This window comes from Stenotrophomonas capsici, assembly GCF_034961085.1.
In the GTDB taxonomy this organism is placed as follows: domain Bacteria; phylum Pseudomonadota; class Gammaproteobacteria; order Xanthomonadales; family Xanthomonadaceae; genus Stenotrophomonas; species Stenotrophomonas capsici.
In genome coordinates, this window is record NZ_JAYFUH010000249.1 from 89,882 (window position 1) to 320,567 (window position 230,686).

187 protein-coding genes, 2 tRNA genes, 3 pseudogenes and 1 riboswitch (2 of these 193 cut by a window edge) are annotated in these 230,686 nt (G+C 67.4%); of the genes and pseudogenes, 117 read left to right on the forward strand and 75 right to left on the reverse strand.

What is annotated here, in order from left to right; translation table 11 throughout:
- The 3 genes from VA603_RS13675 to VA603_RS13685 form a co-directional block, all read left to right on the forward strand.
- Window positions 1-50, forward strand: partial view of a dicarboxylate/amino acid:cation symporter gene (locus VA603_RS13675; protein ID WP_132865446.1) — the 3' portion only. It extends 1,258 nt beyond the left edge of the window; only the last 50 of its 1,308 coding nucleotides appear in the window; its start codon lies beyond the left edge, outside the window; the stop codon is at window positions 48-50.
- Between the two features lie 171 nt (window positions 51-221).
- Window positions 222-2,228 (forward strand): transketolase, encoded by a 2,007-nt coding sequence (gene tkt, locus VA603_RS13680; RefSeq protein ID WP_323439176.1) that lies wholly within the window; start codon window positions 222-224, stop codon window positions 2,226-2,228.
- 406 nt (window positions 2,229-2,634) lie between these two features.
- On the forward strand, window positions 2,635-3,030 hold the full coding sequence (locus tag VA603_RS13685) for a hypothetical protein (protein ID WP_323439177.1): 396 nt from the start codon (window positions 2,635-2,637) through the stop codon (window positions 3,028-3,030).
- A 55-nt stretch (window positions 3,031-3,085) separates the two neighbouring features.
- Here the strand turns inward: VA603_RS13685 and VA603_RS13690 are convergent, their stop codons facing one another.
- The 4 genes from VA603_RS13690 to VA603_RS13705 all read right to left on the reverse strand — a co-directional run bounded on the left by VA603_RS13690 (window position 3,086) and on the right by VA603_RS13705 (window position 10,801).
- The gene (locus VA603_RS13690) at window positions 3,086-4,489 is read right to left on the reverse strand and encodes an HlyD family type I secretion periplasmic adaptor subunit (protein ID WP_323439178.1); all 1,404 of its coding nucleotides are present in this window, start codon (window positions 4,487-4,489) and stop codon (window positions 3,086-3,088) included.
- A 10-nt stretch (window positions 4,490-4,499) separates the two neighbouring features.
- Window positions 4,500-6,629: a type I secretion system permease/ATPase gene (locus VA603_RS13695; RefSeq protein ID WP_323439179.1), complete on the reverse strand. Its 2,130-nt coding sequence runs from the start codon at window positions 6,627-6,629 to the stop codon at window positions 4,500-4,502.
- Between the two features lie 183 nt (window positions 6,630-6,812).
- Window positions 6,813-8,543 carry a M10 family metallopeptidase C-terminal domain-containing protein gene (locus VA603_RS13700; RefSeq protein ID WP_323439180.1) on the reverse strand — a complete coding sequence of 577 codons (1,731 nt, stop codon included), beginning with the start codon at window positions 8,541-8,543 and terminating at the stop codon, window positions 6,813-6,815.
- Window positions 8,544-8,842: 299 nt separating this feature from the next.
- Window positions 8,843-10,801 carry an acetyl-CoA hydrolase/transferase C-terminal domain-containing protein gene (locus tag VA603_RS13705; protein WP_323439181.1) on the reverse strand — a complete coding sequence of 653 codons (1,959 nt, stop codon included), beginning with the start codon at window positions 10,799-10,801 and terminating at the stop codon, window positions 8,843-8,845.
- A gap of 121 nt (window positions 10,802-10,922) precedes the next feature.
- On the opposite strand from VA603_RS13705, the gene VA603_RS13710 reads away from it, so the two are divergent.
- From VA603_RS13710 to VA603_RS13720, 3 genes are read left to right on the forward strand one after another with little or no spacing between them, the layout of a single operon-like run.
- Window positions 10,923-11,294, forward strand: coding sequence for a BlaI/MecI/CopY family transcriptional regulator (locus VA603_RS13710; protein WP_132866204.1), 372 nt, complete (start codon window positions 10,923-10,925; stop codon window positions 11,292-11,294).
- Window positions 11,281-12,816: a TonB family protein gene (locus VA603_RS13715; protein WP_323439182.1), complete on the forward strand. Its 1,536-nt coding sequence runs from the start codon at window positions 11,281-11,283 to the stop codon at window positions 12,814-12,816. Before VA603_RS13710 ends, VA603_RS13715 begins: the two co-directional genes overlap by 14 nt.
- A 2-nt stretch (window positions 12,817-12,818) precedes the next feature.
- Window positions 12,819-13,388 (forward strand): hypothetical protein, encoded by a 570-nt coding sequence (locus VA603_RS13720; RefSeq protein ID WP_323439183.1) that lies wholly within the window; start codon window positions 12,819-12,821, stop codon window positions 13,386-13,388.
- Window positions 13,389-13,436: 48 nt separating this feature from the next.
- Here the strand turns inward: VA603_RS13720 and VA603_RS13725 are convergent, their stop codons facing one another.
- Together VA603_RS13725 and VA603_RS13730 are read right to left on the reverse strand one after the other, a co-directional pair.
- Window positions 13,437-14,255, reverse strand: coding sequence for a S1/P1 nuclease (locus VA603_RS13725; RefSeq protein WP_323439184.1), 819 nt, complete (start codon window positions 14,253-14,255; stop codon window positions 13,437-13,439).
- Window positions 14,256-14,360: 105 nt separating this feature from the next.
- Complete coding sequence (locus VA603_RS13730; protein ID WP_132865437.1) at window positions 14,361-15,005, reverse strand: OmpW/AlkL family protein; 645 nt, start codon at window positions 15,003-15,005, stop codon at window positions 14,361-14,363.
- Window positions 15,006-15,216: 211 nt separating this feature from the next.
- Here VA603_RS13730 and gap point away from each other — a divergent pair, with 211 nt between their 5' ends.
- Window positions 15,217-16,218 (forward strand): type I glyceraldehyde-3-phosphate dehydrogenase, encoded by a 1,002-nt coding sequence (gap, locus tag VA603_RS13735; RefSeq protein ID WP_132865436.1) that lies wholly within the window; start codon window positions 15,217-15,219, stop codon window positions 16,216-16,218.
- Between the two features lie 125 nt (window positions 16,219-16,343).
- Here the strand turns inward: gap and VA603_RS13740 are convergent, their stop codons facing one another.
- Window positions 16,344-17,384 (reverse strand): pirin family protein, encoded by a 1,041-nt coding sequence (locus tag VA603_RS13740; RefSeq protein WP_323439185.1) that lies wholly within the window; start codon window positions 17,382-17,384, stop codon window positions 16,344-16,346.
- A 112-nt stretch (window positions 17,385-17,496) separates the two neighbouring features.
- Here VA603_RS13740 and VA603_RS13745 point away from each other — a divergent pair, with 112 nt between their 5' ends.
- From VA603_RS13745 to VA603_RS13755, 3 genes are all read left to right on the forward strand, one after another.
- Entirely contained in the window at window positions 17,497-17,904 is a 408-nt protein-coding gene (locus VA603_RS13745; protein WP_323439186.1) for a winged helix-turn-helix transcriptional regulator, read from the forward strand.
- Window positions 17,905-18,001: 97 nt separating this feature from the next.
- Window positions 18,002-20,716, forward strand: a complete 2,715-nt coding sequence (locus VA603_RS13750; protein WP_323439187.1) for a DUF2339 domain-containing protein — start codon at window positions 18,002-18,004, stop codon at window positions 20,714-20,716.
- A complete protein-coding gene (locus VA603_RS13755) occupies window positions 20,713-22,092 on the forward strand; it encodes a DUF3999 domain-containing protein (RefSeq protein WP_323439188.1) in 1,380 nt (459 codons plus the stop codon). Before VA603_RS13750 ends, VA603_RS13755 begins: the two co-directional genes overlap by 4 nt.
- Before the next feature lie 105 nt (window positions 22,093-22,197).
- Here VA603_RS13755 and VA603_RS13760 read toward each other — a convergent pair whose 3' ends face one another.
- Window positions 22,198-22,758 carry a GNAT family N-acetyltransferase gene (locus VA603_RS13760; RefSeq protein ID WP_132865431.1) on the reverse strand — a complete coding sequence of 187 codons (561 nt, stop codon included), beginning with the start codon at window positions 22,756-22,758 and terminating at the stop codon, window positions 22,198-22,200.
- Window positions 22,759-22,840: 82 nt separating this feature from the next.
- Between VA603_RS13760 and VA603_RS13765 the strand changes: the two genes are divergently transcribed.
- The 5 genes from VA603_RS13765 (at window position 22,841) to VA603_RS13785 (ending at window position 29,239) form a co-directional block, all read left to right on the forward strand.
- On the forward strand, window positions 22,841-24,019 hold the full coding sequence (locus VA603_RS13765) for a phosphoglycerate kinase (protein ID WP_323439189.1): 1,179 nt from the start codon (window positions 22,841-22,843) through the stop codon (window positions 24,017-24,019).
- Complete coding sequence (locus VA603_RS13770) at window positions 24,016-24,660, forward strand: HAD hydrolase-like protein (RefSeq protein ID WP_323439190.1); 645 nt, start codon at window positions 24,016-24,018, stop codon at window positions 24,658-24,660. Before VA603_RS13765 ends, VA603_RS13770 begins: the two co-directional genes overlap by 4 nt.
- A 355-nt stretch (window positions 24,661-25,015) precedes the next feature.
- Window positions 25,016-26,482 carry a pyruvate kinase gene (pyk, locus tag VA603_RS13775; protein WP_132865428.1) on the forward strand — a complete coding sequence of 489 codons (1,467 nt, stop codon included), beginning with the start codon at window positions 25,016-25,018 and terminating at the stop codon, window positions 26,480-26,482.
- A gap of 165 nt (window positions 26,483-26,647) precedes the next feature.
- Window positions 26,648-27,652: a class I fructose-bisphosphate aldolase gene (locus VA603_RS13780; RefSeq protein ID WP_132865427.1), complete on the forward strand. Its 1,005-nt coding sequence runs from the start codon at window positions 26,648-26,650 to the stop codon at window positions 27,650-27,652.
- A 261-nt stretch (window positions 27,653-27,913) separates the two neighbouring features.
- Window positions 27,914-29,239: a M1 family metallopeptidase gene (locus tag VA603_RS13785; RefSeq protein ID WP_323439191.1), complete on the forward strand. Its 1,326-nt coding sequence runs from the start codon at window positions 27,914-27,916 to the stop codon at window positions 29,237-29,239.
- Window positions 29,240-29,351: 112 nt separating this feature from the next.
- Here VA603_RS13785 and VA603_RS13790 read toward each other — a convergent pair whose 3' ends face one another.
- The 3 genes from VA603_RS13790 to cysG all read right to left on the reverse strand — a co-directional run bounded on the left by VA603_RS13790 (window position 29,352) and on the right by cysG (window position 32,560).
- Complete coding sequence (locus VA603_RS13790) at window positions 29,352-29,936, reverse strand: O-acetyl-ADP-ribose deacetylase (protein ID WP_132865425.1); 585 nt, start codon at window positions 29,934-29,936, stop codon at window positions 29,352-29,354.
- Window positions 29,937-30,113: 177 nt separating this feature from the next.
- Window positions 30,114-31,073 carry a cysteine synthase A gene (cysK, locus tag VA603_RS13795; RefSeq protein WP_192287487.1) on the reverse strand — a complete coding sequence of 320 codons (960 nt, stop codon included), beginning with the start codon at window positions 31,071-31,073 and terminating at the stop codon, window positions 30,114-30,116.
- A gap of 23 nt (window positions 31,074-31,096) precedes the next feature.
- A complete protein-coding gene (cysG, locus tag VA603_RS13800) occupies window positions 31,097-32,560 on the reverse strand; it encodes a siroheme synthase CysG (RefSeq protein WP_323439192.1) in 1,464 nt (487 codons plus the stop codon).
- Window positions 32,561-32,725: 165 nt separating this feature from the next.
- Here cysG and VA603_RS13805 point away from each other — a divergent pair, with 165 nt between their 5' ends.
- The 6 genes from VA603_RS13805 (at window position 32,726) to VA603_RS13830 (ending at window position 38,168) form a co-directional block, all read left to right on the forward strand.
- The gene (locus VA603_RS13805; RefSeq protein WP_323439193.1) at window positions 32,726-33,709 is read left to right on the forward strand and encodes a LysR family transcriptional regulator; all 984 of its coding nucleotides are present in this window, start codon (window positions 32,726-32,728) and stop codon (window positions 33,707-33,709) included.
- Window positions 33,710-33,932: 223 nt separating this feature from the next.
- Window positions 33,933-34,214 carry a hypothetical protein gene (locus tag VA603_RS13810; protein WP_132865421.1) on the forward strand — a complete coding sequence of 94 codons (282 nt, stop codon included), beginning with the start codon at window positions 33,933-33,935 and terminating at the stop codon, window positions 34,212-34,214.
- A gap of 20 nt (window positions 34,215-34,234) precedes the next feature.
- A complete protein-coding gene (locus tag VA603_RS13815) occupies window positions 34,235-34,975 on the forward strand; it encodes an alpha/beta hydrolase (RefSeq protein WP_323439194.1) in 741 nt (246 codons plus the stop codon).
- An 87-nt stretch (window positions 34,976-35,062) separates the two neighbouring features.
- Window positions 35,063-35,488, forward strand: coding sequence for a DUF2946 family protein (locus VA603_RS13820; RefSeq protein ID WP_132865419.1), 426 nt, complete (start codon window positions 35,063-35,065; stop codon window positions 35,486-35,488).
- 96 nt (window positions 35,489-35,584) lie between these two features.
- The gene (locus tag VA603_RS13825) at window positions 35,585-37,645 is read left to right on the forward strand and encodes a TonB-dependent copper receptor (RefSeq protein ID WP_425603713.1); all 2,061 of its coding nucleotides are present in this window, start codon (window positions 35,585-35,587) and stop codon (window positions 37,643-37,645) included.
- Between the two features lie 82 nt (window positions 37,646-37,727).
- Window positions 37,728-38,168, forward strand: coding sequence for a BLUF domain-containing protein (locus VA603_RS13830; RefSeq protein WP_165931199.1), 441 nt, complete (start codon window positions 37,728-37,730; stop codon window positions 38,166-38,168).
- 144 nt (window positions 38,169-38,312) lie between these two features.
- Here VA603_RS13830 and VA603_RS13835 read toward each other — a convergent pair whose 3' ends face one another.
- The 3 genes from VA603_RS13835 to VA603_RS13845 all read right to left on the reverse strand — a co-directional run bounded on the left by VA603_RS13835 (window position 38,313) and on the right by VA603_RS13845 (window position 42,668).
- Complete coding sequence (locus VA603_RS13835) at window positions 38,313-39,050, reverse strand: phosphoadenylyl-sulfate reductase (RefSeq protein ID WP_132865416.1); 738 nt, start codon at window positions 39,048-39,050, stop codon at window positions 38,313-38,315.
- The gene (gene cysI / locus VA603_RS13840; protein ID WP_323439195.1) at window positions 39,047-40,753 is read right to left on the reverse strand and encodes an assimilatory sulfite reductase (NADPH) hemoprotein subunit; all 1,707 of its coding nucleotides are present in this window, start codon (window positions 40,751-40,753) and stop codon (window positions 39,047-39,049) included. The genes VA603_RS13835 and cysI overlap by 4 nt, the downstream gene beginning before the upstream one ends.
- 79 nt (window positions 40,754-40,832) lie before the next feature.
- Window positions 40,833-42,668: an assimilatory sulfite reductase (NADPH) flavoprotein subunit gene (locus VA603_RS13845; protein WP_323439196.1), complete on the reverse strand. Its 1,836-nt coding sequence runs from the start codon at window positions 42,666-42,668 to the stop codon at window positions 40,833-40,835.
- 197 nt (window positions 42,669-42,865) lie between these two features.
- Between VA603_RS13845 and cysD the strand changes: the two genes are divergently transcribed.
- The 6 genes from cysD to VA603_RS13875 all read left to right on the forward strand — a co-directional run bounded on the left by cysD (window position 42,866) and on the right by VA603_RS13875 (window position 52,836).
- Window positions 42,866-43,777 carry a sulfate adenylyltransferase subunit CysD gene (gene cysD / locus VA603_RS13850; protein WP_323439197.1) on the forward strand — a complete coding sequence of 304 codons (912 nt, stop codon included), beginning with the start codon at window positions 42,866-42,868 and terminating at the stop codon, window positions 43,775-43,777.
- A complete protein-coding gene (gene cysN, locus VA603_RS13855) occupies window positions 43,777-45,660 on the forward strand; it encodes a sulfate adenylyltransferase subunit CysN (RefSeq protein WP_323439198.1) in 1,884 nt (627 codons plus the stop codon). The genes cysD and cysN overlap by 1 nt, the downstream gene beginning before the upstream one ends.
- Window positions 45,661-45,964: 304 nt before the next feature.
- Complete coding sequence (locus tag VA603_RS13860; RefSeq protein WP_192287478.1) at window positions 45,965-47,053, forward strand: efflux RND transporter periplasmic adaptor subunit; 1,089 nt, start codon at window positions 45,965-45,967, stop codon at window positions 47,051-47,053.
- On the forward strand, window positions 47,050-50,175 hold the full coding sequence (locus VA603_RS13865) for an efflux RND transporter permease subunit (RefSeq protein WP_323439199.1): 3,126 nt from the start codon (window positions 47,050-47,052) through the stop codon (window positions 50,173-50,175). Before VA603_RS13860 ends, VA603_RS13865 begins: the two co-directional genes overlap by 4 nt.
- A 354-nt stretch (window positions 50,176-50,529) precedes the next feature.
- Entirely contained in the window at window positions 50,530-51,975 is a 1,446-nt protein-coding gene (locus VA603_RS13870; RefSeq protein ID WP_425603738.1) for an alanine/glycine:cation symporter family protein, read from the forward strand.
- Between the two features lie 15 nt (window positions 51,976-51,990).
- A complete protein-coding gene (locus VA603_RS13875) occupies window positions 51,991-52,836 on the forward strand; it encodes a TrmH family RNA methyltransferase (RefSeq protein WP_132865407.1) in 846 nt (281 codons plus the stop codon).
- A gap of 173 nt (window positions 52,837-53,009) precedes the next feature.
- Here VA603_RS13875 and VA603_RS13880 read toward each other — a convergent pair whose 3' ends face one another.
- A complete protein-coding gene (locus tag VA603_RS13880) occupies window positions 53,010-54,437 on the reverse strand; it encodes a M28 family peptidase (RefSeq protein ID WP_132865406.1) in 1,428 nt (475 codons plus the stop codon).
- 252 nt (window positions 54,438-54,689) lie between these two features.
- Between VA603_RS13880 and VA603_RS13885 the strand changes: the two genes are divergently transcribed.
- A complete protein-coding gene (locus VA603_RS13885; protein ID WP_323439200.1) occupies window positions 54,690-55,682 on the forward strand; it encodes a hypothetical protein in 993 nt (330 codons plus the stop codon).
- 64 nt (window positions 55,683-55,746) lie between these two features.
- Here the strand turns inward: VA603_RS13885 and mscL are convergent, their stop codons facing one another.
- The 3 genes from mscL to VA603_RS13900 form a co-directional block, all read right to left on the reverse strand.
- Window positions 55,747-56,163: a large-conductance mechanosensitive channel protein MscL gene (gene mscL / locus VA603_RS13890; protein ID WP_132865404.1), complete on the reverse strand. Its 417-nt coding sequence runs from the start codon at window positions 56,161-56,163 to the stop codon at window positions 55,747-55,749.
- Window positions 56,164-56,221: 58 nt separating this feature from the next.
- Complete coding sequence (locus VA603_RS13895; RefSeq protein WP_323439201.1) at window positions 56,222-56,923, reverse strand: fumarylacetoacetate hydrolase family protein; 702 nt, start codon at window positions 56,921-56,923, stop codon at window positions 56,222-56,224.
- A gap of 76 nt (window positions 56,924-56,999) precedes the next feature.
- Window positions 57,000-57,287: a hypothetical protein gene (locus VA603_RS13900; RefSeq protein ID WP_132865402.1), complete on the reverse strand. Its 288-nt coding sequence runs from the start codon at window positions 57,285-57,287 to the stop codon at window positions 57,000-57,002.
- A 176-nt stretch (window positions 57,288-57,463) separates the two neighbouring features.
- On the opposite strand from VA603_RS13900, the gene VA603_RS13905 reads away from it, so the two are divergent.
- Window positions 57,464-57,817, forward strand: a complete 354-nt coding sequence (locus VA603_RS13905; RefSeq protein ID WP_132865401.1) for a Rieske (2Fe-2S) protein — start codon at window positions 57,464-57,466, stop codon at window positions 57,815-57,817.
- Between the two features lie 183 nt (window positions 57,818-58,000).
- On the opposite strand, the gene VA603_RS13910 is transcribed toward VA603_RS13905, so the two are convergent.
- The 4 genes from VA603_RS13910 to thiS form a co-directional block, all read right to left on the reverse strand.
- Window positions 58,001-59,851: an SLC13 family permease gene (locus VA603_RS13910; protein ID WP_313251922.1), complete on the reverse strand. Its 1,851-nt coding sequence runs from the start codon at window positions 59,849-59,851 to the stop codon at window positions 58,001-58,003.
- Between the two features lie 28 nt (window positions 59,852-59,879).
- Window positions 59,880-60,614 (reverse strand): tRNA (guanosine(46)-N7)-methyltransferase TrmB, encoded by a 735-nt coding sequence (gene trmB, locus VA603_RS13915; protein WP_132865399.1) that lies wholly within the window; start codon window positions 60,612-60,614, stop codon window positions 59,880-59,882.
- Window positions 60,614-61,408, reverse strand: a complete 795-nt coding sequence (locus VA603_RS13920) for a thiazole synthase (protein ID WP_132865398.1) — start codon at window positions 61,406-61,408, stop codon at window positions 60,614-60,616. Before VA603_RS13920 ends, trmB begins: the two co-directional genes overlap by 1 nt.
- A 141-nt stretch (window positions 61,409-61,549) precedes the next feature.
- Complete coding sequence (gene thiS, locus VA603_RS13925; RefSeq protein ID WP_192287470.1) at window positions 61,550-61,750, reverse strand: sulfur carrier protein ThiS; 201 nt, start codon at window positions 61,748-61,750, stop codon at window positions 61,550-61,552.
- 167 nt (window positions 61,751-61,917) lie between these two features.
- Here thiS and VA603_RS13930 point away from each other — a divergent pair, with 167 nt between their 5' ends.
- The 3 genes from VA603_RS13930 to rimK all read left to right on the forward strand — a co-directional run bounded on the left by VA603_RS13930 (window position 61,918) and on the right by rimK (window position 64,880).
- Window positions 61,918-63,723: an autotransporter outer membrane beta-barrel domain-containing protein gene (locus VA603_RS13930; protein ID WP_323439633.1), complete on the forward strand. Its 1,806-nt coding sequence runs from the start codon at window positions 61,918-61,920 to the stop codon at window positions 63,721-63,723.
- 128 nt (window positions 63,724-63,851) lie between these two features.
- Window positions 63,852-63,925, forward strand: a tRNA-Gly gene (locus VA603_RS13935).
- A 79-nt stretch (window positions 63,926-64,004) separates the two neighbouring features.
- On the forward strand, window positions 64,005-64,880 hold the full coding sequence (rimK, locus tag VA603_RS13940; protein ID WP_323439202.1) for a 30S ribosomal protein S6--L-glutamate ligase: 876 nt from the start codon (window positions 64,005-64,007) through the stop codon (window positions 64,878-64,880).
- Window positions 64,881-65,188: 308 nt separating this feature from the next.
- Here the strand turns inward: rimK and VA603_RS13945 are convergent, their stop codons facing one another.
- Window positions 65,189-65,494 (reverse strand): hypothetical protein, encoded by a 306-nt coding sequence (locus tag VA603_RS13945; protein ID WP_323439203.1) that lies wholly within the window; start codon window positions 65,492-65,494, stop codon window positions 65,189-65,191.
- A gap of 203 nt (window positions 65,495-65,697) precedes the next feature.
- On the opposite strand from VA603_RS13945, the gene VA603_RS13950 reads away from it, so the two are divergent.
- Window positions 65,698-66,375: a response regulator transcription factor gene (locus VA603_RS13950; RefSeq protein ID WP_132865393.1), complete on the forward strand. Its 678-nt coding sequence runs from the start codon at window positions 65,698-65,700 to the stop codon at window positions 66,373-66,375.
- Window positions 66,338-67,702 (forward strand): sensor histidine kinase, encoded by a 1,365-nt coding sequence (locus VA603_RS13955; RefSeq protein WP_425603714.1) that lies wholly within the window; start codon window positions 66,338-66,340, stop codon window positions 67,700-67,702. The genes VA603_RS13950 and VA603_RS13955 overlap by 38 nt, the downstream gene beginning before the upstream one ends.
- An 18-nt stretch (window positions 67,703-67,720) precedes the next feature.
- Here VA603_RS13955 and coaE read toward each other — a convergent pair whose 3' ends face one another.
- From coaE to VA603_RS13970, 3 genes are all read right to left on the reverse strand, one after another.
- Window positions 67,721-68,335 carry a dephospho-CoA kinase gene (coaE, locus tag VA603_RS13960; protein ID WP_323439204.1) on the reverse strand — a complete coding sequence of 205 codons (615 nt, stop codon included), beginning with the start codon at window positions 68,333-68,335 and terminating at the stop codon, window positions 67,721-67,723.
- A 67-nt stretch (window positions 68,336-68,402) separates the two neighbouring features.
- Window positions 68,403-69,269 carry a prepilin peptidase gene (locus VA603_RS13965; protein ID WP_323439205.1) on the reverse strand — a complete coding sequence of 289 codons (867 nt, stop codon included), beginning with the start codon at window positions 69,267-69,269 and terminating at the stop codon, window positions 68,403-68,405.
- A gap of 3 nt (window positions 69,270-69,272) precedes the next feature.
- The gene (locus tag VA603_RS13970) at window positions 69,273-70,529 is read right to left on the reverse strand and encodes a type II secretion system F family protein (protein WP_323439206.1); all 1,257 of its coding nucleotides are present in this window, start codon (window positions 70,527-70,529) and stop codon (window positions 69,273-69,275) included.
- A 341-nt stretch (window positions 70,530-70,870) separates the two neighbouring features.
- Between VA603_RS13970 and VA603_RS13975 the strand changes: the two genes are divergently transcribed.
- The 3 genes from VA603_RS13975 to VA603_RS13985 all read left to right on the forward strand — a co-directional run bounded on the left by VA603_RS13975 (window position 70,871) and on the right by VA603_RS13985 (window position 73,686).
- Complete coding sequence (locus VA603_RS13975; protein WP_323439207.1) at window positions 70,871-71,293, forward strand: pilin; 423 nt, start codon at window positions 70,871-70,873, stop codon at window positions 71,291-71,293.
- 76 nt (window positions 71,294-71,369) lie between these two features.
- Entirely contained in the window at window positions 71,370-71,774 is a 405-nt protein-coding gene (locus tag VA603_RS13980; RefSeq protein ID WP_323439208.1) for a pilin, read from the forward strand.
- Between the two features lie 154 nt (window positions 71,775-71,928).
- On the forward strand, window positions 71,929-73,686 hold the full coding sequence (locus VA603_RS13985) for a hypothetical protein (RefSeq protein WP_323439209.1): 1,758 nt from the start codon (window positions 71,929-71,931) through the stop codon (window positions 73,684-73,686).
- 4 nt (window positions 73,687-73,690) lie between these two features.
- On the opposite strand, the gene VA603_RS13990 is transcribed toward VA603_RS13985, so the two are convergent.
- The 5 genes from VA603_RS13990 to VA603_RS14010 are packed head-to-tail and all read right to left on the reverse strand — an operon-like array spanning window position 73,691 to window position 78,305.
- The gene (locus tag VA603_RS13990; RefSeq protein WP_323439210.1) at window positions 73,691-74,851 is read right to left on the reverse strand and encodes a glycosyltransferase; all 1,161 of its coding nucleotides are present in this window, start codon (window positions 74,849-74,851) and stop codon (window positions 73,691-73,693) included.
- A complete protein-coding gene (locus VA603_RS13995) occupies window positions 74,832-75,665 on the reverse strand; it encodes a class I SAM-dependent methyltransferase (protein WP_323439211.1) in 834 nt (277 codons plus the stop codon). Before VA603_RS13995 ends, VA603_RS13990 begins: the two co-directional genes overlap by 20 nt.
- Entirely contained in the window at window positions 75,665-76,609 is a 945-nt protein-coding gene (locus VA603_RS14000; protein ID WP_323439212.1) for a lysylphosphatidylglycerol synthase transmembrane domain-containing protein, read from the reverse strand. The genes VA603_RS13995 and VA603_RS14000 overlap by 1 nt, the downstream gene beginning before the upstream one ends.
- A complete protein-coding gene (locus VA603_RS14005; protein WP_323439213.1) occupies window positions 76,606-77,421 on the reverse strand; it encodes a class I SAM-dependent methyltransferase in 816 nt (271 codons plus the stop codon). The genes VA603_RS14000 and VA603_RS14005 overlap by 4 nt, the downstream gene beginning before the upstream one ends.
- A 26-nt stretch (window positions 77,422-77,447) precedes the next feature.
- On the reverse strand, window positions 77,448-78,305 hold the full coding sequence (locus VA603_RS14010) for a glycosyltransferase family 2 protein (protein ID WP_323439214.1): 858 nt from the start codon (window positions 78,303-78,305) through the stop codon (window positions 77,448-77,450).
- A 162-nt stretch (window positions 78,306-78,467) separates the two neighbouring features.
- Here VA603_RS14010 and pilB point away from each other — a divergent pair, with 162 nt between their 5' ends.
- Window positions 78,468-80,201 (forward strand): type IV-A pilus assembly ATPase PilB, encoded by a 1,734-nt coding sequence (pilB, locus tag VA603_RS14015; RefSeq protein WP_323439215.1) that lies wholly within the window; start codon window positions 78,468-78,470, stop codon window positions 80,199-80,201.
- 97 nt (window positions 80,202-80,298) lie between these two features.
- Here the strand turns inward: pilB and VA603_RS14020 are convergent, their stop codons facing one another.
- The gene (locus VA603_RS14020) at window positions 80,299-81,696 is read right to left on the reverse strand and encodes a sigma-54-dependent transcriptional regulator (protein WP_323439216.1); all 1,398 of its coding nucleotides are present in this window, start codon (window positions 81,694-81,696) and stop codon (window positions 80,299-80,301) included.
- A 63-nt stretch (window positions 81,697-81,759) separates the two neighbouring features.
- Complete coding sequence (locus tag VA603_RS14025) at window positions 81,760-83,382, reverse strand: sensor histidine kinase (RefSeq protein WP_323439217.1); 1,623 nt, start codon at window positions 83,380-83,382, stop codon at window positions 81,760-81,762.
- A 261-nt stretch (window positions 83,383-83,643) separates the two neighbouring features.
- On the opposite strand from VA603_RS14025, the gene sucC reads away from it, so the two are divergent.
- The 5 genes from sucC to VA603_RS14050 all read left to right on the forward strand — a co-directional run bounded on the left by sucC (window position 83,644) and on the right by VA603_RS14050 (window position 91,182).
- A complete protein-coding gene (gene sucC / locus VA603_RS14030; protein WP_132865375.1) occupies window positions 83,644-84,813 on the forward strand; it encodes an ADP-forming succinate--CoA ligase subunit beta in 1,170 nt (389 codons plus the stop codon).
- Between the two features lie 21 nt (window positions 84,814-84,834).
- Window positions 84,835-85,710, forward strand: coding sequence for a succinate--CoA ligase subunit alpha (gene sucD / locus VA603_RS14035; protein WP_132865374.1), 876 nt, complete (start codon window positions 84,835-84,837; stop codon window positions 85,708-85,710).
- A 325-nt stretch (window positions 85,711-86,035) separates the two neighbouring features.
- Complete coding sequence (locus VA603_RS14040) at window positions 86,036-86,416, forward strand: endonuclease domain-containing protein (protein WP_323439218.1); 381 nt, start codon at window positions 86,036-86,038, stop codon at window positions 86,414-86,416.
- A gap of 1 nt (window position 86,417) precedes the next feature.
- Window positions 86,418-88,055, forward strand: a complete 1,638-nt coding sequence (locus tag VA603_RS14045) for an NAD+ synthase (RefSeq protein ID WP_323439219.1) — start codon at window positions 86,418-86,420, stop codon at window positions 88,053-88,055.
- 517 nt (window positions 88,056-88,572) lie between these two features.
- Complete coding sequence (locus tag VA603_RS14050; protein WP_323439220.1) at window positions 88,573-91,182, forward strand: TonB-dependent receptor; 2,610 nt, start codon at window positions 88,573-88,575, stop codon at window positions 91,180-91,182.
- A 334-nt stretch (window positions 91,183-91,516) separates the two neighbouring features.
- Here VA603_RS14050 and VA603_RS14055 read toward each other — a convergent pair whose 3' ends face one another.
- Entirely contained in the window at window positions 91,517-92,401 is an 885-nt protein-coding gene (locus VA603_RS14055) for an outer membrane protein assembly factor BamD (protein ID WP_132865370.1), read from the reverse strand.
- A 115-nt stretch (window positions 92,402-92,516) separates the two neighbouring features.
- Between VA603_RS14055 and rluD the strand changes: the two genes are divergently transcribed.
- Genes rluD through VA603_RS14075 form a run of 4 tightly spaced genes read left to right on the forward strand, consistent with a single transcriptional unit; the run spans window position 92,517 to window position 95,222 of the window.
- Window positions 92,517-93,506: a 23S rRNA pseudouridine(1911/1915/1917) synthase RluD gene (gene rluD, locus VA603_RS14060; RefSeq protein ID WP_425603715.1), complete on the forward strand. Its 990-nt coding sequence runs from the start codon at window positions 92,517-92,519 to the stop codon at window positions 93,504-93,506.
- Window positions 93,506-94,285: a peptidoglycan editing factor PgeF gene (pgeF, locus tag VA603_RS14065; protein WP_323439221.1), complete on the forward strand. Its 780-nt coding sequence runs from the start codon at window positions 93,506-93,508 to the stop codon at window positions 94,283-94,285. Before rluD ends, pgeF begins: the two co-directional genes overlap by 1 nt.
- A complete protein-coding gene (locus VA603_RS14070) occupies window positions 94,282-94,821 on the forward strand; it encodes a DUF4166 domain-containing protein (protein ID WP_323439222.1) in 540 nt (179 codons plus the stop codon). Before pgeF ends, VA603_RS14070 begins: the two co-directional genes overlap by 4 nt.
- The gene (locus tag VA603_RS14075; RefSeq protein ID WP_323439223.1) at window positions 94,818-95,222 is read left to right on the forward strand and encodes a thiol-disulfide oxidoreductase DCC family protein; all 405 of its coding nucleotides are present in this window, start codon (window positions 94,818-94,820) and stop codon (window positions 95,220-95,222) included. The genes VA603_RS14070 and VA603_RS14075 overlap by 4 nt, the downstream gene beginning before the upstream one ends.
- Before the next feature lie 159 nt (window positions 95,223-95,381).
- Here the strand turns inward: VA603_RS14075 and otsA are convergent.
- The 4 genes and pseudogenes from otsA to VA603_RS14095 form a co-directional block, all read right to left on the reverse strand.
- Window positions 95,382-96,737 (reverse strand): annotated as a pseudogene (otsA, locus tag VA603_RS14080) (alpha,alpha-trehalose-phosphate synthase (UDP-forming)); the annotation flags it as partial.
- Window positions 96,734-98,515: a glycoside hydrolase family 15 protein gene (locus tag VA603_RS14085; RefSeq protein ID WP_323439224.1), complete on the reverse strand. Its 1,782-nt coding sequence runs from the start codon at window positions 98,513-98,515 to the stop codon at window positions 96,734-96,736. The pseudogene otsA and the gene VA603_RS14085, both read right to left, overlap by 4 nt.
- A gap of 50 nt (window positions 98,516-98,565) precedes the next feature.
- On the reverse strand, window positions 98,566-99,312 hold the full coding sequence (gene otsB / locus VA603_RS14090; protein ID WP_132865363.1) for a trehalose-phosphatase: 747 nt from the start codon (window positions 99,310-99,312) through the stop codon (window positions 98,566-98,568).
- A 167-nt stretch (window positions 99,313-99,479) separates the two neighbouring features.
- Complete coding sequence (locus tag VA603_RS14095) at window positions 99,480-101,918, reverse strand: TonB-dependent receptor plug domain-containing protein (RefSeq protein WP_323439225.1); 2,439 nt, start codon at window positions 101,916-101,918, stop codon at window positions 99,480-99,482.
- 184 nt (window positions 101,919-102,102) lie between these two features.
- Here VA603_RS14095 and VA603_RS14100 point away from each other — a divergent pair, with 184 nt between their 5' ends.
- The 7 genes from VA603_RS14100 to VA603_RS14130 all read left to right on the forward strand — a co-directional run bounded on the left by VA603_RS14100 (window position 102,103) and on the right by VA603_RS14130 (window position 111,373).
- A complete protein-coding gene (locus VA603_RS14100; RefSeq protein ID WP_323439226.1) occupies window positions 102,103-102,573 on the forward strand; it encodes a DUF3574 domain-containing protein in 471 nt (156 codons plus the stop codon).
- Window positions 102,574-102,627: 54 nt separating this feature from the next.
- Entirely contained in the window at window positions 102,628-103,515 is an 888-nt protein-coding gene (locus VA603_RS14105; RefSeq protein WP_323439227.1) for an XAC2610-related protein, read from the forward strand.
- A 65-nt stretch (window positions 103,516-103,580) separates the two neighbouring features.
- Window positions 103,581-105,161, forward strand: a complete 1,581-nt coding sequence (locus VA603_RS14110) for a hypothetical protein (protein ID WP_323439228.1) — start codon at window positions 103,581-103,583, stop codon at window positions 105,159-105,161.
- Between the two features lie 76 nt (window positions 105,162-105,237).
- Window positions 105,238-106,065 (forward strand): DUF3014 domain-containing protein, encoded by an 828-nt coding sequence (locus VA603_RS14115; protein ID WP_323439229.1) that lies wholly within the window; start codon window positions 105,238-105,240, stop codon window positions 106,063-106,065.
- Window positions 106,066-106,240: 175 nt separating this feature from the next.
- The gene (gene clpB / locus VA603_RS14120; RefSeq protein WP_323439230.1) at window positions 106,241-108,829 is read left to right on the forward strand and encodes an ATP-dependent chaperone ClpB; all 2,589 of its coding nucleotides are present in this window, start codon (window positions 106,241-106,243) and stop codon (window positions 108,827-108,829) included.
- A gap of 260 nt (window positions 108,830-109,089) precedes the next feature.
- Window positions 109,090-110,376 carry an O-acetylhomoserine aminocarboxypropyltransferase/cysteine synthase family protein gene (locus tag VA603_RS14125; RefSeq protein ID WP_132865356.1) on the forward strand — a complete coding sequence of 429 codons (1,287 nt, stop codon included), beginning with the start codon at window positions 109,090-109,092 and terminating at the stop codon, window positions 110,374-110,376.
- Between the two features lie 238 nt (window positions 110,377-110,614).
- Window positions 110,615-111,373, forward strand: coding sequence for a hypothetical protein (locus VA603_RS14130; protein ID WP_323439231.1), 759 nt, complete (start codon window positions 110,615-110,617; stop codon window positions 111,371-111,373).
- 168 nt (window positions 111,374-111,541) lie between these two features.
- Here VA603_RS14130 and VA603_RS14135 read toward each other — a convergent pair whose 3' ends face one another.
- On the reverse strand, window positions 111,542-112,192 hold the full coding sequence (locus VA603_RS14135) for an NAD(P)-dependent oxidoreductase (protein WP_323439232.1): 651 nt from the start codon (window positions 112,190-112,192) through the stop codon (window positions 111,542-111,544).
- A 124-nt stretch (window positions 112,193-112,316) separates the two neighbouring features.
- On the opposite strand from VA603_RS14135, the gene VA603_RS14140 reads away from it, so the two are divergent.
- Window positions 112,317-113,240 carry a LysR family transcriptional regulator gene (locus VA603_RS14140; RefSeq protein ID WP_323439233.1) on the forward strand — a complete coding sequence of 308 codons (924 nt, stop codon included), beginning with the start codon at window positions 112,317-112,319 and terminating at the stop codon, window positions 113,238-113,240.
- 42 nt (window positions 113,241-113,282) lie between these two features.
- The gene (locus tag VA603_RS14145; protein ID WP_323439234.1) at window positions 113,283-114,164 is read left to right on the forward strand and encodes an AraC family transcriptional regulator; all 882 of its coding nucleotides are present in this window, start codon (window positions 113,283-113,285) and stop codon (window positions 114,162-114,164) included.
- Window positions 114,165-114,365: 201 nt separating this feature from the next.
- Here VA603_RS14145 and ybaL read toward each other — a convergent pair whose 3' ends face one another.
- Entirely contained in the window at window positions 114,366-116,072 is a 1,707-nt protein-coding gene (gene ybaL / locus VA603_RS14150) for a YbaL family putative K(+) efflux transporter (protein WP_323439235.1), read from the reverse strand.
- A gap of 184 nt (window positions 116,073-116,256) precedes the next feature.
- Window positions 116,257-118,662 carry a TonB-dependent receptor plug domain-containing protein gene (locus VA603_RS14155; RefSeq protein ID WP_323439236.1) on the reverse strand — a complete coding sequence of 802 codons (2,406 nt, stop codon included), beginning with the start codon at window positions 118,660-118,662 and terminating at the stop codon, window positions 116,257-116,259.
- A gap of 314 nt (window positions 118,663-118,976) precedes the next feature.
- Between VA603_RS14155 and VA603_RS14160 the strand changes: the two genes are divergently transcribed.
- Entirely contained in the window at window positions 118,977-120,854 is a 1,878-nt protein-coding gene (locus tag VA603_RS14160) for an ABC-F family ATP-binding cassette domain-containing protein (RefSeq protein ID WP_323439237.1), read from the forward strand.
- Between the two features lie 274 nt (window positions 120,855-121,128).
- Here VA603_RS14160 and VA603_RS14165 read toward each other — a convergent pair whose 3' ends face one another.
- The gene (locus VA603_RS14165) at window positions 121,129-121,998 is read right to left on the reverse strand and encodes a LysR family transcriptional regulator (RefSeq protein WP_323439238.1); all 870 of its coding nucleotides are present in this window, start codon (window positions 121,996-121,998) and stop codon (window positions 121,129-121,131) included.
- 166 nt (window positions 121,999-122,164) lie between these two features.
- Between VA603_RS14165 and blaCESS the strand changes: the two genes are divergently transcribed.
- From blaCESS to VA603_RS14190, 5 genes are all read left to right on the forward strand, one after another.
- Complete coding sequence (gene blaCESS, locus VA603_RS14170) at window positions 122,165-123,055, forward strand: CESS family extended-spectrum class A beta-lactamase (RefSeq protein WP_323439239.1); 891 nt, start codon at window positions 122,165-122,167, stop codon at window positions 123,053-123,055.
- 68 nt (window positions 123,056-123,123) lie between these two features.
- The gene (locus tag VA603_RS14175) at window positions 123,124-124,359 is read left to right on the forward strand and encodes a cation:proton antiporter (protein ID WP_132865346.1); all 1,236 of its coding nucleotides are present in this window, start codon (window positions 123,124-123,126) and stop codon (window positions 124,357-124,359) included.
- Between the two features lie 74 nt (window positions 124,360-124,433).
- A complete protein-coding gene (locus VA603_RS14180; RefSeq protein WP_323439240.1) occupies window positions 124,434-127,193 on the forward strand; it encodes a protein kinase domain-containing protein in 2,760 nt (919 codons plus the stop codon).
- A gap of 96 nt (window positions 127,194-127,289) precedes the next feature.
- Window positions 127,290-127,913, forward strand: a complete 624-nt coding sequence (locus tag VA603_RS14185; protein ID WP_323439241.1) for a hypothetical protein — start codon at window positions 127,290-127,292, stop codon at window positions 127,911-127,913.
- A gap of 42 nt (window positions 127,914-127,955) precedes the next feature.
- Window positions 127,956-128,588: a hypothetical protein gene (locus VA603_RS14190; protein WP_323439242.1), complete on the forward strand. Its 633-nt coding sequence runs from the start codon at window positions 127,956-127,958 to the stop codon at window positions 128,586-128,588.
- 40 nt (window positions 128,589-128,628) lie between these two features.
- Here the strand turns inward: VA603_RS14190 and VA603_RS14195 are convergent, their stop codons facing one another.
- Window positions 128,629-129,594, reverse strand: a complete 966-nt coding sequence (locus VA603_RS14195) for a DUF3011 domain-containing protein (RefSeq protein WP_323439243.1) — start codon at window positions 129,592-129,594, stop codon at window positions 128,629-128,631.
- 158 nt (window positions 129,595-129,752) lie between these two features.
- Here VA603_RS14195 and aspS point away from each other — a divergent pair, with 158 nt between their 5' ends.
- The 18 genes from aspS to VA603_RS14285 all read left to right on the forward strand — a co-directional run bounded on the left by aspS (window position 129,753) and on the right by VA603_RS14285 (window position 145,336).
- On the forward strand, window positions 129,753-131,507 hold the full coding sequence (gene aspS / locus VA603_RS14200) for an aspartate--tRNA ligase (RefSeq protein WP_323439244.1): 1,755 nt from the start codon (window positions 129,753-129,755) through the stop codon (window positions 131,505-131,507).
- Window positions 131,508-131,625: 118 nt separating this feature from the next.
- The gene (locus VA603_RS14205; protein ID WP_323439636.1) at window positions 131,626-132,141 is read left to right on the forward strand and encodes a GNAT family N-acetyltransferase; all 516 of its coding nucleotides are present in this window, start codon (window positions 131,626-131,628) and stop codon (window positions 132,139-132,141) included.
- A gap of 93 nt (window positions 132,142-132,234) precedes the next feature.
- Entirely contained in the window at window positions 132,235-132,885 is a 651-nt protein-coding gene (locus tag VA603_RS14210; protein WP_192287428.1) for an alpha/beta fold hydrolase, read from the forward strand.
- Window positions 132,886-132,949: 64 nt separating this feature from the next.
- The gene (locus VA603_RS14215; protein WP_132865338.1) at window positions 132,950-133,678 is read left to right on the forward strand and encodes a YebC/PmpR family DNA-binding transcriptional regulator; all 729 of its coding nucleotides are present in this window, start codon (window positions 132,950-132,952) and stop codon (window positions 133,676-133,678) included.
- A gap of 67 nt (window positions 133,679-133,745) precedes the next feature.
- A complete protein-coding gene (gene ruvC / locus VA603_RS14220) occupies window positions 133,746-134,267 on the forward strand; it encodes a crossover junction endodeoxyribonuclease RuvC (RefSeq protein ID WP_132865337.1) in 522 nt (173 codons plus the stop codon).
- A gap of 136 nt (window positions 134,268-134,403) precedes the next feature.
- Complete coding sequence (ruvA, locus tag VA603_RS14225) at window positions 134,404-134,991, forward strand: Holliday junction branch migration protein RuvA (RefSeq protein ID WP_323439245.1); 588 nt, start codon at window positions 134,404-134,406, stop codon at window positions 134,989-134,991.
- Between the two features lie 41 nt (window positions 134,992-135,032).
- On the forward strand, window positions 135,033-136,949 hold the full coding sequence (locus VA603_RS14230; RefSeq protein WP_132865335.1) for a potassium transporter Kup: 1,917 nt from the start codon (window positions 135,033-135,035) through the stop codon (window positions 136,947-136,949).
- Window positions 136,950-137,051: 102 nt separating this feature from the next.
- Window positions 137,052-138,089, forward strand: a complete 1,038-nt coding sequence (ruvB, locus tag VA603_RS14235) for a Holliday junction branch migration DNA helicase RuvB (RefSeq protein ID WP_132865334.1) — start codon at window positions 137,052-137,054, stop codon at window positions 138,087-138,089.
- Entirely contained in the window at window positions 138,082-138,504 is a 423-nt protein-coding gene (gene ybgC, locus VA603_RS14240; RefSeq protein ID WP_323439246.1) for a tol-pal system-associated acyl-CoA thioesterase, read from the forward strand. Before ruvB ends, ybgC begins: the two co-directional genes overlap by 8 nt.
- Before the next feature lie 20 nt (window positions 138,505-138,524).
- Window positions 138,525-139,304 (forward strand): protein TolQ, encoded by a 780-nt coding sequence (gene tolQ / locus VA603_RS14245; RefSeq protein ID WP_192287424.1) that lies wholly within the window; start codon window positions 138,525-138,527, stop codon window positions 139,302-139,304.
- A 41-nt stretch (window positions 139,305-139,345) separates the two neighbouring features.
- Window positions 139,346-139,774, forward strand: coding sequence for a protein TolR (gene tolR, locus VA603_RS14250; RefSeq protein WP_132865331.1), 429 nt, complete (start codon window positions 139,346-139,348; stop codon window positions 139,772-139,774).
- On the forward strand, window positions 139,764-140,840 hold the full coding sequence (tolA, locus tag VA603_RS14255; protein ID WP_323439247.1) for a cell envelope integrity protein TolA: 1,077 nt from the start codon (window positions 139,764-139,766) through the stop codon (window positions 140,838-140,840). The genes tolR and tolA overlap by 11 nt, the downstream gene beginning before the upstream one ends.
- A 162-nt stretch (window positions 140,841-141,002) precedes the next feature.
- The gene (gene tolB / locus VA603_RS14260; RefSeq protein WP_132865329.1) at window positions 141,003-142,322 is read left to right on the forward strand and encodes a Tol-Pal system beta propeller repeat protein TolB; all 1,320 of its coding nucleotides are present in this window, start codon (window positions 141,003-141,005) and stop codon (window positions 142,320-142,322) included.
- A 63-nt stretch (window positions 142,323-142,385) separates the two neighbouring features.
- A complete protein-coding gene (pal, locus tag VA603_RS14265; RefSeq protein WP_132865328.1) occupies window positions 142,386-142,904 on the forward strand; it encodes a peptidoglycan-associated lipoprotein Pal in 519 nt (172 codons plus the stop codon).
- Between the two features lie 3 nt (window positions 142,905-142,907).
- Window positions 142,908-143,723: a tol-pal system protein YbgF gene (gene ybgF / locus VA603_RS14270; RefSeq protein WP_323439248.1), complete on the forward strand. Its 816-nt coding sequence runs from the start codon at window positions 142,908-142,910 to the stop codon at window positions 143,721-143,723.
- Between the two features lie 41 nt (window positions 143,724-143,764).
- Complete coding sequence (gene queE / locus VA603_RS14275) at window positions 143,765-144,454, forward strand: 7-carboxy-7-deazaguanine synthase QueE (RefSeq protein WP_323439249.1); 690 nt, start codon at window positions 143,765-143,767, stop codon at window positions 144,452-144,454.
- Between the two features lie 76 nt (window positions 144,455-144,530).
- A complete protein-coding gene (gene queC, locus VA603_RS14280) occupies window positions 144,531-145,199 on the forward strand; it encodes a 7-cyano-7-deazaguanine synthase QueC (RefSeq protein ID WP_323439250.1) in 669 nt (222 codons plus the stop codon).
- 61 nt (window positions 145,200-145,260) lie between these two features.
- Window positions 145,261-145,336 (forward strand) — tRNA-Lys (locus VA603_RS14285).
- 183 nt (window positions 145,337-145,519) lie between these two features.
- Here the strand turns inward: VA603_RS14285 and VA603_RS14290 are convergent.
- Complete coding sequence (locus VA603_RS14290; protein WP_323439251.1) at window positions 145,520-146,617, reverse strand: DUF5694 domain-containing protein; 1,098 nt, start codon at window positions 146,615-146,617, stop codon at window positions 145,520-145,522.
- Between the two features lie 267 nt (window positions 146,618-146,884).
- Here VA603_RS14290 and VA603_RS14295 point away from each other — a divergent pair, with 267 nt between their 5' ends.
- Both VA603_RS14295 and VA603_RS14300 read left to right on the forward strand, forming a co-directional pair.
- Window positions 146,885-147,436, forward strand: a complete 552-nt coding sequence (locus VA603_RS14295; RefSeq protein WP_165931196.1) for an ECF-type sigma factor — start codon at window positions 146,885-146,887, stop codon at window positions 147,434-147,436.
- 22 nt (window positions 147,437-147,458) lie between these two features.
- On the forward strand, window positions 147,459-150,203 hold the full coding sequence (locus VA603_RS14300) for a serine/threonine-protein kinase (RefSeq protein ID WP_323439252.1): 2,745 nt from the start codon (window positions 147,459-147,461) through the stop codon (window positions 150,201-150,203).
- Between the two features lie 4 nt (window positions 150,204-150,207).
- Here VA603_RS14300 and recQ read toward each other — a convergent pair whose 3' ends face one another.
- The gene (gene recQ / locus VA603_RS14305) at window positions 150,208-152,010 is read right to left on the reverse strand and encodes a DNA helicase RecQ (RefSeq protein WP_323439253.1); all 1,803 of its coding nucleotides are present in this window, start codon (window positions 152,008-152,010) and stop codon (window positions 150,208-150,210) included.
- Window positions 152,011-152,274: 264 nt separating this feature from the next.
- Entirely contained in the window at window positions 152,275-152,823 is a 549-nt protein-coding gene (locus VA603_RS14310) for a Dps family protein (RefSeq protein WP_323439254.1), read from the reverse strand.
- A gap of 88 nt (window positions 152,824-152,911) precedes the next feature.
- Between VA603_RS14310 and hrpA the strand changes: the two are divergent.
- Window positions 152,912-154,790 (forward strand): annotated as a pseudogene (hrpA, locus tag VA603_RS19555) (ATP-dependent RNA helicase HrpA); the annotation flags it as partial.
- 224 nt (window positions 154,791-155,014) lie between these two features.
- Window positions 155,015-157,123 (forward strand): annotated as a pseudogene (locus tag VA603_RS19560) (DUF3418 domain-containing protein); the annotation flags it as partial.
- Window positions 157,124-157,127: 4 nt separating this feature from the next.
- On the opposite strand, the gene VA603_RS14320 reads toward VA603_RS19560, so the two are convergent.
- Window positions 157,128-157,670, reverse strand: coding sequence for a DUF4124 domain-containing protein (locus VA603_RS14320; protein WP_323439256.1), 543 nt, complete (start codon window positions 157,668-157,670; stop codon window positions 157,128-157,130).
- Between the two features lie 41 nt (window positions 157,671-157,711).
- Complete coding sequence (locus VA603_RS14325; protein ID WP_323439257.1) at window positions 157,712-158,236, reverse strand: hypothetical protein; 525 nt, start codon at window positions 158,234-158,236, stop codon at window positions 157,712-157,714.
- Between the two features lie 62 nt (window positions 158,237-158,298).
- On the opposite strand from VA603_RS14325, the gene VA603_RS14330 reads away from it, so the two are divergent.
- Window positions 158,299-160,458: a RelA/SpoT family protein gene (locus VA603_RS14330; protein WP_132865317.1), complete on the forward strand. Its 2,160-nt coding sequence runs from the start codon at window positions 158,299-158,301 to the stop codon at window positions 160,456-160,458.
- A gap of 103 nt (window positions 160,459-160,561) precedes the next feature.
- A complete protein-coding gene (locus tag VA603_RS14335; protein WP_243694031.1) occupies window positions 160,562-162,115 on the forward strand; it encodes a tetratricopeptide repeat protein in 1,554 nt (517 codons plus the stop codon).
- A 16-nt stretch (window positions 162,116-162,131) separates the two neighbouring features.
- Here the strand turns inward: VA603_RS14335 and VA603_RS14340 are convergent, their stop codons facing one another.
- Window positions 162,132-164,231, reverse strand: a complete 2,100-nt coding sequence (locus tag VA603_RS14340; protein WP_323439258.1) for a glycosyltransferase — start codon at window positions 164,229-164,231, stop codon at window positions 162,132-162,134.
- 96 nt (window positions 164,232-164,327) lie between these two features.
- Between VA603_RS14340 and mrcB the strand changes: the two genes are divergently transcribed.
- The 4 genes from mrcB (at window position 164,328) to tsaB (ending at window position 170,200) form a co-directional block, all read left to right on the forward strand.
- Window positions 164,328-166,745 (forward strand): penicillin-binding protein 1B, encoded by a 2,418-nt coding sequence (mrcB, locus tag VA603_RS14345; RefSeq protein WP_323439259.1) that lies wholly within the window; start codon window positions 164,328-164,330, stop codon window positions 166,743-166,745.
- An 8-nt stretch (window positions 166,746-166,753) separates the two neighbouring features.
- A complete protein-coding gene (locus VA603_RS14350) occupies window positions 166,754-167,284 on the forward strand; it encodes a tetratricopeptide repeat protein (protein ID WP_132865314.1) in 531 nt (176 codons plus the stop codon).
- 131 nt (window positions 167,285-167,415) lie between these two features.
- Window positions 167,416-169,482 (forward strand): DNA repair helicase YoaA, encoded by a 2,067-nt coding sequence (gene yoaA / locus VA603_RS14355; protein WP_323439260.1) that lies wholly within the window; start codon window positions 167,416-167,418, stop codon window positions 169,480-169,482.
- Between the two features lie 10 nt (window positions 169,483-169,492).
- Window positions 169,493-170,200: a tRNA (adenosine(37)-N6)-threonylcarbamoyltransferase complex dimerization subunit type 1 TsaB gene (gene tsaB / locus VA603_RS14360; protein ID WP_323439261.1), complete on the forward strand. Its 708-nt coding sequence runs from the start codon at window positions 169,493-169,495 to the stop codon at window positions 170,198-170,200.
- 54 nt (window positions 170,201-170,254) lie between these two features.
- On the opposite strand, the gene VA603_RS14365 is transcribed toward tsaB, so the two are convergent.
- Window positions 170,255-171,145 (reverse strand): energy transducer TonB family protein, encoded by an 891-nt coding sequence (locus tag VA603_RS14365; RefSeq protein WP_132865311.1) that lies wholly within the window; start codon window positions 171,143-171,145, stop codon window positions 170,255-170,257.
- Complete coding sequence (gshB, locus tag VA603_RS14370) at window positions 171,142-172,092, reverse strand: glutathione synthase (protein ID WP_313251758.1); 951 nt, start codon at window positions 172,090-172,092, stop codon at window positions 171,142-171,144. The genes VA603_RS14365 and gshB overlap by 4 nt, the downstream gene beginning before the upstream one ends.
- 237 nt (window positions 172,093-172,329) lie before the next feature.
- Here gshB and pilG point away from each other — a divergent pair, with 237 nt between their 5' ends.
- From pilG to VA603_RS14405, 7 genes are all read left to right on the forward strand, one after another.
- Window positions 172,330-172,731 (forward strand): twitching motility response regulator PilG, encoded by a 402-nt coding sequence (pilG, locus tag VA603_RS14375; RefSeq protein ID WP_132866201.1) that lies wholly within the window; start codon window positions 172,330-172,332, stop codon window positions 172,729-172,731.
- A gap of 18 nt (window positions 172,732-172,749) precedes the next feature.
- Window positions 172,750-173,112 (forward strand): response regulator, encoded by a 363-nt coding sequence (locus VA603_RS14380; RefSeq protein WP_132865309.1) that lies wholly within the window; start codon window positions 172,750-172,752, stop codon window positions 173,110-173,112.
- Window positions 173,112-173,642, forward strand: a complete 531-nt coding sequence (locus VA603_RS14385) for a chemotaxis protein CheW (RefSeq protein ID WP_132865308.1) — start codon at window positions 173,112-173,114, stop codon at window positions 173,640-173,642. The genes VA603_RS14380 and VA603_RS14385 overlap by 1 nt, the downstream gene beginning before the upstream one ends.
- Before the next feature lie 41 nt (window positions 173,643-173,683).
- A complete protein-coding gene (locus VA603_RS14390) occupies window positions 173,684-175,720 on the forward strand; it encodes a methyl-accepting chemotaxis protein (protein WP_132865307.1) in 2,037 nt (678 codons plus the stop codon).
- A 107-nt stretch (window positions 175,721-175,827) separates the two neighbouring features.
- On the forward strand, window positions 175,828-182,793 hold the full coding sequence (locus tag VA603_RS14395) for a hybrid sensor histidine kinase/response regulator (protein WP_323439262.1): 6,966 nt from the start codon (window positions 175,828-175,830) through the stop codon (window positions 182,791-182,793).
- A complete protein-coding gene (locus VA603_RS14400) occupies window positions 182,780-184,102 on the forward strand; it encodes a chemotaxis protein CheB (protein WP_323439263.1) in 1,323 nt (440 codons plus the stop codon). Before VA603_RS14395 ends, VA603_RS14400 begins: the two co-directional genes overlap by 14 nt.
- Window positions 184,103-184,127: 25 nt before the next feature.
- On the forward strand, window positions 184,128-184,598 hold the full coding sequence (locus VA603_RS14405) for a chemotaxis protein CheW (RefSeq protein WP_132865304.1): 471 nt from the start codon (window positions 184,128-184,130) through the stop codon (window positions 184,596-184,598).
- A 115-nt stretch (window positions 184,599-184,713) separates the two neighbouring features.
- On the opposite strand, the gene VA603_RS14410 is transcribed toward VA603_RS14405, so the two are convergent.
- A complete protein-coding gene (locus tag VA603_RS14410; protein WP_132865303.1) occupies window positions 184,714-185,448 on the reverse strand; it encodes a 16S rRNA (uracil(1498)-N(3))-methyltransferase in 735 nt (244 codons plus the stop codon).
- Window positions 185,449-185,572: 124 nt separating this feature from the next.
- On the opposite strand from VA603_RS14410, the gene nudE reads away from it, so the two are divergent.
- From nudE to VA603_RS14460, 10 genes are all read left to right on the forward strand, one after another.
- Window positions 185,573-186,121, forward strand: a complete 549-nt coding sequence (gene nudE / locus VA603_RS14415) for an ADP compounds hydrolase NudE (RefSeq protein ID WP_132865302.1) — start codon at window positions 185,573-185,575, stop codon at window positions 186,119-186,121.
- Window positions 186,118-186,924, forward strand: coding sequence for a 3'(2'),5'-bisphosphate nucleotidase CysQ (gene cysQ / locus VA603_RS14420; RefSeq protein ID WP_323439264.1), 807 nt, complete (start codon window positions 186,118-186,120; stop codon window positions 186,922-186,924). The genes nudE and cysQ overlap by 4 nt, the downstream gene beginning before the upstream one ends.
- 67 nt (window positions 186,925-186,991) lie before the next feature.
- Complete coding sequence (gene mazG / locus VA603_RS14425) at window positions 186,992-187,810, forward strand: nucleoside triphosphate pyrophosphohydrolase (protein ID WP_323439265.1); 819 nt, start codon at window positions 186,992-186,994, stop codon at window positions 187,808-187,810.
- Window positions 187,807-188,130: a YnfA family protein gene (locus tag VA603_RS14430; RefSeq protein WP_313251747.1), complete on the forward strand. Its 324-nt coding sequence runs from the start codon at window positions 187,807-187,809 to the stop codon at window positions 188,128-188,130. The genes mazG and VA603_RS14430 overlap by 4 nt, the downstream gene beginning before the upstream one ends.
- 38 nt (window positions 188,131-188,168) lie before the next feature.
- Window positions 188,169-188,471, forward strand: coding sequence for an Mpo1-like protein (locus VA603_RS14435; protein WP_132865298.1), 303 nt, complete (start codon window positions 188,169-188,171; stop codon window positions 188,469-188,471).
- Window positions 188,472-188,524: 53 nt separating this feature from the next.
- Window positions 188,525-189,496: an SPFH domain-containing protein gene (locus VA603_RS14440; RefSeq protein WP_132865297.1), complete on the forward strand. Its 972-nt coding sequence runs from the start codon at window positions 188,525-188,527 to the stop codon at window positions 189,494-189,496.
- A 3-nt stretch (window positions 189,497-189,499) separates the two neighbouring features.
- Entirely contained in the window at window positions 189,500-189,931 is a 432-nt protein-coding gene (locus tag VA603_RS14445) for an NfeD family protein (RefSeq protein WP_132865296.1), read from the forward strand.
- 88 nt (window positions 189,932-190,019) lie between these two features.
- Entirely contained in the window at window positions 190,020-191,126 is a 1,107-nt protein-coding gene (gcvT, locus tag VA603_RS14450) for a glycine cleavage system aminomethyltransferase GcvT (protein WP_323439266.1), read from the forward strand.
- Window positions 191,127-191,216: 90 nt separating this feature from the next.
- Window positions 191,217-191,612, forward strand: a complete 396-nt coding sequence (gene gcvH / locus VA603_RS14455; RefSeq protein ID WP_132865294.1) for a glycine cleavage system protein GcvH — start codon at window positions 191,217-191,219, stop codon at window positions 191,610-191,612.
- Window positions 191,613-192,416: 804 nt separating this feature from the next.
- The gene (locus VA603_RS14460; protein ID WP_132865293.1) at window positions 192,417-192,920 is read left to right on the forward strand and encodes a histidine biosynthesis protein HisIE; all 504 of its coding nucleotides are present in this window, start codon (window positions 192,417-192,419) and stop codon (window positions 192,918-192,920) included.
- Between the two features lie 282 nt (window positions 192,921-193,202).
- Here VA603_RS14460 and VA603_RS14465 read toward each other — a convergent pair whose 3' ends face one another.
- Both VA603_RS14465 and VA603_RS14470 read right to left on the reverse strand, forming a co-directional pair.
- Entirely contained in the window at window positions 193,203-194,615 is a 1,413-nt protein-coding gene (locus VA603_RS14465) for a serine hydrolase domain-containing protein (protein WP_192287404.1), read from the reverse strand.
- A 212-nt stretch (window positions 194,616-194,827) separates the two neighbouring features.
- Window positions 194,828-196,411, reverse strand: a complete 1,584-nt coding sequence (locus VA603_RS14470; protein ID WP_323439267.1) for a GMC family oxidoreductase — start codon at window positions 196,409-196,411, stop codon at window positions 194,828-194,830.
- A 166-nt stretch (window positions 196,412-196,577) separates the two neighbouring features.
- On the opposite strand from VA603_RS14470, the gene VA603_RS14475 reads away from it, so the two are divergent.
- Entirely contained in the window at window positions 196,578-197,903 is a 1,326-nt protein-coding gene (locus VA603_RS14475; protein WP_323439268.1) for an NTP/NDP exchange transporter, read from the forward strand.
- Window positions 197,904-197,954: 51 nt separating this feature from the next.
- On the forward strand, window positions 197,955-198,302 hold the full coding sequence (locus VA603_RS14480) for a DUF1304 domain-containing protein (RefSeq protein WP_323439269.1): 348 nt from the start codon (window positions 197,955-197,957) through the stop codon (window positions 198,300-198,302).
- A gap of 29 nt (window positions 198,303-198,331) precedes the next feature.
- Here VA603_RS14480 and VA603_RS14485 read toward each other — a convergent pair whose 3' ends face one another.
- The 4 genes from VA603_RS14485 to VA603_RS14500 form a co-directional block, all read right to left on the reverse strand.
- Window positions 198,332-198,736 carry a hypothetical protein gene (locus VA603_RS14485; RefSeq protein WP_323439270.1) on the reverse strand — a complete coding sequence of 135 codons (405 nt, stop codon included), beginning with the start codon at window positions 198,734-198,736 and terminating at the stop codon, window positions 198,332-198,334.
- A 6-nt stretch (window positions 198,737-198,742) separates the two neighbouring features.
- Entirely contained in the window at window positions 198,743-199,222 is a 480-nt protein-coding gene (locus tag VA603_RS14490) for a hotdog fold domain-containing protein (protein WP_323439271.1), read from the reverse strand.
- Between the two features lie 64 nt (window positions 199,223-199,286).
- Window positions 199,287-201,761, reverse strand: a complete 2,475-nt coding sequence (locus tag VA603_RS14495; RefSeq protein WP_313251730.1) for an acyl-CoA dehydrogenase — start codon at window positions 201,759-201,761, stop codon at window positions 199,287-199,289.
- A complete protein-coding gene (locus tag VA603_RS14500; protein ID WP_323439272.1) occupies window positions 201,758-202,666 on the reverse strand; it encodes an alpha/beta fold hydrolase in 909 nt (302 codons plus the stop codon). Before VA603_RS14500 ends, VA603_RS14495 begins: the two co-directional genes overlap by 4 nt.
- 165 nt (window positions 202,667-202,831) lie before the next feature.
- On the opposite strand from VA603_RS14500, the gene VA603_RS14505 reads away from it, so the two are divergent.
- Entirely contained in the window at window positions 202,832-203,434 is a 603-nt protein-coding gene (locus tag VA603_RS14505) for a TetR/AcrR family transcriptional regulator (RefSeq protein WP_132865284.1), read from the forward strand.
- 30 nt (window positions 203,435-203,464) lie between these two features.
- Here VA603_RS14505 and VA603_RS14510 read toward each other — a convergent pair whose 3' ends face one another.
- The 6 genes from VA603_RS14510 to hslO form a co-directional block, all read right to left on the reverse strand.
- On the reverse strand, window positions 203,465-204,751 hold the full coding sequence (locus VA603_RS14510) for a putative 2OG-Fe(II) oxygenase (protein ID WP_323439273.1): 1,287 nt from the start codon (window positions 204,749-204,751) through the stop codon (window positions 203,465-203,467).
- Between the two features lie 19 nt (window positions 204,752-204,770).
- Window positions 204,771-206,690 carry an O-linked N-acetylglucosamine transferase, SPINDLY family protein gene (locus VA603_RS14515; RefSeq protein ID WP_323439274.1) on the reverse strand — a complete coding sequence of 640 codons (1,920 nt, stop codon included), beginning with the start codon at window positions 206,688-206,690 and terminating at the stop codon, window positions 204,771-204,773.
- The gene (locus VA603_RS14520; RefSeq protein WP_323439275.1) at window positions 206,683-207,675 is read right to left on the reverse strand and encodes a class I SAM-dependent methyltransferase; all 993 of its coding nucleotides are present in this window, start codon (window positions 207,673-207,675) and stop codon (window positions 206,683-206,685) included. The genes VA603_RS14515 and VA603_RS14520 overlap by 8 nt, the downstream gene beginning before the upstream one ends.
- A 177-nt stretch (window positions 207,676-207,852) precedes the next feature.
- Window positions 207,853-210,504 (reverse strand): TonB-dependent receptor plug domain-containing protein, encoded by a 2,652-nt coding sequence (locus VA603_RS14525; protein WP_132865280.1) that lies wholly within the window; start codon window positions 210,502-210,504, stop codon window positions 207,853-207,855.
- A gap of 233 nt (window positions 210,505-210,737) precedes the next feature.
- Window positions 210,738-211,556, reverse strand: coding sequence for an XOO1806 family protein (locus VA603_RS14530; protein WP_313251856.1), 819 nt, complete (start codon window positions 211,554-211,556; stop codon window positions 210,738-210,740).
- Window positions 211,557-211,707: 151 nt separating this feature from the next.
- Window positions 211,708-212,601, reverse strand: a complete 894-nt coding sequence (gene hslO / locus VA603_RS14535; RefSeq protein ID WP_132865278.1) for an Hsp33 family molecular chaperone HslO — start codon at window positions 212,599-212,601, stop codon at window positions 211,708-211,710.
- A gap of 158 nt (window positions 212,602-212,759) precedes the next feature.
- Between hslO and mtgA the strand changes: the two genes are divergently transcribed.
- Genes mtgA through VA603_RS14550 form a run of 3 tightly spaced genes read left to right on the forward strand, consistent with a single transcriptional unit; the run spans window position 212,760 to window position 214,871 of the window.
- Complete coding sequence (gene mtgA / locus VA603_RS14540) at window positions 212,760-213,434, forward strand: monofunctional biosynthetic peptidoglycan transglycosylase (RefSeq protein ID WP_225591836.1); 675 nt, start codon at window positions 212,760-212,762, stop codon at window positions 213,432-213,434.
- 26 nt (window positions 213,435-213,460) lie between these two features.
- Window positions 213,461-214,480: a glycosyltransferase family 2 protein gene (locus VA603_RS14545; protein WP_132865276.1), complete on the forward strand. Its 1,020-nt coding sequence runs from the start codon at window positions 213,461-213,463 to the stop codon at window positions 214,478-214,480.
- The gene (locus VA603_RS14550; RefSeq protein ID WP_132865275.1) at window positions 214,440-214,871 is read left to right on the forward strand and encodes a CBS domain-containing protein; all 432 of its coding nucleotides are present in this window, start codon (window positions 214,440-214,442) and stop codon (window positions 214,869-214,871) included. The genes VA603_RS14545 and VA603_RS14550 overlap by 41 nt, the downstream gene beginning before the upstream one ends.
- Before the next feature lie 18 nt (window positions 214,872-214,889).
- Here VA603_RS14550 and VA603_RS14555 read toward each other — a convergent pair whose 3' ends face one another.
- The 4 genes from VA603_RS14555 to VA603_RS14570 form a co-directional block, all read right to left on the reverse strand.
- Complete coding sequence (locus VA603_RS14555) at window positions 214,890-216,851, reverse strand: AsmA family protein (RefSeq protein WP_323439276.1); 1,962 nt, start codon at window positions 216,849-216,851, stop codon at window positions 214,890-214,892.
- Window positions 216,852-216,971: 120 nt separating this feature from the next.
- Complete coding sequence (trhA, locus tag VA603_RS14560) at window positions 216,972-217,604, reverse strand: PAQR family membrane homeostasis protein TrhA (RefSeq protein WP_132865273.1); 633 nt, start codon at window positions 217,602-217,604, stop codon at window positions 216,972-216,974.
- 125 nt (window positions 217,605-217,729) lie between these two features.
- A complete protein-coding gene (locus VA603_RS14565) occupies window positions 217,730-219,334 on the reverse strand; it encodes a peptide chain release factor 3 (protein ID WP_323439277.1) in 1,605 nt (534 codons plus the stop codon).
- Window positions 219,335-219,456: 122 nt separating this feature from the next.
- The gene (locus tag VA603_RS14570; protein WP_425603717.1) at window positions 219,457-220,323 is read right to left on the reverse strand and encodes a M23 family metallopeptidase; all 867 of its coding nucleotides are present in this window, start codon (window positions 220,321-220,323) and stop codon (window positions 219,457-219,459) included.
- A gap of 54 nt (window positions 220,324-220,377) precedes the next feature.
- Window positions 220,378-220,497: riboswitch (SAM riboswitch) on the forward strand.
- A gap of 69 nt (window positions 220,498-220,566) precedes the next feature.
- On the opposite strand from VA603_RS14570, the gene metX reads away from it, so the two are divergent.
- The 4 genes from metX (at window position 220,567) to rarD (ending at window position 225,035) form a co-directional block, all read left to right on the forward strand.
- A complete protein-coding gene (gene metX, locus VA603_RS14575; RefSeq protein WP_323439279.1) occupies window positions 220,567-221,595 on the forward strand; it encodes a homoserine O-succinyltransferase MetX in 1,029 nt (342 codons plus the stop codon).
- A complete protein-coding gene (locus VA603_RS14580) occupies window positions 221,592-222,839 on the forward strand; it encodes an O-succinylhomoserine (thiol)-lyase (protein ID WP_132865269.1) in 1,248 nt (415 codons plus the stop codon). The genes metX and VA603_RS14580 overlap by 4 nt, the downstream gene beginning before the upstream one ends.
- Window positions 222,836-223,903 carry a homoserine dehydrogenase family protein gene (locus tag VA603_RS14585; protein ID WP_132865268.1) on the forward strand — a complete coding sequence of 356 codons (1,068 nt, stop codon included), beginning with the start codon at window positions 222,836-222,838 and terminating at the stop codon, window positions 223,901-223,903. Before VA603_RS14580 ends, VA603_RS14585 begins: the two co-directional genes overlap by 4 nt.
- A gap of 229 nt (window positions 223,904-224,132) precedes the next feature.
- Window positions 224,133-225,035 (forward strand): EamA family transporter RarD, encoded by a 903-nt coding sequence (gene rarD, locus VA603_RS14590; RefSeq protein WP_323439280.1) that lies wholly within the window; start codon window positions 224,133-224,135, stop codon window positions 225,033-225,035.
- On the opposite strand, the gene VA603_RS14595 is transcribed toward rarD, so the two are convergent.
- The 7 genes from VA603_RS14595 to VA603_RS14625 all read right to left on the reverse strand — a co-directional run.
- The gene (locus VA603_RS14595; protein WP_323439281.1) at window positions 225,010-225,798 is read right to left on the reverse strand and encodes a hypothetical protein; all 789 of its coding nucleotides are present in this window, start codon (window positions 225,796-225,798) and stop codon (window positions 225,010-225,012) included. The genes rarD and VA603_RS14595 overlap by 26 nt on opposite strands.
- Before the next feature lie 186 nt (window positions 225,799-225,984).
- Window positions 225,985-227,148: a low temperature requirement protein A gene (locus tag VA603_RS14600; protein WP_323439282.1), complete on the reverse strand. Its 1,164-nt coding sequence runs from the start codon at window positions 227,146-227,148 to the stop codon at window positions 225,985-225,987.
- A gap of 28 nt (window positions 227,149-227,176) precedes the next feature.
- On the reverse strand, window positions 227,177-227,428 hold the full coding sequence (locus VA603_RS14605) for a DUF4209 domain-containing protein (protein ID WP_132865265.1): 252 nt from the start codon (window positions 227,426-227,428) through the stop codon (window positions 227,177-227,179).
- A gap of 3 nt (window positions 227,429-227,431) precedes the next feature.
- Entirely contained in the window at window positions 227,432-228,883 is a 1,452-nt protein-coding gene (locus tag VA603_RS14610) for an aldehyde dehydrogenase family protein (RefSeq protein ID WP_323439283.1), read from the reverse strand.
- Window positions 228,884-228,969: 86 nt separating this feature from the next.
- Window positions 228,970-229,743 (reverse strand): SDR family oxidoreductase, encoded by a 774-nt coding sequence (locus tag VA603_RS14615; protein WP_132865263.1) that lies wholly within the window; start codon window positions 229,741-229,743, stop codon window positions 228,970-228,972.
- Between the two features lie 98 nt (window positions 229,744-229,841).
- Window positions 229,842-230,315 (reverse strand): hypothetical protein, encoded by a 474-nt coding sequence (locus VA603_RS14620; RefSeq protein ID WP_323439284.1) that lies wholly within the window; start codon window positions 230,313-230,315, stop codon window positions 229,842-229,844.
- Between the two features lie 194 nt (window positions 230,316-230,509).
- On the reverse strand, window positions 230,510-230,686 hold the 3' portion of the coding sequence (locus VA603_RS14625; protein WP_323439285.1) for a hypothetical protein. Its footprint extends 45 nt past the window's final position; only the last 177 of its 222 coding nucleotides appear in the window; its start codon lies off the right edge, out of view; the stop codon is at window positions 230,510-230,512.

The following is a 230,686-nucleotide window of genomic DNA, read 5'->3' on the forward strand; positions in this document are numbered from 1 at the left end:
GTGGCGAGAGCCAGGACGGGACCGAGCCGGCGCCGCCGCCGCAAGGCTGAGCGGGCACCCACGGCATCCAGATGACGGCCATCCTGAACAGGGTGGCCGTCTTGCCATGGGCAGGTGCTTTGCGATGCGTGAAGGCAGGGAATGCGGCCTGATCCGGGCGGTGGCTTGTGGGACAATAGGCCGCCCGCAGTTCCGCGGGAGCCTCCCGATTCCGACGAACCATGACGCAGCCCACCCGCCGCCAGTTGGCGAATGCCATTCGTTTCCTCGCCGCCGATGCAGTCGAAGCCGCCAAGTCCGGTCACCCCGGCATGCCGATGGGCATGGCCGATATCGCCGAAGTGCTTTGGAACGACTATCTCCGCCACAACCCGAACAACCCGAAGTGGTTCAACCGCGACCGCTTCGTGCTGTCCAACGGCCACGGCTCGATGCTGCAGTACGCGCTGCTGCACCTGAGCGGCTACGACCTGCCGATCGAGCAGCTCAAGGCCTTCCGCCAGCTGGGCAGCAAGACCGCCGGCCACCCGGAGCGTCACGAAACCCCGGGCGTGGAAACCACCACCGGCCCGCTGGGCCAGGGTTTCGCCAATGCCGTGGGTTTCGCGCTGGCCGAGAAGCTGCTGGCGCAGCGCTACAACCGCCCGGAATTCGAAGTCGTCGACCACCGTACCTGGGTGTTCATGGGCGATGGCTGCCTGATGGAAGGCATCTCGCACGAAGCCGCGTCGCTGGCCGGCACCTGGGGCCTGGGCAAGCTGGTCTGCTTCTGGGACGACAACAACATCTCCATCGACGGTGAAGTGGAAGGCTGGTTCACCGACAACACCCCGGCCCGCTTCGAGGCCTACGGCTGGAACGTGGTGCGCGATGTGGACGGCCACGATCCGGAAAGCATCAAGGCCGGCATCGACGCGGCGCTGTCGCAGTTCGACAAGCCGACCCTGATCTGCTGCAAGACCACCATTGGCTTCGGCTCGCCGAACAAGGCCGGCCAGGAATCCAGCCACGGCGCACCGCTGGGCAAGGACGAACTGGAAGCCACCCGCAAGGCACTGGACTGGTCGTATGGCCCGTTCGAAATCCCGGAAGCCATCTACGCCGGCTGGCGTGCAGGTGGCACCGGCACGCTGCGCCAGGCCGAGTGGGAACAGCTGTTCGACAAGTACGCCGCACAGTTCCCGGAACAGGCCGAAGAGCTGACCCGCCGTTCGCACGGCGAGCTGCCGGACGACTTCATCGCCAAGGCCGATGCCTACATCGCCCAGGTGCAGGCTGAAGCGCCGAACATCGCCTCGCGCAAGGCCTCGCAGAATGCGATCCAGGCCTTCGCGCCGCTGCTGCCGGAAATCATCGGTGGCTCGGCCGACCTGGCCGGTTCCAACCTGACCCTGTGGAAGGGCGCACACACCGTGGTCGGCGAAGACCCGCAGGCGAACTACGTGCACTACGGCGTGCGTGAGTTCGGCATGAGCGCCATCGCCAACGGTCTGGCCTTGCACGGCGGTTTCCTGCCGTTCGACGCCACCTTCCTGGTGTTCAGCGACTACGCGCGCAACGCGCTGCGCATGAGCGCGCTGATCCCGGCGCACGTCATCCACGTGTTCACCCACGACTCCATCGGCCTGGGCGAGGATGGCCCGACCCACCAGCCGGTCGAGCACGTGTCCTCGCTGCGTTATATCCCCAACAACGATGTGTGGCGCCCGTGCGATGCCGCCGAATCGGCGGTCAGCTGGAAGGCGGCCATCGTGCGCAAGGACGGCCCGAGCTGCCTGATCTTCAGCCGCCAGAACCTGGCCCCGCAGCAGCGCAGCGCCGAGCAGGTCAAGCAGATCGAACGCGGCGGCTACGTGCTCGCCGATGCCGCCGGTACGCCGGACGTGATCCTGATCGGCACCGGTTCGGAAGTGGGCCTGGCCATGGCCGCCAAGGCCGAGCTGGAAGCCGCCGGCCTCAAGGCCCGCGTGGTGTCGATGCCGTCGACCAACGTGTTCGACCGCCAGGACGCGGCCTACCGTGAATCGGTGCTGCCGAACGCGGTGCGTGCACGCGTGGCGGTGGAAGCCGGTGTCACCGGTTTCTGGCGCCAGTACGTGGGCCTGGACGGTGCGGTGGTTGGCCTGGATACCTTCGGTGCCTCGGCCCCGGCGGACAAGCTGTACCCGCACTTCGGCATCACCGTCGACGCGGTGGTGGCCGCCGCCAAGGCGCAGGTCGCGAACTGAGCGACGCTGTAGCTGAGGTGGAGCAAAGGCCGGGGAAACCCGGCCTTTGCGTATCTGCAGCCCTGCAGCATCACGCGCAGGGATGGCCGCGTACTTCCAAGCCTTCCTCCGTTGCGTCGTCGTAGCTTCCGCTGCCCCTGCAGGGGGAGTCGAAGCGCCCCATGAATCCTTCCGGGTAGTGAATGGCGCTCGGGGTCGCAGCAGGTGCAGGATCAAAGGCGGATAAATGGCAAGCGCGATGCGAGGCGGTGGTGATGTGCTGCCTGCCGGACCGATGCAATACGCAGACGTGGGGCCTGCCAGCCGCCTCCAGGCCGCCTCGATCTCCCGGGCGACCGAGTGGCAGGGTGCGGCGACGGCAGGGGCCTGTCATGCTTGGCTTGGGCGATGACACGGAAAACAACACATGGATGACAAACGGAAGGAACTGGTGGGACGCACCAACATCGACCAACTGTTGGGACCCACCGCGCGCGAAATCGATCTGAACCAGCCGGTGCAGGCGCGTCAGGACGTGGCTGACGTACAGATACGTTCGACCACCGATCCGCTGCAGATCCATTTCGCCACCACCGACGTCATCGGCAAGTTGCAGGAGCCGGCCGCCAGCAGCCGCATGCGCGCGTTCGCCCTGGTGTTCATCGGTGGGCCGATGATCGTGTTTGGCCTGATGCAGATCGGCATGGCATGGAGCAGCGATGTCAGCTTGCTGCGGCGCCTGCTTGTCAGCGTGCTGGGTGGCGCGATGGCTGCGTTCTGGCCGTTCCTGATCTATCGCGGCAGGCGCCGCAGCAAGGGGTGAACCCTCCGGTGACGGGTGTGCTGGTGAGTTGGTGACCCCGTAGCTTCAATGCCGTTCAGCGCTCGCGCAGGCTTTCGCTGGCGTGCCGCTTGAACGGGCTGAGGAAGTAGTCGATCACCCGTTGCCGGTCGGTACATACTTCTGCCCGGATGGACATGCCCGGTGCCAGCGGTACGTTCTCCTGGCCTACCCGCACGTGGCTTTCGTGCAGGGCGATGCGCAGGCTGTACAGCGGTCCCTGCCGGGCGTCGTCGATGGCATCGCGCGAGACGTTGAGCACGGTGCCGTGCAGGATGCCGTAGCGGGTGAAGTTGAAGGTCTCCACCTTCACCGACACCGCTTGGCCGGCACGCACGAAGCCGACGTCACGATTATGCAGGCGCGCCTCGACTTCCAGTGGCTGGTTGCTGGGGACGATGACCATCAGGGGTTGTGCCGCGGTCACCACGCCGCCGGCGGTATGCACGGACAGTTGCTGCACGGTGCCGTCCACGGGGGCGGTCAGGCGGGTCAGCATGTCGCGCCGTTCGGCCTTGATCAGTTCCTGCTGCAAGGTGGTGGTGCGGCGCTCGTTCTGGTTCAGCAGGTCGTGCACACTGCGGCGGTACCGGGAGAGCGTGCTGCGGTGGCGTTCAAGCGCCTCCTGGTGCGAGGCGCTGAGCTCGACGATATGGCTGCGGCGCTCGGCCAGCTGGCGCTCCTGCTCCAGTTGCTCCTGTTGCTTGCCCAGGTAGTGGTGCTTGGAGACCAGGCCTTCACCGGCAAGCTTGGCGTAGTCGGCGGTGATGCGCTGGGTCATGGGCAGCATCTGCGCCAGTGCATTGGCCGATACCTGCGCGGCGCGGATCTCCGCGCTGCGGCGGGTGATCACCGCTTCACTCTGGGCCAGCTCGCTGCGCAGTTCGTGGTACTGGCTCTGCAGCCAGGCATTGGCCGCCGAGCGTTGTTCCGGGCTTGCCTGCGGGAGCAGCGAGGTGATATCGGCCGGTGGGTGCTGCTGGTCGATGGCCTCGAGCAGGATGCGTGCGCGTGCGGCGTCCAACTGCGCGTCATCGCGATCATTGCTGAGCCTATCCTTGTCGGCCGTGGTCTGGCTGGCATCGAGCTCGATCAGCACGTCGCCGGCCCGCACCGTCTGGCCGTCGTGGGCATGAATGGCTTTCACCACCGCCACTTCATGCGACTGGATGAGCTTGCTTTGGTCGCTGGAGACGATGCGGCCCTCGGCGATGGCCACCACGTCCAAGCGTGCGAGCATCGACCAGGCCAGGGCACTCAATGCGAAGGCCATGATCAGCCACTGGATGCAGCGCGGGGCGGGGTGGATCGGCGTCTCCTGCAGGGCCTGGACGGCAGGAAGGAAAGCCAGGTCCGCCCGCTGGTTGCGCGCGTGGCGACGGGCCCGGAAGTGCTGCAGCAGAACATGCAGCCGGTGACGGAGGGCGGTATGCGGCTTCATGCTGCGTGAGTCATCCCTGCTGCATCCGGTGCAACTGGGCGTAGCGACTGTCCGGCCTGGCCAGCAATTGCGCAGGGTTGCCGTGTTCGACCAGCCGCCCGCGTTCCAGGACGATGATGCGATCGGCATTGCGCACGGTTGACAGGCGATGGGCGATGATCAGCACGGTGCGGCCGGCGCAGATCTGGCGCATGTTGGCCTGGATCAGCCGTTCGGACTCGTAGTCCAGTGCGCTGGTGGCCTCATCGAAGATCAGGATGCGAGGATTGCGCAGCAGGGCGCGGGCGATGGCCACGCGTTGGCGCTGGCCGCCGGACAACGAAGCCCCGTGCTCGCCGACCATGGTGTCGTAGCCTTCGGGAAGGTCGAGGATGAAGTCATGTGCGCCGGCCAGTCGTGCGGCGTGGACGACGGTATCCAGTGATGCACCGGGGTCGGCCAGCGCGATGTTGTCGCGCACGCTGCGGTGGAACAGCATGTTTTCCTGGAGGACCACGCCCATCTGACGGCGCAGCGAGCTGGCCTCGGTCAAGGCCAGGTCAATGCCATCGACGGTGATGCGTCCCTGTTCCGGAACATGCAGGCGTTGCAGCAGGCGTGCCAGGGTGCTCTTGCCCGAGCCGGAGCTGCCGACGATGCCGATCACCTCGCCGGGGGCGACCTGCAGGCTGAAATCCTGCAGTACGGCCGGACCATCGGGACGGTAGCGGAAATGCACCTGATGGAACTCAATGCCCCCACGCAGGGCCGGCAGCACGTTGCGTCCGGTCGTCGCTGATTCGGTCGGTGTGTCGAGGATGTCCCCCAGCCGTTGCATCGACAGACGGGTCTGCTGGAAGTTCGGCCAAAGTTGCGCCAGCCGCATGACCGGCTGGGCGATGCGCCCGGCGAGCATGTTGAAGGCGATCAGTTGGCCGACGGACAGATGACCATCGATGACCTGCCGGGCACCCAGCCACAGGGTCAGCACGGTCACCAGTTTGCCGATCAGGCCGGCCGATTCGTTGGCCAGGGTCGACAGCACCTGGGTCCGGAAGCTGGCGCCTACGTAGGCCGCTAGCTGCGTGTCCCAGCGGCGCCTGGCTTGGGGTTCGACGGCCAGTGCCTTGAGCGTGGTGATGCCGGTCAGGGATTCGACCAGGAACGCCTGGTTCTCCGCGCCGCGACCAAAGGTTTCATGCAGCTGCGTGCGCAGCAGCGGCGTGATGGCCAGCGCCAGCAGCAGGTAGAGCGGCAGTGATCCGATGACGACGAGCGTCAGGGCAGGGCTGTACATCAACATGACCGCCAGGAAGACCGCACAGAACAGCACATCGATCACCAGGGTGATGCTGCTGCCGGTGAGGAAGCTGCGGATGTTCTCCAGCTCGCGCACCCGTGCCACCGAGTCACCGACCCGGCGTGCCTGGAAGTAGGCCAGCGGCAGATTGACCAAGTGCCGGTACAGGCGTGAGCCCAGCGTGACATCGATGCGGCTGGCGGTGTGCGCCGAGACATAGCCGCGCAGCCCGCTGAGCACGCTTTCGAACACCACCACCGCGAGCAGGCCGAACATCAGCACGTTGAGGGTGGACAGGCCCTGGTGCGCGAGTACCTTGTCCATCACCACCTGGAAGAACAGCGGTGTGATCAGCGCGAAGACCTGCAGGAACAGGCTGGCGGCAAGCACTTCGAGCAGGATGCCGCGGTGCCTGTGCAGGGCAGGCAGGAACCAACGCAGGCCGAAGCGCTGCGTGGCTCGGCCGTTGGCACCCCGGGGTTGCAGCAGGATCAAGGTGCCAGACCAGTACGTTCGCAGGGCTGCCAGTGGCATCACCTCCGGCTGCTCGGCGCCCGGGCGCTGGATCAGCACCTTGTCCTCGTCGGCGCGGGCGAGGATGAAGCATCCATGCCGGGCATCGATGCCGATCGCCGGAAGCGGCATGCGCGGCAATCGTTCGACGGATGTCGTGAGTCGCCGGGTGCGCAGCCCCAGAGCGCGGGCAGCCTGCAGCAAGGCAGGCATGTCCAGCGGCGTATCTCCTTCGCCGAAGTCGTGGCGCAGCTGCTCGGCGTTTGCGGGAATCTGGTGAAACCTTGCCAGCATCACCAGGCAGGCCAGGCCACTGTCGGACGGTGGAGCGGGGTACGGCGAAGTCACATTGCCTTCCTGTCAGACGCATCGCGGAGTTGCACGGATGCACGGTGCGACGGACGCAGGGTCCGTGACACGACGGCTGTCGCGCATGTGATGCTGCCTTCCATGGATAAAGCGGCCGGGCAATGCCCGGCCATGGGAAGTGTCTGGACTACGGTTGAACAGTGATCGTCGTCGATGCGATGGTCAGGCCCAGGCGGCGGCCAGCACCGGTGCCAACGCCTGTTGCTGGTTCGCCGGGAGCGTGGTCTGGCCCAGGGGTGGTGGCGAGAACGCGGCCATGGCTTGCACCAGCCGGTCGATGCCGGCGATGTCGAGTACACGTCCGACGGAATCCTGCACCCGGTCAAGGGTGGCGTCCTTGTGGATGAAATAGTTGGAAACAGTGACGGCGTCGGAGGTGCCGATGATCCGGACGGAGAGGTTGTTGGTGCCGCGGACACGTTCGAACCAGAGCTGGTCGGCGGCGATGTCCTTCTGGAAACGGAGCGTATCCACATCACCGGGATCGAACTCACCGGGCATGAGGGTGTCCCTGCCATCGCCGCGATTGAAGATGAAGGTGTCGCTGCCGCGTCCTCCATACAGCACGTCATTGCCCTTGCCGCCGATGAGGGTGTCATTTCCGTCATAACCCATCAGGCAGTCCTTGACCGAGGTTCCGGTCAGGGTGTTGTTCAGGACATTGCCGGTCAGGCTGCGAGCCGAACCCGTGTCGACCAGATGGAAGTTCTCGACATTGGCGTACTTCCGGGTGTCGTTGTTGTTGATCGAGAGGTAGATTGAATCGATTCCGCCATTCACTTCTTCGACGACAACATCATTGATATTGTCGACGTAGTAGACGTCATTGCCAGCGCCGCCGATCATGCGGTCCGCACCGTTGCCGCCATCCAGGATGTCGTTGCCGGCGCCGCCGACCAGCAGATCGTTGCCGTCATGCCCATGCAGGGTGTCATTGCCGTCACCGCCATGCAGCGCGTTGTTGGCGGCATTGCCGTGGATCAGGTCGTTGCCGCGTGTGCCGATGGCATTCTCGATGACGGTGCCATAGGCGATACCGATGCAGTCCTTGCCGGTGTAGAGCAGGGGCGAGCTGACGCCAGCGGGCGTGGCGTAGGTGATGGAGCTATAGCTGCCTTCGGCAAGGTTGATCTGCGCGCCCAGCGAGTACGCGGAAAGGTCCAGCGTATCGGTGCCGCCGCCATCCCATAGCGTGGTGTAGAAACCGGCATCGGGGCTGAAGGCGTAGACCGTGTCGGTACTGTTGTGCGTCATGTTGGCGCCGTACAGATACTGCAATGCGGCGATGTCGTAGATGCCCAGGCTGTCGGTGCTGGCTTGGCCAATGTAGTTGCCGGCGACATCTGCCATCATGGTTGGCTGACCACTGGTATAAGACATGACGGTCTGCAGCGTCGTGAATCCAGGAACGTGCAGGCCGGTGATGTGCCCGGGATGATCGAGTCCGAGCACATGGCCCATTTCATGCAGGGTGAAGCCCATGCCGTAACCGGCATACCACGAGGCCCAGACATCGCCGCCCCAGGCTTGGTTGTAGGGGCCATAGGCCCAGCCACCGGCACCGTATTCGCCGAGGGGGGCGGCATATGCATTGAAACGGACCACCGCCTCGCCATCGATGCGTTCATCCACATACTGGAAGTTGATGTCCAGGATGCTGCTGTAGACCGCCATCGCCTGGTTGATGACCGCGATGTCGGCGGCGTCATCAATCGCGCGGAAGTAGGGCAGCTCGCCGCGGATGCCGTAGGGGTCGCTGGAGAAGACGGCATCGGCCTGGGTGATGGTCCAGGTGATGGTGCGGCTCGCGTCCAGGCTCCACTGACGGTAGGAAATGAGCGTGTCGATAGCGTTGATGCCGGATGCGACGGTCTTCTCGATGCCGAGGGACATGGCGGATCTCCTTGCGTGATATGCGCCTTCATCGCGTCCCGCAGATGCCGGGCGGGATGAGGGCCTGCGGATTGCCGGCGACCTGCATGCCCGGATGTCGGGTCACGATGATGTGGGCATGGGGCTCCGGTACAGGTGAGGCCACCGACGGGGCGGCGCCACGACCTCCATGGAATGCCGGCGGGCATGCCAGTGCCATGGGAACCGTCTGGAATGGCCTGTCCCGGGACGATGGTGTTGCGCTTCAGCTCACCGGGATGCCGGCAGCGACGGTAATCCCCCGACGGTACCGCGTGGCATCAACCCGCGCGCAGCGTGCGGGCCAGTCCCAGTCGCAGCAGTCGTGCGTTGAGTCGGTCGCCGAGTGTGCCGGGCATGTCCAATCCCATCCGCTGCAGGTACATCGCATCATTGTCGCCGGCCGGTTGCGTAAGCGCTGCGGCCACGGTGCGCAGCTTGGCCTTGGGGGTGGCGGTGTTGGCCTTGAGCCAGGTCAATGCGCGCAGCAGGTCCTGTTCGATGGCGGTGAAATCGCTGCCCAGCGGATAGTCCGGCAGGCCGCCATCAGCGCGAAACGGCGCCAGCACCGCAGCGAGGGTATCGCCACGATTGCGCCGCCACGATGGAGGGGCAGTGAAGTCCGTGGCCAGCTTGCCGCTGGCCTTGGCCTGTTCGAGCAGTGCGGGTTGGAACGCCGCATCCGTGATGCCCGCCATGGCGATCACGCAGTCCTCGTCGGTGCGGTGGCGCAGGTCGGCGATGCCGTACTCGTTGACGAATACGTCGCGCAGATGACGTGGGATGGTGGTGTGCCCATAGTTCCAGCGCACGTTGGAGGCCGGCTTCCCGGCCTCCTCGCGGACGGCGCGGAACATCAGCACGCTGCGCGCGTCCGGCAGCGCGTGGGCCATCGCCACGAAGTTGTACTGCCCCCCCACGCCGGATACCACGCGGCCGTCCTCCAGCGCGTCGGACACTGCTGCCCCCAGGGCGGTGGCCATCATGCAGGAGTTGAAGAAGCGCGCGTCGCGGCGCTGCAGCTGTTCCAGTGCCTCATTGCCGCCATAGAGCTGGTTGATCTCGCTGATGCGGTGCATGCCGATCGCCCGGCACTCCTCTTCGGGCAGGTGCCGAAGCCAGTCGTAGAACTCCGGCGAGCCGAGGTAGAAGGCGCCGTGCAGGTACTCGCCTTCCGCCGCGAGGGTCGCATGGTCGGCGGTGTAGGCGCTGCCATTGGCCAGGCGCTGCATCAATGCCAGGTCCTCATGCACCTTGCGCCGGATCACGCCACGTTGCACCAGTACGCGGAAGCCCTCGTTGAGCATCTCGCTGCAGCCATACAGGCCGACCTCGAACGGTTCCAGGCCCCCGGCTTCGCGTACCAGCGGGTGCGTGGCCAGTGACGGGTCCAGTGCGTCGATGATGGCCCGGTAGCGTGCGTTGTCGGTATGCCGCAGGACCAGTGCATGGCTGAGCGCGTCGGCCAGGGTGCCAATGCCGATCTGCAGGGTGCCGCCGTCGCGCACCAGCGTGCTGGCATACAGGCCGATTGCGTAGTCGGCATCGCTGACCGGTTGTCGTGGCAGCCCGAACAGTTGCGGATACGGCCCCGGCGGGACCACCACCAGGTCGAAGAAGTCCGGGGCCACCGTGGCGCTGCCGCCCAGCCAGGGCAGTTGCGGGTCCACTTCGGCGATGAGCAGGGGGCGCGGCAGGCCGCGACGGGCGATGGCGTCCAGCGTGTCCTGGGTGATGTCGTTGTTGCAGGACAGCGACAACCGCCGGTTGCCTTCGCGGAATGCCACCTTCTGCACGATGACATGCGGTGCGCGCTGTGCCACCGCATCGGCGGCATGCGTGTAGTTGAGGCTGGTGTAGCCGCACTGAGCCTGCCGTGAACCGAGCAGGGCGCCGGACTGCATGTAGAACTCCTCCACCTGCACATGGGCGGGCAGGGCGTCGCGGCGGATCGCATCGGCGTAGGCCAGGCGCGGGAAATCCGTACCGAAGTGGCGCTCGACGAACGGGCGCATGAAGCGCGCCTCCAGCCCATCGCCCTTGGCCATCGGCGGATTCAACGACAACGCGGTGTACAGCTGCAGCGGGCGCGCCGCATGGTTCTCGATGCGCGCATAGAGCTGGTTGAGCAGGCGATGTGGTTTGCCCAATGCCAGCGGTGCGGCGATGCGCAGCGGGCCGTCGACACGGGCCAGCAGCCAGTCGACGGCAGCATCCAGATCGGTCAGGTGTTGCGGCATGGGCACGGTTCCTGCGTGGTCGGCTGCATTACAGCACGCAGGGCCTGAATCCCCCTGTGGACGCTTGACAGGGGATTCGTTTACTCGTGTAATCGAATAAAATTTACAGGCGTAAACGATGATCCGGATCAGCGAGGCCGAAGCAGTGGTGATGCAGGTGCTGTGGGGTGACCACCCGCTCTCGGCAGATGAGGTGATGGCGCGCCTGCCCGGTGGCAACGACTGGGCCGAGGCCACGGTGAAGACACTGCTCAACCGCCTTCTCAACAAGGGCGCCATCGCCGCCGAGAAAGAGGGGCGACGTTACCTGTACTCGCCGCTCGTGCAGCGCGATGCATGGGTGCAGGAAGAGAGCCGCAGCCTGATCGATCGCCTGTTCGATGGTCGTGTCGCGCCGCTGGTCGCGCATTTCAGCCAGCACCGCAAGCTCAGCACCGAGGACGTGGCCGAACTGCGCCGCCTGCTGGAGGAGTTGGACGATGAACAGCGTTGAGCTGCTGCAGGTGCTGCTGAAGACCACGCTGTCCAGCAGCGCGGCGATGCTGCTGGTGCTGGCATTGCGCGGACCGGTGCGCCGCTGGCTCGGGGCCAGCGCGGCGTATCTGCTGTGGCTGGCGGTGCCGGTGGCGTTGGGGGCGGTGCTGATGCCTGCGCCGCAGGTCGTGGCAACGCCGATGCTGCCTGCGGCGATGGTGGGGCCGGTCACCCAGGTGCTGGCGGCGCCGGTCCGGGCGGCACTTGGTCCGGTTGCGTGGTTGCTCGCCTGGGCCGCCGGTGCGCTGTGCATGGCGGCCGGGCTGTGGGTGCAGCAGCGGCGCTTCCTGCGTGGGCTTGGGTCGGTCGAGCGCCGCGGTGACGGCCTGTGGCAGGCGCAGGGGGCCATCGGCCTGCCGGCGGCGATGGGCGTGCTGCGGCCGCGCATCGTGCTGCCGGCGGACTTCGAGCGCCGTTACGAGCGGTTTGAACAGCAGCTGGTGGTCCGCCATGAGCAGGTGCACCTGCGCCGCGGGGACATCCTCATCAACGCATTGTGGGCCGCGCTGCGCTGCCTGTACTGGTTCAACCCGCTGTTGCCACTGGCCGTGCGGTGCTGCCGCGAGGATCAGGAGTTTTCCTGCGATGAGCGCGTCATCGCCGGCAGCCGTGGCGCACGTCGCAGCTACGGCAACGCCATGCTGAAAACCGGGCTGGCGTTGTCCCCGTTGCCTGTGGGTTGCCATTGGCACGACTACCACCCATTGAAGGAGCGCATTGCCATGCTGAAGCGACCCGTACCCGGAAAGAAGCAGTGGGCGACGATGCTGGTGGTATCGGCACTGTTGTCCTCGGGCCTGGGGTACGCGGCATGGGCGGCACAGCCGGCGCGCAGCACGGAGGCGGCGCCGCTGTCGTTGTATGGCGTGGTGGTGACCGCCACGCTCGATGGCACGCGGCAGACCTTTGAGCTGCGCCAGCCATTGGGACAGCCGTTCTCATTTCGCATGACCTCGGAGAAGGGCGTGGGTTGGATCGGCGAATTCACCCTGCAACCGGAGGGGAAGTTGCTGCGCCTGAGCGGGAGCCTGAAGGCCGATGGCGTGCTGGTGTCCTCGCCGATGCTGTTGATGAACGCCGAGGTGCCCGCTGGCATCCAGGTCTCCACGCCGGACGGCCGTTCGGTATGGGCGCTGGAAATGCGCGCTTCTCCGGTGGCGAGGGCCAGGGATGCCGAGGTGGTGGTTGTCAGCAAGCAGCAGGCGCCGCCCTCCTATCCGCTGGATGCGATGGATAAGGGCATCAGTGGCAAGGTCGTGCTGGAGATCGAGGTGGCGGCCGATGGCACGGCCACGGACGTCACGGTGGTGCAGTCGCGACCGCAAGGCATATTCGATGCGGCTTCGATCGCCGCCGCTCGGCAATGGCGCTTCACCCCGGCGCGCCGGGACGGGCAGGCAGTTGCCGGCAAGGTGCGCGTGCCGATCTGGTTTGACCTCGACGAAGAGGTGACCCACACCGACGACGCGACGGAGGGCTGAGCATGCATGGGGGGATAGGTGCCGTACTGGCGCTGGTGCTGTCCGGCTGTGCTGGCCACGCGGTCGTCCAGGAACGTGAAGCGTCAACCTACAGCGTCGACCGGCGGCTGCTGGTACCGGAAAGCGACGTGGCAGGTGGGTCGGTCAATGCCTATACGCTGGCGGCGAGCGAGGGCTTCCGCATGCCCCGGCCGGTGCAGGTGCCGTCGCCGCAGCTGCCGCAGGATCCACGGCAACCTTCACTGCCGGCCACCACGGTGTGCGTGCAGGTGATCCTGGATGCCGCCGGACAGGTGCAGCGCAGTGAGCCATTGCTGGGCCATTCGGCCTGCGCGGCGGGTGCCGATCCCGCCAACCAGAGGTTGTTGCAGGCGGTCCAGGCCGCCACCGCACAGTGGACGTTCGTGCCGGCGGCGCGGTGCCACTTTCCCGCCGGTGTATCGCCGCGTGCGGCGGATGATTGCAGCGGCGCGACGCGCATCGAGGAAGTGCCGGTGACGTTGGCCTATGCCTTCACCTTTGAGGTGATCGAAGGCAGGACGGTGGTGCGCAGCCAGACGGGCGTGCGCTGAGGCGATGTTCCCCGCGGCGGGCGGCCGCCGGGGAACGGGCACTGGTGATCAGTGCCTGTCGAGCAGGTCGTTCAACAGGGCCGCCAGGCGTTCGCCGGCCAGGCGGACCTGCGCTTCGGCCACGGGGCGCCAGGTGGCGGCGTACTCCTCGCCGACCTTGCGGGTGTCCGGGTACACGCCCTTGCGGGTGGCCAACCTGCAGGACTGCTCGGCCCAGCGCGTGGCATCGCGCTGCAGTTGCGGGCGCCCGACGTCACGCGGGGCGGGCAGGGCTTCAAGCCGCTCCAGGAACTGGTCGTCGTTCAACTGCAGCGGGTAGAACATGCCGCTGTCCCACACCGAATGCAGGTTGGTGCCGCGTCCATTGAACTGCAACTGGTAGGTGTTGCCACCGCGGTCATGGCCGTAGCCGGCATGCATGGGCTGGTGCACGTCGCCGGCCAGGTGCACGACGAACTTCAGCGCCTGCAGGCGCTCGGCGTCGGACTTGCTCGGGTCGGCCAGGATCTGCGACTGCGCCTTGAGTGCTTCGACCACGCAGTTGCCGTTCGGGCAGTGCTTGGGCGGGTCGTAGTCGCAGCCTTCCTCGGCCATGTTGATGTAGTGCCAGCCGGCCGAGCGGCGGCCCAGGCCGGGGTCCTGCGAACGCAGGTCATCGGCCCACGGGGCGATGCTGGACAGCGTGGCGCCGGGTTCGGTGGCCAGCAGGCGATCCACCTCGGCCCTGGCCTGTGGGTCCAGGCGGGTTTCGGCCACGCGCGCGACCAGTCGATGGCCTTGTGCGCCCCATGCATGGGCGTGGCCGGGCAGCAGGGCGGTGAAGGCGACAGCCAGGAGGGAAACGGAGAGTCGGTACGGCTTGTTCATCGGCGCATTCTAGCGGCAGCCGATGGCCGGGCAGCATGCCGTTCATGGCAGAACGCCCTCCCGGCAAGGCCGGGAGGGCGTGGGTACGGCAGGTTCCGGCGTGGCTCAGAACTTGAAGACGTAGGCCATGCCGTAGACCAGCGGGTCGACCTTGGCGGTCCCCAGCGTGTTGCCGTTGACCTTGACCTTGGAGTCGATGTCGGCCCAACGCAGGTCCACGCGCAGCGCGCCCTTCTCGCTCAATGCGAAGTCCAGGCCCGCGTGCGCGGCCAGGCCCCAGGAGTCCTCCAGCTTCAGCTTGGTGCCGGCCAGGGCACCCTTGCTGTCGGTGCTGAAGAACTTGGTGTAGTTCACGCCCAGGCCGACGAACGGGGTGACCTTGCTGCTGTTGGCGAAGTGGTACTGCAGCGAGACGACCGGCGGCAGCTGCTTGGTCTCGCCGACCTTGCCGACGCCGTCGATGCTGATTTCGTGCTTGAACGGCAGGGCGCCCAGCACTTCGATGCCCACGTTGTCGGCGACGAAGTACTCGAAGGTGACGGTCGGGCGGACGCTGCTGTCGACCTTGGTCGGCAGGGCGCCCAGACCCAGGGCGGCGCCGTTGAGGTCACCGGCATCGGACTTCGGGTCGACGGCGTGCACGCCGACGCCCAGCGTCCAGTCACCCTTGGACTGGGCCATGGCGGGAGCGGCGGCCAGGGCCATGGCGGCGGCCAGGCCGGAGAGCAACAGGGCGGAGGTCTTGCGCATGTTGTAATTCCGTTACGTGGTGGAGGTGGCGCCAGTGTCCGGGGCGCACCGCCGAGGCGCTTTGATCCTGATCAAACAGCCGTTTGCACTCAGCTGGCGGTCATCTGGCCGCGTTCCCCGCAGCGCCACGGCCGGGGGGCCGCACCTGTTAGAATGGCGGCCCCTTTCAACCCCCGCCGCAACGGGTTTGCGGCTGCAGGAGCTTGTGAACATGGCAATCAAGGTCGGCATCAACGGTTTCGGTCGCATCGGGCGCAACGTGCTGCGTTCGGCAGTGTTGAACTTCGGCAACGACATCGAGATCGTGGCCATCAACGATCTGCTGGAGCCGGACTACCTGGCCTACATGCTCAAGTACGACTCCGTGCATGGCCGTTTCAAGGCTGATGTTGCGGTCGACGGCAAGGACCTGCTGGTCAACGGCAAGAAGATCCGCCTGACCCAGGAACGCGACCCGGCCAACCTGAAGTGGGACGAAGTCGGCGTCGATGTCGTCATCGAATCCACCGGCCTGTTCCTGGACAAGGTCAGCGCGCAGAAGCACATTGATGCGGGCGCCAAGAAGGTGATCCTGTCGGCCCCGTCCAAGGACGATACGCCGATGTTCGTGTTCGGCGTCAACGACAAGACCTACGCCGGCCAGGCCATCATCTCCAACGCCTCGTGCACCACCAACTGCCTGGCCCCGCTGGCCAAGGTCATCAACGACAAGTGGGGCATCAAGCGCGGCCTGATGACCACCGTGCATGCGGCTACCGCCACCCAGAAGACCGTTGACGGCCCGTCCAACAAGGACTGGCGCGGCGGCCGCGGCATCTTGGAAAACATCATCCCGTCCTCCACCGGTGCAGCCAAGGCCGTCGGCGTGGTGATTCCGGAACTGAACAAGAAGCTCACCGGCATGAGCTTCCGCGTGCCGACCTCGGACGTGTCGGTGGTCGATCTGACCGTCGAGCTGGAAAAGGAAGCCACCTACGCCGAAATCTGCGCCGAAGTGAAGGCACAGAGCGAAGGCGCGCTGAAGGGCATCCTGGGCTACACCGAAGACAAGGTGGTGGCCACCGATTTCCGTGGCGAGACCCACACCTCGGTGTTCGACGCCGACGCCGGCATCGCGCTGGATTCCACCTTCGTCAAGCTGGTCAGCTGGTACGACAACGAGTGGGGCTACTCCAACAAGTGCCTGGAAATGGTGCGCGTGGTTGCTGCCTGACCGGCACGCTGCGTGGATGGGGAAAGGGCGCCTTGAGGGCGCCCTTTCTTTTTGCCGTCGATCAATGGTCGCCGTCGCGGGGAATGCACCGTGCCGGCCCGGGCGAGGGTGCCTTGCTGCCGGGATCAGGCGGTCGGTGGTGTATCGATGGTGTCGCTGCCGGGGTACCTGGCAAAGCGTCCCTGTCCAACCGGATGTACCGGGCCGTGGCTGGGCCACGGCCAGCCGCCGAACTGGGTGCGCCCATAGTCGCGGCGGGCCTGTTCGATCTCCCCGGCGGTGTTCATCACGAACGGGCCGTAAGCCGCTACCGGTTCACCGATCGGCACGCCCTGCAGCAGCAGGATCCGGACCTGTTCGGTACCGGTGTTGTGCAGGGGCAGCGTGGCATCGGCGGCGACTTCCAGCAGGCGGGGGCTGGCCACGGGGCTGCCATCCACCTCCAGCTGCTGGCCGCCGTGCACATACAGCGTGCGCCGGGTGCCGGTGCCGGTCGCGGCTGGCAGGGTCAAGGTCGCTCCCGGCTGCAGCAGGATCTGCCAGATGGCGACGTCGGCGTCCGGGTTGGCAGCCCAGGAGTTGCGCGCCGGCGCCAGCGGCACGATGGCGGCCTGCGCCGACTCCTGCGGCTGGTAGCGGCCAGCCACGACCTTGACCGCCGCACCTTCATGGCGGTACCACGGGATCTGTTCGCCCCACAGCATCACGAACTCCGGGTCGGTCATCTTGTTGCGCGGCGGCAGGTTCAACCAGATCTGGTAGAGGTCCAGCGGGTTGGGTTGCCCGCGCTCGCGCAGCGGGAACATCTCCGAGTGCTGCACGCCGCGGCCGGTGGTGAGCCACTGCACGTCGCCGTCGCCATAGCGCGCGGTGGCACCGAGCGAGTCGGCGTGGTCGACCAGTCCCTGCGGCACGATGGTGACGGTCTCGAAGCCGCGATGCGGGTGGGCAGGGAAACCGGGCACGGTGACGCCGTGGTACATGCTCCAGCCGTCCTTGCCACTGAAGTCCTGGCCCAGTTCACGCCCGCCGAGCTGGCGCATGTCCACGCCCTGCTCGGCGGTGGCCGCAGGGTAGTGGTCCAGGTGGTGCATGCAGAACAGGAACGGGTCGGTGCCGGGCCAGGGGCGGCCGAGCGGCTCGTTGCGGAGGATCAGGTCGGACATGGGAACTCCTTTACGCGGATGCGGGACGCGGGGCCCGGCGTACTTGGCGGCCGAGCCATCGGCATGGTCTATTGATGGGGCGCACGGTTCGGCGGTACAAGGAGGCACGTTGATGGCAGCTACTCACACCGGTGATACCGTGCGCGGCAGCGAGCAGGGGGCGGCGTACTGCCAACAGATGCGCCTGCTGCTGGAACGGGTCGGTGAGCGCTGGAGCCTGCTGGCGGTGATCGCCCTGCGGGCGCAGGCGCTGCGTTTCAACGCATTGCGCCGCGAGCTGCAGGGCATCTCGCCGCGGATGCTGGCGCGGACCTTGAAGGCGCTGGAACGCGATGGCCTGGTCAGCCGCACGGTGCATCCCACCGTGCCGCCGCAGGTGGACTACGCCTTGACCGCCCTGGGGCGTTCGCTGTTGCAGCCGGTGGATGCGCTGCTGCACTGGGCCGATGAACACCGGGAGGCGATGGATATGGCGCGCCGTGACTTCGATGCCCGGGAGGCGGTAGCTGCAGCGACCTGAGGGATGTTATCTGCGCGTGAAGTGGTCGCGTGACGGCTTGCGTTTCCCAAGCGCGTGATTAAGGTGGTGCGGCACCTGACGGGGTACAAGGACGGTAATGGAAGAGATACTGTGGTTGTTCGGGATCCTGCTGCTGATCGTGGTGCTGGCGATGCCGGTGCTGCTGTTGATCGCGCTGGTGTCGGTGTCCTCGCTCAAGCGCAGGGTCACGGCGCTTGAGGCAGCATTGGCAGCGCAGGAGCCGGCGTCCGCGAGCGAGGCAGAGCGGCCCTACGGCTGGATGCAACCCGACGCGTTCGAGGAGCCTGCCACGCAGCTGCCGGAGGCCATCCCCGAAGCGGCGCCGGCCGTGGCAGCGCCGCCGGTCGAGGTGACGTCGGCGGCTCCCGCACCACCGCCCTTGCCGGAGCCGGTCCGCGTGTCTGCGGCACCGGTCGAGCCGATCCCGGAACCAACCCCGGAGCCGAGACGCGCGCCGGCCACGCCCTCCGGGCCCAATTTCATCGAACGTGGCATCGAACGTGTCCGCCAGTGGTTCACCAGCGGCAATGTGCCGGTCAAGGTGGGCATGCTGGTGTTGCTGGCCGGTGTCGCGGCGCTGCTCAAGTACGCCAGTGACCAGGGCTGGGTGAGCATCTCCGCGCAGATGCGCCTGGTGGCGGTCAGTGTGGCGGCCCTGGCCGGGCTGGTCTTCGCCTGGCGCAAGCGTGACAGCCACCGGACATTCGCCCTGGCGCTGCAGGGGGGCAGCATCGGCATATTGCTGTTGACCGTGTTTGCCGCGTTCAAGATCTACGGCTTCATCGACGCGGTGCCCGCGTTCCTGATCAGCGTGGTGTTGATCGCCGGGCTGTCGGTGATGGCGGTACTGCAGGAGTCACGCACGCTGGCCATCCTGGGGGTGCTGGCCGGGTTCATGGCGCCGATCTGGCTGTCCAGCAACAGTGGCAACCACGTGGGCCTGTTCTCGTACTACGCACTGCTCAACGCCGGCATCTTCGCCATCGCCTGGGTACGCCCGTGGCGCATCCTCAACCTGCTGGGCTTCGCCTTCACCTGGGGCATCGGCACGCTGTGGGGCGTGCTGCAGTACGCACCGGCCAAGTTCAACAGCACCCAGCCGTTCCTGGTGCTGTTCTTCGTGTTCTACCTGCTGCTGCCCTTGCTGTATGCACGCAAGGCAAGCACGCCGGGCAGCGCGCGCATCGATGGTTGCCTGTTGTTCGGCACGCCGTTGATCGCGTTCTCGCTGCAGGCCGGGTTGCTGCAGGGCGAGCGCATGCCGTTGGCGTTGTGCGCGCTGGGCGTGGCGGTGGTGTATGCGCTGCTGGCCAAGGCGCTGATCCACAAGGAGCGCCTGGACGTGCTGGCGCGCGGTTACGCGATCCTGGCGGTGGGCTTTGCGACGTTGGCGGTGCCGCTGGCCTTGTCCGCGCGCGTCACCGCTTCGGTGTTCGCGCTGGAGGGGGCCGGCCTGGTGTGGCTGGGGCTCATGCAGGAGCGCAGGCTCGCGCGCTGGACCGGTATCGGCCTGCAGGTGCTGGCCGGCGGCGCGCTGCTCATCGGTGCGGGTAATGCCTATGGCGACGGCACCCTGGCCATCGCCAACGCGACCTTCATGGGAGCGTTGCTGATCGCGCTGGCTGGCTTGGCCACCGCCTGGTTGTACCGAGGTGCAGGCCGCCTGCCGGTGGCCATCGCTGCCTACGGCTGGGGCCTGCTCTGGTGGCTGGGCAACCTGCTCCACGAGAACGACCAGCATGTGGCGTGGAGCAGCCGTCTGCACGTCGCCTTGCTGGTGTTCGGCGTGACCGGTTGGCTGGCCGCCGAAGTACAGCGGCGTGCGCCGGCCCTGCTGTTGTCGTTGACCACGCTGGGATGCCTGGTGGTCGCGTTCCCGTTGGCGTTCCTGCAGGTCGACAACTACGGCCAGCCGTTTGCCGGGTACGGGCTCTGGGCCTGGCTGGTGTTCGCGGTGCTCGGCATCCGCAGCCTGTTGTGCCTGCGCGCCGGCAGCGGCGTGATCGCGGGCCTGGCGCAGTTGGCGTGGTGGCTGTTGTGGCCGACCGTGCTGTCGCTGCTGGCCTGGCATATCGGCGAGCGTTTCACGCTGGCCGAAGGCTGGGTCGGGCTGCTGCTGGCATCGCCCTGGTTGCTGCTCGGCCTGGTGTCGATGCGTCGCTGGAACTGGCTGGCGCAACCGTTGGGCGAGGCTTTCGATCGCTACCGCCTGGCATTGCAGGCGGCGGTGTTCGGCGTGCTTGGCCTGTGGTGGCTGGGCTCGCTGGCCAGCGCCGGCAGCGCCGCGCCGTTGCCCTGGATCGTGCTGTTCAATCCATTGGAACTGGCCGAGGTTGCAGTGCTGGTGCTGGTCGCCATGCGCGTGTGGCAGGGCCGTGACGGACATGCGCCGCCGGCGCAGCTGGTGGGGATGGCCGTCGCCGCGTTGGTGCTGGTGACGGTGATGACCCTGCGCGCCGTGCATCAGTGGGGCGGCGAGCCGTGGAGCGATCGTCTGCTCGGCACCCAGCTGGCGCAGACCAGCCTGACCGTGGTGTGGAGCCTGCTGGGCGTGGTGGGCTGGGTATCCGGCTCGCGGCGCGGGCAATGGGGGCTGTGGCTGGCCGGCGCGATCCTGATGGGCGTGGTGCTGGCCAAGCTGCTGCTGGTCGATCGTGGCAACCTCGGCGACCTGCTGGGTATTGGCGCGTTCATCGCCTATGGCCTGCTGTGCACCCTGGTGGGCTGGCTGGCCCCGGCACCGCCGCGACGCGCGGCAGCGACGAACAACAACGAGGAAGTATCCGCATGATCAAGCGTCTGCTGTGGCTGGCCCTGTTGCCGATGGGCGCGCAGGCTGCCGACGATTTCGCCCGGCAATGGCCGTTGCAGTTGTCCCAGCCGGACGCGGGCGCGTACCGGGTGTCGCTGGATGCCTCCGTGTATGCCGCCGCGCACTGGCGCGACCTGCGCGATGTACGGGTGCTCGATGCCGACGGCAAGCCGGTGGCCAGCGCGGTGTACGCAGCGGCCATGCCGCTGTCCGCACCGCTGCGCACGGTGGAGTTGTCCTGGTTCGCGCTGCCGGTGTCCGCAGCGACGGCGGATGATGACCTGAGCGTGGTTGTCGAGCGGGATGGTGGCGGCAAGGTGTTGTCCATCCGCAACTCGGTGGCGCGGGCCGGAGAAGCGGGTAGTGCCGATCCGGTGTGGCTGGTGGACCTGGACAAGGACGCCGGCAAGCTGCGTGCATTGCAGGTTGATTGGGCGGACCCCTCGGCAACGCTCGACCTGGGCTACCGCCTGGAAGGCAGCGATGACCTGCGCGGCTGGCAGGTACTGGATCCGCAGGTGCGGCTGGTGCAGTTGAACAACCAGGGCCGTGCCCTGCGCAACACCACCATCAAGGTCGAGAGCGGCCTGCGCTACCTGCGGCTGGTGCCACTGCAGCGGCACGGTGCGCCGGCCCTGCGCGGCCTGCGCGGTGAGATGGCCGACATGGTCGACGCCGGCGACTGGCAATGGCAGGTCCTGCAGGCGCAATCCGGTGGCAACGCCCGTGACGGCTATCTGTACACGCTCAAGGGACGCCTGCCGGTGCAGCGGCTGGATGTGGTGATGCCGGCCAACAGTGCGGTGAGCTGGACGGTTTCCAGTCGCGATCTGGACCGCACCGGCGCGGACGGCCAGACCCCGCACTGGCAGACCCTGACCCAGGGCTGGAATGCGTGGAACCTGAGCGAAGGCGGCCAGCAGCAGCGCTCGGCCCCGCTGGAGACCTCCGGGACGGTTACGGACCGCGAATGGCGCCTGCAGGCAGAGCCCGGTTCGGAGCCGGCGCAGGCCCCGGAGCTGCGATTGGGCTACCGCCCGGGCAGCGTGATGTTCCTGGCGCAGGGCAGGGCGCCGTACCTGCTGGTGGCGGGCAGCGCGAACGTGGGCCAGGCGCAGGCCGCGCTCGACCCGATGCTGGATGCGCTGCGCGCACGCAACGGCCAGCAGTGGCAACCGGCTGCGGCAAGCCTGGGGGCACAGGCGCAGCGTGCAGGTGACGCGGCGTACCAGTCGGCTCAGACGCCGCGCGACTGGAAGAACCTCGTGCTATGGGCCGTGCTGGTGTTGGGGGCGTTGGTGGTGGCCGGGTTCGCGCTCAGCCTGATCCGCAGTGGTCAGGCCGGAAAGCAGTGAGAGGTGGTGCTTGCCGGTTTGCTGGATCGCAGGACTTTTGCTTCTGAAGGCAACCCTCCTGCAGCAGCCGCAGCGCCATGAAGCATCGCATCGGCGCGTTGCGAGTCATTCCCCGCGCCTGAAGTCCCGTTCCAGCAGCCCATACAGCGCCGTATCGGTGATCTCGCCGTTGACGTGCCAGCGCTCACGCAGCACGCCTTCGCGCACGAAGCCAAGCTTTTCCACCAGCCGGCACGAGGCTGCGTTGCGTGGGTCGATGTCCGCTTCCAGCCGCCGCAGTTCAAGCACATCGAACAGGTAGGGCACGATCAGCCGCATCGCTTCCACTGCCAGCCCTTGCCCCTGCCGGTCACGGCGCAGGCTGTAGCCGATCTCGGCGCGGCCCTGGTCGCGGTTCAGCGCGAAGGCAACGGCGGTGCCGATCAACTGGTCGCTCGCCTTGTCCGCGATCGCCCAGATCAGTATTTCCTGCTCGCGCCGTTGGCTCAGGATGTCGGCCACTTTCTGCTCGGCCTGTGCCAGTTCGGTCCAGGCCGGGTAGCTCCAGTAGCGCATCACCACCGGGTCGGAATGGATGTCGTACAGCGCCGCGGCGTCGTCCTGGCGGACCTCGCGCAGGCGCAGGCGGCTGCTGTGCAGTTCAGGTTGGGGCAGCGGTATCTGCATCGGTAACGAATCCCGGGTTTGCCCCGGTTGCCGGGGCGGGCGAAAATGGGGGTTTCCTACCCCCTGCGGAGCAGATACTGCCATGTCCATCGTTCGCATGACCGACCTCGATCTTTCCGGCAAGCGTGTCCTGATCCGCCAGGATCTGAACGTGCCGATCGACGAGAATGGCAGGATCACCTCCGAGCAGCGCATCACTGCCTCGCTGCCGACGCTGAAGCTGGCGCTGGAAAAGGGCGCCGCGGTGCTGGTCACCTCGCACCTGGGGCGCCCGAAGGAAGGCGTGTGGAGTCAGGCCGATTCGCTGGCACCGGTCGCCAGGCGGCTGTCCGAGCTGCTGGGCGTGGACGTGCCGCTGGTCAAGGACTGGGTGGATGGTGTGGATGTGGCCCCGGGCAAGATCGTGCTGCTGGAAAACTGCCGCATGAACGTGGGCGAGGGCAAGGATGACGAGGCGCTGTCCAGGAAGTACGCCGCACTGTGCGACGTGTTCGTGATGGATGCCTTCGGCACCGCGCACCGTGCGCAGGCGTCCACGCATGGCGTGATCCGCTTCGCACCGGTTGCCGCCGGTGGCCCGCTGTTGATGGCCGAGCTGGATGCGCTGGACAAGGCGTTGGCCAACCCGGCCCGTCCGCTGCTGGCCATCGTCGCCGGTTCCAAGGTGTCGACCAAGCTGGAGTTGCTGTCCAGCCTGGTGGGCAAGGTGGACCAGCTGATCGTTGGTGGTGGCATCGCCAACACCTTCATCGCGGCCGAAGGCCATGGTGTGGGTAAGTCGCTGGTCGAGAACGACCTGCTCGACACCGCGCGCAACATCGACGCCGCGGCCAAGGCGCGCGGCGCCGAAATCCCGCTGCCGGTCGACGTGGTGGTCGCACCGGCGTTCGCCGCCGACGCGCCGGCCACGGTCAAGGCGGTCGATGCGGTGGGTGCGGACGACATGATCCTGGACATCGGCCCGAAGACCGCCGCCCAGTACGCCGAGCTGATCGCCAAGGCCGGCACCGTGGTCTGGAACGGCCCGGTTGGCGTGTTCGAGTTCGACGCGTTCGGCAAGGGCACCGAGGCACTGGCCCGCGCCATCGCCAGCTCGCAGGCATTCTCCATCGCCGGCGGTGGCGACACCCTGGCCGCCGTGGACAAGTACGGCATCGCCAAGCAGGTGAGCTACATCTCCACCGGCGGCGGCGCATTCCTGGAGTTCCTGGAAGGCAAGACCCTGCCGGCGGTGGCCGCGCTGGAGGCCCGCGGCCAGTGAGCCGGGATGTGTTCTTCTTCGATCTGGACGGCACGCTGATTGATTCGGCCGTCGGGATCACCCGCTGCGTGGCCTACGCACTGGAGAAGATGCAGCAGCCGGTGCCGCCGGAGGCCGCGCTGCGCAAGTGGATCGGCCCGTCGCTGCGCACCAGCTTCGGCCCGCTGTTCAACGATGCGCAGCGCGTGGAGCAGGCAGTGGAGCTGTACCGCGAGCGCTTCGAAGTGCTTGGCTGGCAGGAGCACGATATCTACGCCGGTATCGGTGAGGTCGTGCAGGGCCTGCACGCGGCCGGGCATCGCCTGGCCGTGGTCACCGCCAAGAACGAACCGCATGCCCAGCGCATCATCGAGCACCTGCCGTTTGGCGGTTGCTTCGAGGACGTCATCGGTGCCACGCCGGACGGCTCGCGCAGCGACAAGCCGCAGTTGATCGCCGAGGCCCTGCAGCGGCTGTCGTTGGCGCCGGCGCAATGCTGGATGATCGGTGACCGCCGCATGGACATCGAAGGCGCGCGTCACCACGGCATGCGCAATGTCGGTGTGCTGTGGGGGTTCGGCGGCCGCGAGGAACTGCTCGCCGCCGGGGCAGGGCGGTTGGCGGAGACGCCGGACGAACTGGCTGCGGTACTGCACGGTTGAACGAACGCACAGGCCCCGCTTCGCGGGGCCTGTGCGTTCCAGGGCAGGGTTCCCCCGGGGCGTTGCGTTCCGCCCGCTGGCACGGCGCAGCCTGTCCCGTCTGTCCGGTGGGGATGTCCCTTCTCCGTCACGCAGCGGCCCGGACATCGCCGCATCATTGCGCCATCATGTTCCCGGTGCATGCAGTTCGGGACGGCGATGGGACCCGCGTTGTCATACTGCACGGTATGTCCAGACAGGCTGTCCCAGCTGTCTTTGGGACAGTGCAGAAAGTGTCTTATGAAATCGTATGCGACATCGTTGTCATGCAACGGATGTGCTACTTTCGGCGGCTTCGATAGGGAGACTTCGCACAATGCTTGAACGCCAGCGCCGCACTAAGATTCTTGCCACCCTCGGCCCTGCGACCGATGCGCCAGGGGTACTGGATGAGCTGTTCCGCGCTGGCGTCAACGTGGTCCGCCTGAACTTCTCCCACGGCGATCCGTCCGGCCAGGCCAAGCGCGCCGCCGAGGTCCGCGCCGCCGCGCAGCGCGTGGGCGTGGAAGTGGGTATCCTGGCCGACCTGCCGGGCCCGAAGATCCGCATCGAACGCTTTGCCGAAGGCAAGGTCACGCTCAAGGCGGGCGACCGCTTCGACCTGATCGCCAGCAGCAGCGCGCCGTCAGGCGATGCCAGCCAGGTGGGCGTGAGCTACCTGGGGCTGCCGCAGGACGTGGGTCCGGGTGACGTCCTGCTGCTCGATGACGGCCTGATGCAACTGCAGGTGGTCGAAGTGCAGGGCGAGCGCATCATCAACACCGTGCTCAACGATGGCGTGTTGTCCGACCGCAAGGGCCTGAACAAGCAGGGCGGCGGCCTGTCGCTGGGCGCGCTGACCGAGCGTGACAAGGAACTGATCGGCATCGTCGCCAAGATCGGCGTGGACTTCATCGCCGTCTCGTTCTGCCGCAATGCGCAGGACATGAACGACGCACGCGCGATCGCCCAGCAGCATGGCTGTGACGCGGCGCTGGTGTCCAAGATCGAGCGCACCGAAGCCATCGAGAACCTGGAGGAGATCGTCGAGGCCAGCGACGTGGTGATGGTGGCCCGTGGCGACCTGGGCGTGGAAATCGGCGATGCCGAGCTGCCGGGCCTGCAGAAGAAGATCATCAAGGCCTCGCTGGCGCAGAACAAGGTGGTGATCACCGCCACGCAGATGCTGCAGTCGATGGTGGAAAGCCCGATCCCGACCCGCGCCGAGGTGCTGGACGTGGCCAACTCGGTCATTGACGGCACCGATGCGGTGATGCTGTCGGCCGAAACCGCGGCAGGCGCCTACCCGGTCAAGGCGGTCGAGGCGATGGCCCGCATCTGCCTGGGCGCCGAGCGCCAGTTCCAGACCGAAACCGACTTCAACGCCTCGCCGCGCAACCTGGAGCGCGCCGACCAGGCCATCGCCATGGCCACCATGTTCCTGTCCCAGCACGTGGGCGTGCGCGCCATCGTGGCGATGACCGAATCCGGTGGCACCGCGCGTTACCTGTCGCGCTTCCGTGCCAAGGCGCCGATCTACGCGGTCACCCGCCATGACGGTGCACGCCGCCAGATGGCGCTGATGCGCGATGTGTTCCCGATCAACTTCGACAGCCGTGGCCTGACCCCGCGCGAAGCCGCGCGTGGCAGCATCCGCCTGCTGGTCGAGGCCGGACAGCTGGAAGCCGGTGACCGCGTGGTGTTCACCAGTGGTGAGCACATGGAAACCCACGGCGCCACCAACACGCTGCGCCTGCTCGAAGTGGGTGCGGACGGTCGCGCCAGCGGCCTGGGCGAACTCTGATCGCGCGGGCGTGAGACAACGCCCCGGTCAGGAAGCTGATCGGGGCGGACAAGATTTGTCCTGACAGGGCGGATTGAAACCGGTTCCAGACCTTGCGGGCGGACAGCTCGCGAGCGGGCCGGGCTATAATCCGGGTTTTCCCGCACCCCTGTTACAGGAAACTCAATGAGCATCGAACTGCTGGCTGAAACCGCCCAGGCAATGGTCGCACCGGGCAAGGGCATCATCGCCATCGACGAATCCACCGGCACGATTGCCAAGCGCTTTGCCAGCGTCGGCATCGAGAACACGGAAGAGAACCGCCGTGCCTATCGCGAGCTGCTGCTGACCACGCCCAAGCTCAACGAGCACATCTCCGGCGCGATCCTGTACGACGAAACCATCCGCCAGTCGACCAAGGACGGCGTGCCGTTCGCCAAGTACATGGCCGACAACGGCATGATCCCGGGCATCAAGGTCGACAAGGGCGCGCACCCGCTGGCCGGCTGCCCGGGCGAGCTGGTCACCGAAGGCCTGGACGGCCTGCGCGAGCGCCTGCAGGAGTACTACAAGCTCGGCGCCCGCTTCGCCAAGTGGCGTGCGGTCATCAACATCGGCGAAAGCATGCCGTCGGGCACCTGCATCGAGTCCAACGCCCACGCGCTGGCCCGTTATGCCGCCCTGTGCCAGGAATGCGGCCTGGTGCCGATGGTCGAGCCGGAAGTGATCATGGACGGCGACCACGACATCGAGACCTGCTACGAAGTCACCGAAGCCACCCTGCGCTCGCTGTTCGATGCGCTGTACCAGCAGAACGTGGTGCTGGAAGGCACCATCCTGAAGGCCTCGATGGTCATCCCGGGCAAGACCTGCGACGAGCAGGTGGACGTGGAGGAAGTGGCCGAGTCGACCGTGATGTGCCTGAAGTCGACCGTGCCGGCCATCATGCCGGGCATCGTGTTCCTGTCCGGTGGCCAGAGCGACGAGCAGTCCACCGCGCACCTCAACGCCATGAACCAGCTGGGCAACCTGCCGTGGCCGCTGAGCTTCTCCTACGGCCGCGCCATGCAGCAGGCCGCGCTGAAGCTGTGGGCCAAGGACATGAAGGGCAACTACGCCGCCGCACAGAAGACCGTGTTCGAGCGCGCCAAGGAAAACGGCCAGGCGGCGCTGGGCAAGTGGAACGGCTGATCGCCATCGGCTGTGATTGATCGGGAACGCCGGCCTTGTGCCGGCGTTTTCGTTTCTGCTCTTTGGAAGGAAGGGTTTACCCCTCCCCAGCCCTCCCCTTGGCTGCGCCAATGGGAGGGGGCGGTCCAGCACGATCTGTCAGGTCATCGCAGCACTCGCTTTGGGCCCCCTCCCTTTGGCGCAGCCAAGGGGAGGGCTGGGGGTAAGCCCCAGAAGCAACCTGCCCCTACAATCGCGGCTTCCCGAACAAGGCAGCAGCACATGCGCGAAGGCAAACAGCACCGGTGGTGGTGGGCACTGGCCCTGTGGTTGCCGCTGTCCGGCATCGCGGCGGAGCGGAACTTCCAGGTGCTGCATTACCAGACCATGCTGGACCTGGACATCGCCGCCGGTGAAATCCAGGGCGAACAGGTCGTGCGCTTCCGCGCCGGCGATGCGCCGTTGCAGCAGCTGGAGCTGGACAGCGGCGCCTTGCAGATTGCGGCGGTACGCCAGGGCGAAGCCCCGCTGGACTTCACGCAGGGCGAAGGCAAGCTGCGCATCACCTTGCCCGCGCCACTGGCACCGGGTGAAACGTCCAGCGTGGCCTTGCGCTATCACGGCAAGCCACCGTTCGGGCTGGAGTTCGCACCCGCCCGCAACGAGGCCTACACGGTCTTCTCCACCAGTCAATGGATGCCCTCGCTGGATGCGCCGGATGCACGGGCCACGCTGGACCTTGCCCTGCGCCTGCCAGGCACCGTGCAGGCCACCGCGGTAGGCGAGGTGATGCCGTCCCGCCTGCTCGACGATGGCCGCATCGAGCGCCGTTGGCGGCTGCGCACGCCGATGCCGGGTTATGTCTATGGTTTCGCCGCCGGCCCGTACCGGCACGTGCAGCAGCGCCACGGGAGCATCGACCTGCACTTCTATTCGGTGGACCGCACCGACGCCGAGCTGGCGCAGGTGTTCGCCGCCACCGGTGACATGCTCGACTTCTTCGCCGCACGCGCCGGACTGGCCTATAACGGCGACTATCATCAGGCCTTGGTGGCGCGCACGATCGGCCAGGAAATGGCGGGGCTTTCGCTGCTGTCCGAAGCCTATGGCAAGGAGCTGCTGGACGACCCGGGCCGGCAGGGCCTGCTGGCCCATGAGGCGGCCCACCAATGGTGGGGCAACCGGGTGACCTGCGCGGGCTGGGAGCACTTCTGGCTCAATGAAGGCATGGCCAACTTCATGACCGCCGCGTGGCTGCAGCATGCGCAGGGCGAGGCGGCGTACCAGCAGATGGTGGCGCGTTGGGAAGCACGCATCGGCACGCTGCGCGAGAGCGGGGCGGACCGCGCGCTGGTGTATCCGGACTGGAACAGGCCCAGCGCCGATGACCGCGCCGTGGTCTACCAGAAGGGCGCCTACGTGCTGCATCGCCTGCGCGGCGAACTGGGCGAGGCGGTGTTCTGGCAGGGACTGCGTGCCTATACCCAGGCCAATGACGGGCGCTCGGTGGTGACCCGGGATTTCCAGCAGGCGATGGAAGCGGCGGCAGGGCGATCGCTGCAGCCGTTCTTCGATACGTGGGTCTACGGCACCGGCGGCCAGATCTGATCGGCAGGCCGGGATGCAGTCCCGGCCTGCCCGGAATCCTCGACGGCGCATGACCACCGCCTCCCTGTGCCGCAGGCAGGGGCAGGACCGTTCCTGAACCGAAGGGAGCGCCTCAGCCGGCCGCCAGCCCGACCAGCGGCACCAGCGGCGGTGCCGCCGGCTCGCTGCTCAGGCCTTCCCTGGCCAGCGCCTGCTGGTAGATCTTGAAGGCCGCCGCGTTGTACGCCACCAGGATGATGCGCAGCGGGTGCGGGTGGCTCTTCTGCCAGGTCATGGTTTCGGTGACGGCGATGGTCGCGGCCTGGTGCAGCGGGTAGCCGTACACCCCGCAGCTGATGGCCGGGAATGCGATCGATTCCAGCCCCATCTGTTCGGCCAGGCGCAGCGACTGCCAATAGCAGTTGGCCAGCAACGCGGCCTCGTCATAGCGGCCGTCGCGCCACACCGGGCCGACCGCGTGGAATACATGACGTGCCGGCAGGTTGTAGCCGTCGGTGGCGCGGACCTCGCCGGTCGGGCAGCGCACGCCCAGCCGCAATTCCGGCAGGCGCTCGCACTCGGCCAGCAGGCCCGGGCCTGCCGCGCGATGGATGGCCCCGTCCACACCGCCGCCGCCAAGCAGGGTTTCGTTGGCCGCGTTGACGATGGCGTCAACCGCCAGTTCGGTGATGTCGCCCTGCCAGACTTCGATGCTCATGGCTGTGATCTTCCCGCTCCCTGTATGAGAAAAGTGTGACGGCACACCCGGGCGACCTGCCCGTGGCCAGTCTGCACCGGTCCCGTCTCATCGGGCGCGATTCGTCTTCACGTCGCGGGTGGCAAACACGAAGGCCGCCCGGAGGCGGCCTTCGACGGATGCATCCAGTAATGGCGGTTACGGCAGACCGGCCAGCCAGTCGTCGTCCGAGCCATCGTTGACGTCGGCGAACAGCGGGGTGGAGAAGTAACGCTCGCCGGTATCCGGGGCCACCGCCAGCACCACCGAGCCGGCTTCGGCCTTGGCCGCCACTTCCAGCGCGGTGGCCACCGTGGCGCCGGAGGAGATGCCGACGAAGATGCCTTCCTCGGCGGCCAGGCGGCGCGCGATCTCGATGGCGCGCTCGTCCTGCACCGAGTAGAGCGCGTCGTAGACCTCGCGGTTGAGCACCTCCGGCACGAAGTCCGGGGTCCAGCCCTGGATCTTGTGCGGGGTGAAGTCCTTGCCGGCCAGCAGCGCGGCGCCGGCCGGCTCGGTGGCGATGATGCGGGTCTCCGGGCGGGCCAGTTTCAGCACCTCGCCAACGCCGGTCAGGGTGCCGCCGGTGCCCCAGCCGCTGACGAAGTAGTCCAGCCGTTTGCCGGCGAAGTCACGCAGGATCTCGGCGGCGGTGGTCTGGCGGTGGAAGGCCGGGTTGGCCGGATTGGCGAACTGGCTGGCCAGGAACCAGCCGTGCTGCTCGGCCAGTTCCCTGGCCTTGCGCACCATGCCGCTGCCACGCTCGGCGGCCGGGGTCAGGATGACCTTGGCGCCATAGGCGCGCATCAGCTTGCGGCGCTCGACCGAGAAGGTTTCCACCATCGTGGCGACGAACTTGTAGCCGCGTGCGGCGGCGACCATGGCCAGTGCCACGCCGGTGTTGCCCGAGGTTGCCTCGACGATGGTGTCGCCGGGCTTGATCAGGCCCTTCTTCTCGGCGTCCAGGATGATGGCCAGGGCCAGGCGGTCCTTGACCGAGCCGCCCGGGTTGAACGACTCGACCTTGACGTACACATCCACGCCAGCCGGCGCCAGGCGGTTGAGTTTGACTACCGGGGTATTGCCGATGGTGTCCAGAATGCTGTTGTAGATGGCCATGGGGTTCTCCAGGGAAGAGGGGGTCAGGCGGCGTCGGCCAGTGTCGTCGGCGGTGTCTTTGTGGAAGGTGAGGGCGGGGTGGTCCTGCCGTGCAACGGCGCGGCCCCGAACCAGTGCAGCTCGTCGGCCAACGCCGCCACCTCGCCGAGCACCAGCAGTGCGGGCGATTGCACCATGTGTTGCCGGGCGGTTTCGGGCAGGGCATGCAGCGGGCCAGTGATCACCCGCTGCTCGCGGCGCGAGCCGTTCTCGATCAGCGCGAACGGCGTGCCGGCGGCCAGTCCGGCAGCGAGCAGGCGTGCCTGGATCTGTTCCAGCGCCCCGACGCCCATGTAGAACACCAGGGTCTGCCGGGCCTTGGCCAGTTCCGGCCAATCCAGCGTGTCCATCGAGTCCTTGCAGTGCGCGGTGACCAGGCGCAGCTGCTGGGCGTGGTCGCGGTGGGTCAACGGAATGCCGGCGTACGCGGCGCAGGCCAGGGCGGCGGTGATGCCGGGCACGACCTCATAAGGCACGCCATGCGCACGCAGGAACTGCAGTTCCTCGCCGCCGCGGCCGAACACGAAGGCGTCCCCGCCCTTGAGGCGCACCACGCGGCGGCCGGCACTGGCGTGCTCCAGCATCAGCGCATGGATGTCCTGCTGCGCGGTGCTGTGGCCCTTGGCCGACTTGCCGACTTCGATGTACTCGGCATCGCGACGTGCCAACTGCAGTACTTCGATGCTGACCAGGCGGTCGTAGAGGATCACGTCGGCCTGGTTGAGCGCGCGTAGTGCCCCCAGCGTGAGCAGCCCGGGGTCGCCCGAGCCCGCGCCGACCAGCACCACCGAGCCTTGGGCCGGAGCGAACGTGCCGGCGATGGCCTCGGACAGCAGGGCATCGGCCGCGCCGTCCTGGCGACGCCGCAGCAGGCCGAGCAGGGGGCTCTCGATCAGCCGGTCGAAGAACTGGCGGCGTGCGCCCAGCTCCGGGAAACGGCTGCGGATGCTGCGTCGGTGGCGGCCAACCAGCTCCACCAGCTGGCCCCAGGCACCGTCGAACAACTGCTCCAGCTGGCGGCGCACGTGGCGGGCCACCATCGGTGCGGCACCGCCGCTGGAAATGGCGATCTGCAGTGGCCCGCGCTCGACCACCGCCGGCACGTGGAAACTGGACAGGCGGGCATCGTCGACCACGTTCACGAACAGTCGCTGTGCCCCTGCGGCGGCGGCGACGGCGCGGTTGGTCGGGACATCGTCGGTGGCCGCCACGACCAGCCAGATGTCCTTGCCCAGCCAGGCGTCCTCGAAGCTGCCCTGCAGCCACTGCAGGCGGCCGGCATCGGCCAGCTCCCGCAGGCGCGGCGTCAGTTCCGGAGCACCCACCCGCGGGCGGGCACCGGCATGCAGCAGCGCCAATACCTTGCGTTCGGCCACCGCGCCGCCGCCCACCACCAACACGGCGCGACCGGAGAGGTCGGCAAACAGCGGGAACAGGGGGGCGTCCAAGGCAGTGGCGCGGTATCGTAGGGAGAGGCCGCTGACCGTAGCGTTGCCCTCGATGGGCCGGAAATGACTTGCGTCGCCTTGCTTATCTCTTTTGGTTATAAAGCTGTTCGTGGGATTTAACCTACAGTCGGTTGCCTCACCTTCGCCTCTCCCTGTCCTGCTGCGATGACCCTGACCCAACTGCGCTACCTCGTCGCTATTGCCGACGCCGAGCTCAACATCACGCTCGCGGCCACGCGCGTGCATGCCACGCAGCCGGGCTTGTCCAAGCAGCTCAAGCAGCTGGAGGACGAGCTGGGTTTCCTGTTGTTCGTGCGCAAGGGGCGCAGCCTGGAATCGGTGACCCCGGCCGGCGAGGAAGTGATCAGCCGTTCGCGTGCGGTGCTGGCCGAGGCCAACAACATCCGCACCTACGCGGCCAACCAGCGTCGCGAGAGCCATGGCCAGTTGATCCTGACCACCACCCACACGCAGGCGCGCTTCGTGCTGCCGCCGGCGGTGGCGCGCATCAAGCAGGCCTACCCGCAGGTCAGCGTGCACCTGCAGCAGGCGGCCGAAAGCGATGCGCTGGACCTGCTCAGCCAGGGCGATGCCGACATCGCGGTGATCAGCACCGCCGGCAGCGAGCCCACCACCGGCATCGCGGTGCCGCTGTACCGCTGGCGTCGCCTGGTGCTGGTGCCCAAGGGCCATCCGCTGGACCGGGCCGGCACGGTGCCGGACCTGGCGGCATTGGCCGACTACCCGTTGATCAGCTACGAATCTTCCAAACGGCCGAGTTCGTCGTTGCGACGCGCCTTTGCCTCGCGCGAGCTGGAGCCGGACCTGGCGCTGACCGCGCTGGATGCGGACCTGATCAAGACTTACGTACGTGCAGGCCTGGGCGTTGGCCTGCTGGCGGAAATGGCGGTCAGCGGCAACGACACCGACCTGCGCGCCTGGCCGGCACCGGCCGCGATCCCCGAGTGCATTGCCTGGGCGGTGTTGCCGCGCGACCGCGTGCTGCGCGACTACGCACTGGAACTGGTGCACGTGCTCGCCCCGCAGATCGACAAGCGCGACCTGCGTCGCGTGCTGGACGGCAACCAGGAGGCCAACTGGCCCAAGCCGCCGACCTGGGAATCGTTGACCCAGACGATCACCAGCTGAGCTGGCGGCAAGCGCGGCTTCCGCCGCGAAGGCGGGACGGTGCCTGTTCCAGGTCTTCTCCCCGTTTGCGCCAAAGCAAGGGGCGCAAACGGGCAGCGGTCCGTCCACGTCGTTGGCCTACCTTCATGAAGGGCATCCTTCCGGTCCCTGTCGTTGGCCTATCTGGAACCATTGCCGGAGAAGTGATGCAGTGCTTCCCCTTTCAGCAAGGAGCCGAACCCACATGGACGAGAACGAACCCCTCATGGTGAACTGCGGCCCGCATGGGCAGCGGGTGTCGGCGGTGGTCTGCCAGCACATGCTGCGGGCCGAAGGGGCACCCACCGGCTTCATCGAGAACAGCAGCGACCCCAACAACCTGCAGGCCTGGTGCCATCGCTGCGAGGAAAAGTTCCAGCAGGAACGCGGCCTGACCGAGGCCTTCGCCGCATTCAACGACATGGCCATCGTCTGCGACCTCTGCTACGGCGCCCTCAAGGTGCGGCATGCGATCGCGGTGAACTGATCGGCGTTCCCGGCACCTGCATGCAGCGTATCCTCCTCGAAACTCCCGTCGAGGTGCGCGTGACCCGGCTTGTGATCCTTCCCGGCCTGGACGGTACGGGAACCCTGCACGAGGACTTCATCGCAGCGCTGGGCACCACCTTTGCCACGGTGCAGGTGATGGTCTATCCCGCCGACGCCGTGTTGGATTACCCATCACTGGAACGGCGGGTCCGTGCGGCTTTGCCCGACCAAGCGCCCTTCGTGTTGCTGGGGGAATCCTTCTCCGGCCCGTTGGCGATCGCCATCGCCGCCGATCCGCCCGCCAACCTGCGCGGGTTGGTCCTGTCGACCACTTTCGCGCGTGCGCCGGTGCCGTTGTCGCGGCTGTTGGCCCCGATCACCCGTGTTGCACCGGTGCACGGCGTGCCATTGGCGGTACTGCGCTGGTGGTTGCTGGGACGCTGGAGTTCGCCTGCGCTGGACCGTGCGTTGCGGCGGGCATTGCGGCAGGTCAGCCCGCAGGTCCTGCGCCATCGTGCCGGGCTGGCGATGCGGGTGGATGTGGTCGGGCTGCTGCAACGCATCCCGGTGCCGGTGGTCTACCTGCGGGCGAACGGTGACCGCCTGCTCGCCGCGGGCGCAGGGCGGTTGATCACACGCAACGTGGCGGATTGCACCTGCCTGGACATGCAGGGCCCGCACCTGCTGTTGCAGGCGGCGGCACCGGCCTGTGCGGCGGCGGTGAAAGCACAAGCCATGCGGCTGGGCTGGGTGCGGTGAGGCCGGTGCAGGTGGCGCTCGTGCGGCAAACGGTCGCACCTGCGCTGAACCGGTAATCCTGGCCTGCGCCGATAGAATGCCCGGGTCATGCGCACGGCCCGTTTTCAAACCCTGCTGCTGTATCTGGCCCTGGCCGCCACGCTGTTGATGGCATTGGCGCCGGTGGTCAGTCGCTGGGTGCAGGCCGGGCACGTCCAGCACACCCATGCGATGGCCATGCCGGGGGCGCACGCAGGCCATGCGGCGATGACCGATGCAGCGCATGCACATCACCTGGCCGGGCATGCGCCGCCCGCAGCGCCGGCCAAGGCGCCGCCCGATCCGCATGCCGCGCACGGCGAGGCGTGCGACTACTGCACCATGGCCTCGCGGTTGCTGCCATGGTTGGCGGTGCTGCTGGTACTGGCCCCGTTGTTGTACCGGCTTGCGCCGGCCTCACCACGCAGCATCCAACTGCCGCCCAGCCTGCGCTGGCCCGCGCACCCGGTGCGTGGCCCCCCGCTGTTCTCCTGAACGACATCCCCTCTTTCCTTCGTCGCGGGGGGCCCGCGGGGCGCGCGCGGCGCGCGCCCACGGCCCCCCCGCGGCTGTGTCGTATTGGAGAACTGCATGATTTCCCTTTCCCGTATGCCGGGTGCACCGGCGTGCCTGTCCGCCTGCATCTGCATGGCGCTGTTTTCACCGCCGGGATACGCCCAGGCGCGTGACCCGGCCAAGACCCTGGATACGCTGGTGGTCACCGCCGCCGCGCCGTCCTCGCCGCTGCAATGGGTGACCGACCCGCGCCTGCCGCGGCAACCGGTGCCGGCCAGTGACGGTGCCGACTACCTCAAGACCGTTCCGGGCTTTTCGGCGATCCGCAATGGCGGCACCAATGGCGACCCGGCGCTGCGCGGCATGGGCGGCTCGCGGCTGAACATCCTCAGCAACGACGGCAACCTGATCGGCGCGTGTCCCTCGCGCATGGACAACCCGCTGTCCTACATCGCCCCGGAAACCTACGACCGGCTGACCGTGATCAAGGGCCCGCAGAGCGTGCGCTGGGGGGCCGGGGCTTCGGCCGGCACGGTGCGCTTCGAGCGTGAAACCCCGCGCTTCGATGCGCCGGGCATGGAGTTGAAGGCCAGCGCGCTGGGCGGCTCCAACAACCGCAATGACCAGATGCTCGACGCCACCTTTGGCAGCACGCCGGGCTATGTGCGCGTCAACGGCAACCGCTCCGAATCGGACGACTACCGCGACGGCAACGGCGCGGTGGTGCCGTCGCGCTGGCGCAAGTGGAATGCCGATGCCGCCATCGGCTGGACGCCCGATGCCGACACCGTGGTCGAACTCAGTGCCGGCACCGGCGATGCGATCGCCCGCTATGCCGGCCGCGGCATGGATGGCGCCGGCTTCAAGCGCGACAGTTACGGGCTACGCTTCGAGAAGGACAACCTGCCCGGCGCCTGGGACAAGCTGCAGGCCAACCTGTACTACAACAACGCCGATCACCTGATGGACAACTACACGCTGCGCACGCCGAACCCGCACAGCAGCATGCCGATGCCGATGGCCTCCAACGTCGAACGGCGCACCACCGGTGGCCGGGTCAGCAGCGAGTGGCGTTGGCAGGACGTGGCCATCGTTGCCGGCGTGGATGCGCAGGACAGCCGCCATCGCAGCCGCAACGGCAAGGGCCGCGGCACCTGGCGGCAGGCGGCGTGGACGCGCGATGCGGACTTCGGCAACCAGGGCGTGTTCACCGAGTTGACCTTTGGCGAAGGTACCGCGCAGCGCTGGGTCAGCGGGCTGCGCGTGGACACGGCGCAGGTCAAGGACCGCCGGGCCACGACCGGCATGATGAACATGCCCAACCCGACCGCCGGCCAACGCCGTGACGAAACCCTGGGTAGTGGCTTCCTGCGCTACGAGCGCGACCATGGCCAGGCCTGGACCTGGTATGCCGGCGTGGGCCGCAGCGAACGCATGCCCGACTACTGGGAGCTGTTCTCCGCCAACAGCGGGCCGACGGACAGCCCCAATGCCTTCAGCGGCGTGCAGCCGGAGAAGACCACCCAGCTGGATCTGGGCCTGCAGTTCCGCAGCGAACGCCTGGATGCCTGGGTGTCGGCCTATGCCGGGCGCCTGCAGGACTACATCCTGTTTGCCTACCGCAGCGGCGGCATGATGGGCAGCACCACGCAGGCCTCCAATGTCGAGGCGCGGATCGCCGGCGGTGAAGCGGGGCTGGCGTGGCGACCCGCGCCGGGCTGGAAACTGGGCGGCACGCTGGCCTACGCCTGGGGCGAGAACCGCAGCGAAGACCGGCCGTTGCCGCAGATCCCGCCGCTGGAGGCACGCCTGAACGCCTCCTACGAGCATGACCGCTGGTCGGTCGGTGGCCTGCTGCGGGGCGTGCACCGGCAGAACCGGGTGGCCACCGACGAAGGCAACGTGATCGCGCGCGACCTTGGGCCGACGGCCGGGTTTGCCACGCTTTCGCTCAACGCCGCGTACCGCATCAGCGACCACCTGCGCGCCAGCGTCGGCGTGGACAACGTGTTCGACCGCGCCTACGCCGAGCACCTGAACCTGGCCGGCAGTGCCGACTTCGGCTTTCCGGCCGACCCGGTGCGGATCAACGAGCCGGGCCGTACCGCGTGGCTGAAGCTGGACTACCGGTACTGAGGACGGGGCCCCCGCCACCGCTCGCGGTGGTGGGGGCGCTATGGCATGCTCGGCAGGCATTGGCTCGGAGCTTTCCACGGACATGACGTATCGCGCGGTGGCATATGCAAGTACCGCTGTTGCCGGGCTGACGCCGGCCGACATCGACCATCTGCTGGTGGATGCGCGGGCGCACAACCAACTGGCCGGGGTGACCGGCGTGCTGCTGTACGACGGGCAGCAGTTCTTCCAGTACTTCGAAGGCAGCCAGGAGGGCGTTGCCCGGGTCTACGAACGCATCATGGCCTCGACCATGCACGTGAACGTGCGCGTGCTGCACGATGGGCACGTCGACCAGCTGTACTTCAGCCAGTGGCACATGGGCAGCAGCCATGCCGAGGGCAGCGTGCTGCAGAAATTGAGCAACCAACAGTGGCTGCGTGAAGCGGAGCTGCTGCAGGAGGACGTCGCCGAAGCCGGGCAGGGCACTCCTGCGTTGCGTGAGCTGCTCTCGTTCTGGGAACAGGTGCAGGCCGAGGGCTGAAGCCCCCGCCCTGGCCTTTCCCTCTGCCGCGCGGAAGGAAGGGGGGCAACGCAGGCAGCAGCGGCCTCGGTCGCGAAGCCCGTGCCGCGTTGACCACCCCGCCTTGACGGGTGCCACGCCACGCAGGGCGCATCGCAACGCGGATCAGATTTCCTCGTGCAATCCGCACTCACGCTTCAAGCCGAAGAAGCGGGTGTCCTCCTCGCGCATGCCCGGTTCCCAGCGGCGGGTAGTGTGGAAGTCGCCGATCGACACGTACCCCTGTTCCCACAGCGGGTGGTAGGGCAGGTCGTGCTGCTTGAGGTACTTCCACACGTCGCGGTCGCTCCAGTCGGCGATCGGGTTGACCTTGTAGCGCTCGCCCCGCCGCTGCAGCACCGGGGTGCCGGCGCGGCTGGCCGACTGGCTGCGGCGCAGGCCGGTGAACCAGGTGCCGACCTGCAGGTCGTCGAGCGCGCGCTTCATCGGCTCGACCTTGCGCAGGTTGTTGTACTGCTCGATGCCGACCACGCCCTGTTCCCACAGGCGGCCATGGCGGGCTTCCATCCAGGCGCGGCTGACCAGCGGGCGGTAGACCTTGAGGTTGAGCTTGAGCCGGTCGGTCAGCTCGTCGGCGAAGCGGTAGGTTTCCGGGAACAGGTAGCCGGTGTCGATCAGAATCACCGGTACGTCCGGCTGCTGGCTGCTGAGCAGGTGCAGTGTCACCGCCGACTGCGCGCCGAAGCTGGACGACAGCACGTGTGTGCCGGGGGCATGCTGCAGCGCCCAGCGCACGCGCGAGACGGCGTCCAGGGCCTCCAGTTCGGCGTTGAGCGGGCCCAGGTCATCCGGCAACGGCGGGGTGACGATGGCATCGTTCGAGGATCGGGGCAGGGCGCTCATGCGTGCAGTTCCACGGGAATCTGGCGGTGGGTGGGGTAGGTCGGCAGGTCGACGATGCCGGCGCGGTGCAGGAAGTCGCCGAAGCCCTCGTCCGCCGTGCGCTCGCCGGCGTAGCGGGCGAACAACGGCTCCAGCGCGGACAGGATGTCCGGCTCGGTGATGTTCTCGCGGTACAGGGTGTTCAGCCGTTGGCCGCGATGGTCGGCGCCGAGCATCAGGTTGTAGCGCCCCGGCGCCTTGCCGACCAGGGCGATCTCGCCCAGGTACGGGCGCGAGCAGCCATTCGGGCAGCCGGAGATGCGCAGCAGGATCGGTGCTTCGGCCAGGCCGTGCTGTTCCAGCAGCGGCTGCAGCTTGGCGCTGAAGTCGGGCAGGTAACGCTCGGCCTCGGCCATGGCCAGCCCGCAGGTGGGCAGGGCGACGCAGGCCATGGCGGCGCGTGCCAGCGCGGTGGGGGCCTGGTTGCCGGCATCCAGCCCGGCGCTGCGCACCAGCGCATCGATCTGCGCGCGCTGTGCGGCGGGGACGCCGGCGATGATCAGGTTCTGGTTGCCGGTCATGCGGAACTCGCCGGCGTGGAGGCGGGCGATCTCGCGCAGCGCGGTCAGGTGCGGCGCGCCGGGCAGGTCGGCGATGCGGCCGGCCGGCAGCGACAGGGTCAGGTGCCAGCGGCCATCCTCGCCCTCGTTCCAACCATAGCGGTCGCCGTTGTGCGCGAACGGCAGCGAGCGGCGCGGCTGGAAGGTGATGCCGGCGCGGCGTTCGATCTCGGCCACGACGGTGTCCAGGCCGTGGTCGTCGATGGTGTACTTGAAGCGGGCACGCTTGCGCAGGTCGCGGTTGCCGAGGTCGCGTTGGGTGGTGACCACCGCGGTGGCGACGTCGAGCAGGGCGTCGCGCGGGATGAAACCTGCGATGTTGGCCAGGCGCGGGTAGGTCTCGGCGTCGCCGTGGGTCGCCCCCATGCCGCCGCCGATGCTGACGTCGTAGCCGAGCAGCGTGCCGGCATCGTCGAGCACGCCGATGAACCCCAGGTCGTTGGCGAACACATCCACGTCGTTGACCGGTGGCAGGGCGAAGCCGATCTTGAACTTGCGCGGCAGGTACCGTTCGCCGTAGATCGGCTCCTCCTCGCTGCCGCTGCCCGCCACGCGTTCCTCGTCCAGCCAGATCTCGTAGTAGGCACGGGTGTTGGGCAGCAGGTGTTCGGACGTGCGCGCGGCGTCGGCGTACAGGGTGGCGTGCGCGCTGGACAGCAGCGGGTTGGCGGCGACCAGCACGTTGCGGTTGACGTCACCGCAGGCGGCCAAGGTGTCGATCAACGCCGCGTTGATGGCCTGCATGGTGGCCTTGAGTTCGCGCTTGATCACGCCATGGAACTGGAACGCCTGGCGGGTGGTGATGCGCAGCGAGTGATTGCCGAAGCGGGTGGCGATGGCGTCGAGCTTGAGCCATTGCGCCGGGGTGATCACCCCGCCCGGGGTGCGGGTGCGGATCATGAACTGATAGGCCGGCTCCAGCTTCTGCCGGCGGCGCTCGTCGCGCACGTCACGGTCGTCCTGCTGGTAGCTGCCGTGGTACTTGATCAGGGTCTGGTCGTCCTCGCGCAAGGCGCCGGTGACTAGGTCGGCCAGGCTTTCCAGCAGGGAGCCGCGCAGGCGGTTGCTTTCGGCCTTGATCGATTCGACGGAATGGGTGCTCATCTTCTTTCGCTATGCCAGAACAGGGGGTGGGGCGCCTTCCGGCGCGAAGTCCGCATCGCCGCGCATCACGGCTCAACCGTCAGTACACATCCCGGCCATAGCGTCCTTCCGCGTGCAGTTGCGTGAGGTACTCGCGCGCGCCGTCCTCATCCAGCCCGCCGTGTTCGCGGACCACGTCCAGCAGCGCGGCGTGCACGTCCTTGCCCATGCCGATCGCACCGCACACATACAGGTGCGCGCCGTTCTGCAGCCAGTCGTACAGGTCGCGGCCGCGGGTGCGCAGGCGCTGCTGCACGTAGACCTTGTCGGCCTGGTCGCGCGAGAAGGCCAGGTCCAGGCGATGCAGTTCCTTGCGGCGCAGCGCGTCCTGCCACTCGGTCTGGTAGAGGAAGTCGGTGTTGAAGTGGCGGGCACCGAAGAACAGCCAGTTGCGGCCGCCGGCGCCGACCTCGGCGCGCTCCTGCACGAAGGCACGGAATGGCGCCACGCCGGTACCCGGGCCGATCATGATGATGTCGCGGCTGCCGTCGGCCGGAACGCGGAAGCGTTCATTGGCCTCGACGAAGACCGGTACCTGCGCGCCTTCCTCCAGGGCGGCCAGGAAGCTGCTGGCCGCGCCCACGTGCGCCGCGCCATGGGCGTCGTAGCGCAGTTCGTCGACGGTGAGATGCACTTCCTCGCCCACCCGCTTGCGGCTGGAGGCGATCGAGTACAGGCGATGCGCGGCCGGGCGCAGGGTGCCGACCAACGCCTCGGCGCTCCAGTCCGCCGGCCAGCGGCGCAGCACGTCGACCAGTTGGTGGTCGTCGAACACGCGCGCCAGTTCGGCCTTGTGCTCGGGTTCGAGCAGCCGCCCCAGCTCCGGGTGCGCATTGCGCTCGGCCACGGTGGCCAGCAGCGGACGCGAGATGCGGGTCAGCTCACGGTGTTCGGCCAGCCACTGCGACAGCGGACGGGCCTGGCCGTCAAGGGCCACGGCCGTGTCGCCGTCCAGGCCGGTGGCGGCCAGCACGTCCTGGACCAGCGCCTGCGGATTGCGGTGGACGATGCCCAGCGCGTCGCCGGGCTCGTAGTGCAGGCCGCTGCCTTCCAGCGACAGTTCGACGTGATGCACACGCTTGTCGGCGCTGCCGTAGCGGGCATAGGCCGGCCCCTTGAAATCACGGCCGCTGATGACCTGGCGCGCCAGCAGCTCGGCGCTGAACGGGTGTTGTGCGTTGTAGGCGCTGGCATGGCGCAGCGGGGTAACGTTGCTCGGTGCCGGGCTGGCGGTTTCACCGAGGGTGGTGCGGGCATCGGCCAGGGCCTGGACACGCCAGGGCGCGGCCACCGCGTCGATGTCCAGGTCGGCTTCACCGGCCGGCTGCAGGCGTTGGGCGCCGAGTTCGGCCAGGCGGTTGTCCAGCTTGCGGGCGATGCCGCAGAACTCGGCGTAGCTGGAGTCGCCCAGGCCCAGGACCGCGTACTTGAGTTCGGGCAGCCTGGGCGCGCGCTTGCCGGCGATGAATTCGACCAGGCCGATCGCATCGTCCGGCGGGTCGCCTTCGCCCTGCGTGCTGATGACGATGTAGAGCAGGCGCTCGTTGGCCAGTTCGCGGGTGGGGTAGGCGTCGGCGCGCAGCAGGCGCACCGGCAGGCCGGCGGCCTCGACCTCGGCCGCCAGTTGCTCGGCGGCGCGGCGCGCATTGCCGGTCTGGCTGCCATAGACCACCGTCAGGCGTGCTGCTGCCGATTGAGCGGCGGGTTGTCCGCCGGGGATCACCGCCAGCGACGGCGGCGGGTGGCCCTGGGCCAGCCCGGCGGCGAAGCCGGACAGCCACCACAGGCTGTTGCCATCCAGCCCCTCCACCAGTCGCGTCAGCAGGACCCTGCGGTCTTCGGGCAAGGGGCTGGGAGGCGCGATGGCGGCGGTCATGTCCAGTCCGGTCTGATAAGGGATGACCGATGCTAGGTAAATGTTTCGTTCGCCAGAAAGGATGAGCGGTTATCGCTTCATGCCCTGCGTTTATTTCAGCCGTATGTGAGTCGGGCCCCACACTCGCCATCCAGCCTGGGCCCTGTCCGGGTACTGTGTAGCCCAGACCGGGCGTTGCCTCTGCCGACCACCTCGTGATGACCGCCAACAGATCCCTGTCCCACCTCGATCGGCTGGAAGCCGAGAGCATCCACATCCTGCGGGAAGTCGCCGCGGCCTTCGACAACCCGGTGCTGCTGTACTCGGTGGGCAAGGACAGCTCGGTGCTGCTGCATCTGCTGATGAAGGCGTTCGCGCCCGGCGTGCCGCCGATCCCGCTGTTGCACGTGGACACCCGCTGGAAGTTCCGCGAGATGATCGCCTTCCGCGACCGGCGCGTGGCCGAGACCGGCACCGAGCTGCGGGTGCATATCAACCCCGACGGCATCGCCCAGGACATCGGACCGGTGACGCACGGGCCCGGCGTGCATACCGATGTGATGAAGACCCAGGGCCTGAAGCAGGCGCTGGACAAGTGGAAGTTCGACGCGGCCATCGGCGGCGCCCGCCGCGACGAGGAGAAGTCGCGTGCCAAGGAGCGCGTGTTCTCCTTCCGCAACGACCGCCACCGCTGGGACCCGAAGAACCAGCGCCCGGAGCTGTGGAACCTGTACAACGCCCGCATCCACCCGGGCGAGAGCGTGCGCGTGTTCCCGCTGTCGAACTGGACCGAGCTGGACATCTGGCTCTACATCTACCGCGAGAACATCCCGGTGGTGCCGTTGTACTTCGCCGCCGAACGACCGGTGGTCGAGCGCGACGGCAGCCTGATCATGGTCGACGACGACCGCCTGCCATTGCAGCCGGGTGAGGTGCCGCAGCTGCGCAAGGTGCGTTTCCGCACGCTGGGCTGCTATCCGCTGACCGGTGCGATCGAGTCGGAAGCGGACACGCTGGAAAAGATCATCGCCGAGATGCTGGTGTCCACCAGCTCCGAACGACAGGGGCGCCTGATCGACCACGACCAGTCTGCCTCGATGGAGAAGAAGAAGCTGGAGGGCTATTTCTGATGAGCGCGGTCACCACTTCTTCCGATATCTCCACGTACCTGCAACAGCACGAATCCAAGCCGCTGCTGCGCTTCATCACCTGCGGCAGCGTCGACGACGGCAAGAGCACGCTGATCGGTCGCCTGCTGTACGAAAGCAAGCGCCTGTTCGATGACCAGCTGGTCGCGCTGGAAGCAGACAGCCGGCGCCATGGCACGCAGGGCGAGCGCATCGATTACGCGCTACTGCTCGATGGCCTGGCCGCCGAGCGCGAGCAGGGCATCACCATCGACGTGGCCTACCGCTACTTCGATACCGACGCCCGGAAGTACATCGTCGCCGACTGCCCGGGGCATGAGCAGTACACCCGCAACATGGCCACCGGTGCGTCCACCGCCGACGTGGCGGTGGTGCTGGTGGATGCGCGCAAGGGCCTGCTGGCGCAGACCCGCCGGCACAGCTACATCATCTCGCTGCTCGGCATCGCCCATGTGGTGCTGGCGGTCAACAAGATGGACCTGGTGGACTACGACGTCGACGTGTTCGCGCGCATCGTCCAGGACTACCAGGCACTGGCCGCGCAGCTGGGCATCGCCCACGTGCAGGCCATCCCGTTGTCGGCGCTGGAAGGGCAGAACCTGTCCGTGCGTTCGGCGCTGACGCCGTGGTACGACGGCCCGAGCCTGCTGGAGCACCTGGACACGCTCGTGCTGGAAGACCGTGATGCCGCCAGTGGGCTGCGCCTGCCGGTGCAGTGGGTCAACCGGCCCAATCAGGATTTCCGCGGCTTTGCCGGCACCGTGGCCGCCGGGCAGGTACGTGCGGGCGACGCGGTGGTGGTGTTGCCGTCGGCACGCCGCTCCACGGTCCGGCAGGTGCTTGGCCCGGACGGCCCGCTCGACGTCGCCACGGCCGGGCAGGCGGTGACGCTGACGTTGACCGACGAGGTGGATGTCAGCCGTGGCGACGTGATCGCCGCCGCCGACGATCCGCCGGAGGTGGCCGACCAGTTCGCCGCCCACGTGCTGTGGATGGATGATGCCGCGTTGCTGCCGGGGCGCCCGTATTGGCTGCAGATCGGCAGCCGCACCGTGGCCGCCAGCATCAGCGAGATCAAGCACCGCGTGGACGTGAACACGCAGGAGCACCTGGCCGCCAAGCGGCTGGAGCTCAACGAGGTGGGCTTCTGCAACCTGTCGCTGGATGAGCCGGTGGCTTTCGCGGCCTACGCGCAGAACCGCGCGCTGGGCGGCTTCATCCTGATCGATCGGCAGAGCAATGCGACCGTGGCCGCCGGTACGCTGGACTTCGCGCTGCGCCGCGCCGGCAACGTGCACTGGCAGCACTTGGACGTGGACAAGGCCGCGCGGGCCCGCATCAAGGGCCAGCAGCCCAAGGTGCTGTGGTTCACCGGCCTGTCCGGGGCCGGCAAGTCCACCGTCGCCAACCAGGTGGAGAAGCGCCTGCACGCGCAGGGCCGGCATACCTTCCTGCTCGATGGCGACAACGTCCGCCACGGGCTCAACCGCGACCTGGGCTTCACCGACGAGGACCGCGTGGAGAACATCCGCCGGGTGGCCGAGGTGGCGCGGCTGATGGCCGATGCCGGGCTGGTGGTGCTGGTCAGCTTCATCTCCCCGTTCCGGGCCGAGCGGCAGATGGCGCGCGAGCGTTTCGAGCCGGGCGAGTTCATCGAGGTGTTCGTCGACGTACCGCTGGAAGTGGCCGAAGCACGTGACGTGAAGGGCCTGTACCGCAAGGCGCGTGCCGGGCAGATCCCCAACTTCACCGGCATCGATTCGCCCTATGAAGCACCGGTGGCGCCGGAGCTGCATCTGCGGGCGGACCGTGAGAGCGTGCCGGCCATGGTCGAGCAGGTGTTGAAGGCGCTGGAGCAGGGATGAGGCAGCGGCTCAACAGGGCGCGGGCGGGCAGATAGGGCTGCCTGCCGTGCCTTCTCCCATTCATGGGGGAAGCCGGCCGAAGGGCGGAGGAGGGCGGGTGCCCGTTGGCCTTTCGGGGGAAGGTGAAAGGCCGCCCTCATCCGGTGCTGCGCACCACCTTCTCCCGTGGACGGGAGAAGGGAACAGCAACAGCAACAGCCAAAGCCAAAGCCAAAGCCAAAGCCCCCGTTCCCCCCCTAACGGCACATATCACCGTAACCGGCGGCCGCTAGACTGCTGGATCGTGTAAATGACGGGATTGTGTATGTTGCGGCGTTCTGCCTTCACCGTGGCTGGGGCCACTGTCCTGGCACTGGCCCTGGCCGGTTGTAACCGCAAGGGCGCTGAAACGCCACGCCAGGCCGGCGACGCCGTGCCGGTCACCCTCCAGGTGGTGCAGCCTTCGGCCTGGAATGACACGCTGCAGGCCATCGGCACCGCCAAGGCGCGCGAGTCGATCATCGTCACCGCCAAGGTCAGCGAGATCATCGACAAGGTGCATTTCGAAAGCGGCCAGCAGGTGACGACCGGTACCCCGCTGGTCACCCTGCGCGGCGATGCCCAGCAGGCGGCGCTGGCCCAGGCCCAGGCGACCTTCGCCGAGGCCGATCGGCTGTACCTGCGCCAGCGTGAGCTGGCCGCCCAGCAGCTGGTCGCGCATTCCACCCTGGACACCCAGAAGTCCATCCGTGACGCCGCCGAGGCGCGCGTGCGGCAGATGCGCGCGGACATCACCGACCGCCAGGTACGGGCGCCATTCGCCGGGGTACTGGGCATCCGCCAGGTCAGCCCGGGCTCGCTGGTCACCCCGACCACCGCCATCGCCACGCTGGATGACATCTCGCGCGTGCACGTCGATTTCCAGGTGCCGGAGGCCGAACTGGCGTCGCTCCAGCCGGGCGACAAGGTCACCGGCAGCAGCGTCGCCTACCCGGGGCGCAGCTTCGACGGCGAGGTGAGCACCGTCGATGCGCGCGTGGACCCGGGCAGCCGCGCGGTCACCGTGCGCGCCGATTTCGTCAACGCCGACCACGCGCTGCGGCCGGGCATGCTGCTGGACGTGCGGGTGTTCCGCCCCGAGCGGCAGGCGCTGGTCATTCCCGAGATCGCGGTGGTGCAGGTCGGACGGGATTCGTTCGTGTACCGGGTCAAGGACGATGCCAGCGTCGAGCGGGTTGACGTGCGGACCGGCACCCGCCGCGCCGGCGTGGTCGAGATCACCGAGGGCCTGAAGGCCGGCGAGCGCATCGTCGTCGATGGCACCGGCAAGCTGCGCCCGGGCATCCGGGTTGAGGATGCCCGGCGGCCGGCCAAAGCGGCGCCGGCCGCGGCCACCGGGGCGAAGGCCGGATGAAGCTTTCCGATCTTTCGATCAAGCGGCCGGTGCTGGCCGTGGTGATGAGCCTGCTGCTGGTGGTGCTGGGCGTGATGTCGTTCAACCGCCTGACCCTGCGCGAGCTGCCGGCCATCGACCCGCCCATCGTGTCGGTGTCGGTGGACTACACCGGCGCCTCGGCGGCGGTGATCGAAAGCCGTGTCACCCAGGTGCTGGAAGACGCGCTGGCCGGCATCGAGGGCATCGATACGATCAACGCACGCAGCACCAACGGGCGTGCCTCGGTCAGCATCGAGTTCACCGCCAACCGCGACATCGAGGCCGCCGCCAACGACGTGCGCGACGCGGTCAGCCGGGTTGCCGACCGCATGCCGGAAGAAGCACGCCCGCCGGAGATCGCCAAGGTCGAGAGCGATGCCGACCCGATCATCTGGTTCAACATGGCCTCCTCGGCGATGGATACGCTGGAGCTCAGCGACTACGCCGAGCGCTACGTGGTGGACCGCTTCTCCAGCATCGACGGCGTGGCACAGGTGCGTATCGGTGGCCGCCAGCGCTACGCGATGCGGATCTGGCTGGACCGCGACCAGTTGGCCGCGCGCGGGCTGACCGTCAACGAGGTCGAAACCGCGCTGCGCAACGAGAACGTCGAGCTGCCGGCCGGCCGCATCGAGTCGGCCGACCGCGACTTCACCCTGCGCGTGGAGCGCAGCTATGTCGCGCCGGCCGACTTCGCCAGCATCCCGCTGGGCAAGGGCAACGATGGCTACGTGGTGCGCCTGGGCGACGTGGCCAAGGTCGAGCTGGCCTCGTCCGAGCGCCGCGCGTACTACCGCAGCAATGGCGAGCCGGGCATCGGCCTGGGCATCGTCAAGACCTCCACCGCCAACGCGCTGGACGTGGCCCGCGCCACCCGCGCCGAGGCCGAGCGCATCGCCCAGACCCTGCCCAAGGGCACCCAGATCTTCGTCGCCTTCGACAACACCACCTTCATCGAGGCGGCGGTCGAGCGCGTGTACTGGACGCTGGTCGAGGCGATGCTGCTGGTGCTGGCGGTGATCTGGCTGTTCCTGGGCAGCCTGCGCGCGGCGCTGATTCCCGCGGTGACCGTGCCGGTCTGCCTGGTGGCGGCGTTCATCGCGTTGTTTGCGTTCGGGTTCTCGATCAACCTGTTCACCCTGCTGGCGCTGGTGCTGTGCATCGGCCTGGTGGTCGATGACGCCATCGTCGTGGTGGAGAACGTGCAGCGCCGCATCGACCTGGGCGAGCCGCCGCTGGTGGCCGCGCGGCGTGGCACCGCGCAGGTAGCGTTCGCGGTGATCGCCACCACCGCGGTGCTGGTGGCGGTGTTCCTGCCGGTGGGCTTCCTGGAAGGCAACACCGGCCGCCTGTTCCGCGAACTGGCGGTGGCGCTGGCCGCGGCGGTGGCGTTGTCGGCCTTCGTCGCGCTGACGCTGACGCCGATGATGGCCTCCAAGCTGCTCAAGCCGCACAGCGAGCAGAAGCCCGGCCGCATCAACCGCTTCGTCAACCGCGAGCTGGAGCGCGTCTCGGCCGCCTATGGCCGGGTGCTGGACCGCCACGTGCAGCGCACCTGGATCTTCGGCGTGGTGATGCTGGCCGCGCTGGGTGCCAGCTGGGGCCTGTTCAAGCTGTTGCCCTCGGAGCTGGCGCCGGCCGAGGACCGCGGCTCGTTCCAGATCATGATCGACGGCCCGGAAGGCGCCGGCTACGACTACACCGTCGGCCAGGTGCAGCAGGTGGAGCAGATCGTGGCGCGTTTCGTCGGCCCGGAAGAGCCCATCGTGCGCGCCAATCCGCGCGTGCCCGGCGGCTGGGGCAACAGCGAGGAAATGCACACCGGCCGCATCAGCGTGTTCCTGCAGCCGTGGCGCGACCGCCACGAGGCCACCAGCGACGTGGCCAACGACCTGCAGAAGGAACTCAACGGCCTGAGCGGCGTGCGCGTGCGCACGATGGTCGGCGGCGGCCTGGTGCGCAGCATGGGCCAGCCGTTCCAGATCGTGCTTGGCGGCCCGGAGTACGCGGAGATCGCGCAGTGGCGTGACCGCCTGCTGGCGCGCATGGCCGATTACCCCGGGCTGGTCGGTGCTGACTCCGACTACAAGGAAACCCGCCCGCAGATGCGCGTGAACATCGACCGCCAGCGCGCGGCCGACCTGGGCATCTCGGTCACCGCCATCGGCCGCGCGCTGGAAACCATGATGGGCTCGCGCCGCGTCACCACGTTCGTGGACAACGGCGAGGAATACGACGTGCTGGTGCAGGCCGGCCGCGAGGGACGTACCTCGCCGGCGGACCTGTCGGCCATCCAGGTGCGGGCACGCTCCGGCGAACTGGTGCCGCTGTCCAACCTGGTCACGCTCAGCGAAGTGGCCGAGGCCGGCAGCCTCAACCGCTTCAACCGCCTGCGCGCGATCACCATCAGCGCCAACGTCGCCCCGGGCCACACGCTGGGCGAGACCATCGCCTGGGTACAGGACGTGGCGCGCGAGGAACTGCCGGAGTACGCGCAGATCGACTGGAAGGGCGAGTCGCGCGAGTACCAGAGCACCGGCAGTGCGGTGCTGCTGACCTTCGGCATGGCCTTGCTGGTGGTGTACCTGGTGCTGGCCGCGCAGTTCGAGAGCTTCATCCACCCGTTGGTGATCATGCTGACCGTGCCGCTGGGCGTGCTCGGCGCGTTCCTGGGCCTGTACATCAGCGGCGGTACGCTCAACCTGTTCAGCCAGATCGGCATCGTGATGCTGGTGGGACTGGCGGCCAAGAACGGCATCCTGATCGTGGAGTTCGCCAACCAGCTGCGCGACGAGGGACGCAACGTGCACCAGGCCATTGTCGAATCGTCGGTGGTGCGCCTGCGCCCGATCCTGATGACCTCCATCGCCACCGTGGTCGGTGCCATCCCGCTGGTGCTCGCCGGCGGACCGGGCTCGGCCAGCCGCGCCACCATCGGCATCGTGGTCATCTTCGGTGTCACCGTGTCCACGTTCCTGTCGCTGTTCGTGGTGCCGGCGTTCTACGCGTTGCTGGCCCCGTACACACAGTCGCCGGAGACCGTGGCCAACGAGCTGGAACGGCAGGAGCGCCAGACCCCGCCGGTGGGCGGGCATGCCTGAGCCGAGCAGCGTCGGGCATGAATGGGGCGGTGTCCGCACCGCCCGGTGATGATCCGTGCCGCGGCGGCAAGGGGGCTGCCGCAGCCGGGGGGATGTTCAAGCAGGGATGCGCCGAGTACGGCACCGACCGTCGATCGGTGCCCAGGGATGGCCAGCGGTATGACATGCGTTGCGGCTCCCGGCTTGGGAGTTTGCCGCAATTGGCCCGATAGGCGTGCACAGCACGGCTCAATCGTGGAAGAATCGGTCGGTCCCGGGGCCCGGGGCGTGATCACTTTCAGCTTTCCGGGGAAATACGTGGAATCCATCGTCGAATACATCAACGGCATCATCTGGAGCAACGCCCTGATCTTCATGTGTCTGGGCGCAGGTCTGTGGTTCACCCTCCGTACCCGTTTCATGCAGATCCGCGGCTTCGCGGAAATGTGCCGGCTGACCGTGCGCGGCCAGAAGTCCGAAGCTGGCGTGTCCTCCTTCCAGGCGCTGGCCATGTCGATGGCCGGGCGCATGGGCATCGGCAACATCGCCGGCGTGGCCACCGCCATCGCCTACGGCGGCCCCGGCGCGATCTTCTGGATGTGGGTGATGGGCTTCCTGGGCGCCTCCACCTCCTACGTCGAGTCGACGCTGGCCCAGATCTACAAGGTCAAGGACGGCGAAGGCCGCTACCGTGGCGGCCCGGCGTATTACATCGAGAAGGCCATGGGCCTGAAGTGGTACGCGGCCGCCTTCGCGCTGGCCACGGTCGTCGCCGCGGGCTTCCTGCTGCCGGGCGTGCAGGCCAATGCCATCGCCGACAGCGCGGTGGCGGTGATGTGCTCCGGGGCCGATGCCTGTGCCTCGATGGGCGGCGCCAGCAGCATGAAGCTGTGGATCGGCATCGCCGTGGCGGTGCTGCTGGGCGTGATCATCTTCGGTGGCGTCAAGCGCATCGCCAGCTTCGCCGAGGTGGTGGTGCCGTTCATGGCACTGGGCTTCATCCTGATGGCCATCGTGGTGATGATGCTCAATGCCAGCAAGGTGCCGACGATGTTCGCCGACATCTTCTCCAGCGCCTTCGGTGCGCACGCGGCGTTCGGCGGCATCATCGGCCAGGCCATCGCCTGGGGCGTCAAGCGCGGCATCTACGCCAATGAGGCCGGCCAGGGCACCGGCCCGCACGCCGCCGCCGCCGCCGAGGTCTCGCACCCGGCCAAGCAGGGTTACGTGCAGGCCTTCGCCATCTATTTCGACACCATGCTGGTGTGCACCTCGACAGCGTTCCTGGTGCTGTCCACCGGCATGTACAACGTGTTCCGCGAAGTCACCGTCGACGGGGTGCAGAAGCTGGAGGCCATCGTCACCGGCGTGCCCGGCGTGGCCCCGTCCGAAGGTGCCTTGTTCACCCAGGCCGCGGTGGAGTCGGTGATGCCGGGCTGGGGCGCGGGTTTCGTGGCGCTGGCGCTGTTCTTCTTCGCCTTCACCACCATCATGGCCTACTACTACATGGCCGAAACCAACCTGACCTACCTGGCCGGCAGCAACCGCACCCATCCGGCGGCCACGCTGGTGCTGCGCCTGGGCATCATGGGCATGGTGGTGTTCGGCGCCTTCCACAACGCCAAGATGGCGTGGGCGCTGGGCGACATCGGCGTCGGCCTGATGGCCTGGTTGAACGTGATCGCGATCCTGATCCTGCAGAAGCCGGCGATGCTGGCGCTGACCGACTACGAGCGGCAGAAGAAGCAGGGCCTGGACCCGGTCTTCAACCCGGATGCACTGGGCATCAAGAACGCCGACTTCTGGCGCACCAACAAGTAAGCGAGTACTCAAGCAGTGAGCAACCCCTGGAACAACCGACGCCCGTCCTCCCGCCCGCCGCGCGCGACCCCGTTGCCGGCCAGCCCGCGCGATGGCGCAGGGGCCGGTGGCCCGCCGGTGCGTGGCAGCGACGAGCTGCGCCTGTATGGCTTCAACGCCGTGCAGGCCATGTTCGCCCGCCGTCCGCAGGCGTTGCGCAAGCTGTACCTGGCCGAGGACATGATCCCGCGGCTGCAGCCGGTGCTGAAATGGTGCGTGGCCAACCGCGTCGGCTACCGCGTGGTGGGCGATGGTGATCTGAACAAGCTCGCCGCCACCACCCACCACGAAGGCGTCGTCGCCGACGTGGTGCGGCAGGAGCCGCTTGCGCTGGCGGCGTGGCTGGACACCTTGGCCGACGGCCCGGCGCTGGCCCTGTGGCTGGATGGCGTGGGCAACCCGCACAACTTCGGCGCGATCCTGCGTTCGGCGGCGCATTTCGGTGTGTCGGCGATCCTGCTGCCGGCCGAGTCCACGCTGGCGTTGTCCGGTGCGGCGGCACGCGTTGCCGAAGGCGGCGCCGAGGCGGTGCAACTGGTCCGCCTGCCGGCCCTGCCGCAAGCGCTGGCGCAACTGCGTGGCGCCGGTTTCGGGTTGGCGGCCACGTTGGTCGAGGGGGGCGAGAACCTGTTCACCACGGCGCTACCGGCGCGCATGGTCTACGTGATGGGCGCCGAAGGCGAAGGCATGGACCGCGATTTCGCGCAGGGCTGTGACCTGCGCCTGTCCATCCCCGGCACCGGCGCGGTGGAAAGCCTCAACGTGGCCTCGGCTACCGCGGTGTTCCTGTCCAGCTGGTGCAGCCGTCACGCCAAGGCGTGATCGGTGCGATCCGGGTTGAACGACAAAGGCGCCGACGGCGCCTTTGTCGTTCATGGTAGAGCGGAATCACGCTCCACTGAGGCCTTGCAGGGAATAGCCCTGCCGGGCACGGCTCGGCACCCCGTGCAACGAAAAGGCGCCTTGCGGCGCCTTTCCGGTCACGGCCCGGGCGATCACTCGCGCGGCGGCACCACGTCCTTGGCCTCGCTGCCGAAGCTGCCTTCCGATTCGGCGGCCAGGTAGGCGAATACGGTGTAAGCGGCCACGTTCTGCGCCAGCGCCTTCGGGTCGATCTTGTCCAGGGTGTCGTCCGGGGTGTGGTGCAGGTCGAAATAATCGGTCCCGTCCTGCGCCAGCCAGGCCCAGGCGCCGCCCTTGGCCGCCAGCGGGCCGACATCCGGGCCCGGACCGCCCTTGCCCGGCTGGTACTCGATGCCCAGCGGTGCCAGTGCTTCGGCGATCTGGCGGGTGGCCTCGCGCGAGCCCTCGGCATTGCCCGAGCCGGTGTTGAACGCATAGATGCGGCCCGCGCCGAAATCGCTTTCGGCCGCGATGTGCTGCTGCACGATCTCGCCGGCCTGCACGCGCGCGGCAGCGTAGGCCTTGCCACCGTGCAGCCCCTGTTCCTCGTTGGCGAAGGCGATGACGCGGATGGTGCGCTTGGGCGCCTGCTTGAGCTGGCCGATCAGGTGGCCGGCCGCCATGGTGATGCCGACGCCTGCGCCGTCATCGATCGCGCCGGTGCCCAGGTCCCACGAATCCAGGTGACCGCCGATCACCACCACTTCCTTGGGCAGGCTGCGGCCGGTGATCTCGCCGATCACGTTCTGCGAGGTGTAGCTGCCATCCCAGCCGCAATCCAGCGCGATGCGGATGCGGGTGGCACCGCGCGCGACCAGCCGGTTGAGCTGGTCTGCATCCGGGCCGGACAGCGCGGCCGACGGTACCGGCGTCAGGCCTTCATCGAAGCGGGTGATGCCGGTATGCGGCATGCGGTGCGAATCGGTGCCGGCCGAACGCATGATGTAGCCGATCGCGCCCTTGCGGATGGCCTCGGACGGGCCGCGGCTGCGCACGGTGCCGCCGATGCCGTAGTCCTCGCCACTGCGGCTGCGGTTCATGGTGAAGTCGACGTAGGCGATCTTGCCCGCCAGCGAACCTTCCGGTGCGGCCTTCAGGGCATCCAGGCCTTCGAAGCGCACTACTTCGGCTTCGACCGTTCCGGCCGGGCTGCCGCCCAGGGCGGTGATGGTCAGCGGTTGCGGATGCGCGCCGAGTACCGAGGCGTGTTCACTGCGACGCTCCCACTTCGGGAAGGTGACCGGCTCGGTCCAGACCTTGTCGAAACCCAATGCCTTGAACTTGGCCTTGGCCCATTCCACGGCACGGGCATCGGCTTCGCTGCCGGCCATGCGCGGCCCGACTTCGGTGGTCAACGACTCCACCACCTGCCAGCCGGTGGTGTCGGCCAGCGCCTGTTCGCGCAGCTGCGCGGCGGTGCTGATCGCCGCATCGGGGATGCGGGTCGGGGCGGGGGCGTTCGTCGCGCCGGCCGTGGCGCACAACAGCAAGGTGGCAAGGGCGAGGGCAGTGCGACGCATGGGTTCCGCTCCGAGGTAAAGAATCACTGACTTTAGCAGCGTGATCCGGCCGCCGAATGTGCCGGTTGGGGGGGGGATGGCGGCGCTGCCTGGCGCAGTTGGAGCGTCACGATGTGAACCGCTGCCCAGAACGTTCGCTACGCAGATGCGGATGAGCCAGACTTCAGGAGTTTTCCCGCTGCGCCGCGCCATGTCCGCGGGCGAGCCTACGCGACCACCGATGGGGTGGATGAGCGCGTAGCTGGAGCAAGCATGAAGTGGCAGCACAGGATGGCAGCCCCGTTGTTCTCGATGGCCCTGATGCCGGCGGTGGCCCTGGCCCAGGAGTCACCGCAGGATTCCCAACAGGCCCGTTTCACCGGGCCACTGATCACCTCCAACCCGGCGGCTTATACGCCCGGGCATTTCTATCTGCAGCCCTATCTGATCAACACGCGCCAGCGCGGGTACTACGATGGTCAGGGCAATCGCTTCGGGTTGGGCGAGCACGGCAGCGACCTGCAGCTGAACCTGCTGGCCGGTTATGGCATCAGTGAGCGGCTCACCGGGCAGCTCTCGCTCAGTGCCGGGCGGGCACGCATCGGCCAGCAGCGCGCCGATGGGCTGCGCTTCGGCGACAGCACGCTCAAGCTCAACTACGTGCTGCGCCCACGGGCGGCTTCGACGGGTGACATGGTCATCAGTACCCAGGTGAGCCAGACGCTGGCCACGGGCAGTTACGACGAGCTTGGCGGCAATGCCCTCAATGGGCGTGGCAACGGCGCAAGGCGCACCGCTCTTTCCCTGGTGGGCCAGCAATGGTTGCCGATGTCCAACGGCCACACGCTGCGGTGGCGCTGGCAGGTGGGCTGGAGTCCGTCGCCTGGCCGCGTCGACGTGGAGGGAACCAGCGTGTTTGGTACCGGGGATGCCTTCCGCGGCGCGATGCGCCACGGCAGCAACACCAGCGCCGCGGTGGGGTTCGAATACAGCCTCAGCCCGGATTGGGCACTGGCGTTGGACGTCACCGCCTCACGCGACGGGCGCGCGGTGTTGCAGGGGTGCCATGCCCCTGCGCAGGGGCGTTGCGTCCAGGGGCAGCGTCGCACCGACCCACGCAGCCGCAGTTTCAGCGCGGCACCGGCCATCGAATACATCCACAGTGATCGGGTGGGCTTCCTGCTCGGGGCCGAGATGTCGCTGCCGGGCGGGCGCAACAGCGCGTCGTTCGTCAGCCCCCAGTTCTCGGCGATGCTGACCTTCTGATCGGCGCAGACGAAAACGGCCGGAAGGAAGTCCTTCCGGCCGTTGCATCAACGCCCGGGGCGCCTCAGCGCTTGTTGAGGCTGTCGCGGATCTCGCGCAGCAACAGCACTTCCTCGGACGGCTCGGCCGGTGCCGCCGGGGCCTCTTCCTTCTTGCGCGAGAGCCTGTTGACCACCTTGACCAGCATGAAGATGGCGAAGGCGACGATGATGAACTGGATCAGGGTGTTGATGAAATCACCGTAGCCGATCACCACCGCCGGGATCTCCTTGCCGTCGGCACCGATCTTGGCGGGGGCCAGGGTCCAGGCCAGCGCCGAGAAGTCGACGTTGCCGATCAGCCAGCCGATCGGCGGCATGATCACCTTGTCCACCAGCGAGGTGACGATCTTGCCGAACGCGCCGCCGATCACGACACCGACCGCCAGGTCGATGACGTTGCCGCGCATGGCGAATTCCTTGAACTCGCTAATCATTCCCATGAAGTTCTCCTGTTCGTACGGATGGGGGAGCTGGCGCAGCCTACTCCATCGGATGTCGTCAGGCGATCACACCCTGGCAGCGGGCGATGTCACCCAGCCGTGCATCGAAGCGGTCGCCCTTGTGCAGTGCGGCCACGCCGGCCGGCGTGCCCATGAACACCAGGTCGCCGGCACGCAGTGCGTACAGCTTGGACAGCTCGTGCAGGATCTCCGGGACGTTCCAGATCATCTGGTCCAGGGTGGATTGCTGGCGCACCTGGCCGTTGATCTCCAGCGACAGGCGCACCGCTTCCAGCGGGCCCACCTGGTCGGCCGGCACCAGCGTGCTGACCGGCGCCGAATGATCGAACCCCTTGGCGATGTCCCAGGGCCCGCCCTTGGCCTTGGCCGCGGCCTGCAGGTCACGACGGGTCAGGTCCAGGCCCACGCCATAGGCGGCCACCAGCGACAGTGCGGCGTCGACCGGCAGCACGCCGGCCGGTGCATCCCTGCCCAGCGCCACGACCAGCTCCACCTCGTGGTGCAGGTCGGCGGTGGCGGGCGGATAGGGCACTTCGGCATCGCCGGTGACGATGGCATCGGCCGGCTTCATGAAGAACATCGGCTGCCCGCGGTCGCTCGGTGCAGCGGGCGTGGCCCCCATCTCGCGCGCATGGTCGGCGAAGTTGCGGCCCACGCAATAGATGCGGCGTACCGGGAACGTACTGCCGCCGGCCACAGGTACACGGGGCAGGGTCGGGGTGGGGATCAGGTCGGTCATGGTTCGCGTCCAGGTGAAACGACGCGAAAGTCTAGCGGAGTTGTGCCCGGCCAAGTGCTGCAGCGGGGCCGGGAACTCAGGCGCCGGTGCTGTGCGGCAGTGCGGCCTTGCGCACCACGCGGTATTCGGCGTCGACCACCGACGGGTCAGCCTTGCCGGCGTTGCGGCGCTTGCGTGCTGCCAACAGCTTCCAGGCGATCCCGCCGAGGATCATCGCGGCACCGACAAACACGCCGGCCACGACCAGCACCGCCAGGATGGCCAGGCCTAGCAGGCCGAGTGCAATCCGTACGAGCGGGTTGCGCGGCTTGCGCGGCTCGAACAGGTTGCGGAGCTTGGAGAACTGGACGTAACGGATGCGCATGAAAGGGGTGTGACCGTTTGGCTGCCGGCGAGTATCGGCGGCGATGCGGGGTAATGCGTGAAGTTGTCGTTAATTCTTGCCTGAATATGTCATCCGGACAATGGTTCCGGTCAGCTTGGTCATGGTCTGGATGGCTGCGTGCGACAATCGCGGTTCGAATCGCGCCGGTGTTCCAGATGTCTTCCGTATCCTCGCCCGAAACTGAATTGGCAAAACTCAATGACCTGCCCGATGGTGGTTTCCACGCGGTGACCGCCACCCTGCAAGGGGATGCCGAAACCCTGGTGCTGTACCGCGATGGCGCGCAGGTGCGTGCCTGGTTGAACGTCTGTCCGCATGCCGGTCGCGCGCTGGACTGGGCGCCGGGGCAGTTCCTCAAGAGCCGCGAGGGACACCTGGTGTGCGCCGTGCACGGTGCTTCGTTCGAACTGGAAGGCGGCATCTGCGTGGCCGGCCCGTGCAAGGGCGATTCGCTGCGCGCGGTACCCGTTGAAGTGCGTGACGGACGGGTGCTGTTGGCCGGTGCGTAGAAGCGGTGTAAGTCGCCAGGTCCGTCGGCGCTTGTCACACACGTATTGAATTGCTGGCCCGCAGGCAGGAATGCAAGTTCCGCATCGTGATTGACGATGGCACGTGCTGCGCCAGCCGCGCTCCTACGGACGGAGCCATCGGTTGCTTCGCCGCCAGGAGCGCCTGGACGGCCGCGCGTCGCTTCAGAACATCAGGTTGATCATCACCACCACGATGATCGTGTAGAGCAGCGACAGCGGGCCGCCGACGCGCCACATCTCGCGCGGGGTGTACTTGGCCGGGCCCATCGCCATCGAGATCACCGGGTTGGAGGCGGTCATCAGGTTGTTGGACGCCGACAACGCCACGATCAGCGCGAACGCGGTGGGGTTGCCGCCGGCTGCCAGCGCCAGGTTGACCGCGATGGGCACCATGACGATGGTGGCGCCGACGTGGCTGATCACCAGCGAGAACGCGGTGGTCAGCAGGGCCAGTGCCAGTTCCAGCGCCCAGACCGGGATGCCGGTGGGCAGCTTGTCGATGGTGTGGCCGGCGATCCAGGCCGCCGCGCCGCTGCTGTCCATCGCCCAGCCCAGCGGGATCAGCCCGGCCATCATGAAGATGGTCTTCCAGTTGATCGCCGCGTAGGCCTCGTCCATGCGCAACACGCCGGTCAGCAGCATGCCGGCCACGCCCATGAGCAGGGTCAACGCCACCGGCAGGTGCGAGGTCAGCGCGATGATGATGGTGATGGCGAAGATCGCCATGGCGATCTTGAACTTGTGCGGACGCTGCTCGCCCTTGGGGTAGTCGGTGACCACCACGAAGTCACGGCTGCCCGCGGCGGTGGCGAGGTCCTGCCAGATGCTGTGGAAGACCAGCATGTCACCGGCGCGCAACGGCGTGTTGCGCACGTCCTCGCGGATGACCTGCTTGTCGCGGTTGATCGCCAGCAGGCTGATGCCACGCTCCTTGCGCAGGCGCAGCTCGCCGGCGGTCTTGCCGATCACCCGCGAGGTCGGTGGCACCACGGCCTCGGAGATGCCGGCGCGCGCCGGGTTGAACAGGTCGCCCAACTGCTTCAGGCGCGAGGACATGCGCAGGAACTGGTTCTGCGCGAAATCCGAGACCTGCTGCCGCGGCCCCATCGCGCCGATCACGCTGCCCACCCAGATGCGCATGTCCGCCGGCGGTGCCAGGCGGGTGTCGTCGCCGGTCTTCAGGGCCAGCAGCAACGGTGCATCGAACAGGTTCTCGGCATCGCTGACGGTCATGCCGACCAGCGGGCTCTCGGCGGTGACCAGCAACTCGAACACGTCGCCCTCGATGCCGTAGGCTTTGGCGAAGTAGCTCTCGGTGCGTGCCGGCGCCTGCGCATCGTCGCCTTCGCTGCCCTCCTCCTCCCGGAGCTTGCGGCTGCCATAGAAGTGGAAATAGGCCAGCGAGGCGATCACCAGCGCCACGCCGATCGGCAGCGGCGCGAACATCCGCAAGGGCTCGATCGTCGCGGTGCCGGAGGGCAGGTTGTTGTTGGCCGACATCAACAGGTCGTTGAGCAGGATCAGCGGCGAGTTGCCGACCATGGTCAGCGCGCCGCCCATCACGATGGCGGCGGATATCGGCAACAGCAGGCGTTTGAGGGTCAGCGTCGTGCGCGATGCCAGCCGCGAGGCCACCGGCAGGTACAACGCCATCACCGAGGGGTTCTGCATGAACGAGGAGTTCAGGCCGGCGGTGGCGGTGGTCAGCAGCAGCAGGCGTTTCTCGACGCCGTGCGAGCGCCGCAGCAGCCAGCCGGCCAGCCGGTTCAACGCGCCGGTGCGGTCCAGCCCGGCGCCGAGGATGGTGGTGGCGATGATGCTCATCACCGCGTTACCGGAGAAACCACCGAAGATTTCTTCCGGTGCGATCAACCCGGTCACGCCGAGCACCACCATCACCACCAGCGCGACCACGTCGGCGCGGATGCGTTCGAACAGGAACATCGCCATCGTGAAGCCGACCAGCCCGAGCACGAGCTTCATGTCGGTCGTCAGCGTCAGCGCGGTATCCATGCGGCGGCGGTTCCTTCAGCAGTCCCGGTCAGGCGCGGTCGTAGAGCAGATCCCAGACGCCATGGCCGAGCTTCTGGCCACGGGTCTCGAAGTGGGTCTGCGGGCGCCAGTCCGGGCGCGGCACGCTGCCGCGGGGGCCGGCTCGGTTGGCCAGGCCTTCGGTGGCGTCGAGCACGTCCCACATCTGCTCGGCGTAGTCGGCCCAGTCGGTGGCACAGTGCAGCAGGCCACCCGGGCGCAGCTTGCGCACCAGCAGCGCGGCGAAGGCCGGCTGCACGAGGCGGCGCTTGTTGTGGCGCTTCTTGTGCCACGGGTCCGGGAAGTAGATGCGGATTTCGTCCAGCGCGCCGTCGGCGATTTCCTTCTCCAGCACTTCCACCGCGTCGTGGTGGTAGAGCTTGACGTGGTCGGCGCCATCGTCGGCCAGTGCGTTGAGCAGGCGGCCCACGCCGGGGGCGTGCACCTCGATGCCGATGTAGTCCTTGGACGGGTCGAACTGCGCGGCGTAACGCAGCGCGGCACCGTTGCCGAAACCGATTTCCAGCACCTTGGGCGCGACACGGCCGAAGGTGGCGTCCAGATCACGCGGTTCGCCGTTGAAGTCGATGCCGAAACGCGGCCAGCGCTCGTCGAACGCGCGCTGCTGGGCCGGGGTGAAGCGGCCCTGGCGCAGCACGAAGCTGCGTACTTCGCGGCGGCCTTCGGTCACGGTGAAGGGCTTGGGCGGTGCCTTGGAGCCCGCGCTGTCAAAGGGGTTGGTCATCAGGCGATCAACCCTTCCACCGGCGAGGAAGCGCTGGCATAACGCTTGCGCGGAATACGGCCGGCCAGGAAGGCCTCGCGACCGGCTTCCACGGCCTTGCGCATGGCACTGGCCATCAGCACCGGGTTGCGGGCGCCGGCGATGGCGGTGTTCATCAACACGCCGTCACAGCCCAGCTCCATCGCGATGGCGGCATCGGAGGCGGTGCCGACGCCGGCGTCGACGATGATCGGCACCTTGGCGTTCTCGATGATCTCGATCAGGTTGTACTTGTTCTGGATGCCCAGGCCCGAACCGATCGGCGCGGCCAGCGGCATCACCGCGGCGCAGCCGATCTCCTCCAGGCGCTTGGCCAGGATCGGGTCGTCGGAGGTGTAGACCATGACGTCGAAGCCGTCCTTGACCAGTTGCTCGGCCGCCTTGAGGGTGGCCATCACGTCCGGGTACAGGGTCTTCTGGTCGCCCAGTACTTCCAGCTTGGTCAGGTTGTGGCCGTCGAGCAGCTCACGCGCCAAGCGGCAGGTGCGCACCGCGTCCTCGGCGGTGTAGCAGCCGGCGGTGTTGGGCAGGATGGCGTAGCGGTCCGGCGGCAGCACGTCGAGCAGGTTGGGCTCGCCGGGGTTCTGGCCGATGTTGGTGCGGCGGATGGCCACGGTGACGATCTGGGCGCCAGCGGCTTCGGTGGCCAGGCGGGTTTCTTCCAGATCCTTGAACTTGCCGGTGCCGGTCAGCAGCCGGGAGGAGTACGTCTTGCCGGCGATGACCAGCGAATCGGAGGGAGCATTTGCGTTCATTGCCGAATTATCACCCATCAGCCCCGGCAGGAGCGGCCTTGGCCGCGAAACCGCTGATGGCCGGGCCTCGCGGAGTGCTGCATGCGGAACCGTGGTCGTCGGCTTCGCGGCCGAGGCCGCTCCTGGCCGTGGGCGGCTGGCTCAACCACCACCCAGTGCGTGAACGATCTCGACCAGGTCGCCGTCCTGCACGAGGTGCTCGCCATGCCGGCTGCGCGGCACGATCTGGCCGTTGACCTCGACGGCGACCCGGCGCTCGGCCAGGCCTTCATCGGCCAGCAGTTCGAGCACGGTGAGGGGGTGGGAAAGGGGGCGGGCCTGGCCATTGAGCTGGATGTTCATGCGGCCATTTTCGCCAGAGCCGTCGCAAAAGCCCAGCCGCATGCGGCAGCGCAGCGTGAGACTGTTACGAGGGAATGAAAAACTAACAACGTGCGGCAGCGTATGCGCCGCTTACCCCCAGTACGGAGCATTCCATGAACCTCTTCTCCCGCCCGCTGCGCTCGGCCATCGCCGTCGCCATTGCCTTGGCCGCTGCACCGGCCATGGCGCAGTCCCCGTTCTCCAAGACGGTGTTCTTCGGTGACAGCCTGACCGACACCGGCAATTTCCGGCCGGTGCTGGTGCAACTGGATCCGAGTGCGGCGGTCGTCGGCCGCTTCACCACCAACCCGGGCTGGGTCTGGTCGGATTACGTGGCAGACCACTTCGGCACCGATGCCAGCCCCAACGGCAATGGCCAGACCGGCGACAACTACGCCATCGGTGGCGCGCGCGTCGGCGTGGACAGCAGCGTCACCCTGGCCCCGGGTACGCCGGCACTGCCGGTGGCCTCGCTCAAGAGCCAGATGACCCGTTACCTGGCCGCCAACGGTGGCAAGGCCGATCCGAACGCCCTGTACAGCGTGTGGGGCGGTGCCAATGACCTGTTCGCCGTCCAGGATGCCCCGGCCCAGGCGCAGGCCATCATCGGCGCCGCCGTCGCTGACGAAGTCGGCATCGTCGGCACGCTCAAGGCCGCCGGCGCACAGTACGTGATGGTGATGAACCTGCCGGACATCGGCCTCACCCCGGCCTCCCGCGCGGGCGGTCCGGTCGGCATGGCACAGGGCACCGCGCTGGCCAAGGCCTACAACGATGCCCTGTTCGGTGGGCTCAAGCAGGCCGGCCTGCAGGTGATCCCGGTGGATACCTTCAGCATCCTGCAGGAAATCGTCGCCGACCCGGGCACCTACGGGTTCACCAACGTCTCGGGCATGGCCTGCACGTCCGTCTCGTCGCTGACCTGCAGCCCGCTGACCACGGTCGCCCCGAACGCGGCCAACACCTACGTGTTCGCCGACGGCGTGCATCCGAGCACCGCCGCCCACCAGATCATGGGCCAGTACGCCATCTCGGTGATCGAAGCCCCGCGCCTGCAGCAGGTGCTGACCCACTCGGCGCAGACCACCGGTCGTGCCCGTGCCGACCAGGTCGGCACGCACCTGGCCGGTCGCCCGGCCGATGGCCTGAGCTGGTGGGGCAACCTGCGTGGCGACATGCAGCGGTATGCACACGCCGACCTGTACGACGGCATGGCACCGGCCGGCCTGTTCGGCGTCGACTGGGCCCGCGACGGCGTCGTCCTCGGCGGCTTCGCCGGCTTTGGCCGGATGGACGCCGATTTCGGCAACAGCAAGGGCGACTTCACCCAGGACGACACCACGCTGGGCCTGTTCGCCGGCTGGTACGGCGACAAGGTCTGGGTGAACGGCCAGCTCAGCTACAGCTGGTTGGGCTACGACGTGACCCGCAAGGTCCAGCTCGGCCCGGCCACCCGTGAGCACAAGGGCTCGCCGGACGGCAGCAACCTGACGGCGGCGGTCAACGCCGGCTATGACTTCGGCCAGGAAGGCGGCTTCCGTCATGGCCCGGTCGCGGCGGTGATCTGGCAGAAGGTCAAGCTCGACGGTTACACCGAAAGCAACGCCAGCGCCACCGCGCTGGGCTATGGCGACCAGGACGCCGACTCGACCGTCGGCCGCATCGGCTGGCAGGCGCGTTACGACGGCGGCAACTTCCGCCCGTACGTGCAGGCTACCTACGACCACGAGTTCGAGAAGGGCAAGCAGGCCAGCGCGTGGCTGCAGACGATGGCCGACGTGGGCACCTACAAGGTGCCGGGGCTGGCGTTTGATCGTGATTACGCCACCGTCGTGCTGGGTGCCCGGGTCAACCTGTGGGGCCTGAACAGCAACATCGGCATGAGCACCACCACGCTGCAGAAGTCGGCACGTGACATGACCGTGTTCGCCAGCTTCAGCGGCAGCTTCTGATCCACGGATGCCGTGAATGGAAGGCGGTGCCGCCCCGGCGGCACCGCCTTTGTTTTGCCAGCCGGCCTGCCCGTGTCGCATTGACCGTTGCGCTGCGAGGGCAGGGGCGCATAGACTTGCCACGCCGCGCGGGTGTAGCTCAATGGTAGAGCAGAAGCTTCCCAAGCTTACGACGAGGGTTCGATTCCCTTCACCCGCTCCATTTTCCAGGCGCCGCAATGGGCCTGAGGCATCACGCAAGGGCGGGTGGGAAGTGCCACGCCTTCCATGCAGGCCCTGCGATGAAACTGGCCATCCTCTCCCGCAACACCAAACTCTATTCGACCCGTCGACTGGTCGAGGCTGCGCGTGCGCGTGGGCACACCGTCCGCATCCTTGACCCGCTGCGCTGCTACATGCGCATCACCGCCGGCGGCTTCGACATGCATTACAAGGGCAAGCCCCTGTCAGGCTTCGATGCGGTGATCCCGCGCATCGGTGCCTCCATCACCCGCTATGGCACGGCGGTGCTGCGCCAGTTCGAGATGATGGGGGCACGCACCCCGAACCCGTCCGACGCCATCCTGCGCGCGCGTGACAAGCTGCGCGCGCACCAGCTGCTGGCCGCCAAGGGCATCGACATGCCGGTGACGGTGTTCGGCGACAACCCGGACGACACCGACGACCTGCTGTCGATGCTGGGGCCGCCGCCGCACGTGGTGAAGCTCAGCGAGGGCACCCAGGGCCGCGGCGTGATCCTCACCGAGAAGCTCAGCGCCTCCAAGGGCACGGTCGAGGCCCTGCGCGGGCTGTATGCCAACTTCCTGATGCAGGAGTTCATCGCCGAAGCGCAGGGCGCGGACCTGCGCTGCCTGGTGGTTGGCGACCAGGTCGTGGCGACCATGCGCCGCCAGGCCCAGGAGGGCGACTTCCGCTCCAACCTGCACGCCGGTGGCACCGCCGAGCAGGTGCAGGCCAGCAAGGCCGAGCAGCAGGTGGCGGTGCGCTCGGCCAGGGCGCTGGGGCTCGGCATCGCGGGCGTGGACCTGATCCGCTCCAGGCGCGGGCCGCTGGTGCTGGAGGTCAATTCGACCCCCGGGCTGGAGGGCATCGAGTCGGTTTCCGGCGGTGATGTCGCCGGGCGGATGATCGATTACGTCGCAAATCTCAAGCGCTGACGGGCACCTGCAATTTGTTTGCATGGTTTTAACAACCCTTTAATCCGCTTGGTTCTAGCCTGCTTCCACTGTACCCAGCCCTCCTCAGTGGGTCCGGTGATCGGGAATTTTTCAGGCCCTGGCGGTTTTCGCCAGGGCCTTGTTTTTATTGGAAATAGTTTCTGTTGTTGTAAGCCTGAGGCAGGGTTAAAGTTGCGTCTTCTATGGAGAGAAATGGCATGGCCCGCACATTGTTGCTGCTGGCGTTGTTGATGGCCCCGGGCGCGCTGTTGGCCAAGCAGGCGGAGCTCCCGCTACGGGCCAGTGATTCATTCCAGAACCAACAGCAGAAGGTGCGAGCCGATCTCCAGGCAGGCGAGGTCTATAGCGAGATATCCCCGGCAGATCGGGCGCTCGTTGTCGAGGCGCTTGATCGCATGTCGGCTGCGATCGGTGACGGCAACGCCGAGGGGCTGTCGCAAGAGAAGCGGGTGCAGGTATTCAACGATCAGGCGCTGGTCAACAGCTTTCTGACCAGGCGCGTGCAGATAGCCGCCTTGTCTGCGGTCGTGAGAAAGCCATTGGGTGAACATGTCTTCGTCACAGTGCGCGACCGTGGCCCAGCGCGAACGCATGCGGCGGGATGCGCAGCGTCATATGGATGCCACGCTTGGGGGGAGAAACGCCCGGGCCGGCAACTGACCCTCGGCGCACCGGGCCGGGAAACCTTGGCGCGTGTTTGGCCAGATGTAAGAAGTTAACGATGGCTATGCTGTAATTCCTGACAGGCGGGCTTTGGACTCGCTTGTACTTTCCAAGACATAAGGTGCCCGCACACGTGCGCATTCTCGTAATCGAAGATAACAGCGACATCGCGGCGAATCTGGGTGACTACCTGGAAGATCGCGGTCATACGGTGGATTTCGCGGCCGATGGCGTCACCGGCCTGCATCTGGCCGTGGTGCATGATTTCGACGCGATCGTGCTCGATCTCAACCTGCCGGGCATGGACGGCATCGAGGTCTGCCGCAAGCTGCGCAACGACGCGCGCAAGCAGACGCCGGTGCTGATGCTGACCGCACGCGATTCGCTGGACAACAAGCTGGCCGGGTTCGACTCCGGTGCCGATGACTACCTGATCAAGCCGTTCGCGCTGCAGGAAGTCGAGGTCCGCCTCAACGCCTTGTCGCGGCGTGGCAAGGGCGCGCACACGCGCGTGCTGGAAGTGGGCGACCTGGAGTACAACCTGGACACGCTGGAAGTGCGCCGCCAGGGCAAGCTGCTGCAGCTCAACCCCACCGCGTTGAAGATCCTGCAGGCATTGATGGAAGCCTCGCCGGCCGTGGTCACCCGCCAGGAGCTGGAAACCCGGGTGTGGGGCGAGGAGTTGCCGGATTCGGATTCCCTGCGCGTGCATATCCACGGGCTGCGCGCGGTGGTGGACAAGCCGTTCGCCGCACCGATGATCCAGACCCGCCATGGCATTGGATACCGCATCGCCGTTGCCGATGTCTGAGGACGTTGCGCCTGGGCCGACACGCAAGCGGGGGCGTTATCGCCGCCGCCTGCGTAGCCGCATCATCCTTTCATTCGTGCTGTTGGGCTTTTGCCTGACCGCGCTGTTCGCGGCTGCGGCTTGGAACCTGCGTTCCAGGGTAGAGAATCAGCTGATCGAGCGAACACTCCAGCGCGAGGTCAACAATCTGGTCTCCCAGGTTGAAACCAATCCAGGAGAAGCGGTGTTCTTCCTGATGTTCGATGCGCGGACATGGAGCCCGAGCAACGCGTACAAGGTTGATCCGCTCTACCGTGACTTGGCTGATGGTGTTCACGACATCCGGCAGCAAGCGCCTGACGGTAGCTGGCACGTGTACAAGGTCGCGATCCGTAAAGGCGTGGATCCGAAAGGGACGCCGTTTACCAGTCTGATCCGCTATGACGTTACGGACGCAGCGGAGGCAGCGAGCAAACTGTTGCGGCTGTTGATCGTCACTGTCGTGCTGTTCACCGTGCTCAGTCTGGTGCTTGGGTGGTGGTCTGCCTCGCGCGTCATGCGCCCGGTGTCGGATCTGGCAGCTCGCCTGCGTGCCTACCGGGGGGACAACAAGCATCCCGAGCCGTTGGCGCCACGCTTCCCGGACGACGAGGTCGGCCAGTTGGCCGAGGCCCTGGATGATTATTCGGCGCGATTGACCGAAGTGGTCCAGCGCGACCGTGAGTTCAATGCCGACGTCAGCCATGAGTTGCGTACCCCGTTGGCGGTCATCCGCGGTGCAACCGAGTTGCTGCTCGCGCGCCCGGGGCTTGATGAAAAGGTGCTGCAACGCCTGCAGCGCATCCAGCGGGCCGAACAGCAATGCACCGACCTGATCGGTTCGCTGTTGCTGCTGTCACGCAACGAGCGTGGCCATGGCAACAGCAATGTGGCCAAGGTGGCCGAGCAGTTGTTGGATGCGCATCGCGCGCAGCTGGGTGGCAAACCGCTGGTGCTGGCACTGGAAGGGGAGCGTGGGTTGGTGGTTGATGCGCCGGAATCGGCACTGTCGGTCGCGCTGGGCAACCTGATCGGCAACGCCGTGAAGTACACCCAGGAGGGGCAGGTGCTGGTACGGGTGGTGGCTGATGCGGTGGAGGTGATCGATTCCGGGCCGGGGTTGAGCGAGGAGGACGCGGCGAGCCTGTTCCAGCGCGGTTATCGTGGCACCCATGCCGGTCATTCGCAGGGTGGGGGCATCGGCCTGTCGATCGTCAGTCGCCTGTGCGCGTTGTACGGTTGGCGGGTGGATATCCGTCCGGGTAGCGAGCGCGGCGTGATCGCCACGTTGCGTTTCTCCGCCGCCTGATCAGGCACGGGTTGGCCGTTAGCGTTTGCTGGCCAGCTCGCGGTAGCGCTGGTCCAGCGCCTCGACCTGCGCCTGCAGCGCATCGGGATGCCCATCATTGACGATGACGTCATCGGCCAGCGCCAGGCGCTGTTCGCGCGTGGCCTGTGCCTGGATCATGCGATCCGCCAGTTCGGCGTTGATGTTGTCACGTCGCAACAGGCGCGCATGCTGGAGCGCGACGGGGGTGTCCACGACGAGGATGCGGTCCAGCCACGGATAGGCGGCACGGCCTCCGACCTCCGTCAGCAACGGGATGGCGGCAATCACATAGGGCCCCGGTGCGGCGAAGCAGATGTCCATCATGCGCCGGCGGATGGCGGGGTGGGTGATGGCCTCGAGCGCACGCCGCTTATCGTCGTTGGCAAACACACGCTGGCGGAGCAGGGCGCGGTCCAGGGTGCCGTCGGCCTGGACGATATCGACGCCGAAACGTTCGACGATCCGTGCCAGGGCGGGGCTGCCGGGGGCCACGACGTCGCGCGCGGCCACGTCGGCATCGGCGACGACGATGCCCAGTGCTTCGAAGCGCCGGCTGACCTCGCTCTTGCCCGAGGCAATCCCGCCGGTGAGGCCAATGGTGAAATCGCTCATTGCAGACGGGCTCGGTTGAGCGGGGTGGCCTCGCGGCCTCGTCCCCGCATCCGCATGGACAGTGGTCTTACTGCTGCAGGCCGGACAGCCGCAGGTAACCGCCAATCATCTGGTCGCCCCACATGAAGACCAGCCAGCCGGCGATGGCCAGGTAGGGGCCAAACGGAATCGGCGTGGCCTTGTCACGGCCCTTGGAGTACAGCCAGATCGAACCGATGATGGCGCCCACCAGCGAGGACAGTAGGATGATCGGCAGGATGCCCTTCACGCCGCACCAGGCGCCCAGCGCCGCCAACAGCTTGAAGTCGCCGTGGCCCATGCCTTCCTTGCCGGTGAGCTGCTTGAACAGCCACCACACCGTCCAGAGTGACAGGTAACCCACCGCGGCACCGATCAGCGCGGGCTTGGCGGGCATGTACAGGTTGTCCATGCTGCCGATCAGGCCGAGCCACATCAGTGGCAGGGTGAGCTGGTCCGGAAGCAGTTGCGTGCGCAGGTCGATGCCGGACAGTGCCACCAGGAAGCAGCTCAGCACGATCGCGCCGAAGCCCTGCCAGCCGAAGCCGAACTGCCAGACGCTGGCCAGCACCAACAGCGCCGTGACCAGCTCCACCAGCGGATACTGCAGCGAAATGGGGGCCTGGCAGTGGCGGCACTTGCCGCGCTGGATCAGCCAGCTGAACAGCGGGATGTTCTCGTACCAGCTCAGCTTGTGCTTGCAATGCGGGCAGTGCGACGGCTCGACCACGATTCCCGGCGGCGGCGGCTCGTAGATGTCCGGCTGCTCGAGGATCTCGCGCGCGTCGCGCCGCCACTGCCACTCCAGCCGCTTGGGCAGGCGCAGGATCACCACATTGAGGAAGCTGCCGATCAGCAGTCCCAGGCCGACCGCGGCGGGGTAGCCGAGGCCGGGATGCTGGTCGAGAAATGCCATCGCTTAAACCACGGACGCCAGTTTGAAGATAGGAAGGTACATGCCGATGACCATGCCGCCGACGATGGTGCCGATGAAAACCATGATCATCGGCTCGATCAGGCTGCTGAGGGCATCGACGGCGTTGTTGACTTCCTGCTCGTAGTACTCGGCGACCTTGAACAGCATGGCATCCAAGGCACCGGCTTCCTCGCCGATGGCGGTCATCTGCACCACCATGTGCGGGAACAGGTTCACCTGTTTCATGGCCATGTTGACCGGATAGCCCACGGCGACGTCATCGCGCATGCGCAGCACGGCCTTCTCATAGACCGAGTTGCCTGTCGCGCCGGCGACGATCCCCAGCGCCTCCACCAGCGGCACACCTGCCTTGAAGGTCACGCCGGTCGTGCGGGCGAAGCGGGCGATCGAGCTGTTGTGCATGATCTGGCCAATGACCGGCACCTTGAGTGTCAGCCTGTCCATTGCGTGCTGCATGCCCAGCGAGCGCTTGTAGGCAAAGATGAAGCCGATGATGGAGCCTGCGGCCACGAGCAGCATCAACCACCACCACGCCACCATGAACCGCGACAGCCCGACGATCATCTGGGTGAAGGCAGGGAGTTCGGCGCCGAAGCCCTTGAACACATCCTCGAACTGCGGGACCACCCACACCAGCAGGATGGAGCTCACCAGCAGGGCGACGGCCACGACCATGGCGGGATAGAACAGGGCCTTCTTGATCTTGCCCTTGAGTGCTTCGATGTTCTCTTTGTAGTTGGCGATGGTGTCCAGCACGGTTTCCAGTACGCCGGCACCTTCGCCTGCCTTGACCAGGTTGCGGTACAGCTCGTCAAACTGAACGGGGTGCTTGCTGATGGCTTCATACAGCGAGGAGCCGCCCTCGATGTCGGCACGGACCTGGCCGACCATGTTCTTCATGCGCGGGTTCTTCTGTCCCTCGCCGATGATCTCCAGGGCGCTGACGATGGGAACGCCGGACTTCATCATGGTCGCCATCTGGCGGCTGAAGAACGCGATGTCCTTGGCGGTGATCTTGGAGCCTGCCGCACCGAACAAGGGCTTCGGCTTGGGTTTGACCACGGTGGGCGTGATGCCCTGGCGGCGCAGCTCGGCACGCAGGATGTTGACGTTCTTGGCCGTCTGCTCACCTTTCATCTTGACGCCGCGCTTGTCGGTGCCCTCCCAGACGAAGGGCATCAACTGCGAGGTGCTGCGGGCGATCGGCTCGTTCTTTAACGCGCTTCGAGTAGCGGACATCGGTTTGGGCTCCCCGCCCGGACCATCCCCAGGCCGGGCTAACAGCCGCATGGTAGCGGCTTCTTGGCGCGCTGGCACCCTATGGGAATCGATGTTGTGACGGCCAGTCGTTGATGGCGGGTCTGGAAGTGACAAATTTTGTCACTTTGGGCATTGATTGGCAGATGTGGCAGGGAGGGGCTTCCATTCCTGGAATCAAATGCCATCATTGCCGGCGGGGAGTTGGGGAGTGCCGTGGAGTTGGCACGCAACCTGCTTTGTATTACCCCGCAGGGGGTGGGGTCGCCTGTGCGGCGTTCACTCTTGTTCAACACAATCACAAACCTCTAGGGGATGTATCCATGAAGAAGCAGCAGGGTTTCACGCTGATCGAACTGATGATCGTTGTCGCGATCATCGCCATCCTGGCCGCCATCGCGCTGCCGGCCTACCAGAACTACGTCGCCAAGTCGCAGGTCACCGCTGGCCTGGCTGATATCCGTGGTGGTATCACCGCGTTTGAAGAGGGCATCCAGTCGGGTACCAAGACTGGCGCCGCCACGGCTGATGATCTGGGTCTTGCCGCCAGCACGGCACGTTGTGACATCGTGCCGGCCGGTAACTGGGAAGACGATGCCGATCAGTCCATCACTTGCACCCTGAAGGGCAACCCGAAGGTTGCTGGTTTGGATGTTGCTCTGACCCGTACGGCGTCCGGTGCTTGGAACTGCACTTCGGGCGTTGACGCGAAGTACCTGCCGGCTGGTTGTACTGCCGGCCCGTAATTTGGGTTGTGGGGATTTGAATGAAAGGGGCGGAAACGCCCCTTTCCTTTTTGTGCTGCCTGCTGGGGAGGGTGGAATGAGCAAACAACACGGTTTTACGTTGATTGAGTTGATGATCGTTGTTGCGATCATCGCCATCTTGGCCGCGATCGCGCTGCCCGCATATCAGAACTATGTTGCCAAGTCTCAACTTACAGCCGGATTGGCGGAAATTCGATCGGGGCAAACAGGCTTCGAGGCATTTGTCCTGGTGGAAAGCGTGGATACCTTCTCCTTGGCTGACATCGGTCTGAATGCCAGTACGGCACGTTGTGCGATGACTATGGCGCCGGGTGACTCTGGATTTATCCGCTGCACGCTGAAAGGGAATCCTCAGGTCGCGGGGAAAAGTATTGAATTGGCGCGTAGCGCGTCCGGTGAATGGGTATGCAAGGTCGATGCATCTATTCCTTCAGGCCTCTGGCCTTCTGGATGTCAGTGATCTTGTTGTTGGCATGGATAGAGCAAGGCCTTAAGTAGTGAGGGGGAGCCTTTCGATGATGCGGGCTTGGCCTTTGGGGGGTGCAGGACTCGGGGGGCGTTTGGCGGCATCTCTGTTGCTGGTGCTTCTAGCTGGCCTGGTGTACTGGCCCGGTATGTCTGGTCCATTTTTGTTTGACGACTTTCCTGCGTTGGTGGACAACACGCGTATCCATGTTGCCGCAGGGGATTGGTCCGCCCTCTGGCGTGCCGCCACCAGCTTCGATCCCGGCGGTACCGGTCGGCAACTGGCAATGGCGAGCTTTGGCTTGAGCCATATGCTGGGCGGACTGAGTCCTTGGGGGTGGAAGTTCGGTAGCCTATTGGTGCATCTCGTCAATGCGATGCTGGTGTACCTGTTGTGCGCGCGCTTGCTGAAACTTGCGGGCGTCCGTTCGTGGCTGCGTCCCTCTGCGTGGGTAATTGCCCTGCTTTGGGCTACGCATCCGCTGCAGGTGTCCACTGTCCTCTACGTCGTGCAGCGGATGGAGATGCTGTCGTTGACCTTCGTGTTGATGGCCTTGCTGGCCTATCTGCGTGGGCGGGTGATGCAGATCGATGGGCGGTGCGGCTGGCCGTGGTTGCTGGCCTGCGTTCCACTGCTGCTGTTCGCGCTGGGCAGCAAGGAGACGGCTTTGTTGTTGCCTGCCTATGCGCTGGCGCTTGAGCTGACTCTGTTGCAGTTTGGGGGCGCGACGCAGGGGCAGCGTCGATTCTGGCGCTGGGGGTATGGGGCCGGCGTTGCCGTGGCGGCAATCCTGTTTGCATGCGTGGTCGTGCCGCACTATGCCGCCGCAGAGGCCTATGCGATTCGCGACTTCAGCGCACTGGAGCGGGTGTTGACCCAGCTGCGGGTGCTGCCGTTGTACCTGGGGCAGATGGTGCTGCCACTGCCGGGCACGATGACGTTCTATTACGACGATATGCAGGCGTCCCATGCGTTGCTGTCGCCGTTGTCGACGCTCTGGGGCGGACTGTTGCTGCTGGGCTTGTTGCTGTTGGCGTTCTTGCTGCGGCGTCGGGCGCCGTTGTTCGCGTTGGGCGTGCTGTGGTTCTTTGCGGCTCACCTGATTACCAGCAATGTCATTGCGCTTGAGTTGGTGTTCGAGCACCGCAACTACTTCGCCCTGCTGGGTGTTCTGCTGGCTCTTGCAGACCTGGTTCGTCGCTTGCCTGTAAAGGATGGGCCTGCCATCAAGGTGGCCGCCATTGTGGCTGTGGTTGCCGGGGTTGGTTTCCTGGGGGCTGTACGCTCGGCGGTATGGGGGGAAGGATTGCTGTTGTCCACCGAATTGGCAGCCATCAATCCGCAGTCGCCTCGCGCGGCGCACGAGCTTGGTGTGCGCTACTACGAAATGGCAGATGGCTCGGCGGATTCGCCATTTTTCAGTTTCGCGGTTCGCGAGTTCGAGCGTGAATCCCAGTTGCCCAATGCCAGCATCCTGGCGGAGCAGTCACTGATTCTCATGCACGCAGGCCGTGGCCTGCCGGTGAATCCGCACTGGTGGTCTCGCCTGCATGAGCGTCTGCGTAATAGACCGATTACCCCGGAGGCGACCGGGGCGCTGTTCGGACTATTGAATAATCGCTTGAAGGGTGTGGCGTTGGATGATGCGGCCTTGGGGGACGCATTCCTGCTGATGTTCGACAAGGTGGTGATGCCTCCCTACAGCTATGTGCAGGTCGCAGCACATGCGCGCGACTATCGGCATGATCCTGACCTGGAAATGCGATTGCTGGCCATTGCCGTGGAACAGTCCAAGGGGCACCCGGGATACGTGACGCGAATGGCGGAAGGCTTGCGTAAGGACGGGCATGTCGTGCAGGCGGATTTCGTGTTGGCAAGGGCGAAAGCCGAGAACATTGCGCCCTGATCGATCAGGGCGCTGAAGAACGGGTCAGAAGTGTCTGCCAGTGTTCTGCAAGACGGGGGTTGGATAAATGCGCTTCATAATATGCGCGGGCTTTCGATTGCAGCTCATGGCGGAGTGGCTCGTCTTCGGATAGATTCACGATCGCCTCTGCAAGCGCTTCTGGAGTCGGCGTGCATGTCAGTGCTGGTATGGCCGGGGTGCCGCAGGGCGTTCCATAGGTGTCCTGGGTGATGATGGCCTTTCCGCCGGCCAATGCCATATACAGTTTGAAAGGAAGTACGCGCGAAGCCTTGCCGTCGCCGCCGAAAATTCCAAGGCAGATATCGGCGGTGGCCATGTGATGTTCTAGCACTTCCTCTGGCTGCCAGTCGCGTATCCATGTGGCCGAGGGGCATTTCTCAAGCCATTTGCTGGTCGCTTCTGCATCCTGGCCATTGCCGATTATTGTGAACCCAATATGCGTTTTGTTGCGTAGAGCATGTATGGCTTCGGCAATGACTGTGGTGCCCTGCAGTGGGACGAAAGTGCCAATGAAAAGGACTTTCAGGTGCTTTGTATCAGATGGGTTGGACGGTTTGGAAGAATGGGTGGGTGGCGTAGGAATCGCCAGAGGGAATGCAAGTAGTCGTGTACTAGGTGCCTTGAAAAGATCGGTAATGTGGGCAGCATTCGAGCAGGTGTCGGTGACTATGCGGTGTGCCGTACGCAGGGCTCGTGCTTCAATGCAGAGCAGTGCGCGCGATAATGTGCTCTCCTTGTGCCCAAGGTTCCGATCCTGATAGATCGTATCCCAAAGCGTGATGTAAGCGTCGCATATGCACAGTGGCCTCCACCTTTCGGGAATCCATGATGAGAGCCAGAGAAAGATGATTCCAGGGTAGGGCACATACGTGAGGGAGCGAGCGGGCGAGCGAAACACGAGTCTTAAAAGTGAAAATGCATTTCGGAAAAAGAGTCCCGCAAGGAACAGTCCAGCCCTGGTGTTTCCTTTCTCCGTGATCTTCCAAAGCTGGGTGCCCTCTGGGAGCCACTGGCTGTAATCGATGACCTCGGCGAGGTTCTGTTGGCGGATCAATTCGATCGTATTCCAGGCATTGGGATACCCGGTGCCACGCAGACCGGCACCGGCAACAAATAGCTGTCTCTTACAGTGCTTGGCTGGCATCTTCGGCCTGGGCGACGATGATGAGATTCATTGGATTCGGGGGCTTATCGGAAACAATGAATGCCGTTTCGTCAAAGCCGTACTCCTTGTGGAGGGCACTTGAGGGGGATTTCAGTATGCCCGTGATCCTGTGAATTAGATCAAGTGAGAACCTGCGGACGCTTTCAGGGATGAACGGGAGCGTGACCGGCAAGCAGAGCCATTTTGTCTTCCTATACCTGACCATCTCAGTCGCCGCGACGCTCCACTCTGCACCCATCTTCAAGTTGCGACGGATCGCGAAATGTCGGGATATCAATGTGACAAGCATCTCCTGACTGTACTCGCGCAGATGCCACCGGTTCCATGGCTTCTGTCCGGCTAGAAGCCGATGTTGCCTGTCCGGGGTGATGGTGACGAGGATTCCACCCTGCCCTAATAGGCGTCGGGCTTCGCGCAGGTAGCTGTCGTCGTCACTCACATGTTCGATTACCTGGAAGGAAAGGATGACATCGAAATGCCCGTCGGGAAACGGAAGTTGTGAGCCAGGATCGATCTGGTGGAAGGATAGATTATCGTTGCGATAATTATCGTCCGCGTATTGAATTGCTTCGGGTGATACGTCTACACCTACCACTTCATTTGCAATTTTGGAGATGAGCTTCGACCCATAGCCTGAGCCACAGCCATAATCCAGGACTCTTCTTCCTGTGCATATCTCTTCGACGAAGCGGTAGCTTGCAATATGCATCATGTAAATGGTGTAAGCGCCGAGCGAGCGCTTGTACATGTTTTCCATGACGCGCTCGCCACTGGGTTCGAGTTCAATTTTCATCATGGGTTTTTGCTACTTTCAAGGCTGTAGATGATGCTGGAAAAAAGAAAGGTTGCCAGGTCGCCCGCAATGGTTGTGGCCCGACTCAGCAGGACAAAAAGGGCCAGCTGACCGCTGTCGCCGTCACTTCCCAGTAGCATTACCATGATTCCTTCCCGTGCTCCCATGCCGGCCGGCGTTCCCGGTGCCAGGAATCCGAGGATCCATGACAGGGCAAAGGCAGAGGTTGCCTGGCGATAGTCAATGGCGTCGGACAAGCCCAGTGTTCGAGCAAGCAGCCACAGTCCGAGCCCTATGCTCAGATAGTTGAAGCAGTAGGCGGTCAATGTCATGAGCGTGACGGTGGGGCCAGGGAGTCTCCCGGTTGTTCTCAGTAGACGTTGAAGCCTTGTTGATGGCGCTGCATTGCTGTCGAGAAAATTGGGTTTGAAGCAGAATATGGCGATTGCGGCACAACTGCCGGCGCAGGCAATGGTCAACAGCCAGCCGTAACCTGTTAGCCTGCCTTGCCGTATTTCGGGGAGGAATAGGGTCGCTCCGACCAGGATGCTAGCCGCAGCGGCGAGTATCGTCTCGTGGAGAACGCTCAGGGTATAGGGTCGTAGCGGGACGCCATGCTTCAGTGCCAGTGTTGCGCGATAGGCATGCTGCATGACGTTGCCTGGAACGTATTTGGCCAACTGCGCGATGCCGAGTAGCAATGTCAGCCGATGGGTTGGCTGTTCTATGCCTTGGGCAAGCAGAAGCTGCCGCCAAGCCAGTCCTGTCACGGGATATATGGCCATATAGCAAAAAATGGCGGCAGCAAGTGCAAGCAGCGTTCTGGGGTTTTCGAGGGCCGAGGCGAGTGTGCTGAGATCGAGGTTGTGCCAGCAAAACCAGACGAAGTAGCCGAACAGCGCCAGGGCCACTATCAAGCCCGCCACTTTTAGATGGGCTTTCATGCGCGCCTTGCCATGACCAGGTATCCACTTCCCCAGTCGAGATTCTTCGAAATGGTTTGCATGGCTGAACCGGTGGCGATCATGAACTGGCCAGGCAAAGAAGTGATCCAATCACTGAGCTGGACGTAGTCGCTTCTGTCCACGCCGCTGGCCGCGGAAGCCTGCGCTTTGGATTGCGTATCCCTTTGCTTCAGCTTCTTGCTGTAGACGAGATTGCCGACCAACTCCGTCATGTTTGCCAGTGGAAAGCCATAGCATTCGAAATGCTCAATGGCATAGCCGTTCGAATTGAGGAGTTCCTTCAGGTCTTTGCGGTCATATCGGCGCCAATGCCCAGCCCATACATCTCCCGCGCCAAAGCGGGAGCGATGTGCAGGGACAGACAAGATCAGCTTTCCACTTGGTGCGAGCCATCGGGACCATTCCTGTAGGGCTCGAGCATCATCCTCGATGTGTTCCAGTACATCAAAAGCACAGATGGTGTTGAAATGGCCAGCCCACTCGCGTAGCGGTTCTGGCGAGACTGAGTAAGTGGTCTTGCAGAGTTTGGCAAGACGTATTGCCATATGGCGGGCTTGGAAAGATGTCTCCAAGCCTTGGGCAGAGTGGCCTTGTCGGCTCAGGTCGCACAGGAGGGCGCCAGAACCACAGCCGATTTCCAGAAGGTTGCCGGGGGGTATGTCGCGTATCAGTTGGAGGATGCGCGCGCGTCGAAGGAGGTAGCGTATCGGAGGGCTCCAGCCATCGGCTGGTGCGACGATCCCCGTTCGCTCGGAATACCTTGTGGCAGCAGGTGCTTTGCTACTTTGCATGGATTCGATGGTAGATCGCGGTTTGGTCAGGAATCGCGTCTGTATGTCAGGTTGGTGATCTGCTCTGAAATCAGCCCGATCAGGAAAATGATGACAGCAGCGCTGAACAGCAACGTGCTCATGTTGGTCAGGCGATGCGTGGTGGCAAACGTGTAGCCGTAATAGCCAAGCCCGATAGCGAAGAAGCCACCGGCGATCGGTGCAAACAACTTCATTGGCGAATACAACGTCGCGATCTTGAAAATGATCAGCAGAAACCGGATGCCGTCCTTGAACGGCCGGATATGGCTGCCATTGCCGACCCGCTTGGCGACCGGGATTGGCACATAGGCCACCGGGTAGGCACTGCGGAAGAACGCCATGGTGCTGGTGGTGGGGTAGCTGAACCCGTTCGGCAACAGGTGCAGGAACTCACGGAAGCGTTCGGCGCGGACCGCGCGGAAGCCGGAGGTCAGGTCGTCGATACGGTGGCCGGTCATGTGGCTGGCCAGCGTGTTGTAGAACGCGTTGGCCAGACCGCGGTGGAAGTTGGCCTGGCCGTCGCTGTCGCGGGCGCCCACGACCATGTCATAGCCTTCGTCCAGCTTGGCCAACAGTCGCGCGATGTGTTCGGCGCTGTGTTGGCCGTCGGCATCCATGAACACCAGGATCCCCCCGGTGGCGGCGCGCGCGCCGCGCTTGATCGCGGCACCGTTGCCCATCGAATAGGGGCTGCTCAATACGTTTGCGCCCAATTCGACGCTAATGCGGGCAGTCTCGTCGGTGGAGCCGTCATTGACGACGATGATCTCCGCGTCTGGATAGGCCCCGCGCAGGACGGGTAGCGTACGCCGTAGCCCCTCGGCCTCGTTCTTGGCGGGCAGGATGATGCTCAGTTCAGGCACGTGTGTTCACCGGTGATTCTCCCCGCGGCAATAGTAGCTGGGTTCCAGGGAAATCGCCGGATCCGAGCGACTCGGCGGGGGCTGGGCGGGCCTGAAAGAGGCTGGCCTGATGGCTCGGCATGCGTACAATTGCCTTATCAGGGCCTGGCCCAGGGGAAGCTCATGAACGCTGCAGTCACCGCCAATCTCGTCGGAATCACGGGCATTGCCCGGCGCCTGGTCCAGGACGGGGCGTTGGAGGAGGCGGTTGCCCGAACGGCCATGGCCCAGGCGGCCGATGCCAAGGTGCCGCTGAGTCAATGGCTCTCGGAGAAGAAGCTGGTCAGTGCGGCGAACATGGCGGCGGCCAACGCCATGGAGTTCGGCATGCCGCTCATGGACGTGTCGATCTTCGACGCCAGCCAGAACGCGATGAAGCTGGTCAGCGAGGAGTTGTTGCGCAAGCACCAGGTGCTGCCGCTGTTCAGGCGCGGCGGCAAGTTGTTCGTGGGTACCAGCAACCCGACCCAGCCGCTGGACGAGATCAAGTTCCACACCAATCTGGTGGTGGAGCCCATCCTCGTTGATGAGGACCAGATCCGCCGGACGCTGGACCTTTGGCTGGCCAGCAATGATGCCTTGGGGGACAGCCTGGGCAGTGGTGATGACGAAGGCATGGGTGACCTGGAGGTTGCCGGCGGCGAGGAGGATCTGGGGGGGGGCGGTGATTCGGGCATCGACGCCAAGGGTGACGACACACCTGTGGTCAAGTTCGTCAACAAGGTGCTGGTGGATGCGATCCGAAAGGGTGCCTCGGACATCCACTTCGAGCCCTATGAAGACGATTACCGGGTGCGCTTCCGCATCGATGGCCTGCTCAAGACCGTGGCCAAGGCGCCGGTGAAGTTGAACCAGCGCATCGCGGCACGCCTGAAGGTGATGTCGCAGCTGGATATCGCCGAGAAGCGGGTGCCGCAGGACGGCCGTATCAAGCTCAACCTGTCCAAGACCAAGCAGATCGACTTCCGTGTCAGCACGCTGCCGACCCTGTTCGGCGAAAAGATCGTGCTGCGTATCCTGGACGGCAGCGCCGCCAAGCTGGGCATCGACAAACTGGGCTACGAGCCGGTCCAGCAGCAGTTGTTCATGGAAGCCATCCACAAGCCGTATGGCATGGTGCTGGTCACCGGCCCGACCGGCTCGGGCAAGACGGTGTCGTTGTACACCGCGCTGGGCATCCTCAATGACGATACCCGCAACATCTCCACCGCCGAGGATCCGGTGGAAATCCGCCTGCCGGGCGTGAACCAGGTGCAGCAGAACAACAAGCGCGGCATGACCTTCGCCGCGGCGCTGCGCTCGTTCCTGCGACAGGACCCGGACATCATCATGGTCGGCGAAATCCGCGACCTTGAAACCGCGGAGATCGCCATCAAGGCCGCGCAGACCGGCCACATGGTGCTGTCCACGCTGCATACCAACGATGCCCCGCAGACCATCGCGCGCCTGATGAACATGGGCATCGCGCCATACAACATCACCTCGTCGGTGACGTTGGTCATCGCCCAGCGCCTGGCCCGCCGGTTGTGCTCCAACTGCAAGCGTCCGGCGCACCTGCCGGAGAACGCGCTGTTGGCCGAAGGCTTCACCCAGAAGCAGTTGGACGAGGGCATCCAGCTGTTCGAGCCGGTGGGCTGCGATGAGTGCACGGAAGGTTACAAGGGCCGTACCGGCATCTACCAGGTGATGCCGATGACCGACGAGATCGCCGCGATCGTGCTGCAGGGTGGCAACGCCATGGACATCGCCGACGCTGCACAGAAGATCGGGGTCAACGACCTGCGCCAGTCGGCCTTGCTCAAGGCCGCGCAGGGCGTGACCAGCCTGGCCGAGATCAACCGCGTCACCAAGGATTGATCGGCGGCTGCTTGCTGCCTGTCGTACAGCAAAACGCCGGGCAGTGCCCGGCGTTCTGCTATCGGTGGTGCCGGGCGCTGCCCGGCACGGAGCGTGCTTACTCCATGCCCAGCTTCTTCAGCTTGTAACGCAGGGCACGGAAGGTGATGCCGAGCTGGGCGGCGGTCCTGGTCTTGTTCCAGCGGTTCTCTTCCAGTGCCTTCTGGATCGCCGCGCGCTCCATCTGCTCGATGTAGGAGGGCAGGGCGGCACCCGAGGGATCGATGTCGATGACCGCCTCTTCCGTGACCGCGGCGCCCGCGCCGGGGCCTTCGGGCTGCAGCACGCTGGCCGGCTTGGGCGCGGGCAGGCGCAGGTCGCTGGCGTCGATGGTGTCGCCGTCGGCCAGGGCCAGGGCGCGCTCGAGGATGTTTTCCAGCTCGCGTACGTTGCCGGGGAAGGAGTAGCCGGCCAGGGCATCCAGCGCCGAGGGCGACAGCACCGGTGGCTTCTGGTTCTGGGAACGGGCCAGCCGGTCGAGGATCGCACCGGCCAGCTGCGGCAGGTCACCGCGCCGCTCGCGCAGCGGTGGTACCCGCAGCTCGATCACGTTGATGCGGTAGTACAGGTCATGGCGGAAGCGGCCATCCTGCACCAGCGCCCCGAGGTCCTTGTGGGTGGCCGACAGGATGCGCACGTCCACCGGAACTTCGGTGGAGGCACCCACCGGGCGGACTGACTTCTCCTGGATGGCGCGCAGCAGCTTGACCTGCATCTGCAGCGGTAGTTCGGCCACTTCGTCCAGGAACAGGGTGCCGCCATTGGCCGCCTGGAACAGGCCGGGCTTGTCGGCATGGGCGCCGGTGAAGCTGCCCTTGCGGTGGCCGAAGAACTCGCTCTCCATCAGCTCGCCGGGGATGGCACCACAGTTGACCGGGATGAACGGGCCGGCCGCGCGCGCGCCCTGATCGTGGATGGTGCGGGCCACCAGCTCCTTGCCGACGCCGGATTCACCGAGGATGTAGACCGGCGCCTGGCTGCGCGCGACCTTGGCGATGGTGGCGCGCAGCTCGTCCATGGCAGTGGAGCCACCGAGCAGGCGCGTGGCGTTCTCCGGCGGCGGCGGCGTGCTCGGCCGGGCGGCATTGTTCAGTTCGATCGCATGGCGGACCAGCCCGCGCAGCACGTTGATGTCGACCGGCTTGCTGACGAAGTCGAAGGCGCCGGCCTTCAGTGCTTCCACCGCCAGGTCCATGCTGCCGAAGGCGGTGATCATGGCGACCGGGGTGCGCGGGTAATCACGGGTGATCTCGGCGACCAGCTCGATGCCGTTGCCGTCGGGCAGGCGCATGTCGGTCAGGCACAGGTCGAACGGATTGCTGGCCAGCAGCTCCCGCGCTTCGGCCAGGTTGGCCGCGGTACTGATGCGCAGGCCCATCCGGCCCAGGGTCAGAACCAGCAGTTCGCGGATGTCGCGTTCGTCATCGACGATCAGGGCGCTATGTGTCGCATTCATGGGCGAAACGATAGCCGAGGCGAGGGGCCTGCGCCAAACATTCGACGCACGGTTTGCGCATTTTCAACCCAGGTCGCGATTGAATGCGGCCTTGGGGACGGACAGGGTCAGGCGGAAGCAGGCCCCGCCCGCGGGGACGGAGACATAGTCCAGCTGGGCCTGGTTGGCCCGGCACAGCTCTCGCGCGATGTACAGGCCCAGGCCGGTGCCGTGCTCGGAGGTCGTATAGAAGGGGCGGAACAGCTGGGCGGCGATGGCGTCGGGAATCCCGGGGCCGCGGTCCATGACGTCGATCACCGCGTGTCGCTCGCCGGAGGCCACGCGGATGCGGACGCGGGCGGGCTCCTCGGCCATGCGACCATACTTGAGCGCATTGTGGACCAGCGCGGTCAGTACCTGGTGCAGGTGGCGCGAGTCCATCAGCGCCGGCACGCTGGGCTCGCGGATCACCGCCTCCAGGCTGTCGGTTTCCAGCGACAGGCTCTGCCGGTACTCCAGCACGAAGCGCCGGACAAAGGTGACCAGGTCCAGGTTCTCCGGGTTGGCCCGTTCGCGCCGGGCCAGGGCCAGCACGCTTTCCACGATGCCGTTGGTGCGCTGGCACTGCTGGTGGATGATCTGCAGCAGGCGGCGGTCGGCATCGCCCAGGTCGTTGGATTCCTCCAGCAGCTGGGTGGCGTAGTTGATGGCCGCCAACGGGTTGCGGATCTCGTGGGCCAGGCTGGCGGAGAACCGGCCCAGCGTGGACAGGGTGAGCGATTCGGCACGCTTGGAGACGACCGAGGTGTCGTCCAGGAACACCAGGGTCATGTCGCTGTCGGCCAGCAGCCGGGCGAAGCGGGGCAGGACTTCGGCCTGTTCCGGTGCCAGTTGCAGGGCCACTTCTTCTTCCTGCCAACCGCCGCGCCAGCGCTGCAGGCGCCGGGCCAGTTCCGGCGAGGCGCTGGCCAGGGTGACGCGTTCGGTGGCCAGGGTGCCTTCCAGGTCGCCAAGCAGGGCGGTGGCCGCCTCGTTGGCCAGGGTGATGCGGCCATCGATGTCGACCACCAGCACGCCGGTGCGCATGCGCCGGATGATCAGCTCGTTGACCTCGAACAGGTTGGCCACCTCCGCGCCGCGCTGGTCGGCCAGTTGCTGGGTGCGCCGGGTGCGGTTGCCGATCTGGTAGCAGATGAAGGCCAGCGACAGGTAGCTGGTCACGAACATGGCCAGTTCGGCCAGGGTACGGCTGTTGTCGACGCCTTCCAGGTAGGTCCAGCCGAACTCCAGCACGCTGGCGCCGCTGGCCAGCAGTGCCACCAACATCGCGCGCGACAGCGGCAGCAGCAGGCCGGCGGCGGCGATGTTGAACAGCAGCGACATCGAAATGCCGGCGCTGGAGCCGGGCAGGGCATGGCTGAGCAGCACCGCCGCGACGATGTCGGCCAGCACGCTCCAGAACACGATGGTCTGCAGCCAGCGCTCGTTGCGGCCCCAGAACAGCAGCCCGGCCGATACCAGCAGGTAAATCGCCGACACCCACTGGGCCAGCCCGACATGGTGGGCCTCCCCGACCATCATGCTCAGCGGGCTGAACACCAGAGCGCACAGCAGCGAGGCGACCAGCAGGCGGTACAGGGCGAAGAAGTACAGTTCGCGGCGCGGGATCGACTCGATGCGGTCAATCAGCGAAGGGCTGGGGGCCAAGCCGGAACTCCTATCTGCAGACGGGCTCGGGCAAGTATAGGTGCCGGCGGGCCGGTTCCGGGCGTTTTCACAGGCGCCGGACAGTTGCGGCAAGTGGCTGAAAATGCGTGGGAAAGCGTGCCGGTCTTGGCGATTTGTACAGACTTCTTTGCGCCCCGGCGCTGGCTCGGCCACAATAGTGGGCCCGCCGCGGTCCATGCTGGCGCCCCTCCGTGGGGCCCGAGGAGATGCGTGCGGTCGTTCCTATTCCCACGGTGACGCATGAATTTCCACGAGTACCAGTCAAAACAGCTGCTTGCCGAATACGGTATCCCGGTTCCGGCCGGCAAAGTCGCGGCTACCCCGGACGAGGCGGTTGCCGTCGCCCAGTCGCTGGGCCAGGGCCCCTGGATGGTCAAGGCGCAGATCCACGCAGGCGGCCGCGGCAAGGCCGGCGGCGTCAAGTTCTGCAAGACCGTCGAAGACGTGAAGGCCGCTGCAGCCAAGATGCTCGGCACCAAGATGGCCACCTACCAGACCGCCGGCGTCGAGCTGCCGATCAACCTGGTGCTGGTGACCACCGCCGGTGAGATCGTCAAGGAACTGTACCTGTCGGTGCTGGTCGATCGTGGCACCCGCACCATCAGCTTCATCGCTTCCTCGGAAGGCGGCATGGAGATCGAGCAGGTTGCCGCCGAAACTCCGGACAAGATCCACACCCTGAACGTGGACTTCGTCGAGGGCGTGCAGGGTTACCACGGCCGTGACATCGGCTTCAAGATGGGCCTGACCGCCAAGCAGGCCGGCCAGTTCGCCAGCATCATGGTGAACCTGTACCGCATCTTCAACGAAAAGGACCTGGCGCTGGTTGAGATCAACCCGCTGGCCATCCTGGACGACGGCAACCTGTACGCGCTGGACGGCAAGTTCAACAGCGACGACAACGCCGCCTTCCGTCACAAGGAACTGGTCGCCATGCGCGACAAGTCCCAGGAAGACGAAACCGAAGTGACCGCTTCGGAGCTGGACATCAACTACGTCACCATGGACGGCAACATCGGCTGCATGGTGAACGGCGCCGGCCTGGCCATGGCCACCATGGACGTCATCAAGCTCAACGGCGGCGAGCCGGCGAACTTCCTGGACGTGGGCGGCGGCGCCAACAAGCAGCGCGTGATCGAGGCGTTCAAGCTGATCCTGTCCTCGGACAAGGTCGAAGGCATCTTCGTCAACATCTTCGGTGGCATCGTCCGCTGCGACATGATCGCCGAGGGCATCATCGCCGCGGTGAAGGAAGTGGGCGTCAAGGTTCCGGTCGTGGTGCGCCTGGAAGGCACCAACGTGGAAGAAGGCAAGCAGCTGCTGCGTGACAGCGGCATGGCCATCATCCCGGCTGACAACATCAACGACGGCGCCAAGAAGGTCGTTGAAGCTGTCAAGAACGCCGCCTGATCCCGACACCAAGGAATTCCCATGTCTGTTTTGATTAACAAGAACACCAAGGTGATCGTGCAGGGCTTCACCGGCCAGCAGGGCACCTTCCACGCCACCCAGATGATCGAGTACGGCACCCAGGTCGTCGGCGGCGTCACCCCGGGCAAGGGCGGCACCACCCACATCGACCTGCCGGTGTTCAACACCGTGGCCGATGCCGTGCAGGCCACCGGCGCTGACGCGTCGGTCATCTACGTCCCGCCGCCGTTCGCTGCCGACGCCATCCTGGAAGCCGCTGCTGCCGGCATCAAGGTCATCGTCTGCATCACCGAGGGCATCCCGGTGCTGGACATGCTGCGCGTGGACAACGTGCTGAAGGGCTCGCACCCGGATACCGTGCTGATCGGGCCGAACTGCCCGGGCGTCATCACCCCGGGTGAGTGCAAGATCGGCATCATGCCGGGCCACATCCACAAGCCGGGCAAGATCGGCATCGTGTCGCGTTCGGGCACCCTGACCTATGAAGCGGTCAAGCAGACCACCGAAGTCGGCCTGGGCCAGTCCACCTGCATCGGCATCGGTGGTGACCCGATCAACGGCCTGAACTTCGTCGACTGCCTGAAGCTGTTCAACGAAGACCCGCAGACCGAAGGCATCATTATGGTTGGCGAAATCGGCGGCGACGCCGAAGAAGCCGGTGCGGAATACATCAAGGCCCACGTGAAGAAGCCGGTCGTCGGCTTCATCGCCGGTGCGTCGGCGCCGGCCGGCAAGCGCATGGGCCATGCCGGTGCGATCGCCTCGGGCGGCAAGGGCACTGCGGAAGGCAAGTTCGCCGCAATGGAAGCGGCTGGCGTCGTCACCGTGCGTTCGCCGGGCGACCTGGGCGCTGCCATCGCCAAGCTGGTCAAGTAAGCGCTGACCGCCGGTGATGTGTCGAGAAGGCCGCCCCTTGGGGCGGCCTTTTCTTTTGTGCCGAGCTTGAAGAGCTGCCCTCACCCCTACCCCTCTCCCGCGGGCGGGAGAGGGGAGAGCCAAGGCGAAGGCCGAAGCCGAAGCCGAAGCCAGAGCCAGAGCCAGAGCCAAGGCCGTGCGCTCCTGCGGTTGCTTTCCCCTCTCCCGCCTGCGGGAGAGGGGTAGGGGTGAGGGCAGCTTTCCGAGCCTTACCCGTCCATATGCCTGATTTTCCCCACCATCCCCGCGCGGGACCTTCCTCCTTCCAATGGAAGGAGCGAAGGACATGCGAAAAGGTGCCAAGACCGGCTGCGCCAGGGCCTTGCGGCAACGGATGACCGACGCAGAGCAACGACTCTGGTACCACCTGCGTGCCGACCGCCTGGCCGGCTTCAAGTTCCGTCGCCAGCATCCCATCGGCCCCTACGTGGTCGACTTCGCCTGCCTGGCGCGGCGGCTGGTCATTGAACTGGATGGCGGACAGCATGCCGGTGATACCAGCGATCCGGCACGTGAAGCCTTCCTGAGGGGGCACGGCTACCGCGTGCTGCGGTTCTGGAATAATGAAGCCCTGAGCAAAACCGCCGCGGTCTGCGAGAGCATCCTGCAGGCGTTGTCGATCGAACCAAGCCCCCGCAGGGTGCGGGGCCAAGCAGAAGGTTGTTGATATGTCCCAATCGCTACGCATCGCCCTGGCCCAGTTCGACTTCCCGGTCGGCGACGTGGCCGGCAATACCGGCCGCATCATCGAGCTGATGCACGAGGCGCGTGACGAATACGGCGCGGACGTGGTGTTGTTCCCCGAGTTGGCGGTCAGCGGCTATCCGCCGGAAGACCTGCTGCTGCGCCCCGGCTTCCTGGATGACTGCGAGCAGGCCATCGCCCGCATCGCCACCGAGGCGACCGGCATCGTGGCGGTGGTTGGTTGGCCGCAGAGCGCCGGCGCAGTGGTCTACAACGCGGCCAGCGTGCTGCGCGACGGTGCGGTGGAGACCACCTACCGCAAGCGTGAGCTGCCCAACTACGCGGTGTTCGATGAGCGCCGCTACTTCGATGTCGATCCGGATGGCGGCAACTGCGTGGTGCAGGTCAACGGCGTGCAGGTCGGCCTGGTGATCTGCGAGGACCTGTGGTTCCCCGAGCCGCTGGCTGGCACGGTGGCCGCCGGTGCCCAGCTGGTGCTGGTGCCCAATGCCTCGCCGTACGAGCGCGGCAAGCATGCCCAGCGCGATGCGCTGCTGGCCGAGCGCTGCGCGGCATCGGGCGTGGGCATCGCCTACCTCAACACCATTGGTGGCCAGGACGCGGTGGTGTTCGACGGTGCCTCGGTGGTCGCCGACGGTGACGGCACGGTGCATCCGGCGGCGGTGGCGTTCGCCGAGGAAATGCTGGTGGTCGAGTACAACCTCCAGGCGCGCAGCTTCATGCCGTTGCGCTGGATCGACGACGGCGATGAAAGCATGGATGCGCTGGCGTGGCGGGCGGTGACGCGTGGCATCCAGGACTACTGCCGCAAGAATGGCTTCGGCAAGGTGTGGCTGGGCCTGTCCGGCGGCATCGACTCGGCGCTGGTGCTGGCGATGGCGGTGGACGCGCTGGGCGCGGACAACGTCACCGCGGTCAGCCTGCCGTCGCGCTACACGGCCGATCTGTCCAACGACCTGGCGGTGGAGCAGTGCCGTGCGCTGGGCGTGAAGCTGGAGACGGTGCCGATCGAGCCGGCATTCCAGGGGTTGATGCAGTCGCTGTCGGCGATGTTCGAAGGGCAGGCAGCCGATGTCACCGAGGAGAACCTGCAGTCGCGCAGCCGTGGCGTGATCCTGATGGCGCTGTCCAACAAGTTTGGGGGCCTGCTGCTGACCACCGGCAACAAGAGCGAGTACGCGGTGGGTTACGCGACCATCTACGGCGACATGTGCGGCGGCTACGCGCCGCTGAAGGACCTGTACAAGACCGAGGTCTACGGCCTGTCCAAGTGGCGCAACACCGTCGGCGGTGCGCCGGTGATCCCACCGGCGGTCATCGCCCGCGCGCCCTCGGCCGAACTGCGCGAGAACCAGACCGACCAGGATTCGTTGCCGGCCTATGACGTGCTGGACGGCATCCTGTACCGCTACATCGACCAGGAGCAGTCGCGCCAGGACATCATCGCCGCCGGGTATGCGCCCGAGGTGGTGGAGCGGGTGCTCAGGCTGGTGCGCATCAGCGAATGGAAGCGGCACCAGGCCGCGCCGGGGCCGAAGGTGTCGCGACGTGCCTTTGGCCGTGAGCGGCGCTACCCGATCACCAACGGGTATCGCGGCTGAGGCAAGGTGTTGCATGAACAGAAAAGGGGCCGAAAGGCCCCTTTGCTGTTTCCGTGGAGACGGAAATGCCGATGCGTGTCGATGTGTGTCGACTTCGTGGGCGTTGGATGTCGCTCGCCGTGGGGCGTGCCGGTCGGTGCGATCTCGCGTCAAACCGTTGGCATCCTGGATTGGCACCCTAGGCCCACAAGAAAACATCAAGTCATCTCTCTCCTTTGCCACCGCCCCGCGCGGTGGCGAATTTTTTTGCGTCATCTGAAGGTGCGCCTGACCTGCCGGGGAGGCATGACGAAGCGTGTCAGTGATGACGCGGGACGACGGGCCGTGTCGGGTGATGGCCGGTCGGCGCACTGCATGACACGAAGCTGGCACGGCACTGCCATCAATTGAAAAACAGCAGCGATATCGGATCGTTAATTTTCCGTCAGGCCGGTGCAATGACGCTGTCATGCACGGGCCGATCAAAACGGTTCTGAGCGATCAGGACGTGTCCTTCTTCATCTGGAACACGCAAATAATGAATATCAAGACAAACTCCGGTCTTCGCCGTGGTGCGCTGGTTGTCGCCATTGGCTTGTCCCTCAGCGGTACGGTCGCGGCGCAGGAGGCAGCCGGCAGCAGTACGAATGCGACCACCCTGGATCGCATCGAGATCACCGGCTCGCGCATCAAGCGTGCAGATGTGGAAGGTGCATTGCCGGTAACCGTGATCGGCCGCCAGGACATCGAGGTAAGCGGCAGGGCAACGGTGGCCGACATCCTGCAGAACTCCAGCTTCAACTCCTTCGGCTCCTTCGTGCCCAGTTCCGGCAGCTCCGCCCAGTCGTTCGCCGGCCTGAGCCTGCGCGGCCTGGGCGAAGGCCGCACGCTGATCCTGATCGATGGCCGGCGTGCCGCGGTGTCGCCGCTGACCGGTGAAGGCCAGGACCTGAGCTCGATCCCGGCCGCGGCAGTGGAGCGCATCGAGATCCTGACCGATGGCGCCTCGGCCATCTACGGTGCCGACGCGATCGGCGGCGTGGTCAATGTCATCACCCGCAAGAACTATGAAGGCTTCCAGGTCAGTGCCGGCGCGACCGACAACAAGTACGGTGGCGATGCATCCGAGGCCTCGGTGCTGTTCGGCGCGGCGGGCGAGCGTGGCTCGGTGATGGGCGGCATTTCCTACACCGACCAGAAGATCAGCTATGTATCCGACTACCCGTGGTCGGACACGGTCGCCGGTTCGTCGTACTCGAACAACTACCTCAACGTGCTGACCGATGCCAATGGCAACCGGGTTGCCGGCTCGAACCTCTACACCAACGGCAGCAGCGTGGTGCCGGGTGGCTGCTCGGGCACCAACTTCTACGAGAGCACCAGCAGCACCGGCCGTACCAGCTGCCTGTACAACTATGTCGGCGACATGGCCGACACCGCCAGCATCAAGAACAAGAACCTGTTCCTGCGCTCGGAGTACGCGCTCAGCGATGCCTGGACCATCAACGCCGACATCTACGTGAACCGCAAGAACAGCACCAGCGTCTACGCGCCCGTGCCCGAAAGCATCTTCGTCAGCGCCGACAGCCCGAACAACACCACTGGGCAGGATGCCTACATCAAGCACCGCTTTGCCGCCTTGGATAAGCGCTACACCTACACCGACGAGAACAGCTACGACGTCAACCTGAGCCTGCATGGCCAGTTGACCGACAGCACCAGCGTCGACTTTGGCGTGCGCAGCAATGAGTCGCGCGCGACCGTGACCGGCTACAACTACGTCAACATCCCGGTGGCCGAGCAGTACTTCGAAAGTGGCCAATACAACGCCTTCGACCCGTACGCCAACTCCCAGGAGGTGCTCGATGCCATCAGCACCACGATCGGCCGCAACACCTTCTACAAGCAGAAGGAGTTCAACGCGCAGTTGACCACTGATCTGTTCACGCTGCCGGGCGGGGTCTCCTCGCTGGCGGTGGGCGGCGAGTACAGCAAGCATGACTATGCGGACATCTACGACCAGCAGTCGGCGGCCGGCAACGTGGGCGGTTCGTCCGGCAATTCGGCATGGGGCGAGCGCAACCTGACCTCGGGCTTCGCCGAGTGGAGCCTGCCGATCTTCGACAACTTCTCGGCAGACCTGGCCGTTCGCTACGACCACTACTCCGACTTCGGTGATTCCACCTCGCCGAAGCTGTCGCTGCGCTTCCAGCCGCTGCACAACCTGACCTTCCGCACCTCGTATGGCAAGGGCTTCCGCGCGCCGACGCTGCAGGCGCTGAACCAGCAGGATGCGTTCTCGGCCGACTCGGTGACCGACGAGGCCACGGCACTGGCCTACGGCCTGGCCGCGTCCAGTTCGATCCAGATCAATGGCTACCACGTGGCCAATCCGGACCTGAAGGCCGAGACCTCCAAGCAGTTCAGCTTCGGCGTGGTGTACGACCCGTTCTCGTGGGCCAACATCACGCTGGACTACTGGAACACCGAGATCAAGAACCAGATCAAGTGGTACTCCGCGCAGACGGTGATCAACCGCACCGCCCTTGGCCAGTACCTGCCGGACAACCTGTCGGTCGTGCGCAACAGCGACGGTTCGATCCAGGCGGTGTATGCCGGCTATGGCAATGAAGGGTTGGTCAAGACCGACGGCATCGACCTGAACATCCGCACCCAGTTCGACCTGGATGACTGGGGCAGGCTGACCTCGACCCTGCAGGGTTCCTGGACCCACAGCTACAAGGTCGACAGCCGTTACGGCTCGGACGAGTACGTCGGCACCAGCGGTTACCCGGAGTGGCGTGCCAACCTCAACACCCGCTGGGAGCGCGGCGACTGGAGCGTGGCGTGGACCATGAACATGATCGGCTATGAGCCGGGCTACTACGTCGACTACTACGAAGGTGACTACAGCTGCTCGGAGCTGAAGAGCGAGGGCTACGTGAAGCGCTGCAGCGGCGCCTACATCACCCATGACCTGCAGCTCAACTACCAGGCCCCGTGGAATGCGACGATCTCGCTGGGTGCCCGCAACCTGACCAACAAGGCGCCGGTGTACGACGTGGCGTACTCGCCGACCAACTTCAACAACTATCTGTACAACGGCTACGGCCGCCAGCTGTACGTGCGTTACACCCAGAACTTCTGAGGTTCGCGCGACTGAGGGTGCAATGTGGGCGGTCCCGGTGACGGGGCCGCCTTTTTTGTCGACCGGAACATGCAGGGCGGTGCGTGGCCGAAGCCGTGTTCGCCAGTGCCGGAGCAGGGGATGTTGTGGGACGGAGCTGGGATTGCCTCCCCGCCTGCGCGGTGGGGAGATGGGGGAATCGCCGGGGCTGCTACGGCTTGCGGCCTGGGATCTGCCCCGGTTACGTACATCCCGGGCATCGCGTCATCCGGGCCTCGGCAGGGCAGGGGCGTCGTTGGCCCACAACGGGAAAGGGGCCCGAAGGCCCCTTACCGTACTCGCATGCGCTGGCTGCTTACTTGCGGCGGCTCATCGTCGCATTGCTCTGGCCGGTGGCCACCGACTTCTCGCCGGCGAACGGGTTGAGCTTGCGGATCATCCACGGGTACTTCGGCCAGTCGCCGGTCAGCCACGGGTGGTCGGGCTGGTTTAGCTCCAGCACGCGGCGGGCGTCGTCGGCCAGGGTCTTGTTGCCGATGTGGGTATACGACTCGCCCAGCACCGCCACGGCGTCGTACTGGAAGGCGCTCTGCGGGTAGGTTTCCAGCAGGTAGTTGGCGCGGCCGGCGGCCGAGACCCAGGCGCCGCGGCGGGCGTAGTACAGGGCATTGTCCAGCTCGTGCTGGGCGAATACGTCGCGCAGCTCGATCATGCGCTGGCGCGCATCGGCCGCGTAGCGGCTGTTCGGGTAGCGCTCGGTGACGATGGTGAAGTCGGCGTAGGCCTGGCGCGGGGTGGACAGGTCACGGCGGCTCGGGTCCAGCGACCACACGCGGCGCAGGAACACCGTGTCGCGGTTGCCGTTGGCCAGGCCGCGCAGGTAGTACAGGTAGGCGATGTTGCGGTGGGTCGGGTAGGTGCGGATGAAGCGGTCGATGCTCGACACGGCGTCATCGTTCTTGCCGGCCTTGTACTGGGCATAGGCGCTTTCGATCATCGCCTGCTCGGTGTACGGGCCGTACGGGTACTGGGCGATCAGGCGCTTGAAGCTGGTTTCGGCGCCGGACCAGTTGCCGCCTTCCATCAGCTTGTGGCTCTTTTCGTAGAGCTGCTCGACAGGCGCGCCTTCATCGGCGTCCTTCTTCTTGTCGCCGCGGTGGCAGCCGGTGGCGACGAAAACCAGGACCAGCAGCAGGGCGGTGAGGCGGACGGGCGCGGACAGCAAAGAGCGTCGGATCATGGGTCAGGGCGGGACGCGGCAGGAATACGAGGTGTCGATGATAGCCTAGTGGCCTGTCCTGCGAATGACTGTTGCTGTCAGGACCCCCGATTTCGTCTTTCAGTTGGCCTTTGACATGTCCGAGAACACCTCCCCGACCCAGCGCCAGGCGCTGGTGCCCGATACCGCCGCCGGCCGCCGCTTCGACGCCGTGGTGGCCGAGCTTTTCCCCGAATTCTCCCGTTCCCGCCTGACCGAGTGGATCAAGACCGGTGCGGTGCTGATGGACGGGGAGCCGGCCCGGCCCCGCGACCCGGTCCGGGGCGGGGAGTCGGTTTCCCTGAATGCGGTGCTCGACACCGAGGTCAACGCGCGGCCGGAGGACATCCCGCTGTCGGTCCTGTACGAGGACGAGCATGTCTACGTGATCGACAAGCCGGCCGGGCTGGTGGTCCACCCGGGCGCCGGCAACCCGACCGGCACCCTGGTCAACGCGCTGCTGTTCCGTGACCCGGAGATCGCCAAGGTGCCGCGTGCCGGCGTGGTCCACCGCCTGGACAAGGACACCAGCGGCATCATGATGGTGGCCCGTACCGTGCAGGCGCAGACCGCGCTGGTGGAACAGCTGTCCGCCCGCGAGGTCCACCGCCAGTACCTGGCCGTGGTGGTCGGGGCGCTGGTCGCCGGCGGCACCGTGGACGCGGCGATCGACCGCCACCCGCGCGACCGCCTGCGCATGGGCGTGCGCGAGGACGGCAAGGACGCGGTCACCCATTACCGCCTGCGCGAGCGCTTCCGCGCCCATACCGCGCTGGAGTGCCGCCTGGAGACCGGCCGCACCCACCAGATCCGCGTGCACATGGCGCACATCAAGCACGCCATCGTCGGTGACCCGCTGTACGGCGGGTCGCTGAAGCTGCCCAAGGGCGCCAGCGACGAACTGGTCGCCCAGCTGCGCGGGTTCAAGCGCCAGGCCCTGCACGCCGAAACACTGGAGTTCCAGCACCCGATCACCGGCGAGACGATCAGCAACACCGCCCCGGTGCCGGCGGACCTGCTGGCGCTGACGAAGGCGCTGCGCGAGGACTCCAAGGCCTTCGCCGAACGCGAGCGGGACCGCTGGTGATGAACGACGCGCTGCCTGCCCTGGCCGCCGACTGGCCGGCCCCGGCCGGGGTGCATGCCTTCACCACCCGGCGCCACGGCGCGGGGGGCTCGCAGCCGCCGTTCGACCACTTCAACCTGGGCAACCGCAGCGCCGCCGAGGGCGACGACCCGGCGCAGGTGCAGCGCAACCGTGACCAGTTGCAGCAACTGGCGGGTCTGCCCTCGGCGCCGCACTGGCTGCGCCAGGTGCACGGCACCGGCGTGCTGCGTTTCCAGGCGCCGCCGCAGGCACAGGGCATTGATGCCGAACCGGTGGCCGATGCAGCGGTGACCTCGGTTCCCGGCGTGGTGCTGGCGATCCTGACCGCGGACTGCCTGCCGGTGGTGTTCACCGCGCGGGCCGGGGACGAGGTGGCCGCCGCCCATGCGGGGTGGCGCGGGTTGGCCGACGGCATGCTGGAGAACACCCTGGCGGCGATGCGGACCCCGGCCAGCGCGGTCATCGCCTGGTTGGGGCCGGCCGCCGGGCCGGCCCATTACGAGATCGGGGCGGATGTGCGCGAGGCCTTCCTCGCCCATTCGGCCGCGGCCGAAGCGGCGTTCACGCCGACCCGTCCCGGGCATTGGCGGGTGGACCTGTACGCACTGGCACGCCAGCGGCTGCAGGCCGCGGGCATGGACCCGGCCGATATCCATGGCGGTGACCAGTGCACCATCGCCGACCCGCAACGCTGGTTCTCGCACCGGCGCGACCGCCGCAGCGGCCGCATCGCCACCCTGGTGTGGATGGACCCATGAGCACGCCGCTGTTCGAGCAGGTGCTTGGCCCTGGGTTCGGACAGCTGCCCCCACAGGTATGCGCGCTGCATTCGGTGCGCGGCCGGCAACGCTGGAGCGGGCAAGGCGAGGTGCTGCGCGGCACCCATTGGCTGGTGGTGCCCTGCGCCTGGCTGGCGCGCCTTCCGCCCAGTGCCAGCGTGCCGGTCAGCGTGGAGTTCGTGGTGGATGCGGCCGGGGAACGCTGGAACCGGCGGTTCGGGCCCGCACGGATGGAATCGCGCCTGTGGCAACAGGGTGGGGGGCTGTTCGAGCAGTTGGGGGCGGTGCGGTTCCGCTTCGGCCTGCGCGAGGAGGAGGGCCAGATCCTGTGGCGGGCCGAGCGCGCCTGGGCGTTTGGCCTGTTGCCCCTGCCCACGCGCTGGTTCGGCCAGGTGTACTGCCGTGAACGCGAGCGGCACGGGCGTTATGAGTTCCTGGTGGATGTCTCGATGCCGCTGATCGGGCGGTTGATCCGCTACGAAGGCTGGTTGCTGCCGGAGGACGGGGCGGCATGAGCGGCGAGGCGCCGGTGATCGTGTTCGACGGGGTGTGCGCGCTGTGCAGCCGCTGGGTGCGCTTCCTGCTGCGCTTCGACCGCCGGGGGCGTTACCGCTTCGCGGCGATGCAGGGCGCGCGGGGCCGTGCGCTGTTGCTGGCGCACGGGCTGGACCCGGATGACCCGCTGTCGTTCCTGCTGGTGGAGGACGGCATGGCCTACACGGATACCGATGCGATCATGCGCGTGGTCAGCGGCCTTGGCGGCGTGTGGAAGCTCGCGGGGATCGCGCGCTGGCTGCCCGGATCCTTGCGGGACCGTGCCTACCGGTGGTTGGCGCGCAACCGCTACCGCTGGTTCGGGCGACATGACAGCTGCTACCTGCCGACGCCGCAGCAGCGGGCGCGGTTCCTGGATTGAGGCCGGGGATGCGGTGGGCGGTGCCAGCGCTTTGCCCCCACGGCCCCTCACCCCAACCCCTCTCCGGCATGCGGGAGAGGGGCTAACTCATGACGAACCGACGCAGTCCGAGCCCGTCTCCCGCGTGCCGGAGAGGGGTTGGGGGGAGGGCGGTGTTTCCAGTGCCTGCAGGTAGTCGCGGCGCCAGCGATTGATGTCGTACTCGCGCAGGTGCTGCATCATCAGCTGCCAACGCTCGATGCGTTCGGCCAACGGCATGTTGGCGGCGGCGGCGATCGCATCGGCCACGCCGTCCAGGTCATGCGGGTTGACCAGCAGTGCCTGCTTGAGCTCGTCCGCCGCGCCCGCCAGCAGTGACAGCACCAGCACGCCGGGATTCTCCGGGTCCTGCGATGCCACGTACTCCTTGGCCACCAGGTTCATGCCGTCGCGCAGTGGGGTCACCAATCCCACCGCGGCCTCGCGGTAGAAGCCGGTCAGCGTGCTGTGCGCGTAGTTCTGGTTGACGTAGCGCAGGGGGGTCCAGTCGGCTTCGGCGTGGCTGCCATTGATGTGGCCGGCCAGGCGCTCCAGGTCGGTGCGCAGCTTGCGGTACTCGGTGACGCTGCCGCGCGAGACCGGTGCGATCTGCAGGAAAGTCATCGAGCCCTTCTGTTGCGGGTAGCGGTCCAGGTAGTGCTCGAAGCCATGGAAGCGTTCGGGCAAGCCCTTGGAGTAGTCCAGGCGGTCCACGCCGATGGCCAGCTTGCGGAACTGCAGGCTGCGGCGCAGGGCGCGCACCGCGTTGTTACGGGTGGCGCCGTGTGCCTGCCGCGCGATGTGGGCGGTATCGATGCCGATCGGAAATGCCGAGGTGCGGATACGTCGGCCGTCCGGTGCCTGGATCCATTCGCTGTCCACCAGCGTGCCGCCGCCGAACAGGCGCGCATAGGACTGGAAGCGGTCGACGTCGCGGCGGGTCTGGAAGCCCAGCAGGTCGTAGGCGTACAGCGTGGAGAACAGGTTGCGGTGGTCGGGCAGGGCCTGGATCAGGTCCGCCGAGGGCACCGGCACGTGCAGGAAGAAGCCGATGCGGCAACCGATGCCGCGTTCGCGCAGCATCGCCGCCAACGGGATCAGGTGGTAGTCATGAATCCACACGGTGTCGTCCTCGCGCAGCAGTGGCGCGAGCCTGTCGGCGAACAGGGCGTTGACCTTCCAGTAGCCTTCGCGCTTGCGGCGGTCGTAGTCCACCAGGTCCAGGCGGAAGTGCAACAGCGGCCACAGGGCGCGGTTGGAGAAGCCGTTGTAGTAGTTGTCCAGGTCGGGTCTGGACAGATCCATCGTCACGAAGCGGATGTTGCCCTCGCTCTGCTCGCGCAGGGTGCCGCTGTCCTCGTTGACGCTGCGCCCGCTCCAGCCGAACCACATGCCGCCGCGTTCCTTCAACGCGGCCAGCAGGCCGACGGCCAACCCGCCGGCACGGGATTCGCCGGGCATCGCCACCCGGTTGGACACCACCACCAGGCGGCTCACGACGCGTCCTGCCACGGTCGCGACAGGCGCATGGCGGCGGTGATCAGGCCAACGTGCGAATACGTCTGCGGGAAGTTGCCCCATTGCTCGCCGTCGTCGAAGGCCAGGTCCTCGGACAGCAGGCCGACGTGGTTGCGGCGTGCCAGTACGCTTTCGAACAGGTCGCGCGCCTCGGCCACGCGGCCGATCGCGGCCAGTGCGTCGATGTACCAGAACGTGCAGATGGTGAAACTGGTCTCCGGTGCACCGAAGTCATCCGGGGCAATGTAGCGGTACAGCGCGTTGCCATGGCGCAGCTCGCGGCCGATGGCCTCGACGGTGGCGACGTAGCGCGGGTCCAGGGCATCGATGAAGCCGATGTCGGCCAACAGCAGCAGCGAGGCATCCAGGTGCTGGCCGTCCCAGGCATCGGTGAAGTGCCCGAGGCGCGCGTTCCAGCCGCGTTCGATGACGCGCTGGTGGATCGCATCGGCCCGCTGGCGCCAGAGCAGGGCGCGTTCGGGCAACTGCACGCGCGAGGCGATCTTGGCCAGGCGGTCGCAGGCGGCCCAGCACATCGCCGAGGTGTAGGTGTGCACCGAGGTCCTGCCACGGAACTCCCACAGTCCGGCGTCGGGGACGTCGTGCAGGGCATAGGCGCGCTCGCCGAGCGGTTCCAGGCGGGCAAAGGTGTCCGCATCGCCGGGGGCTTCCAGGCGCTGGTCGAAGAACAGCTGGGTGGAGGCCAGGACCACCGAGCCATACACGTCGTGCTGTTTCTGCACCCAGGCCAGGTTGCCGCGGCGCACCGGCCCCATGCCGCGGTAGCCGGCCAGCGAGGGCACCTCGCTCTCGTCGAGCTTCTCTTCCATGCCGATGCCGTACAACGGCTGCAGGCTGCCGTCGCTGGTGGCCAGGTTGAAGATGTAATGCAGGAAGCCCTCCATCGTGCGGGTGGCGCCCAGCCGGTTGAGCGCGCGCACCACGAAGGCGGCATCGCGCAGCCAGCAGTAGCGGTAGTCCCAGTTGCGCGCGCTGCCGGGCGCCTCCGGGATCGAGGTGGTCATGGCCGCGATGATCGCGCCGCTGTCCTCGTACTGGCACAGTTTCAGGGTGATGGCGCTGCGGATCACCGCGTCCTGCCATTCCAGCGGGACGGAGAGGTAGCGCACCCATTCACGCCAGTACTCGGCCGTGCGCTGGAAGGCATCCTGCGCGTAACCGGCCAGGCTGCGCTGCAGGGTTTCATCCACGCCCAACACCAGGTCCACCGGCTGGGTCAGCGCGAACGCGGTGCCTTCGCGGATGAAGCGCACCGGCACATCGGTGGTCAGGCGCAGGGTGAAGCCGGGCAACAGCCAGCGCAGGTGGTTGCTGCCCCAGGTGGATTCGGGCGTGCGTGCGCCCCAATCGGCCAAGGGACGCGCCCGGATGCGGATGCGCGGGCTGCCGGACAGCGGGCGGATGCGCCGGATCACGCTGGGGGGGCGGTACAGGCGACCATGGCGTTTCCAGCGTGGCGCGAAGTCGATCACCTCGATCGCCCCTCCCTGGGTGTCGCGCAACACCGTGCGCAGGATGGCGGTGTTGGTGAAGTAGTGTTGTTCGCTGTCGGCGAAGTCTTCCAGCTCCACCGCGAAGTCGCCGCCGTCATGGTCGCGTGGGCTGAGCAGCGCACAGAACGCGGGGTCGCCATCGAAGGCGGGCAGGCAGCTCCAGACGATGCGCGCCCGCTTGTCGATCAGCGCGCCAAAACTTCCGTTGCCAATGACGGCCAGGTCCAGATCGGCCCGTTGCATGACTTGCTCCTGTTGTGGAGGGCGCCCAGGCGCCATGGGGGCCGCAGGATCTACGGCAAGGCGCCGCGCAACCACTCGTGCACGGCGGCGACGTCGGCCAGCCCGTAGCGTGCGTGGCTGGCGGTGCGGTTGCCGACCAGCACGCCATGCCCGCCCTGGCGCATGGCGGCGGCGAAGCCGGCTTCGTCGGTGAGATCGTCGCCGACGAAGATCGGGCGACGTCCTTCGAACGTCGGGGTGCGCATCAGCGCGAGCACCGCTCCACCCTTGTCGTGGTCGGCGCTGACGAACTCGATGACCTGGTTGCCCGGTTGCAGGCGAACGCCCGGCAGCTGCGCCACCTGGGCCTGGGCAAAGGCGACGATGGCGCCGGCCGCCTGTGGCGCGGTACGCCAATGCAGGGCCAGCGCGCTGCCCTTGTGTTCGACCAGCATGCCGGGGTGTTGATGGGCCAGCCGCATCGCCTGCTGGTGCAGGGCATGCAGCCATTGCGCGGTGTCGCCGCCGACAACTTCGGCATCGGCGGTGGAGCGCAGCTGTGTGCCGTGCAGGCCGGCGGCGGGCAGGCGCAACGGGGACAGCAGCTGGTCCAGTTGCGCGATGGGACGGCCGCTGACCAGTGCCACCGCGCCGTGCAGGCGCTGTGCGTTCACGGCGAGCAGGTGCGGGAGGTCGTCGGCGGGCACCACCTTTTCAGGATGGTCGGCAAAGGCGACCAGGGTGCCGTCGACATCGAGGAACAGCGCGTCGTTGTCCGTCAGCGCCGGTGGGGCCGGTCGCTGGAGTTCTTCGAGCATGCGGCCACTATGCCGCAACGGATGTTAGGGGGAGGTAATCAGGTGTGCAGCCCGAGGGGCTGGAATTTCACCCCAACCTGCCAAAGGTGCCTCGGCCCGACGATCAGGCAGCGCACACTGCACGGCAGGACGCAGGCGGGGACGCAATCCCCGCCTGCGTCCGTGGGTCAGAACGTGTACCGCACGCGGCCGTAGTAGTACGCGCCATTGCTGCCGATCGGCGAGAGCACGTCGTAGGGCATGTTGCCGAAGTAGTAGATGTCCTGGTTGGATTTGTCCGGGTAGTTGTCGGTCAGGTTCTGCCCGCCGATGGCCACGCTCCACTTCGGGGTGATGCGGTATTCCACTTCCGCATCCAGCTGCCATTCGGCGCGATAGGTCTGCGTCGGCTCGTAGCCGCCCCCGAAGTCGAACACGCGCGTGGCGCTGCCGTGCCGGCTCACGCGGCTGCTCAGCGACCAGCGGTCATTGGCCCAGCTGCCGGCCAGCTGCGCGCGGGTGCGCGGGGCGGCGTCGGTCAGCGTGTTGCTTTCCTCCACGCCGAACAGCACGTAGTCCGGGTCCAGCGCGAGCAGCTGCGACGGCGTGGCCACCACGTTCTTCAGCTCGGTCTTGGCGTAGCTCCAGGTGCCGGTCAGCAGCAGCTCGCCATCGCCCAGCGATTGCCGCCAGTTGGCGACGAACTCGGCGCCGCGCGTGCGGGTGTCGGCGGCATTGACGAAGTAATGCGCGCTTTCCAGTCCGCTGATGCCGAACTGCTGCTGCACGAAGGTGGTCAACGCGTCACCGGTGATGCTCTCCGACAGCGCGATGCGGTCGTCGATGTCGATCTGGAACAGGTCCAGCGACAGGTCGAAGTGGCTGCCGATCTGGCTGGTGAAGCCCAGGCTGTAGTTGATCGACTTTTCCGGCTTCAGGTCGGTGGCGCCGAGCGCGCGGGCGATCGGGTTGTTGACCGACAGCAGGCGGCCCTGCACCAGCTGGCCGCCGGCGGTGTAACCGGTGGAGGTGGACTCGTAGCCGATCTGGCTCAGCGACGGCGCGTGGAAGTTGTTGGAGATGGCACCGCGCAGCGCGAACGCCGGGGCGAACGCGTAACGCGCACCGAGCTTGCCGGTCAGTTCGCCGCCGAAGTCCTGGTAGTGCTCGTAGCGGGCGGCGATGTCGGTGGAGAACTTCTCGCCGAAGGTGGAGGACAGGCTGGTATAGGCGCTGAACACGTCGCGCGACAGGTTGGCTTCGTCCTGCGGGGTCAGCCCGCCGCCGGCCTGCGAGCCGGTGGGGCGGTCGGTGTACGGGCCGGCGGCGTAACTGGCCGGGTCGCCGGCGCCGGTCTCGTAGCGCTCATGGCGGCCTTCGATGCCGAAGCCGAGGCTGTGGCTGTCGTTCTCGCGCACGAAGATGCGGCCCACGTCCAGGTTGGCCACGGTCTGCTCGAAGCTGAAGTCGCCGGTCTTGAAGCGGGTCGGGCTGGTCGGGCCGAGCGAGGCGTTGAGCGAGTCGCGCAGGCGGTAGGTGAATTCATTGCGGCCGTGGTCGACGCTGGCGTCGTAGTTCCACTCACCCCATTGGCCACGGGCGCCACCGACCAGCTGCACGTCCAGGTTCTCGCCTTCGGAGACCGGGCGGTAGCCATTCGGGTAGAGGGCCTTCCAGTTGGCCTCGCCGTCCGGGTAGCGGAAGTAGTTGGCGCCTTCGGTATCGCGCTGGTTGTAGGTGCCGAAGGCATAGGCCTTGGAGGTCTCGCCGAACGGGATCTCGGTGTTGAACCAGGCGTTGATGTCCTTGCTGGCGCCGTCGCCCAGCGCGTAGTTGCGCTTGCCGGCCAGGGCCAGGTTGTCCGGGGTCTGTGCTTCCCACGGCGGAATCTGGTCGAAGCCGGCGCGGTTGGTGGCTTCGCGGTTCTTGTATTCCAGGCCCACGCGCAGGAAGCCACCGTCATCGGTGAGTGCGGTGCCGACCTTGGCGCTGAAGAAGCTGGCCTGGCCGTCGGTCAGGGTGCGGTTGATCGGCTTGAGGTCGGTGTGGTGCGCACCGAAGCTGGCTTCGATGGCGCCGCCTTCCGGGGCGTCGTCCAGGATCACGTTGATCACGCCGGCCACCGCGTCCGAGCCGTACAGCGCGCCGGCGCCGTCACGCAGCACCTCGATGCGCTTGATCGCGCTGACCGGGATGGCGTTGAAGTCGACCGGGGTGGTGCCCTTGCCGATCTTGCTGTCGGTGTTGACCAGCGCGCTGTTGTGGCGGCGTTTGCCGTTGACCAGCACCAGCACCTGGTCCGGCGACAAGCCGCGCAACTGCGCGGCGCGCACGTGGTCGGCACCGCCGGAGTTGGACTGGCGCGGGAAATTGAACGACGGCAGCAGCGCCTGCAGTGCGCTGCCCAGCTCGCCATTGACCACGCCGGCCTTGCGGATGTCCTCGGCGCTGAGCACGTCCACCGGCGAGGTGGATTCGAGCACGGTGCGGTCCACCGCGCGGGTACCGGTGACGATCACCGTGTCCAGGGTGGTGGCGCTGTTCGGCGCGGCTTCCTGGGCAAAGGCGGGGGAAGACAGCGCCAGCGCGATGGCCAGGCCGAGCGGGGCCGAGGTGGGGCGGGACATGGAAACTCCGGGCAGAACGAAGGGGGGAGGTTTTGCACTTACATCCATCCGGATGAAGCGATATATTATCTTGGCGTTAACGCGCGGCCGGTTGCAAGCCCTGGATGCCATGAGCTGATGACCGTCCGTGATATCCCCTGCGGTGCGATGGATGCCACCGTGTTGCCCTGTCCGGAGGTTTTCCATGAAGTTGCACGCCGTTGTTCTCCCCCTGTTGCTGGGCCTTGCCACCAGCGCCATCGCCGCACCGCCGGTCAACGAGCCAGCCACCGCCGCGCTGCATGGCGATGCGCAGCGCCCGGCCGAGGCCGGCGGTTGGGTGCGCAGCGAGCTGTACTTCGGGGTGGGCGAGGAAACCGGCCCGTCCCGGCGGGAGCAGACCGACGTGATCAGCCAGGCGCAATGGCGCGCGTTCCTGGACAAGGAAGTGACGCCGCGGTTCCCCGATGGCCTGACCGTGTTCGACGCCTATGGCCAGTGGCTGTTCCGCGGGGCGCCGGAGCCGAACCGGCTGAGCACCAAGGTGCTGGTGATCCTGCACGAGGACACCCCGCAGCGGCGCAACGACATCGAGGCCATCCGCCTGGCGTGGAAGCAGGCCACCCACCACCAGTCGGTGCTGTGGGCACGGCAGCCGGTCGAGGTGTCGTTCTGATCGGTGCCGGATCGGCTAGCCTGCGCGCTGGTCCGCCTTTCGACGAGTCACCTGATGACGCCACATACCCCCGCCTCCCGCCGCTGCGCCGCCTACGGCATGCTGATTGCCGCAGGGATGCTGCTGGCGCCGCCGGCGCTGGCCGATGACAGCGAGATCCGCTTCGAGGTCACCGCCGGCGTGATTGCCCACGCGCGGCTGACAGGGGAAGGCACCGTCGAGGTCGGTACCGACCGTTCATCGGCGCGGCAACTGCTGCCGGCGGCCACCGATGAGGAAGACGGGGGCACGCGGTTGGGCCATGCGGACTACAACTTCGACGGCTACCAGGACCTGGCCACCAGCGCGACGCTGGGCCAGGTCAATGAGTCCTTCACCGTGTACCTGTACCAGCCGGACAGTGGCCGGTTCCGCGCGCTGGCCGCACCCACCGGGCCGGAGATCAGCTGCGAAGGCCTGTGGACGCTGTCCCCGGATCCGGCCTCGCGCACGCTGAGCAGCAGTTGTCGCAGCGGGCCGATGTGGTACAGCGACGTATACCGTTACCAGGGTGACCGGCTTTACCTGTACCGCTCGATGCGCGGCGCACTGGTCGAGACCAGTGGCATGTCCCGGGTGCTGTCCCTGGACAGTGCGGAAGACATGGGCATCCTGGTGGTCTGGAGTACCTGGGATGCCTCGGGCAAGCGCCTGGAGCGCGCGCTGTGGAATGCATTCGATCCCCCGCTGGCCGACGTGCCGATGAAGGGCTGGGGTGCGTCGGTGGTGCCGGCCCGCCTGCCGCTCTACAGCCGCGCCGGTGACACTGCCACCCGGCGCTACCTGGTCGAGGGCGACCGCGTCGAGTTGCTGGACGAGGCCGATGGCTGGTTGCAGGTGCGCTACCTCAATCCCGCGCGCGGTCCGATCCTGGGCTGGGTGAAAGTGCCCGACCCGGAATGAGCCACGTGTTTCCTTTCCCCCTTCCGCCGGCTGATCCAGGCCGGCCCTGCTGACGAAACTCCCGCATGAATTCCCCGCATTCCCCCACCGCACGTGCCCGCTGGTTCGTGCCCGGCGACCTCAACGGCTTCTTCGGCCTGGTGGTCGACAACCTGTCCATCCTCGGCTTCATCGCGATGGCGCTGGTTGGCATCTTCCAGTTCCCCGCCGAGGTGGTGTTCGGCCGCATGTTCCCGGGCACCGCGCTGGGCGTGCTGATCGGCAACCTGATGTACACGCTGATGGCGCACCGGCTGGCCGCGCGCAGCGGCCGCGATGACGTCACCGCGATGCCGCTGGGCCTGGATGCGCCGACCAGCATCGGCATGGCGCTGCTGGTGCTGGGCCCGGCCTTCGCCGGCTTCAAGCAGCAGGGCCTGGACCCGACCGCGGCGGCCCTGCTGACCTGGAAGCTGGGCATGGCCTCGCTGGTGGTGATGGGCCTGCTCAAGCTGGTGCTGTCGTTCGTGGGTGATGCGGTGACCCGGCACGTGCCGCGCGCGGCCCTGCTCGGTTCGATCGGCGGTGCGGCACTGACCCTGCTCGGCTTCCTGCCGCTGATCGAAAGCCTGCGCCAGCCGCTGGTCGGCCTGGTCACGTTGGGCGTGCTGCTGTACGTGCTGGTTGCCCGCGGCGTGGTGCCGCTGCGCCTGCCGGGCGTGTTGTTCGCGCTGCTGGTCGGCGTGGTGCTGTACTACGGGCTGGGCTCGGCCGGTGTGCTGACCGGCTTCCAGTGGCCGCCGGCGATCTCATTCGCGGTGGCGCTGCCGTTGCCGTCGCTGGGCTTCGTCGATGGCCTGCCACTGACCGTGCCGTACCTGTCGCTGCTGCTGCCGTTCGGCCTGCTGATGGTGGTGGGCGGCATCAACGTGGCCGAGAGCGCGCGCGCGGCCGGCGACGACTACCGTACCCGTGACGTGCTGCTGGTCGAGGCCATCGCTACGCTGGTGGCCGGCGTCTGTGGCGGCGTGGCACAGACCACGCCCTACATCGGCCAGCCGGCCTACAAGCGGTTGGGGGCGCGCACCGGCTACACGCTGCTGACCGGCCTGTTCATCGGCATCGGCGGCATGCTCGGCGTGGTCGCCGGGCTGGTGCAGTGGCTGCCGGTGGCGGTGCTGGCACCGATCATCGTGTTCGTCGGCCTGGACATCACCGTGCAGGCGTTCCAGCAGACCAGGCGCGAGCACGCGATCGCGGTGGCGCTGGCGTTCCTGCCGGCCATCGCCTACCTGATCAACATCAAGTTCGGCACCTGGGTGGCGCCGGAGGCCGCCGCCGCGCTGTATGCGGCGGTGGACGGGCATGGGCTGTCGGACGTGGCCACGCTGCAGGTGCTGGGCAACGGTTTCATCATCACCGCGATGCTGTGGGCGGCGGCCTTGGTGGCCTTGATCGAGCGTCGCCCGGGCGTGGCGGTGACGCTGCTGCTGGTGGCCGCGGTGCTCAGTGCGTTCGGGGTGATCCATTCCACCGATCCGCGCGGCGGCATCTACCTGCCGTGGCAGCTGGAAGGGCTGCGCCAGGCGATCACCCTGCAGGTCGCCGCCGCCTACGCGGTACTGGCCACGGTGATCGGCTTGATGTCGCTGCAGAAGCCGCGCTGAACACGCGCGGTGGCGCCGGGGGGAACCCACCGGCGTTGCGCCGGTCACACCTTCACATGCAAGCAAGGTGGATGTGATGGAAAAGCGCAGTGCGGTGTGGCCTTGGGTGGTGTTGGGCGTGGTGGCGATCGGTGGTGTCGGCGGTTGGCTGTTCAAGGATGACCTGGCCCGTTTGCGGCCGGCAGCGCCCGCCGCCACGACACCCCCACCGCTGGATGGACCTGCTGACCCCTCGTCGGCGCCGTCACCTGCTCCCGCCACGGGGCCGACGTCGCCCCGTTATCCGCTGGATGCGGACGTGGCGGCCGATCCCGCCCTGCCGGCCCTGGCGGACAGTGATGCCGGCGCCTGGCAGGCGCTGGCAGGGGTGTTCCCCGCCGATGTACTGGCGGTGCTGCTGCGCGCGCACCTGATCCAGCGGTGGGTGGTGCACGTGGACAACCTCACCCAGCCCAGCCTGCCGGCCTCGGCGATGGCCCTGCAACCGATGCCGGGCAGCCTGCAGGTGGCACAGGGCAGCGACGGTGTCGAGCAGTTGGCTGCGGCCAACGCCGAGCGTTACGCGCCCTGGGTGAAGGCTTTCACCCAGGCCGATGCGCAGTCCCTGGCGACGGCCTACGTGCGCTTCTATCCGCTGGTGCAGCAGGCCTACCGCGACATAGGGCATCCCGATGGGCACTTCAACGACCGTCTGGTGGCGGTGATCGACCACCTGCTGCAGACCCCCGAGCCCTCGGGCCCGCTGGCGCTGGCGCCGGATGGCAAGGGCAAATACCGCTTCGTCGACCCGGCGCTGCAGTCGCTGTCGGTGGGGCAGAAAGCGCTGCTGCGGCTGGATGCCGGACAGCGCAAGGCGGTGAAGCAACAGCTGCAGGCCATCCGCGTGGCGGTCACGCGCGGCTGAGCCATGACGGGTTTGCGCTGGATCAAGGTCGGGCCAGATCGGCTGGCGATACTGGACGGGAAGCAGGCAATGGCTGAACAGGGGGTAGTCGTCACCCTTGAATCACACCGTTGCAACCGCATCTGAACCAGTATCGCCAGCGACGCTGGCCCCCTTTATTCGAGGAAGAAGACCCATGCGGATGGACAAGCTCACCTCCAACTTCCAGAAGGCGCTGTCCGACGCGCAGTCCCTGGCGGTCGGTCGCGACAACAACATCATCGAACCGGTGCACGTGCTCAGCGCGTTGCTCGACCAGCCCGGCGGCAGCAGTCGGCCGTTGCTGGCCCAGGCCGGCGTCAACGTGCCGGTATTGCGCGAGCGGCTGGCCGAGTCGCTGGAGGCGCTGTCCAAGGTCTCCGGCCAGGCCGGTAACCTGTCGATGGGCAATGACCTGAGCCGCCTGCTCAACACCACCGACAAGTTGGCCCAGCAGCACAACGACCAGTTCATCGCCAGTGAATGGTTCCTGCTAGCCGCCGTCGACGACGGTGGCGCGGCCGGCATGGCGCTGCGTGCGGCCGGTGCCGACAAGAAGAAGATCGAGGCCGCCATCGACAAGCTGCGCGGCGGCGAGACCGTGCAGAGCGAGAACGCCGAGGAACAGCGCCAGGCGCTGGAGAAGTACACCATCGACCTGACCGCGCGCGCGGAGAGCGGCAAGCTCGACCCGGTGATCGGCCGCGACGAGGAAATCCGCCGCACCATCCAGGTGCTGCAGCGCCGGACCAAGAACAACCCGGTGCTGATCGGCGAGCCCGGCGTGGGCAAGACCGCCATCGTCGAAGGCCTGGCCCAGCGCATCATCAATGACGAAGTGCCCGAAGGCCTGCGCGGCAAGCGCGTGCTGTCGCTGGACATGGGCGCGCTGATCGCCGGGGCCAAGTTCCGCGGTGAGTTCGAGGAGCGCCTGAAGGGCGTGCTCAACGACCTGGCCAAGAACGAAGGCCAGATCATCCTGTTCATCGACGAGCTGCACACCATGGTCGGTGCGGGCAAGGCCGATGGCGCGATGGATGCGGGCAACATGCTCAAGCCGGCGCTGGCGCGCGGCGAGTTGCATTGCATCGGCGCGACCACCCTGGACGAGTACCGCCAGTACATCGAGAAGGACGCCGCGCTGGAGCGCCGCTTCCAGAAGGTGCTGGTGGGCGAGCCCACGGTCGAGGACACCATCGCCATCCTGCGCGGTCTGAAGGAGCGCTACGCCGTGCACCATGGCGTGGAGATCACCGACCCGGCCATCGTTGCCGCGGCCACGCTGTCCAACCGCTACATCACCGACCGCCAGCTGCCGGACAAGGCCATCGACCTGATGGACGAGGCGGCCTCGCGCATCCGCATGGAGATCGATTCCAAGCCGGAGGAGCTGGACCGCCTGGAGCGGCGCCTGATCCAGCTCAAGATCCAGCGCGAGATGCTGAAGAAGGAGAAGGACGACGCCTCGCGCAAGCGCCTGGCCGACCTGGAAACCGACATCGACACGCTGGAACGCGAGTTCTCCGACCTCAATGAAATCTGGAAGTCGGAGAAGGCCGCATTGCAGGGCGCGACCAAGATCAAGGAGCAGGTGGAGAAGGCCAAGCTCGACCTGGAGGCCGCGCAGCGCCGGCAGGATTTCGCCAAGATGAGCGAGATCCAGTACGGCGTGCTGCCCAACCTGGAAAAGCAGCTGCAGGCCGCGCAGGAAATGGAGCGCAAGGACTTCAAGCTGGTGCAGGACAAGGTCACCGACGAGGAGATCGCCGAGGTGGTCTCGCGCTGGACCGGCATCCCGGTCAGCAAGATGCTGGAAGGCGAGCGCGACAAGCTGCTGCGCATGGAAGACATGCTGCACAACCGCGTGGTCGGCCAGGAAGAGGCGATCCGCGTGGTGTCCGATGCGGTGCGCCGCTCACGCGCGGGGCTGTCCGACCCGAACCGCCCGAGTGGTTCGTTCCTGTTCCTGGGCCCGACCGGCGTGGGCAAGACCGAGCTGACCAAGGCGCTGGCCGACTTCCTGTTCGATTCATCCGACGCGATGGTGCGCATCGACATGAGCGAGTTCATGGAGAAGCACAGCGTGTCGCGCCTGATCGGTGCGCCCCCGGGTTACGTCGGCTACGAGGAAGGTGGCTACCTGACCGAAGCGGTGCGCAGGCGCCCGTACAGCGTGATCCTGCTGGACGAGGTGGAGAAGGCGCACCCGGATGTGTTCAACATTCTGCTGCAGGTGCTGGACGATGGTCGTTTGACCGACGGCCAGGGCCGCACCGTGGACTTCCGCAACACCGTCATCGTGATGACCTCGAACCTGGGCTCGCACCAGATCCAGGACATGAGCGGCGACGACAGCCCGGAGGCCTACACGCAGATGAAGGCGGCGGTGATGGGCGTGGTGCAGGCGCACTTCCGCCCGGAGTTCATCAATCGCCTGGATGACATCGTGGTGTTCCACCCGCTGGACAAGCAGCAGATCAAGCAGATCGCGCGCATCCAGATGCGTGGCCTGGAGAAGCGCTTGGCCGAGCGTGGCCTGAGGCTGGAAGTCTCCGATTCGGCGTTCGACCTGCTGGGCAACGTGGGTTTCGACCCGATCTATGGTGCGCGTCCGCTCAAGCGTGCGATCCAGGCGCAGTTGGAGAATCCGTTGGCGCAGAAGATCCTGGCCGGCGAGTTCGCCAGCGGCGACACCATCGAGGTGGAAGCCGGCGGGGCGGGGCAGCTGCAGTTCCGCAAGGGCTGAGTGTGAAGTGCTGCCCCTCACCCCAACTCCTCTCCCGCGTGCGGGAGAGGGGCTTTGAAAGCGTGACTGCAGGCAGCGTTTCATCTCGCCATAAATGAGCCCCTCTCCCGCGTGCGGGAGAGGGGTTGGGGTGAGGGCGGCATTAAAAGCAAAGCGCATCAGCTCATGCCATCGCGGCACAAGTAACCACTGCAACCGTCGCCGCCTGCGCGGCGGTGTTGGGCTAATGTCAGCAGTTCTCTATCCGGCAGAGCGCCCCGATGACCGACCCGCAGTGGAAGCCTGAAACCATCGCCGTGCATGGCGGTTATTCGCCCGACCCGACCACCCGCGCGGTGGCGGTGCCGATCTACCAGACGGTGGCCTACGCCTTCGACGACACCCAGCACGGTGCCGACCTGTTCGACCTGAAGGTCGCGGGCAACATCTACACCCGCATCATGAACCCCACTACCGATGTGCTGGAAAAGCGCATCGCGGCGCTGGAAGGCGGTGTTGGTGCGCTGGCGCTGGCTTCCGGCCAGGCCGCCATCACCTATGCGATCCAGACCATCGCCGAGGCCGGTGACAACATCCTGGCCTCCAGCGCGCTGTATGGTGGCACCTACAACCTGTTCGCGCACACGCTGCCGCAGTTCGGCATCCAGACCCGCTTCGCCGACTACCGAGATCCGCAGGCCTTCGCGGCACTGATCGACGCGCGCACCAAGGCGGTGTTCGTCGAATCGATCGGCAACCCGCGCGGCAACATCACCGACATCGAGGCGATCGCGAAGATCGCGCATGCGCACGGCGTGCCGGTGATCGTCGACAACACCGTGGCCACGCCGTACCTGCAGCGCTCGTTCGATTTCGGCGCGGACATCGTGGTGCATTCGCTGACCAAATACCTTGGCGGGCATGGCACCAGCCTGGGTGGCGCGATCGTGGATTCAGGCCGCTTTCCGTGGGCCGAGCACAAGCAGCGTTTCCCCCGGCTCAACACGCCGGACGTGAGCTACCACGGCGTGGTCTATACCGAAGCGCTGGGGCCGGCGGCCTACATCGGCCGCGCCCGCGTGGTGCCGCTGCGCAACACCGGTGCGGCGATCTCGCCGTTCAATGCGTTCCAGATCCTGCAGGGCATCGAGACGCTGGCATTGCGCATGGACCGCATCAACAGCAATGCGCTGGCAGTGGCGGCCTACCTGCAGAAGCACGCCAAGGTGGCATGGGTGAACTACGCCGCGCTGCCGGATCACCCGGAGCATGCGTTGGTGCAGAAGTACCTGCGCGGCCATGGCTCAGGCGTGCTGACCTTCGGTCTGCCGGGAGGCCGCGAGGCGGGGGCCCGGTTCCTTGACGCGCTGCAGTTGTTCACCCGCCTGGTGAACCTGGGCGACGCCAAGTCGCTGGCGACCCATCCGGCCTCGACCACCCACCGTCAATTGGACGAAGCCGAGCTGGAGAAGGCCGGCGTGACCCTGGATACGGTGCGGCTGTCGATCGGCATCGAGCACATCGACGACCTGCTGGCCGACCTGGAGCAGGCGTTGGCCCAAGCGTAAGGCGGGGTGTGAGGGCGGGCGACGCACTGGCGTCATCCGCCTGCGGCAAGACAGGTCTTGCCCATGAACGCAGACGGAGCGCCCGTTGCTTGGCAAACATCGGTGCAGATGGCTGGAACGTAGCCGCCTCCCCGCAGGATGGTGATTGATTTGACCGATTTGGCCGTCCGGTGCTATCTGCTGATCGAAAGCGACAGGGGGTATCTCCAGGATGAGGATTCCGGCGGGCAAGGCAGCGATGTTCGTGTTGGTGTTGGTCCTGGTGGCCGTGGCATTTCATCTGGTTCGCAGGTCTGCCGTACCTGGTCCAGCGGGCGTGTTGGATGCGCGCGCATCGTCAGGCGCGTCGGCTGTCGCGGTTGATGATGCGTCGTCACCGGGTGTGCCGCCGGTGGAGGCTGTGCCGACCGTGCCGCGTGCCCTGCCATCGGCTGGCTTTGATTCGCGCGAGTACGGCTTCCGCTGGAATCCCCAGAATCCCGGTGTGGCTGCCAGTGCAGAGGATGCGCGTTGGCTGGGCGCACGTGGCTTTCCCGGGCCGGATGTCGAACGCCATCTGCTCGGCCTCCCCTTGGTAACGTTGCAGGAGTTGTCCGAGCGCGGCAATCCAGCAGCACTTGCCTTCTATGCCTATCATCTGGCGCGCAGGGGCGCACCGCGCGAGCAGGTGTTTGCCATGCTCGATGCCAGCGCGGCGTCGGGCTCGGTGTACGCGCTGAAGATGGCCGGCGACATTGCCTTCACGATGAAGGATCAGCGTGACATGGCGTTGGCGCGTGCCTATTACGGGCTACAGGCGCGGGCCGGCGATCAGGCGGGATTGACGCAGGCCTACATGGTTGATGTGGTGCTCTCCGACGAGCAGCGGTTCCGGGCGAGCCTGATCGAGGAAGACCTGTGGCGACGGATTCGGCCGACTGGCGGTCAGGAAGGCGAGGTTCGGCCGGGCTTCAAGGCATTCGTCGAACAGGGGCGGAGAGCGCCCTCCATGCCCTGACGTGCCCGCGACGCGGGCCGGGTGTGGACGTGTGTCCCGGGGTCTCCCTCACCCCAACCCCTCTCCCGCTGGCGGGAGAGGGGCCGGTACGCTGCAAGCCCTCATGAACCGAGCCCCTCTCCCGCCAGCGGGAGAGGGGTTGGGGTGAGGGCTGCTTTCGCGACGCAATCACCACGCAATCGTGAACCGCTTGCCCACGTGCTTCGGTGTCTCCAGTTCGTCAACCACCGCCAGGGCCAGGTCGGCGGGGCTGATGGTGCCGACGCCGTCGCCGGTGTTCAGCGGGGTGTCGCTGCCGACGCGATAGCGGCCGGTGCGCTCGGTCGGGCCGCCGCCGTGGAAGGCTACCGGCGGGCTGAGCTGGGTCCAGTCCAGCGTGGTTTCCTGCTTCAGCTCGTTGAGCGCATCGCGCGCGGCGTTGGCGCCATCGAAGATTGCGGCCGGGAAGTTCGGCGAATCCACCAGCTGGGTGCCGTCCGGTGCGTACAGGCTGCCGGCGCCGCCGATCACGATGTAGCGCTTCACGCCGGCGGCCTTGGTGCCGGCGACGATGGCGCGGGTGCCGCTCATGAAATCCCGGTAGATGTCCGGGTTGCTCCAGCCGGCGTTGAAGGCGCTGATGACGGCATCGTTGCCGGCCACCGCAGCCTGGACCTGGGCGGCGTCCTGGGCGTCGGCCTTGACCGTGCGCAGGTGCGGGTGGGCGGCCAGCTTCTCGGGATGGCGGGCCAGTGCGGTGACGTCATGGCCACGGGCCAGCAGTTCTTCCAGCAGGGCCTGGCCGACGAAACCGGTGGCGCCGATCAATGCGACTTTCATGGTGGGTACCTGGTGTTGTGTGGGACTGGCGACAGTGTCCTCCCGGAGCCGGGCCGGTGGCAGTCGCAAATATCCACAATCACCTTGAAGCCATGCTTCACAATGGGCGGCAAGGAGGTGGCCGATGGACAGCTTGAAACGCATGGCCCTGTTCGCCCGGGTGGTGCAGCACGGTTCGTTGAGTGCGGCGGCGCGCTCGCTGGGGATGAGTACCTCGGCGGTCAGCCAGCAGTTGCGCGTGCTTGAGCGTGAAGCCGGGGTACCGCTGCTGCACCGCTCCACGCGGCGGTTGGCGCTGACCGATGTCGGCAGCCGCTACTACGCGGCCTGCGCGCGCCTGCTGGATGCGGCCGGCGAGGCCGAGGCGGAATTGTCGGCGGCCCGGCAGGAGCCGGTCGGCGAACTGCGGGTGTCCGCGCCGCTGGGCATGGCCGACCAGATCGGCCCGGCGCTAGGCCAGTGGCTGCACGACAACCCGCAGCTGCGCGTGCACCTGTACTTCGACGATGGCTGGACCGACCTGCTGCAGGCGCGCATCGACGTGGCCCTGCGCTTTGGCCAGCTGCCGGACAGCGACTGGATGGCGCAGCGCATCGGCACCCTGCAGCGCTGGCCCTGCGCCGCGCCGCAATGGTTGCAGGCCCATGGCATGCCGACCGATCCACTGCAGGTGCCGGCCGGTGATTGGCTGGGGGTGGCGCAGGTGCCGGGGCTGGTCTGGCGGCATCCGGCCAGCGGCCAGGAGCGCCTGGTGCCGGCGCATCCGCGCATCGTCAGCCAGAACCAGCCGGCGGTCCGCCAGTTGTGCACGGCCGGCCTGGGCGTGGCGGTGCTGACCTGCCTGGACGTGAGCGCGCAGTTGGCCAATGGCACGCTGCAGCGCCTGTTGCCGGGGTGGGAGGTGCCGCCGCTGCCGGTGTGGGCGGTTACCCCCCATCGTCAATGCCAGCCGGCCAAAGTGAAGCAGGCCATCGCGTTGCTGGAGGCGCACCTGGCCGGTATCCCGGGGGCGGTGCCGATTGCGCAAGATCGGAAACGCCGGCGCTGAGCAGGGCTGCTGGAATGGGACCACCTTCAACGGAGTTCGATCATGAAAACGCAGGCCGTCTCCCATCTGCCCCGGCTCGATCGCGTGGTTGCCTGCCTGCAGCAGGCGGTCAACGACGGTGGCCCGCTGCCGGACCTGGAAGCGCTGGCGGCGGTGGCGCATTACTCGCCGTTCCATTTCCACCGCGTCTACCGGGCGCTGACCGGTGAGACCATCGGTCGCACGGTGCAGCGGCTGCGCCTGCTCAAGACCCTGCAGCGTCTTGGCCGAAGCGATGCCAGCGTCACCGAGATCGCATTGCTGGCCGGTTATGACACCCCGCAGGCACTGGCGCGGGTGCTGCGCGAAACGTTGAATGCCAGCCCCACCGAACTGCGTGCTGACCCGGGCCTGCTGGAGCGGCATGTCGCCGGGCTCTCCCGGCCCGCCAGCGGATCCACCGCAGCGGCGGCACCGCTGAGCGTGGAGGTGGTGACGCTGGAGCCGTTCGAAGTGGTTGCGATGCGTGCACAGGGGGCGTTCGACGACCTGGACGGTGCGTTCGGCCTGCTGTTCGGCTGGGCGGCGGAGCAGGGGCTGGTCGAGCAGCTGCAGCAGCTGATTGGTATCCCGGTGGACGACCATCGCGAACTGCCGGCCGAAGCGTTGCGCTTCGACTGCGCGCTTGCCCTGGACGCGACGATCCCCGCCCTGTCCGAGCCGCTGCAGCTGCGACGCATGGGCGGTGGTCAATGGGCGCGACTGCGCCATGTCGGCAGCTATTCCCTGCTTGAGGAGGCAACCGACCGGTTGTTGGCGGAGTGGCTGCCGGCCAGTGGTCATGCGCTGCGCGATGTGCCGCTGCATTACCACTTCCTGGATGACCCGGAGCACGCTCCCGAGGCGATCCTGCGCGCCGACATCCACCTGCCGCTGGTGGGTTGAAAGGGCGGAGGCAGGAGCGGCCTTGGCCGCGAAGCCGAGGATGCAACGGGCCGCCGTGTGGCAGCAGTTGCAGCGCTTCCATCGCAGTATGGGCAGCCAGCTTCGCGACCGAGGTCGCTTGTGTCTCCTACGGCTTGGGTCGTGAGCGCAGGCCCGGGGGCACCCGGTACACCGACATTCCATCGCCCTGCTGGCGTTGGGTCAGGCGCCGAGCGTGGCCGCCGCGCCGGGGCGCAGGCTGCGGTAGGGCGGGGTGGACAGGATCATCTCCGCCAGCGAGTAGGCCAGCTCGCGCTCGGCCATCACCGTGCCATCGGCGCCGTGCTCGAGCAGGTGGCGGACTTCGGCGTCGCTGTGCGCGCGTGCCAGCAGGGTCAGGTTGGGGTTGATCGCGCGCAGCTTGGCCAGTGCCTCGCCCGATTCCAGCGGCTGCGGGATCGCCAGCACGGCGATCTTGGCGCGCTCGGGATGGGCTTCGGCCAGCACGCGGTCGGCCGCCGCACTGCCACGGATGCCGGGGATGCCGGCCGCATGCGCACGCTCGACGTGCTCGCGGTTGTCGTCGATCACCAGCACCGGCACGCCGCGGTCGCGCAGCACCTGCGCCAGCTCGCTGCCGACGCGGCCATAGCCGATGACGATGGCATGGTCGTGCAGGTCCAGCGACGGGCCCGGCGGGATGTCCGGTACTTCCGGCACCGGCGTGGTTTCCTTGTGGCGTGCCTGCCAGCGGTCGAGCAGGCCGAACACCAGCGGGTTGAGCATGATCGAGACCAGCGCGCCGGCCAGTACCAGCGATTGGCCTTCCGGCGGCAGGATCTTCAGCGCCACGCCGAGCCCGGCGATGATGAAGGCGAACTCGCCGATCTGCGCCAGCGAGGCGGAAATGGTCAGCGCGGTGCCCTTGGAATGGCCGAACGCGCGCACGATGAAGAAGGCGGCGGCCGACTTGCCGAACATGATGATCAGCACGGTGGCCAGCACCTGCCAGGGGTGCTCGACGATGATCATCGGGTTGAACAGCATGCCCACCGAGATGAAGAACAGCACCGCGAACGCATCGCGCAACGGCAGCGAGTCGTGCGCGGCCTTGTGGCTGAGCTCGGACTCGTTGAGCATCATGCCGGCGAAGAACGCGCCCAGCGCGAACGACACACCGAACAGCGCCGCGGCACCGAAGGCCACGCCCAGCGCGATGGCCAGCACGCTCAGGGTGAACAGTTCGCGCGAACCGGTGCTGGCGACCTTCTCCAGCACCCACGGGATGACCCGGCGCCCGACCACCAGCATCACCACCACGAACAGGCCCAGCTGCACGAACGTCCAGCCGATCGAGCCGAGCAGCCCCATCAGCGAGGGGCTCTTGCCGCTGGCCTCCGGGCCGAACACCTCGGCGATCACCGGCATCATCACCAGGGCCAGCACGCAGGCCAGGTCTTCCACGATCAACCAGCCCACCGCGATCTTGCCGCGCGTGGTCTCCAGCAGGCGGCGCTCCTCCATGGCCCGCAGCAGCACCACGGTGGAGGCAGTGGCCAGCGAGAAGCCGAAGATCACCCCGTGCAGCACAGGCCAGCCCATCAGCGTGGCCACGCCCCAGCCGAGCAGGGTGGCGACCAGGATCTGGCCGATCGCACCGGGGATGGCGATCGTCTTGACCTCCATCAGGTCCTTCAGCGAGAAGTGCAGGCCCACCCCGAACATCAGCAGCATCACGCCGATCTCGGCCAGCTGGTTGGCCAGCGCCTGGTCGGCGACGAAGCCGGGGGTGAACGGGCCGACGATGACACCTGCGATCAGATAGCCAACCAGCGGCGACAGCCGCACCTTGTTGGCCAGGGCGCCGAGCACGAAGGCGAGGCCCAGGCCGATGGCAATCATGTTGATCAGGGCGGTGTCATGGTGCATCAGGGCTCGCGGGGTCGGGTGGGGGATGCCTCGATTCTAAAGGCCGCATTGCTTTTCATGCGGCAAAGTGGATGAAAAATCTGGATTTTCTTTGTTGCGCGGGTGGAAGGGTGAGCCCCGTCGCCCACAAAGGAAAATGCCCCGGTCTCCCGGGGCACCTTCCTTTCACGACGCGGGGGCGTCCTTACCAGCGGTAGCTGATGCGGCCGTATACATAGGCGCCGTTGAAGCCGAACGGCGAGTAGTTGCTGTACGGCATCATCCCGTAGGTGGAGTTCACCAGGTTCTCGACGCGGTCCGGGTACTCATCCAGCAGGTTGTCCGCACCGACGGTGAGCTTCCAGTTCTCGCTCGGCTTGAAGCTGGCCGAGGCGTCCACGATCCACTTGGCATCGTAGGTCTGGTCGCGGGCGGCACTGGCCGAGTTGCGCACCGTGAAGCTGCCATGGCGGGTAGCTGCCAGGCCCAGCTCCCAGCGGTCCGAGCGCCAGGTGCCGCTCAGGATCGCCTTGTCACGCGGGAAGCTGTCCTCGATGCGGCCGATCTCGTCGCGGCCGATCAGCGACTGGGTGATGCCCAGCGCCGCGAAGGCGGCCGGCGAGGCGGCGAACTTCTTCACCTCGGTCTCGTTGTAGCTGTAGGCGGCGGTCAGCTCCAGGCTGCTGGCGCTGAACGGCACGGTATAGCTGGAGATGACGTCCACGCCGCGGGTGCGGGTGTCCAGGCCGTTGGTGAAGTAGGCGAACTGGGTGACCTGCGGCAGGCCCAGGCCGGACAGCAGCGCCTGCGCGGCCGGGGTGCTGTTGATGTTGGAGGACAGGATGATGCGGTCGTCGATGTCGATCTGGTAGGCATCGACGGTCACGTACAGGCGGTCCACCGGCTGCAGCACCAGGCCGGCGCTGTAGGACGTGGACGACTCGGCCTTCAACGGCGCCGAGCCCAGCGCCCGCGCTGCGGCGCTGTTGGCCGGGAACGTGCCCTTCTCGTAGAACACGCCGTCGGTGATCGAGCTGGTCACCGCCTGGTAGCTCTGCTGGGCCAGCGACGGCGCGCGGAAACCGGTGGAGGCGGTGGCGCGCAGCGCGACCTTGTCGGTGAAGGCATAGCGCGCGGACAGCTTGCCGGAGAACTTGTCGCCGAAGTCGGAGTAGTCCTCGTAGCGGCCGGTCAGGCCGGCGGAGAACTTGTCGGTGAGGTCGGCTTCAAGGCCCGCGTAGACCGCGTAGTTGTGGCGGTCGGCGTCCACTTGGTTGTTCGGCGTGAAGCCACCGAAGCCCTGCGCGCCGAACAGCGAGCCCGGGATGCCCAGGCCGCCATCGTTGTAGGACGCCGCCTCGCCCGGCAGCTGCTTCCACTTCTCCTTGCGGTACTCAGCGCCGAAGGACAGCGTCACCGGGTACGCCAGGCCCCAGTCCAGCGCCTGGGTGAAGTCGGCGTTGAGGATGTCCTGGCTGTACTCCAGGCGGCCGTCGTAGAAGCTGGTCTGGCTGCCCGGGCCGTAGGTGTAGTTGATGCTGTTGCGGGTGTGGAAATCCAGCGTGTTCTCGCCATGGTTGGCGCTCACGTCCCAGCTGAAGCCGCCTTCGGTGCTGCCCTTGACGCCGGCCACGATCGAGCGATCCCGGGAGTACTGGTTGATCTGCGGCGTGAAGCCGTTCGGGTACACCTGCGCCAGCAGCGCGCCCTGGTTGTTGTGGTTGGGCGAGCGGTAGAACGCGAAGGAGGTGATGTCGCGGTTGCTCAGCAGCGCGTTGGCGTAGCCGGTGACGTTGTCGCTGAAATTGAAGGTGAGGTTGGCCGACACCGCGGTGGCATCCACGCGGGGGTCGCCGACGACGAAGGTCTTCTCGCCGATGTCCGGGAAGTTGCCGATGTTGGGCGAGGTGCCCAGGTACGGGCCGGCGCGGTTGCTCTCGTCCTGCTGACTGACCTGGCCGGCCACGTGCAGGCTGCCGCGGTCGTCGGCGAAGCCGATGCCGGCGTCGCCGGAGAGCTGGTACTTGTTGCCATCGCCGGCCGAATACTGGCCGTAGTCCACCGCCAGGCTGCCGCCGCTGCCACTGCCCTTGAGCACGATGTTGACCACGCCGGCGATGGCGTCGGAGCCATACTGGGCCGAGGCGCCGTCACGCAGCACTTCCACCCGCTCGATGGCGGCGATCGGGATGGCGTTGATGTCCACCGCCGAGGAACCACGGCCGATGGTGCCGTTGACGTTGATCTGGGCCGAGGTGTGGCGGCGCTTGCCGTTGACCAGCACCAGCACCTGGTCCGGGGACAGGCCGCGCAGCTGCGCCGGGCGGATGCCGCTGGTGCCGTCGGTCAGCGCCGGGCGCGGGAAGTTCAGCGAGGGCAGGGCGCGCGACAGCGCGGTGGCCAGCTCCGAGGTGCCGGTGGACTGCAGGGCCTCGGGGGTGATGATGTCGATGGGCGATTGCGACTCGGCGACGGTGCGGTCGGCCACGCGGGTACCGGTGACGATCACGGTGTCCAGGGTCTGGGCACCGGACTGGGCCAGAGCGGGCAGGGCCGGGGTGGACAGGGCGATTGCGACGGCGATGGCGAGCGTACTGGACTTGCGGTTCATCAGATTGCAGCTCCGATTGTGGGGGCGGCGCCGGGCGAAAGGTGATGCGTTTCGCGGATCTCTGCGGTGCGCCATTAACGGATTAACCAAAAATTTACCTCGTGTCAAACCGTTTCGCCGCGTCTAAATCGTTGCTTTTGAAAGCAATATTGGATCGGGTGACAGACATCTGACCGGGCAAGTACCGGTTCCCCATGCGCGCGGAAGGGTGCAATGCGGCAATGGGAAGTGAGTCAAGTATTCGTTAACGCTAGAATCGCGTCGCAGGAATGTTCCTTACGTCTACATTCCTTTTCGTTATAACGGACCCCCTCATGATTGCCCTTCGTAATTTCGCCCTCCGCCGGGGCGAGCGCCTGCTGTTGTCCAACGTCGACCTCACCCTGCATGCCGGCTACCGCGTCGGTGTGGTGGGCCGCAACGGTGCCGGCAAATCCAGCCTGTTTGCCGCCGTGCGCGGCGAGCTGGAAGCCGACAAGGGCGACGTGTCGCTGCCGGGCAAGATCCGCATCGCCGACGTGGCGCAGGAAACCCCGGCGCTGCCCGACCGGGCCATCGACTTCGTGCTGGGTGGTGATGACGTGGTGGCCGCGGTGCTGGCCGAGGAAGCGGCCGCCGCCGAGCGCGAGGACTGGGAAGCGGTGGCCAATGCCCACCAGAAGATGGCCGAGCTGGGCGCCTATGACGCGGAGGCACGCGCCGGCAAGCTGCTGCACGGCCTGGGCTTCCCGGCCGAGACCCACAACCGTCCGGTGGCGGCGTTCTCCGGTGGCTGGCGCGCACGCCTGAACCTGGCCCGCGCGCTGATGATGCCCAGCGACCTGCTGCTGCTTGACGAACCCACCAACCACCTGGATCTGGACGCGGTGTACTGGCTGGAGCAGTGGCTGCTCAAGTACCCGGGCACGCTGCTGCTGATCTCGCATGACCGCGAGTTCCTGGACAACGTGGCCACCCACACCCTGCACCTGCATGGCGGCAGCGCCAAGCTGTACGTGGGCGGTTACACCGACTTCGAGCGCCAGCGCGCCGAGCACCTGCGCCAGCAGCAGATCGCGCACGAGAAGGAACAGGCCGAGCGCGCCCACCTGCAGAGCTTCATCGACCGCTTCAAGGCGCAGGCCAGCAAGGCCACCCAGGCGCAGAGCCGCATGAAGCGCCTGGCCAAGATGGCCGGCACCGAGGCGGTGCGCGCCGAGCGCGAGTTCCGCATCGAGTTCTCCGAGCCGGCCAAGCTGCCGTTCTCGCTGATCCGCCTGAACCACGTCAACGCCGGCTATGGCGACGATGCGGTGATCCTGAAGGACGTGGGCTTCGGCCTGGAGGCCGGCCAGCGCGTGGGCCTGCTCGGGCCGAACGGCGCCGGCAAGACCACGCTGGTGAAGACCCTGGTGGGCGACCTGTCGCCGCTGGCCGGCGAGCGCAGCGCGCACCCGGACATGAAGATCGGCTACTTCGCCCAGCACACGGTCGAGTCGCTGCGCGAAGGGGCCACGCCGATGGACCACTTCCGCGATATCGACCCGGACGGCGTGAACCAGAACTTCCGCGACTTCCTGGGCAAGTGGAATTTCCCGGGTGACCGCGCCTTCGAGCCGGTGGACGGGTTCTCCGGCGGTGAACGTGCACGCCTGGCGCTGGCGCTGATCGCCTGGCAGCAGCCCAACGTGCTGCTGCTCGACGAGCCGACCAACCACCTGGACCTGGAAATGCGCGAGGCGCTGGCCGAAGCGCTGAGCATCTTCGAAGGCGCGATCGTGATGGTCTCGCACGACCGCCACCTGATCGGCCTGGTCTGCGACACCTTCTGGCGCGTGGCCGACGGCGTGGTCGAGCCGTTCGCCGGTGACCTGGACGAGTACGCCGCATGGCTGCGTACCCGTGCCAGCGCGCAGGGCTCACGCAACAAGTCCGACCGCGTCGAGAGGGCACCCGCCCCGGCCCCGGTGCAGCAGGTAGCCCCGGCCAAGCCGGCGACGGCGAAGAAGCCGGTCAACCCGCACAAGCTGGAAGCGGCCGAGAAGAAGGTAGAGCAGCTGGGCGCATCGTTGGCTGACATCGACCGCCAGCTCGCCGACCCGGCCAACTACGCCGACGCGGCGAAGATGGGCAAGCTCGGCGGCGAACGCGAGGTGTTGGCGCAGCAGCTCGAACAAGCCGAGGCCGCCTGGATGGAACTGCTGGGCGACTGACACGGCAGATGCGGGCTGGGCCGCGACGCCCAGAGTGCTGGAATAAAGGCATTCCCGGCAACTGCAACAGCCAAAGCCGACCCCTCCCCAACCCTCCCCTTGGCTGCGCCAAAGGGAGGGGGCAAGAGCAGGCTTGGCGGCGCGCTGCCAGATCGCATGAACCGCCCCCTCCCTTTGGCGCAGCCAAGGGGAGGGCTGGGGAGGGGTAGCGTCTGCTCCCGTTCCCCGCTTCCTGCCTTTGCTCCCGCCACGCCGCCCAAGGCCAGCCATCGGCCTAACCCCCTTCCTGCCCCACCAACCACAACCGGAACCGCTTCATCGCCTCACGCTCCTCGCGTGAGCGCAGTCGCGTCAACCAGTAACGCCCGAGCGCCAATGTCTGCGCGAACGGTTGCACCAATCGCCCCTCGGCCAGTTCCTGCTCGAACATGCGCAGCGGCAGCAAGGCCACGCCGGTCCCCGCCGCGGCTGCGCTGGCCAGCGTCAGCGAAGAGTCGAACATCGGCCCGCAGGCTTCCACGCCACTGACACCGGCCGCCTGCAACCAGCGCGGCCACTCATCGCCGCGGTACGAGCGCAGCAACGGTACGTTGGCCAGGTCGCGCGCACGCTTGAGCCGGCGCGCCAGCGCCGGAGCGCAGGCAGGTGCGAACGGGGCATCGACGATGGCCGTGCAGTCCTGGCCCTGCCAGTCGCCGTCGCCGAAGCGGATCGCGAAATCCAGGCCTTCGCCAGCCAGATCGATGCGGTTGTTGTGGGTCTGCACGCGCAGTTCGATGTCCGGATGCGCGGCCTCGAAATCGACCAGCCGCGGCAGCAGCCAGCCGGTGGCGAAGGTGCCGACCACGCCCACCGTCAGTACTTCGCGGAAGCGACCGCCGACGAAGCGGTCCAGTGCGATCGCCATGCGGTCGAAGGCCTCGGTCAGCACCGGGTACAGCGCCGCGCCCTCGTCGGTCAGTGCCACCCCACGCGGCAGGCGATGGAACAGGCTGACCTGCAGGCGGTCCTCCAGTGTCCGGATCTGGTGGCTCAACGCGGCCTGGCTGACGCACAGTTCCAGCGCCGCACGGGTGAAGTTGAGGTGCCGGGCCGCCGCCTCGAAGGCACGCAGGGCATTGAGCGGGAGCTGGGGGCGGATCATGGCAGCCATAACGCGTGATGATGGACGGGGGCATTATTCCGCTTCCCGCGATCCGTTTTGGGTGATTTCCACAAATTTATCTAATGGCTCCCGCTGATTATTCGCGCTGGTGGCGAGGGGGCGGGTTTCCAATACTCACGGCCACCCATTGCCAAGGAGTGTTCGCATGCTTGCCCGCCGCCAATTCCTGAAGTTCGGAGGTGCCGCCCTGCTCAGCAGCGTGGCCATGCCTGCGCTGGCGCGCCTTGGGGCGGGCGCCGGCGCGACGCCGGCGGGCGATGACTTCGCGGCGCTGGAAGCGCTCAGTGGCGGCCGGCTCGGCGTATGCCTGTGGAATCCGGACAGCGGCGTGCGCATCGGTCACCGCATGGATGAGCGCTTCCCGATGTGCAGCACCTTCAAGTTCCTGTTGTCGGCGGCGGTACTGCATGCCGCCGACCAAGGGCAGCTGTCGCTGGACCGGCGCGTGCCGGTGCGCGCGCAGGACATCCTCAGCAACTCGCCGGGCACCGAGCGCCATGTCGGCAAGGACATGACCGTGCGCGACCTGTGCCGGACCACGATGATCGTCAGCGACAACGCGGCGGCCAACCTGCTGCTGCCGCTGGTCGGCGAGCCGGCCGGGCTGACCGCGTTCCTGCGCGCGCAGGGCGATGCGGTGACCGTCACCGCGCGCTACGAGCCGGAAGCCAACCGCTTCGCGCCGGACGACCCGCGTGACACCACCAGCCCGGCGGCGATGGCCGGCAACCTGCAGCGGTTCGTGCTCGGTGATGCGCTCGGCACCGCTGCGCGCCAGCAGCTGGCGGACTGGCTGATCGACAACGAAACCGGCGATGCCCGCCTGCGGGCCGGCCTGCCCGAAGGCTGGCGGGTCGGTGACAAGACCGGCAGCAACGGCAGGGACACCACCAACGACATCGCCGTGCTGTGGCCGGCCGCGGGCGGTTCACCGTGGATCCTGGCCAGCTATCTGCAGGGTTCTGCACTGGACGATGACGGCCGCAATGGCATCCTGCGCCGCGTGGGGGAGCTTGCTGGCGCCCGCCTGCGCTGACGGGTTCGTCGCGGGGGCAGTGGCCGGTGCGCGCAACCCGCGCATCCGGTCGCAATCAAAAGGCTCCCATGAGCAAGGAACTCATCTACCTGCTGCTGATCTTCGCGTTGCTGGTGATCCCGCGCGCGCTGCAGCGTTTCAGTATTCCCGCCCCGCTGAGCTGCCTGGTGTTCGGCATCGCCGCGATGCTGTGGCTGGGCAACAGCGCGCACGACCCGGTGGTCGGCCTGCTGGCCACGCTGGGCATCTCCTCGCTGTTCCTGTTCGCCGGCCTGGAGGTTGACCTGGCCGACCTGCGCAAGGGCATGTGGCCGCTGTTGGCGCATCTGGTGATCCGCAGCGCCACGCTCACCGGCGTGGCCTGGCTGGCCTGGCATTACGCCGGCCTCCCGTGGCAGGCCGCGGCCCTGCTGGCGCTGGCGCTGCTGACGCCGTCGACCGGCTTCATCATGGACTCGCTGTCGCAGCTCGGGCTGGACGAGGCCGAACGGTTCTGGGTGAGCAGCAAGGCCATTGCCGGTGAACTGCTGGCGCTGGCGGCGCTGTTCGTCGTGCTGCAGGCCGGGGATCCGCTGCACATGGGGCTGTCCAGCCTGGCCCTGATCGCGATGATGGTCGGCCTGCCGTTGCTGTTCATCGCCCTGGGGCGCTGGGTGGCGCCGCATGCACCCGGCTCGGAGTTCTCGCTGCTGGTGATGGTGGGCATGCTCGCGGCCTACATCACCTATTCGCTGGGCGTGTATTACTTGGTGGGCGCCTTCATCGCAGGGCTGGTGGCACGCCTCCTGCAGCAGCGCATGCCGTCGTTGGCCTCGCATGACAACCTGCATGCGCTGCGCCTGTTCGCTTCGTTCTTCGTGCCGTTCTACTTCTTCAATGCCGGCACCAAGGTGCCGAGCGAAGCGCTGAGCTTCGAGGCGCTGGGGCTGGGGCTGGTGATCACGCTGGTGGTGCTGCCGTTGCGCATCGGCGTGGTCTGGCTGCAACGCCGGCTGATGTTCGGCGAGAGTTTCCGTTCCAGCCTGCGGGTGGCGTTAGCACTGTCGCCGACGCTGATCTTCACCCTGGTACTGGCCGCGATCATGCGCGAGCGCTTCGCCATTCCGGCGGTATTGTTTGGTGCACTGCTGCTGTACGCGGCGCTGACCACGCTGCTGCCGTCGCTGGTGTTCCGCCGCCCGCTGGACGTGGATCCGCTGCAGAACGAGTCCGAGCCCGGTGCCGATCACGCGTTGCAGGACGACGCCGTAAGAGAACCCGACGCAATGCCCGGAACCGAACAGGCCGCCGTAAGAGACGCCTGATCACGCCGAACGTCCCGTTATGATCGCTGCCGGCATGCCTCGTCGCCCGGACGACGCAGCCCTGGGGGATGGCGATGGAACGGAACAGCTGGCAGCAGGTGCGGGCGTTGTTCGATGCGGTGTGCGAGATGGAACCGTCGCAGTGGCGGGCCGAACTCGCGCGCCTGAGCGGCGATCCGGAAGTGATCGCCGAGGCGCTGGAATTGCTGCACGCGCAGACGCGCGAGTTGCGCAGCGCACGCGAGCCACTGGAGCAGTTGCTCGGTGCGGTGATCGCGTCGGAGTTGGCCGAAGGTGACCGCATCGGTCCCTGGCGCCTGCGCGAGCGGCTGGCCAGCGGTGGCATGGGCATCGTGTTCCGCGCCGAGCGCGCCGATGAGTTGTACGTCCAGGAAGTGGCGATCAAGTTCCTGCAGGGCGCGCCGGGTGCGCGCGTGGCCGAGCGGCTGGCAGCGGAGCGGCGCATCCTGGCCAGCCTGCAGCATCCCAACATCGCGCGCTTGTACGACGGTGGCAGCACGCCGGCGGGCCAGCCCTACCTGGTGATGGAGTACGTGCGCGGTGAGCCGCTGGACGTGTACTGCAACCGGAAGCAGCTGGACCTGCAGCAGCGCCTGGCCCTGTTCCTGAAGATCTGCAGCGCCGTGCAGGCCGCGCATGCGCGCCTGGTACTGCATTGCGACCTCAAGCCCGCCAACATCCTGGTGCGCGCCGACGGCGAGCCGGTGCTGCTGGACTTCGGTGTCTCGCGCCTGTTGGAGGAGGAACAGGAGGATGCAGGCCGCGGGCAGTTTTTCACCCCGGCCTACGCGGCACCGGAGCTGCAGTCCGGGCAGTCGGTCGGGGTGGCCGGTGATGTGTTCAGCCTCGGCTGCCTGTTGCTGGAGCTGCTGGCCGGCAAGGGCGGGCGACGCGGCGCGCTCGACGCCGGCCAGGCGGTGGCCTCCCCCAGCCGGGTCGCCGGTGCCGATTGCCCGTGGCCGAAGGCGCTGCGCGGTGACCTGGACGCCATCGTCGTCCGCGCCGGCGCGGTGTCGCCCGAGCAGCGCTATCCGTCGGTGGAAGCGATGGCCGCCGACATCACCCGCTACCAGCAGCATCGGCCGGTGCAGGCCCGCAATGGCGGGCGGTTGTATCGCACCGGGCGCTGGTTCCGGCGCTACTGGAAAGGCGCCGGCATGCTGTTGGTGGTGTTGCTGGTGGTTGCCTGGTTCGTCTGGCGGCTGGACCAGGCGCGTGCGCGCGCCGAGCAGGAGGCGCGTGTCGCCCAGGAGGTCAGCGACTTCCTGGTCTCCTCGTTCGACGCTGCCAACCCCCGCAAGGGAGAGCTGCGGGGCAGCAATGACGTCACCGCGCGCGAGGTGCTCGAGGCCAGCCAGGCGCGCATCGACCAGCAGCAATGGACCTCGCCGGTGATCAAGGCCCGGCTGCAGTCGGTGCTGGCCCAGGCTTTCCAGAACATCGGCCAGGTCAAGCGCGCCGAAGCGTTGTACCGGGATGCCATCCCGGTACTCGCCGCTGCGGGGGCGAGCGGCCGCGACATCACCGCCGTGTCGCTCAACGAGCTGTCCACGTTGCTGGCCAACGCGCAGCGCGGCAAGGAATCCGAGCAGTTCGCCCGCCAGTCGCTGGCACTGGATGCCCCGCGTCCCGGCCAGCTGCGCATCGCGCAGGCCTACAACTCGCTGGGGCTGGCGTTGAACATACAGCGTCGCTTCGATGAATCCGAGCAGGCGTTCGACCAGGCATTGACCATGCATCACGCGCTGGGGAGCAGCCCGCTGCGGATCGCCACGGTGAACCAGAACAAGGCGCTGATGTACATCGAGAGGGGCGACTACGTGCCGGCCGAGAAGATGCTGCGCCATGCGGCCGAGCTGCGCCGCCCGTGGGGCACCCGGACCTTCGAGTGGTGGTCGGGGCAATACGTGCTGATGCGCGCCATCGCCGCCCAGGGCCGTTACCAGGAGGCCTTGGACGTCAGCGGTGAAGTACTGGTGCTGGCCCGGCACCTGTTCGGCGAGGTCAACGACAACGTTGCTTCGATCCACAACGAACGCGCCGCCGTGCTGCAGGACCTGGGGCGTTACGCCGAAGCCGCCGCCGAGTACCGGCACGGCCTGGACCAGTACGTGCGGCTGGACGTGGCGCAGACCATGGATGCCGGGATCACGCTCAACAATCTGGCAGGGCTGGAGCAGGCGCGCGGTGACGCGGCCAGCGCCGATGCGCTGTTCCGGCGCAGCCTGGCCATCCGCCGCGCGACCGTGGGCGATGACGTGCCGCCGGTGTGGATCGTGGAGGCCAACCTGGCACGCCTGCTGGTCGAGGAAGGGCAGCTGCAGCAGGCGCGGCCATTGATCGCCCATGCACGCGCGGGCTGGGCGCGGCAGGTGGCGGCCGAGCATCCGCGCCGGCTGCTGGCCGAGGCGATCTGGGTGCAGTTGCTGGTGGCCGAAGGTGACCTTGCCGGCGCCGATCAGTCGCTGGCGGCGATCAAGGCACAGCTGCAGGGCAATGACATCCGCGTGGAGCGGCGCTACCTGTCGGTGCTGGCCGAGCGGCAACGCAAGGCCGGTGATGCCGCTGCCGCGGCGCAGACCCTGCAGCAACTGGTGGGGCTGTATGAAAGCCAGGTCGGCCGCGATTCGGTGGAGACGGCGCAGCAACGGGTCCGTCTGGCCGACGCGCAGGCCGCGGCGGGGCAGTGCAGGGCGGCACAGGAACAGGCGCGCATCGCCTGGACGGCGGTGGAACGCGAGTTGCTGCCGGCCAGCACGCTTCGCCGGCGTGCCCAGTCGCTGCTGGCGGGGTCGGGGTGCGCGGCCGGCTAGGATCGGCCAGTCCAACTGGCCTCCTGCGCGGGTGTGCCCCATGATCGCGCCGCAGTCCGATTGCCGGGTGTCGCGTGCGTGGCTAGGGTCGCGGGCATGCAACGGAACCCCCTGTTCGTAGCGCTGGGCGCAGTGGTGCTGCTGACGAGCGGCTGCACGGCCCGTGTCGAGGACTCGCGCTCCGCCGACGCCTTCATGCAGGCGTTGGCGAGCCACTGCGGGCAGGCCTTCGCCGGGCGGGTGACGGTCAACGAGCCGGCGTCCAGCGTGCCCGACCCCTTCGAGGGCAAGCCACCGGTGCTGCATGTCGCCGAATGCACGCATGGTGGGCAGGCGGTGCGCTTGCCCCTGCACGTGGGCGATGACCATTCCCGGACCTGGATGTTCACCCGCGTCGCACAGGGCCTAAGGCTGCGTCACTACCAGTGGCGCGCGGATGGCAGCCCGGATGAGGTCAGCGACTTCGGCGGCCTGTCGTTGCCGTCGGGGAGCGCGCGGCGGCAGGCGTTCGCGGTGGACGCGCCGTCGATCGCGATGTTCCGGCGGATCGGCCTGCCGGCGTCGCTGGAGAACCACTGGACGGTGGACGTACAGCCGGGGCAACGCTTCAGCTACCAGTTGTCGCGGCCGGACGGGCGGGTGTTCCGGGTGGAGTTCGATCTGCGCCGGCCGGTGGCGTTGCCGCCGCCGCCGTGGGGCTTGCCGGCGCAGGCGCCCTGACCGCGGCTTGCCGGGGCAGGGGGCAACAGCTAGGGTCGGGGCATGAACCGTCCATCCCGTCGTCTCCTTTCCTGCCTGCCGCTGGTTGCAGCGCTTCCCGTCCTGCCTGCCCTGGCGGGCGATGCGGCCCCCGCCGACCGCTTCATGGCCGCCGTGGCCACGCATTGCGGCCAGGCCTTTGCCGGGCGCGTGGTCCGCAACGTGCCGGCGTCAACCACCCCGGATCCGTTCGAAGGCAAGGCGCTGGTCATGCACGTGCGGGGCTGCGATGCGCCGGCCAGCGAACTGCGGGTGCCGTTCCATGTCGGCGGGGACCGCTCGCGGACCTGGGTGCTGACCCGCCAGCGGGACGGCCTGCGCCTGAAGCACGACCATCGCCACGAAGACGGCACGCCGGATGTGGTGACCCACTATGGTGGCGACACGGTCGCCGCCGGCACCGCCGTGCGCCAGCAGTTCCCGGTGGATGTCGCATCGGTGGCGATGTTCAGCGCCGAGGGCATGGCCGCATCGCTGCAGAACACCTGGGCGATGGAAATCGAGCCCGGCCACCGCTTCCTGTACGAGCTGTCACGGCCGGACGGGCGGCTGTTCCAGGTTGAATTCGACCTGAGTCGCCCGATCACGCCGCCGCCACCGCCGTGGGGCAGCGACACGACGGAAAAGGGCGCCTGACGGCGCCCTTTCCATGTTTCCGTCCGCGGCAGGCGCGGCTTCAGCGGGCGCCGAAGCGGGCCCGGCAGCCGTTGTTCACCCACAGGCTGTTGCCGTTGTAGCCCCAGCTGCGACCTTCGATGCAGGGCGAGCTGGACAACTGCCGGATCACCACCGGCCGGCCGGCGCGGCGCTCCCATGCGCACGAGCGCATGCGGTTGCCATCGCTGGCGCATTCGACGACGTAGTTGCTGCCACCGCCCCAGCCACCGCCACCGCCGCCGCCCCAACCGCCACCACGGCCTTCGGCGAACTCGGCGCGGCAGCCGCCGTTGACCCAGATCGAACCGTTGTTGCTGCCCCAGTTGCGGCCTTCGATGCAGCGGGTATCGGAGAGCTGGCGCACCAGCGTGGCGCTGCGCCAGCCGGTGCGGCAGACCTGCTGGCGGCCGGAGTTGCTTTCGCAGCGGATCGTGCCGGCGTTGCCTTCCCAGTTGCCGCCGCCCCAGTTGCCGCCACGGCCCTCGGCGAACTCGGCCCGGCAGCCATTGCTCACCCACACGTTGCCGTTGCTGCTGCCCCAGCTGCGGCCTTCCACGCACTGGCTCTTGGACAGCTGGCGGACCAGCACGCTGCGGCGCCAGCCGGTGTTGCAGACGCGCTGGCGGTTGTCATTGCTGTCGCAGCGGATGGTGCCGCTGTTGCCGGGGTTGCCACCACCGCCCCAGCCACCGCCGCCGCCCCAGTTGCCGCGGCTTTCGGCGAATTCGGCGCGGCAACCGCCGCTGACCCAGATGGTGCCGTTGTTGATGCCCCAGTTGCGGCCCTCGACGCAGCGCGTATCGGAGAGCTGGCGGACCACGGTGGCGCCGCGCCAGCCGGTCACGCAGGTCCGTTGGCGGTTGCTGTTGCTCTCGCAGCGGATGGTGTCGCCGTCGTAGCCATAGGACTGGGCGTGGGCCGGCGCGGCGAGCAGTGCCAGGGGCATCAGGGCGGTCAGGCTGGTGAGCAGAAGGTGGCGATGCATGGCGTCATCCCTGTTCAGGTTTAGGTGGCGGAACTATAGGGGCAAGCCCGCTTAAGCCCATGTGACTGAATGGCGGATTTGCCCCGGCCTGCCGTCGGCCGCAAAATACGAGGCTGACCGGCGCGCTTCCGCGCCGGCGTCCCCCTGCGGAGTTTTCCATGCGTACCCATTTCTGCGGCCTGGTCGATGAGACCCTGATCGGCCAAACCGTGACCCTCGCCGGCTGGACCGACGTGGCCCGTAACCAGGGCGGCGTCTGCTTCATCGATCTTCGCGATCACGAGGGCATCGTGCAGGTGACGGTGGAGATCGACAACGCCGAGGTGTTCGCCGTGGCCGCGTCGCTGGGCTACGAGGACGTGCTGCAGGTCGAAGGCGTGGTGCGCGCCCGCCATGCGGTCAACGACAAGATGCGCACCGGCAAGGTGGAGGTGATCGCCACCGCCATCACCGTCCTCAACAAGGCCGCGCCGCTGCCGTTCCACGCCCACGAGAACCCGGGCGAGGACACCCGCCTGAAGTACCGCTACCTGGACCTGCGCCGCCCGGAGATGCAGCGCATGCAGCGCACCCGCATCAAGCTGGTGCAGGCGCTGCGCCGCCACCTGGACGTGCGCGGCTTCCAGGACATCGAGACCCCGATCCTGACCAAGGCCACCCCGGAAGGCGCCCGCGACTTCCTGGTGCCGGCGCGCATGCACCCGGGCGAGTTCTATGCCCTGCCGCAGAGCCCGCAGCTGTTCAAGCAGATCCTGATGGTGGCCGGCTTCGACCGCTACTACCAGATCGCCCGCTGCTTCCGTGACGAGGCCCTGCGTGCAGACCGCCAGTTGGAGTTCACCCAGCTGGACATGGAGTTCGCCTTCGTGCGCGAGCGCGACGTGCAGGACTTCGTCGAGGACATGATCCGCTCGATCTTCAAGGAAGTGGTCGACGTCGAGCTCGACGCCCAGTTCCCGCGCATGACCTGGGCCGAGGCGATGCGCCGCTACGGCTCGGACAAGCCGGACCTGCGCATCGACCTGGAGCTGGTCGACGTGGCCGAGCTGGTCAAGGGCAGCGAATTCGCCGTGTTCACCGCCGCGGCCAATGACGCCGACGGCCGCGTGGCCGCGCTGCGCATCCCCGGTGGTGCCACGCTCAGCCGCAAGCAGATCGACGAATACGCCGCCCACGCCGCCAAGTACGGCGCCAAGGGCCTAGCCTACATCAAGATCGCCGACAACGGCGAGGTCAGCTCGCCGATCCAGAAGTTCTTCGCCGAGGACGCCTTCGCCGCGTTGCTCAAGCACGTCGGTGCCGGCAACGGTGACATCGTGTTCTTCGGCGCCGGTGGCTACAACAAGGTGTCCGACTTCATGGGCGCGCTGCGCCTGAAGGCCGGCAAGGACTTCGGCCGCGTGGCCGAGGGCTGGCGCCCGCTGTGGGTCACCGACTTCCCGATGTTCGAGTGGGACGAGGAAGAACAGCGTTACGTCGCCCTGCATCACCCCTTCACCGCCCCGGCGGTGGACGACGTGGCCGACCTGCGCGCCAATGCCCGGACCGCCGTCTCGCGCGGTTACGACATGGTGCTCAACGGCAACGAGATCGGTGGCGGCTCGATCCGTATCCACCGCCCGGAGATGCAGAGCGCGGTGTTCGAGCTGCTGGGCATCGGTGCCGAAGAGGCCCGCGCCAAGTTCGGCTTCCTGCTCGACGCGCTGAACTACGGCGCGCCGCCGCACGGCGGCATCGCCTTCGGCATCGACCGCATCGCCGCGCTGATGGCCGGCACTGAGTCCATCCGTGACGTGATCCCGTTCCCGAAGACCACCGGCGCGCAGTGCCTGATGACCGACGCCCCGTCGCCGATCGCCGACGTGCAGCTCGCCGAAGTGCACATCCAGGTCCGTCCAAAGACCAAGGACTGAGTCGGATCAACGAGGCGCGAGAATACCGCTCCCTTCTCCCGTTCGCGGGAGAAGGTGCCCGGAGGGCGGATGAGGGCGCCGTGCTGTGGTTCCTCCTCCTATCTTTTCCACTCCTGACCTGATGAACATCCGCCGCGCCACCCCCGACGATGCCGCGCTGTTGTGCGCGCTGGCCGAACGTACCTTCGTGGAGACCTTCGGCCACCTGTACCCGCCGCAGGACCTGGCCGACTACCTGGCCACTGCCTATCCGGTGGACGGGCAGCGCCAGCAGCTGGCATCGGGCGACTACGCGGCCTGGTTGCTGGAAGTGGACGGGCAAGCGGTGGGCTTCGCCTTCGCCGGCCCCTGTGGCCTGCCGCACGCCGACGTGCAGCCCGGCGACGGAGAGTTGAAGCGCCTGTACGTGCTGCGCGAGCACCAGAACGGTGGCCGCGGCGGGCAGTTGTTCGCCGAAGCACTGCAATGGCTGCAGGCGCGCGGCGGGCAGGCGCTGTGGATCGGCGTGTGGTCGGAGAACCTTGGCGCGCAGCGCTTCTACGGCCGGCAGGGGTTCGTGCCGGTGGGCAGTTACGAGTTCCCGGTGGGCCAGGTGCGCGACAAGGAGTTCATCCTGCGCCGCAGGTTGGGCTGAACGCATCGGGATTGGCCAGAAGCAGGCCCCGCCCACCCTCACTGGCAACCGACACCGCTTGGCGCTCCCCGGAACTTCGTCCAGACTGCCTCCATGTCGCATTCTTCTTCGCGCCAGCCGCGTGTGCTGTTGCTGCATGGCATCTGGAACCCCCGTTCCTGGCTGATGCCCTTGGCGCTGCGCCTGCGCCAGCAGGGCTTCCGGGTTGACCTGTTCGGCTATCCCAGCGTCTTCGGCGGCCCCGACATCGCGGTGCCGTCGCTGGTGGAGCGGCTGCGGGGCAGCGGCCCGATCCACCTGGTCGGGCACAGCCTGGGCGGGTTGGTGGCGCTGGAGGCGCTGCGCCAGGCGCCCGATCTCGACGTTCCCCGCGTGGTCTGCCTGGGCTCGCCGCTGTGCGGCAGCGGCACCGCCCGCGCGCTGGCCGAGCATGGCTGGTCCAAGGCGTTGGGTCGCAGCGGCAGCCTGCTGCTGCATGGCCTGCCGGAATGGCATGGCCGCGCGGAAGTGGGCCTGGTCGCCGGCAACGTCGCCCACGGCCTGGGCACCCTGATGGGCGCCCTGCACGGCGACTCGGACGGGACCGTCGGGCTGGAGGAAACCCGCCTGCCGGGCCTGACCGACCATTGCGTGGTGCCGGTCAGCCACACCGGGATGGTGCTCTCGGCCGAGGTGGTGGCCATGACGGCGGCCTTCCTGCGCCAGGGGCGCTTCCCCAGCGAGGCGGCGCGTTACGCCGGATGACGGCCGCGGCGAGGGGATCAGGTAGAATTCGCCCCCTGTTCCTGACAGATGTACGGTAAATCCCATGGGTAGAGGTCCTTCCATCGAAGCCCGCAAAAACGCGTCTGACGCGAAGCGCGGCAAGATTTTCACCAAGATCATCCGTGAGATCGGCGTTGCCGCTCGCGGCGGTGGAGGCGACCCCAACAACAACCCGCGGCTGCGCGTGGCCATGGACAAGGGCCTGGCCGCCAACATGTCCAAGGACGTGATCGAGCGCGCCATCAAGAAGGCCACCGGTGAGCTGGAAGGCGTCGAGTACGAGGAAATCCGCTACGAAGGCTATGCCCCGGGCGGCGTGGCGGTCATCGTCGACTGCCTGACCGACAACCGCGTGCGCACCGTGGCCGACGTGCGCCATGCCTTCAGCAAGTGCGGCGGCAACCTGGGCACGGAAGGCTCGGTGGCCTTCATGTTCAAGCGCCTGGGCGTGCTGACCTATGCGCCGGGCGCCGACGAGGAAAAGACCACCGAATCGGCCATCGAGGCCGGTGCCGACGACATCGTGGTCTACCCGGACGACGGCTCCATCGACGTCATCACCGCGCCGGAATCGTTCCAGGCGGTGAAGGAAGCGATGGAAGCGGCCGGGCTGGTGCCCGACCACGCCGAGATTACCTTCCGCGCCGAGAACGACATCGCCGTGGAAGGCGACACGGTGCTGCAGGTCAAGAAGCTGCTGGACATGCTGGAAGACCTGGACGACGTGCAGGACGTGTACTCCAACGTGGACCAGGCCAGCCTGGAAGGCTGATCCCGTCCCGGCAGGTGAGACGGCGCCCTGCGATGCTGCGCGCCGTCTTTCTTCCACAGGCATCCCCATGACCCGCATCCTCGGCATCGACCCCGGCTCGCAACGTACCGGCGTCGGCATCATCGACATCGATGCCAGCGGCAAGGCGCGGCATGTCCACCATTGCCCGCTGGTGCTGCTGGGCGCGGCCGACTTCCCGCAGCGGCTCAAGCTGCTGGTGCAGGGGCTGCACGCGCTGATCGAGGAGTACCAGCCACAGGAAGTGGCGATCGAGCGCGTGTTCATGGCCAAGAACGCCGACTCGGCGCTCAAGCTCGGCCAGGCACGCGGCGCGGCGCTGTGCGCGGTGGTGATGCGTGACCTGCCGGTCAGCGAGTACGCCGCCACCGAGATCAAGCTGGCTGTGGTCGGCCGCGGTGGCGCCGAGAAGCAGCAGGTACAGCACATGGTCGGGCTGATGCTCAATCTGCACACCAAATTGCAGGCCGACGCCGCCGATGCGCTGGCGGTGGCCATCACCCACGCGCACGTGCGCGCCACCGCCAACCGGCTGGGCGTGGACGTGCGCAAGGCTTGGAGTCGAAAGTGAATCTGAAAACAGGGCAGGGGGAGCGGGGCGCCGGCAGTGACGGTGCTTCCTGTTCCGGTTATCACATCGCCGTCGACGCCGTGGTCCATCATGCGCCGTTGCCTGTTTCCCGTTTTCCCGCCCGGAGGGCTGCCCCATGATCGGACGACTGCGCGGCATCCTGGCCTACAAGGCACCGCCGTGGCTGATGATCGACGTCAACGGCGTCGGCTATGAGCTGGAAGCACCGATGAGCACCTTCTACGACCTGCCCGAGGTGGGCCGCGAGGTCGTGCTGTACACCCATTACGCGCAGAAGGAGGACAGCGTATCGCTGTACGGCTTCCTGCGCGAGGGCGAGCGGCGGCTGTTCCGCGACGTGCAGAAGGTCACCGGCATCGGCGCCAAGATCGCGCTGGCGGTGCTGTCCGGGGTGAGCGTGGACGAGTTCGCGCGGCTGATCCAGGCCGGCGACATCACCGCGCTGACCCGCATCCCCGGCATCGGCAAGAAGACCGCCGAGCGCATGGTGGTGGAGCTGCGCGACCGTGCCGCCCACTTTTCCGGCGGCGGTGCGCCCATCGCCGGCCAGCTGGCCGCCGACCCGGTCTCCGAGGCGACGGTGGCTTTGCAGCAACTGGGCTATAAACCGGCCGAGGCGGCCAAGATGGCGCGCGATGCGGCAGCCGAGGGCGACGATGTCGCCACGGTGATCCGCAAGGCGCTGCAATCGGCGTTGCGCTGAACCCTTCATCCACGGCCGCATGACGCCATATCGAGAACGCCATGTCCCATGCTTCTTCCCCGTCTGAATCCCACGCTCACACGGGCGGCCACGGCGCCGCCGGTGGCCTGGCACTGGTCATCGGTGCCATCGGCGTGGTGTTCGGCGACATCGGCACCAGCCCGCTGTACACCCTGAAGGAGGCGTTCTCGCCGCACTACGGGCTCAACAGTGACCACGACACCGTGCTGGGCGTGCTGTCGCTGGCGTTCTGGGCGCTGAACATGGTGGTCACGCTCAAGTACGTGACCATCATCATGCGCGCCGACAACGACGGCGAGGGCGGCATCATGGCGCTGATGGCGCTGGCCCAGCGCACCCTGCGCAATGGCTCGCGCACGGCCTACGTGGTCGGCATCCTCGGCATCTTCGGCGCCTCGCTGTTCTTCGGCGACGGCGTGATCACCCCGGCCATCTCGGTGCTGGGCGCGGTGGAGGGCCTGAAGGTGGCCGCGCCGGGGCTGGGCCACTTCGTGGTGCCGATCACCCTGGTGGTGCTGGCGGCGGTGTTCGCCGCGCAGCGTTTCGGCACGGAGAAGGTCGGCAAGGTGTTCGGGCCGGTGATGATCATCTGGTTCCTGGCGCTGGCGGCCATCGGCATCTACAACGTGATCGGCACGCCGGAGGTGCTCAAGGCGTTCAATCCGATGTGGGCCGCCCGCTTCTTCATGGAGCACGGCTGGCACGGCATCTTCATCTTCGGCGCGGTGGTGCTGGCGGTCACCGGCGGCGAGGCGCTGTATGCGGACATGGGCCATTTCGGCGTGCCGCCGATCCGCCATGCCTGGTATTTCTTCGTGCTGCCGTGCCTGGTGCTGAACTACCTGGGGCAGGGCGCGCTGGTGCTGGAGCGCCCGGACGCGGTGGCAAACCCGTTCTTCGAGGCGGTGCCGCAGTGGGCGCTGTACCCGATGATCATCCTGGCCACGATGGCGGCGGTGATCGCCAGCCAGTCGGTGATCACCGGTGCGTTCTCGGTGTCGCGCCAGGCCATGCAGCTGGGCTACATCCCGCGCATGCGCATCCTGCATACCTCGCACGACACCATCGGCCAGATCTACATCCCGGGCATCAACTGGGGCCTGGCGGCGCTGGTGTTCGGGCTGGTGCTGGCCTTCCAGAGTTCCAGCAACCTGGCCGTGGCCTACGGCATCTCGGTGTCGGCCACCATGCTGATCGATACCCTGCTGCTGGCGCTGGTCGCGCGCGCGCTGTGGCCGCGCGCGCACCATGGCATCCTCGCCCTGTGCGTGGTGTTCTTCATCATCGACCTGTGCTTCGTGGTCGCCAACGGCGCCAAGCTGCTGCAGGGCGCGTGGTTCCCGGTGGTGCTGGGCCTGGTGCTGTTCACCATGATGCGCACCTGGCGCCGTGGCCGTGAGCTGCTGCGCGACGAGATCCGCAAGGACGGCATCCGCCTGGACAGCTTCCTGCCGGGCTTGATGCTGGCCCCGCCGGTGCGGGTGCCGGGCACGGCGATCTTCCTCACCGCCGACCCGGCCGTGGTGCCGCATGCGCTGATGCACAACCTCAAGCACAACAAGGTGCTGCACGAGCGCAATGTGTTCCTGCACGTGGAAACCCTGCCGGTGCCGTACGCACAGGAAGGCCAGCGCCTGAAGATCGAATCGGTCGGCGATGACTTCCACCGCATCTACATCCGCTTCGGCTTCATGGAGACCCCGGACGTGCCACTGGCGCTGATGCGCTCGTGTGACCACGGCGGCATCTACTTCGACCCGATGGACACCACCTTCTTCGCCAGCCGCGAGACCATCGTGGCCAGCGCCAACCGCGGCATGCCGATCTGGCGCGACAAGCTGTTCGCCTTCATGCACCGCAACGCCGCCCCGGCCACCGGCTTCTTCCGGATCCCGGGCAACCGGCTGGTGGAGCTGGGGGCGCAGGTTGAGATCTGACCGCCGGGGCAGCGCCGCCCGGCCGTCGGGCGGCCGGCGCCGGGCGGCGGTTTTGCCAGCTTTTCGTTCCTATTCAGGCGTTTCAGGACGTACCATAGTCCGATGACTGACGACCGCATCATCGGCGCCGGCGCCACCCGTGAGGACGAGGCGGCCGACGCCAGCATCCGTCCCCGCAGCCTGGCCGACTATCTCGGCCAGGCACCGGTGCGCGAGCAGCTGGACATCTACATCCAGGCCGCCAAGTCACGCCGCGAGGCGCTGGACCACGTGCTGATCTTCGGGCCGCCGGGCCTGGGCAAGACCACGCTGAGCCATGTCATCGCCAACGAGCTGGGGGTGAGCCTGCGGGTGACCTCCGGCCCGGTGATCGAGAAGGCCGGCGACCTGGCCGCGCTGCTGACCAACCTGCAGCCGCACGACGTGTTGTTCATCGACGAGATCCACCGCCTCTCGCCCGTGGTCGAGGAAGTGCTGTACCCGGCGATGGAGGATTTCCAGATCGACATCATGATCGGCGAAGGCCCCGCGGCCCGCTCGATCAAGCTCGATCTGCCACCGTTCACCCTGATCGGCGCCACCACCCGCGCCGGCCTGCTGACCGCGCCGCTGCGCGACCGCTTCGGCATCGTGCAACGGCTGGAGTTCTACTCGGCCGAGGAGCTGACCCGCATCGTGCGGCGTTCGGCCGGCATCTTGGGCATCGACTGCGACGCCGAAGGCGCCGGTGAGATCGCCCGCCGCTCGCGCGGCACCCCGCGCATCGCCAACCGCCTGCTGCGACGCGTACGCGACTATGCCCAGGTCAAGGCCAACGGCCACATCGACCATGCCGTGGCACAGGCCGCGATGCAGATGCTCAAGGTCGACCCGGAAGGCTTCGACGAGCTCGACCGGCGCCTGCTGCGCACCATGGTGGAGTACTTCGACGGTGGCCCGGTCGGCATCGAGTCGTTGGCCGCGGCGTTGTCCGAGGAGCGGGGCACGCTGGAGGACGTGGTCGAGCCCTACCTGATCCAGCAGGGCTTCCTGGTGCGCACCGCGCGCGGCCGCATGGCCACGCACAAGGCGTACCGGCACATGGGGCTCAAGCCGAAGGCCGCGCCGGCCGACCTGTTCGCGGAGCAATCCGATGAGTGAGGCCCGGTTCAGTTGGCCGACACGCATTTACTGGGAAGATACCGACGCCGGTGGCGTGGTGTACCACGCCCGCTACGTGGCCTTCATGGAACGGGCACGCACCGAATGGATGCGCGCCTTGGGCTACGGCCAGGAAGCCATGCGCAGCGGTGACGGCCAGGTGTTCGTGGTCCGCGCCATGACGCTGGATTTCCTCAGGCCGGCCAAGCTCGACGATGCCTTGTCCGTCACGGTGGAACTGGTGCAATGCCGTCGGGCCAGCCTGCTGATGGAACAGTCGGTGATGCGGGGCGAGGAGGTGCTGGTCACCTCGCAGGTCCGCCTGGCAGCGGTTGGCGCCCGCGATTTCAAGCCACAAGCCATTGATGACACGCTGTACGCAACGCTCCACCCCCTACAAACCAAACACGCGTAAGTAAGACTGAGGAAGATCGGATGATCGCTTTGCTTCTGGCCCTGCAGGCCACCGTGACCGAGGCGTTGCCGGCCGATGTAAGTGCCGCTGCCGCGCAGACCGTGGCACAGGCCAGCCATGGCGGTGGCATCAATTACCTGGACCTGATGATCAAGGCCAGCATCCCGGTCAAGCTGATCGTGTTGCTGCTGCTGGCCGGCTCGTTCATCAGCTGGGTGATCATTTTCCGCAAGGCGCGCGTGTTCAAGGCCGCCGACCGCTCGGCCGACGATTTCGAGAACCGTTTCTGGTCCGGCGCCGATCTGGGCAAGCTGTATGCCTCGGCCACCGACCGCAACCGCCAGGTGGACGGCCTGGAATCGATCTTCGAATCCGGCTTCCGCGAGTACACCCGCCTGCACGGCCGCCGTGGCCTGGACGGCCGCACCCAGCTGGAAGGCGCCCAGCGCGCCATGCGCACCACCTTCGCCCGCGAAGTGGACGGCCTGGAACGCAACCTGGAACTGCTTGCCAACATCGGCTCGACCGCCCCGTACGTGGGCCTGGTCGGCACGGTGTTCGGCATCATGGTGACCATGCACGACATGATCAGCAGCGGTGAGCAGGCCGGCATCGCCTCGGTCGCCCCGGGCATCTCCGAAGCGCTGTTCGCCACCGCCATCGGCCTGTTCGTGGCGATCCCGGCGGTGTGGGCCTACAACCGCTTCACCACCCGCGTCGAGCGGCTGTCGGTGCGTTATGAAACCTTCGCCGAAGAGTTCAGCTCGATCCTGCAGCGCCAGGCCGGCGGTGACGAGTAAGTGCGCCCGCACTTCACTCTGACCCGCAGGAGCACCCATACATGACTGCCGCCATTCCCCGCCGCAAGCGCCGCAAGCTCAAGTCCGAGATCAACGTCGTGCCGTACATCGACGTGATGCTCGTGCTGCTGATCATCTTCATGGTGACCGCGCCGCTGCTGACGCTCAGTTTCGAAGTCGACCTGCCCAGTTCCACCGCCAAGGCACTGGAAAGCAAGCAGGACCCGGTGATCGTCTCGGTCCGTGCCGACGGCCAGCTCAGCCTCAAGCTGCCCGAGGCCAAGGAGCCGCAGGCGATGGACAGCGGCGCGCTGCAGGCACAGCTCGGCGCGCTGGCCTCGCAGGACAAGAACCTGCGCGTGATCGTGGCCGCCGACAAGACCGTGGCCTATGAAAAGGTCGTGGCCGCGATGGACGTGATCAAGGCCGCGAAGATCGAGAAGGTGGGTCTGGCGACCGATGCACGCTGACACACTGCCACCGCCGCACGATCACCGCGACGACTGGGGCCGGCCGGTCGCGTTGGCGCTGCTGGTCCACCTGCTGGTGGCGGCGGTGTTCATCGTCGCCTGGCTGTGGTCGCCCTCGCGCGACACCGAGGCTGCCGCCGGGGATCCGGCGGTGGAAGCCAGCCTGGAACTGTCCGCCGCCGAGGCTACCGCCGCCCGGCAGGCGCTGCGCGCCTCGGAAAAGCTGCCCGACCTGCCCGAGCCGGTCGAGGAAGTACCCCCGGAGCCGGTGCCGGAAGACACCGTGACCCCGCCGCAGCCGCTTCCCGAGCCCCGACCGCAGGATGCGCTCAGCCCGCAGCAGCACAATGCGCAGGAGCGCGTGGCCCAGCCTGACAAGGTGGACCAGGAGCGGGTCAGCGCGCTGGCCATCTCCGAGGAAAAGGCCCGCCAGGAGCAGGAAGCCAAGCGTCGCCAGGAACAGATCGACCTGACCGAGCGCAAGCGCGTGGAAGAGGCCGAGCAGAAGGCGCGCCTGGCCCGCCAGCAGGAAGAGGCCGACCGCCAGAAGAAGCTGGCCGACGAGCAGCGCCGCGCCAACGAGACCCAGGCCGAGCAGGAGCGCCAGCAGAAGATCGCCGAGTTGCGGCGCCGGCGCGAGCAGGCCGAGCGCGAGGCCCGGCAGGCCGAACAGCGCCTGCGCCAGGTGGCCGATGCCCGTGCACGCGCCGCTACCAGCGCGCCGGCGGCCTCCAGCAACACCGGCGGCCAGACGCCGGCGACGCCGGGGCAGGGCGGCACCAGCGATGACCTGACCGCCAAGTACGCCGCCGCCATCCAGCAGGCCGTCGTCACCCAATGGAACAAGCCGGACAACGTGCCCAACGGTACCCGCTGTCGCATCCTGATCCGGCAGCTGCCGGGCGGGGAGGTGGTCAGTGCCCAGGTACAGTCGGGCTGCTCGATGGATGCGGCCGCGCGCGACTCGATCGAGCGTGCCGTGCTGCGCGCCCAGCCGCTCCCGTTCCGTGGTTTCGAGTCGGTGTTCCGGCGTGAGCTGATGTTCACCTTCACCGCACAGGACTGAGCGCGACGAACGTGCGCGCCCGTTGTTTCCGGGCATGATTTCGGATGAAACCGTCATGCCATTCAGATTCAAGGGCGCTTCACACTATCTTCGTTAATGATTGCGAAACTGTTCATCCGCTTGCTGCTATCCCTCCTGCCTTTCCGTACTGCTGAGCGCCTCATGAAGAAACCCTCACGCTGGCTGGTCGCCCTTACTGTCCTGTTGTTGCCGTTCGTGGCAATGGCCCAGCAGGGGGCACTGGAAATCAACATCGTCGGCGGCAATCCGTCGGCCACGCCGATCACCGTGGTGCCGATGCCGTACCAAGGCACGGCCGGCGCGCCGTCGACCGACGTCGCGGCCGTGGTGCGCGCCGACCTGGACCGTTCCGGCCAGTTCCGCAGCCTGCCGGAGGCGCAGATCGTGGAACGCCCGACCCGCGGCAGCGAAGTCCAGTACCCGACCTGGCGCGCGCTCAAGCAGGACTATCTGGTGGTCGGCCGCGTGCTGGACGCCGGCGCTGGTGCCTACCGCGTGGAGTACGAGCTGTTCGACGTGGCCAAGGGCGAGCGTACGCTCGGCCTGGCGATGACCGCCCGCTCCAATGCCATGCGCGATGTCGCCCACCAGATGGCCGACGCCATCTACGAGAAGATCACCGGCGTGCGCGGCGCGTTCTGGACCCGCATCGCCTACATCACCGCCAGCGGCAGCGGCGCGAACATGCGCTACGCGCTGATGGTGGCCGACTCGGACGGCTTCAACCCGCAGACCATCGTGCGTTCGGCCGAGCCGCTGCTGTCGCCGAGCTGGAGCCCGGACGGCCGCAAGCTGGCCTATGTGAGCTTCGAACGCGGCAACTCCTCGATCTACGTGCAGGACATCGCCACCGGTGCGCGTGAGCTGCTGACCAGCTTCCGCGGCATCAACAGCGCCCCGTCGTTCTCCCCCGATGGCCGCCGCCTGGCGCTGTCGCTGTCGCGCAGCGGCAACCCGGAGATCTACGTGATGGACCTGGGCAGCAAGCAACTGACCCAGCTCACCAACCACTTCGGCATCGACACCGAGCCGACCTGGGCCGCCGATGGCAGCTCGGTCTACTTCACTTCCGACCGTGGTGGCCGCCCGCAGATCTACCAGGTCTCGGCCAGTGGCGGCAGCGCCAGCCGCGTGACCTTCCAGGGCAACTACAACGCCAAGGCCAGCGTGTCCTACGATGGCAAGAAGATCGTCACCGCCCAGGGCAGTGGCAGCAGCTACAAGATCGCCCTGATGGACAGCAGCCTGGGCGCTGCGCGCTGGAGCACGCTGTCGGTGGGCTCGCTGGATGAATCTCCCAGCTTCGCGCCCAACGCGAGCATGGTGCTGTACGCCGCCCGTGAGGGTGGCCGAGGTGTTCTGTACGAGGTGTCCGCTGACGGCCGCGTCCGCCAGCGGCTGGTCTTGGCCGACGGTGATGTTCGTGAGCCGGCTTGGGGCCCATACCGCACCGCCCGTTGATAAAATGTTAATATCCCACTCGCATTAAACCCAACATTGGCCCAGGAGCCTCTAGGTATCGCCATGAACAAGTCCACTCGCGTTTTGCTCGTTTCGCTGCTGTCCGTAGCCGCGCTTGCCGGCTGCTCGAAGAAGGTCAAGGAACAGCCGGCTCCGCCGGTCGACAACGGCGCGGGTGTGACCCAGCCGACCGCTCCGTCCACCTCCGGCCTGTACGGCCCGGGCGATCTGGACACCGATGCCTGCCTGCGTCAGCGCGTTGTCTACTTCGACCTGGACAAGGAAGAAGTGAAGTCGGAGTTCCAGCAGATCATGGCTTGCCACGCCAAGTACCTGCGTGACCGTCCGTCCTCGCGCATCACCCTGCAGGGCAACACCGACGAACGCGGCAGCCGCGCCTACAACCAGGCCCTGGGTGAGCGTCGTGGCAACGCCGTCAACTCGGCGCTGCAGGCCAACGGTGGCTCGGCTTCGCAGCTGACCGTCGTGTCCTACGGTGAAGAGCGTCCGGTCTGCACCGAGTCGAACGAGTCCTGCTGGTCGCAGAACCGTCGCGTCGAAATCGTCTACACCGCGCAGTAATCGATGCGTATCGGCATCAATCGACTGATGCTCGCGGTCGCGGCAGCCCTCGTGGCTGCCGCGCCCGCGTACGCGCAGCGTGCAAGTCTGGCTGACCGCGTCGGCGTGCTCGAGCAGCAGGTCAACAACAGCCAGGCCAACACCGACATGCTCAACCAGCTGCAGCAGCTCCGCACGGAGATGCAGGCACTGCAGGGCACGATCGAGCAGCTCCAGCACGAGAACGAACAGCTGAAGCAGCGCAACCGCGACCAGTACCTCGACCTCGATGGTCGGTTGAACCGCCTTGAGGGCGGTGCACCGGCGGCCACGGGTGCGGAGCCGGTCTCGGCAGTCCCGGCCGCTCCGGCCACCAAACCGGCAGCGGCAACCGGCAGCGAACGTGCACCGACCGTGCGCGGCGATGCCAGCAGCCTGGCGGCTGCAGGCGATGAGCGTGCCGCCTACAACGTGGCATTCGATGCCCTGAAGGCCGGCAACTACGACGATTCGGCGCAGCTGTTCCAGAGCTTCCTGGAGCTGTACCCGAACGCGGCCTACACGCCCAACGCGCTGTACTGGCTGGGCGAGAGCTATTACGCCACCCGCAATTTCAAGATGGCCGAGTCCGAGTTCAATGATCTCGTGGCCCGCTATCCGACCCACGACAAGGCCGCCGGTGGCCTTCTGAAGTTGGGTCTTTCGCAATACGGTCAGGGAAATGCCGCCCAGGCGCAGCAGACGCTGGAGCAGGTGATTTCCCGTTTTCCCGGCAGTGATGCGGCCCGAACCGCCCAGGATCGTCTGCAGTCGATCCGGCTCGGCCAGCAACTGCGTTGATTGGAGCCGCCACCGCGTGGTCGCGGGGCGGTTGAGCAGCCATGAATTCTCCCGCCGCCGCTGTCCCCAGCGAGATCGTGCAGTCGCCGTTGCCGCGATTGAAGATCACTGAAATCTTCCTGTCCCTCCAGGGCGAAGCCGATACCGCCGGCTGGCCGACGGTGTTCGTGCGCCTGACCGGCTGCCCGCTGCGCTGCCTGTACTGCGACACCGAATACGCCTTCCATGGCGGCGAGTGGTGGGACATCGACGCCATCGTCGCCGAGGTGCTCCAGCAGGGCGTGCGCCACGTCTGCGTGACCGGCGGCGAGCCGCTGGCGCAGAAGCGCTGCCTGATCCTGCTGCAGAAGCTGTGCGACGCCGGGCTGGATGTCTCGCTGGAAACCTCCGGCGCGCTGGACATCGCCGGAGTGGATGCGCGGGTGTCGCGCGTGGTCGACCTGAAGACCCCGGATTCGGGCGAGGTGGCGCGCAACCGGCTGGAAAACCTGCCGCTGCTGACAGCGCGCGACCAGCTCAAGTTCGTGATCTGCAGCCGCGGCGACTACGAATGGGCGCGTGCGATGGTGGCCGAGCATGGCCTGCCGGCGCGCTGCACGGTGTTCTTCTCGCCCAGCAAGTCGCAGGTCAGCGCCCGCGAGCTGGCCGACTGGATCGTCGCCGACCGCCTGCCGGTGCGTTTCCAGATGCAGTTGCACAAGATCCTCTGGAACGACGAGCCCGGGCGCTGAGGCCCGCACGTCGTTCATGGCTTCAACCCCGGCGCGGGACAGCGTGCTGGCATTCCTCCCCCAACCGGATCAACACATGAAGAAGAAAGCAGTCGTGCTTCTTTCCGGCGGCATGGACTCGGCCGCCGTCGTCGCCATCGCCCAGGAACAGGGCTTCGAGGTGTACGCATTGAGCGTGCGCTACGGCCAGCGGCATACCTCGGAGCTGGAAGCGGCCAAGCGGGTCTCGGCCGCGCTGGGCGTGGCCGGGCACAAGGTGGTCGACGTCGACCTGCGCAGCATCGGCGGTTCGGCGCTGACCGACGACATCGACGTACCCGAGGCCGGCGGTACCGGCATCCCGGTGACCTACGTGCCGGCGCGCAACACCATCATGCTGTCGCTGGCACTTGGCTGGGCCGAGGTGCTGGGCGCCAACGACATCTTCTGCGGCGTGAACGCCGTGGATTACTCCGGCTACCCGGACTGCCGGCCCGAGTTCGTGGCCGCCTTCCAGGCGCTGGCCAACCTGGCCACCAAGGCCGGCGTGGAAAGGGCGGGCATCGTCGTGCACGCGCCGCTGCAGTACCTGAGCAAGGCGCAGATCGCCGCCGAAGGACAGCGCCTGGGCGTGGACTTCGGGCTGACCGTGTCCTGCTACCAGGCCGACATGAACGGCCGAGCCTGCGGCCATTGCGACGCCTGCCGCCTGCGTGCGGACGGCTTCGCCGCCGCCGGCCTGGCCGACCCCACGCACTACGCCTGATTTCCGGTTTGCTGCTTCTTGCGCTAGAATGCGCACCCCGGCTACGGCCGGGTCTTTGTTTGGGCCGTTAGCTCAGTCGGTAGAGCAGAAGACTTTTAATCTTTTGGTCGAAGGTTCGAATCCTTCACGGCCCACCAGTATTGCCAAGGGTTCCGGAGATTCCGGAGCCCTTTTTTATTTCCGCAATCGGCAGTTTTTCCGCGACTTCACCTCGTTCTGGTTGCAGAACGGAAAAAGGCACCGCATGGCGGTGCCTTTTTCCGTTGGGGGCTTGCGCGCCTGTCCGCCATCACGACGGTGAGGCGGCGTTGGATGCGCGGTTACTTCAGCAGCGTCGGCACATCGACGATGCGCACGTCGTGCATCTGGTCCAGGTAGGTGTCCAGGTAGGCCTTGTGCGAGGCGCCGACGATCACCAGCGTGCGCATGCCCGACGTCGGTCCCATCAGGTCGCGGATGTTGGCCGCCATGCGCAGGTTGCGGGTTTCCCACGAGGTCACGTAGAGGCGGCCATAGCCTTGCGGCGAGGGTTCCTCCAACGCGGCGCCGTAGTCGCTCTCGAAGGCGATCGGCGCCATCTCCGGACCGTTGTAGTGGCGATACAGCGCCAGCGCCTTTTCCGGTGTGTCGATCTGCGCTTCGATGCCTCCGAACATCGCCGATCGGCGCGCGTTGGCGGGGTTGTCCCAGGCCTTGCGGATGGCTGCCACGTAGGCCTTGGGATCGGGCCCGTAGCGGTCGGAACTGTGGTCATCCATCGGCCAGAGCCGCTCGTGGCCCAGGCGTGCGGCCAGTGTGGCGGCAATGACCGTGTTTTCATTGCGGCTGGCACGCAGGGCTTCCAGTGCGTTCACCAGTTCCTCGTCCAGGCCGTCGCCGGCGTGCCGTTCGGCGGCGGGAAGCCGCAGCCACTGGACGAGCGCGGAATCGCGCTCGCCGGCAGCCAGGAACGTGGCCGCCAAGCGGCGGCGCTGCATTGCCGTCGGCTGCGCGGGCCATGTGGCCAGCAGGGTTTCCGCCGCCGCGTTCGCGGCCGGTATGTCGAGCCCGGTGGCCTTGGCCGCGGCCGAGACGTCGGGGCAATAGTCGTGCATCGTCAGCGCGTAGCGGGAGGGCTGGCGGCTCAGCATGTCGCACTGCAGGCCCGAGACGGCCTCGATGGCGATGGCCCGTGGCTGCCAGTTGGCCAAGCGGTCGAGCAGGCCGGCGAGCGATGCAGGGTCGAACGTGTCCGGCAGCCCTGCCAGATGGGCGGTACCCAGTACCGCGACCTCGTTTGGCACCCCGTGCCGGGGCCCCTTGTGTGTGCGCGGTTCAAAGCCCTGCGCCTGTGCTGCGCCTGCCAGCAGGCATCCGGCCAGCGCCGTCCCGATCAGTAGGTTTCGTCCCAACATTCCCTGTATCACTCCCTGGCCCATGGTGGTTTGCCGTTGAAGCGCCAGCTCGGCGCAAGTTGGCGAGGATTCCTATCTGCCCGAGGGGCTGTCAATGGCCATGTTTCACGGTGCCCAAGGTCATCGACGGACGGCGCTGGATACCTGCCTCACCTGCCGCCGGGGGACGACGCGCGCTATCGGGATGCCGGCGATGGCTGGCAGTGGATGGGCGCTCGGCCTACCATGCGGCTTGGCATCCGGCGCCCACGGCAGGCGGATGGCGACACCGATGGCGGCCCGGGGGCACGTTTGGACAGACAGATCACGCTATTGCTGCATCGCTGGCGCGAAGGCGACCTGGATGCGCGTGAGCACCTGTTCCAGGCGCTGTATGCGGACCTGATGCAGATCGCGCGCAGCCGCCTGTCCAACCAGACCAACGGCACGCTGCAACCGGCCGCGCTGGTCAACGAGTCACTGATGCGCCTGCTTGGTAGCGACGCCGACTATCAGGACCGCACCCATTTCATCGCCATTGCCGCGCTGAAGATGCGCTCGGTGCTGGTCGACCACCTGCGCGCGCGCTCTGCCGACAAGCGCGGTGGCAACGCCGAGCAGCTCACGCTTTCGCATGCGCAGGACATGAGCGATGAGGACACCATCGGCCATGACGTGCTGGCCCTGCACCAGGCACTGAACAAGCTGGCCGAGCTGGAGCCGCGTGCGGCCAGCACCATCGAGCTGACCTATTTCGGCGGCATGAGCCGGGACGAGATCGCATTGGTGCTGGATGTCTCGGTGCCGACGGTGGACCGTGACCTGCGTTTCGCGCGGGCGTGGTTGAACCGGGAACTGCGCTGAAACCGCGCACGCCGGGGGCAGGGTGAAGGAGCACTGGCAGCGGGTACGGGAACTGTTCGATGCGGTGTGTGAGCTGCCGCGTGAGCAGTGGCCCGCCGCGTTGGCCGAGCGTTGCGATGACCCGCAGGTGCGGGAGGAGGTGCTGCAGCTGCTGGGTGCGCAGACGGTGGGGCTCAGCCGGGTCAGCAACCGCCTGGATATCGCGCTGGCTCGGGCGATGGCCCCCGAGTTCGGCATCGGTGACCGGCTGGGACCGTGGCGGCTGATCGAGCGCGTCGCCCAGGGGGGCATGGGCACGGTGTTCAAGGCCGAGCGTGCCGACGGCGTGTACCAGCGGGTGGTCGCGATCAAGCTGCTGCACGGCCTGCCCGGCGGCATGGAAGTGGAGCGGCTGGCGATCGAGCGGCAGGTGCTGGCCGACCTGCAGTTGGCGCACGTGGCGCGGCTGTACGACGGCGGCACCACGCCCGATGGCCATCCGTACCTGGTGATGGAGTACATCGACGGCAAGCCGGTGGACCAATGGTGCAGTGAACAGCAACTGGACCTCCCTGCGCGGCTGGCGCTGTTCCTGGACATCTGCGGCATCGTGCAGTCCGCGCACGAACGGCTGGTGCTGCATTGCGACCTCAAGCCGAGCAACGTGCTGGTGCAGGGCGACGGGCAGCCGGTGCTGCTGGATTTCGGCCTGGCGCGGATGCTCAGCGAGGTGCGCCAGGAGCGGGATTCGGGCTATTGCACGCCGTCGTATGCCAGCCCGGAGTTGATCCGCGGGCAAATGGTCGGTGCCGCCGGTGATGTGTACAGCCTGGGCGTGATGCTGCTGGAGCTGGTATCGACCCGGCCCTGCCTGCGCGAGCCCGGTGACGTGGACGTGCCGGTGCCGCTGCCCAGCGAACATGCGCCGGCGGAGTTGCCGTGGCGCCGGCGCCTGCGCGGTGACCTGGATGCCATCGTCCGGCGGGCATGCGCGCTGGATGTCGGCGAGCGCTACCGTACTGCCGAGGCGTTGATGGGCGATGTGCGTCGCTACCTGGAACAGCAGCCGCTGCAGGCCCGTCGCGCTGATCGCCTGTACCGCGTGCGCAAGGCGTTGCGCCGCAACTGGCAGGGCGTGGCGGCGGCCAGCGGCTTGCTGGTGCTGCTGCTGGCGTTCGTGATCGGCCTGGTGCAGACCCGCCGGCAGGCGCAGGAGGAGGCAGCCGTCGCCCGCCAGGTCAGCAAGTTCATGGTGGGCGTGTTCGAGACGGCCGACCCGTTCCTGCGCACCGAGCGGGGGGAGGAGGAACTGACCGCACGCCAGCTGCTGGATCGTGCGGCATTGCAGGTGGACAACGAGCTGCGCGAGGCGCCGGTGGAGCGTGCGCGGATGCAGGCGGTGCTGGGTGCGGCCTACCAGAACTCGGGGGTGCCGCTGCAGGCGGAGCGGTTGCTGCAGCGGGCGTACGAAGGGTTCATGCGCACGGATGTGAACCGCCGCGAGGATGCCGCGTCGGTGCTGGCCAGCCTGTCCACGCTGAAGACGGGTGAAGGTGACGGTGCCAAGGGGCAGCAACTGGCCGAGCGCGGCCTGGCGCTGGTTGATGGCGCGGCGACGTCGGAAGTGAAGGCACGCCTGCTGGCGGCGCGTGCGTTGGCCTATACCAACCAGCAGCTGTTCGACCGTGCGGAGGTGGCGTTCAAGCAGGCGCACGCGGCCTATGCGGGGCTGTCCGGCACCGATGACGAGGCGCAGCTGCACGAGCTGGTCTACAACACCGGCCTGATGTACCTGCGCTGGGGACGCACGCAGGACGCCGCGCGTCACTTTCGGCAGGTGATCGACAGCCTGCACGGCCGTCGCACCAGCCTGGCGCTGGCCGCGGAAACCCGGCTGGCGCAGATCCTGCGCGAGCAGGGCGACTACGCGCAGGCACTGCCATTGCTGCAGGCCGGCATGCAGCAGGCCATCGCACTGTATGGCGCCGAGAACAGCTTCGTGCTGGTGCAGCACGAGGCCTTGGCCGACCTGTACCAGGACATGGGCAACTTCACCGCGGCCGAGGAGCAGTTCCGGGCACGGCAACGGCTGAGCGCGATCATCGATGGCGAAGCATCGGTGCGCTACTCGATGGGATTGTTCAACTACGGCACCCTGCACGAGCAGCGCGGTGACCTGGATGCGGCGGAGCAGATGTATCAACGCGCCTGGGAAATCCGCCGCGACCAGCTCGGGGCGCAGGCGCCGGTGACGATGCGCGCCGAAAGCGGGCTGGGGCGGTTGCTGATGCGGCAGGGGCGGATGGAAGCGGCCGGAACCCATCTCAAGCACGCCGACCTCGGGATGGCCGCCGCGCTGCCGGCCGATGCACCCGGGCGGCAGGAAGTGCGGCTGTACCGCATCGCCTGGCATGTCCGCCAGAACGAACTGGAGCAGGCCAACGCGTTGCTGGAGCCCATTGGCGCGCAGGCAACGCCGATGCTGTCGCTGCAGTTGCTGCAGGTGCGCGCGGACCTGGCCGCGCGGCGCGGTGACGGGAAATCCGCGCTGGCCCTGCGTGATGCGGCGTTGGGACTGTCGATCAGCGTGTACGGCCAGGACAAGATGGAGACCCTGCGGAACCGCATCGCGCTGGCCGAAACGCAGCTGCAGTTCGGCCATGCCGGCAAGGCGCTGGCCGAGCTGGACAAGGTGGCCCCGGTGCTGAGCCGCATGCAGGTCGATGGTTCACCGGACCGGCGCAAGGTCGAAGGGCTGCTGTTGCTGGCCCGCGGTGGGCGCGGCTGACGGCTCAGCCCTGCTCGCGCACGATGTCCACCAACCGCTGGCCATAACGGGCCAGCTTGCTGCCACCGATGCCGCCGACCCGGCCCAGCGCGTCGATGCTGGTCGGCCGTTGCTCGGCGATGTTGCGCAGCGTGCTGTCGTGGAAGATGACGAAGGCCGGCACGTTCTGCTCGCGCGCCAGTTCCGCGCGCAGCCCGCGCAGGGCATTGAACAGGGCCAGGTCCCCGGCCTGCACCGGCAGGCCGCTGCGCTGGCCGCCACGTTCGCGTTCGCGCGCCACCGGGCTCTCGCGGCGCATCATCAGCTGGCGACGGCCCTTGAGCACGTCGCGGCTGGCGTCGGTCAGGCGCAGCCCGCCGTGCGCCTCCGGGTCGACTTCCAGCAGGCTGGCCGCGACCAGCTGGCGGAACACGCTGCGCCAGCTGCGCGCATCCAGGTCGCTGCCGATCCCGTAGGTGCTGAGCTTGTCGTGGCCGAGCTGGCGCATGCGCTCGTTGTCGCTGCCGCGCAGGATGTCGATCAGGTGGCCCACGCCGAAGCGCTGGCCGCTGCGGTACACGCAGCTCAATGCCTTCTGCGCCGGCACGGTGGCATCCCATGCAGCCGGCGGGGTCAGGCAGTTGTCGCAGTTGCCGCAGGGCTTGGGGTAGGTCTCGCCGAAACCGGCCAGCAGCACCTGGCGGCGGCACTGCATGGATTCGCAGTAGCCGAGCAGGTGGTCGAGCTTGGCGCGCTCGAGCTGCTTGCGCTCCTCGCTGGCCTCGGATTGCTCGATCATCTGCTTGAGCAGCACCACGTCGCCGAGCCCGTAGCACAGCCACGCCTCGGCGGCCTCACCGTCACGGCCGGCGCGGCCGGTCTCCTGGTAATAGCCTTCCATCGACTTGGGCAGGTCGGTATGCGCGACGAAGCGCACGTCCGGCTTGTCGATGCCCATGCCGAAGGCGATGGTGGCGCACATCACGATGCCGTCCTCGTGCAGGAAGCGGCGCTGGTTGGCCGCACGCACTTCCGCCGGCATGCCGGCGTGGTAGGGCAGGGCCTGCAGGCCTTCGTTGCACAGGAACTGCGCGGTTTCCTCGACCTTGCGCCGGGACATGCAGTAGACGATGCCGGCTTCGCCGCGGTGCGCCTTCAGGAAATCCAGCAGCTGGCGCTTGGCGTTGTCCTTCTGCACCACGGTGTAGCGGATGTTGGGACGGTCGAAGGAACTGACGAAGTGGCGCGCCTGCGCCAGGTCCAGGCGTTCGGCGATCTCGCGCTGGGTCGGCGGGTCGGCGGTGGCGGTCAGCGCGATGCGCGGCACCTGCGGCCAACGCTCGTGCAGCACGGTCAGCTGCCGGTATTCCGGGCGGAAGTCATGGCCCCATTGCGACACGCAGTGGGCCTCGTCGATGGCGAACAGCGCGATCTGGCTGCGCCCGAGCAGCGACAGGAAGCGGCCGGTGAGCAGCCGTTCGGGGGCGACGTAGAGCAGCTCCAGCTCGCCATCGAGCAGTTCGCGCTCGACCCGCGCGGCCGTCTCGGCATCCAGCGTGGAGTTCAGGAACTCGGCACGCACGCCGGCCTGGCGCAGCGCTTCCACCTGGTCCTGCATCAGCGCGATCAGGGGCGAGATGACGATGCCGCAGCCATCGCGCAGCAATGCCGGGATCTGGTAACAGAGGGATTTGCCGCCGCCGGTGGGCATCAGCACCAGCGCGTCATTGCCGCTGGCAACATGTTCGACGATGGCCTGCTGGTCGCCGCGGAAACTGTCGTAACCGAAAACGCTGGAAAGCAGTTCTTGCGCGTGACTCTGGGGCATCGCGCTAGTTTAACCGCTGGCGATGGGTTCGAAGGGTCGTCGTGGCGGTGGGCAGGAAATCAGCCCGGATACCGCGCTCGCCTCGGAATTCCTGCCGGCTGCAGCAGGGCCCGGCGCTGCCGGGGAAGCTGCAGGGTCCCACTGGAGCAACGCCCCCTTGCGTGGAAAGGGGGCGTGCCGAAGGCGGGGGCGGGCCGATGGAGCAGGGCCCGTGGTTCGGTGCGGCCAGCCACGGAAACCCCGCAGGGGCAACGCCCGGAGCGTTTACTGCAGCAGTGAACGCAGCATCCAGGCGTACTTTTCGTGGATCTGCAGGCGCTGGGTCAGCAGGTCCTCGCTGGGCGCATCATTGGCCTTGCCGGCCTGTTCCAGTACCTTGCGCGCGGTGCGGCAGACCGCTTCGTTGCCGGAGACCAGCTGCTGGACCATTTCGCGCCAATCCGGGGCATCGGTCAGGCCGGGCTCCTCGGCGATGGAGGTCAGGGTCACGAATTCACGGTAGGAACCGGGTGCGTTGAAGCCCAGTGCACGGATGCGCTCGGCGATCTCGTCCAGCGCGTTCCATTGCTCGGTGTACTGGTCCATGAACATGTTGTGCAGCGAGTTGAACATCGACCCGGTGACGTTCCAGTGGAAGTTGTGGGTCTTCAGGTACAGGGTGTAGGCATCGGCCAAGAAGTGTGAAAGGCCGTCGGCCACCTTCTTGCGATCGCTGTCCTTGATCCCGATATCCACCCCCGGGGCCGACGGTGCGGCCGCGGCGAGCTTCGTCTTGCCGGCTTCGGATTTGCTGCTGTGCTTGGTTTTGGCCATGACGCTTTACTCCTTGGCGGGTTGAATGGCTTCACAATACCGCTCCGGTAACCGTACCGGTATTTCAAGTTTTCACGTTGAACGATTGATGAGCGCTATCGAAAATCAGACTGCCATCCGCCTGCGCGACGCCCGCAAGGCCATTGACGGGGCGATGAGCCGCGACCGCGGCCGCCTGCTGGGCCTGTGGTCACGCTGGCAGGGCAAGCCGGCCGATGCGGCCGCCGAGCAGGCGCTGTTGCAGCTGTTGGAACGCTCGCAGGCGCAGCGCAGGGAGCGGGCCGCGCAGCCGGTTTCCATCACCATGGACGATGCGCTGCCAATCGCGCGTGAAGCCGACCGGATCACCGCGCTGATCCGCGCGCACCAGGTGGTGGTGATCGCCGGTGAAACCGGTTCGGGCAAGACCACCCAGCTGCCGAAGCTGTGCCTGGCCGCCGGCCGTGGCCAGGCCGGCATGATCGGCTGCACCCAGCCACGCCGCATCGCCGCCCGGGCGGTGGCCGCGCGTGTGGCCGAGGAACTGCAGACCGAGCTGGGTTCGGTGGTGGGTTACCAGGTGCGCTTCACCGACAAGGTCGGCGAGGACAGCCGCATCAAGTTCATGACCGACGGCATCCTGCTGGCCGAGATTGCCTCCGACCGCTGGCTGTCGCGCTACGACACGCTGATCATCGACGAGGCGCACGAACGCAGCCTCAACATCGATTTCCTGCTGGGCTACCTGAAGCAGCTGCTGCGCAAGCGCCCGGACCTGAAGCTGATCGTCACCTCGGCCACCATCGACACCGAGCGTTTCTCGCGCCACTTCGACGATGCACCGGTGGTCAACGTCGAGGGCCGGACCTACCCGGTGGAAGTGCGCTACCGCGCGCTGGACGAAGTGGTGGCCAACGGCGAGGAAACGCGCCCGGCCGGCACGCGCGGCCGCCGCGAGGACGCGGATTCGGACCCGGTGTCGGTCAACGACGCCATCGTAGCTGCGGTGGACGAGATCACCCGCAGCGACGCGCGTGGCGACGTGCTGGTGTTCCTGCCCGGCGAACGCGAGATCCGCGATGCGCACCAGGCACTGGAGCGCCGCAAGTACCGCGAGACCGAAGTGCTGCCGCTGTACGCGCGGCTGTCGGCCAAGGACCAGGACCGGGTGTTCAACCCGGGCCCGAAGCGCCGCATCGTGCTGACCACCAACGTGGCCGAGACCTCGCTGACGGTGCCGCGCATCCGCTACGTGATCGACCCGGGTTTTGCCCGCGTCAAGCGTTACAGCCCGCGCCAGAAGCTAGACCGCCTGCACATCGAGCCGGTGTCGCAGGCCAGCGCCAACCAGCGCAAGGGCCGTTGCGGGCGTATCTCCGAGGGTATCTGTTACCGGCTGTACTCCGAAGCCGATTTCCAGTCGCGCGCGGAGTTCACCGACCCGGAGATCCGGCGCTCCTCGCTGGCCGGCGTGATCCTGCGCATGTTGCAACTGGGCCTGGGCCAGATCGATGAATTCCCGTTCCTGGAAGCCCCCGACGAGCGCGCGGTGGCCGACGGCTGGCAACAACTGGCCGAGCTGGGCGCCATCGATGCGGAGCGCAGGCTGACCGCGATTGGCCGGCAGATGGCTCGCCTGCCGGTGGACGTGAAGCTGGCGCGCATGCTGGTGGCCGCACAGAAGGGCGGTTGCCTGCGCGAGATGCTGGTGATCGCCGCATTCCTGGGCATCCAGGACCCGCGCGAGCGTCCGCCGGAAGCCCGCGAGGCGGCCGACAACGCGCATGCGCAGTTCGCCGATGGCCGTTCGGAGTTCATCGGCATCCTGCGCCTGTGGGAGGCCTATCGCATCGCACATGAAGATCTCACCCAGTCCAAGCTGCGCGACTGGTGCGGACGGCATTTCCTGGGCTTCCTGCGCATGCGCGAATGGCGCGAGCTGCACCGCCAGCTGCGCCTGCTGTGCGAGGAGCTCGGTTGGTCGGTCAATGAGGGCGATGCCTTTGGCAAGGCGCTGCTGGCTGCACCGGTCGCGGTGCCGGCCGGCGGCGATGCCGAGGCCAAACGCAAGGCTACCCGTGGTGAGCTGCACAAGGCCGCGCGCCTTGCGCGCGAAGGCACATCGACGCCGGTCGTTGCCGGCAAGGGCAGTGCCGGGCCGCAGGGCAAGGGGAACGTCGAACCCGACACCGCGCCGGGCATCCCGGAGAAGGTGCGCGTGGCCGCCTACCAGGCGCTGCACCGCGCGATCCTGGCCGGCCTGCCGACCCAGGTCGGGCATCGCACCGACAAGGGCGATTTCCAGGCGCCACGACAGCGCCGTTTCCACCTGTTCCCGGGGTCGGCGCTGGCCAAGCGGCCGCCGCCGTGGGTGCTCAGTGCCACGCTGCTCGACACCCAGCGCGTCTGGGGCCTGACCAATGCGTCGATCGAGCCGGACTGGGTGATCGCCGAGATTCCCCACCTGCTGGCGCGCAAGCACTTCGATCCGCATTGGTCGCGCGCGCAGGGACAGGTGCTGGCGTCGGAGCAGATCAGCCTGTTCGGCCTGGTGCTGGCACCGAAGAAGCCCGTGCATTACGGCAAGATCAACCCGGGCGAGGCGCACGACATCTTCGTGCGGCAGGCGCTGGTGACCGGCGAGATCAACACGCGCGCCGGCTTCGTCGCCGCCAACCAGAAGGTGCTGGAGCAGGCGCGCGAGGAAGAAGCCAAGCTGCGCCGTGCCGGCATCGTCGCCGACGAGGACTGGCAGGCGCGCTGGTACCTGGACCGGGTGCCGCCGCATATCCACTCGGCCAGCCTGCTCGACGGCTGGTGGCAGGCGTTGCCGCCGGAGCAGCGTCGCACGCTGCAGTGGTCGTTGACCGACCTGCTGCCGGGCGAAGGCAGCGAGGAAGATCGCTACCCGAAGTACTTCGCGCTCGGTGATGCACGGCTGGCCCTGCATTACCGCTTCGAGCCCGGTGCCGAGGACGATGGCGTGACCCTGGACGTGCCATTGCACCTGCTCAATGCGCTGGACCCGGCGCGGCTGTCGTGGCTGGCACCGGGCTTCGTCGCCGACAAGGCCAGTGCCATGATCCGCACCTTGCCCAAGGCGATGCGCCGCAACTACGTGCCGGCGCCGGACTTTGGCCGGGCCTTCTTCGAGGCCTGGCCACAGCCTTCGGCCGATGACATCCGTGGCGAGCTGGCGCGCTTCCTGAGCAAGACCACCGGGGCGACGGTGGCGGCCACCGATTTCGAGGTCGATGCCCTGGAGCCGCACCTGCGGATGAACCTGCGCCTGTTCGAGGCGGCGCCGTCGCGCGGCGCTGAACCGGGCAGGGGTAATGCACCGGGCAAGGAGGTCTCGGCGAGCGGGAAGGGAGCCAGGCTGCTGGCCATGTCGCGCGACCTGGAGGCGCTGCGTGCACGCTTCGGCGAACGTGCCGGCAGTGCGTTTGCCGCGCGCGCCGGGCAGGCGCTGGCGGCCGAGGGACTGCGCGAGTTCCCCGCCACGGCCATCCCCGAACAGGTCCCGGGCGAGGCCGGCGTGCCCGCCTATCCGGCGTTGGTGGACACCGGTGATGCCGCCGCGTTGCGCATCTTCGCCGACCGCAACGAGGCGGCGCTGGCGCATCCGCTGGGTGTACGCCGGCTGCTGGAAATCGGCCTGGCCGACAAGGTCAAGCAGGCCCGCAAGCAATTGCCGGTCTCGCCCAAGACCGGCCTGTTGTACGCGGCCATCGAGTCGCAGGAGCGCCTGCGCGGCGACCTGGTGGATGCGGCGATGAACGCGGTACTGGCCGATGGCCTGGCCGGGATCCGCACACCGGAGGCGTTCGAGCAGCGCCGCAGCGAGGCTGGCAAGCAGTTGTTCGGCGAGGCGATGACGCGGCTCAAGCTGGCCGAGACCATCCTGGGTTTGGTCGGTGAGCTCAAGCCACAGCTGGAAGCACCGCTGATGGGCTGGGCGCGCGGCAACCTGGACGACATGGAGGCGCAGTTGGCAGGGCTGGTGCATGCCGGCTTCCTGCGCGAAACGCCGGCCGATGCGCTGGCCCAGTTCCCGCGTTACCTCAAGGCCATGCTGCTGCGCGCCGAACGCGCCAAGCGTGACCCGCCGCGTGACCAGGCGCGCATGCTGGAGCTCAAGCCGTTCGTCGACGCGCTGGATGAGGCGCGGTTGCAGGGCCGCGCCGCGCGTGCCGAATGGGCGGCGTTGCGCTGGGACATCGAGGAGCTGCGGGTGTCGCTGTTCGCGCAGGAACTGGGCTTCCGCTCGGGGATCTCCGCCAAGAAGCTGGCGCAGCGGGTCGCCGCGTTGCGCGGCTGACCCCTCAGCGGGCCGGCACCGCCGCGGGGCGGTGCTGTTCGGCGCAGGCGCGGCGCGCGGAGTTGAGCTGGCTCTGTGCGTTGGCGTGTTCGCGGGTGATGGCCTGGCGGAACGTGGCCATACGCCCGCGCAGGGCCTGGCTGCGCTCGGCGGTGGTGGCCGCGGCCAGCTGGTCGTTGAGCATGGCCATCTGCTGCTGCAGGGTGCCGACGCGGTCGTTGGACGAACCGTAGATCGATGCCGTGGCCGTGGCGATGCAGGCACGTTCGGCGGCGCGGTTGGCCTCCCCATCGCCGCTGGTGCCGGCATCGGCCATCGCCGCCGGCGTGGCCTCCGTCGGGGGCTGGCCGGGCGGCTCGGTACCAGTGCCAGCAGCCGTCGACGCGACGCGGTCCTCGCGCAGCTTCATCGGCTCGGCGCGGGCGTCGCAGGGGTGCTCGGAGTACATCGTCTCGCCCGATTTGCCCTTGCATTTGTAGACCTGCGCATGCGCGCCGGCAGGAAGCAACAGCAACAGCAACAGGGGCAGCAGGATCGTGTTGGGCATGGCAGGTGGGGTCGCTGGGAGGGGCGGTGCCGCGGTGTCGGTCACTTGGTCCTGCGGACCTTGGCGCGGGTGTTCAGACCTTCCACGCGCAGGTACCAGACGTTCATCAGCCCGGGGGTGATCTCCACCGTGGGCATGTCACGGCGCACGCCGGAGACGCTGGCCTCGTCGGTCTGCTCCCAGACCTGGCCGTTGTCGAGCGTGTACTGGCGGCCCTTGCCGAAGCCACGGAATTCGCCTTCCAGCTTGGCCACGATCGGGTCGCGGCTACCGAAATCGAAGAAGCCGCGGTTCTTCACGATCACTTCCTGGCGGCCTTCCTCGCGGGCCTGTTCCACCGTGGCGCTGGCAACGCTGGCGGCCTGTTCCACCTTGCCCTGCAACCAGCTGTTCAGTGCCGCCAGCTCCTCGGCATTGAGCTTGTCCAGGCCGGCGGCCTTGAACTCGGCGGGCGACATCTGCTGCTGCAGGTCGCCATGGACCACGCGCTGGGCATGGGCCGGCAGCAGCGGCGACAGTGAAAGTGCGGTGAAGGCGGCGAGGACGGCAAGGCGAGGCAGCTTCATGAACGTTGTTCCCGGCGGCAGTTGGGCGCTAGTGTAGGGGCATCCACCTGCAATTGACTGCTGTGAACCGTTCTTCCTCCCCTGGCCTGGATACGCTGCTGCAGCGTCCTTCCACCCGCGCCCTGTCCGAACCGCTGCGGCAGGCCCTGTTGTCGTGCTGGCAGCAGCCCGACGTGGCGCACGCGCCGCGCCTGCCCTGGCCGGTGTTGGCCGACACCCTGGATTCCCTGGCGCTGCTGTCCGCCGACGAGAGCGTGATCATCGCCGCGCTGCTGTTCGACCTGCCGGGCCTGCGCGCGCGGGTGGCCGAGCTGCCGCTGGGCGGCATGGCCGCGGCGGTCACCGGCCTGCTCGATGGCCAGGACGCCGCTGACCAGGTGTGGGCGCTGCATGCCGGGCGCGACGCCGGGCGCAACTCCGAGGGCCTGCGCCGCCTGCTGCTGTCGATCATCCATGACCTGCGCGTGGTGCCGATCCTGCTGTCGCGGCAGCTGGCCTGCATGCGCGCGGCCGACAAGCTGCCCGACGAACAGCGCCGCGCACTGGCCCAGCTGACCCGCGACATCCATGCGCCGCTGGCCAACCGGTTGGGCATCTGGCAGTTGAAGTGGGAACTGGAAGACTTGGCGTTCCGTTTCCTGGACCCGGAAACCTACCGCCACATCGCCCGCGAAGTGGACGAGACGCGCATCGCGCGCGAGCGCTACGTCGAAGCGGTGAAGCGCAAGCTGTCCGGTGCCCTGGCCGAACAGGGCATCCCCGCCGAGGTCAGTGGCCGCCCGAAGCACATCTACAGCATCTGGCGGAAGATGCAGAAGAAGCACCTGGCCTTCGAGCAGCTCTACGACCTGCGCGCGGTGCGGGTGATGGTCGACGACGTGGCCGCCTGCTACGCCACGCTGGGCGTGGTGCATGCGCTGTGGACGCCCATCCCCAGCGAGTTCGACGACTACATCGCCCGGCCCAAGGCCAACGACTACCGCTCGCTGCATACCGCGGTGATCGGCCCGGAGGGGCGCACGATCGAAGTCCAGATCCGTACCCATGAAATGCATGCCCAGGCCGAACTGGGCGTCGCCGCGCACTGGAAGTACAAGGAGGGCGGCAAGGGCGCGGAGAAGGCGTTCGACCGGAAGATCACCTGGATGCGCCAGCTGCTGGAGCAGGCGCAGGACCCGGCCGCGCCGGAGGACCTGGCCGGCGCGCTGGATGCCGAACTGGTCGAGGACCGCGTCTACGCGCTGAGCCCCAAGGGCGAGGTGATGGACCTGCCGGCCGGGGCGACGCCGCTGGACTTCGCCTACCACGTGCACACGATGGTCGGGCACCGTTGCCGCGGGGCGAAGATCAACGGCCGCATCGTGCCGTTGACCTACCACCTTCGCAGTGGCGACCGGGTCGAGATCCTGACCGGCAAGGAGGCCGATCCCCGTCGCGACTGGCTGTTGCCCGCCAACGGCTTCCTGGCCAGCAACCGCTCGCGCGAGAAGGTGCGCTCCTGGTTCCACAAGCTGGACCGTGCGCGCAACGTGCAGGCCGGCCGCGACCTGCTGGACCGCGAACTCAAGCGGCTCGGCCTGCAGCAGGCCGACCTGGCGACCGTGGTGCGGCGCTTCCACGCCGAGAGCGTGGATGACCTGTACATCCAGGTCGCGCTCGGCGACACCGGCCCCAACCAGGTCAGCCGCGCGCTGCTGGAAGCGGAGAAGGCGGCGCAGGCACCGGCCGCGCCGCCGCCGTTGCCGCGTCCCACCGCGCGACGCGGCAGCACCGGCAAGTCCGATTTCACCGTGCAGGGCGTGGGCAACCTGCTGGTGCAGCTGGCGCGCTGCTGCCAGCCGGTGGCTGGCGAACCGATCCAGGGCTACATCACCCGCACCCGCGGCGTGACCGTGCACCGGGCCGACTGCGTCGCGCTGGCCCGGCTGGCCGCCGCGCACCCGGAGCGGGTGCTGCCGGTGGAATGGGGGCGCACCGGCTCCGGCTACGAGGTGGACGTGATGGTGCGTGCGGTCGACCGGCGCTGGCTGCTCAAGGACATCACCAACCTGATCGCCCAGGAAGACGCCTACGTCACCGAGATCAACAGCGACAACCTGCGCGAAAGTGGCCGGGTGCAGCTGCGCCTGCGCCTGAAGGTCAGCGACTACGGCCAGCTCTCCACCTTGCTGGGCAAGCTGGATGCATTGCCGGGCGTGGACGACGTGCGCCGCTTGGGATGATGCCGCGCGCCCTGTCCGGCAGCGGGCAGGTGCGCGCCTCACGGGGAAACACGGCAGGGCACGGCAGGATGGCCGTCATGCCCCGACAGGTATGCTGGAACGCATGGAGAATTGGCGGCACCGCTGCAGGCAGGGACTGGAAACGCTCGGCGACACGCTGCGGCTGTATGGCCGTTGGTGGGTCGCGCGTGGCTGGAACAGTCCGCGTGCGTGGCGCTCGATCGGACTGGGCGTGGCGGCGTTGGCGTTGCTGTTGACCCTGCTGCGGCAGCCGTTGGCCGATTGGTTCTGGCCGGAAACACGCATCCAGCAGTTGCTCGATGACGGTCGCCGTGCCCTGGCACAGGGGCGGCTGACCGCCCCGGATGGTGACGGGGCCCGCGAACTGTTCGCCGCGGCGGCGGCCCTGGACCCGGACCGGCGCGACGTGCAGGACGCCTTGGTGCAGACCGGCCAGGCGGCGTTGGCGCAGGCACGCCGGCAGATGGGTGCCGGCCAGTTGGCCGCGGCACGTACGTCGCTGGAGCTGGCACGGCAACTGCAGGCGCCTTCGGCCGAGATCGAGCAGATCGAACGCGCGCTGCAGCATGGCAGCCGCGAGCAGGACGGCGTGGAGCAGTTGCTGCGCGATGCGGAGGCCGCGCACCTGGCTGGCAGTCTGGACGACGGGCCGGACAGCGCGCTGCCGCTGTACCAGCGCGTGCTGGCGGTGCAACCGGACCGCATGCAGGCGCTGGAAGGGCGCGATGACGCGCTGTCCGACCTGTTGGCACGGGCCTCGGGTGATGCCAACGAAGGACGGCTGGCCGACGCGGCGGCGCTGCTGCAGCGGGTGGAGCGTTATGACCCCGGCCATGCCGAACTGCCGGCGGCCAAGGCGGCGCTCAATGCGGCGTTGGAACAGCGCGCCCGGCAGGGCGAGCGCGAACTGGCGCGTGGGCGGTTGGCGCAGGCTGCCGAATCGTTCCAGAAGGTGCTGGCGGTGGGAGAGGACGCGGCCGCGCGCCGTGGCCTGCAGCGCATCGCGGTGGCACAGGCACAGGAGGCCACGCGCCTGGCCTCCGACTTCCACTTCGGGCAGGCCGAGGCGGCGCTGGCGCAGGCCCGCGCGCTGGCCCCGGACAGCACCGAGGTGGCCGCCGCAGAGCAGGCGGTGCAGCGCGCGCGCGACGCACGCCAGTCGATGGAAACCCCCTTGTCCAACGCCGAGCGCGAGCGGCGCCTGAAGCGCCTGCTCGCGCAGTTGCAGGAAGCCGAGGCGCGCGAGCAGTGGTTGTTGCCACCGGGCAGCAGCGCCTATGACCGGTTCAAGGCAGCGCAGGCGCTGGCGCCGCAGGATGCGCGGGTGCGGCGCGCCGCTGCCCGGATCCAGCCGGCGGCCCGGCAGTGCATGGAAGACAACCTGCGCGGCAATCGACTGCGTGCCGCGCGTACCTGCCTGGATGCCTGGCAGGCGTTGGCGCCGAGCGACCCGGCGCTGGCCCCCGCGCATCGGCGCCTGGCCCAGCGCTGGCTGGCCGTTGGCAGCGAGCGGCTGGGCATGGGCGACACCGCGTTCGCCGCGCAGGCCCTGCAGCAGGCGCGCCAGATCGACCCGGGCACGCCGGAAATCCACGCGTTCGCCGAACGCGTGCGCTCGGCCGGTCCGGGGCCCTGAGCCGCGCCGGGCGGCGTCAGTCGAAGAACACCCGCGTGACCGCCGCCTGGGCGGCCTCCATCGAGAAGTGCCGGGCGATGTTGTGCAGGCCGTTGTCGGACAGGCGCTGCCACAGCACCGGATCGACATACAGCTGCACCACCGCATCGGCGAAGGGCTGCGCCTCATCGGCCACGCGCACGTCCTGGCCATCGCGCAGGAACATGCCCTCCACGCCGCAACTGGTGGCGACCACCGGCTGGCCATGGGCCATGCTCAGGTTGACCTTGCCCTTGACCCCGGCGCCATAGCGCAGCGGTGCCACCGCGAGGCGGGCCTGTTCCATGTACGGCACCACGTCCGGGACATAGCCGTGCACGATCACGCCAGGGCAGGCGGCGGCCAGCGCCTGGATGGCCTCGGGCACGTCCGCACCGATGCAGTGGAAGCGGACGTCGGGCAGCTGTGCGCGGATCCGCGGGAACACCTCGCCGATGAACCACTGCATCGCGTCCAGGTTCGGCGGGTGGCGGAAGCCGCCGACGAACACCAGGTCGTGGCGCTGCGCGTAGGGCAGGCCGTGGCCGGCCACTTCATGCAGGTTGGACACCAATTCGACCCGGACCTGCGGCGCGTCCACGCGCAGCTGCTCCTGTTCGGCGGCACTGACCAGCAGGGTGATGTCGGTGGCGGCCATGATCGCCAGCTCGCTGGCGCGGGTACGCTCGGCGCCACGCAGCAGGCTGGCGTCGCCGGCCACTTCGGCGCCGCGGCGCTCGCGCAGGTAGTGCAGGTCGACGGTATCGAACACGGTGCGCGCCTGCGGCGCGAATTCGCGGACCAGCGCCAGGCACTCGTTGGCGACGTGGTAGCGCACCATCATCACCACCGCGAAGCGCTTGCCGTTGTCGCGCAGCCAACTGCCGATGCCGCCCAGGAACGGTGCGTGCCAGACTTCCACGCCCATCGCCTGCAAGGCTTCGGTGGCGCCGCCGGCATGCTCGCCGCGGGTGGGCACGAACACCACGTGCGCGCCCTGCGCGAGCAGCATGCGGATCAGGTTGACCTGGCGCAGTGACGCCGAGTCACGGTCCGGGTGCGGCATGGATTCGTCCAGGACCAGGATCTGGCGCAGGTCCCGGTGCAGCAGCGCCGGGCCGGGCACGCTGCCGACCGGCAGCTGCCGGCGCAGGGCATCGCGCCACTTGTCGGCGAACACCTGCTGGTTGCGTACCTGGTAGGCCTTGATCCCGCTGCCGGTGTCGGTGCCGTTGCTGGTGCCTTCGTCGTGCACCACGCGGCTGGCCGGCTGGACCAGCACGCGCCGGCCGGCGGCGCGCACCTTGAAGGCCAGGTCGGTGTCCTCGTAATACGCTGGCGCGTAGCGGGTATCCAGCCCGCCAAGCTGTTCGAACAGTGCACGCGGCACCGCCAGCGCCGCACCGGAGCAGTAGTCGGCGTCGCGCAGGCTGGCATAGCGGGGATCCTCCGGCGACTCGAAGCGGCCGTAGCTCCAGCAGCTGCCATCGTCGAACACCACGCCGCCGGATTCCTGCAGGCGGCCATCGGGGTACAGCAGCTGCGCGCCGATCAGGCCTGCTTCGGGAACCCGGGCGAAGGTATCCAGCAGCGCATCCAGCCAGCCGGGCTGGGGAACGGTGTCGTTGTTGAGCAGCACCACGTAGTCGCCGCGACTCAGGCGCAGCCCGTCCTTGCAGGCGGCGATGAAGCCGCCGTTGCGTTCACGCAGGTGGTAGCGCAGGCCCTGCACCTGCGGCATCCAAGTGGCGGTTTCGTCGCTGCTGCCGTCGTCGACCACCAGGATCTCGCAGCTGGCCGCCGGCGGATGCGCGGCCAGCGCGCGCAGGCAGGCCAGGGTGTGGGCGCAGTGGTTGTAGACCGGGATCACGATGCTGGCGCGCGGCTGTTCGCTGGCCGGCACGCTGAACGGTGCGAACGGAGCGGCTTCCGGGAAGAACAGCGGCGCGCGCTGCGGCGGCGGCTGGCGGCGGGTATGCACGCCGACCCGGTGCAGGGTGGCGCGCCAGCCACGGGTACGCAGGCTGGCCAGCCCGCGGCGGATCAGGCCGACGATGCGTTTGAGGTGGTAGCGCGCATCGGCCAGCGACATCGACATTCCGGTGGAACTCCAGCTTAAGCAGGGAAGGGCCCGCGACCGCGCCCCGGGGCATGGCTGCGTTAGACTCATTGCAACTCACATTCTCGCATCCCCGTGCCGCCACGCTACGATTCCGACGAGTTCGACGACGATACCGACGACAGCAGTCCGCCGTGGCGCAGCCGCCTGATCACCTGGGGCATGGCCGCCGTCGCACTGGGATTGGGCTTCCTGATCCCCTACACGATCTACCTGAACAACCAGGTCACCCAGCGTTTCGGTGAACTGCGCTGGCAGATCCCGACCCGTGTCTACGCGCGGCCGTTGGTGCTCAGCCCGGGCGTGGCGATGAACGCGGCCACGCTCAAGACCGAGCTGGCGGCCTCCGGCTACCGTGATGACGGCACCGGCAGCAGCCCCGGCACCTACCGCGTGCAGGGCGGCAGCTTCCGCATTTCCAGCCGCGGTTACATCGACGTGGATGGCCGGATCGCGCCGCGCCAGGTCGAGGTGGTGGTGTCTGGCGGGCAGGTGGCTTCGCTGCGTGACGCGGCCGACCGCAAGGGGCTGAAGGCGGCGCGGCTGGACCCGGCGCGCATCGCCACGCTCTATGGCCAGAAGCAGGAGGAGCGCCGCCTGGTGCGGATCTCCGAGACCCCCGAGCTGCTGGTCACCGGCCTTCAGGCGGTGGAAGACAAGGACTTCGCCCATCACCACGGCATCGACATCAGCGGCATCGTGCGCGCGGTGTGGGTGGCCGTGCGTTCGGGCGGTGAAACCCGCCAGGGCGCCAGCACGCTGACCCAGCAGCTGGCGCGCAGTGGCCTGCTCGGGATCGGCAAGGAACAGACGCTGACCCGCAAGTTCAACGAAGTGCTGTACGCGCTGATCATGGAGGCGCGCTACGACAAGGCCACCATCCTGGAGGCCTACCTCAACCAGGTCTACCTGGGCCAGCGTGGCAAGCAGGCGATCCATGGCGTGGCGTCGGGCGCGGAGTTCTGGTTCGGGCGCGACCTCAATTCGCTGACCACCGAACAGGTCGCGCTGCTGATCGGCCTGGTCAAGGGGCCGTCGTACTACGACCCGCGGCGCAACCCGGACAACGCGCTGGACCGCCGCAACTTCGTGCTCGGCAAGCTGCACGAGAACAAACTGATCGACGATGCCGAGTACCAGCGCGCACTGAAGGCACCGCTGGGCGTGTCCAAGACGCCGGGCATCGCCGCGGCCAACCGCTTCCCGGCCTACATCGACCTGGTGCGCCGCCAGCTGGGCAACGACTACCCGGAAAGCGTGCTGCAGGGCGCCGGCCTGAACGTGTTCACCGGCATGTCGCCGTCCGCCCAGGCCTACGCCGAAGGGGCGGTGCAGCACACCATCAAGGCACTGGAGAACAAGCGCCGCCCCGAACTGCAGACCGGGCTGGTGCTGACCGACGTGCACAACGGCGACGTGCTGGCGGTGGTGGGCAGCCGCGACGTGTCCGAGCCGGGCTTCAACCGCGCCATCGAGGCGCAGCGCCCGGTCGGCTCGCTGCTCAAGCCGTTCGTCTACCTGCTGGCGCTGGCCCAGCCGGACCGCTTCTCGCTGGCGACCTGGGTCGAGGACACGCCGGTGACGGTCAACCTCAGCCGGGGCCGCAACTGGACCCCGGGCAACGCCGACAACCGCAGTCACGGCACGGTCCGGCTGATCGATGCACTGGCGCGCTCCTACAACCAGGCTACGGTGCGCGTGGGCATGCAGGTCGGCCCGGAGCGGCTGACCCACCTGATCAGCGTGCTGGCCGGGCTCAAGGCCGAGGCCAACCCGGCGGTGATCCTGGGCTCGACCGACCAGAGCCCGTACGGCATGACCCAGCTGTACCAGTTCCTGGCCTCCGGTGGTGAAATCCAGCCGTTGCACGCGGTGCGTGGCGTGGTCGATGCGCAGGGCAAGCTGCTCAAGCGCTACGACAAGAGCCCGGCGCCGGCGCAGGAGGGCGATTCCATCGCCGCCAACCTGATCAGCGTGGGCCTGCAGCAGGTGGTGGCCAGCGGCACTGCTGCCCGGCTCAATGCCGAGGGCCTGTCGCACCTGCAGGCGGCCGGCAAGACCGGCACCTCCAACGATGGCCGCGACAGCTGGTACGCCGGCTACACCGGCGACCACCTGGCGGTGATCTGGATGGGCAACGACCAGAACGAGCAGACCGGCCTGTTCGGTGCCTCCGGCGCGATGCGGGTGTGGTCGGGCATCTTCCGCAACCTGCCGAGCAAGCCGCTGCGCGTGAACAACAAGGGGCTGGACTGGCAGTACGTGGATGCCAACGGCAACAACGCCACCGACGAAGGTTGCCCGGGCGCGCGCCGCTTCCCGTTCGTGGTCGGCTTCGCGCCGGCGTATGCGCCGTGCAGCCCGCCGGCCGAGGCCATGCCGGATGCCGGCGAGGCTGGCAGCGAAGGCGGTGGCTGGCGCAGCTGGTTCGGGCTGGACCGCAAGGCGCCTGAACCGGCCTCCACGCCCGCTTCCGAGACGCCTGCGCGATAATGCCGGGCATGAACGTTTCTTCTGCTCTTCGTTTCGCGCTGGCCGCTACGGCGGCCTCCCTGCTGCTGGCGGCCTGCGTGAGCACGCCGCCGTCGCCACCGGTCGTGCAGGACACCACCACGCCGGCCCAGCGCCTGGCCGCGGTGGAGGCCATCGCCGGCGTCGATGACACCGAGTTGTCGGTGCAGCCGCTGCGCGACGCCCAGGTCGATGACCTGCGCGAGAACGCCATCGCCAAGCGCAAGGCCGGTGACCTGGCCGGTGCCGCCGAGGACCTGAACCAGGCGCTGATGCTGGTCGACAACGACCCGGGCATCCTGCAGGAACGTGCCGAAGTGGCGCTGCTGCAGGCCGACTGGGCGCGCGCGGAGACCCTGGCCAAAAAGGCCGTGGACCTGGGTTCGCGTACCGGCCCGTTGTGCCGCCGGCATTGGGCGACCATCGAGCAGTCGCGCCTGGCCCGCGCCGAGAAGGAGAACGCGGTGTCCGCGCACGCGCAGATCGAAGGCTGCACGGTGCCGGGGATCAAGCGGTTCTGACCGCGCCCGGGACGCGGGCAGCGATGCCGCGACGCTGAGTGGCCGGCAGGACCCGTGCACCGGGCTCCCTCGAACGGTCGTCTCGTCCAACGCTCTCCCGTTCCCCGACACCGGTTCTCCGCGTCAAGGCCATGTCCTCCCTCGCCACCGCCAGCTGTGAAGCCCTCAGCGAAGGCGGCGCGCTCGCCCGCGCGCTGGATGCCTTCGTGCCGCGCCCGGCCCAGTTGCGCCTGACCGGTGCCATCGCCGAGACGCTGCAGCAGCGCGACGTACTGCTGGCCGAAGCGGGGACCGGCACCGGCAAGACCTTCGCCTACCTGGTGCCGGCGCTGCTGTCGGGCCTGAAGACCATCGTTTCCACCGGTACCCGCGCGTTGCAGGACCAGCTGTACCACCGCGACCTGCCGCGCGTGCGCGCCGCGCTGGGGGTCGGCCATCGTGCCGCGTTGCTGAAGGGACGCGCCAATTACCTGTGCCGCTATCGCCTGGACCAGGCGCGTGGCGAGCCGCGCTTCAGCACGCCGGAGCAGGTGGCGCAATTCCAGCGCATCGTGACCTGGTCCGGGCGCACGCAGTACGGCGACATCGCCGAGCTCGATGGCCTGGCCGACGATTCGCCGCTGCTGCCGATGGTCACCTCCACCGTCGACAACTGCCTGGGCACCGATTGCCCGTTCTGGAGCGATTGCTTCGTGGTACGGGCCCGCCAGCGCGCACAGGAGGCCGACCTGGTGGTGGTCAACCATCACCTGCTGCTGGCCGACCTGGCGCTCAAGCAGGAAGGCTTCGGCGAAATCCTGCCTGGCGCGCAGGCGTTCATCATCGATGAGGCGCACCAGTTGCCGGAACTGGCCACCAATTTCTTCGGCGAAGGCTTTGGCATGCGCCCGTGGCAGGAGCTGGTCTGCGACTGCCTGGCCGAATGCCGCAGCGTCGCCGGCGCGCAGGCCACCCTGCAGCAACCGGTGGCGACGCTGGAGCTGGCGCTGCGCGCGCTGCGCGAGGCGATGGAAAAACTGCCGCCGCGCGGCACCCGCTGGCGGGCGATGGCCCAGCCGGAAGTGGCCGACGGCTTCGATGCGGTCAGCGCGGCACTGGCGCAGCTGCGTGACGCGCTGGCGTTGGTGCGCGAGGCCTCGCCGGGCCTGGATGCCTGCCATGCGCGCGCGCAGGAAGCCGTGTCACGGCTGGCGCGCTGGCTGGGCGAGGACCTGCCGCTGTTCGATTTCGAGGCCGACGAGCATGACGCCGCCGGCGTCGACGATGGCAACGACGTGCTCTGGTACGAGCTGACCCCACGGGGGTTCCGCTGCCATCGCACGCCGATGGATGTGTCAGGCCCGTTGCGCGAGCACCGCGAGCGCTCGATGGCGGCGTGGGTGTTCACCTCGGCCACGTTGACCGTGGACGGGGGCTTCGATCACCTGGCCAAGCGGCTGGGGCTGGATGACCCGGACACGCTGGTCCAGCCCAGCCCGTTCGATTGGCCGCAGCAGGCACTGTGCTATCTGCCCCAGCACCTGCCCGATCCGGTCGCGCGCGGCTATGGCACGGCGCTGATCGCCGCGCTGCGGCCGGTGCTGGAGGCCTCGCAGGGGCGGGCGTTCCTGCTGTTCGCTTCGCATCGCGCGTTGCGCGAGGCCGCCGAAGCGTTGCGCGACGGGCCATGGCCGCTGTTCGTGCAGGGCGAGGCACCGCGCGCCAGCCTGCTGCAGCGTTTCCGTGACTCCGGCAACGGTGTGTTGCTGGGCTCGGCCAGCTTCCGCGAAGGCGTGGACGTGGTCGGCGATGCACTCAGCGTGGTGGTCATCGACAAACTGCCGTTCGCCGCACCGGACGACCCGGTGTTCGAGGCGCAGCTGGACGCGATCCGGCGCGAGGGCGGCAATCCGTTCCGCGACGAACAGCTGCCGCAGGCGGTGATCGCGCTCAAGCAGGGCGTGGGCCGGCTGATCCGCAGCGAGACCGATCGCGGTGTGCTGGTGCTGTGCGACCCGCGCCTGTTGTCCAAGGGCTACGGCCGGGTGTTCCTGGATTCGCTGCCACCGTTCCGGCGGACGCGCGAACTGGCCGATGTGCAGGCCTTCTTTGCGCGACAATGGGGCTCTTCGCTTGAAACCGATGCCGCCGCGGCCATCGCCGCGGGTGTGCCTGACGCCGGCGCGGATCCTGCCGCGCCGCCATTTTCCCTGTCGTGAACGTATCGCCATGAAGCTGCTCGCCTTTGAAACCGCCACCGAAGCCTGTTCCGTCGCCCTGCATTTGGATGGGCAGGTGCTGGAGCGTTTCGAGGTCGCGCCGCGCCGGCATGCCGAACTGAGCCTGCCGTGGGCCGAGCAGTTGCTGGCCGAGGCCGGCGTTGCCCGCAGCCAGCTCGATGGCATCGCGCTCAGCCGTGGTCCCGGCGCCTTCACCGGCGTGCGCCTGGCCATCGCCATCGCCCAGGGCATCGCGTTGGCGCTGGACCGCCCGTTGCTGCCGGTATCCACGCTGCAGACGCTGGCGTTGCGCGCACCGGCTGATGCGCCACGGGTACTGGCCAGCATCGACGCACGCATGGGCGAGATCTACGCCGCGCGTTACCTGCGTGATGCGGAGGGCGGGCTGCAGCTGGACGGGCAGGAAGTGCTGGTGGCCCCGGAGGCGTATGAGCTGCCGGACGACGCTTCGGCCTGGTCCGCGGTCGGCACCGGCCTGGGGGCGCTGGAAGGCGTGCTGGCGGCGCGGCTGGCCGGGCGTCTGCTCACGCAGGACCCGGCGGCGCTGCCACATGCGGCGGACGTGCTGAAGATCGCGGTGCCGATGCTGGCCCGTGGCGAAGGCATCGCCCCGGAACGGGTGCAGCCGGCCTACCTGCGCGACAACGTCGCCCTGACCCTGGTCGAGCAGCAGGCGCTGCGCGACTCCAAACGCTGAGCGGGCCGCAGGCAGGACCCCACAGGCAGGGATGGAATCCCCGCCGTCACCGCCTCAGCGGTCGTCGCGCAGCTCGCCACCGGGCAGGAACACCCAGGTGCGGGTGACCTGCAGGATGTCGATGTCATCCTCGGTCCGTGGCAGCGCCGGGAATGGCTGCGCCAGTTCGATCACGCGCAGGGCGGTGGCATCGAGCAGCGGCACGCCGCTGCTGCGCAGCACCCGGCTGCTTTCCACGCTGCCGTCGCGGCGCACGCCCACCGTGATCACCACCTGGCCACCCAGCCGGCGCCGGCGTGCCTCGTCGGGGTAGTTGAGGTTGCCCACGCGCTCGGCGCGGTCCACCCAGGCGCGCAGGTAGTTCGCGTAGGCGTATTCGCGGGTGCTGGCCGAGACGAACTTGCGGTTCGGCCGCTTGGCATATTGCTCCGAGCGCAGGTGCACCTCGGCGGCCAGGCGCGCCATCTCCGCGTCGCGCTGCTCGCGGGCGGTCATCGGCGCATTGGCATCGGGGCGGTCGGGCAGGGGCCGCGACTGCGCATCGGCGACGCGGTCCTGGCCGTGCACGCTGGTGATCACCCGTGCTTCCGGCGGAGGCGGCGCGGCGGCCGACTGCGCCTGCAGCGGCACCGGGGCTAACCCGTCCTGGTTCTGCGGCACCACGCCGGCCTGGCTGTCGCGCGGACGCTGTGCCTTGTCATGGTCGCCGCCGCCCTGCTGGTTGGCCTGGGCGAGGAAGTCGGCCTGCTTGGGCGTCAGTGGCGTGCTGGTCTGACTGAAGATCACGTCCAGCGTCGGCACCAGCGGCGCGTTGTCGCTGACCGCGAAGCCCACGCCCAGGATCAGCAACCCATGCACCAGCGTGGACAGCACCAGCGTGGCGGTCAGTCGTTGCTGTTCGGTAACGCGTGACGAGGCGGGCAGGCCGGCGGCGGTGGAACTCATTGCGTCAGGCCGGCCTCGATGACGTCGAACAGCTGCCCGGCGATGTTCAGGCCGAACTGGGCGTCCAGCTCGCGCACGCAGGTAGGGCTGGTGACGTTGACCTCGGTCAGGTAGTCGCCGATCACGTCCAGGCCCACGAAGCGCATGCCGCGGCGCTTCATCTCCGGGCCGACCTGGGCGGCGATCCAGCGGTCGCGCTCGCTCAGCGGGCGGCCTTCGCCGCGGCCACCGGCGGCCAGGTTGCCGCGGAACTCGTCGCCCTGCGGGATGCGCGCCAGGCAGTAGTCCACCGGTTCGCCATCGACCAGCAGGATGCGCTTGTCGCCGGCGCTGATGTCGGGGATGAAGCGCTGCGCCAGGGCCAGCTTGTGGCCGCCTTCGGTCAGCGTTTCCAGGATCACGTTCAGGTTCGGATCGCCCGTGCCGCTGCGGAAGATCGAGCGGCCGCCCATGCCGTCCAGCGGCTTGAGCACCGCCTGGCCGTGTTCAAGCACGAAGGCCTTCAGCTCGGCGGCGCTGCGGCTGACCAGGGTCGGCGGGCAGCACTGCGGGAACAACAGCGCGGCCAGCTTCTCGTTGAAGTCGCGCAGGCCCTGCGGGTCGTTGACCACCAGCGCGCCGGCCTGCTGGGCGATGCCCAGGACGAGGGTGTCGTACAGGTACTCGCCGTCGAACGGCGGGTCCTTGCGCATCAGCACGATCTGGCCGGGGCCGAACGCCAGCGGCGCGAAGGCACCCAGGGTGAACCAGCCGGCCGTGTCGTCGCGGACCTGCAGCGGCGCCACCTCGGCCATGGCCACGCCCCCGTGCAGGGACAGGCCGCCCGGGCGGACGTAGTGCAGGCGGTGGCCACGGCGCTGGGCTTCCAGCAGCATCGCGAAGGTGGTGTCCTTGGCGATCTTGATGTGGGCGATGGGGTCCATCACCACGATGACGTCTAAAGGCATGGGTCCAATCCGGCAATTCAGACGGTGATGGTAGCCGTTCGTGGCAGGTGCGCCCAGCGCGGGACGGGGCGGGGGAGCCTGAATGGACTTGCGCCATAAATGAGAAGTACGTCACATGTGAAGGATGTCCGGCCTGTTCCCGTGGACATTGCTTGACAGCAGCCGCGTGGGCTGGGATATAGATGCGCTTTCGCGGCGGCATCGTCGATGCAGGCCGCGCGTTCGGGGAAACAGGAAATGGTTGAAGAAATGGCTGCGGGTGGGGAACTCGCAGGACTGAGGGTGATGGTGATCGATGATTCGAAGACCATCCGGCGTACCGCCGAAACACTTCTGAAACGTGAAGGCTGCGAGGTCGTTACCGCGACCGATGGCTTCGAGGCATTGGCCAAGATCGCCGACCAGCAGCCACAGATCATCTTCGTCGACATCATGATGCCGCGTCTGGACGGGTATCAGACCTGTGCCCTGATCAAGGGCAACCAGCTGTTCAAGTCGACGCCGGTGATCATGCTCTCGTCCAAGGATGGCCTGTTCGACAAGGCACGCGGCCGCATCGTCGGCTCCGAGCAGTACCTCACCAAGCCATTTACCCGCGACGAACTACTGGGTGCCATCCGCACATACGTCAACGCCTGACCAGGGGGTAAGGCAAAAATGGCTCGAATTCTGTTGATCGAAGACTCACCGACCGACCGGGCGGTGTTTACGCAATGGCTGGTCAAGGCCGGCCACGAAGTATTGTCGGCGGACAACGCCGAGGAAGGGCTGCAGATCGCACGCAGCCAGGGGCCGCAACTGGTGTTGATGGACGTGGTGCTGCCGGGCATGAGCGGTTTCCAGGCCACGCGCGCGATGTCGCGTGACGAGGCCACCCGCGATATCCCGGTGCTGATCGTCAGCACCAAGAGCATGGAAACGGACAAGGCCTGGGGCATGCGCCAGGGTGCGACCGACTACATCGTCAAGCCGCCGCGTGAGGATGACCTGATCGCGCGGATCAACAAATTGGTGGGTTGATGCGTTCTCCCTTCGACATCCTTGAAGCTTACGAACGGCGCAGCCTGGCGCACGCGGTGCAGTTGCCCGAGCGGCGCTTCTCACAGGATGTCTGGCGCGGGGTGGGCTTCCGCATCGGCACGCGCCACCTGGTGTCCGACTTCCGCGAAGTGGTCGAAATCGTGCCGATGCCGCCGATCACCCTGGTGCCCGGCGCGCAGCCGTGGCTGCTGGGCGTGGGCAACCTGCGCGGCAACCTGTTCCCGGTGGTGGACCTGAAGAATTTCCTCGAAGGCGAGCGTACCGCGCCGCAGGAAGGCCAGCGCGTGCTGATCATGCGCCAGGCCGGCGGCGACGTGGCGCTGGTCATCGACGAGTTGTACGGCCAGCGCAGCTTCGAGCAGCACATGCAGGTGCCGGCCGGTGACATCGCCCAGGGCCGTTATGCCCACTTCGTCGAGCGCGCCTTCCACGACGAGGGGCGCGACTGGGGCGTGTTTTCGCTGTCGTTGCTTTCCCGCACTCCTGAATTCCGGCAGGCCGCCGCCTGATTGGCGTGCCTGCTTCATCGCATTGATATCGAGGTCGAACGATGAGTACTGCTCCTGAATCCACCAGGGCCGGCAAGCTGGGCAACGTGGGCACCAACTTCTGGTTGGGCCTGCTGGTGCTGTCGATGATCGTCTTCGGCGCCAACACCGGTGTGGCAACGTGGCAGGGCAGCCGCCTGGCAGGCGCCAGTACCGGCGCGGCCGACCTGCAGGTGCTGTCACAGCAGCTGGCCAACCAGGGCCGCGACGCCGTGGGCGGCAGCCGCACGGCCTATGCCGCGTTCAAGGACACCCGCAGCAAGATCGAAGGCACCGTGAGCGAGCTGCAGGGCCGCTTCGGCACCGAGGCCGGCGTGTCCCGCCCGCTGGCCAACCTGGTCGATACCTGGAAGCCGCTGTCCAAGAACGCCGAACAGATCGTGGCCAGTGAGCCGGCGATCATGGCGCTGGCCGGCAACGCCGACAGCTTCGTCGGCGCGGTGCCGCAGCTGCAGGCGCAGTTGAACGAGGTGGTGCGCGAAATGACCGCCGGTGGCGCGCAGTCCTCGCAGGTGTACAACGGCCTGCAGCAGGTCGTGGTGGCCGGCACGATGGCCCGCCGCGTGACCGAAATCCGCGCCGGTGGCCCGGGCGCCAGCGGCGCCGGCGACGCGCTTGCGCGCGACATGGTGGTGTTCTCGCAGGTGCTGGAAGGCCTGCGCCACGGCAACCAGGAAATGGGCATCACTGCGGTGCGCAGCGCCGATGCACAGGTGGCGCTGGAACAGTCGGCCAACCAGTGGGCGAAGATGAAGAAGGACGCCGACGCCATCCTGGCCAGCTCGCGCAACCTGTTCGCCGCACAGTCCTCGGCCACCGCGCTGACCACCGGCTCGGACAAGATGCTGGAGAGCAGCCGCAGGCTGTTCGACGCGTTCTCGGCCTTCGGCTCGACCCGTGATACCCGCATCTTCCCGAACTTCTGGTGGAGCGTGGTGTTCGGCGGCCTGTCGGTGCTGTCGATCATCATGTTCGTCTGGAGCACCGTGCGCAGCCGTTCGCGCGAACAGGAAACCCGCTACCAGACGCAGGTGGAGTTCAACAGCCGCAACCAGCAGGCGATCATGCGGCTGCTGGACGAAATCAGCTCGCTCGGTGAAGGTGACCTGACGGTGAAGGCCTCGGTGACCGAGGACATGACCGGCGCCATCGCCGACGCAATCAACTACGCCGTGGACGAACTGCGCCACCTGGTGACCACCATCAACGACATCTCCAGCAAGGTGGCGGTGTCGGCGCAGGAAACCCAGGCCACCGCCATGCAGCTGGCAGAAGCGGCCGGCCACCAGGCCGACGAGATCACCAGCGCCTCGGACCGCATCGGCGAAATCGCGACCTCCATTGAACAGGTGTCGCGCAACTCCAGCGAGTCGGCCGAAGTGGCACAGCGCTCGGTGGTCATCGCGACCGAGGGTGCCGGCGTGGTGCGCCAGACCATCCAGGGCATGGACCAGATCCGCGACCAGATCCAGGAAACCTCCAAGCGCATCAAGCGGCTGGGCGAGTCCTCGCAGGAGATCGGCTCGATCGTGGAACTGATCAACGACATTTCCGAGCAGACCAACATCCTGGCATTGAACGCGGCCGTGCAGGCGGCGTCGGCCGGTGAAGCGGGCCGCGGCTTCGCGGTCGTGGCCGACGAAGTGCAGCGCCTGGCAGAACGTACCTCCGGCGCGACCCGTCGAATCGAAGGCCTGGTCCAGGCGATTCAGGCCGATACCAATGAAGCGGTCACCTCGATGGAGCAGACCACCGCAGAAGTGGTGTCCGGTGCGCGCTTGGCCGAGGACGCCGGTACCGCGCTGACCGAAATCGAACGCGTGTCCAACGCGCTGAACAACCTCATCAAGAGCATCTCCGTCGCCGCCAACCAGCAGGCCGCAGCCGCTACCGACATCACCCAGACCATGGGCGTGATCCGGCAGATTACCGGCCAGACCTCGCACGGTGCGGGGCAGACCGCCGATTCGCTGGGCCAGCTGAACCAGCTGGCGGCCGAGCTGCGGCGTTCGGTGGCCGACTTCAAGCTGCCGGCTTGAACGGGCTGACTGGTCGGGGATGAAGGGAACCAGCAGATGAAGTATTGCCATACCGCGAAGCAGGGCCAGAACCTCGCCATGCGATCGCTGCTGTACAGGGGAGTGCGATGAGTACCTTGCGCGATGCCATGAGCCACGCGGCGCTGGGCTGGGTCAAGCCGGAGCTGGACGAGACCCTGCGCCAGGTGCGCAACGAGGTCGAGCAGTTCGTTGAAGACCCCAGCGACACCAGCCGCATGCGTTTCTGCGCCGGCTACCTGCACCAGGTGCAGGGCACGCTGCGCATGGTCGAGCTGTACGCCCCGGCGATGGTGGCCGAGGAGCTGGAGCTGCTGGCCAACGCGGTGCGCGACGGCGCCGTGCCCGAGCGCGAGGAAGCCTGCGCCACGCTGATGCGTGGCACCGTGCTGTTGCCGGACTACCTGGAGCGCCTGCAGAACGGCCACCGCGACATCCCGATCGTGCTGCTGCCGCTGCTCAACGAGATCCGCGCCGCGCGTGGTGCCGAAGGCATCAACGAGAGCGTGCTGTTCGCGTTCAACCCCGATGCCAGCGACGCCAGCCCGGCCGAACTGGAACATGCCCGCGGCAGCCTGCGTGGCCGCAACCGCGAACTGCTCGACACGGTCGGCAACGCGGTCAAGGAAGACCTGATGCGCATCAAGGATGCGCTGGACCTGCACGTGCGCACCGGTGGCAACGCGACCGACCTGCAGACCCAGGTCGACGAACTGCGCGCGGTGTCCGACACGCTGGGCGTGATGGGCCTGGGCGTTGCCCGCGGCATCGTCGCCAAGCAGCGCGACGCGCTGGCCGAGGTGGTCGCCGGCAACCGTGGCATCGACGACAACCTGTTGCTGGATATCGCCGGCTCGCTGCTGTACGTGGACGCCTCGCTGGACGACCAGGTCGCCCACCTCGGCGCGAATGCCGAAGGCGAGGACGACGCGGCCGCGGTGGAAACCCGGCGCACGGTGGAGGTGCTGGCGCACGAAGCCATCGCCAACTTCACCGCCGCGCGGGAATCGTTCGTCGCCTTCATCGAGACCAACTGGGACCACGAGCGCTTGGCCGAAGTGCCGCGCCTGCTCGGCGAGGTCGCCGGCGCGCTGCGTATGCTGGAACTGCCGCAGCCGGCCGACTACCTGCTGGCCGTGCGCCAGTACATCGAATCCGAACTGATCGGGCGCCGCCGCATTCCCGGTGGCCGCCAGCTGGATACCCTGGCCGACGCCATGGCCAGCCTGGAGTACTACCTCGAAGCGCTGCGTGACCGCCGTTCGGGCCGCGAGGACATCCTCGACATCACCCGCAGCAGCCTGGAAGCACTGCATTACTGGCCGATCCCGGCATTGACCGTCGACGCGCCGGCCGGCATGGTCGCCGCCGTCACGATGGACGCACCTGCCGTGGCGGAAGTTGCCCCGGTTGCGCTCGTCGAGGCCCCGGCAGCGGCCGAGCCGCCGGTCGAGGCGCCGCGGTGGGATCTGGAACCAGTGCAGGAAACGCCGGTCATCGTCGAGGAAGCCGCTCCGCAGGCCGAGCCCCCGGTACAGGAGCCGGTTGCCGCGGTGGTTCCGCCGCCGCTGCCGGAGATCGCGCCTGCCGCTGCCACGCCAACGCCGGTCTATCCATTGCTGTTCGGCGCGGCCATCCATGCCAAGCCCACCTTGAACGGACTGCCGCCGGTGCCGAATGTCGCCGGGCCGTTCGAGGTGCTGGCCGAACCGGCTGTCACCGCGGATGCGTCGGTGTTCGACCCGGTCGCGGCCGAATACACGCAGCCGGTGGGCAACGACGATGTCGTGGCGCCGATCGTGCTGGAAGAGCGTGACGATGCACCGGCCACGGACATCGCACCCACCGCTTTCCAGGCCTTCGACCCGGTGGCCTCCGAGGAGGCCGTGCCGGAGGCCGCGGCATCGACGGTCTTCACCTTCGACAGCAGCCTGCTGGAGCTGGACGATGCGTCTTCGCGCGTCGAGCCGGTTGCGGTACAGGACGTGACCGTTGCCGACGGTTTCTTCGCGCCGGAGCTGGACGAGGCAGTCACGCTGGAAGCAGCGTCGCCCGCCGAACCCGCCGAACCCGCCGAACCCGCCGAACCCGCCGCGATCAACGCACCGGCTGACTGGCAACTGGAGGAAGCGCCGCTCGCGCAGCAGCCGACCGAAGCCGTCCATGCCGCCGCACCGGTGGCACCGGCCGAGGAGCCGTCGGTTGTGGTCGCCCAACAGGTGCCCGAAGCGGTGGAAGTGGCCGATGCCGAGGCTGCCGCCTTCATGGCCGAGCTCAACGCCGCCGCCGACGCGTTCGATCCGTTCGCACGCCCGGTCGCGCCGGAACCGGCACGCGTGCCGGAGCTGGTGGAGGCCGCGGCCGCCGCCGCACCTGCCGCGCGTGCACCGGCGTCGTTCGCCACGCTCGATGGTGGGTTCATCGATGGTGGTGATGACATCGATCAGGACATCCGTGATGTCTTCATCGAGGAGTTCGACGAAGAACTGGTCAACCTGGGGCACCTGTTGACGGCCTGGCGCGCCGCGCCGGGCAACATGGAGCGCCTGCGCCCGGTGCGCCGCGTATTCCATACCCTCAAGGGCAGTGGTCGCCTGGTTGGCGCACGCACCCTGGGCGAGTTCAGCTGGAAGATCGAAGGCATGCTCAACCGCGTGCTGGACGGCAGTCGCCCGGCCAGCCCGGCCGTGGTCGCCATGGTCAACCAGGCCTATGACGTGCTGCCGGAGCTCAATGCCGCGCTGCGCGGCGCCGGCAACCTGCATTCGGACCTGCTGGGCATGCAGGATGTGGCCGACCGCGTCGCCGCGGGCGAGGAAGCGTTCTACCAGACGCCGAGTGCTGCGCCTGCTCCGGCACCCGCGCCGGTCGCCGAGGCGATCGTGGCCGAGCCGATGGCGGTGGCCGCCGTCGAGGCGGAAGGCACCCCGGCCTCGGTGGACAGCGTGCTGCGCGAGATCCTCGAAGCCGAGGTCAGCGTGCATCTGGAAACGGTCAATCGCTGGCTGGCACAGTCGAACGCGGCACCGCAGCCGGTCAACGAAGACCTGTTGCGCGCCGTGCACACCATGAGCGGTGCGTTCGCGATGACCGACGTGCCGGTGATCACCAGCATCACCTCGCCGGCCGAATCCTTCGTCAAGCGCTCGCTGGCGGCCGGCATCGTGCCGGGCGCGGTCGGTGTACAGGCGCTGTCGCAGATGGCAGCGGCCATCGACACCACCATCAACGCACTGCGCGACCCGGCGCCCCGCATCCCGGCATTCCCGGGTGTGGCCGAACGCCTGCAGGCGCTGGTCGATGCATTGCCGGATGCCAAGTGGCCGCCGATGCCGGTCGAGGACGAGTTGTCGCTGGACGACGCCGACCCCGCAGCCGTCGAGGAAACCGGCGCGGCGGAGCCGTCCGCCCCGGAACTGTCCATGGCCGAAGACCTGTCGGCGTACCTGGATGCATCGCTGCTGGAAGGCACGCCGGGCGCCGTGCCGGTGCAGGATGTGCAGACGGATGCCGGACAGGCCATCGAATCGCCTGTGGACCTGTCGTCCGCCGAAGCGGAGATGGCCGTCGAGCCGACGACCACGACGGACGCGGTTGCCGCCGCGTTGAATGTTGTCGATGCAGCCGATACCGCGCAGCAGGATTCCCACGCCGACGTGGATGAAGCCGCACAGCGGGCACCGATCGATGAGGCACCGGTTGCCTTCGCCGACGACGTCCGCCAGGCACCCGCAGAAGCGGCCGAAGCGCCGTCCGCGCAGGAAGCGGTTGAGTCCCCGGCGGCTTCGGGGACATCGTCACCGTTCGCCTGGCTGGCGACGGCCGGCGCCGCGGTCGCGGGCGTCGCGGCCGCGGCGTTCCGCAAGGACACGCCAGCCGAGGAGGTCGTTCCGGCCCGCGAGGCGAACGCGCTGGAACCGTCCGTGTCCGACGAGGCCGAGGTGGCCGCGCCGAGTGAAGTCGAAGCGCCGTCGGTGCAGGACGCCGACCTTGTTGCCGATGCCGATGCCGATACCGATGCCGACGCCGACATGCAGGTGTCGGAGATTGCGGCGCAGGTGGACGAGGTCGAGGACCTGTCTGCCGAGCTCGCGCCGCTGGCTGATAGCGAAACGGTGCCGGCTTCGGAAGCTGCCCTGCACGATGTCGATGCCGAAGGTGCTGTCGCGGTCGGGAACGACGTGGATGCACTGCCGGAAGCGGTTGTCGTCGACGTCGCGGAAACTGCCTCCGACGTCGCAGCGACGGATGCCGCCGTGGACGAAGCGACGGCCGCTGTCGAGGATGCCGATGTGTCCGCGCCCAGCGAAATGTGGCTGGAAGACACCCGTGACGTCGCCGAAGACGCGCCGCTGGAAGACGCAGCGGCCGAAGCCGCAGTCGCAGCGGTGCTGGAAGACGCCGCGGTCGACGTGCCGGTTGCCGTCGTCGTGGAACGTGACGCCGCCGCCACCGCAGGCGCCGAGGTCGCAATCGACCCGGTCGTGGATGCGGAAGGGATCGACACGCCGGCTGCCGATGTGGCCGGGCAGGGCGACGAAATCACGGCGCCGGCTGAACCGGTTGCCGACGTGCCGGTCGATGTGCCGGGCATGGCTGCCAGGATCGAACTGGCACCACTGACCGCCCCGTTGCCGGAAGACCAGCGGGTGGTGGTGTCCGAGCCGGTGCTGGCCGAACTGGTGGTCGGCCCGCTGGACTTCAACGAGCTGGACCGCGAGCTGGTCGACATCTTCGTCGAGGAAGGCAAGGACCTGCTCGACCACTGCGATGGCCTGCTGCACGAGCTGCGCTCGACGCCGGAGGACCGCGAAGCACTGGCGGGCCTGCAGCGTGACCTGCACACCCTCAAGGGTGGTGCGCGCATGGCCGGCATCAATGCCATTGGCGACCTTGGCCACGGCATCGAATCGCTGCTGGAAGCGGTGGCGGCCAACCGCACCGAGATGACCCGCGACGACGTCACGCTGCTGGAGCGGGGCTTCGACCGCCTGCACCAGCTGCTGGTGCATACCGGTGACCACCACGCGGTGCAGATGCCGCTGGACCTGATCGGCGCGTTCGAGGCCCGTACCGATGGCCGCGCCGAAGCGGCACCAGCACCGGTCGAGGCACCGGCGCTGGACGCGTCTGCCCCGATGCCGGTGACGGACGAGGTGCAGCCGCAGCCGCTGGCAGCCGCGGTGCCGTTGTCGGCACCGGTGATCGACGAGCAGGCCGCCGAGGAAGACGGTGCCCCGCGTGGCCAGGAACAGGTGCGCGTGCGCGCGGACCTGCTCGACAGCCTGGTCAACCACGCCGGTGAAGTGGCGATCTACCGCTCGCGCCTGGAGCAGCAGCTCGGTGCCTTCCGTGGCGCCATGGCCGAACTGGACCGCACCAACGCGCGTCTGCGCGACCAGCTGCGCCGCCTGGACCTGGAAACCGAAGCCCAGATCGTCGCCCGCTATCGCCGCGAGCACGAACAGGCCGACCAGACCTTCGACCCGCTGGAACTGGACCGTTTCTCGACGCTGCAGCAGCTCAGCCGTGCGCTGAACGAATCGGCGGCCGACTTGGGCGGCCTGCAGGGCGTGCTCGACGAGCTGTCGCGCAACTACGACACGCTGCTGCAGCAGCAGTCACGCGTGAGCTCGGAACTGCAGGACGGCCTGATGCGTGCGCGCATGGTGCCGTTCGACGGACTGGTGCCGCGCCTGCGTCGCGTGGTCCGCCAGGCCGCGCACGACACCGGCAAGCAGGTGCACCTGAAGCTGGAAGGCACGCACGGCGAACTGGACCGCAACGTGCTCGACCGCATGGTTGCGCCGCTGGAGCACATGCTGCGCAACTCGGTCGCACATGGCCTGGAAGAACCGGCCGCACGTGCCCGGGCCGGCAAGGCCGAGGAAGGCGAGATTGCCCTGCGCCTGCGCCGCGAAGGGTCGGAAATCGTGCTGGAAGTGGCCGATGACGGCGCCGGCCTGGACCGCGCGGCGATCCGCCGTCGCGCCGAGCAGCGTGGCCTGCTGGGCGCCGAGGAGCAGATCGACGACAGCCAGCTGGACCAGATGATCTTCGCCTCGGGCTTCAGCACCAGCGAGCAGGTCAGCCAGCTGGCCGGCCGTGGCGTGGGCATGGACGTGGTGCGCAACGAAGTACGCCAGCTCGGCGGCTCGGTGGACATCCATTCCGAGCGTGGCCACGGCGCCACCTTCACCCTGCGCCTGCCGCAGACGCTGGCGGTCACCCAGGCGGTGTTCGTCCGCATCGGCGAGACCACTTACGCGGTGCCGGTGGCATCGGTCAGCGGTATCGGCCGCATTTCCCGCGAGCGCTTCGAATCCGGGCAGAGCGGTTACCACTACAACGGCGAAGACTTCACCCTGTACAACCTGGGCACCCTGGTCGGCCAGGCCGCGGCCAAGGCCGAAGGCCAGAACGAGATCCCGTTGCTGCTGGTGCGCTCGGGCGACCTGCGCGCGGCGGTGGCGATCGACCAGGTGCTGGGCAACCGCGAAATCGTGGTCAAGCCGGTGGGCCTGCAGATCGCCTCGGTACCGGGCATCTACGGCGCCACCATCACCGGCGAAGGCAACGTGGTGGTGATCCTGGACGTCGCGCCGCTGGTGCGTCGCCACCTGGCCCAGCCGCAGCAGGCGGTGGAGGCGACCGTGGTCACCAGCCAGCGTCATGCGCCGCTGGTGATGGTGGTCGACGATTCGCTGACCATGCGCAAGGTCACCGGCCGCGTGCTGGAGCGCCACAACTTCGAGGTCGCCGCCGCACGCGACGGCGTCGAGGCGCTGGAGCTGCTGGAAGAGCGCGTGCCCGACCTGATGCTGCTGGACATCGAGATGCCGCGCATGGACGGCTACGAGCTGGCCACCGCCATGCGCGCCGACCCGCGCTACAAGGACGTGCCGATCGTGATGATCACCTCGCGCAGCGGTGACAAGCATCGCCAGCGTGCGTTCGAGATCGGCGTGCAGCGTTACCTGGGCAAGCCGTACCAGGAGCTGGACCTGATGCGCAATGTCTACGACCTGCTGGGGATCGCACGTGTACGCGAATGACACCACCAAGCCGGTAGCCCTGCTGGCCCGTGCCGGTGCGGCACGCGAACGCCTGCGTGAGGCAATCGCCGCCGCCGGTGGCCACGTCGTGCTGGAGGAGGATCCCAACCAGCTCGACGGTGCCGCCCTGGAAGCGGCTGCGCCGCAGGTGGTGCTGGTGGCGTTGGAGCCGGCGGTCGAGGACGCCCTGGAGCGCCTGGGGCCGCTGCTCGAAGCCCCGCACCTGACCCTGATGTTCGAGGAAGCCGAACTGGCCGCGCGTCGCGAGGGCTGGGAGGCGCAGCGCTGGATTCGCCACCTGGCGGCCAAGCTGCAGGGACATGGCAACGTGCTGCCCCCCGGGCAGGAGGACGAGGCCGCCGAGCCGGCCGCCGCGCTCGAGCCGGGGCTGCCGGAACGTCCGGCCGATCGCCATGTCGATGCGCCGTTGCAGTTCCACCTCGACGAGGCATTCGTCGAGTCGGTGGACGTGCCGGCCGACGCGCTGTACGTGCCGCCGGTCGTGCCCGAAGAGCGTCCGCAGGTGCTTTCCTTCGAGGAACTGATCGCAACGCCGGCGGCCGAGTCGCCGGTGCTGCCGCCGCCGCTGCCGGAACGGGCCGGGACCGAACCGGCCGTGCAGGTGCCGGCGGCGGAGACCACCGCACCGGTCATGGACTTCAGCAAGTGGTCGCTGGTCGAGGAAGAGGGTTACCAGGAGGTTGCGGCGGCGCCGGAGGCCCCGCCACCGCCCGCGCTTGCCAGCCTGCTGAACACCTCGCTGTCGCTGGTCGACATCGAGGAAGAAGGTGCCGATGGCGGAGCGGTGCTGCTGTTCGCCGGCATCGGCGGCCCGGACGCGGTGCGCCGCGTGCTGGCCGGCCTGCCGGAAGATTTCGCGCGCCCGGTGCTGGTGCAGTTGCGCCTGGACGGTGGCCGGTACGCCAACCTGGTCAAGCAGATGTCGCGTGCGACCAGCTTGCCGGTGAGCCTTGCCGAACCGGGCGTCAGCCTGGCCGGTGGCAATGTCTACATCCTGCCGGATGCCACCAGCCTGTCGTCCGAGGGCGGCTTGCGCTTTGGCGACGGGCAGGGTGACCTGCTGGAGGCATTGGACCCGGTGCGCAGCGCGGTGATGCTGCTCAGTGGCGCCGATGTCGGCCTGGTCGAACCGGTGCTGGCGTTCGCCGAACGCGGTGGCTGGGTCGCGGGCCAGATCGGTGAAGGCTGCTACGACCCGGCGGCGGCCAGTCAGCTGGCGGTTGCCGGCAAGCCGGCGGGCGACCCGGAGTATCTGGCAGCCGAACTGGCAACGCATTGCGCCGGCTGATGCCGGCGCAACCAAGGAATCGACGATGAGCTACGCAAACAACGACGAAGTACGTGGGGTCCTGATCCAGGCCGGCAACGAGCGCGTGCTGCTGCCCAATGCCACGGTCGCGGAAATGATGTCGCGTGTGCCGGTCGAGCCGATCGGTAATGCCCCGGCCTGGCTGGTCGGCCAGATCGCCTGGCACGGCTGGAGCGTCCCGCTGCTGTCCTATGCCGGCCTGAGCGGGCAGGGCGGCGAGCCGGTCAGCGGCAACAACAAGGTGGTGGTGCTCAAGGCCCTGGGTGGAAACCCGGAGCTGCCGTACTTCGCGCTGCTGACCCAGTCCTTCCCGCAGCTGATCGCGGTGCCCCGCGATGGCCTGCTGGCCGACGCATCGGAAGAAAGCCTGCCGGGCGTGGTGCACATGCGCGTGCTGCTGGGCGAGCAGAGTGCCCTGCTGCCGGACCTGGATGCCATCGAAAGCGCGGTGACCGCGGCGCTGGCAGCCGCCTGAGCCCAGCGCCGGGACAGGAAAAGCCGCGCACTCGCGCGGCTTTTTTTTTTATCTGTCACCAGCCTGTGCGGCCGCGACCGCCTGCCGGGCCACTCCTGCGTGCACCCGGCAACGCTCAGAGATCGCCCAGCTTCGCCTGCAATGCGGCGATGGCCGCCAGCCCCGCGGTTTCGGTGCGCAGGATGCGCGGGCCGAGCTGCAGGCCCTGGAAGCCGGCATCGGCCAGTTGCTGGCGGTCACGGGGCGACCAGCCGCCTTCCGGACCGATCGCGATCACCACGCCATTGGCCGGTGCCGCCTCCAGCGTGGCAAGGCGATGCTCGCCCTGCGGGTCCAACGTCAGTCGCAGGGTCTGGAGCGGCAAGGCCGCGGCCGCGGCGGCCAATGACAGCGGTGCGTCGATCCGGGGAATCCGTGCGCGCCCGGATTGCCCGCAGGCCGAGCCAACCACGCTGCGCCAGTGCGCCAGCCGTTTCTCGGCGCGCGCCGCATCCAGCTTCACCTCGGTGCGCTCGGCATTGACCGGCAGGATCCGGCTCACGCCCAGTTCGGTGGCCTTCTGCAGGATCAGGTCCATCTTCTCGCCGCGCGCGATGCCCTGCAGCAGGGTGATCGTCAGCGGCGATTCGTTGTCCAGTGCGTCGGAGCGGTCGACATGCACCTGCACCTCGCGCTTGCCGATGCTGCTCACCGTGGCGGCGTAATCGTGGCCGTCACCGTTGAACAGCACGCAGCCTTCGCCTTCGCGCAGGCGCATCACCCGCACCAGGTGATTGGCGGCCTCTTCGGGCAGCGACAGGGTCTGGCCCACCTGCAGTGGCAGGTCAACGGGGCAACGGGTCAGGCGCATCGGGGGACCTCGCAATGGCGGGTCGGCGGGAAAGGGGCCGGGTCTGCTAGCATTTCAGGCTCATGAGAACGTATCTGCCAATGCGCATTCTATCGATCCTCCGCATTCGTGCCGGGGCCCACGCATGAGCCGCCGGTTGCCGCAGATCCACAAGGTGGTCGAGCAGGACATTGGTCCGTTCCGCCAGGAACAGCTGGACCTGGAGTTTTCCAACGGTGAACGCCGCCACTTCCAGCGGCTGGTGAGCCGTGGGCATGGCGCGGTGGTGGTGGTGCCGATGCTGGACGCCGAGACCGTGCTGCTGGTGCGCGAGTACGCCGCCGGCCTGCACCGCTACGAACTGGGCTTGGTCAAGGGCCGCATCGATGCCGGCGAAACCCCTGAACAGGCCGCCGACCGCGAGCTGAAGGAAGAAGCCGGCTACGGCGCGCGCAAGGTCGAGGTCCTGCGTGCGATGACATTGGCACCGACCTACATGAGCCACGCGTCCTGGCTGGTGCTGGCGCGTGACCTGTACCCGGAACGGCTGGCCGGGGATGAGCCGGAGGAGCTGGAAGTGGTGCCGTGGAAGCTGGCTGAGCTGGACCAGCTGATGCTGCGCGAGGACTTCTCCGAAGGCCGTTCGCTGGCGGCCTTGTTCATCGCCCGCGAGTGGCTGGGGAAGCAGGCATGAGCGGGCTGGACCGTTTGCAGCGCGAGGCGGTGATCGACATTGCCCAGCGTGCGGGCGTGGCGATCATGCAGGTCTACGCCAATGGCTTCGATATCGAACGCAAGGACGATGACAGCCCGGTCACCACCGCCGACTTGGCCGCACACCGGCTGATCGTCGACGGCCTGGCGGCACTGACGCCCGACATCCCGGTGCTGTCCGAGGAGTCGGCGCAGCTGCCGTGGGAAACCCGTCGGCAGTGGTCGCGCTACTGGCTGGTCGACCCGCTCGATGGCACCCGCGAATTCATCAAGCGCAATGGCGAGTTCAGCGTGAACATCGCGCTGATCGTCGATGGCCACGCGGTGTTCGGCGTGGTGCAGGCGCCGGTGACCGGCGTGGTATGGCACGCAATGCGTGGCGACAGGGCCTATCGCCGGGAGAACGGGCAGGACGAGGTGATCATCACCCGCGTGCCGCCGGCGCTGCCGTTGCGTGTGGCCGCCAGCCGTTCGCATCGCAGCGGCCGCACCGCGTTGCTGCTGCAGCGCATGGGCGAGATCGAGATGGTCGCGCAGGGCTCGTCACTGAAGTTCTGTCGCATCGCCGAGGGCACGCTGGACGTGTACCCGCGGCTGGGACCGACCAGTGAATGGGACACGGCCGCCGGGCAGTGCGTGCTGGAGGCCGCCGGAGGCGTGCTGCTGGCCGCCGACAGCGGCGCACCGTTCCAGTACAACCAGCGGCCGCGTCTGCTCAATGGCGACTTCGTCGCGTTGGGGGATGCCTCGCTGCCGTGGCAGGACTGGGTGGCCGGGCTCTGAGCCCGCTGCCTGCATGCTGATCCGCGCCGGCCGAAGCCGGCGCTTTGTTGATGAGGGCACCACCGACATGTCCGGGCGCAACGACATCCAGACGCTGTTGAACATCATGGCGCGCCTGCGTGATCCGGACGGCGGCTGTCCGTGGGACCTGCAGCAGGACTTCGCCAGCATCGCGCCGTACACCGTCGAGGAAGCCTACGAGGTGGCCGATGCGATCGATCGCAACGACCTGGACGACCTGAAGGACGAACTCGGCGACCTGCTGCTGCAGGTGGTGTTCCACGCGCAGATGGCCAGCGAGCAGGGGGCGTTCGACTTCGGTGACGTGGTGGCCTCGATCAGCGACAAGATGGTCCGCCGCCATCCGCACATCTTCGCCGACGCCCGCGTTGCCGGTGCCGGCGATGTCAGTGCCAATTGGGAACAGATCAAGCGCGCCGAGCGTGCCGCCCGGGGCGAGACCGATGATTCGGCGCTGGCCGGCATCTCGCGTGGCCTGCCGGAATGGCAACGGGCGACCAAGCTGCAGTCGCGTGCCGCGCGCACCGGCTTCGACTGGCCCGACCCGGTGCCGGTGCTGGACAAGCTGCGCGAGGAGGTGGATGAGGTGCAGGCCGAGTTCGCCGCCGGGCCGGTCGATGCCAATCAGGCGCGCCTGCAGGAGGAGATCGGCGACGTGCTGTTCGTCTGCGCCAACCTCGCGCGGCACGCGCGCGTCGATGTCGGCACCGCGTTGCGCCAGGCCAACCTCAAGTTCGAGCGCCGCTTCCGCGCGATGGAAGCGCACGCGCGGGCACGCGGCGGTGCCATGCAGGACCTGGACCTGGCGCAGCAGGAAGCACTGTGGCGGCAGGTGAAGGACGAGGAAAAGGGCACGGCGAGATGAAGACGGCGTTGCTGTTCCTGTTGACCGCGGTGGCCGAGATCGTCGGCTGCTACCTGCCGTGGTTGTGGCTGCGCAGACAGGGTAGTCCCTGGCTGCTGCTGCCGGCGGCGGCGAGTCTGGCGCTGTTTGCCTGGTTGCTGACCTTGCACCCCACCGCCAGCGGGCGCGTCTATGCGGCCTACGGCGGCGTCTATGTGTGCGTGGCGCTGCTGTGGCTGTGGCTGGTGGACGCGGTGCGGCCGAGCCGCTGGGACCTGCTGGGCGGTGGCCTGTGCCTGCTCGGCATGGCCGTGATCATGTTCGCGCCACGCGCCGACTGAAGGTTCTATCCTGCGCGCGGGAACCCCGGGAGCAGGCCATGTCGCGTTTCAGCAGTTTCCGCCAGTTCTACCCGTACTACCTGCAGGAGCACCGCAACCGCACCTGCCGCCGGCTGCACTTCATCGGCAGCTGGGGCGTGCTCGGCTGCCTGGCGCTGGCCATGTGGCAGCAGCAATGGGGCTGGTTGCTGGCCGCGCTGCTGTGCGGCTACGGCTTCGCCTGGGTGGGGCACTTCTTTTTCGAGAAGAACCGCCCGGCCACCTTCAGCCATCCGTTCTATTCCTTCGCCGGCGACTGGGTGATGTTCGCCGACATCCTGCGCGGGCGCCTGCCGCTGTAACCGGCGGGGCTGTGGCTATACTCGCCCCATCACACAGGCTCGGGAGAGGGCAAATGGGCGGCGGAGCAGGGTTTCTCGCGTTGGTCGTGGCGGTGGCAGGCATCATCGTCCTGTTCAAGACCGTGCGCATGGTGCCGCAGGGCTACGAGTGGACGGTCGAGCGCTTCGGCAGGTACACCCACACGATGACCCCCGGCCTGCACTTCCTGTTTCCGGTGGTGTACGGGGTGGGGCGCAAGGTCAACATGATGGAGCAGGTGCTGGACGTCCCCAGCCAGGACGTGATCACCAAGGACAACGCGGTCGTGCGCGTGGATGGGGTGGTGTTCTTCCAGGTGCTGGACGCGGCCAAGGCGGCCTATGAAGTGGCCAACCTGGAAGTGGCGATGATCGCCCTGGTCCAGACCAACATCCGCACCGTGATCGGTTCGATGGACCTGGACGAATCGCTGAGCCAGCGCGAGACCATCAACGCCAAGCTGCTCAACGTCGTTGACCACGCCACCAACCCGTGGGGCGTGAAGGTCACCCGCATCGAGATCAAGGACATCCAGCCGCCGACGAACCTGGTGCAGTCGATGCAGCAGCAGAAGATGGCCGAGCAGAACAAGCGCGCCGCGGTGCTGGAAGCCGAAGGCGTCCGCCAGTCGGAGATCCTGCGCGCCGAAGGCCAGAAGCAGGCCGCGGTGCTGGAGGCCGAGGGCCGCAAGGAGGCCGCCTTCCGCGATGCCGAGGCCCGCGAGCGCCTGGCCGAGGCCGAAGCCAAGGCGACCACGATGGTGTCCGACGCCATCGCCAACGGCAACGTGCAGGCGATCAACTACTTCGTCGCGCAGAAGTACGTGGAGGCCTTCGCCGAACTGGCCAACTCGCCGAACCAGAAGCTGGTGCTGATGCCGATGGAGGCTTCCGGCGTGATCGGTTCGATCGCCGGCGTCGCTGAATTGGCCAGGGAGGCGTTCGGCCGCCAGGACGAGCGCAAGCCGGCACCGGCACGCGGCAACCCGCCGCCGCTGGAGCGCTGAGCCATGCGCTGGGAAGTCATTGCGTGGGCGGCGCTGGCGGTGGTGCTGTTCGCCGCCGAAGCGTTGCTCCCCGGCGCATTCATGCTGTGGATGGGCATCGCCGCGGCGGTGGTGTTCGCGCTGGTGTGGCTGTTCGATGGCATGAGCCTGCTGCTGCAGGTGGTGCTGTTCGTGGTGTTGAGCTTCGTCTCCATCCAGGTCTACCGCACCTGGTTCCGCAAGGCGGCTCGGCAGAGCGACCAGCCACTGCTCAACCGCCGCGCCGAGCAGCTGGTCGGGCGCGTGGTGGTGCTCGAACAGGCCATCGTCGATGGCAGCGGGCGGGCCAAGGTCGACGATGCGCTTTGGGTGGTGGCCGGGCCGGACCTGCCGGTGGACAGCCGCGTGCGCGTGGTGGCGGTGGACGGCATGACCCTGAAGGTGCAGCCGGCCTGAGTGCCGGCGGTGCCGTCGTGTGGCGGTGCCGCAGGTTTTAAATGGTGCCATCTGGGATAATGCCGCACCTCTTTTACGTGGAACGGCCATGACCCAGAAAACCCAGCTCAACGACACCCACCGCTCGCTCGGCGCCAAGATGGTCGACTTCGGCGGCTGGGACATGCCGATCCACTACGGCTCGCAGATCGATGAGCATCACTTGGTCCGCACCGCGGCCGGCATGTTCGACGTCAGCCACATGACCGTGGTCGACCTGAAGGGTGCGCGCACCCGTGAGTTCCTGCGCCACCTGCTGGCCAACTCCATCGACAAGCTCAAGGTCAGCGGCAAGGCGCTGTACTCCTGCATGCTCAACCCGCAGGGCGGGGTGATCGACGACCTGATCGTCTACTTCCTGGGCGAGGACTTCTTCCGCATGGTGGTCAACGCCTCCACCCGCGAGAAGGACCTGGCCTGGATCCGCCAGCAGGCCGCCGCGTTCGGCGTGGAGGTGATCGAGCGCGAAGAGCTGGCGATCGTCGCCGTGCAGGGGCCGCAGGCGCGTGCGCTGGTCGCCGGGCTGGTGGCCGAGGCCGACCGCGCCGCGCTGGACAAGCTGGCACGTTTCGCCGCGCTGGAGGTCACCTCCAGCGCCGGCGTGAAACTGTTCGTCGCACGTACCGGCTACACCGGCGAGGACGGCTACGAAGTGCTGTTGCCGCAGGACCAGGTCGTCGCGTTCTGGAACGCGCTGCTGGCCGCCGGCGTGAAGCCGGCCGGCCTGGGCGCGCGTGACACGCTGCGCCTGGAAGCGGGCATGAACCTCTATGGCCAGGACATGGACGAAACCGTCAGCCCGTTCGAGGCGGCGCTGGCCTGGACCGTCAGCCTGGACGAAGGCCGCGACTTCATCGGCCGCCCGGTGCTTGAGGCGCAGAAGGCCGCCGGCAACGCGCGCCAGATGATCGGCCTGGTGATGGACGAGAAGGGCGTGCTGCGCCATGGCCAGAAGGTGCTCACCGCCAATGGCGAGGGCGAGATCCTGTCCGGTACCTTCTCGCCGACGCTGGGCAAGGCGATCGCCTTCGCCCGCGTGCCGGCCGGCGTGCCGGGCGAGGTGCGCGTGGACATCCGTGGCAAGGAAGTGCCGGTGCGGGTGGTGAAGTTCCCGTTCGTGCGCGACGGCCAGGCGCAAGCCGGCATCAACCTCTGATTTTTTGCCTGACCGGACCGGGCACCACCGCGTGCCCGGTTCGTTAAACTAGTGTTCCATCCCGACCACCGCTTTTTTCGGAGCAGTTCCATGAGCGAGATCCCTGGCGACCTCAAATTCCTCAAGTCCCACGAGTGGGCCCGTACCGAAGGTAACGGCCGCGTCACCGTCGGCATTTCCGACCATGCCCAAGGTCTGCTGGGCGACCTGGTGTACGTCGAGCTGCCGGCTGTCGGCGACAGCGTGCAGGTAGGCGTCGGCGCCGCCGTGGTTGAATCGGTCAAGGCGGCATCGGATGTCTACAGCCCGGTGTCCGGTACCGTCGTGGAGGTCAACGAAGCGCTGACCGACAAGCCGGAAACCATCAACGAAGACGCTTACGGCGACGGCTGGCTGTTCGTCGTCGAGTTGTCCGAGCCGGAGCAGTTGAACGACCTGCTCGGTCCGGACGACTACGCCGAGATGCTGGAGAACGAGGACCACTGAGTCCGTTCCGCATCGACGAGACGGCCGCCGAGAGGCGGCCGTTTTTGTTTGCGCCGATGTCAGCGCCGCGTGATGACGTGGACGCAGGGCAAGTGTTCGGCGCCGGACGGCGACATGCTCGACCGGCATCAACACATGCGCGCGACGGTGCGAACGGTTGCCGCCAAGGCGGCGAAGGGTGCAAAAAATTCTGCGCAAAATGTCCGTCGCGCTGAACAAAGGATCACCACCGGCTGAATTTTTTTTTGCTGCCGGGCGGGTGTCGGCCGAGCGTCGCCGGCACCCCGCAAGGTGTCGGCGTCGATGCTGCACGCATGCATGCGTTGCCGCATGCGTGAAACGAAAAGTGCGTTTTTCCCGATGTTTTTTGCATTCGTGTTTTTCGCGGCCGCCTTGGGTGCGATCGATGGGCGGGTGCCTGCGGTGCCGGAAGGCCGGTGGCGGCGGAGGCGTGGCGCGGGTGCTCCCCGAAAATTTTTTGAAAAGACAGTTGACAGTAAAAAAAACCGTGATTAGGTTTCGCCCAGCAGACCTTTCCTGCGGAAGCGAGTGAGCCGGATCAACATTCAGACGCGAAGCACAACTTGGACGTCCGCCAGGATTCTCTCGATGGTGGAGCAGGACTCGCTTCCTTCCGCGAAACACCCCCCGAACAAGACATGGCACCCGTGGCGGGAATCGTTGCGGGTGTTTCTGTATCCGTCACGACGCGCCTGACGCGTCGTCGGTCCTCCGCGGATCCAACCGCGGGTTTGCTTCAACTGGGCATTTCAATTCCATAGATCACTGACGAGGAGCCATACAATGGCCACGAAAAAAGCTGCTAAGAAGCCGGCCGCCAAGAAGGCGGTGAAGAAAGTCGCCAAGAAAGCTGCCGTGAAGAAGGTTGCCAAGAAGGCAACCGCCAAGAAGGCAGTGAAGAAGGTCGCCAAGAAGGCCACCGCCAAGAAGGCTGTCAAGAAGACCGCCAAGAAGGCAGTGAAGAAGGTCGCCAAGAAGGCAACCGCCAAGAAGGCAGTGAAGAAGACTGCCAAGAAGGCTGCTGCCAAGAAGACCGTCAAGAAGGTTGCCAAGAAGGCCGCCGCCAAGAAGGCGGTGAAGAAGGTTGCCAAGAAGGCAACTGCCAAGAAGGCCGTCAAGAAGGTTGCCAAGAAGGCCACCGCCAAGAAGGCCGTGAAGAAGACCGTCAAGAAGGCCGCCGCCAAGAAGCCGGCTGCCAAGAAGGTTGCTGCCAAGAAGAAGCCGGCCGCTCGCAAGAAGAAGGCCGCTCCGGTCGCCCTGCCGGCAACCCCGGCACCGCTGATCTGATCCAAGCTCGGTAGCTGTACCTGAGACTCCTTCCCCGACTGCCCAGCGGGGAGGGAGTTTTTTTATGCGCGACGTTCACCCCGTAGGAGCGGCCTTGGCCGCGAAGCCGATACCCAGCCGGGCGTAGGCGTGATTTGGTGGCCGCTCGTTGTGCGGGTGACGGATGTACTGCCGGCAACTGCGGGATTGGTCGCGGTGGTGCCGGCTTCGCGGCTGATGCCGCCCCTGCGAAAAAAGAAGGGCGGCCATTGGCCGCCCTCGGGTGTTGCACGAATGTCGGTATCAGCGTGGCGAGGCGTTGGCGCGCTCGGACGAGGCGCCCTTCTTGCCGCTGCGTGCCGGGGCACTGTCCTCGGCCATCAGGTTGTCGCTGCCGAAGTCGGTGTCCACGTCGAGCCAACGCTGTGTCGGCAGGCCGATGGCACGGTCCAGGATGGTCGGCATCATGCCGCTGGGCAGGCTGCTCTCGCCGTTCCACATGATGGCGATGCCCAGGTCGCGCTCGGGCAGCAACGCGACCAGTCCGCGATAGCCCTGCACCGCACCGGCATGGAACACCACCTGGTGCCCGGAGTAGTCGAACACGCGCCAACCCAGTGCATAGCCGGCCGAGGACAGGCGCTGGTGACGCCAGCCCGAACGCATCTCGCCGGGCGTGTTGACCAGCGGTGCATGCAGGGTGGCCAGCAACGGCGCCGGCAGTACGTCCGGACGGTGGCCGGTGTGGGCCAGCAGCCACTGCGCCATGTCACTGGCGCTGGCGTTGACGCCTGCCGCCGGAGCCACGCGGTAGTAAGTGGGCTTGGGGCTCAGCGACACCCAGCCATTGCGGCTGCGCACGTGCGGGCGCGCCCAGCGCGAGCTGGCCTGGATGCCGGCCAGGCCGAGGCTGGCATCGTTCATGCCCAGCGGCTTGAGGATGCGCTTCTCCACCGCCTGCTCGTAGAAGTTGCCCGAGGCGGCGAACACCACGTCGCCGACCAGGCTGAAGGCGACGTTCTGGTAGGCGTAGCAATCACCCGGCTCGCAGCGCAGTGGCGCGCTGGCCAGCTTCTGGGTCAGCGTGTAGTAATCGGCATTGGCTTCGACGTCGCGGTCGTAGGCGTTGTAGGTGAGGCCGACACGATGGCTCAGCACGTCGGCGACGGTGAGCTTGCTGGTGGCCTCCGGCGTGGACAGGCGGAAGCCGGGTACGTAATCGGTGACCTTGCTGTCCCAGCGCAGCGTGCCGTCGTTGACCAGCAGGCCGGCCATGGTGCCGGCGAAGGCCTTGGACAGCGAGGCCAGGCGGAACACGGTGTGCGCATCGACCGGCTGCGGGTTGCTGATGTCGGTGACGCCGTAGCCACGCGCCGACAGGATGCGGCCGTCCTGCACGATCGCCATCGCCATGCCCGGCACGCGGTTGCCGTAGGTCAACTGCTCGGCCAGCGATTCGATGGCAGCGACGTTGAAATCGGCGGGCAACGGTTGCACCTGGTCCGGCCGCAGGGCGACGCGATAGGGCATCGGCTGGGTCGGCGATTGGGCGGGGGCGTTCTCAAGGTTCACCGGCAGGGCGGCCGGCGCTGCCGCGGCGGGCAGGCTGTCGTGGGTCGGCGTCTGTGCCGTCGAAGACAATGCGAAGGGCATCAACACCCCGAGCAACCCCGATGCCACCGGACGGATACGCCGGCGATTGTTGTTCTCTTTCATCGTGATGGATGCCTGTTGGTTACAGCTGCCAGCGATTCTAGCGCCGCTTTTCCTGATTGCACAAACAAGAAGAGGATGAATGGGCATCATGTTGAAATCGCTGATTTTTCTTTAAGCCGGCAGCAGGGTTCGGGACCGTCCGCTGGATCGCCGGGGCCATGCAAAGCTGACTGCGCTGCAAAGCGTGATGCCTGCCACGAAGCGATGGCCTCTCAGCCCCGGATCAGGGCAGCGGCGCGCTCGGCGATCATGATGGTCGGGGCGTTGGTGTTGCCGCTGACCAGCGTGGGCATGACCGAGGCATCGATGACCCGCAGCCCGTCGATGCCGCGTACCCGTAGCTGCGGATCGACAACGGCGGTGGCGTCGCTGCCCATCCGGCAGGTGCCGATGGGGTGATAGATGGTTTCGGCCTTGGCGCGGATGAAGGCCTCCAGCCCGGCGTCGTCCAGGTCCTCGCGCTCGGGGAACAGCGGCGCCCTGCGCCAGCGATCGAACGCGGGCTGGCGCAGGATGTCCCGGCTCAGCCGTGCGGCCTCGATCATCATCTTCAGGTCGAAGCCCCCGGCATCCCCCAGGTAGTTGGCGTGGATGCGCGCCGGCGCACGCGGGTCGCTGCTGGCCAGGCCGATGTGGCCGCGGCTGCGCGGATGCAGGTAGCAGGCGTGCAGGGTGTAGCCGTCGCCGGGCAGGCGGTGGCGGCCGTGGTCATCGAGCATCGCCGGGACGAAGTGGAACTGGATGTCGGCGCGTTCGTCGGGGGCGTAGCGGCTGCGGACGAAGCCGCCGGCCTCGGCCACGTTGCTGGTGCCGGCGCCACGCCGGCCGCGCAGGAAGTAGTCGAAGCCGATCTTCAGTTCGCTGGCGCGGTCGTAGCTGACGCCGGGCACGGTGCGGTAGAGCGTGCAGATGTCCAGGTGATCCTGCAGGTTGGCGCCAACGCCGGGCTGGTCCAGGTGCACGTCGATGCCGTGGCCGCGCAGGTGGTCGGCCGGGCCGATGCCGGACAGCATCAACAACTGCGGCGAGTTGATCGCACCGGCACTGAGCAGTACCTCGCCGCTGGCGCGCAGGTGCCGGCGTTGCCCGCCGACGCGCAGCACCACGCCGGTCGCGCGGGCGTCGTCGATCTGCACGCGCTCGACCTGCGCGCCGGTGAGCACCTGCAGGTTGGGGCGCTGGCGCACGGGCGTGAGGTAGGCCGCGGCGGAGGAGCAACGGGCACCGTCCTTCTGGGTGACCTGGTACAGGCCGACCCCCAATTGGTCAGGACCATTGAAGTCCTCGTTGAGCGCATGGCCGGCCTGCTGCCCGGCCAGCAGGAAGGCATGGCTCAGTGGGTTGACGTGGCGCAGGTCGGCCACCTGCAGCGGGCCGTCGGCACCGTGCAGGGCATCGGCACCGCGGCGGTTGCCCTCGCTGCGCCGGAACCAGGGCAGCACGCTGTCCCAGTCCCAGCCGGTGGCACCGGCCTGTGCCCAGCGGTCGTAGTCGCCGCGCACGCCGCGCACGTAGCACATGGCGTTGATCGAACTGGAACCGCCCAGCACCTTGCCGCGTGGCCACCACAGCCGGCGCTGGTTCAAGCCCGGCTCCGGCTCGGTGTCGTAGCTCCAGTTGACCCGGCGGTTGCGGACCAGCCGCGCGATGCCGGCGGGCATGTGGATCAATGGGTTCCAGTCACGCGGGCCGGCTTCGACCAGCAGCACCCGCCGCTGCGGGTCGGCGCTGAGCCGGTTGGCCAGCACGCAACCGGCCGAGCCGGCACCGACGATGATGTAGTCGAATTCCTTCACGGTATTCCCCCTGCTCGAGCGTTGCAGGATAGGGCCTGCGACAACTGTCTGGCAGCACGTCCGGCGCACTGGCGATGTTGCAGTGCATTAGATAACGTACGCGCACCGTATCCCCCGGAGTACCCATGCCGTCGTCCCACTGCCACCTGTGCGCCCGGGGTGCTGCATGAGCGTTGCCGGCCGTACCTCCCTGTCGCGATTGACCCAGGCGCTGCGCGAGTCGCCGGCGCTGTGGTGGTCGTTCCTGTACTTCTTCTGCCTGCTCAGCGGCTACTACGTGCTGCGCCCGGTGCGTGAGGCCATGGCGGCCTCGGCCGACCTGCAGACGATCTTCCCGGCATCGCTGATTGCCTGGTTCGACGCGCACGGCATGCCGCTGAAGGACTTCACCCTGCAGTTCCTGTTCACCTGCGTGTTCCTGATCATGCTGGTGATGCAACCGCTGTATGGCTGGGTGGTCAGTCGCTTCCCGCGACGGGTGTTCCTGCCTGCGGTGTATGGCTTCTTCATCGCCACGCTGCTGGGCTTCTACGTGATGTTCAACAGCGGCGTGCCGGGGCGGGGGATGGCGTTCTTCTTCTGGATCACCGTGTTCAACCTGTTTGCGGTGGCGGTGTTCTGGAGCTTCATGGCCGACGTGTTCTCCAACGCGCAGGCACGCGCCTACTACGGCTACATCGGCGCCGCGGGCACGGTCGGCGCCTTCCTGGGCCCGATCATCACCAGTTCGCTGGTGCAGCGGGTGGGCATCGCCAACCTGATGCTGGTGTCGGCCGGCTTCCTGCTGGTCTGCGTACTGTGCATCTGGCAGTTGCGGCCCTGGGCGGTGCAGCGCGAGCGCGAGCAACGCCTGGTCGATGGCGAGAAGCCCATGGGCGGCAGCGTACTCGACGGCCTGAAGCTGATCGCACGCGAACCGCTGCTGCGCTGGCTGGCCTTGATGGTGGTGTTCGGCGTGGGCGTGGGCACGATGCTGTACAACGAACAGGCGGCCATCGCGCGGCGGATGATCACCGACCCGGCCGCCAGCACCGCGTTCTATTCGCGCATCGACCTGGCGGTGAACGCATTGACCCTGATCGTGCAACTGGGCCTGACCCGCTGGCTGCTGTCGCGCTTCGGCATTGCCCCGGCGCTGCTGATCCCGGGCTTTGCCATCATCATCGGTTTCTCGGTGCTGGCCGCTTCACCATTGCCACTGATGGTGGCGGTGGTGCAGGTGATGACCCGCGCCAGCGAGTTTTCGCTGGGCAAGCCGGCGCGCGAGACGATCTATACGCGCGTGGACCGGCAATGGCGCTACAAGGCCGGTGCGGCGATCGACACGGTGGTCTACCGGGGCGCCGACCTGACCTTCGCCTGGGTCCACAAGGGACTTTCGCTGTTCGGCTCGCACCTGGTGTTCGCCGGCGGCACGCTGGTGGCAGTATTGATGACCCTGTCGGCGCTGGGCGTGTTGCGCGAGGAAAAGAAGCTGCCGCGCGATCGTTGAATGCGGCGGCGTGTCCCCCCTGTCTTTGTTGGCCTGAAGGAAACAACGCCCATGTCCCTGCTCGCGCTGCTGCTGACCATGCTGGTCGCACTCCTGCACGTGTACTTCCTGGTGCTGGAGATGTTCCTGTGGACGCGCCCGCTGGGGCTCAAGACATTCCGCAACACGCCGCAGAAGGCGGAGACGACCCGCGTGCTGGCGGCCAACCAGGGCTTGTACAACGGCTTCCTCGCCGCTGGGATCATCGCCGGCCTGGCACTGGGACAACCGGTGCTGGTGACGTTCTCGTTGGTCTGCGTGGTGGTGGCCGGTGCCTATGGCGCGTGGAGCGTCAGCCCGCGCATTTTCCCTATCCAGGCCGTGCCGGCGATTCTCGCACTGGTGTTGCGGGCGCTCTGACGCCAGCGCGCGCTGGCAAGCGCAGCCGCTCAGTGGCTGATGGCGCGCATGAAGCCCAGCCACATCGGCACGGCATGCAGCACCGCGCCCAGCACGAAAAGGCCGGTCAGCAGGTGCACGCGCCAGTCGTTGATGCGCAGGAAGACGAACTGTTCAATCGTCCGACCCAGCCAGAACACCGCCATGAAGCACAGCAGGACCACCCCCAGGCGCGTGTCGACCAGGTCCGAGGTGAAGGCCAGCGCGATCACCCCCATTCCCAGGAACACGTAGATCACGCGCAGGTTGAGGATCTGCAGGATCGCGCGGTTGGCGGTGCTGAGCTGGGCGAGCTCGCGCTTCCAGCCGAACAACCGCCAGAACGCCAGATGGAAGGCGGCAAACCCCAGGCTGTGAACGCCTGCCAGGCGCACCAATAGTTCGGCGGTCGTCATGGGGGATCAGCCTGTGCGAGGAGGGCGCGGCGACACCCACATCGCGATGGTCGCATGGAACACCTCGGTCCCTGCCGCATCGGTCACGCTGACCTTCACCGGCAGGTCGTAGCCGTCCGCGGCGCTGACGATGGGCAGCATGGGCGTCGCCACGGCCTTCAGTACGCCCAGGGCCTTGGCCTGGTACTTCACCTCCATGCCCTTGGGGATCCAGCGCATGTCCGCCGGCAGGCTGGCGTCCACCATCACCCCGCCGACCAGCTCGGCCAGGTTGCACATCGCGATCGCATGCACGGTGCCGATGTGGTTGCTGATGCGGCGGCGCTGGCGGATCACACCCTCGCAGCGGCCTGGCTCCAGCGCGGTGATGGTGGGAGAGATGCTGGCGAAGTAGGGGGCCTTGAAGCACACCGCGCGCGTGAACAGCCAGTGCCCGGCGGGCCAGCGGGTGAAGCGGCGGTACAGCGAAAGCAGCGGAGCGGTCATGGGAGCTTCCTGATATGAAAACGGCGGGCACCAGGCCCGCCGTCGTTGTCGCATTGTCGCTGGCTTAGGCGGCCTGCTGCGGGCGCTGCTTGCCCGGCAGGTCGTAGTAGCCGGCCGAACGCAGTTCGTGCGGATCGAAGTCGTCCACGGTGATCGTGTCCATGGTGAGTTCGCGCAGCTCTTCCAGCAGCTTGCGCTCGTCCTGGGTGATCACGCCCTCGGCCACGGCCTCGTCCAGCTGGGTGGCGAAGGTCAGTGCCTCGATGCCCTTGGTCTTGAGCGCCTTGAGGAACTTGCGCTCCACCGGCTCGGCCATGATCGCCTTGGACAGGTAGCTGTTGATGCGGCCACCCGGGTTGTTCTCGCACGGGGTCAGGAACACGCCGTGGGCCAGGCGGTCACGGGCCTCGCCCGGTGCCATCAGGGTGGCGGCGACGCGGCGGCTCAGGCGGTCGCCCGGTGCCTCGGCGCGGCGGCCGAACGGGAAGATCAGGGCCCACATCAGCCAGCCAATCGGACGGATCGGGAAGTTGCGCAGGGCAGCGGACAGCGATTCCTCGATCTTGTGCACGCTGTCGTGGAAGGCCCAGGCCAGCAGCGGCTGGTCGGCCTGCGGTGCGCCTTCGTCGTGGTAGCGCTTGAGCATGGCGCTGGTCATGTAGATGTGGCTGAGCACATCCCCCAGGCGGCCGGACAGCGACTCCTTGAACTTCAGCTTGCCGCCCAGCGTCATCATCGAGATGTCGGCCATCAGCGCCAGGTTGGCCGAGTAGCGGTCCAGCTTGCGGAAATAGCGGCGGGTGTAGGCGTCACCGGGGGCCGCGCCGAAGCGGGCGCCGGTCAGGCCGAACCACAGCGAGCGCACGGCGTTGGAGATGCCGAAGCGGACATGGCCGAACAGGGCCTGGTCGAACTCGCGCAGGCCGGCCTTGCGGTCCTCGTCCTGGGCGGCCTTCATTTCCTTGAGCACCCACGGGTGGCAGAGGATCGCGCCCTGGCCGAAGATCAGCAGCGAGCGGGTCATGATGTTGGCGCCTTCCACCGTGATGGCGATCGGCGCGGCCTGCCAGCTGCGGCCGGCGAAGTTGCGCGGCCCCAGGATGATGCCCTTGCCGCCGATCACGTCCATCACGTCGGAAATGACTTCGCGGCTCATGTTGGTGCAGTGGTACTTGGCAATCGCCGACGGCACCGACGGCACGTCGCCACGGTCAACCGCCGCGGCGGTGGCCTGCGACAGCGCGCTGATCTTGTAGGCCTTGCCGCCGATGCGCGCCAGCGCCTCTTCCACGCCTTCGAAGCGGCCGACCGACAGGCCGAACTGCTTGCGGATGCGCGCGTAGGCACCGGTCACCACCGCGCCTGCCTTGGCGCCGCCCGAAGCGGTCGAGGGCAGGGTAATGGAGCGGCCCACGGCCAGGCACTCGTTGAGCATGTTCCAGCCCAGGCCGCGCTTCTCGGCGCCGCCGATCAGCTGGGTCAGCGGGATGAAGACATCCTTGCCGCGGATCGGGCCGTTCTGGAACGTGGAGTTCAGCGGGAAGTGGCGGCGGCCGATCTCCACGCCGGCGGTGTCACGCGGCAGCAGCGCCAGGGTGATGCCGATGTCCTTGGTGTCGCCGAGCAGGCCGTCCGGGTCATACATGCGGAAGGCCATGCCGATCAGCGTGGCCACCGGGGCCAGGGTGATGTAGCGCTTGTCGAAGGTCAGCTTGACGCCCAGCACGTCCTCGCCCTTCCACTGGCCCTTGCAGACGATGCCGAAGTCGGGGATGGAGGTGGCGTCGGAGCCGGCGAACGGGCCGGTCAGGCCGAAGCACGGTACTTCCTGGCCGATCGCTAGGCGCGGCAGGTAGTAATCCTTCTGTTCCTTGGTGCCGTAGTGGTTGAGCAGTTCACCCGGGCCCAGCGAGTTGGGCACGCCGACGGTGGAGCTGACCACGCTCGAAACCGACGCCAGCTTCTGGATCACCTTGTGGTGGGCCAGCGCGCTGAAGCCCAGGCCGCCGTATTCCTTCGGGATGATCATGCCGAAGAACCGGTTCTTCTTGATGTAGTCCCACAGCTCCGGCGGCAGGTCGGCGTGGACGTGGGTGATCTCGAAGTCGTTGACCATCCGGCACAGTTCCTCGACCGGGCCATCCAGGAAGGCCTGTTCCTCGTCGGTGAGCTGCGGCTTGGGATAGTTGAGCAGGATGTTCCAGTCCGGGTCACCGGTGAACAGCTCGCCCTCGAAGCCGACCGAGCCGGTTTCCAGCGCGATGCGCTCGGTCTTGGACAGCGGCGGCAACACCTTGCGGAACACGCCCATGAACGGGGCGGTGATCAGCGGCTTGCGCAGGAACGGCAGCAGCACCGGCACGCTGACCAGGGCCAGGATCGCGGCGGCCACGAGGATGGCGGTCTGGTGGACGCCGGCGAACCAGCAGATGCCCAGCAGCACCGCGCTGATGGCGGTCCAGATGACCAGCCGCATGCGGTGGTAGGCGACGAAGGCGCCTGCGAGCAGCAGGGCCAGGAAGGGGACGACGATGCTCATTGGCTTGCTCCGGTAACGTGCTCGGTTCGGGCGGACGCTGCGGCAGAAGGCAGTGCGTCCAGATAGTTCAACACGGCGGCGGTAAACGCGTTGTTGTCATCGCCGGCGACCATGTGGGTGGCCTCGGGCAGATGCACGTGCTGCGCATGCGGCACCAGTGTCATGAATTCCTCGACGGTCTGCGGCGAGACCAGGTCGCTGCGGCCGCCGCTGATCAGCAGCAACGGGCACTGCACGCGCCGCGCCGCATCGGCGATGGCGTCCTGGTGCTGCTCGCTGTCGCGGGCCAGTTCCTGGACCAGGCGCGGATCCCAGTGCCAGCTCCAGCGGCCGTCGGTGGTGGGGCGCAACAGCGCGCGTAGTGCATCCTCGCTCTTGCGCGGGCGGTGCGGCATGTAGGTGGCGATGCTGTCGGCGGCGGCTTCCAGCGAGGCGAAGCCCTCCGGATGCGCGCTCATGAAGGCCAGGATGCGCTCCACGCCGCGGGTTTCCCAGCGGGGGGTGATGTCCACCAGCACCATTGCCGAGAACAGCCCCGGCCAACGGGCTTCGGCCATCAGGCCGAACAGCCCCCCCATCGAGGCGGCGACCAGCACCGGCGGGCGGCTCAGCTCGCCGGCCACCACGATCAGGTCGTCGGTGAACTGTTCGCCGTGATAGGGCAGGTCGGCGGCGTTCCAGTCCGAGCCGCCATGGCCGCGGGCGTCGTGGCTGAGCGCGGCATAGCCGGCCGCGTTGAGGGCCTCGGCGGTGCAGGTCCAGGCGCCACGGGTCTGGCCGAAGCCATGCGCGAACAGGATCGGCGGGCGCTTGCCGGGCCAGCGCGTGGCCGCCAGGGTCGCGCCGTGGGCGCCATCCAGGCGGATGTCTTCGCTGCGCGACGGGGAAGAGGGCATGTTGACCATACCCGATGGTATGGATTGCGTGCGATGACTGTCAATACCCTTCGGTATGGAAGCCGGTTATCCCGCGGTGACGGGCTTTCCGGGGACCGGCCGTAAGTGCACTTTGTGCGGATATATCCCTCGTGCGTACTGCAACCAGTCCCCGCCGTATGGTTAAATCTGCGCATGAATGACACGACAGCTTCTTCCGCGGACGCCCGCGGCGCGCGGCACAGCCGCCTCAGTGCGGATGATTGGGCACAGGCAGCGCTGGACCTGATCGCAGAGCAGGGGGTGGGTGCGGTGGCGGTCGAGCCGCTGGCCCGGCGCCTGGGCGTGACCAAGGGCAGCTTCTACTGGCACTTCCCCTCGCGCGATGCACTGCTGCAGGCGGCGCTGGAGCGCTGGGAAGTGGTCGAGCAGCAGCAGGTCTTCGGCAGCCTGGAAGAAGTCCCCGACCCGCGCACGCGCCTGCGTGCGCTGTTCCAGCTGGTCGCGCACGAGGTCACCCCGCACGTGATCTACAGCGAACTGCTCAAGGCGCTGGACAACCCGATGGTGCGCCCGGTCATCGACCGCGTGTCGCAGCGGCGCATGGAATACCTGATCGCCTCGTTCCGCCAGGCCGGCCTGAGTTCCACCGATGCCCGCCATCGCGCGCGCCTGGCCTATGCCGCCTATGTCGGCTTCCTGCAGCTGTCGCTGCAGCTGCAGCAGCCCAAGCAGGCCCGCGAGGACTTCGAGGCCTACGTCGAGCACGTGATCGAGACGTTGATCCCGGGCAACTGACGGCATCAACGCGAGCCGATAGGCGGGTTGTCAGCGGACGGGGATCACGTCGAAGGCGATGCTGATCCGTGGCGAGGGCCCTTGGTAGGCCACCGTATTGTGGAAAAAGTACGACGGGAACGTCACCAGCGTCCCTGAACCCGGCACCAGCCGGTGCTCTAGGTCCGGGCTCTGGAACGGAAGCCCCTCCTGCGGGTGGCCGAACAGCAGATTGCCGGCTGCCGGCGTGGTCGGCTGACCCGCATCCACGTAGAACACGCCACTGAGCCAGCCGGCTGGATGGATGTGCGGAGCTTGGTGGCCGCCCTGGTCCAGCACCGTGATCCATGATTGCAGTCGCCAACGAGGGGGATGGCCCCTCATCCACGGGTGGTTGGACAGGCGAGCGGCAGCGTTCAATGCGCGCATGCGTGACTGGACGGCCTTCAGTAACAACTGTTCGAATCGCCGCAGTTCGGGATCATGCGACAGGTCGAGCATCGGGCTTTGCCGCCCGCGTGAAGTGGAGCGGCCGGCGGGCTCCCAGATCAGATCTTCATGTGCCAGGGTGAGTTCGCGCAGCGCTGACAGGTCAATCATTGCATCGGCCAACGCATCGTCACTATCCAGCAGATGGTTGTAGTCCATCAGCTGCTCCACGCGGGCATGGTCGCCAAGCTCCTTGCCGGTCATGTACAGCCCGGCAAGGGCGGTCTGGTCGCCGGGATCGAATTGCAGTACACGCTGATAGAGAGTGTCGGCCCGTTGGATATCGCCCTGTGCCAACAGGCACAGCGCATAGTCGGTCAGGGCAGCCGGGTCGTTGGGCGTGGCAGACATCACCCTTTGGTGGACATCGGCCGCGGCCTGTAACTGCCCGGTCTCGCGCAATGCATTGGCGATGCCTCGCAGGATGACGGGATCGCCGGGACGCAGGCGTTCGGCACGCTGCAGGTTTTCCAATGCAGCCTGTGGCCGGCCGGAACGTGCATGGATCAGCCCAATGTTGGTCCATGTGTCTGCACTGGCCGGCTCCAGGTGGCTAAGCAGTTCAAAGTCGGCCAGTGCCTGTTCCATTCGCTCCATGCGGAAAAACACCAAACCGCGATTGAACAGCAGAGGAGGCACATGCGGTGCGACCTGTAGCGCTACGTCGAAATCCTCCAATGCCTGCAGGTTGCGCTGGGCGATCACATGCAGCATGCCACGCAGGAAGCGTTGTTCGGGATCATGGGGCGTGAGGGACAACGCTTGGTCCAGCAGCAGCCTTGCCGTTTCCATCTGTCCTTGTTGGATCAGTGCGCGTATCTGCTCTGTGCTGGTCGCGGGGGCGGGCATAAGGGTATGTGGGAGGCGTTCAGTGGCTCAGATGCTGGAGTATGGCGGTCTCGATGGCAGCGGCTGATCGACGCGGGTCGAACAGACCATGTTTGCTCACTTGTCGACGCAGGTGGTCCCGGAGGGTGTGCAGCGCGTCCGGGGATCGAGCCAGTCGGACCGCGCGTTCAATGTAGTCCCCGACATCGCGACAAACCAGCGCGTCCATGCCAAGGAAACGATTGAGGCTGGCACTGAGCCGGGACAGCGGCTGCGGACCGTCGATGCTCAGTACCGGCAGGTCGTTGCCAATGGCATGGATCGCGGTCGCGCCGGCTTGGTACTGGAAGGCGTCGAGGAAGAGGTCACAGGTGGCAGCGCGGTCGGATTGTGCTTCCAGGTCGATCTTGTCCACCAGGTGCAGGCGATCTTCGGGGCCATTGCATGCCCTCCACTGCACGAGGAAGCCCGGGCGCGCCGCGGCCGGTAGGTACACCATCAGGTGCGCCTCATCGGCTTGGGTGAGAATCCTGCTCCAACTGTGGATCAATGCGGCGGATAGCTTGTAGGTGTTGTTGAAGCTGGCCAGTACAACCGCATTCTCGGGCAGGCAGAAGCGTGCACGGTCACGGATACCGCGGCGCACCGGAGCCGCAGGGAACAATGTGCCCTGCAGGCGGATGATCCTGTCCGTGTAGAGCCATTCGGCGTCGACAGGCTGGATGTTCGCGTCCAGCAACACCCCATCCAGCCATGTGGCGTGCTGCCCGTGCACGAAGCCCAGCCAGCCCCATTGGAGGGGAGCAGGCCGTCGGCATAGAACGCCCGGGCGTGCACCCAGGGTGAAGCCGGCCATGTCGATGAGTACATCGATCCGGTCTTCGGCGATATGCGCGGCAAGGCTGGCGTCGTCCAGCGTGGCGGCATCAAGGAACCGGTCAAATCCCTCTATCAGTCCGGGTGAAGGGAGCTCGTTGCTCAACGAGTAACCAAACACCTCGAAGCGGGAACGGTCATGCGCGGCGAAATGGCGGCTCACCAATGTGCCGACGGCATGTTCACCAAAGTCGGCGGACAGGTAACCGATGCGTATCCGCTGCATCGGTTGGGCGGGCCGGACTCCGATGCTGCACCGCGGGGTCGTGGCGTGGCTGCTGGCGATGGCCTGGCCATGGCGTCGGATGGCCTCGGCCTTGAGTGGCTCCGGGATCGCCAAGGTGGAGAGCAGGAAAGGCTCCGGTGCAGCGGGGATGGCCTGCTTGTCCGAGAGCAATGCAGACAGCGCATGCACGCTGTCCTGTTGCCGATCATGCAGGCACATCATCGCTTGGCAATGTGCCAGTTGTGCCAACACATCGGCGCGTCCGGGCATCATGCGCGCGGCTGCCTCGAAGTCGTGCAATGCAGCCTGCGTCCGACCGGCGAGCATATGGCAGAGGGCGATGTTGAGCACCTCGGTCGGTTGCTGCCTGGCTGCCTGCCGGTAGGCATGGATAGCTTCATCCCAACGGCGCAGGGCCTGCAGCGATTCTCCAAGATAGTGCCAAGCTTCGCCGAAGTCAGGTTCCAGCGTGAGCGCCTGCTGCAGTGGAGCTCGTGCGGCTGCTGCCGCGCCCATGGAGTGCAGTGCACTTCCCAGCAGTAGCCAACCGAGTGAGCTGTCGGGATCCATGGACGTGATCTGCCGGGCGACCTCGATGGCCCGCGTGTACCGACCGGTTGCCCGCAGGCACAGCGCCAGGATGCAGAGTAGATCGACGTCGGCCGCCACGATGACTTCAGGCCGATCAAGCAGGAGTATCGCCTCGGCCTGCTTTCCACCTTGCATCAGCAGCACGCCATAGTCCCGGCGAAGCCTGCGATCATCGGGAGTAGCGTCCAGCGCATTTCGATACGCGTCGGCGGCGGCGTCCAGCTGCCCGGCCGCATGCAGCTCTCGGGCATGCGCGGCTTCACTCATGACCGATCTCCAGCGTCCAGCCCATTGGCATCGTGTCCCGGTACATCAGCTTGCCGGTTCGACAGGGAAGGCCGCTGGCAGCGAACCGCTGCACGACATCCTGGAGTGCTGCCCCATCCAGCACCGCTTCCAGCATCAGACCCAGACGTGCTTGTTCATCCTGTGCCCATGCGCGCAACGCCTGTACTGCCGTCGTGGCATCGTCAGGTGATTGCCATGGCTGCTGCAGCATGCGTCCCAAGGCCTGTGCGGTGGTTTGCAGCACTTGAGCATCGGGCGAAAGCTCAATCCGTTCCATCAGCTGGGTTGCCGCAGCGTTGAAGGCCGTGCGCGCGGACTCTGCTGCAGGATCCAGCGACAAGCGCCTGCGCGCGGGTGCATCGGTGGCCTGGGCGATATGCCACAACAGGCGGGTACAGGCATCGAAGACGTCGCTTTCCTGCAGGAGCCAGTGGCAGGCCTCCCATTGGCTGCGACTTATCGTATGGATAAGGGAGTCTTCGCTGTGCATGACAAGCGCTGCCCGGCCATGCGTTCCGATCACACGCAGGATTTCGGTGATCGCCAGATCGCGTGGTGCGTATTCGAAGGCGAATTGCGAGCAGATCAGATCTGCCGCCCCATCCCCGAACGGGAGTTCGGTCATCGACGTGTTGGGATGGAAGGCGATGCCTTGGTACGTACATGACCGGGCATCGATGCTGCCTGGAGGGTCGATATCGGCGATGTCGACGCCATGCAGTTGCCAGTGCAGGTTGCGTGCTTGTGAAATCGACTGCGCCAGCAGTGGAATTGCGCCGTTCCCGGTGCCGACATCGATGATCCGGGCGCCTTCATGCAGTGGTTCGAACTGCCGTAGCCAGAAGCGGGCAAAACCATCGTCGTAGTTTCCGTCTATGCCGGATGCGCAGGAGTGCAGTACCCCGGTTCGCCAGAGTCGTGTCCATGGCGCTGCCGCGCGGTGATGATCGGTTGCGTTGGACATCGGAAAAAGTGGGTTGAATTGATTTGACAGCTTGCGTGAGAGCGTCAACCAGTTCAAGCCGGCCGCGGAAGCATGGGATGTGACTGCAGTTTTGGGTCTAGGTGTCTTTGCGAGCCACCAAAAAAGAACGACCCGCCGAAGCGGGCCGTCCAAAGTGAGAGGCTTCTGCTCAGATGATCAGAAGTTCTGCTCGTAACGCAGGTACGGGGTGCGGCCCCAGATGTTGTAGATGGTGTTGATGTAGTTCGGGAAGCCGATGGCAGTGGAGAACTGCGGCATCTTGTTGGCAACGTTGCGGACACCCAAGGTGATGCGGGCATTCCACGGGGTGGCAACACTGGCCTGGACGTCGACGGTGGTCTGCGCGCTGAAGTTGGTCGCGCGGGTACCGCTGTCATGCTTGCCGATGTAGTTGCCGATCACGTTGGCCGACCAGTCGCCGCTGTTCCAGCCCAGGCCCAGCTGGGCACGGTCCTTCGGGTAACGGAACTTGCCCGCGCGCTCCTGGGTACCTGCGCCCACCGGAGTGAAATCGAACTCCAGGGTATGCGACCAGGCCAGCTTGGTGGTGAACGCACCGATGCTGGTGGTGTCGTAACGGTAGTTGGCTTCGAAGTCCAGGCCACGCGAAGTCTGCATGGCGCCGTTGTCGGTCGGCAAGCGGATCAGCTGGGCCGGACCCGGCAGCACGGTGCCGCCCGGTGCGGTGATGGCCGGGCCACGGTCAACGCCGTACAGCGGTACACCCTGGTCGCCGTAGCGGAAGGCCAGTGCGCGCGGAATGGTACCGATGATGTTGGTGATCTCGATGTCGTAGTAATCCAACGCCACCGACAGTGCGTCATTCGGGCTCCAGACCACACCCAGGCCCCAGTTGGTGGACTCTTCGGGCTTCAGGTTCTTGTTGGACAGCTGCAGCCAGGTGTACTGCAGGCCGCTGTTGCAGGGGTTGACCGGGTACGGCTGGTAAGAGGTGTTGCCCGATGCCGCGCGATAGGCGGCCAGCGCCTGGCAAGCCAGTTCGTCACCACCGGCGTGCGGAATGGTCGCATCCGGCTCGGAGGCCAGGTTGGTGGACGACGGAGCGTTGTGCAGGTCCGACAGGGTCGGGGCACGGAAGCCCTTGCCCCACGAGCCGCGCACCAGCAGCGAGTCGAGCGGACGGAACTCCAGCGAGACGCGCGGGGAGAACTTGCCGCCCACATCGCTGTAGTCATCGTAGCGGCCGGCCAGCGTGACATTCAGGGAGTCGAGCACCGGCAGCAGGGTTTCGAAATAGACCGCGCCGTAGCTGCGATCACCGTTGGTGCCTGCGCCGGCGGAGCCGAACACGTTGCCAGCGGCACTCTGTGCGTCATACAGCTGGCTCAGGGCGTCCTTGCGGTACTCGAAGCCGGTCACAAAGCCTGCGGTGCGATCGCCGATCTTGAACAGGTCGAACGAGATGTTGCCGTCGATGCCCTTGGTCTTGTTGACCGATTCAACGTAGACGGTGTGGCCGATCTTGCCGGCAGACGCTGCCACGCTCGGGTGGGTCGGATCGAACGGGTTGAACTGGCCGGAGTCGATCAGTGCCTGCAAGGTGCTGCCGATGCCGTAGTTCAGGCCAACGCTGGACTGCGACGAGTTGCCGTAGTTGGCTGCGACTTCCCAGTCGGCGCCGCCGAACAGTTCGGTCGTGCCGCGCAGGCCCAGGGTGTAGTCACGCAGGGTGTCCTTGCGGTGCGAGTCACGGGTGCCCAGCGGAGTGAAGCGGTAGTACAGGGTGCCGGCTTCGCCGAACGGGTTGAACGGGTTGTTCGCGGCAATCGTCGGCAGCTTGCCCGGACCGTTGCCGTTGTTGTCCACCGGAGCCGATGCATACACACCCAGGCTCTTGGTTTCCGAGGTCAGGCCGCGGAAGAACATGGTGGTGTTGTCGGTGATGTTGTAGTTGCCGTTCACCAGCAGGGCGTTACGACGCAGCGACGCCTCGTTGGCCGAAGTAGCGCCGTGGTCGAAGCCGCAGGTGGTGGGGCTGGTACGGATGCTGTTCTCGAACGTGTCGCAGTTGGCGACGCTGCGCGTGCCATTGGCGTTGGAGAACGTTGCCGACGAGTTGTATGCGCTGGTGGGCCAGGCGATGCCGGCACCGGTGACAATGTCCTTGATCTCGCGGTTGTACATCATCTCGCGGTCCTGGTGATCCAGAACGAAAGTGATGTTGCCGCGGTCGGAGCTGATGCCTGCCGAGGCGCTGCCGGTGGTGCCGGCCGGGCCAACCTTCGGGCTTTCGTAGCCCAGCTGGATGCTGGCGCCCTCGTAGTCCTTGCGGGTGATGATGTTGACCACACCGCCGATAGCGTCGGAGCCATACACCGCACCGGCGCCTTCGCGCAGGATTTCGATGCGTTCGATCGCCGAGGTCGGGATCATGTTGATGTTGGCTGCGCCGCCGGCCAGTGCGCCGGACGGGGTGATGCGACGGCCGTCCAGCAGGACCAGGGTGTAGGCGGAGCCGAGGCCGCGCATGCTGATGGTGGCCTGCGAGCCGGTTGCCGAACCCGAGGATTCACGTGCCGAACCGAACGAGTTGTAGACGTTGTTGCGCAGGAAGTCCGCCACCGAGATTTCACCGGCCGCCTGGATGTCCTGGCGGGTAACAACGGTGACCGGGTTCGGGCCTTCCACATCGGTGCGCTTGATGCGCGAGCCGGTGACTTCGATGCGGTCCAGGTTGGTGGCATTGCCGGACTGCGCTTCCTGTGCCAGCGCGGTACCTGCCGGCAGGACGCTGGCAGCCAGCGCGATGACGACTGCATCGCGCAGTTTGTTCGACTTGCAATTCATTTGGTCTCTCTCTCTGCCAAGTGGGCTTGGGTGTTGCCAGTGCGCCCGGGGGATCCGAAGAGCGGATCCAAAACCGCAGGCTTGGTTCGATACTACTTGCGAGAGCAAAGAAATTAAAGATTGGTTAAGGATTTTTGCTTATTTACAATTGCCAGCTAAGTGCTTGAATTTCATGGATAAAACAAAAACGCCCCTTTCGGGGCGTTTGTTATCAGGTGAAATGGTAACTGTGGTTACAAGTCCTGCTCGTAACGCACGTACGGTATCGCACCGTCGTCGTTGCTCTCATTGCGGGGCGAGAACGGGTTCTTGCCGCGGGTGATGACGTTCTCCGCACCGACGGTCAGCTGGCCGCTCCACGGGGTGCGCCAGGTGATGCCCAGGCCGAGCCCTTCCCACTTGCTGCTGCCGGGGGCATCGACCACGCGGCCGATGACGTTGGCGCTGAAGGCGCCGTAGCCACCGCCCACGCTCAGGCTCTTGCTGTCCCACTGGTCGACGATGGCCGGGGAGGCGTCACTGAGCGGTACCAGGCGGGCCTTGGCCAGGGTGCCGCCGATCGAGACGAAGCCTTCCCTGCCGATGTTCTTCTGCCCGAACACGGTCAGGTCGTTCTGCTCGACCCGGGCCGCGCCGGAACGGCTGCCACCGGCCAGCCAGGCCGGCAGGGTGTCGCGGCCGGTGCCGGCGGTGACGCCGATGCGGCCGCCGGGACGGTTGAAGGCGGTGGTGGCGGAGATGTGATGGCCGTTGTCGTCGTCATCGTCGCCCAAGCTTGCCAGCATGCAATGGCTGGCCAACCCGCTGATGCTGCTGCCGCGGCTGCTGTTGCATAGCAGGCCCAGCGAGTCGCCGGAGGACAGGCCAAACGCGGCATCCAGCGAGCTGCGGCCGAAATTCCAGCGGGCACCGGCACGCTGTTCGCCGGTCGGCTCCAGGTAGAGCAGGGCCTCGACCTTGCCACTGCCGCGGTTCCAGACCGGCAGGACGGTGCTGTCGGTGCGCGGCTTGCTCTGCGCATGCACGCCCGTGATCGCGCCAAGGGCGATCATCAAGGCAAGCGGCAGGCGCAGGAAGGCGTTCATGGACTCACTCTGACCCCGGATGCGCGGGGAAGTTCCCGGCGCGTGAGCCATTGATCCTATGGTGTTTATGGTTTCTTAACAAGTCCTCGTCCTCCCCAGAACGTAAACTCGCAATCCCTTATTGCAACCGCTCGGGGGCGGGCTGCTGGGCCGGTGTAGAAGCGAACAATACGCCGAATTCCGTCAAAGGGAAGTGGTATTGGCGGCCACAGAACTCGCAGCGGACCTCGACCTGGCCGGTGGCCTCGGCGGCGGCCCGGGCCTCCTCCTCGCCCAAGGACTGCAGCATGGCCTCCACCCGCTCGCGCGAGCAGGAACAGCCGAAGCGCAGGGGCTTGTCGCCCATCAGCTGGGGGTGCTCCTCATGGAACAGGCGGTGCAGCAGTTCGGCGCCGGGCAGGGCCAGCAGTTCCTCGCGGCCCAGGGTGTCGAACAAGGCGCCGACGCGTACCCAGCCGTCCTCGTCGCCGGCATCGCCGGGCAGCTTCTGCAGCAGCAGGCCGGCGGCGTGCTCGCCGTCGCAGGCCAGCAACAGGCGGGTCGGCAACTGCTCGGAATGGCGGAAATAGTCCTCGAAGGCGTCGTCCAGGGTGTCGCCGCTGAGGTTGACCAGGCTCTGGTAACGCTGCGGTTCGCGCGGGTCCAGGCCCGGGTTTTCGATGGTGATCGCCAGCAGGGTGCCTTCGCCGAGCCCGCTCAGGCTGGACGGCGCGTCCTCGCCCTCGGCCAGCTGGGCGATGCCGCGCAGGGTGCCGGCGGAGGTGCATTCGGTGAACAGCGCGCGCAGCGCGGAGCTGCTGCGCAGCTGGATCGACAGCCGGCCATCGACCTTGGTGTGGCCGGTGAACAGCGCCGTGGCCACGCTGGCCTCGCCGAGCAGCCGCGCGGCGGCGGGCGGGTAGTCGCCGTGGGACAGGATTTCGCGCCAGCTTTCACCCAGACGGACATGGACGCCACGGACGCCGGCGTCGGGCAGGAGGAAGCGGGTGAGGAGGTCGGAGGTATCGGTCATGGGGACGGCATCTGCGCGAGGTGGGGGCCGGTGCCGGATAATGCGCCGGTCGATGGAATCTGCAAGGTGGGTCTTCAATGGGGGCGGAGCAGGACGAGCGCAAGGTCGCGCCGGAACAGGGGGGGGCGGCCCGACGCCGGCGCGGCTGGTGGTGGTGGATGTGGCGGGTGCCGGTGGCGCTGGCGTTGTTCAGCGTGCTGCAGGTGCTGGCGTTGCGCTTCATCGACCCGCCGTTCTCCACGGTGATGCTGTTCCGGCAGGTGGAGGCCCTGGCGCAGGGCGAATGGGGGTTCCGGATCCATTACCAGTGGCGGGACCTGGACCAGATGGCGGCCAGCGTGCCGATCTCGCTGGTGGCTGCCGAGGACCAGCGGTTCCCCGAGCACAACGGCTTCGACCTGCAGGCCATCGAGAAGGCGCGGGCAAACAATGCCAAGGGCAAGCGCCTGCGCGGGGCCAGCACGATCAGCCAGCAGACCGCCAAGAATGTGTTCCTGTGGCAGGGGCGCAGCTGGCTGCGCAAGGGGCTGGAGGTCTGGTACACAGTGCTGATCGAGGCGTTGTGGTCCAAGCAGCGCATCATCGAGGTCTACGCCAACGTCGCCGAATTCGGTGACGGCATCTACGGCGTGCAGGCCGCCTCGCGCAGCTACTGGAACAAGGACGCCTCGCAATTGAGCGCGGCCGAAAGCGCACGCCTGGCCGCAGTGCTGCCGTCGCCGCGGCGCTACAGCGCGGCCCGCCCCGGTCCTTACGTGCAGCGCCGCGCAGCCTGGATCCAGCGCCAGGCCCGGCAGTTGGGCGGAGCGGACTATCTGGAGGCGGGCGATTGAGCCGGCGGCCTGCGTAGAATCGGGCCATGAATCCCGCTGATCGCCTGACCCTTGTCATCACCGCCTTCAACGAGCAGGACGCGCTGCCGCTGCTGCATCCGCGGCTGTGCGCGCAGCTCGATGCGATGGCGGACGTGGATGGCCGCATCCTGTACGTGGACGACGGCAGTTCCGATGCCACCTGGGCGGTGATCGAGCAGTTGGCGCAGGATGACCGGCGCGTGGCCGCACTGCGGCTGTCGCGCAATTTCGGCAAGGAGATCGCGCTGACCGCCGGGTTGGATGCGGTGGAGGAAGGCGCGGCGATCATGCTGGATGCTGATGGCCAGGATCCGCCGGAGCTGATCCCGGAGTTCGTCGCGCTGTGGCGGCAAGGCTACGACGACGTGCACGGCACGCGCTGGGCACGCGACGGCGATGGCTGGATGAAGCGGGCGACCGCGGCGGTGTTCTACCGCCTGATCGGTCGCCTGTCGAAGACGCCGATTCCGGCCGATACCGGTGACTTCCGCCTGCTCTCGCCACGCGCGCTGGCCGGCTTGCGGCAGCTGCGGGAGCGGCAGCGTTTCATGAAGGGATTGTTCGGCTGGGTGGGTTACCGCCGCATCGCCTTGCCGTACCGGCGTGGCGAGCGCATCGCCGGGCGCAGCAAGTTCGGTTTCTGGAAATTGTGGAATTTCGCGCTGGAAGGCATCACCAGCTTTTCCACCGCGCCGTTGCGCGCGGCGACCTACCTGGGCCTGTTCACCGCGGCCAGTGCATTCGTGTTCGGTACCTGGGTGGTGGGCAAGGCCGCGCTGTACGGCGACCGGGTCGCCGGCTGGCCGACGATGATGGCGGTGATCCTGTTCCTGGGCGGGGTGCAGCTGATCGCGCTGGGCCTGATCGGCGAATACTTGGGGCGCCTGTACATGGAGGCCAAGCAGCGGCCTTTGTACCTGGTCGACACATGGCGCCCGGCGAACGTGGCAGTATCGGCAGCACCGATCAGCGCAGGAGAACGCCATGCAGACCGTTCGACAGTTGCTGGGGAGCAAGTCCCCTGAGATCCACGCGGTGCGGCCCGAATCGGCCGTGATCGACGCCATCCGCCTGATGGCGCAGAAGGGCATCGGCGCGGTGCTGGTGATGAATGGGCCGAAGCTGGTCGGCATCCTGTCCGAGCGTGACTACGCGCGCAAGATCGTGCTGATGGACCGCTCCTCGGCGACCACGCCGGTGCAGGAGATCATGACCGCCGAGGTGGTGACCGTGGCGCCGACGGTCAGCGTCGAGCAGTGCCTGGAGCTGGTCACCCAGCGCCGCATACGCCACCTGCCGGTGCTGGAGGGCGGCGAGGTGGTCGGCGTGATTTCCATCGGCGACCTGGTCAAGTCGGTCATCGAGCAGCAGCGCCGCGAGCTGGGCCAGTTGCAGGAATACATCACCCAGGGCTGAGCGGTCCGGTGGCGGGTGCTACCGGGCGTAGTGCCCGCCGCAGTTGGCGTCCTTGCCCGGCCCGGTTTCCAGGGTGGCCAGCAGCGCGGCCGGTGGGGCGATGCTGCCCAGCGTGAGGGCGATCGCTCCGCGGATGCCCAGCGCCTTGAAGTCGGGGCGGAAGGACGGGTCCTTGAATGTACCGCCGATGCGCAGCGGCGAACGCAGGGCGAGGATGCTCATGTCCTTTGGCCGCGGCCGCAGCAGCAGGTCCAGGTGTTCCTGGCGCAGGCTGACCGTGCCCTCGCCGACGACCAGCGTGTCGGTGGTGTCGAAGGCCAGCGCGCGCGCCTGCATCAGCCCGTCCTGCACGCCGAAGTCGGCGAAGGCGCAGCGCAACGGGATCTGTTTGTCACCGGTGAACAGGAATTTCACCGATTCGGCGATATCCAGCCCGGCCAGTTCCATCAGCAGGTTGCCGATGTGGCCGCGGCCCATGCCGATGGCGACGTTGCCGTCGCTGCTGCCGAGCATGGCGGCCACGGAATTACCGGTCCCGCTGAGCTGGACGCGGCCGCTGATGCCACCGGAGGCCTGTTCGGCCAGCTTGGCATCGGGGAACAGCCGGCCCAGCTGCACGTTGCGCAGGTTGGCATCCAATGCGGTGGCGATCTGCGGGCGACGGGCATCCATGCGCAACGTGCTGCGGATATGCCCGCCGGCCACGCCGAAGTCCAGCGGCTCCAGCCGCAGCAGGCCATGGTCGAGCAGCAGGTGTGCGTCCATGTCATCCAGCGGCAACGACGGCGCATTGATGCGGCGTGCCTTCCAGCGCACATCGGCATCCATCGCGCGCAGCTTGCCGAGGTCATAGGCCTTGTCCGGCAGCACGGTGGGCCTGGCCGCCAGGCGCGCGGCCTCGGCCTTCTGCCGGGCGTTGGCCGACTCCTCGCCGCCGGTCTTCGGTGGTGCACCGACGAAGCCGGCCAGGTCGTCGAAGTCCAGCCGCTGCGAGAGCAGGTTGGCCTGCAGTCGCGGTCGTTCACCGCCGGTCTCCACCTGCACGTCACCGCCCAGGTCGCTGTTGCCCACCACGCCGGTGAAGCCGGTGTAGCGCCAGCGCTGGTGATCGCGCGCGAGCTGGCCGTTCAGCCGGTACGGCGGGGAAGACGGGATGGCGATGCCGATCAGCGGGTAGAGCTCGTCCAGGTCCTGGCCGCTGAGCTGGAGCTGCAGGTTGAACACCTGCAGTTGGAAGGGGTTGGTCAGGCTGCCGCTGGCGCGCGCACGGGTGGCACCGGCACGGGCATCGAGCGCGATCCGGAACGGGGTGTCGCTATGGGTGAGTTCCAGCGGCGATTCGGTGGTGCCGCGCATCGTGAACGCGGCACCGCGCCAGTGGCCGTTGCCTTCCACGTGAAGGGGCGGGGCGGCATCACCGTGGGAAGGCTTGCCGCTCTGCAGGTCGAGCGCGACATCGGTGCGTCCGGCAGCGTCGACGAAGCGCAGCTTGCCGGCGTCGATGCGCAGGCGCTTGAGCTGCAGCGCGCTGTTGCCACCGCTGCCGCCGAGGACGTCCCAGTTGCCGGGCTGGCCTTGGCTAGGAGCGGTCTGCAGCAGCACATCCGGATGGGTCAGGCGGATTTCCGGCAGCTGGACGCTGGCACGCAGTAGCGGCAGCAGGCGGATGTCGACCTCGACCCGCCGTGCGCGTGCCATTTCCGGTTGGCGGGCCCACGGTGCATTGGCGAACGTGATGCCATCGCCACGCACGGTGGTGGTGCGCCCCAGCGTCACGTCGAGGTTGTCGATATGCAGGGCGCGGCCCGTGCGTGCCTGCACTGCGCGTTCCAGCGGTGCCTTGAACCAGTTCCAGTCCCATAGCAGGAACAGGGCGAGCAGTGCGCCAAGCAGGGCCACCAACACGGCGAGCAGGCGTTTGCCGGGGCGTGCAGGCCAGCGTGAGGGGCGCGTCTTCGGTTGGGCGGACGGGCTGTTCACGCGCCCATGGTTGCCGCTCAGCAGTGCAGGGCGCGCGAAGCATTCATTGTCGTGGCGTGCATGTTCCGTTGCCGGCGCGTATGCACCTGCGGGGCATCGCCGGCCGGCGGGCGCACCCGATCAAAGCAGCAGCGCGGTCACCGCGACGAAATGGCAGACGCTGCCGCCGATCACGAACAGGTGCCAGATGGCGTGCGAATACGGGACCTGCTCGCGATGGTAGAAGAAGGTTCCCAGCGTGTAGAACACGCCGCCGCCGAACAGCCAGCCGATGGTCCACCCGTCCAGCGAGGCCCACATCGGCTTGATCGCCACCACCACCAGCCAGCCCATGGCGATGTAGATGGCCGTGGACAGCTTCTTGAAGCGGCCGGTGTAGAACAGCTTGAACACCACGCCGAACAGCGCCAGTGCCCAGATCGCACTGAACAGGCCCCAGCCCCACGGACCGCGCAGGCCGACCAGGGTGAAGGGCGTGTAGGTGCCGGCGATCAGCAGGTAGATCGCGCAGTGGTCGAAGATCTTCAGCCGGCCCTTGGCCACCGGATGCTGGATGGCGTGGTACAGGGTGGAGGCGGTGTACAGCAGCAACAGGGCGACACCGAAGACGATGGCGCTGCCCAGCTCCCAGCCATCCCCGTAGATGGCGGCCAGGGTGATCAGCACGGCGCCGCCGGCCAGTGCGGTGACGGCGCCCAGCCCGTGGGTCAGGGCGCTGGCGATTTCTTCCCGGATCGAAACAGCTGTGGTCATGTGCGACTGCCGCGGGCGGTGGGGAAGCCCGATGGCAGCTATTAAAGCAGGGAACGGGCCGGGAGCGGGAACCGGAACGGGACAGCCGCTCCCGTTCCCCTTCGCGCAGGGCGGTCCTTCCGCCCTCAATCCACCGAGACGGTATGCGCCGCTTCGCGGGTAGCGGAGAAACGCACGTCCGGCGCGCGTTCCTCGGCCAGCTGCAGGTTGACCCGGGTCGGGGCCAGGTACACCAGGTGGCCGGAGGCGTCGACGCTGAGGTTGTTGGCGTTCTTCTCGCGGAACTCCTCCAGCTTCTTGGCGTTGCTGCAGGTGACCCAGCGCGCGGTGGTGATCGAGACCGGCTCGAACACCGCTTCCACGCCGTACTCGTCCTTCAGGCGGTAGGCGGCCACGTCGAACTGCAGCACGCCGACCGCGCCGAGGATCAGGTCGTTGCTCATCAGCGGGCGGAAGAACTGGGTGGCACCTTCCTCGGACAGCTGCGCCAGGCCCTTCTGCAGCTGCTTGAGCTTGAGCGGGTCCTTCAGGCGGGCGCGGCGGAACAGTTCCGGGGCGAAGTTGGGGATGCCGGTGAAGGTGACCGCTTCGCCTTCGGTGAAGGTATCGCCGATGGAGATGGTGCCGTGGTTGTGGATGCCGATCACGTCGCCCGGCCAGGCCTCGGCGGCGATCTCGCGGTCGCTGGCCATGAAGGTCAGCGCGTTGGCCAGCTTCATTTCCTTGCCGCTGCGCACGTGGAAGGTCTTCATGCCGGCGCTGAACCTGCCCGAGCACACGCGCATGAAGGCCACGCGGTCACGGTGCTGCGGGTCCATGTTGGCCTGGATCTTGAACACGAAGCCGCTGAGCTTGTCTTCCTGCGGGGCCACGTCGCGGCCGGTGGTGGCGCGTGCCTGCGGCGCCGGCGCGTGCTCGACGAAGAAGTCCAGCAACGGCTGCACGCCGAAGTTGTTCACGCCCGAGCCGAAGAACACCGGGGTCTGCTCGCCGCGCAGGTAGGCGTCCTTGTCGAACGGATGGCTGGCGCCCTGCACCAGCTCCAGTTCGTCGCGCAGGTCGGCCAGCATCTTCTCGCCGATCTTCCCGGCCAGGCCGGGTGCATCGATGGACGGGAAGATGGTGGAGTCCTGGCGGGTGAAGTTGCGGCCCGGTTCGTACAGGTGCACTTCGCCGGTGAGCAGGTGGACCACGCCCTTCAGGCGCTGGCCCATGCCGATCGGCCAGGTGACCGGGGCGCACTGGATGCCGAGCACGGTTTCCACTTCATCCAGCAGCTCGATCGGGTCCTTGCCCTCTCGGTCGAGCTTGTTGATGAAGGTCATGATCGGGGTGTCGCGCAGCCGGCAGACTTCCATCAGCTTGATGGTGCGCTCTTCCACGCCCTTGGCCACGTCGATGACCATCAGCGCCGAGTCCACCGCGGTGAGCACGCGGTAGGTGTCCTCGCCGAAGTCGGCGTGGCCAGGGGTATCGAGCAGGTTGACGATCTTGTCTTCGTACGGGAACTGCATCACCGACGAGGTCACCGAGATGCCGCGCTCCTTTTCCAGCGCCATCCAGTCGGAGGTGGCGTGGCGGGCGGCCTTGCGGCCCTTGACCGAACCGGCCATCTGGATCGCGCCTCCGAACAGCAGCAGCTTTTCGGTCAGCGTGGTCTTGCCGGCGTCAGGGTGGGAAATGATGGCGAAGGTGCGGCGGCGCGCGGCTTCGGAGGCGACTTCGGACATGGTCGGGGGCGCCCGCCCGGGCGCAGCAGTAGACGAATGAACCGGCAATTATACCTGTCGGCCGGCCGCAACAGCGGCGGCCGCGCGCGCGGCGCGTTCAGTTCGGCGGCAGCGGGCGCGGGTTAGCGGTCCTCGCGCGGGAAGCGCAGTTCGCCGTTTGGGCTGTCCATGCGGAACGGCACCGATACCAGCGCCAGCCCGGTGTTGGCCTGCACCGCGAAATGCAGGTGCGGGCCGCTGCTGCGGCCGGTGTTGCCCGAGCGGGCCAGCACCTGGCCGACCTGGACCCGTTGGCCCGGGCGGACTTGCAGCCCGCCGGACTGCAGGTGGGCGTACAGGCCGATGCTGCCGTCGCCGTGCAGGACCCGGACCAGGCAGCCCTGCCCGGGCGAATCGGCGATCACCTGCATCACGGTGCCGGCGCGTGCCGCCAGCACAGGCGTGCCTTCCGGCAGCGGGAAGTCGACCGCGTGCAGGTTCTGCGGGTCGCCATGGCTGAAGCGCCCGCCGAACGCCTGGCTGACGCGGATGGCCGCCTGCCGGAAGGGCAACTGGTAGCGGTAGGCGTCGGGCCGGGCCGCAGGATCACCCGGGACTGCATCCAGCATCAGGCGCGCGCCACTGGCGTTGCCGGGCAGCCAGGTCAACAGGCGTTCCTCGTTGGCGGCGAGCAGGTGCGGCGGCACGGGAGCGTCCAGTCCGCGCAGCTGCACCTGAACCGGACCGGACAGCAGGTTGCGCGCGATCACCGCATGGCCGCCGCCGCGCGCCTGCAGGCGCAGGCTGGCGAAGTGGTCGGCCGGGGAAGTGGCCGGGATGGCCGGGGCGCCGCCGAGGTTCCAGCCCTGGCGCCAGCGTGCGCCGGGACTGGCGTCGCAGCCGAGGGAGAACAGCAGGAGGAGAGGGAGCAGCGTGGTTGGGCGCACGGTGAGGGGGCAGGCAGGGGGTAGTGGATTGTGCCTGCTTGGTTGCGTCGGAAACCTATCCATCTCTTTATTCGAATAAAGCGATTGACACGGACGCGGGGCGCTGGCATCGTAGCGCCACCATCGAGACCGGCAGAGGGACAGGCCCTTTGAAGCCGGGGCAACCAGCAGACGCGCAAGCGCCTGTGTTTGGTGCCAAATCCTGCGGTGACCACTGTGTCCGCCGAAAGATGGTTCGATCCGTACCCCGCGTACGGCGAACACGGGCCCGCGAAGCTCGATGGCTGCTCCTTACCGGATATCGCCATGCGTTTCGCCACTGCCATTGCCGCCCAGGAATTCCCCGCCGCTTCCCCGGACAGCGCTGAACGCGCCATTCCCGCCGTGCGCGGCGAGGTCGAGGTGCGCCTGGCGATGCGTCATGCAGGACAGCGCCTGCTGCGCCTGCGCTACGAACTGGTCGGCACGGCCGGTACGCCGGTGGTGCTGGTGGCCGGCGGCATCTCGGCGCATCGGCACATCGCCGCCAACAGTGGTTTCGGCGAGAAAGGCTGGGCCGAGGGGCTGGCCGGGGTGGGCCGCGCGCTGGATCCCAGCCGTCGTCGCCTGCTCGGCGTGGATTTCATCGGCGCCGACGGCGAGCTGGACGCGCCGATCGATACCACCGACCAGGCCGACGCGATCGCCGCGCTGCTGGACGCGCTGAAGATCGAACAACTGCACGGTTTCGTGGGCTATTCCTACGGCGCCTTGGTTGGTCAGCAGTTGGCCGTGCGCCACCCGCAGCGGCTGGCCAGGCTGATCGCGGTCAGCGGCGCACACCGCCCGCATCCGTATGCCTCGGCCTGGCGCGCGCTGCAGCGCCGCGCGGTGGCGCTGGGCCAGCTGCAGTGCGCCGAGACGCACGGGCTGGCACTGGCCCGCCAGTTCGCCATGCTCAGCTACCGCACGCCGGAGGAGTTCGGCGAGCGCTTCGACGCCGCGCCGGAAGTGGTCAATGGCCGCGTGCGCGTGGCCGCCGAGGACTACCTCGACGCCGCCGGCGTGCAGTACGTGGCCCGCACCCGCGTCAATGCCTACCTGCGCCTGTCCGAATCCATCGACCTGCACCGCGTCGACCCGGCTGCCATCGGCGTGCCGACCCTGGTGGTCGCCGTGGAAGGCGACCGCCTGGTGCCGCTGTCGGACCTGGTCACGCTGGTCGAGGGCCTGGGCCCGCGCGGCAGCCTGCGCGTGCTGCGCTCGCCCTACGGCCACGACGCCTTTCTCAAAGAAACCGATCGCATCGACGCGATCCTCGCCAACGCCCTTCGCCTGCCCGGAGAAACCGCATGAGCCTGTCCCACACTTCCGCTGTGTCCTGTAGCCGCGTCACCGCGGCCGTGCGTGCCGGCATCGACCGGGACACCGCCCACGGCGCGGTGACGCCGCCGATCGTGCTGTCGTCCAACTTCAGCTTCGACGGCTTCGGCAACAAGCGGCAGTACGACTACACCCGCAGCGGCAACCCGACCCGCGACCTGCTGGGCGAAGCCCTGGCCGAACTGGAAGGCGGCGCCGGCGGCGTGGTCACCGCCACCGGCATGGGCGCGATCAACCTGGTGCTCAATGCGCTGCTGCAGCCGGGTGACCGCCTGGTGGTGCCGCATGACGCGTACGGCGGCAGCTGGCGCCTGTTCAACGCGCTGGCCACCAAGGGCCATTTCGAGCTGGTCACCGCCGACCTGACCGACCCGCGCTCGCTGGCCGATGCCCTGGCGCAGCAGCCGAAGCTGGTGCTGATCGAAACCCCGTCCAACCCGCTGCTGCGCATCACCGACCTGCGCTTCGTGATCGACGCCGCGCACAAGGCCGGTGCCAAGGTGGTGGTCGACAACACCTTCCTGTCGCCGGCACTGCAGACCCCGATCGCGTTCGGGGCCGACGTGGTGCTGCATTCCACCACCAAGTACGTCAACGGGCACAGTGACGTGGTGGGCGGCGCGGTGATCGCCGCCGATGCCGAGGTCCACCAGCAGCTGGTGTGGTGGGCCAACGCGCTGGGCCTGACCGGTTCGCCGTTCGATGCGTTCCTGACGCTGCGTGGCCTGCGCACGCTGGATGCGCGCCTGCGCGTGCACCAGGAGAACACCCAGGCGCTGGTCGAGCTGCTGGTGGGCAATGAAGCGGTGTCCAACGTCTATTACCCGGGCCTGGAATCGCACCCGGGCCATGCGGTGGCGGCGCGCCAGCAGAAGGGCTTCGGCGCGATGCTGTCCTTCGAACTGGAGCCGTGCGACGGAGAGGACCCGCACGCAGCGGTGCGCGCCTTCGTCGATGGGCTGCAGTACTTCACGCTGGCCGAATCGCTGGGTGGCGTGGAGAGCCTGGTGGCGCACCCGGCGACCATGACCCATGCGGCGATGACCGCCGAAGCGCGCGCCAAGGCCGGCATCAGCGACGGCCTGCTGCGCCTGTCGGTGGGCATCGAGTCCAGCCAGGACCTGCTGGCCGACCTGCAGGCCGCCCTGGCCCGTGCGGCCAACGTGATCGCGCAGTCGCGGGATGCCTCCAAATGCAAGAAAACGGTGGATGCATGAGCGCGCAGCTGCGTCCGCAGGAAACCACGCAGGCCCGGCTGGTGCTGCTCGGCACCGGCACCGTCGGCTCGGCGTTCGTCAGTCGCTACCAGGCCCTGCAGCAGCGCCAGCTGAGCCTGCCGGCGTTGCACGTGGTGGCCAACTCGCGCATCGCGCTGGCCTGCGGTGATGCGCCCGATGCGGTGCTGTCACAGGCGCGCAATGCGCAGCGCGGTGAAGGCGAGCCCGTGCACCGGCAGGAAGTGGGGCGGCTGGTCGCCGGCGACATCGTGGTCGATGCCACGGCCAGCGAGGCGGTGGCCGCCGATCATGCGCAGTGGCTGGCGCAGGGCATCCACGTGGTGACGGCCAACAAGCTGGGCAACGGCACCGCGCTGGTGCGTGCCCGCGACATCCGCGCCGCCGCCGATCGCGGTGCCGCGCAGTACGGCGATGCCGCCACCGTCGGCGCCGGCCTGCCGCTGCTGCGCAGCATCCGCGCGCTGGTGGCAGGCGGCGACCATGTGCATGCGATCGAGGGCGTGCTGTCCGGGTCGCTGGCCTGGCTGTTCGACCGTTACGACGGCAGCCAGCCGTTCTCCGCCTGCGTGCGCGAGGCCGCCGCCGCCGGGTACACCGAACCAGACCCGCGCATCGACCTGTCCGGCGAAGACGTGCGGCGCAAGCTGCTGATCCTGGCGCGCGCGGCCGGCGTGCCGCTGGAGGCCGAACAGGTGCAGGTGGATTCGCTGGTGCCGTCGGCATTGGCCGCGTTGCCGGCGGCCCAGGTCGATGGCGCGCTGGAACTGTTGGACGCGCCATTGGCCGAGCGCCTGCAGCAGGCCCGTGCGCAGGGCCTGAAGTTGTGCGTGGTCGGGCGCGTGGACGCGCAGGGGGCCCACGTGGGCCTGCGCGCCTTGCCGGCCGATCATCCGCTGGCCGGTGGGCGCGGCACCGACAACCGCGTGGCGATCCACAGTGACCGGTACTGCGCCCAGCCGCTGTTGATCCAGGGGCCGGGGGCGGGTGCCGAAGTCACCGCCGCGGCATTGCTCGACGATGTGCTGGGGATCGTGCGCCGCTGAGCGACGCATGCCGGCTCGGTGCGGATGTGGGGCTGCAGGGCATGTACAGCGATGCGGGGTGACGGCGGGGGCGTGAGGCGGGGTTCCCCTCCCGGCCGAAGGGTTGGGGATCGGCGTTGGCCCCGGTACCCTGCGCCGGTGGCACGCTCCCTGCGTCGATGCCGCGTGTCCCGCGGCGGCTGCCGCCCCCTCAGGTGCGGGTTGCCCTGTCTGTCGATCGGGTGGTTCCGTGTCCAAGGGTGTGCTGGTTTCGTTGGTGGCGTCGCTGCTGTTCGGCGTGATGTATTACGGCAGCCCGCACCTGACACCGCTGCAGGGACAGGACATCTTCGGCTGGCGCGTGCTGTTCGCCGTGCCGCTGGTGGCGCTGATGCTGCGGGTGAGCGGCGAGCGCACGTTGATACCAGGCACCTTGCAACGCCTGCGCACCGACCGCCGGCTCTGGCTGGCGATGCCGGCCTGCGCGGCGATGGTCGGGGTGCAGTTGTGGTTGTTCCTGTGGGCACCGCTGCATGGGCGGGCGTTGCAGGTGTCGATGGGCTACTTCCTGCTGCCGCTGGTGATGGTGCTGGTCGGGCGCGTGGTCTATGGCGAACGCCTGTCGCCGCTGCAGCGGCTGGCGGTGGCCAGCGCCGCGTTCGGCGTGGGTTGGGCGCTGCTGCGCAACCACGGCCTGTCGTGGGAGATGCTGCTGGTGGCACTGGGCTACCCGGCGTACTTCCTGGTGCGCCGGCACCTGGACATCGCCCACCTGGGCGGCTTCTGGGTGGAGTTGGTGCTGTTGCTGCCGGTGGCGGGGTGGGCCGCGATCGGGGACGGCCAGGCGCTGCTGCAGATGCTGGCGCAACGCCCGGCACTGTATGCATTGATCCCGTTGCTGGGCGTGGTCAGCGCGGTGGCGCTGATGTGCTACGTGCTGGCGGCGAAGATGCTGTCCTTCAGCCTGTTCGGGCTGCTGACCTACGTCGAGCCGGTGCTGTTGATGCTGGCCGCACTGTTGCTCGGCGAGAGCGTCGGGCAGGGCCAGTGGCCGACCTACATCGCGATCTGGATCGCGGTGGCCCTGCTGGCGCTGGAAGGCGGCATGAAACTGCGCCGCCGCCGGCTCAACGGCGGCTGTAGCGGTCCCTGAGATAGCGCTGGACATCGGCACGCGTCATCGGCGTGCCGTCGTGGCTGACGGCGCTGAAGTCCACGCCGTTCTCCCAGAGCTGGAGCGCGTTGACCACGGCGATGTTCTCCGAGGCGGTGCGTTCCTGCAGCCCCAGCAGGTAAGCATTGAAGCCGGCCTCGCGCAGCCAGGAGTCGTAGCTGGCGTCGTGATCGGTGGCGAACTGCATCTGGTAATGGCACTGCTCGCGGTCCGGCGACGGGCGTGCGTCGCACTGTGCATCCCAGGCATGCAGGCCGATCACCGCGTCCGGCTCCAGCTGGCGCTGCGCAGCGGCGGCCCAGAGGGCAACGCACATGCTGGCGCAGTGCGAGCTGACCCGCACGATCAGGTTGCGGCGGCGGATCATCCGCGCCGCTTCCAGGCCAGGCTTGGCGTAACCGCCGCCACTGGTGATGTCGATGCGTTGCAGCGAAGGGTTGGCGTCCAGCGCCGCCTGCAGGTCCTGGGCGAAGTTGCGGCCGACGCTGCCCGTGATGCGCAGCACGCGGCCCTGTTCGCCCACCGTCATGCGCGCTTCGTCCAGGGTGGCCAGCGTGGTGGACTTCTCACCCTGCACGACGTGCGCCTCCGAGCGTGCCGCGCCGCGCGAAGACGCGGCTGCGGGGCCGGGCGTCGCATCGGCCTGCGCCGTCGCGCCGGCGTCGGGTGCGTCGCGCCTTCCGATGTACCAGGCCAGCACCACCAGCACGCAGGCGCCCAGCATGACCCGGGTGAGGGTCAATCCGCCCTTCCTGGGCTCGGGCCGCCTGCGGGGTGCCGGGCGCATCGGTGCCGGGCGGGCGGGGTCCTGTTCGCTGTGCATCCTGTTCCCTGGGCAGATCGTGGGGTGGCCGGATTCTGATCTGCCCGGCAGGGCACTTCAAGACCAGGATTGGACACCACGGCCGGAGGGCACCGTCCCGCAGACTCAGCCGCGATTGGCGCTGGAATGCTGCTCCCATCCGGTCACCACGAACAGGACCGCGGTGGTCCACGCATTGGCCACAAGCAGGTTGAAACGCCAGCCGACGATCGCGGTGATCGCAAGAAGTCCCAGGCCGACCAGGTGCGAGACGGGGTAGTGCCCGTGGATCACCCGCTTGTACAGGCCGCTGCCGAGCAGGAACAGCGCTGGTCCCACCACCAGCACCAGCAGGGACGTTCCGTCCATGCGGGCGGTGGGGTGCGCGATGACCAGGTCATTGCCGACCGCGGTGACGATGACGCCCGCCAGGATGAGCACGTGCAGGTAGTGGAACAACGCGGCGTATCGGCCCGGATCCGGTGCGTGGACGATGACCTCGGTCGCTTCCTTCACCGCGACGCCGAAGTAGACACGCCACATCGCCACGCTGCCGGCGAACGCGGCCGTGAACGCGAGCAGCATCGGCATGTCCCAGTGGTGGGCGTGGCCCAGCGTTGCGCCCGCGACCAGGACCGACTCGCCCAGCGCGACGATCATGAACAAGGCACAGCGCTCGACGATGTGCCCGCCTTCCACCGTCCAGTCGCGCTCGCTGTTCGAACGGCCCAGGCCCGGCAGCGGGAAGCCGAACATCGGGGACAGGTACTCGCAGGCCACGGCCACCGCCCACAGGAGCATCCGTGGCGTGCCTTGCTGCAGGCCGCCGGCGATCCAGAACACCGCGCTGATGCAGGCCCAACCGAGGATGCGCGTGTAGTTGGAGGCCAGCGGCGCGTTGCCCAGGCTGAGGCGGATATACAGGGCGCGCCCCACCTGCATCAGCGCATAGCAGCCGGCGAAGAGGAGACCGCGCTGGCCAAAGGCGTCCGGCAGGGCCGCCGCCATCCCCAGCGAGACGAACATGAGCCCGAACAGCATGCGGCGGATGCGCGGGGACTCGGGGTCGAACCAGTTGGTGATCCAGCAGGTGTACTGCCAACCCAGCCAGACCGCGAACCACAGCAGCAGCGCCTGGGCGGCGCCGAGCGGGGTCAGGTTGCCCAGCAGGAAGTGCGATACCTGGGTGACCGCAAAGACATAGACCAGGTCGAAGAACAGTTCCGCGTAACCGACCTTGGCCTCATGGCCGTCGCGCACGCGCAGCATGGAATGGATTCGGGTGTTCACCGGGGCATCCGTGGAGAGGGGTTCAGGGTCACTTGGCCGCGTGCTTCCACGCCAGCCACACCGCCAGCGCCAGTGGCACCAGGTAGATCGCGGCCTGGATCGGCAACTCCTCGCGCAGCGTGTAGCCATGCGACAGGCCCGTGCGCAGGTTCCAGCCGACGACGGCCAGCCACGCCGCGGCGAAGAGCACGGCCGCCATCACGCGTCGTGAGGGGCCCCCCAGCCACGACGCCAGGGCGGCCAGGAGAAGTCCAGCAACGATCAGCAGGGTTGTGCGCATGGTTCAGTCCGTCGCGTTGGGGTGGGTGTTCGTATCCGGCATCGGTGAGGCGTCATCCCCGGGCGCGGGCGGTTCCGTCCACGCGAACAGCCCCAGGCTGCCGGCGATGTCCTTGCCGGCGTAGGGCGGGAAGACGTCCAGCACCTCGTCGGGGTTGCCGATCAACATGGCCTTGGTGTTGCTGAGCGTGTCGAAGCCGGCCTTGCCGTAGTACTTGCCCATCCCCGAGTAGCCGACGCCGCCGAAGGGAAGGCTGTCGATCCAGCAGTGCAGGTTGGTCTGGTTCACGCAGCCGCCGCCGAAGGACACGCTCCCCAGGAAGTAGTCGATGGCCGCCGGGTCCTTGCTGAAGATATAGGCCGCCAGCGGCCTGGGCCTGCGCTTGATGAGGCCGACCACTTCGCGCAGGTCGTCATAGGGGATGACGGGCAGGACCGGGCCGAATACCTCCTGCTGCATGGCCGGGTCGGTCCACGCGGAGGGATACAGCACCGTCGGCTCGACGTACCGGCCGGGGACGTCGAAGCGACCGCCATGCACGACCTTGTCCGGGAGGATGTACGAGGCCACGCGTTCGGCATCATGCTCGCTGATCATCCGCGCGAAATCCGGGCTGTGGCGGGGGTCTTCGCCGTACATATGGATCAACGACCGTCTCAGGCGCGTGATGAACGCATCGGCGATCGAGCGGTGCACGCAGACGTAGCCCGGGGCCACGCACCACTGGCCGGCGATGGCGTTGTGGCCCCAGGCGATCCGGTCCACCGCGACGTCCAGGTTGGCGCTGGCATCGACGACGGTCGGGTTCTGCCCGCCCAGTTCCAGCACGACCGGGGTCAGGTGCTCGGCGGCGGCGCGCAGCACCACCTTGCCGACCGCCGAGCTGCCGGTGAAGAAGATGAAGTCGAACGGCAGTTCCAGCAGCGCCGCGATCTCCTCGCGGCCGCCGGTGACGATGGCGACATCCTCGGGGTTGAAGTGGTTGGTGATGCAGCGGCTCAGCAGTTCGGCGGTCGCCGGGGTGGTGTTGGCCGGCTTCAGGACCACGGTGTTGCCTGCGGCCAGTGCGGCGATGGCGGGGTCCAGCAACAGCAGGATCGGCGCGTTGAAGGGGCCGATGACCAGGGTCACCCCGTACGGCTCCTTGAACACGAGGCCCCGGTTGCCACGGGCCTCCAGTCCCGGCGGGATCGGCACCGGTTGCGGTGCCATCAGGGCCTTCAGGTTGTCCCGGTAATACTGGATCACGCCCAGCGGGACAGTGATCTCGAACAGCTGCTCGAACGGTGGCTTGCCGAAATCCTGGTGCAGCGCCGCGCAGAGCGCCTGCTGGTGCTCTCGCAGCATCCGTTCCATGCGGTCCAGTTGCTCCAGGCGCCATGCAAGGGACTTGGTGGCATCGGTGTCGAACCGCGCCTTCTGCGCGTCGAAGCAGGACTGGAAACGATTGCTCATCGTGATTACCCCACGCGATTGGCAGCTGAAGGTCCTGTCCATGGAACAGGAAGGGTGACGCGCTTTCCGCGCGTCACCGCCATGCATCAGCGGGTGGTATAGCCACCATTGGCGAAGATGGTCTGCCCGGTGATCCACCAGCCGTCGGTGACCAGGAACTTGACGATCGGCGAGATGTCCTGGATGTCGGTCAGCCCGGTCCTGCTGTACTTGCTCAGTGCCGCGGCGGACTTGTGGTAGGCCACCGCGTCCGGCTGTTCCTGCCCGTAGAAGAACGGCGTATCCATCGGGCCCGGGCCGATGGCGTTGACCGAAATGCCACGCTCGCCGAACTCCTTGGACGCGGCGCGCGTGTAGTGCTCCACGGCGGCCTTGCTGCCCGGGTAGATCGCATAGAACGGCGTGTAGGCGGCCAGCAGGGAGCTGACGATCGTCACGATGTTCCCGCCGTCGGCGAGGACACGCCCGGCCTGCTGGATGAAGAAGAACGCGGCCTTGGCATTGGCGTCGAAGCTCTTGTCGTAGTCGGCCTCGGTGATGTCGGCGATGGGCTTCTTGATGACCACGCCGGCGGTGTTGATGGCGATGTCGACCTGGCCGAAGTGGGCCTTGGCCTGGTCGAACAGCTTCACGTTGTTGTCGACCACCGCCAGGTTTCCCTGGAACAGGGTGGCATCGGCCCCCTTGGCCTTCAGTTCGGCGGCGGTCTTCTCGGCGTCGGCGCGGGAGGCGTCACTGTTGTAGTGGAGGGCGATGCCGCGCGCGCCGGCATCGACGAACTGGTGGGCGATCAGCGCGCCGAGGTTCTTGCCGCCGCCTGCGATCACGGCGACTTTGTTCTTCAGGGAATGGTCGTTCATCTGCATGTTCCTGATGGTGGGGCGGTGGTGATGGCGCTTCCGGCACGCCGGTGGTCGCCGTGTGGCCTCGCTGCGGCGCAGGAGGAGGTGCTTGCAGCTCAGTTGCTGCGGGGTTCGTCCCGCTGTGGAGCGTTCTCCTGGCGCAGGGCATCGAGCAGCCGGGTGAGTTCGGAGCGACTCTCCCGGGAAGCTGCCAGGCGGCTTGCGCCGGTCCTGGCATCGGTGCCACGCAGCCAGCCGGGCGCGGACGGGCCAAGTGCGGCCAAGGCCGCTTCCTGGATGCAGGCCTGCCGCAGCGCGGTGAGGATCGGTTGCAGTTCACGCAGCGTCCTCACCCGCAGCGCCGGGGTGCTGCGCTCGTTATGCGCCTGGCGCCGCAACTGCACGGCAGCGGCGGCCAGCAGCGCGGCGCTCAACGGGTCCGTCTGGCTGATCTGGGCCGAACGCTGTGCGACCCGTTCGTGCAGATCGAACGTCGAGAGGTCCTGGGGAAGGTGCGGATGCGTCAATGCCTGCAGTTCCCCGAAGCTCGGGATTCGCGGGTTGGGCGGCGCGGGCGCGGTGCCTGTCATCGCGGAACGTGTTTCATCCGACGAGGCGTGGCCTGTACGTGGCGTGTCGGCGGGAGGCGAAGGCGCGCGACGCGGCGATGCGTGACGGGGAGGGTGTTTCCTCATCGTTTATCACCGACGGGGTGAGAAAACATGCGTGAACATCATGTCAATAGCCCTTATCTTCCGTTGCCAACAGGTACGGGATGGCGGGGTCATGCTTGCTGCGACGTCAACGCAATGCCGCACGCCTTCAGGGCCAGGGCATCGATCTGATGACATTGCTCGCCTGTGTCCTGCGTTGCACGGTTCAGGTAGAGGCTGGCAGACATGCGGCGTATTTCCTGCAGGGCCTGGACACGTTGTTGGGTGCTGAGCGAGGCGTTGCCCAG

Coding starts and splice junctions, on each gene's coding strand:
- tkt (WP_323439176.1), top strand. CDS start 222: ATGACGCAGCCCACCCGCCGCCAGTTGGCGAATGCCATTCGTTTCCTC.
- VA603_RS13685 (WP_323439177.1), top strand. CDS start 2,635: ATGGATGACAAACGGAAGGAACTGGTGGGACGCACCAACATCGACCAA.
- VA603_RS13690 (WP_323439178.1), bottom strand. CDS start 4,489: ATGAAGCCGCATACCGCCCTCCGTCACCGGCTGCATGTTCTGCTGCAG.
- VA603_RS13700 (WP_323439180.1), bottom strand. CDS start 8,543: ATGTCCCTCGGCATCGAGAAGACCGTCGCATCCGGCATCAACGCTATC.
- VA603_RS13705 (WP_323439181.1), bottom strand. CDS start 10,801: ATGCCGCAACACCTGACCGATCTGGATGCTGCCGTCGACTGGCTGCTG.
- VA603_RS13715 (WP_323439182.1), top strand. CDS start 11,281: ATGAACAGCGTTGAGCTGCTGCAGGTGCTGCTGAAGACCACGCTGTCC.
- VA603_RS13720 (WP_323439183.1), top strand. CDS start 12,819: ATGCATGGGGGGATAGGTGCCGTACTGGCGCTGGTGCTGTCCGGCTGT.
- VA603_RS13725 (WP_323439184.1), bottom strand. CDS start 14,255: ATGAACAAGCCGTACCGACTCTCCGTTTCCCTCCTGGCTGTCGCCTTC.
- VA603_RS13730 (WP_132865437.1), bottom strand. CDS start 15,005: ATGCGCAAGACCTCCGCCCTGTTGCTCTCCGGCCTGGCCGCCGCCATG.
- gap (WP_132865436.1), top strand. CDS start 15,217: ATGGCAATCAAGGTCGGCATCAACGGTTTCGGTCGCATCGGGCGCAAC.
- VA603_RS13740 (WP_323439185.1), bottom strand. CDS start 17,384: ATGTCCGACCTGATCCTCCGCAACGAGCCGCTCGGCCGCCCCTGGCCC.
- VA603_RS13745 (WP_323439186.1), top strand. CDS start 17,497: ATGGCAGCTACTCACACCGGTGATACCGTGCGCGGCAGCGAGCAGGGG.
- VA603_RS13750 (WP_323439187.1), top strand. CDS start 18,002: ATGGAAGAGATACTGTGGTTGTTCGGGATCCTGCTGCTGATCGTGGTG.
- VA603_RS13755 (WP_323439188.1), top strand. CDS start 20,713: ATGATCAAGCGTCTGCTGTGGCTGGCCCTGTTGCCGATGGGCGCGCAG.
- VA603_RS13760 (WP_132865431.1), bottom strand. CDS start 22,758: ATGCAGATACCGCTGCCCCAACCTGAACTGCACAGCAGCCGCCTGCGC.
- VA603_RS13765 (WP_323439189.1), top strand. CDS start 22,841: ATGTCCATCGTTCGCATGACCGACCTCGATCTTTCCGGCAAGCGTGTC.
- pyk (WP_132865428.1), top strand. CDS start 25,016: ATGCTTGAACGCCAGCGCCGCACTAAGATTCTTGCCACCCTCGGCCCT.
- VA603_RS13780 (WP_132865427.1), top strand. CDS start 26,648: ATGAGCATCGAACTGCTGGCTGAAACCGCCCAGGCAATGGTCGCACCG.
- VA603_RS13785 (WP_323439191.1), top strand. CDS start 27,914: ATGCGCGAAGGCAAACAGCACCGGTGGTGGTGGGCACTGGCCCTGTGG.
- VA603_RS13790 (WP_132865425.1), bottom strand. CDS start 29,936: ATGAGCATCGAAGTCTGGCAGGGCGACATCACCGAACTGGCGGTTGAC.
- cysK (WP_192287487.1), bottom strand. CDS start 31,073: ATGGCCATCTACAACAGCATTCTGGACACCATCGGCAATACCCCGGTA.
- VA603_RS13805 (WP_323439193.1), top strand. CDS start 32,726: ATGACCCTGACCCAACTGCGCTACCTCGTCGCTATTGCCGACGCCGAG.
- VA603_RS13810 (WP_132865421.1), top strand. CDS start 33,933: ATGGACGAGAACGAACCCCTCATGGTGAACTGCGGCCCGCATGGGCAG.
- VA603_RS13815 (WP_323439194.1), top strand. CDS start 34,235: ATGCAGCGTATCCTCCTCGAAACTCCCGTCGAGGTGCGCGTGACCCGG.
- VA603_RS13820 (WP_132865419.1), top strand. CDS start 35,063: ATGCGCACGGCCCGTTTTCAAACCCTGCTGCTGTATCTGGCCCTGGCC.
- VA603_RS13825 (WP_425603713.1), top strand. CDS start 35,585: ATGATTTCCCTTTCCCGTATGCCGGGTGCACCGGCGTGCCTGTCCGCC.
- VA603_RS13830 (WP_165931199.1), top strand. CDS start 37,728: ATGACGTATCGCGCGGTGGCATATGCAAGTACCGCTGTTGCCGGGCTG.
- VA603_RS13835 (WP_132865416.1), bottom strand. CDS start 39,050: ATGAGCGCCCTGCCCCGATCCTCGAACGATGCCATCGTCACCCCGCCG.
- cysI (WP_323439195.1), bottom strand. CDS start 40,753: ATGAGCACCCATTCCGTCGAATCGATCAAGGCCGAAAGCAACCGCCTG.
- VA603_RS13845 (WP_323439196.1), bottom strand. CDS start 42,668: ATGACCGCCGCCATCGCGCCTCCCAGCCCCTTGCCCGAAGACCGCAGG.
- cysD (WP_323439197.1), top strand. CDS start 42,866: ATGACCGCCAACAGATCCCTGTCCCACCTCGATCGGCTGGAAGCCGAG.
- cysN (WP_323439198.1), top strand. CDS start 43,777: ATGAGCGCGGTCACCACTTCTTCCGATATCTCCACGTACCTGCAACAG.
- VA603_RS13860 (WP_192287478.1), top strand. CDS start 45,965: ATGTTGCGGCGTTCTGCCTTCACCGTGGCTGGGGCCACTGTCCTGGCA.
- VA603_RS13865 (WP_323439199.1), top strand. CDS start 47,050: ATGAAGCTTTCCGATCTTTCGATCAAGCGGCCGGTGCTGGCCGTGGTG.
- VA603_RS13870 (WP_425603738.1), top strand. CDS start 50,530: ATGTGTCTGGGCGCAGGTCTGTGGTTCACCCTCCGTACCCGTTTCATG.
- VA603_RS13880 (WP_132865406.1), bottom strand. CDS start 54,437: ATGCGTCGCACTGCCCTCGCCCTTGCCACCTTGCTGTTGTGCGCCACG.
- VA603_RS13885 (WP_323439200.1), top strand. CDS start 54,690: ATGAAGTGGCAGCACAGGATGGCAGCCCCGTTGTTCTCGATGGCCCTG.
- mscL (WP_132865404.1), bottom strand. CDS start 56,163: ATGGGAATGATTAGCGAGTTCAAGGAATTCGCCATGCGCGGCAACGTC.
- VA603_RS13895 (WP_323439201.1), bottom strand. CDS start 56,923: ATGACCGACCTGATCCCCACCCCGACCCTGCCCCGTGTACCTGTGGCC.
- VA603_RS13900 (WP_132865402.1), bottom strand. CDS start 57,287: ATGCGCATCCGTTACGTCCAGTTCTCCAAGCTCCGCAACCTGTTCGAG.
- VA603_RS13905 (WP_132865401.1), top strand. CDS start 57,464: ATGTCTTCCGTATCCTCGCCCGAAACTGAATTGGCAAAACTCAATGAC.
- VA603_RS13910 (WP_313251922.1), bottom strand. CDS start 59,851: ATGGATACCGCGCTGACGCTGACGACCGACATGAAGCTCGTGCTCGGG.
- trmB (WP_132865399.1), bottom strand. CDS start 60,614: ATGACCAACCCCTTTGACAGCGCGGGCTCCAAGGCACCGCCCAAGCCC.
- VA603_RS13920 (WP_132865398.1), bottom strand. CDS start 61,408: ATGAACGCAAATGCTCCCTCCGATTCGCTGGTCATCGCCGGCAAGACG.
- thiS (WP_192287470.1), bottom strand. CDS start 61,750: ATGAACATCCAGCTCAATGGCCAGGCCCGCCCCCTTTCCCACCCCCTC.
- rimK (WP_323439202.1), top strand. CDS start 64,005: ATGAAACTGGCCATCCTCTCCCGCAACACCAAACTCTATTCGACCCGT.
- VA603_RS13945 (WP_323439203.1), bottom strand. CDS start 65,494: ATGCGTTCGCGCTGGGCCACGGTCGCGCACTGTGACGAAGACATGTTC.
- VA603_RS13955 (WP_425603714.1), top strand. CDS start 66,338: ATGGCATTGGATACCGCATCGCCGTTGCCGATGTCTGAGGACGTTGCG.
- coaE (WP_323439204.1), bottom strand. CDS start 68,335: ATGAGCGATTTCACCATTGGCCTCACCGGCGGGATTGCCTCGGGCAAG.
- VA603_RS13965 (WP_323439205.1), bottom strand. CDS start 69,269: ATGGCATTTCTCGACCAGCATCCCGGCCTCGGCTACCCCGCCGCGGTC.
- VA603_RS13970 (WP_323439206.1), bottom strand. CDS start 70,529: ATGTCCGCTACTCGAAGCGCGTTAAAGAACGAGCCGATCGCCCGCAGC.
- VA603_RS13975 (WP_323439207.1), top strand. CDS start 70,871: ATGAAGAAGCAGCAGGGTTTCACGCTGATCGAACTGATGATCGTTGTC.
- VA603_RS13980 (WP_323439208.1), top strand. CDS start 71,370: ATGAGCAAACAACACGGTTTTACGTTGATTGAGTTGATGATCGTTGTT.
- VA603_RS13985 (WP_323439209.1), top strand. CDS start 71,929: ATGTCTGGTCCATTTTTGTTTGACGACTTTCCTGCGTTGGTGGACAAC.
- VA603_RS13990 (WP_323439210.1), bottom strand. CDS start 74,851: ATGCCAGCCAAGCACTGTAAGAGACAGCTATTTGTTGCCGGTGCCGGT.
- VA603_RS13995 (WP_323439211.1), bottom strand. CDS start 75,665: ATGAAAATTGAACTCGAACCCAGTGGCGAGCGCGTCATGGAAAACATG.
- VA603_RS14000 (WP_323439212.1), bottom strand. CDS start 76,609: ATGAAAGCCCATCTAAAAGTGGCGGGCTTGATAGTGGCCCTGGCGCTG.
- VA603_RS14005 (WP_323439213.1), bottom strand. CDS start 77,421: ATGCAAAGTAGCAAAGCACCTGCTGCCACAAGGTATTCCGAGCGAACG.
- pilB (WP_323439215.1), top strand. CDS start 78,468: ATGAACGCTGCAGTCACCGCCAATCTCGTCGGAATCACGGGCATTGCC.
- VA603_RS14020 (WP_323439216.1), bottom strand. CDS start 81,696: ATGAATGCGACACATAGCGCCCTGATCGTCGATGACGAACGCGACATC.
- sucC (WP_132865375.1), top strand. CDS start 83,644: ATGAATTTCCACGAGTACCAGTCAAAACAGCTGCTTGCCGAATACGGT.
- sucD (WP_132865374.1), top strand. CDS start 84,835: ATGTCTGTTTTGATTAACAAGAACACCAAGGTGATCGTGCAGGGCTTC.
- VA603_RS14040 (WP_323439218.1), top strand. CDS start 86,036: ATGCGAAAAGGTGCCAAGACCGGCTGCGCCAGGGCCTTGCGGCAACGG.
- VA603_RS14045 (WP_323439219.1), top strand. CDS start 86,418: ATGTCCCAATCGCTACGCATCGCCCTGGCCCAGTTCGACTTCCCGGTC.
- VA603_RS14050 (WP_323439220.1), top strand. CDS start 88,573: ATGAATATCAAGACAAACTCCGGTCTTCGCCGTGGTGCGCTGGTTGTC.
- VA603_RS14055 (WP_132865370.1), bottom strand. CDS start 92,401: ATGATCCGACGCTCTTTGCTGTCCGCGCCCGTCCGCCTCACCGCCCTG.
- rluD (WP_425603715.1), top strand. CDS start 92,517: ATGTCCGAGAACACCTCCCCGACCCAGCGCCAGGCGCTGGTGCCCGAT.
- pgeF (WP_323439221.1), top strand. CDS start 93,506: ATGAACGACGCGCTGCCTGCCCTGGCCGCCGACTGGCCGGCCCCGGCC.
- VA603_RS14070 (WP_323439222.1), top strand. CDS start 94,282: ATGAGCACGCCGCTGTTCGAGCAGGTGCTTGGCCCTGGGTTCGGACAG.
- VA603_RS14075 (WP_323439223.1), top strand. CDS start 94,818: ATGAGCGGCGAGGCGCCGGTGATCGTGTTCGACGGGGTGTGCGCGCTG.
- VA603_RS14085 (WP_323439224.1), bottom strand. CDS start 98,515: ATGCAACGGGCCGATCTGGACCTGGCCGTCATTGGCAACGGAAGTTTT.
- otsB (WP_132865363.1), bottom strand. CDS start 99,312: ATGCTCGAAGAACTCCAGCGACCGGCCCCACCGGCGCTGACGGACAAC.
- VA603_RS14095 (WP_323439225.1), bottom strand. CDS start 101,918: ATGTCCCGCCCCACCTCGGCCCCGCTCGGCCTGGCCATCGCGCTGGCG.
- VA603_RS14100 (WP_323439226.1), top strand. CDS start 102,103: ATGAAGTTGCACGCCGTTGTTCTCCCCCTGTTGCTGGGCCTTGCCACC.
- VA603_RS14105 (WP_323439227.1), top strand. CDS start 102,628: ATGACGCCACATACCCCCGCCTCCCGCCGCTGCGCCGCCTACGGCATG.
- VA603_RS14110 (WP_323439228.1), top strand. CDS start 103,581: ATGAATTCCCCGCATTCCCCCACCGCACGTGCCCGCTGGTTCGTGCCC.
- VA603_RS14115 (WP_323439229.1), top strand. CDS start 105,238: ATGGAAAAGCGCAGTGCGGTGTGGCCTTGGGTGGTGTTGGGCGTGGTG.
- clpB (WP_323439230.1), top strand. CDS start 106,241: ATGCGGATGGACAAGCTCACCTCCAACTTCCAGAAGGCGCTGTCCGAC.
- VA603_RS14125 (WP_132865356.1), top strand. CDS start 109,090: ATGACCGACCCGCAGTGGAAGCCTGAAACCATCGCCGTGCATGGCGGT.
- VA603_RS14130 (WP_323439231.1), top strand. CDS start 110,615: ATGTTCGTGTTGGTGTTGGTCCTGGTGGCCGTGGCATTTCATCTGGTT.
- VA603_RS14135 (WP_323439232.1), bottom strand. CDS start 112,192: ATGAAAGTCGCATTGATCGGCGCCACCGGTTTCGTCGGCCAGGCCCTG.
- VA603_RS14140 (WP_323439233.1), top strand. CDS start 112,317: ATGGACAGCTTGAAACGCATGGCCCTGTTCGCCCGGGTGGTGCAGCAC.
- VA603_RS14145 (WP_323439234.1), top strand. CDS start 113,283: ATGAAAACGCAGGCCGTCTCCCATCTGCCCCGGCTCGATCGCGTGGTT.
- ybaL (WP_323439235.1), bottom strand. CDS start 116,072: ATGCACCATGACACCGCCCTGATCAACATGATTGCCATCGGCCTGGGC.
- VA603_RS14155 (WP_323439236.1), bottom strand. CDS start 118,662: ATGAACCGCAAGTCCAGTACGCTCGCCATCGCCGTCGCAATCGCCCTG.
- VA603_RS14160 (WP_323439237.1), top strand. CDS start 118,977: ATGATTGCCCTTCGTAATTTCGCCCTCCGCCGGGGCGAGCGCCTGCTG.
- VA603_RS14165 (WP_323439238.1), bottom strand. CDS start 121,998: ATGATCCGCCCCCAGCTCCCGCTCAATGCCCTGCGTGCCTTCGAGGCG.
- blaCESS (WP_323439239.1), top strand. CDS start 122,165: ATGCTTGCCCGCCGCCAATTCCTGAAGTTCGGAGGTGCCGCCCTGCTC.
- VA603_RS14175 (WP_132865346.1), top strand. CDS start 123,124: ATGAGCAAGGAACTCATCTACCTGCTGCTGATCTTCGCGTTGCTGGTG.
- VA603_RS14180 (WP_323439240.1), top strand. CDS start 124,434: ATGGAACGGAACAGCTGGCAGCAGGTGCGGGCGTTGTTCGATGCGGTG.
- VA603_RS14185 (WP_323439241.1), top strand. CDS start 127,290: ATGCAACGGAACCCCCTGTTCGTAGCGCTGGGCGCAGTGGTGCTGCTG.
- VA603_RS14190 (WP_323439242.1), top strand. CDS start 127,956: ATGAACCGTCCATCCCGTCGTCTCCTTTCCTGCCTGCCGCTGGTTGCA.
- VA603_RS14195 (WP_323439243.1), bottom strand. CDS start 129,594: ATGCATCGCCACCTTCTGCTCACCAGCCTGACCGCCCTGATGCCCCTG.
- aspS (WP_323439244.1), top strand. CDS start 129,753: ATGCGTACCCATTTCTGCGGCCTGGTCGATGAGACCCTGATCGGCCAA.
- VA603_RS14210 (WP_192287428.1), top strand. CDS start 132,235: ATGTCGCATTCTTCTTCGCGCCAGCCGCGTGTGCTGTTGCTGCATGGC.
- VA603_RS14215 (WP_132865338.1), top strand. CDS start 132,950: ATGGGTAGAGGTCCTTCCATCGAAGCCCGCAAAAACGCGTCTGACGCG.
- ruvC (WP_132865337.1), top strand. CDS start 133,746: ATGACCCGCATCCTCGGCATCGACCCCGGCTCGCAACGTACCGGCGTC.
- ruvA (WP_323439245.1), top strand. CDS start 134,404: ATGATCGGACGACTGCGCGGCATCCTGGCCTACAAGGCACCGCCGTGG.
- VA603_RS14230 (WP_132865335.1), top strand. CDS start 135,033: ATGTCCCATGCTTCTTCCCCGTCTGAATCCCACGCTCACACGGGCGGC.
- ruvB (WP_132865334.1), top strand. CDS start 137,052: ATGACTGACGACCGCATCATCGGCGCCGGCGCCACCCGTGAGGACGAG.
- ybgC (WP_323439246.1), top strand. CDS start 138,082: ATGAGTGAGGCCCGGTTCAGTTGGCCGACACGCATTTACTGGGAAGAT.
- tolQ (WP_192287424.1), top strand. CDS start 138,525: ATGATCGCTTTGCTTCTGGCCCTGCAGGCCACCGTGACCGAGGCGTTG.
- tolR (WP_132865331.1), top strand. CDS start 139,346: ATGACTGCCGCCATTCCCCGCCGCAAGCGCCGCAAGCTCAAGTCCGAG.
- tolA (WP_323439247.1), top strand. CDS start 139,764: ATGCACGCTGACACACTGCCACCGCCGCACGATCACCGCGACGACTGG.
- tolB (WP_132865329.1), top strand. CDS start 141,003: ATGAAGAAACCCTCACGCTGGCTGGTCGCCCTTACTGTCCTGTTGTTG.
- pal (WP_132865328.1), top strand. CDS start 142,386: ATGAACAAGTCCACTCGCGTTTTGCTCGTTTCGCTGCTGTCCGTAGCC.
- ybgF (WP_323439248.1), top strand. CDS start 142,908: ATGCGTATCGGCATCAATCGACTGATGCTCGCGGTCGCGGCAGCCCTC.
- queE (WP_323439249.1), top strand. CDS start 143,765: ATGAATTCTCCCGCCGCCGCTGTCCCCAGCGAGATCGTGCAGTCGCCG.
- queC (WP_323439250.1), top strand. CDS start 144,531: ATGAAGAAGAAAGCAGTCGTGCTTCTTTCCGGCGGCATGGACTCGGCC.
- VA603_RS14290 (WP_323439251.1), bottom strand. CDS start 146,617: ATGGGCCAGGGAGTGATACAGGGAATGTTGGGACGAAACCTACTGATC.
- recQ (WP_323439253.1), bottom strand. CDS start 152,010: ATGCCCCAGAGTCACGCGCAAGAACTGCTTTCCAGCGTTTTCGGTTAC.
- VA603_RS14310 (WP_323439254.1), bottom strand. CDS start 152,823: ATGGCCAAAACCAAGCACAGCAGCAAATCCGAAGCCGGCAAGACGAAG.
- VA603_RS14320 (WP_323439256.1), bottom strand. CDS start 157,670: ATGCCCAACACGATCCTGCTGCCCCTGTTGCTGTTGCTGTTGCTTCCT.
- VA603_RS14325 (WP_323439257.1), bottom strand. CDS start 158,236: ATGAAGCTGCCTCGCCTTGCCGTCCTCGCCGCCTTCACCGCACTTTCA.
- VA603_RS14335 (WP_243694031.1), top strand. CDS start 160,562: ATGGAGAATTGGCGGCACCGCTGCAGGCAGGGACTGGAAACGCTCGGC.
- VA603_RS14340 (WP_323439258.1), bottom strand. CDS start 164,231: ATGTCGATGTCGCTGGCCGATGCGCGCTACCACCTCAAACGCATCGTC.
- VA603_RS14350 (WP_132865314.1), top strand. CDS start 166,754: ATGAACGTTTCTTCTGCTCTTCGTTTCGCGCTGGCCGCTACGGCGGCC.
- yoaA (WP_323439260.1), top strand. CDS start 167,416: ATGTCCTCCCTCGCCACCGCCAGCTGTGAAGCCCTCAGCGAAGGCGGC.
- tsaB (WP_323439261.1), top strand. CDS start 169,493: ATGAAGCTGCTCGCCTTTGAAACCGCCACCGAAGCCTGTTCCGTCGCC.
- VA603_RS14365 (WP_132865311.1), bottom strand. CDS start 171,145: ATGAGTTCCACCGCCGCCGGCCTGCCCGCCTCGTCACGCGTTACCGAA.
- gshB (WP_313251758.1), bottom strand. CDS start 172,092: ATGCCTTTAGACGTCATCGTGGTGATGGACCCCATCGCCCACATCAAG.
- pilG (WP_132866201.1), top strand. CDS start 172,330: ATGGTTGAAGAAATGGCTGCGGGTGGGGAACTCGCAGGACTGAGGGTG.
- VA603_RS14380 (WP_132865309.1), top strand. CDS start 172,750: ATGGCTCGAATTCTGTTGATCGAAGACTCACCGACCGACCGGGCGGTG.
- VA603_RS14385 (WP_132865308.1), top strand. CDS start 173,112: ATGCGTTCTCCCTTCGACATCCTTGAAGCTTACGAACGGCGCAGCCTG.
- VA603_RS14390 (WP_132865307.1), top strand. CDS start 173,684: ATGAGTACTGCTCCTGAATCCACCAGGGCCGGCAAGCTGGGCAACGTG.
- VA603_RS14395 (WP_323439262.1), top strand. CDS start 175,828: ATGAGTACCTTGCGCGATGCCATGAGCCACGCGGCGCTGGGCTGGGTC.
- VA603_RS14405 (WP_132865304.1), top strand. CDS start 184,128: ATGAGCTACGCAAACAACGACGAAGTACGTGGGGTCCTGATCCAGGCC.
- VA603_RS14410 (WP_132865303.1), bottom strand. CDS start 185,448: ATGCGCCTGACCCGTTGCCCCGTTGACCTGCCACTGCAGGTGGGCCAG.
- nudE (WP_132865302.1), top strand. CDS start 185,573: ATGAGCCGCCGGTTGCCGCAGATCCACAAGGTGGTCGAGCAGGACATT.
- cysQ (WP_323439264.1), top strand. CDS start 186,118: ATGAGCGGGCTGGACCGTTTGCAGCGCGAGGCGGTGATCGACATTGCC.
- mazG (WP_323439265.1), top strand. CDS start 186,992: ATGTCCGGGCGCAACGACATCCAGACGCTGTTGAACATCATGGCGCGC.
- VA603_RS14430 (WP_313251747.1), top strand. CDS start 187,807: ATGAAGACGGCGTTGCTGTTCCTGTTGACCGCGGTGGCCGAGATCGTC.
- VA603_RS14435 (WP_132865298.1), top strand. CDS start 188,169: ATGTCGCGTTTCAGCAGTTTCCGCCAGTTCTACCCGTACTACCTGCAG.
- VA603_RS14440 (WP_132865297.1), top strand. CDS start 188,525: ATGGGCGGCGGAGCAGGGTTTCTCGCGTTGGTCGTGGCGGTGGCAGGC.
- VA603_RS14445 (WP_132865296.1), top strand. CDS start 189,500: ATGCGCTGGGAAGTCATTGCGTGGGCGGCGCTGGCGGTGGTGCTGTTC.
- gcvT (WP_323439266.1), top strand. CDS start 190,020: ATGACCCAGAAAACCCAGCTCAACGACACCCACCGCTCGCTCGGCGCC.
- gcvH (WP_132865294.1), top strand. CDS start 191,217: ATGAGCGAGATCCCTGGCGACCTCAAATTCCTCAAGTCCCACGAGTGG.
- VA603_RS14460 (WP_132865293.1), top strand. CDS start 192,417: ATGGCCACGAAAAAAGCTGCTAAGAAGCCGGCCGCCAAGAAGGCGGTG.
- VA603_RS14465 (WP_192287404.1), bottom strand. CDS start 194,615: ATGAAAGAGAACAACAATCGCCGGCGTATCCGTCCGGTGGCATCGGGG.
- VA603_RS14475 (WP_323439268.1), top strand. CDS start 196,578: ATGAGCGTTGCCGGCCGTACCTCCCTGTCGCGATTGACCCAGGCGCTG.
- VA603_RS14480 (WP_323439269.1), top strand. CDS start 197,955: ATGTCCCTGCTCGCGCTGCTGCTGACCATGCTGGTCGCACTCCTGCAC.
- VA603_RS14485 (WP_323439270.1), bottom strand. CDS start 198,736: ATGACGACCGCCGAACTATTGGTGCGCCTGGCAGGCGTTCACAGCCTG.
- VA603_RS14490 (WP_323439271.1), bottom strand. CDS start 199,222: ATGACCGCTCCGCTGCTTTCGCTGTACCGCCGCTTCACCCGCTGGCCC.
- VA603_RS14495 (WP_313251730.1), bottom strand. CDS start 201,761: ATGAGCATCGTCGTCCCCTTCCTGGCCCTGCTGCTCGCAGGCGCCTTC.
- VA603_RS14500 (WP_323439272.1), bottom strand. CDS start 202,666: ATGGTCAACATGCCCTCTTCCCCGTCGCGCAGCGAAGACATCCGCCTG.
- VA603_RS14505 (WP_132865284.1), top strand. CDS start 202,832: ATGAATGACACGACAGCTTCTTCCGCGGACGCCCGCGGCGCGCGGCAC.
- VA603_RS14510 (WP_323439273.1), bottom strand. CDS start 204,751: ATGCCCGCCCCCGCGACCAGCACAGAGCAGATACGCGCACTGATCCAA.
- VA603_RS14515 (WP_323439274.1), bottom strand. CDS start 206,690: ATGAGTGAAGCCGCGCATGCCCGAGAGCTGCATGCGGCCGGGCAGCTG.
- VA603_RS14520 (WP_323439275.1), bottom strand. CDS start 207,675: ATGTCCAACGCAACCGATCATCACCGCGCGGCAGCGCCATGGACACGA.
- VA603_RS14525 (WP_132865280.1), bottom strand. CDS start 210,504: ATGAATTGCAAGTCGAACAAACTGCGCGATGCAGTCGTCATCGCGCTG.
- VA603_RS14530 (WP_313251856.1), bottom strand. CDS start 211,556: ATGATCGCCCTTGGCGCGATCACGGGCGTGCATGCGCAGAGCAAGCCG.
- hslO (WP_132865278.1), bottom strand. CDS start 212,601: ATGACCGATACCTCCGACCTCCTCACCCGCTTCCTCCTGCCCGACGCC.
- mtgA (WP_225591836.1), top strand. CDS start 212,760: ATGTGGCGGGTGCCGGTGGCGCTGGCGTTGTTCAGCGTGCTGCAGGTG.
- VA603_RS14545 (WP_132865276.1), top strand. CDS start 213,461: ATGAATCCCGCTGATCGCCTGACCCTTGTCATCACCGCCTTCAACGAG.
- VA603_RS14550 (WP_132865275.1), top strand. CDS start 214,440: ATGCAGACCGTTCGACAGTTGCTGGGGAGCAAGTCCCCTGAGATCCAC.
- trhA (WP_132865273.1), bottom strand. CDS start 217,604: ATGACCACAGCTGTTTCGATCCGGGAAGAAATCGCCAGCGCCCTGACC.
- VA603_RS14565 (WP_323439277.1), bottom strand. CDS start 219,334: ATGTCCGAAGTCGCCTCCGAAGCCGCGCGCCGCCGCACCTTCGCCATC.
- VA603_RS14570 (WP_425603717.1), bottom strand. CDS start 220,323: ATGGATAGGTTTCCGACGCAACCAAGCAGGCACAATCCACTACCCCCT.
- metX (WP_323439279.1), top strand. CDS start 220,567: ATGCGTTTCGCCACTGCCATTGCCGCCCAGGAATTCCCCGCCGCTTCC.
- VA603_RS14580 (WP_132865269.1), top strand. CDS start 221,592: ATGAGCCTGTCCCACACTTCCGCTGTGTCCTGTAGCCGCGTCACCGCG.
- VA603_RS14585 (WP_132865268.1), top strand. CDS start 222,836: ATGAGCGCGCAGCTGCGTCCGCAGGAAACCACGCAGGCCCGGCTGGTG.
- VA603_RS14605 (WP_132865265.1), bottom strand. CDS start 227,428: ATGCGCACAACCCTGCTGATCGTTGCTGGACTTCTCCTGGCCGCCCTG.
- VA603_RS14610 (WP_323439283.1), bottom strand. CDS start 228,883: ATGAGCAATCGTTTCCAGTCCTGCTTCGACGCGCAGAAGGCGCGGTTC.
- VA603_RS14615 (WP_132865263.1), bottom strand. CDS start 229,743: ATGAACGACCATTCCCTGAAGAACAAAGTCGCCGTGATCGCAGGCGGC.
- VA603_RS14620 (WP_323439284.1), bottom strand. CDS start 230,315: ATGACAGGCACCGCGCCCGCGCCGCCCAACCCGCGAATCCCGAGCTTC.